Consider the following 230686-nt stretch of genomic DNA (forward strand, 5'->3'; position numbering starts at 1 on the left):
CTTTTCTGATCAAGCTGATGCGCGTGTAGAGCTCATTTTCAATGATGGTACGAATGAATTCAGTCGATGCCAACACTGTGAGGTTGCGATAGGTAACTTTGACACTGATTGGATTGAGCGGATGGGTAACTTGACCACGATCTTGCTAGATTCTGTGGGAACTGACAATTTCAATAACTTCCAGTGGCCTAGCGAGCGAAAGATATCAGTACACAATCTGAATGACTTCTTTTCTGTTCCCGTCGCTGAAGAGGCGTTGGCTAGTGTGTTGTCGGTTTATCGTCAATTACCCGCTTTAAGGGAAGCCCAACGACAGGGACGATGGATAAAAGACGAACTAAGGCCTTTAAAGCGTCTAATGTCAGGGGAAAAAGTGCTGCTGGTGGGTTATGGCAATATTGGCCAGAGGTTGGAGCAACTGTTGACGGTGTTTAACTGCCAGATTACCACTTTTAATAAGCAAGACATGGAGTTGGGGGGAAAGGAAAACTTAATTAGAAAAGTGTCAGAGAGTGACATCATTTTTTCGACTATTCCAGCTACACCAGAAACCCACGAAATATTTAACAGGGAAGTTTTTTCAGCGATGCCAAAAGGTGCCACATTTCTAAATGTTGGCCGTGGGCAAGTTGTTGACGAGTTTGCACTTTGTGATAAAGCAAAAGCAGATTCCAGTTTTAACGCATGTTTGGATGTCACAGTTCAAGAACCGATAAACCAAGATTCTGAATTATGGCAGCTACCAAATATTCATCTGACCCAACACACTGGTGGTGGTTCTCTGGATGAAAATTATAAGAAAATTGACAGTTATATAAGTCAAATTAACCGATTGCTAAGTTCTGAACCACTTATCAATACGATCCAATTCTAAAAAAGGATAATTAGAAAATGACGATGAAAGCAACCCTTAAACTCAGTGTGATCGCAGCTGCTTTACTAACGGCTAATGTATACGCAAAAACGGAGCTTAAAGTAGGCTTTAATGAAGCGTATAACAGCCCAATTTACCACGGAATGGTGAAAGCCTCTGAAGAGCTAGAAAAGCTGTCTGGCGGTGAACTAACCATGAGACTGTATGAAGGTGGTCAGCTAGGTAGCGTCCACGAAATGCTAGAGCAAGTTTCATTAGGTGAAATTGATCTGTCAATGCAGGTGTTTGGTGGTTACGCACAGTATGTACCAGAATTGGGTGCGTTAGAAACAGCATATATTGTTAAAGATTATGCTCATCTTCAGCAAATTTTCAACAGCCAATGGGGGCTGAAAATTCGTGCCGAGCTAGAAGATAAATTTGAACTTAAACCTATCGACAGTTGGTATTTCGGTGTTCGACAAACTACATCAAATCGACCAATTAATTCATACGATGATATGAAAGGAATGAAACTCCGTACTCCTAACGCCAAAGCTTTACTCGATTACGCAAGAGCAACCAAAGCAATTCCATCTCCGATTGCGTATGCAGAAGTGTACCTAGCGCTACAAACTAATGCTGTAGATGGACAAGAAAACCCAATCCCATCGATTGAAGCGATGAAATTTTATGAAGTACAAAAGTATCTAGCAATGACCAATCACGTTGTACAAGATCAAGCTATTTCCATTAACTCAAACTCCTGGAATGACCTATCAACTCAAGAGCAAAAGTGGTTAATTTCAGCATTGAATGCAGGTGGTCAGGAAGCCGAAAGTCGAATTAACGAGAAAACCGATCAATACCTCGCTTTATTTAAAGAGTCTGGTGTAACAGTCACTTACCCAGATCTTGCACCATTTAGAGCAGCAATGAAGCCGTACTATGCTGCTTTAGATAAGCAATATGGTGAAGGGTTTACTCAAACACTGATTGACGCGAGATAACTTCACTGGTGGCGAAGCCTTAAGGCTTCGCCATGCTATGGGATTTAGGTATGTATAAATTAATAAAAAAAATGGAGTGGGTAGAGAAGCACCTATCAATATTTCTGTTTTTGGCCATGTTGTCGGTGTTAACTATCCAAATTATAAGTCGTTACTTTTTAAGTATCGCGATACCTTGGACTGAAGAGGTTTCCCGCTGGTTATATATTTATATCGTCTTTATTGGTGCAAGCGAGGCAGTCTCTAGGCGTGACCATATTGCCGTTGATATTGTTCCCAATCGGTTAGGTAATAAGGCTAATTTAATTCTAGATGTAATGATACACGGTTTATTTTCAGCAATATCACTAATCATTATTCATCGAGGTTATATTTTTGCAGAGCGAATGGATAGGTTAGGTTCCGTGACAATGGATGTTCAGATGTCGGTACTTTATGCGGCAATTCCACTTGGTTTTTCTCTGATATTCATTAAATCGTTTTTAAATACGGTGATCTCTTTATCAAAGCTAGTTAAGCCTAATAGAGATAACGCCACCGTCACTTCACATTTATGTGAGTAAGGTAGAGTACTATGTTTGGTATTTTTGGTGGCTGGGGTGCTTTGCTCGCAGTAGGTATGCCAGTCGCGTTTACACTATATGTTGTTTCAATCATCTATTTAATGGTGAATGGAGGGATAGCCTTAGCACCACAAAAGGTAATTGCAGGGTTAAACTCTTTTCCGTTGCTTGCTGTACCGTTTTTCATTTTTAGCGGATTATTGATGAATTCAGCGGGTATAACCGACAAAATGTTTAAGTTTGCCCGTGATTTGACAGGGCATCTAACGGGCTCATTGGGGCATGTTAATGTTTTAGCCAGTCTGTTGTTTTCGGGTATGTCAGGTTCAGCGCATGCTGATGCGGGTGGACTAGGACAATTAGAAATAAAAGCCATGCGTGATGAAGGTTATGATGATGGATTTGCAGGTGCGATTACTGCTGCGTCCAGTGTTATCGGGCCTCTGATGCCACCGAGTATACCTATTGTTATCTATGGCGTGATGTCAGGCGCTTCGGTAGGGGCATTATTTTTGGCGGGTATAGTACCAGCATTGTTATGTGCGGCCGCTTTGATGGTTATGGTGTATTTAATCGCCAAGAAAAAAGGTTATCCGGTTTACCCTAGAGCTTCTTTTAGAACGATTGCTTACTCCTTCAAAGACGCCTCTTTGGCTCTATTTACCCCGGTTTTAATTATTGGTGGAATTTTCTCTGGAATAGTGACACCCACAGAAGCTGCGGTTGTTGCCTCTTTATACGCGATGTTTTTAGGGTTTGTCGTTTATCGTGAACTTACCTTTAAACGCTTTATAGAACTGGTCCATGAGACCATTAATACATCGGCAGTCATCGGCTTCCTCATTGGTGGCGTGGGTTTGTTTGGTTACGTGATCATCAAAGAAGATATCCCGTTAAAAGCCGCCGAACTGTTTTTGCAAGTAACCGATTCTCCGCTTGTATTCTTACTGCTTGTTTCCATAATGTTATTTATTCTTGGAGCATTTATAGAAACGTTAGCGTTGCTACTGATTTTGGTGCCAATTTTATTGCCGATTACCGTCAACTTGGGGATTGATCCTGTCCATTTTGGCATTGTCGTTGTAATGAACATGATGCTGGGGATATTGACGCCACCAATGGGCGTGTCTCTATTTGTCGTCGCTAAGGTCGGTAATATAGCTTACGAAACATTAGCGAAATCTGTCTTGATATTTTTAGTGCCATTGATTTTTGTGCTTGGGCTCATCATCTTATTTCCTGAGATGGTGCTGTTCTTACCGAACTATTTCCTTTAATTCAATAGCAGGCAGCAGCGAGTGATCGATGCTGATAATGATGATAATTTCAACCATCGACAGCTCATCCATAGATCCATTGCTTCATCCTATTATTAACAGGGTGCTTGCTGAAGATTTGTCAGCATTACCTGATGGAATTAGTGCCATTGATGGGGAGGATATTTTTGTTAATCGAGTTCGTGCTAAAGCGAGAAACATTGCAGATTCAATGGCGGAATTGCATCGAGAGTATATCGATATTCACCTTACCTTATCGGGTACTGAAACAATTGGATTTGCAGTTGACCCTGAAGATTTAGGTAGTTTGGGTCTTCTACCCTTTAAGAACGATTGCGTGCTCCAGACTAACGTCCCCAATGAACAGTTTGTCACGTTAGAAAAGGGGCAATATTGTGTGTTCTATCCTCTTGAGTGGCACAGACCAATGATTAGAAAAGAAGGGATTGATGATGGTGTTAATAAAGTCGTGATTAAAGTGAGGGCATCAATACTGTGAATACTAACTGTTTAATTTCGGGGAACTGGGCAACACTTTTACTGCCTATTCATGATGAGTCGATTGACTTCGAAAAATTATCTACTCAGATTGAGTACTACATTGCTGCTGGGGTAGACGGTATATATTCCAACGGTACGGCTGGGGAGTTTTATACCCAGACAGAGAGTGAGTTTCAAGCCGTCAATTGTCTGTTGGCAGAAAAGTGCCACCAACATGATATGCCGTTTCAGGTGGGGGCTTGTCATTGTCATCCGCAAGAGGCGTTAGAGAGAGTAAAATTTGCGTCAAGTCTTACGCCCACGGCGATACAGGTGATATTACCAGATTGGTTTCCATGTTCGCTTGATGTTGCGATGGTGTTTATGAAGGCCGCTGAGCAAGCCGCGAATGGAGTGAGCCTTGTTTTATATAACCCACCTCACGCCAAGGTTAGGCTCTCAGCCAATGAACTTGTTGATCTGTATGATAATATACATAGTTTAGTCGGTTTCAAGCTGCCAAGAATCACACCGGATATAGAGAAGAGTGGTCTTGCTAAGAGAGCCTCCATATTTGTTGCGGGGCACTTCTTAGCAACCGATGCATATAAAGGGGCAAAAGGGGCATATTCTAATGTATGTTGTCTTAACCCAAAATCTGCACAAAAATGGACAGATGACTGTTTAAAATTGAAGCCTGCTGCGTTAGAGCTAGAGGCGAGAATTCAACAATATATGGCACAAGAAATTGCGCCATATATAACAGAGCAAGGCTATTGCAATGCGGCCGTCGATAAATTCATGGCAACACTGGGAGGTTGGTCGAATCTGGAATCAACAATGAGATTCCCATTTGCATCAATCCCAAAGAGCGATATAGCCGACAAATTGATAGTGATGGGTGAACTGCTTCCGGAGTTTAGAAGCCAGTACTAAATTCGATTTCAACGGTTCACGGTTACTTAGGTGTTGAACATAGTACATGTTCTTCAAGTCGAAATTATTTTAATTAAAGGAAACTCTTATGGAGTTAGCGTCCTTTCCACTAAAACCAATGAAAAAAACAAAGCTATCCGATAGCGTTGCTGAAGAGCTGGAAAAGCTGATTATTAACAACACGCTCAAAGAAGGGGACACATTACCTTCCGAACGTGAACTAATGGGAGCATTTGATGTTGGGCGCCCATCAGTGCGTGAAGCGTTGATAAAGCTATCTCAAAAAGGTTTAGTTGAAATAAAGAGCGGTGAAAAAACTCGCGTGACCAAGCCATGCACGGAAACGTTGATGAACAATGTTTCTGGCCTTGCTATTGCACTCTTATCTCAAAAAGACGAGAAACATCAATTCGAGCACCTAAGACAACTTTTTGAAATTGCAATTGTAAGAGAGGCTGCGCTTGTTCGTAGCGAAGACGATTTGAAAAAATTACATGCTGTGTTGGAACAAAATAAGGCCCATTGTGAGGACTACGATGCATTCGTGAAGTCCGACATTGCGTTCCATCGTTGCATAATAGACATGATTAATAACCCGATGGTCTCATCTTTGTATGAATCATTGATTTCTTGGTTAATATTGACGCGAGATCCAGCCGATTACACACCGTATCATACGCAGAATTATCATGAGCATGTGATGATTTACACGGCGATTACTGAACGCGATCCAAATAAAGCAGAGCAATGCATGCGAGATCATCTGGATGCGGTAATGAGAATTGAGAAATAGCGTTTTAACCTAGGTTGAATAGCAAGACTGAATTTTATCCGTAACATTCTGATTAGCAATATGATGACTTAAAGTATTTGTCTCTTCGGCGCTGTGATACGTCGAAGAGATGGATTGAAAACTTACTGCGAACAAATCGATCCAGTGGGTTGCCATCGAACTGATGGTGTAACAGGTATAGTGGTAAGTCGGTGTCATTTGATTTCGAAGATTTCTTTAAGGATTAATCAAAGATAATCCTACCTCTAATTTTGTTTTAGAACGGCTCACTGCCTTTATCCATTCTTCGGTGAGCCGCCCTTTTCAATCTCAACTCCAATCAGCAGATATAGGACGACTATGCCCATGATCCGTTTAAAATCCGATTTTTACCCGATGGAAAACGTAATTAATACTTACAGTTGGGGGAGTTATACGTCAATAGAAGAAATATTTGGTATAAAAAATCAAGATAACCAGCCGCAAGCGGAGCTGTGGATGGGCGCACACCCGAATGGTTGCTCTAAGGTAAAAACGGAAGATGGGACGGTATTTCTTTCGGATTTCATTAGCGATGACGCAACCAATATTCTGTCACCGGAGACTGAGCAAACTTACGGTGAACTGCCTTTTTTATTTAAGGTGCTGGCGGCAGAACATCCTTTATCGATTCAGGTTCATCCCAATAAGCGAGATGCGGAAATAGGCTTCAAAAAGGAAGAAAAAGCTGATATTCCACTTACAGCTGCGTACCGAAATTATAAAGACTCTAACCATAAGCCTGAGCTTATCTACGCATTAACACCTTTTAAGGCAATGAATGGTTTTCGTCGTTTGGATGAAATTTCCTCGCTGTTATCGTTAATCGACTCAGTGGTTGTGAATGGTCTCTTAAAGAAGTGTTCGGGAGGGACAGAGTCAGCCTTTCTCAAGTCGGTATTTACTGGACTATTATCGTTAGAAGGTAAGGATAGGGTAGCGGCAATTACTTCCCTTACTAAGTACGCAAAGGCTCACTCTACATTATCGCCTTTTGATCTCATCACTAAGCTGGTGGCGCAGTATCCTAGTGACATCGGCATATTTTCACCATTATTGCTAAATGTAATTACTCTAGAGCCAGGAGAAGCGATGTATCTTGATGCGAGAACGCCTCATGCATATATTGGAGGGACAGGACTCGAGATAATGGCAAGCTCGGACAACGTTTTAAGGGCGGGCTTAACGAGTAAATATATCGATATTGAAGAGTTAGTAAAGTGTACAGATTTTGTATCAAAAAACTTGAACACCCTGATTTTACAACCAACCTTTAAACATGGTGAAATGGTTTATCCAGTGCCAGTGTTAGATTTCAAGTTTTCTATATTATTAACAAGTGAGAACAGAGAGATTCATGTTGCAAGTGCTGAGATTCTACTCGCACTGGACCATGACATGATAATAACTAAAGGAGAGGAGAGTGCGATTACCATTACCAAAGGGAGCTCTGTGTTTATCCCCGCTTATGTTAATCGCTACACCGTATCATCCGTTGGAAGAATTGCTAGAGCCACATCCTCTGGTAATTGAATGAAACAAAGATGCTCTCACCATTTTGCAGGCAATTAAGCTCCGCCTTTGATAAAGGCAGAGCTTGGCTTAGCCATGAGTCGAATAATAAATTAAACCGCTTCTATAACGGTACCGGACGTTCTTTGCATGATTTCAGAGGCATAGGCTAAATCACCGATGTAGCTCTTATGGCCAGTATTCTCAACAAACTGACAGCAAGCATCCACTTTTGGCCCCATAGAGCCTGCTGGGAAGCTGTATTGCTTCATCTTAGCAACGGCAATGCGCTCGATTTTCTCTTCTTGCGGTGTGCCCCAATCTAAACAGACGTGAGTGCCGTCGGTGAGGATCAGCAAATGTTCTGCGCCAAGTTCTTCTGCAATTAATGCCGCTGTCATGTCTTTATCTATAACCGCTTCAAAACCCACATAAGCGCCGTCTTTTTCAATCACAGGTGCGCCGCCACCACCGCCACAAATGACGAGGTGTTCTTTATCAAGAAGATCTTTAATCGCTTTGATTTCTAATACTTCTTTTGGTGCAGGGGACGGGACCACGCGACGCCAATGTGCGCCATCGGGCTTGACTACCCAATTGTTTTGTTCGGCTAGGGATTTTGCTTGGTCCTCGTTATAGATAGGGCCGATAAATTTGCTCGGATTAGCAATGGCTGGGTCATTTTCATCCACCACAATTCGAGTCAGAATTGTGGTGGTATAACGATCGTTAATGGCCGCATTTAGACCTTGTTGGAATAGGTAGCCAATCATGCCTTGCGTCTCTGCCCCTAAGACGTCAAATGGATATGCAGGGCACTCTTTGTAAGCGTCATTTTGCAGTGAAAGTAGACCAACTTGCGGGCCGTTACCATGAACAATGACTAAGCGGTAATCTTTGCTTAGCTCTGCCAGTGAACTTGCCGTTTGAGCAATACTTTTCTGTTGGTTTTGACAGCTCATTACTTCACCACGTTGTAATAAAGCATTGCCACCAACCGCGACAACAATAATAGGTTTTGACATGTTTAACTCTCCAAGTGACGGAATTAACCGAACGGCTAACAAAGTGAATTTAGTGTATTGAAATGCTTATTTATGGTTGGAGATAAAAATCACAATTCGGTTTTTATTTGGATTTTAGATAGTTTTGTTACGCACCGATCACAGAGTGGGATAATAATCGAAATTGGTGACGGATATGTGATTCTAATTGCAGGTTTTATAGGGAGTAAATAAGGGTGAGTTAACTTGATTAAAATCAATAATATGGTTTTCTCCCCCTGTTTAAGGCGTTTTTGTCGTACCCATATTATTTTTACCCATCATTTTATGCTTCAAAACCGATACTAAATTCTCATCGCAGTTTTAAGTGTGTATTTACCGTTAAATAAATCCCGTACCAGATAACGGACTAAAACTAATTACCCATAACTTTATGAATATAAAGTGAATTAAATTCTGAAATGAGGGACATGTTATGAAATTACCGACTTCTAGCGCTACTGAACTAAAAAAAGCAAACTTACAGCACATGGTGTCAATGAAAGACTTCTCTGTCGAAGAGATGGATAACATGATGGAGCTGATGGCGTATCTAAAACAAGCGCGTAAAGACAACGCAGTACCACAGCTATTTAAAGGGAAATCAGTTGGGATGATCTTTGAAGCTGGGTCAACACGGACGCGTGTGTCGTTTGAAGTTGCTGCGACGTTATTGGGCGGTCATGGCTTATTCCTATCACCAAAAGATATTCACTTAGGGGGCAAAGAGTCAATTGATGATACCTCACGTGTACTTTCTCGCATGTGTGACATCATTATGGCACGTACCAATAGCCCGGAAACATTAGATGGTTTACTTGAAATGTCGACTGTACCGGTTATTAACGGCCTAGATACTCGTTTCCACCCAACGCAAATGTTAGCCGATTTGTTTACCATTAAAGAGCATATTACCGATGGTCGTAAACTGTCTGACTTAACGCTGGCCTTTATGGGTGATGCGACTGACGTATGTCGCTCCCTAATGTTGACGTGTGCCAAATATGGTATGGGCTTTAAGCAAATTGGTCCGAAAAAATATCAGATGCAGCAAGAATGGGTGGAAATGGCGCTGAATTTCTGTGAAGAGTCTGGCGGAACCATTGAAATTACCGATGATGTAGAACGCGTGGCCGATTGTGACGTGGTTTATGGAGACAGCTTCTACTGGTCTACGCAAATGGATGAGAAAGAAGAGCGCCTTGCAGCCTTCATGCCTGATTACGTGATTTCAGAAGAGTTGATGGCGAAAGCCCGTCCGGGAGCAATGTTACTTCACTGTCTGCCCGCTAATGACAAAGAAGAAATTACACGTGGCGCATTAGAAAGTGAATATTGTGTGGCGTTTGATGAATCAGAAAACCGTCTCACGGCTCAAATGGCAATTCTAGTGTACTTTACCCACAAAGATGAAGTCATTCCTACACAACAAACCATTAAATATCATGAAGATAAAATTACTGGATTCCTTAAAACCTTGTAATCAATTTATTGGCGATATTTAGCTAAAGCCAAACCAGTTTATCTTCCTTTAGCTGGTTTGGCTCTCTTTTGCCTACGATTACTCAACTTCATAATATTCATGTATTGAACTGGATATTCACGCATTAATTTGGAGATAGAATGCGATGACAACTAGTATCATTAAGATTTCAAGAAATACTGAAAAGGCTCCATTGAATGTTCACTCTTCTCAATCCGTTGCCTTTTCCCATTACAATAATATTTCTGCCCAATTGCCGATCGATCCAGACACTAATACGCTGGTTTTTGGCGGTATCGAAGAGCAGGCCAAACAGTGCTTGAGTAATATTAAAACGATTGTTAACAGTATCGACCACACCATGAGCGACGTGGTGAGAATTAATGTCTATCTGAAAAATATTTCCGATTTAGATAAAGTGAATGAAGTCTATTGCGGATTTTTCAATATGTATGTTCCTACTCATACTTCTCTAGCTGTCGCCGCATTGCCTTTAGAAGGGGCGTTAGTACAAATGGACGCCGTTATTTCCAATGGTGAGGGAACCTATCCGCAAGAAGCGTGTGACTTAGTAAAATTGGCAAGAAATACACCAAATGCGCCAGTGACGTCATTGTCTACACAAAGCGTTGCTTTCTCTCATTACAGTCACGTGTCAGCACAGCTACCGATTGAGGCGACAACAGGTAATGTGATTGCGGGAGGAGTGCGAGAGCAAACTCAACAATGTTTAAAGAACATTAAAGCCATATTGGAAGGTATAGAGGTGCCTGTTGATGATGTTGTAAAAATAAACGTTCATCTAAAAAACCTGGCGGACTTGGATGCCTTTGATGAGGTGTATACCAGGTTCTTTCCTGACTCATCGATCGCAAGAGCGGTGAATTATATGCCTGCGCGTTCGGTGATTGTGGCAGAGGGCTTGCCCATGAATGCCTTGGTGCAAGTCGATGCGACCGTTTCTCATGGTGATGGGACTCCGCCGCAAGTGGTTGAAGATCGCCATGGTATTGTGATTAGAGCTCACAATACTAACAAAGCTCCTGTTAGTGCTTTGTCGACGCAAAGTGTGGCTTTTTCTCACTACAATAACCTTTCCGCTCAACTTCCTATAGACCCGTCGGTAGGGGCGATTGTAGCCTTTGGAGTGAAAGAGCAAGCCATGCAGTGCCTGAACAATATTAAGTCCATTGTAGAGAGTGTTGGTCATGTTATTGATGACGTGGTGAAGCTCAACGTTCAGCTCAATGACATGGAAGATTTAGCGGCATTTAACGACGTGTTACCAAGCTACTTTGATAACACATTGCCTGCAGTGACGGTAATTGGCGTGTCTAGTCTACCCAAGGATGCGGTAATACAAATGGATGCCATTGTGTCTAATGCTGAGGGAACGTCACCGACGAAATCTCAGTAAGTCATATAGTGAATATGACCAAATGGGGCACATTAACATGTGCCCCATTTGATCTGACCTTAGTCTTTAAATCTAATTTCAACACCTTGGCTATTTGCCTCTAAACAAGCTGGCTAAGATGATGAGGTTCGGCTGGCCGCTCACTTGTTGGCTCAATACGCTGTAGATACTGTGGTAAGTAAACAGAGAGATAAGCAAGCGCTAGTCTGTACCCTTCTTTTCCTGCTTCCGAGCTGATCTGGTTTCTTCCCGTTGCGTTATAAAATGTGCTGTAAACCTTATCAGCCGCCTGAAGTGCTATCGCAAAAATATTGTAGTTATTAGGTAAAGCTGGCAGTACAAAATGCTGTTGGTAAAGATTACGAATACGTTCACCCAGCGCTTGGTCATGTTCAAAGTCGGCCTTTCTTAGGTCATAAAACTTGTGTTGCCCAAGCACGAGCTTCGTGGCGACTGGATTATTTTGGTAGTATTGAAAATAAGCACTTTCAATACGCCATGTAATAGCCTGCCAGTTATCAAAAAATGGCGTTTTCTCAATGTTAGCGAGCATGTGGTCAAAGTCACGAAATACATCATCAGCAATACATAGAAGTAATGCTTCTATATTAGGATAATGGTGATATACCGTTGAAGTGGCTATTTTGGCATGTCTGGCAATATCATAAATAGAAATGTTATTAATATCACTGCGTTCAATTATTTGAAATGTGGCTTCTTTTATTTTTTTAATTTTTTCTGTTTTGGTTATTGATGTCATTGTTAATATCCTACTGCCGTTGGATGAAGGGAGTTGAATTTGACCGATAGAATATATTTAGCCCATCAATGTAAGGCAAATATTAAGATAAACACTACGTCAATATATGTTGCAATGATTGATTAGAATCAATCATTTTCAAAGTAAATGCATGGCTTGTTAATACTGGTATGAAGGTCACGATTTGCCGGGTTAATGCGCCACTATTACCGATGTCAGATTCCAAGCTCGGTAATAGTGGCTATGGCTTGGTTTAATTGTTTCAAGGCTACACATAACGCCGATTAATACTACTTACCTTGCTGGTTCCATTGGAGAATCTATTATGGAAGAGAAAACAAAGAAAAAACTAGGGCTTGTCGATATTGTTCTTTTTGGGGTATGTACCGTACTGGTTGTGGATACCGTTGCGGCGACCGCAGTGGCTGGGCCGGGGGGAATATTCTGGTGGTTGGTTATTTTGATTTTGTTCTTTTTACCTTATGGCTTAATTACCGCGGAGCTTGCGACAACGTATCCAGCCGAAGGTGGGATCTACGATTGGGTGAAACGCGCATTTGGTCGTAACTGGGGAGCAAGAACGGCGTGGTTCTATTGGGTCAACTATGCCTTGTGGGTGCCTGCGGTATTTTATCTCTTTGCGGTTGTTTTAGCGCAGGTATTAAATACTGAGTTCTCACCATGGCAGATAGCTGGTGTTTCCATTGCAATGAGTTGGTTGTGTTCTTATATCAGTACCAAACCGGTTGCCGACGCCAATTGGATATCTTCTCTTGGCGCTATCTTGAAAGTGCTTATTATGTCTGTTTTGGGTATTGGTGGTCTGATCCAGGCGTTTAACGGTGAAGTGGCGAATGATTTTAGTGCCAGTGCGTTTGCGCCATCATTTCAGGTTGGTTTTGCCATTCTTTCCGTGATGTTGTTTAACTTGTTGGGTTTTGAAGTGGTGTCTGCGGCATCGGATTCCATGGAAAACCCGAAAAAAGACATTCCGAAAGCGACGGTACTTGGCGGTATATTGATTGCTTTTTTCTATCTGCTTGCCACGTTTGGCGTACAAGCTGCGTTACCTCTGGATCAAATTTCAGCGTCGGCGGGCTTGTATGAAAGCTTAGTCATCTTATTTGGTATTGAAGGTTTTACTGGTGTGGTTATTAATATTTTGGCGATTTGTTTTATGTTTACCTTGGTCGCGAATATTACCAACTGGTCAGTGGGGGTTAACTATGTGGCGCTTTACGCGGCCAAAAATGACGATATGCCGAAAGTATTTGCTACCACAACTCAGTCGGGTACGCCGAAAGGAGCCGCGATTTGGAATGGTATTGTCGCCACGATCACTATGATTGCTTATGCACTGATTGCCACATTTGGTGGTAACGAAGATCTATTTTGGAACGTATTTTCACTTGGCGCTATCATTCTATTATTGTCTTATGTGGTTATGTTCCCGGCATTTCTTAAGTTGCGTAAAATCGACGCGACACTGCCACGTCCCTATAAAGTGGCAGGGAAACCTTGGTTAATTCGTTTAATGTGCTTTGTGCCAATGTGCTTGTTGATAGGTGGCATCATTACTTTCTTCTGGGTACCGGGTACACCATTTGATTGGAGCTATTTCTGGCAAGTGGGAACGGGTATCGGTATCGCGATCTTGTTTGGTGAGGTGTATATCTATAGAACGACGAAACCGCAGCAAGACTCACAACCCGTATTGGGTGATTCATAAGGTAAAAAATCAAGCCAGAGCGAATGCTCTGGCTTGATTCAATTTGCGACAGACTGTCTGCTACTAATTAGTTGCTGCCTATTGAGGGAGCACAACTTGCCCAGCCACAATTGCGAAGACACTTGTTTGTGGCTTTTTGTCCATGTGAACGGTTGTTTTTTTACCTGCAACGTCATACGTGACATCGTACCCAGAGATTTGAGTCGAAGTGACATATTCCGTTTGGCAACGTCGTTCTGTTGTACTTACGGTGCTATTTTTTTGTGCGTTTTCTTGAATCTTTCGACCTGTCATTGCTCCGGCTACAGTGCCAACCGCAGTGGCGACAGTTTTTCCAGAACCTCCGCCGACTTGGTTACCTAATGCTGCGCCTGCAGCGGCGCCACCAAGCGTACCAAGCAGTTTATCTTCATCTTTTATGTCAGCTTGGCGCGTTACGACGACATCGTTGCAAACTTGTCGCGGCGTTTTTACGGAGCTGGTTACCGCTTCAACTAACGTGACCGTTGCGTGTGTTGGTGCTTCTTCTTTACAGGCTGAAAGGACAAGCATCCCTGTTGCTGCTAGCACCACTGCTTTCATCTTCATGGAAAATTCCTAATTATGTTTTTGTATAGGCAGTATGGTAAGGATAAAAATGATAGATAAATCAGCAGCAAATGAAGTCTGTGTCAGTGTCTGGTGAAGAGTCAGGGTAGTATGAGCGCAGTGTAAAAAGACGATACGGCGCAGGGTTTTCGTTTCAAATTTTTTTGGTGTGCATGTTTTCTTGTCGTTGTCGCAATAGTTACCGTTGGTCTCTCTTAATGTCAGTCATGTTGTTGATGTTGAGTTTTTTCGCCGTTAGCAATGAAGCGATGTCACACCAGAGCCTTCTCCACTTTAGCCAAACTCCTATCTATTTCAAACCTCTATCTCATTTACTACTAGCTCACAACAATTAGCAAAATAATTGAGAGCCTTTGACGCTCTGTATTCATTATATATTGCTCGCTACTAGCCATGAGATGTTGAAACTTATTTAGCACTAAATCAGGACATAAACTATATGATCGTCTTTTTCTAAATCCTACTGATTACTACCTGCCATCTTACATAAGGGTAAATTTCCCTACATATTTGCGATTTTCTATATGTTAGTTTCATTAATAGTGTGAATTTACTTGCTGCCACTAGAGCGTCAGTAGTCTGAGGAAATGATTTCAGAGTGGTTGAATTCAAAGAGCATAGTGAGCAGTCAGGCATTATTTTATAAAAACGGGTCAGTTTTTTTGAACTGAAATCCAACATCTGTGATTAGAGCTGGTGAACGCTAGCTCTTAGCTCTTAATGGTTTGATTTTTGCATTTTCGGTAAGTTTAGGGAGAGAGGGTGAGTCAAGGTACGTTTCTGTTGGTTGGGGGAGTTTTAGTATTATCTGTGCTAACAGGTTGTGGTGACAATACTGAAAAAAATGAGGATCTCGGGGGGCAGGTAGATGCAATTAAGCTTGCATTACAAACCGGAGATGCAAGCTACATTGAATCAAAAGAGCAAGCTCTGAACCTTGCAATTGAAACCTTAGATTCCAACGCTCAAAGGGCTGACGCTTTAGTCAAAAGTATTTACCAAGATGATGCTATTTCTTATTCTCCAGGTAAGAGCTCACACTGGGTCGTGACGACTGATATAGATAATAATGTCAGCTTATTGATAGGCAATAAGGGTAAATCATTAGCATCAGCTGGCCAAAATGGTGGCCGATATACCGCATTTGGTAGCGATATTGTGCGCCATCATGCAGATTACGCCTCTGCATTTAGCCGTCTCGTAAATTGGTTGATTAGTGGTGATGCAACAAATTCAGGGGGTTCACCAACTATAGCAGTCGTTGAATATAGCTTAATTAATGCTCAGGTTGCATTCGATACTTATTTCACCGATGTGACTTATGTGCAATGTTCTAACTCAGCAGATCTTGCTAGCTGTGTTGCCTCAGCTGATTTGATTGTGTTTGGCAGTGGTGGAAACGATAGTGAAGCCGAAAATCTACAACTGGTAGTAGAAGCATTGTTAGCCGAAGGGAAGAGTTTACTCTACAGTCACACCAAGGGGTGGAGTGAGAACGGTTATTCACGTGCAATTTTATCGGCAATGAATATGGACTTCGGTCCGTATGCGGGAAATTATTGGGCTGTGGATGCAGCCAATTGGAATCATGTGGATAGTATGCTTGCAGGGAATACTTTAATTGATAAGTTAAAGGCACCACTTGTGAACATTCGTGATAATGCTTTTTCTTTTGATTATTCAGGCTGTACGACTCACGTAGGCTTTGTAAATTGTGCCAATGTTACAGATATGGGAGCCGACTTTTTCTCGGGTGCTCAGTTACTTAAAGATTTCCTAAATAAACTAGATAGGCGCAATATAAGATTATTTGATATTGAAGGTAATCTTGCATGGAAATACATGACGTTGTATGCCGACAAGGTGCGTGCAGAAATTCAATACCCAATGGATAAATCAAGCTCGAACCAAGATGAATTTTTTGCAGCACTCTATGCTGATCACGGTGTGCACTACCATCGTGATATCAACGGTGTGCAGTTAGATTTAGGGACTTTTTCTGGTGAGGCGACAAACGCTGATATACCTTTAGTCAATACGAAGATTGACGTGGAGATCAGCAAAGACGGCGGATTTACCGCTATAGGTCTCTATGTTTTGCCTGGTCAACCCTTTAGCATACGTCGTGGTAACGAGCTTGTTGGTGAAAAGTTATGGCTGAAGATCAATACTCAACGGACCGGATCAAGCCGTTATTGGAATAGAAATACTTACAACCGCCCCGCTTTTTTACAATCCGTGAGCATGCCTCTCAACGAAGGTGAAACGCTGACCCTAACGACACCCTATGGCGGGACCATGCAGTTAGTCAGTAAAGCGCGCGAGATGGATACGACTGTCACTCTCAATATCACTAACGTGGCACAACACGCAGTAATGAGCGACTTAAGCAAAGCTAACGTCTACATGGAAGAGCTAAGCAATAATCAGATTGATTGGACGGAGTTGAAGACGCCTTTGATACAAATTCATAGCCTTGCTAGTAAGATGTCAGCAGCGCTAAATGAAAATGGCTACAATGGCGATGTGGTTAAGTTTTTTGACGATGTTGATAACTATATGATCAAAAATAGTTATAACCTAGCGGGCTTCACTGCCGACGGTCTAGCGCTCAATAGTGGCGTACAACATTTTTGCGATACGTATGGCTGGGTATGTGTCGACGGTGATATTCATGGTAAGCCTGCTTTACAACATATTAATATCGATAAATATGCCCACTGTGGTGGCGGATGTTCTGGTAACCCATATGATCAAAGTTGGAATTTAAACCCACTTGGATGGGGCGAAAGTCATGAGATTGGTCATAATCTACAGCGTGGTCGTTTAAAGATTGAGGGAGGTCGATCAAACGAAGTATCAAATCAGATCTTTCCAATTTACAAAAATGTGACTTTGAAAATCGATACAGGCAAGAGCTTAAACTCAACTCGTTCGAACTATAAATCAGCATTTAATATGCTGAAAGAAGCAGCAAGCGATTCTGATCCTAAAGTCAAAGCTAATGAACTAATCTGGGCGCCAGCGGGCACCTATGATAATAATGGTGTTCGTATTGCCTTTTTCATGCAGCTAGTCCATCTAAATGAAAGCGCAAGCTTTGATTCACCGTGGGATGTATACACCTTGAGTTATTTATTAGAGCGTCAATTTACCGCTTATATTAAGTCCGATGATTTATGGCAATCGAATAAAGAGTCTTTAGGCTTTGGTACATACGCTAACGCGCCATCTAGTATCTCTGGGAATGACTTTATGTTGGTCGCCCATAGCTTTATCGCTAAACAAGATCTACGTCCTATTTGGGATCTATGGGGGATTGATTACTCAAGCGAAGCAAGCAATCAGGTCACCGCTTATGGCTACTCTGAGGCGGAAAAAGTGTTTTATTACAGCGACGATACCAATACGGAAAGTAATGGTAGCATCGTTATTAATCCAACCTCCAATTGGCCGCTGTAAAAGTCCTCAACGTTCGCTATTCAATAAAGTCAGACGTAAGGAAAATGTCATGAAACGCCTAAATTATCATGCAACGAAAAAGTAAGTATGCAGCCTTTCTTTGGCAATTCATGATATAAGCATCCCAGCCGGATAGTACTTTCTGGCTTGAATGCTCTCTTAGTTCAGTGTTTGGTGGAGTGTTTGTGATTACTAGCATTTAACTACTAGTGATGGGTGTCTGGTAGCTTTAATCACTATGTATTCTGTGAGAGCAAAAACCACTATGTATTCTGTGAAAGCAAACCAGTTTTTCTATTTTTGTTGAGGTATGATGCTTGCGTCTTAAAATTAGTTTGGTGCGCATGTTTTCTTGTCGTTGTCGCTATAGTTATCGGTGGTCTCTCTTAATGTCAGTGATGTTGCTGGTATTGAGTGTTTTTGCCGTTAGTAATGAAACGAATGAGGCGATGTCGCACCAGGGCGCTCTCAACTTCAGCCAAACCCCTATCTCATATACTGCGAACCCACACAAACTGGAAACAGCCACGCAATCTCATTGTTGCGCCTCGTTTTGTTTGCTTAAAGTCCCCTGTGGTCAGTCGGTGACCTTTCTAAACCAACACCGGGTAACGCGCGCGCTTATGCCAAGGGATGATGCTAAGAAAGCGATTGTTCGCATTCAAACCTTGTTCCGCCCTCCTATTGCTTAATTCTTATTAATATCAATTTATTGCGAGTTTTCGCACATCATTAATATTTTTGGAATTATGCCCAATGAAAACACTATTTACTTTATTTACAGCGCTTATCCTGAGCGTATCTGTGCAAGCATCAACCTTTGAAGAAGGCACGCATTACACCGTTTTGGATGTTGATAAATCGACGATGCCAAAAGTGACGGAGTTTTTCTCGTTCTATTGCCCACACTGTTACAAATTTGAAGCTGTGGTTGAAAATTTAAAGCCCGCACTTGCAGAAGGCGTTAAATTTGAAAAGGTGCACGTTGCCTTTATGGGTAATGATATGGCAGTACCGATGGCGAAATCGTACGCGACGATGGTGGCACTCAAGGCTGAAAAAAACATGGTGCCCGCGATGTTTAGTCAAATCCACGAGTTGAACAAAAGACCTAATAACGAGCAGCAATTACGCCAAATATTCTTAGATAATGGCATTGATGCTAAAGCGTATGATTCTGCCTATAGCAGTTTCGTGGTTAACTCTATGCAGAAGAAGTTTGATAAGCAATTTGAGGCTAGCACGTTAACGGGCGTTCCCGGTGTATTGGTGAATAATAAGTACATTGTGCAGCCTTCTGGGATCAAAAGTTACGATGAATATAATGAACTCGTGAATTACCTGTTAACCCTTTAATAGCGATAGAACACGACGGGTAAGGAAACCAGAGCTTTGGCTCTGGTTTCTTATTGTCCCCCTTGGCTGTGGTGATTTAGAGCCTATATTGCAAAAAATCCCCTGAAGATAGATGAGCTCAGAGCTAACGCAAGGAAGCGAGATGACAACGAGTAATCAATGTGGAAAGCTAACGGGAAAACGTTTGATCTCAACTTGCTGTGGGCCTTTGTCTCTACTTTCGAAACCCAGTCGGTGACCAAACCTGCTGAGCAATTAGATTTAACTCAGTCATCGGTAAGTAATGCGCTTGCTAGATTCCAAGAGCTACCTCCAATGGATGCTCGAATATACGAAGACCTTAGGATGGAGAAGGTGGTTTTGGTGATTGATGTCGCTCCATCAGACATCCAGGTGTTCCAATCTAAACTCCTTTCTGTATCACAATCACAAGCCTTGGCGGTTGTGCCAGAAACACTGTTCCTACAATACGGCGACATGTTTAACCTACAATCGCTCCCGTTTCCTTTTGAAACAAAAGCCTTCAACTTTTACATGGTATGGCCGACCAAGATAGCACGTAACTCTGCTCGTATCTGGTTGAGAGAGTTCGTATCAGAGCAGCTCAGAAAAACATAAAGGCAGAGCAAAAACGCCCTGCCTTTACTGCACTCTTATAAGGTCAATGTGCTAATCATGTAAATCACTAAATTCCTCCTGCTTACAATGATCTGGGCCGTTAACTGCCCCGGCTAAAACGCCACAGTAGGTGCTTGAGTGAGAGAGTAATGTATAGGCATAACGAGGATACAGTGTGAACACCCCGTTAGAATTAGAAAACATGTTTGTTTTACCAAACTTGTTCGCTTTGCCTGTCCAACGACTTTTTGCCGCTTCTCTGTCATTAGGATCAGGCATGTAACTGTCTATTCGGCCAGAGACCGTAGATAGTTCTTCTTGATCATTGAGGTCAACGCTATAACGCATTTTCTCTTTACCACCAAAGGCCAGATTGTAATCAAATGGTAAGGAGACTGTCCCGCCGATCCAAACGTAACTCTCTGCACCAACAATAAGCTCTTCTATACCGGTGCCTGCTAGATCGCCTATAGTCGCACCAAGCTCACCAAAAGTGACTGGATCCTGCTCTAATATACCACCCAAAATTGCGCCACTAATTGCACCTGCTATGTTGCTTGCAACATCAACTCCAATCGCTGTATAAAACTGTGCTTTGTTAGAGAATGGGAATTTAAATGCTGCCCCGAACTCCAGACCTAAAGTGCTTTGAGATTTAGCGTTCAAGTATTTAAACGCACTTGCCGCTTTGGTGGTACTCAGGTTTCCAAATCGATTTGTGAGCGCTGTTCCTCCGGCGCTCAGTAAGGCTTGTGCGGCTTTTACATCAAGCTCTAAGCGAACGATATCCTCTTTGTAATACAGAATATGCTCTGGCTGGAAACTCCATCGACCATCAATTTTTTGGAAAGGAAGTTCAATACCATGGTTTCTGATTAGAACAGCGCCTATATCAGCAATCTCAGCAACAGTCGCACTCCCAGCATCTCCTGCAACACGACCGGCAAAGGCATTTATCTCATCGTGTAATGCAACCTGCAGCCATATCGTCGGAACATTGTCTTCAGCTATGTCACTCGTATCAGTCGGATCTCCTTTCTTTTTCAGTCTTGGTGCATAATAAATGAGTTGACCCGCAAACTTTTCATACAAAGCTTCATATTCCGACGGAACCTCTAGCCCCACTTGAACGATAGCCATAGTTTGCCCATTCTTTCCGCCTGCAACAAAATCACCATAGTGATCAATGGCACTATACCCTTCCATAAATCCAAGGCTATTGTCAGCAAACGTCAAAGTAAGTGGAGAGCTTTGTTTATAATTCGGTGCATCAATCAATGAGAACAAAAACTTATCGCTATTATCACCATGTTCATGAGCGCTGAGGTCGTAGAGGCCAATAGCGTCAGCGAATCGTGCTCCTTCATCACCTAAGCCTCCCATACAATCCCGCATTTCGTTAGTTTCGTAGCCACGGCATAGCTGAAGCCATACCATTCCACTTCCAAGCTCTTCTAGGTAGTGCATAAAACGTGCCGCTGGCTCAAGCTGTGCCATAGAAGCATTAAGCACCAAGTAAGATGAGTATTTATCGTAAAGAAGAGCGGCCGGCCGACCATCAAGATATTTGTCATCTACCATTATCGGTCTGAAGTATTTGAACTGGTCTGTAGTCCTTTCTCCATCCAATACCTCAATAAACAACTTAGCCATAAGATCATAATCAAGCTGTGAACCATCGTGATATAGATACTTTTTCACTTTGTCGCTCATACCGGCCATGATATGAGTCATCATGTGTCGTGCTAAAGTTCGATAGTGGGCACGACTTAAGTGCTCATTAATGTTACCGGGATGAACAAAATGAATCGGGTCTCTAAGGTTATCTTTCGACGTACTTTGGCCTATTGTGTGGTACGCAACATCACCTTTTGTAAACTGGATCCCGCAATCAGCTTGATTACTTGCCGGGCTTCCTAAAGAAGGTGAGTGACACTCCAATGAAATGAAAGAGTGCGAATACAGGCTCGCTAAATCAGAGTTGCGAGTAAATCGCGTACAAGACTGTCGATCAGCACTAGCACAGTACAGTTTTGAGCCGAGAAACCTTAGGGCATGTCCACCTGCATAATTAGGCCAGAACCAAGCAGCAGCTAAATGTGGGTTGTATCGATAAACTTCAGTTTCTAACTCAGACTTCGAACTTTCGAAAAGCTGGGCACACCAATGTCCTTTATCGATATATCCATCATTGCTGTGCAATCTGTAATGATCATCCCCACAAGCTAAAGGCTTTAAAGCAGGGATATTAACTGAGCTTAATGGAACCCCCCATAGACAATCCCGCCCATTGTACGAGGCGCATTCCACATCAAAATTACCGTTGATTCGGTATACGACGTTCTGTACCTTGTCAAACTTCCACATCGGCTCGCTAACAAGTTTTTCATAAGCGCCTGACTTCTTAGCTAGCTTATTACACCAATGTGAGCTCGAGCTGTAACCATTAGTTCCATATTTGTTACTATGGTCAACACCGCAAGTTAACGGCTTTAGATTACGCAAATTAAGTTCATCGATTCCCTGGCCCCAAAGGCAATTCAAGCCGTTATTGCTGGCGCACTGGATGTCCGTATCTTGGTTCAATCGATAAGCTACTTGAAGATCATTGTCATATAGCCAAGGCGTTGCTTTAATTGAATCGCTGGTGTCAATTACTGTTGAATATGCATTAACTAATTTTTCGACGTTATTGTTGAAATTGCTAACATGAGGATCATCACTAGCGGCATAGTCAGCAATGTCGGCATACTTCCCTATTGTTTGAAAGTCATGAATGTTGTTTAGTTTTTCTACACTAAACTGAACCCCTTTGTGCTGTTTCTTGTTTGGATCTATGTAGAGACCGATTTGCCTCATCCCATTAACTATTGGTAGCCCTATCAGCTCTTCAAAATCCTCTATAAAAATATTCGCCTTATCCTCATCAGCAGCACTAGAGATACGATCCACTTCTTGCTTAATGCGCTCAACATCTCCAACAATTTTGGGAATAGAGTCAATGAGTGAAACCATTGGAACTTGCTTGGTTATTGTTTCGAGTACGCCAGCAACACTATTGTCGTAACGTAGTTTTTCTTCATCTTTCGATAACTGAACAATGTCCGCATCGACAGATGTTTGATAAAAGTCAGCTGCTTTCTTCATTCCTGTCAGCTTATCGCTTTCTAACGTCACTAAAGCGTCAACATACGAGTTGTGTACTCCATAAACAAAGTTCAACGCTTGTTTCTTGAGTTGCTGTTGAACGCTATAGATTTCCTCATACCTTTCATCATCAGCTTTCGCCAAACTGATGCTGTCATTCATCAACTTAGTTGTATCGTTGACCAAAGCTGTATAATCAGCCACCTTCTGATCCGCAATTCCCTTACAGATACCAAATGCAATTAAGTTCCATATCAGTGCCCAACAAGTATCACTCTCCTTTTTGGCCAAATTCAAAGAGGCTTGGTATGAGTAAATGTGTGGCTGGTAAGTATCTCGAATTCCTTGTACGCGACCCGCCTTGCTTGCGTCAATGCGAGGAGGTTTGACGTTAATAACATCTATTTTGGCGCTAAGGTTGTCCATCAAAAGAGCCTGGATATTCTGATATTCACCTATCTTCTGGGACTTGTGGCTCAGGTATTCATTTGCCTTTAACGTGTCTGTTGCATATTCCACACTTGTTTGTGGCTGGAAGCCAAGGCTCGTCAACTCGTCATTGACCAAACTAAGTTGATTTTGATGGCTACTATGATCTGCAAGCCCTACACTATTTCCTAGTGCGGGTGTTAAAGCTACCAATGCTGCAAGCGAACCGTAAATTGCTTTTCCTAATTTCCTTTTGTTCATATATCCTCCCTGAGGAATAGTAACAAGATCGTTCTCTGATATATTTATTCCAAAAATTTCAACAACCGAATGAAATTCACTATTATTTAAGTAAGGAGTGAAAAATATTTTTCACTCGAGAGGTAGGATAATAGGGATAGCCTGGCAAGTGAAAAATATGAACTACATATGTAACGACGATCACAATGAAATTTATACTATTATATAAAATCAATGAGATGGGTAAGTAGGGGTTTTGTTGATAATTATTTTTCAACTTGAAGTCTAATTGCAGCTAAAAACTCACATTAATTCTGATAAAAGGCTTAGTTAATTGGCAGGTAATACAGCGAGTTATTGTGTATATTCGTGATTCCCAGTTTTGAACTATTACTGTTATTTGACGGTCGCTTTTTATGTCTGCTCCTCAACCTGTTATTAAACGTCTAGATCACTTAGGGTTAATCGCTGCTTTCTGCCATGAACTAATTTGTGAAAACCAAGCAGGTTTACCTGTGTACATGCAAGCACTTAGCGGAAATACTAATGATGCTAAGGCATTCACTCTCTGGATGAACAACAGCAGATGTTTATTATCCGAGTTCCAATGACCATTAAGTCACCCAAAGAAGCCTTAGTCGCCCTTGAACCAGAGCAGTGAAGCAGTGTTGGTCATTGTTATTTAGGGTGCTGGGTTGACGCTGACTATGGTGGTACTTAAGGTTGGAAAAACCATGGTGCCCGCGATGTTTAACCAAATCCATGAGATGAACAAAAGACCGAACAATGAGCAACAGCTCCGTCAAATCTTCTTAGATAATGGTATTGACGCGAAAGCCTTTGATTCGGCATACAGCAGCTTTGTGGTTAACTCAATGCAGAAGAAGTTTGATAAGCAGTTTGAGGCTAGTACATTGACGGGCGTACCGGGCGTGTTGGTAAACAATAAGTACATTGTTCAGCCGTCTGGAATCAAAAGCTATGATGAATACAATGAGCTAGTGAATTACTTGCTCACCCTTTAATGGGGGTTACACATCGTTGATAAGGAAAACCAGAGCTTTGACTCTGGTTTTTTATTTGAGGCGAGAGCCCTATAACAGACCCCGAGGATGCGTTAGTTAATCGCCGGGGTAAACTATTATTAGTAGGCTTGGTTTCATGATTTATGTTGAGGATAACTAACCATGAAAAAGGCCGCTTAGAGGGGCATTTTTATAGGGAATACTGACGCCATACGCTTTACTGTAAGCGGCAAGAATTTGACCTATTGGCCCAACATTTTCCATTAATCGTCCTCCTTTTTCCGTGGCGAGCTTTGTATTGTTTCCCCCTATCAGGACAAACGGGAGATCGGATGAACTGTGCGCTTGGCCATCGTCCATTTCAGAGGTAACCATAATAATGGAGTTATCAAATAAGGTACTGCCGCCAGTATCTGGCATTGTTTTTAATAGCTCTATCAAGCGCGTCACTTTGCTAAGGTACCAACGGCGATGTTGAATATAAATCGGTAGCGTTGCTGAACTATAGTGCGATGCATCATGGGGTACTGTCCTACTGACGCTCTCGACGACCTTTGAGTCATTTGAAGTGCCGAGTTGTAAAGACACAATGCGTGTTTTTTCACACGATAACGCTAGGGCAGCATTGGCGACCTGTAGGTCTGCTCGCCTGTCACGACCTTCTGCGGTACTTGAAAATATACTTGTGTTGCAGGTTTTCCCTGCGTTACCAATAGCATTATTCAATTCGGTGTTTACGTCTTGTGATGTCGTTCTGAAAGCATTCGTTTTTGCTGCTTCTAAGCCGCCAAGTTGTTGCTCTAAAAGCTCAATATCTGGAATGGATTTGGACAGTAGCGCGAGTTTTCTGCTCTCAATCGAGTTGCCCTCCGATATGTCTCCCCCAAATAAGTCATTAAAGATGGCTTGAGGATCATCATTGTGCATGAGAGCGCCATTTAAGTTACGGCTTGTGACAAATCCGCCATGGCCCCAATAGTTCGTATCTACCCCGAGGCGTAAAGCCCTTTTGGGCATTCCAGAGGAAAAGTAGTTCTCAAAGTGAAAATCAATAGAGCCTTGACCGACATTTTCCTGCCAAACCCCTTTATAGCCATCATGTCCGGTTCCTCCGGTACTTTTACATCCCGAAAAGAACACGATATGGTCTTTGTACTGCTCTAACTCGGCGGTGCAGTCATTCATTTCTAGACCATTTGAGCTTTGTTTGGGATGCCATTTTCCTCTAGGATAACCATCAGAAAAGTTCACAAAGATAAACTTGGTATCTGAATTGTTTGTTGCGGTACTTTTTGCAAAGGTTGGGAGAGTGCAAAACCCTAATCCGACACTAGCCGCTATACTGGTTTTCAATAAGTTGCGTCGCGATTGATTAAAATGATTTGTCATGTTGTTACTCCTCGCGCTCTAGCACTGTATCGGAACTTAAGATATTGATAATTAGCTGTTTAAACTGTTCAAAAGATGCAAGCTTGTTGTATAAAGTACTATATTCAGGTGAATTAGAGCCTAATGTGTAAGTCATGTAATTTTTCACAAAGGTTTTTTTAGCATCAGTACTGATGCTCAGCGCTGTCGCCATATCACCAAGTCCACTAATTGCGACATCTTGGTTATCAATACCGCTAAGTGTCCCCGATGTCTCTAACAACACATTTGGATATTCTTCGCCGGATAAAGAGATATAGTCTTCGTAGGTACGATAACGACCATTTTTGTCTAGTACGTCATAAGCAAAGCCGATATCGTTCATTTTTACATGACAGCCCCAACAGCTTTGACTTGGCCCTGTAGCTTGAGTCCAGAAGTCACGCGTTGACACCTCACCGATTACATCATCGGGTGCGGCCCCTGAGGGGACAGATTGATTCCAGCCAAGTAAAGAGTGTTGCACCATGCGGCCACGAGGAATCACTCGAGTTTTATCACTGGTACTATATGCCACAGCAATTGCTCCTAGGCTTAGTAAACCTTTACCGCGCGTTGGTGGGATAGTGACGGCCTTGAAATCAGCGCCAAATGAACCAGATAGGCCATAGTGCTGCGCAAGGGAATGGTCGACAAAGGTTGTTGTGGAAGACATTAAATCTTCAAAGCGCCCTTGATTATCGTCAAATACAGCATGCTCAATGTAGCGCCTAAATTCCTCTAGCATGGCAGTACCGATTTCTTTACTAAGGCCTTCTCGATCGACAATGACTCGGTCATCACTAAATTCGAGCGTTTGCATCATAAAGTTAGCGAACTGCCTTTTCGCATTGTCATGGTTTAGCATGCGAGTAATTTCGTTTTTGAGAACGTTAGACTTAAGTAACTCGTTGTTCTTAGCAAGAGCCCATAGCACATCATCGGGCACGCTTCCCCATAAGGTATAGGAAAGAATCGTAGCCAGTTCATAACTGTTTAAGCTGTAGCGGTGGTTAGCATTAGAGGTGCCCACCTCTCGACGATAAAGGAAGTGTGGTGACACCAACATTGCACTTAGGTTTTGTTTTGTTGTAGACACATCTTCGCTGATATACGTTTTGAGCTCACTATCAGTGAGTGGTCGATGGAACAATTTTTCTGCGGTATTTGTTAGCCATTTAGGTAGGCAATCTGAGTCACCTTTGCCGTGTGGGCCAATGTATTTCCAATGGTCACCGGGTCGATACTCCTTCTTAATCGGTTCAATATTAGGGCCGACCCAGTACATAGATTCATAAATATCACCTTTATGAGAGACTCGAGTCCCTGAAGTTGGATAGTTGATTTCGCTGTTCCAAGGTTCAACGGAGCCGGTATTGATGTCACACCCGCTCGCGGTGGCAATATCGAGATTGTCCTGCACAAAGAGTGCGGAATTCAGGTACGCATTGAGCTTGTCACTTGTTAGGTAACCGAGGGATGGAGGGTTGTCATAGAGAGAAGACACGGAACGTTCATCTAATGGTAATACATTTGGGGGAACGTGAACCCCTAACAGATCTTGTATGGAGTTAATGTACTCTTTACGCGTCAACATACGAATATGTCGCTTGCCATAAACATCGTCACGTGGTGCGATATTTCCTAATGCTTCAGACCACAGTTCGTCCTCTAAGTAACGAGACATCGTTTTCTGACACTGTACGTCGCAAGTGACACCAAATCGAATCGCCATTTTGTTCAGCTTCTGACTGATAATGTTTGGGTTGGTCGCGTACTCAGCTAACAACCCTTCACTAGGACCATCATTTAGCTTTGATTTATACCCACCATTATGACAAGCCGAGCAACTCTGAGAGTCCATTTGTTTGAAGTAAGATTCATCAGAGCTGTGTTCGTTATAGCGCCAACTTAGTGAAGCTGGGTCTGTTTCTGAAATGGCAAATGTCGCAGACATTGGATCAGGGATAGCGGACTGAGTGAAAGGCAGCACGGTGTTGTAATTGGCGTTTGGTATCGTTGCATTGGTTGTCTTGCTCCAATCAACGGAGATAATTTCGACCGTTCCTGTATCAGACGTTAAAAAGAGCGAAGCTTTATCAGGAGCATTGCTCGGTTTAGCTGGCGTTTTAATCGTCAATGAAGACGATGAGCTTTCAGCTTTACCGGTTATCTTTACTTGAGCTGAAGTTTCGTCTTCGCCATCACTGACCATGACTTGAAAGAGGTATTCCGTATCTTGTGATAGAGGAGGAATAGAAAAGTAGGCGATAGCTTGATCTTGATTGTTGATAGCGACATCGGGACCACTTTCCTGTGTCCAGTAGTAAGATAATGGGTTGCCGTCTGGATCGAAAGACTTACTCGCATTCAGTTCGACTTGCGGGGCTGGAGATTGAATGGAAACGTCACTGCCTGCGTCTGCGACTGGAGGGGTGTTACTTGGGGGAGGCTCTACCGAACTGCATTGTTCTGAGTCTAGCAAGGGAAGCCAAGGTGCTACTCCCCAGTTTGGTTGTGTGTCCTCTGTAGGGCCGTTCACGTCAGGTACATCGCTACTATTTGCCCACCATTTCGCTTGGAAATGATTGGATTGGTAGCAAACTTCTGCGCCACCACTATAGTTTTGGGGTTGCCAATCTTCTATAGCGAGTACATTACTAGAAAAGGAAAGTAATGCTGTAGTGACTAAAGCACTTATTACGTTCTGCTTCATAACATTTAGGTATCCTATTTTAGGTGAAATAGACCAGATATCCCTCTGGCGTATTTAACACGAATACCATTGTAAATAATGGTATTTTACTATGCTATTATTGATATTAATGGCATTAATGTTTGTATGGTCTTTATACAAGTGACTTTATAGACTGAAAATTAAAATATGCTAGTTTAATTGAGGTTTTATTCTTTCTGTGCGTGAAAAATGGAACGAAGCCCAAAGGTTTAATCTAATTGTATTAATATCAATAATAGTGATTACGGCATAATGTGCATGTAAGCTAATGTTTGTGAATATAAGTATAATGTTTCCATAAAGTTTGTATTTTGTTTGTCTATGAATATCCACATACGGTTAGTGACTATACGTGTGAGTTGTCTAAAAATATGTGAGAGGCTTATTTCTATACCGCACTGATACGTTAATGATGTTACTGTTGCTATGTGTAATCTTTCGATTGTGGGTAAGTTGCAGTAAAAACAAATGGTTAACGTGATGGTGGTTATTAATGCGAACAGGCCTCCTCGAAATGGTGGGGCCCTTAAGTTGGCTCTTAAACGCATTCATAAACGTAGCGGATTATTGGGGATGACTTTCATTGACATGTTGTTAGACGTTATTTTAAGTATTCTATAAATAGTGGTATTGGTTATGATTTGAAGCTGTACAAGAGAAAGTAGAGGTCATGCTGCCAATGGTTAGTGAGTTGTTAGTCGTGAGTGTGTAATTTAATCACTTTCGTTATTGTTTAATTTTGACGTAGAGTTCGTTTGGCTGCTAAATATGTAACATAATGTTAATGCAACAGGTGGTTGAATAGAGGTGAATGTATTTCTCTAACTTAATGTGCTATTTACTATTATATATATGGTGTCTCGTTATCTTTGAATCTATTATTAGAAACTCGAACCTTACGTTATATAAATATGTGTGCTCAATGCAGAATAAGTTCGATAAGTAATGTTAGGCAAGCGTATTGATAGGGATTCCTAGTGTACAGTGAGTAATAAGTGCGTTGTACTGGCATCAAAATCGATGGTGACGACAATAGTTAGTGAATTACCGATATTGCCCCTAGTGATTGTCGCCACTCATTGAAAGGCCAGAGCTTTTACTCTGGCTTTTCTTTCTCTATGTTTTTTTCTTCAGCGTAAACATCTGATAGCCATACTCACCTATCGCATGGCTAAACACGTCAACTTCTCTAGCAATGTCTTTCAACGCGCTTGACTCACCCATACTTGGAGCAAGCGCTTCAATACGACGCTTCAGTGGTTCATAGTAATTTTCCCATGCCTCAAGGCTGAGTGTGAAGTGGCTTACCACTTCGTATCCCGCAGCCGTCATTTGCTCAAGGCGAGTCTCGACAGTTTGCATGTCGGGGTATTCATTTTGGAAAAATGATTGTGCTTCTTGGCTTGGCGAATCGGTTAACCACACCATGTCACTAACCATAAGTAGACCATCGCGCTCTAATAACGGCTTCCATTGCGATAACGCGTTGGTGACACCCATGATATAGGCGCTGCCTTCTGCCCAGATTAGGTCAAAGCTTGAATTCTCAAACGGAAGCTCCGTCATGCTGGCGCAAATCGGGGTAACTTGTGAGGATAGCGCTGCGGTTTCTAGTCGCTGTGTAAGTTGTTCTAGAGCGCTTGGCTCATTATCTACCGCGGTAATTGCCGCGTCATTATTGGTTGCGAGTATTGTCGTCGCGAGCCCTTTCCCACAGCCGATTTCAAGAATTTTCTTGGGAGTGCTTGGAAGTGCTTTCAGGGCGCGTAAGGTTTCGCTTTCACTGCCAGGACCCCATCGCTCGAGTGTTTCAAAGACAGTCATAAAGTCTGCCATGTACTGTTCATGTTCGTTCATGTTTTTTGATAACCATTTTAATCGCAGGGCTTCTTTCTCGTTAAAGCCTTGCTTCTTTAACCAATCTAAATGTGCATCGGGGGCAAGTTTGTCGGTTTGCTCATGCCAGCTTCGGGTATCCCCTTCACCCAACATTGCCGCCAGCAGCTGACGAGATTGTTGCTTTTGCGCAATCTCTTCATCTAGTGCTTCTAGCCGCTCTTGTAGCAAATGCCGATCAACTTTCGCGTGTAGGCAGGATTGACACTCTTTAAGTGTTAGCCCTCCAGCTTGTAAACGTTGAATTAAGCGAATTCGTTGAACATCATTGTCGTTATAAACCCTATATCCATTATCGAGTCGGCGCCCTTGGATAAGGCGTTGCTTTTCGTAATAGAGCAGGGCGCTGCGCGATAGCCCGACTTTGCTCGCCAACTCTGAGATTCGATACACGTTAGTACTCCACATCATCGATGTATAAGATGGACTGTAAACTATGAAGTTATAGACAGGTCAAGATTAAATTAGCGTTGTTATGTGACATTGTCTAGGTGAGGCATTGTCCTTTTTAGTTATGCTCGTCGACTATTTTTGCTACAGTTCGTCGCGAGCGATAGAGGTGAATGATGGGAGTTACAGGTGGAAGAGATTTACTTTGCTGGTGGTTGTCTATGGGGCGTGCAGGAATTTATGCGCCATTTACCGGGTGTAATGTTAACGCAGGCAGGGCGAGCGAATGGCTCTTCTGAGTCGACTTTAGCTAACTATGACGGTTATGCCGAGTGTGTTCGGACACAGTTTGATCCGAAACAGGTGTCGGTAGAAGAGTTAATGGACTTCTTTTTTGAAATCATCGATCCATACAGCGTGAATAAACAAGGTGATGATGTTGGAGAAAAGTATCGAACAGGGGTATATAGCCTTCACTCAGAGCATTTAGTTAAGGTTAAGCGTTATCTACAAGCACGAGAAGATGTGGATAGGATAGCGATAGAAGTGTTGCCGTTATCAAATTATGTGAAAAGTGATGATGAGCATCAAGATAGGCTTACACTACACCCCAATGATTACTGCCATATTCCGCAAAACATTCTGCATAAATACAAAAAGCGTTAGCGACGACTTTTCTTCTCTGTGAACGTAAAGAAGAATACTAAGCTTAAAAAAGAACACCGGCGGACAAGCCGCCGGTGTATTACTTATGGCTTATTGTATTTACTCAAGCTGCCGACCACAAATGAACGATGGCGCACTAATAGCCACAAGAGCCCTCCTGCGATACCGACAAACAGCTGAATTGCGCCTAAGTTATTGATCAGGGATTCAGGATGAAGGGATACTAATACCATGCCAATAGAGCCGAAAATCATGGCGAAAAACTGAATTAAAGCGACGGCAGAACCTGTGTCATGGTCTTGTTGGTCTAGCATTAAGTTTGTTCCCGGTACTCGCATAGCAATAACCATCACTGTGGCTGGCGCCGCGATACAGGCAAAAAGCCAAGGAGAAGTGTCGCCAATGGTGAGAGTGAGAGTGCCAGCAATCGCGAGTAGTGCAAAGCATAACGAAATGACGTTTTGTACCGATATGTGGCGTGATAGCTTCATATAGATTGTTGGACCAAAAGAAGCGCATAAGGCATTAAAAGCAAAGGCGTAGCTAAACTCTTGTTCCGTTAGACCAAACCCATTGATATAGATATAAGATCCACTCGCAAGGAAGGCCATGAGTGCCATCGGAGTCACGGAGAAAATGGCGAGCAATGCAACAAATCGTGGGTTTCTCATGACAACACCGAGTCGGCTCCATGAGCGAAGCATTGAACCATCGTATTTGTTTTCGAGTGTTTCTCTGTAGCAAAACGCAAGTATAGAGGCGAAACCCCCAAACACCGCGAGTGTGACAAACATCATTCGCCACGACGCGATCTGTAGTAAAAAGGCCCCAAGCACTGGTGCAATCATTGGCGCGATGATCACCAGTGACATAATGGTGGCCATTATCTTTTCTCGTTCCCTACCATCATAAAGGTCTTTAACAATGGCGGTTGCCACCACGGTAATTGCACTGCCAGCAAAGGCTTGCAGAACGCGTGCAGTAATGAGCTGCTCAATACTACCCGCTAAGGCGCAATAGATACTCGCAAGCATATAGCCCCCAATACCCGTTAGTAATATCGGTTTGCGTCCAAACTTTTCACTGAGCGGCCCCCAAAATAGCAGGCCGATAGCGTAGGTAATAAAATAGCTGCTCAAGGTTAAGTTGACCATGGCTTGCTGGGTATCAAATACCTCAACCATTTGTGGTAATGCAGGTAAATATAAATCGATGGTGAGCGCTGGAAAGGCACTAATAATAACCAGAAAAAAGAGCATGCCTTTTTGACCTAGTATCGGTTGAGGTTTTTTCAAATGGTAACTCCTGAATGTATCCGTGAATGCTTTGCTGTTGAGACGTTTGAATGGCGTATTAATTGATGGGCACTATGGAACCTAACTAATAAGTAAGGTTGTCGTTTACGCGTTTAAGAAGGGCGCGTAAGGTCTCGGATTCGTCATCCGAAAAACCGGTGAGCATATCGTTGATCATGCCCATTTCCACTTCGTCTAGTCGCTCAAGCAGTTTTAACCCTTTGTCACTGAGCATGAGTTCTACTGAACGTTTATCGGTAATGCTTGCGTGTTTGATGATCAAATCTTGTTTATGTAATCGCGCGACGATACGAGCAATTTGGGCTTTGTCGCGGTTCATTGATTCCACCAGCATTTGCTGTGACGCCCCTTGGAAGTTTCGAATATCACTCATCGCTTTATGTTCAAGCGGAGAGAATTCAACTTTCTGGCGAGTGACTTCCGCCACCATTTTCCCACGAGTCTTCATGCGAATTTCACGCAGGGTATGACTGATTTCTCGGTATGTTGTCATTGATTGCTGAGATATTTGGTTGACTTAGTCAACGATTGTCGGCTTTTTAGTTGATTTAGTCAACTACTTAACTGGGGAGGTTCGCTTATGTTCGGTATCGAACTGTAAAAATATCAAAGTCGTCTATTGATAACGTTCATACCATAGTCATAAAAACATCGAAAAACCGTCAACTATTTGCGTTGAAATAGCTGTCAAATAAATGAAAGGTGATTCGGAGAAACGTTATGGCGATGATTGCGCCGGAGCTGACCGTTGTCAGTGAAACGAGTAATGTAGTCACACCCCTATTAGGGCGTAAGGTGCTAGAGACTCGCGCACTTACTAAATCGTATCAAGACGACAAAGTGGTGCTAGATGGAATTGATCTTACGCTGCATGCGGGAGAGTTTGTCGCGATTGTTGGCCGCTCTGGTGCGGGTAAGTCAACGTTATTACACACACTTAATGGCACAATTACGGCGACCAGTGGTGAAATTCTTAATGTTCACAAAGATCTATCTACCGATAATGTCTTGTCGATGACTCGTAAAGAACTCCGCGATTGGCGTACGCACTGTGGCATGATTTTCCAAGACTTTTGTCTTGTTCCTCGTCTCGATGTTATTTCGAATGTACTGCTTGGACGCCTCAGCCACACTTCAACATTTAAGTCGTTATTTAAAGTATTTAGTGACGAAGATAGAGCAGAAGCCATTCATTTGCTGAAGTGGCTAAACATGCTGCCTTATGCACTTCAACGAGCAGAGAATCTGTCGGGAGGCCAGCAGCAACGGGTCGCCATTTGTCGAGCCATGATGCAAAAGCCCAAAATACTGCTGGCTGACGAGCCAGTCGCCTCTCTTGATCCTAAAAACACCGTAAGAATTATGGAAGCGCTGCAAAAAGTCAGTACTGACGGCATCGCAGTGATGGTGAATCTTCATTCTATTGAACTGGTTCAACAATACTGCACACGCGTTATTGGTCTGGCAAAAGGGCGAGTGATATACGACGGACACCCGTCAGGATTAAATGATGATGTTTTACATCGCCTGTACGGTGATGAACTGGATCAGGTTGGCTGATCATAAACAAATTTGCTGACTGGCACCTCGGTCACCAGCGATCATAATGAACAAGGAAGACAAAATGAATAAGCTTTTTTCAGTAGGTTGTGCCATTGCGGCTGCCCTTTCTTTTAATGCGCAAGCGGCGGCACCCAGTGAAATTAATCTCGGTATTTTAGGTGGTCAAAATGCGGCGGATCAGATTGGTGATAATCAGTGTGTCGCAACGTTCTTTCATAAAGAGCTGGGCGTAAAAACCAACATACGAAATTCAACCGATTATAACGCGGTTATTCAGGGGTTATTGGGTAAGAAGATTGATTTAGTGATTAATATGTCACCAAAGTCATACGCTGAAATCTATTTAAATGACCCAAATGCCGTAGATCTTGTGGGCATTACCGTTGATAACAGCGATGATTCGCGTGGCTACCACTCGGTCATTTTGGTTAAAAAGGACAGTCCCTATCAGTCTATTGATGACTTAAAAGGCACGGCTTTTTCATTTGCTGATCCTAACTCAACATCCGGCTTTCTTATTCCTAACAATCAGTTAGAGACTCGTTTGGGAGGCAACATGGATAATAGCTTCAATAATTACTTTACGTCCGTGAGCTTTTCTGGTGGTCATGAGCAAGACATCGTTGGTGTGCTTAACGGGCAGTTTGATGCTGCGGTGACATGGTCATCCATGCTAGGAGATGCCAAGAAAGGCTATACAGCTGGTGCTTTGCTTCGCTATATGACTCATGACCCTAAATTAATGGACAAGATCCGCATTATCTGGGAATCGCCATTGATTGCGAATGGTCCGACGATTGTGAGCAATCAACTTGACCCTCAATTTAAAGAAGACTTGGTCGCGGCAGTGAAGAAACTCGCTAAAGAAGACAATGAATGCTTTAGCAAGGCTGCTGGTGGACAGCTACATCTTGCTGATACTAGCGTTGCCGAATATCAGTCGATCATTGATTTGGTGAAGGCGACGAAGTTTGCGCAGAGATAGTCGGTCTACTCAAAGATGATACGTTTACTTAAAAATAAAGCGTTTGCTTCGCGATAATTTCTTTTCCCACCTATAGCGGGAGATATGCCTACTTGGTTTTTGACCCCGCTATCTTATTTTGGTTTTCATCATGTTGTTTGAACACTACTACCAACAGATCCGACGTAAGCAAAAAATGGACGCATTCATGTGGTCAGCCATGTTTATGGTGTTGTATTTGATTTCTGGGCACTATGCTGAGTTCAGTCTTAGTCAAATTATCAATAACGCACCGGCTTTCTTCGACTATATATTGGATACCGTTCCTAATCTTTCGTGGGACGTCTTGTTTGCGAGCCGAGATGAAGCGGGGCATGCAGTGCCGGGCTCCCTCATTTACTGGGGTTATAGGCTACCAATTCAGCTACCGCTGTTATGGGAAACCATTAATGTTGCGATGGCCGCTACCTTAGTGTCTTCCGTTATTGCGCTTATGTTAGCGTTTCTTGCGGCTGGTAATGGGTATGCCCCTCCATCGGTTCGTATGGCGGTACGAGCCTTTGTGGCCTTCTTGCGTACGATGCCGGAGCTGGCATGGGCGGTGATGTTTGTCATGGCGTATGGCGTGGGCACATTCCCAGGCTTCGTGGCGTTGGCACTGCACACCATCGGCAGCCTGACTAAGTTGTTTTATGAGTCTATTGAAACGGTATCAGATAAACCCATTCGGGGTTTAACCGCCGCTGGTGCAAGCCCGTTACAGCGTTTACGGTTTGCGTTTTGGCCTCAGGTCAAACCGATTGTGCTTTCCTATGTATTTTTGAGATTTGAGATTAATTTTCGTTCGTCAACGATTCTGGGATTAGTCGGGGCCGGAGGGATTGGACAAGAGTTGATGACCAATATTAGCTTGGGACGTCATGATCAAGTCAGCATGACACTATTGCTGATCATTATTGTTGTCGCACTGATTGATATGTTGTCCGGTTTTTTGCGTAAACGAGTCATTAGCGGAGAGTCAAAATGAACGCACAAACGTTGCAACAGATAAAACAAGAGAATGGCGAGATCTTTGGCAGCCAGGGCCGCTATTTACGCGTGGTTATCCTATCAGCATTGGTTGTATGCGCGTACTACCTAACATTTTTCGCTTTTTATGGTGTGACACAGCAGCAATGGGAAATGGGTAATAGCAAAATCAGTAGTTACTTTTTGCACATGTTCATTTGGCGTGACTTTTGGAACTGGCCATTTGCGTATTACTTTTCTCAGATTGGCATCACATTAGCCATTGTACTCGGTGGCACGTTAACGGCATCGGTCGTCGCGCTACCTCTTTCGTTCTTTGCTGCCCGTAATGTGATGACGGGGCCATTTGCTATCATTGCTATCCTCATTAGGCGTATTTTTGATGTACTGCGTGGTATTGATATGGCGATTTGGGGCATGATTTTTGTGCGCGCCGTAGGGTTAGGGCCATTAGCGGGTGTGATGGCGGTATTTATTCAAGATTTAGGGCTGTTTGGAAAATTATTTGCAGAAAGTCATGAAGCTGTGGATAGAAAACCGACCCGAGGTTTAACTTCATTAGGAGCGAATCATATTCAAAAGCATCGGTTTGCTATTTTTACTCAATCATTCCCGACTTTTTTAGCACTTACCTTGTATCAATTAGAGTCTAATACGCGTTCAGCCGCGGTACTTGGCTTTGTTGGAGCGGGAGGCATTGGATTGGTCTACGCGGAAAATATGCGCTTGTGGAACTGGGATGTTGTGACCTTTATTACCTTGATATTGGTCGTCATTGTGATGGCGATGGACAAGGTATCGAGTGTGCTGCGTCAAAAGTACATTATTGGTGAGAATGTCCCCTTGTTTGATAGCAAGTCTTGATACGGTAAACACTCATAAGAAAATGCCGCGACTGTCGTCGTGCATTGGCTCAGCCGATATCGGTAAAGCGTACGTAAAATGAATCCGAGAGGGCTGAAACAGAGAGAGTCTTGTTTCAGCCTTTTTTCGTTTTCCCAGCGGTTTATTGGTGCTGAGAAATGGCGCGTTATTGCGTTTCTTTCATCGCAGAGATAACCGAAGGGTCATTAAGAAGATTGAATAGTAGGCTCTTAGCGGAAGAACGTTGAGAGTCGGAGAGCATTTTCTTTGGGTTCTCTCTGGACTGGGTCAGGATATTTTTGACAAATCGGCTGTTGGTGCCGGAGAGTTCATACACATAACGAAGCGTATCGAGTAATTCATCTTGAGCCAGGCTATAAACGGCCATTTCACAACTCAGGTTGTCCATCGACAGAAAGTTGTTCACCACGATTTGACGCTCGGCATTAAACTTCTCTTTAGCTTCAAAGGCATCAATCAAAGCTTGAACCCTATCGGCAATCGCGACAGGTACTTCCATTGTCTTTGTTTCATGAGTCATTCTTGATTCTCCTTTTCTATCTGGGACTAACCACCAGCGCCCAGTGTGGTAACGGTCTATTTCTGGTGGTTGTAGATGCGTCGCTCTTGGCTGCTTTTCATCTGGTTGTTCTGCCCAAGTTTACGCTGTAGTTGTTATTTCAGCATCTACTTTAGGGAGATTGTGAGGGAATGCAATGGATATCAGGTGAATTACAATTGTTTGCGTCTATTAACACCTTAAAAGGTGATACCCCAAGCAATGGGTGATGGATTTGTAAACACGAGGCGTGGTGCACATTTGCTGAATTGTTAGGATCACTCTGATTGATACCATGGGCTTTCACCATGGACTTTCATTTTAAGTATGCCGTCTCTCCTAAGGATAAATAGCGCACAGATTCGTGAATATGACCTCTACAGAAGGCGATTTGAATTAAAATCTGATTAGGTTTTAGTTTGTTGTGGCGTTTGGTTTTATATCATCTTGGTGAATTAATAATAAGAGAGATATATTATGAAACGGACAGGGGCTTTTATCATTCTGGCGTTCGCCTTTAGCGGATACAGTGCCATCAGCCATGCTGACACTATTTTGCATGCTTTTAATTGGAAGTATGCTGATGTCAAAACCAATGCGACTGAAATTGCGCAAGCAGGGTATAAAAAAGTACTGATATCGCCGGCGATGAAATCGAGTGGTAGTGAGTGGTGGGCGCGTTATCAGCCACAAGATCTTCGTACTATCGATTCTCCCTTAGGCAACAAACAAGATTTGCAAAGCATGATTGAAGCCTTGAAAGCTGTGGGTGTCGATGTGTATGCGGATGTGGTACTTAATCACATGGCCAATGAAAGCTGGAAGCGTAGTGACTTAAACTACCCTGGAGTTGAGGTACTAAGCGACTACGCTAATCGTTCGGATTACTACGCTAGTCAGACCCTTTACGGTAATCTTGAACACGGTTTATTTTCTGATAATGACTTTCACCCCGCGGGCTGCATAAGTGATTGGAATAACCCCGGTCATGTTCAATATTGGCGCTTATGTGGCGGTGATGGAGATGTGGGATTGCCTGATCTCGACCCTAATGATTGGGTGGTTTCTCAGCAACGTTTATACCTTAATGCGTTAAAGAGTATGGGCGTGAAAGGTTTTCGCATTGATGCCGTTAAACACATGAGCCAATATCAAATAGATCAGATATTTACTGCTGATATTACCGCAGGCATGCACGTATTTGGTGAGGTGATCACGAGTGGTGGTAAGGGTGATGGAGGCTATGAAGCTTTTCTTGCTCCTTATCTTAATAACACTAATCATGCAGCTTATGATTTTCCTTTATTTGCCAAAATGCGCTCGGCATTTTCCATGAATGGTGGCTTAAATCAGCTGCATGACCCAAAAGCCTATGGTCAAGCGCTTGATGATTCTCGAGCGATTACCTTTACCATCACCCATGATATTCCCACCAATGACGGCTTTCGTTATCAGATAATGGATCCGCAAGACGAACAACTCGCCTACGCCTATATTCTGGGTAAGGATGGGGGAACACCGCTTGTTTATAGTGACGATTTACCCGACTCCGAAGATAAGGACAACGGTCGTTGGGGGCAGGTATGGGACAGTGCATTGATGAAGAGTATGTTGAGTTTCCATAATGCCATGCAAGGAAAGCCAATGACGGTGTTGCATAGCGATCAATGTAGTCTGCTCTTTAAGCGAGGTAAGGAAGGGGTAGTGGGTATTAACAAGTGCGGTGAAGCTCGAACTGTTACTGTGGATACGTATCAACATGAGTTTAACTGGTATGTGGAATACCACGATGTATTGAGTGATGCTAAAGAGACCGTCACGACTCGTTACCATGCGTTTTCACTGCCAGCGCGCAGCGCCAGAATGTTTAAGTTATAAGGTAAATCGTGGTGAACAGCTAATGATAATTCGTTAATGATGGCTAAGTCATTGCTTGTTCATTGAATACGATACGACTAAAGCGCTCTTAAGTATGAGAATACAGAGCGCTTTATTATTTCGCTTAAGGGGGGCGGATGGCTGCCGTCATGGTTGAATGAATACCTTGAACCAAAGCAACCTCGAGGGAGCGAATGTATCGTTCTTGAACTAGACTCATTGTGCAGTCAGAACATTGTTTAAGGGGCTTTCAATGGAAAATTCAAACCCATCACCAAACTCTACTTTTTTGTCTAAAGGTTGGAAGTACTTTGTCATCGTTGGGGTCATTATTTCATTGGCTGGCATAGGGGCGATGAGCTTGCCAATACTTGCCGGCGTGACGATTTCAACACTTATTGGTGCCGTATTACTTTTTAGTGGTTTAGTGCAGGCCTATCACACCTTATCAATCCATTCGTGGAAGGATAAGTTGTGGTATGTATTCAGTGCTGCGTTGTACATTATTGGTGGTCTGTTTATTTTATTTAAACCACTAGCAGGGTTGGTCACCATTACCATGTTGATGGTGGTAGTCATGATATTAAATGGGCTGACTCGAGTGTTTTTTGGTCTTGGCAATCAAGGTTTACCCAGTCGGGGTATTATTATTGCCAGTGGCTTAGTCTCGGTAGTGATTGGTGGGTACTTCTTTTTGTTACTCGATGACCCAACATTCTCTACGGCATTACTGGGTACGTTTATTGGGATTTCGCTGTTAATTGAAGGCATCAGCTTTATGTTTCTAGGCATGAAACTAAAGAGCCTCTCTTAGCGCCATAGTGAAGAGAAATTATTTTCCAAACTCGCTCATGCCAATAAAAGAAAACCCCCAGTTTAAATTGCTTATTTGGTGCCTTAAATTGGCGATTTGAGCGCTTTGTAACTTACTGTTTTTAATTAATTTCTATTTCTAGGTATTTAGATTGCTGGATGTTAGTCTTCCTCTGAAGGTAGGAGCACTAACATGATTTTTAAAAATAAACATTTTGAACACCACGATTTTTCTAACCAAGATTTATCTGATCATCAGTTTGACCATTGTCAGTTTACCCATTGTGATTTTTCTAGAGCCGATCTACGTGATAGCGCTTTTATTCATTGTAAGTTTGTTGAAACAACGGATTTAGCAGGATGCCACTTTGATTACGCAAACTTGAAAGACGCGAGTTTTAAGCAGTGTCAGATGGCGATGTGTAACTTTGAAGGTGCTGAGTGTTTTGGGATTGAGCTGCGTGAGTGTGACCTAAAAGGCGCGAACTTTTCACGAGCCAGATTTGCTAACCAAGTTAGTTACAAAATGTACTTTTGTTCGGCGTATATCACCGACTGCAACTTGTCTTACACCAACTTCGAGCGTGCGGTTATTGAGAAGTGCGATTTGTTCGAAAACCGTTGGGTGGGCGCTAATCTTCAAGGCGCGTCATTTACAGGATCAGACTTGAGCCGAGGCGTATTTTCCCCAGATGTTTGGCCTCAGTTTCGCTTTCAAAACGCTAACTTGTGCCACGTTGATTTAGAGGGGCTCGACCCACGACGCGTTGATCTAACGGGTGTGAAAATTTGTTCATGGCAGCAAGAGCAATTGTTAGAACCACTTGGGCTGGTGGTGATGCCGGATTAAGACAAACGGTGAAGAGTTTTTAATGTTGCTGGGCATTGAAGACTGATATTGTCATCATAAAATTATTTTAAACGTTGTAACTAGGAAACAACCTGCGGTCCAATTATCATTGAGGATTATGTGTGGGTCGGCGGTAATGTTGTCATCAACCAAGGCGTGGCGATTGGTGTGCTTTGGTCGCGGCTAACTCCGTCGTCAATACGGATATACCTCTAATTCTCTCTATAGCGGGACGCCTGCCAAGTTAATTAGGATGATTCATGATAAATAATTAACGGGGCCTTCCACAAAAGGTATTTAAGTAATCAAATGTGCTATAAGAGCATGGAATTTTAAGCGTAAAACACATACTCTACACATAGAAAAAATATAATGCACTTAATGCTGGAGGAATTATTATGTATGTTCTGAATGGTATTCTGTATACCTTCAAGCACTGATATAACGGTAGATATGTAGCTATATTTTGGGAAGTACTAAATAAAAACAACAAGCGTTACAGTTTTTATATATATTTTTCTAATGTCGACAACATAGTTTAATAAGTCATAGTTATCACGTTTTTATACATAATAAAGATATCAGCCCTGATTATTATTTAATTCCGTTTGTAGCCAGCATCGCTTGGCGAATCTGTTTTTCTTTGAAGCTGGAAAGTATAAACATCATCACGTATCCAAGGCAAAGAGCAACGATGATAGCTGCTACATTACTAGTGAGAGCAGATATTAGATAAAACATAACTACCATAGTTACGATTCCTAATAAACGTATGAATAAGCTAGTTTTAAAATAACCATTGGCCTTAATATAAGTTAATTGATACGCGTTAAGCATCATAAAGACAAAGAACATAGAAAAATAAAACAATAGTGGTACTGAGTTACTATATTCTTCAGGATACAACCAACCGACTATGTCTGAACCAAACAGCAGCATAGTTACAAAGAAGATACCGCTAACGATAAATGAAAGCTTAAACACCCATCGGCGTATCATTAAAATTTCACAGTATTCCCCATTACGTACTTTGACCGATAGCTCCGGTAGAACAAATCGGTAAATAGGAAAAACGAATAACATTGTCATATAGGTGAATATTGGACGCACAACAACTTGGAAATCTCCTAATTCATCAACGCTAAAGTAGCTAACTGTAAGCAAAACGGCGATATAGATCATAAGAATGCTTGCTCCTGCTTCTAGTGTCGCTGTAACACTTTTTTTGACATAGCCAAACATATCCGCATTTAAGTGTACTTGTTTAAATGGGAAGGTTGATATGGTTTTTTTGCGTTTAATGTACATATACAATGCGGTCATTAATGAAGATAAGCTCAGGCCATAAAATAATGCAGTTAATGCGCTAAAACCTACAAGATAATAACCCAAAAAAAACAATAAAACATTAAGTGTAGGATCAAGCCAAGTCGTGCGGTTAGTAATGGAATATAGTCGGTACATGGAAATTAGATTCGTAAAATAAAGCTTCAATCCAAGACCAAAGATTATTCCAACTAACTGTATATACTCTACTCCGATATCTAAGCTGTGCTTGATATATGGGATCGCTCCCCCCCAAGTAATCAAAACAACGAAGATCAGAGTAAAACGAAAGATATTTATTATATCTATGTCATTTTGAGTCTGGGAGTAAGCCACAACCATAGATGAACGAAACCCACTCATCAGGATCATCGATAGAGAGATAATATCAACTACTGTATGAAACAAGGTCAGTTCACTTTTTGCCATCCAGCCAGCAAGCCACACCTTAAAAGTAAACCCGATAACAATACTTACAAGCGTTGCCCATATTCCAGTAAGGAGTGCCGTTTTGACTTTGGTGACCGGTTCTGACTGCATTTTTGACACCTATTACTGTCTAACTTATGATTACATGGTAATGCAAGTGATTATCATTATCAATGCTGACGTAAATCCGAGAATAATAGTCGTCTTGTACGTTTTGTCATAGTGTCACCTCTAACTAAGTAACCAAATGTAGCGTACCACTACAGAAGGTCGACGAAACTTATATCAAAGTAAAAGGGAAGTGGGTTGTTACTTTAATAAACACTATCGCCCTCGGCGGGTATGACTCCTGTATTGTTTTGGAGTCATATTGTAGTTTTTTTTAAATTGTTCGAAAAAACGACCTGCGCTCCGAAAGCCACACGTAACCCCCACGTCATAAATACTTTTTGTTGTATCGCTGAGTAGTGCGCAAGCGTGATTTAATCGCATCGTATTAATGTATTTTTTGATCGACATTTTCATTACTCTTTGAAATAATTTCATCGTATAGTTAGTATGAAGCCCCACAGAATCCGCGACGTCTGAAACTTGGATCGGTTGGTGATGATGATTGGCGATGTAACTTAGCATCTTCTGTACATTGAATTGTAATGTATGAGTGACGCCTGAATCTTGAAAAGTACCACACTTGATACCTATTGAGTGTTCCCAATTGGTGATGCAAATACGGCGCATAAGGAGAGCGATCTCTTCTACAGTGATTTGTTGTAAACCGATATTGTTTATTAAGTGACTGTTTTTCCATCGAGCGCATTCGTGCTTACTAACAAGTCGTATTTGAGGGGAGGTAATTAAAGAACCATTCATTATATGAGCGCTAAAATCTTCATCTAATGGCCAACTTAAAAACTGGTGTACAGGAATATTGATTATACCAATCAGTGGATTATCACCTTCGACTGCAGTTACCCTATGTGGAATTGCTGCCCAAAATACTACAATTTCTCCTTCAGATAGCCATACTTTGTCACAATTAACTAAGTACTCAATATTGCCACGAAATAAGATATTGACTTCAATATGGTTATGCCAATGAGATCTCTCCATACAATATGGAGCTCGAAGCTCAACAAATGGATCTTGAATTTTAGCCGGAGAATTAGAATGCAGAGAGAGCGGGCTAATATCCATCGATTCTTCGTAACCTATTTGTTTTGAATTATTCATAACCCACTCCTTTGAGTCTATTGTAACTTTTACTAGTTAAATCGATGCCGCCAACTTTAATGGACATGGTTTTTATTCCTACTCTGGATGGGCTATACCTTTAGTGTTGTACAACGATGTTAGGTGTGTTCCATCACATCAAAGCCCTTTAAAGTAGTACTCCGATTGTTGCTAACCTTATTTGTTAAGTAATGCTAATAAAATTAGTAGAATTAGAAAATAAACTCATAACGAGCAACCCAAAAGAACTATGCGGATAAATTAAGGTAAAGGGTAGTGTTAAACGATAATTAATGTAAGTTATTGGTATGGAATTTAATATTTTTTATGTTTTTAATATTTTTTATATTTTATAAGCGCGAAGATTATGCGTCGATAGTGGCGATAATGGATGGTTGACTGCTATTTTCTAACCTTATGTGATGCTGATCTAAGGTCAGGTTGGTATTTTAGAAAAGTAGAAGTCATAGTGTTGGTAATAAAGAAATATTTGGGGTTTAGATATACCACCAATTTGTAGTAGTGCTAACGCAAGCGGTGTAACTGTCTGTGTCTGAATTCCCTTTGGGTGCCCCTGCGTTACCTATTATACCCAATAGTTTGTAGCTTTGAATTGCCAAGCTCTTCGACTAAAGATTTCTGCGAGATTGTTCGCCGCGACGAAATATGAAATATGTAGATGGCTATCATTCAGATGTGTATGGAGTGGTGTGATTGGTAATTGAGATGGTGGAATTTATTATGCCAGAGTTTATCGAGCGCACGCGTGAAAACGTGAAAATAGGTTACCCAATCGAACGAGTATCTATGCCTAGAAAGTGAAGTAATTATAAATTAATGGGGGATAGAGTGAAATGATAACGGAAATGCAACAAAGAAAATGACTAAGTGAAAACAAAAAAATCTGATTGAAATTAGTATAATTACAGGACGTACCACAATATGCCTAGAAAAAAACTCCGCCGACTCGCAGCGTTTATTTTACCGACATTGGCGACAAGTTTAAGCGCCGTAGAAATGCCGGCAGGCGCATCGTCGCTACCCAAAGCCCAAGACATTCCAAACCGTTTAAAAATCCAATTTTTCAAACGCAAAGAAATTTTGCAGTTCGGTAAGAAAGCGAACTACCATGAACCGGAATGGGTAACTAACAATTACGTGAAAACTGGTAAGTTGCCACCCGTCGAAGAGCGTTTACCAGAAGAACCAATGATACTGATGGCCAAGTCGATGCCAGACGGCGTTGGTGAATACGGAGGCGTGTTCCGTCATGTTATTGGTGGGCGACCGCAAGGCTGGAACTGGTCGGCGGCACAAACTCAAGGTTGGGGAGGGATCAACTACACAGTACAAGAATGTTTGACTCGCACTGGTCCTATGTATCAACTTAAAGCTGATGACTTAGAAGTGTTACCTAACCTTGCTCGCAGTTGGACTTGGTCTGAGGACGGTCGTTCACTAACGATGAACTTAATTAAGGGCGCGAAATGGTCAGATGGCAACGATTTTGACTCAGAAGATGTGCGCTTTTATTGGGAAGACACGGTATTAGACCCCAAAGTACCTTCGTTCTCTTCACCCAATGCCTTTGGTAAAGGGGCGAAACTGGAAGTGCTAGATAAGTACATCATTCGTTGGACGTTTGACACGGCAAATTCTCAGCAAGCATTGTATAACATGGCTTTCCTTACCTTCTGCCCTGGTCCTAGCCATATTTTAAAAGCCTACCACCCTAAGTTTGCGCCGAATAAAACTTACGATGATTTCAATAACGCCCTGCCGAGCGAGCAAACCCCGGCAGTTACTATGGGGGCGTGGGTTCCGGTTGAATTTAAGTCCGACCAAATCGTGGTTCTGCGCCGCAATCCATACTTCTGGAAAGTTGATGAAGAGGGCAATCAGTTGCCTTACATTGATGAAATGCACTTTAAGTTGTCGACTTGGAACGCGCGTACGTTAGAAACCATCGCGGGAACAGCCGACATGTCGAACATGGAATCACCTCCAATGTTTATTGAGACTTTACGTAAGTTGGCCGATAAAGATTCTCCTGCGAAAGCCATGTTTGGCCCGCGTAACTTGTCGTCGCAAATCCAGATGAATATGAACCCGACGCTTTCTGTCACTAATGAACGAGAAGGCGCGATTCGCCAGCTCAATCGTACCTTGAAATTTAGGAAAGCGATTTCGCATGCAATTGACCGAAATGCGTTGGCGAAAGGTATGGTACGAGGGCCATTTGCGGCGCCGTATGCAGGGGGCTTACATCCAGAGACCTCTTACTATGACGAAAACAGCGTGGTGTACTACGGCTATAATCCAGACCTCGCTCGCCAATATCTTACTGAACTCGGGCTTAAAGATACCGATGGCAACGGTATTCGTAATTTCACCTCTGGTAAAGCGAAAGGCCAAGATTTAGAAATTGTGCTTAATACTGGTAACCAAGCCGCAGGAATTGCCAACAATGAAAACTTGGTTAGCATGATGGCTGAGGTTGGCATCAAGTTAATACCAAGACCACTTGATAATGTTCAAGGGGACTCTGACCGTGATACTGGCAGCTTTGATTGGCGTACTCACCGTGGCGAAAAAGAGCTGATTGTGCCGTTGCAGCGCTTAGAGTGGCTTGCGCCTATCACCAATACTGGGCCGCTTTGGCACCGAGGTACAGACAACGATCCTCAGCAGTTACAACCGTTTGAAATTGAGCTGCAAAAGATCGCCAATGAGTTTGTGACCAGTATGGATCCAGTTAAGCAGAAAGCGCTGATGTATGAGCTTAACCGTATCACCACCGAGAATGTCTATCATTTGGGCTTAGTCTCATATCCCGGGGCGCTCTTGATGAACAAGCGAATAAAAAACGTACCTAACGCACCCATTATTGCTTATCAGTGGGCCGAAGATGCCGTGATGCGTGAGCGTTTTTGGGTTGCCAAGCAAGATCAAATCAAAGAGCTAAAACCTAATACTCTTCCTGAGTATCAATAATAAGCAGCAGTAGTAGCAGCCGAAGACGACAACGTCTTCGCTTTCTTAAGGCATTCGATATGTACAGTTTTATCGCAAAAAGATTGCTAGGCGCGCTTGGGTTACTTTGGATATTGAGTGTGATCACCTTTGTGATCATTCAGTTACCAGAGGGGGATTATGGCGACTTAGTGAAAAACCAAGCTATTACATTAGGGGGAAGTTCTCCAGAGCAAGCGGAGCAACTTGCTCAGGCGGCAAGAGAGCGTTATGGCTTAAATGAACCTGTCTTAGTTCAGTATGGCAACTGGATTTCGAACATTGTCTTTCACTTTGATTTTGGTCATTCATTTGCCTACAACAAGCCCGTCACCGAAGTGGTGGGGGAACGACTGCCACGGACGATACTCATTGCCCTTGGTTGCCACATTGGCGCAACACTATTTGGTGCGATTGCCGGGGTTTACGCGGCAGTCAATCAAAATAGATTGGGGGACCGAGTCGCGACATTTCTCTCTTTTATTGCCATGACGGTACCGCGCTTTGTCATGACCATCATTATTGTGTACTTCATGATATTCACTTGGAACGTTGCGTCGTTTGGCGCCATGAACTCCCCCCATTACTTATTTGAACCGATGTCGTGGGCTAAATTCGTCGACACGCTTAAACATATTTGGCCAGTGATAGCGATTGCGGCTTTCGGTGGTATGGCATTTAACTTACGCATTATGCGCGGCAATTTATTGGATGTGCTCAAACTGCAATACATCGAGACCGCGAGAGCGAAAGGCCTACCGGAACGCAAAGTGATCATGCGCCACGCAGTGCCAAACGCTGTTCATGGCTTGGTTTCTTATCAAGGTGTCGCGCTGCCTTATATGATCACCGGTGAAATGGAAGCGGCGATGGTACTCGGCCTACCAACGATTGGACCGTTGATCATTACCGCTATGGCCGATCAAGATATCTACGTTATTGGTAGCATCATGCTGATGATAGCCGCCTTGTTGGTGATTGGTAATTTACTGGCAGATATTCTGCTGGCGGTACTCGACCCTCGCATTCGACTTTCATAGGAATTATATATGTCTCAACAATACTCCAGTTTGGTTTGGCGTCGTTTCCGTAGAAATAAAATGGCGATCGCGAGCTTATGGCTACTTGGCTTATTAGTCATGGTCACGGTGTTTGCGCCATTTTTCTCCCCCAATGATCCAACCAAGCGCGACTCAAACGCTATCTATGCGGCGCCAGCAAAACTGCATTTCTTTGATAGCGAGAACAATTTTAGTGTGATCCCGTTTGTCTATGGCCAGAAAGAGTCGCTCGATCCTGTGACCTTTTTACCCGTTATCGAAGAAGACACCAGTGAAAAAATTTCGTTGACGTTTTTTACTAAAGGTTGGCAATACACCTGGTTAGGGCTTTCATTTGAGTCTCACTTGATGGGGCTGGAAGATGGCAGGCCGTTTTTTTTGATTGGCGCCGATAGCTTAGGCCGTGATTTGTTAGCGCGTTGCTTTTTCGGCAGCCGCATAACACTGATTTTTGCTGCCACCGTGGTGTTTGTTGTGATGGTGGTGGGTACATTAGTGGGGATGTTTTCCGGCTATTACGGTGGGCGCTTCGACTATGCAACCCAGCGAATTGCAGAGTTAGCGCTCGCTTTTCCAGCGGTGCCGCTCTATTTGGCGCTTATTGCAGTAATGCCTAAAACCGCCGACTCCTTCACCATGTTTATTATGCTCATCCTCATTCTTTCTAGTCTCCAGTGGGCGTTTGTGGCGCGTCAAGTAAGAGCGCAAGCTTTGTCATTACGAGCATTAGATTACGTAAAAGCGGCGCAGTCGGTTGGCGCGAAAGACATGCGCATCGTCATTAAACACATTTTACCGAATGTCACGTCGAACGTGATTGTACTCGCCACCATCATGTTGCCAGGAATTGTCCTGACCGAAAGTTTCTTCAGTTTTCTCGCGGTGGGGGTAAAGGCACCCATGTTCAGTTGGGGCTCCTTGCTTAATGCCGCGGGCCAGTTTCAAACCATTGGCTCTTATCCTTGGTTGTTATCCCCCGTGCTCTTCATTTTGATCACCGTACTTGGTTTTAATGCTTTAGGCGATGGTCTGCGCGATGCCGCCGATCCGTATTCGAATTAGGAGAACTGAAATGACCCAAGATGTGATCGCTAAAATTGACGCTCTCGATGTGACATTTAATACCGAAGATGGCCCTGTACAGGCTTTAAAAAACGTCAGCTACCAGATCCCCAGGGGAAAAATGGTCGCTTTGGTTGGAGAGAGTGGCTCGGGCAAGTCAGTATCCGCCAAAGCCATTATGGGGCTGCTGCCCAAAACTGCCCGTTATGGTGAGCAGAGTTTGGTGCGTTATCAAGACAGCAACATTCTTAGTTGTAACGAGAAACAGCTAATGAAGCTTAGGGGAAATCATATTTCGATGATTTTCCAAGAGCCAATGACCTCACTTAATCCAATCTATACCGTGGGTGAACAAATAGCAGAAGTATTAATGATCCACCAAAAGCTGGCGAAGAAAGCGTGCCGAGCAAGGGTGCTTGAGTTGCTTGAATCGGTTCAGATTCCGCATCCACAGCAGCGTATCGATCAGTATCCTCACCAACTTTCAGGTGGGCAACGTCAGCGCGTCATGATTGCCATGGCGCTTGCCAATACTCCTGATCTTCTGATTGCAGATGAGCCAACCACTGCACTGGATGTGACGGTACAAGCAGAAATATTGGGTCTCATCAAACAGCTGCAAATTAAAAAAAACATGAGTGTGCTGCTTATCACCCATGACTTAACCATAGTGCGCCAATTTGCTGATGAGATTTATGTAATGAAGCAAGGTGAGGTGGTGGAGTACAACCAAACTGATACCTTGTTTAGCCAACCACAACACCCTTATACCCAGATGTTGATCGCTTCAGAGCCAACGGGTTCAGCGGTGTCACTTAATAAAGAAGCGGCTTCCATTCTTAACGCCAGCAGCATCAATGTTGAGTTTACGTTAGGCAAAAAGAGCTGGTTTAGTCGTAAACCTGCTGAAACCCTGACCGCAGTGAATAATATCGATCTGTTGCTAAAGCAAGGGGAGTCACTGGGCATTGTTGGTGAAAGCGGTTCGGGTAAGACAACCTTGGCGATGGCGATCTTTCAGCTCTTATACGAAGGCGAAGTGTCTGGAGAAGTGGATTGGGAAGGTGTTCGGCTTGATAAGCTGGTCGGCGAATCGCTGCGTTCGATAAGACAAAATCTACAGGTCGTTTTCCAAGACCCGTTTTCGTCAATGAACCCGCGTTTGTCGGTAAGACAAATTTTAGAGGAAGGGCTTATCGTCAATAATAAGTACTCCAACCTTGATGAACGTTTAGAGAAAGTAAAACAAGCGCTGGTGGACGCAGGGTTAGAGGGGAATATTCTCAATCGTTTTCCCCATGAGTTTTCTGGTGGTCAGCGCCAGCGGCTAGCGATTGCTAGGGCTTTGGTATTAGAACCAAAAGTGATTTTATTGGATGAGCCGACCTCTGCGCTTGACTTGACTATTCAGAAGCAAATTGTTGATTTACTTAAAAAATTACAGCGAGAAAAAGGTCTCTCTTATCTCTTCATTAGTCATGATTTAAGAGTAGTTAAAGCCTTATGCCATCGAGTGATAGTCATGAAGCACGGCAATATTGTCGAGCAGGGCTGTACTCAAAAGGTTCTGGCTAGTCCAAGTACTGAATATACCCAAAGGTTACTCAAAGCAGCTTTCGAAGTGTCCGCTTAACTGATAAGCGCTAAACGAGAAGAAAGTTAACATTAAAACTGAAGATGGAAACCAAACGATGAAAGATCCGAAACTATGTCTAATAGGCGCAGGTAGTACCATTTTTATGAAAAATATCGTTGGTGATATTCTTCATCTGCCTGCTTTCAAGAACTGTGAGATTGCACTTTACGATATTGCTCAGGAACGTCTTGATGATTCAACGCTGGTAGCACAGAAACTGTCGGCAACACTCAATGTTACCCCTAAAATTGTTGCCACTATGGATCGCAAAGAGGCCCTTTCTGGTGCCGATTTTGTTGTCACCATGTTCCAAGTGGGCGGTTTTAAGCCATCGACAGTGGTGGACTTTGATATCCCGAAAAAGTATGGTTTGCGCCAAACTATCGCTGATACCCTTGGTATTGGTGGCATTATGCGCGCCGTGCGTACCATTCCGGTGTTTCTTGATATTGCAGAAGATATGCGCGAAATGTGTCCGAATGCGACCATGCTCAATTACGTTAACCCAATGGCTATGATCAGCTGGGCAATGACTCGTATTGCGCCAGACATTAAGTATGTTGGCCTGTGCCATTCGGTTCAAGGCACAATTAATGAATTGTGTCATGACTTAGACATCGATACCGAATCGGTACGCTATGTATGTGGTGGCATTAATCATATGGCGTTTTACTTTAACATTGAGCAGCGTATGGGAGATGGTAGCTACACATCGCTTTATCCAAAGCTCCTCGCGGGGTATGAAAGCGGTGAGTACCCGAAGCCAAACCCATGGAATCCACGCTGCTTGAATAAAGTGCGTTATGAGATGCTCAAGCGTCTTGGCTATTTTGTCACTGAGTCTTCGGAGCATTTTGCGGAGTATACCCCTTGGTTTATCAAACAAGGCCGCGAAGACTTGCTTGAGAAGTTCTCCATTCCACTTGATGAGTACCCAAAACGCTGCGTCGAGCAAATTGCCGGTTGGCATAAGCAAGCAGAAAAGTACCGTCACGCAGAAACTATCGAAGTAAAACAGAGTAAAGAATACGCTAGTAAGATAGTGAATTCGATTTGGACTGGTGAGCCGTCTGTTATTTACGGTAATGTTCGTAACGAAGGTTTAATTGATAACTTACCTCAAGATTGTGCTGTGGAAGTGCCAATTCTTGTGGATGAAAATGGTATACAGCCAGTGAGAATTGGCTGTATACCAGCGCATTTAGCAGCGCTCATCCGCACTAACGTTGGTGTGCAGGAAATGGTGGTAGAAGCATTTTCGACCCAAAATCGTGATCACCTTTACTATGCGGCTATGCTCGACCCTCATACAGCAGCCGAGCTGGACTTAGACCAAATATGGGATTTGGTTGATGAGCTTATTGCCACTCATGGTGATTACATACCAAGTTATTTTCGCAACTAATTTGAGTGAGGTTTCTAAGTATAGATAAAATACAATATTTTTCATTCAAGAGTTGGGTTGTTTTCAGTGCTCTTGTTGTAAAAATAAATTCAATAACAATGACCTGTTAATAAGTCTATTTTGGTAGGTGGAGTTTGAATGAATTAATGTATCTTTAATAAGAATCCGAATCATGTAAAGTTATTTAATTTACTTGTTTTGATGTTCTAAAATGTGAATCAAAAAAGGAAATAAGAATGAATATAAACTATGGTATATTAGCAATTTTCATGTTAACTAACGCACTTTTTGTGAATGCATCAAGTGCTGCAACTATGTCAAGCCTCTATGTGGCTCCTGATGGCAACGATATAACTGGTAGTGGTACTATCAATGCTCCTTGGAGGAGCATTGATAAGGCAAAGAATTTTATTAGGACTACGGCCTTAAATGATAGCATGACAGGCGATATAATCGTATATTTACGTGGAGGTGACTATATAATAGATAATACGTTGTCTTTTTCTTCAAATGACTCAGGTTCAAATGGTTATACTATAAAATACAAAAACTATGAAAATGAAATCCCTATTGTTAGTGGTGGTGTAGACTTTTCTTCAGATTGGGTGTTACACGATGCCACCAATAATATATATAAAAAAACAGGTGTTTCGTTAGAATTTAGACAATTATATACCAACGGGGAAAAAGCGATTAGAGCACGTACACCCAATGTTGGGAGTTGGAATAATATTACATCATGGGATAATATTTCTAGAAAAATAAATATAAATAGCAGTGACGTATCAGAGGGTTGGGGAAATATCGAGCAAGTGGAAATGGTAATTCGACAAGAGTGGGCGGGGACAGTGATGAGAGTATCATCTGTTAATATTGAGGGGAGTAACGCGGAGGTTGCGTTTCATAGGGAAGAATCAGATATTATTTTCAATAGGCAATACCCTCCCAAAAGAAACTCCCAAAAATATATATTCGAAAATGCGTATGAATTAATTGATTCAGAAAGTGAATGGTACTTAGATACGACAGCTGATACTCTTTATTATAAACCTCGGATTGGCGAAAATATGGAAACCATAAAAGTTGTTGCACCACAGGTGGAAACATTACTTGCTGTAAATGGTACTTTAGATAACCCAGTGCACCATATTTCGTTCAGTGGGCTCACCTTTAATCATTCGACTTGGATGAGACCTAGTAATTTTGGGAATTTAGATACTCAAGCAGGGCAATATAACATCAGTGTTGGACCTAATAATACTCAGTATGTAGAACGACAAAAAGCAGCTGTGTATGTAAAACATGCAAATAATTTACGATTTGAACGAAATATATTTGAGAAGCTTGGTGCAGCCGCTATTGATTTCCATAGAGGAACACATGACAATGTATTTGTTGGGAATATAGTGCGTAATATATCTGGGACTGGGGTGTACGTTGGTGTCTTTAGCGATGAAAATGTAGAGATACACGTTCCATACAATCCGGGTGATGTGCGTGATAAAAGTGTTAACGAAACTATTTCTAATAACTATATTACTAAAATTGGACAAGAATATTTCGGTTCGATTGGTATTGCAGCTGGATATCCGGAGTCAATTACCATTGAACATAACGAATTAGCTAATTTACCCTACACCGGTATTAGCGTCGGGTGGGGGTGGACGCAACAATCCAATTCGATGAGAAATAACAAAGTAAATAATAACTATATTCACGAATTTATGCGAATGTTACATGACGGTGGTGGAATTTATACTTTGTCCAGTCAACCCAATTCAGTTATGAATGGGAACTATTTACGTAACCAAACGGGGGAGTTCGGTTCACTTTATTTTGATGAAGGAACGCAGCATTACTCTGCAAGCAATAATGTTATCGAAAATTCCCCTAGATGGCTGCATATTTGGACTAGTACAATTAGTGATATTGATGTTAGTAATACCTATACAACGACATCAACACAAACCAATAATGGGTCAAACATTTCTATCAGTAATACGCATTACCACCCAAACGCAAACTGGCCAGAAGAAGCTTTAGCAATCATTGAAAATGCGGGGCTAGAACCGGAATATAGTGATTTAAACAATGACCCTGACGCCCTAACGATAGTTGATGGGATGAACTCTTCCTCAGTAGTGTTTTCCGGAGATTGGACTACTGAGACTCCTTCCACTTTAGATTATTCAAATACAATTAATTGGTCATCCGCAACTATACCTGGTGACTATGTCGAGTATACTTTTACCGGTACAGCTATAAAATGGATTGGGAGGAAAAATCGTTATTCAGGAGTTGCTAAAATCTATATAGATGATATTTTACAAGGGACTGTTGACACTTATTCTGATTCTTCCCTGCATCAAGTGTCATTGTTTGATAAAGTAGGTTTATCTAATGCACAGCATACAATAAAAATTGTTTCCGAATTAGCAGGTTCTGGTGGCTACTATTCAATTCACGTAGATGCATTTGAAGTTAATTAAAATGTGACTATGTCTAAATCGTCATTTTAACTCAGCAGGGAGTCGTTGTTAAAATATAGTGCTGTGTAATGCTGCTTTCTTAATGGAGTTGTCGAAAAAACGCTGTTAACGTCAGACTGCAGTTTCAGACCGTCTAATAGAGCTACCAATGAAGAGCCTAGAATTTAAATGGAAGCACTTTGCGTCCGACATAATCCTTTGGTGCCTTCATTGGTATAGCTCTACCATTTATCGTTGGTTCACTGAATATGCGCCGAAGTTGCGTAAAAGTTAAGACGTTATCAGTTCAAGTTAACTGACTCTTCGTGGCAGCTTGATGAGACCTACATTAAGGTCAAACGCTTGATTTTTATTTCTGTCACAAGCGTAATAATCACGCGGCTTACTAGTTTTTAAACGTTTCCTCCGACACTATAAATTAGAGCTGTAACCTAGACGCAAACTTACGCCGTAACATGCGCGATACCATCCGTGACTTACAGCAGCGTTTTAATATTACCTCGCTATACGTGACTCACGACCAATCAGAGGCATTCGCGGTCTCTGATACGGTAATCGTGATGAAAGATGGTGACATCATGCAAGAAGGCTCTCCTACCGATTTGTACAAAAGCCCAGCCTCTATGTTTATGGCTAACTTTATGGGGGAAGCCAACATTTTCGAAGGCTACTACGATGGAGATAACCTCAACATTAATGGTTATCTTATTCCTGCGAAACCAGATGTTGTAGAGGGCATTGAACCTGGGGCTTATCAAATCGGTGTGCGCCCAGAAGCCATCTTACTCACTGACCATGGTGAAGCATGCCAACAGTGTATCGTGAGCAACATCTCTTACATGGGCTCTATGTATGAGGTGATGGTGAAATGGCACGACGAAGAGTTATTGCTACAACTTAACTCTTCACAGTTTGATTCGAGTTACGCCGATCATGCCTACCTCACTATCAATCCAAATGGTTTATTCTTGCTTCCACCCGAGGTGGTAGCAGTGTGATTGAAACCTTAGCGTTAGGCGCTCATTATGTAGTGGAACATTAAATTCGGCCTCCGTTGTGGAGGCTTTCTATTTATGGAGAGTTATTCATATACGATTACTTGAATGGTTCATTCATCACCAAATAATTAGGCAGCACTCATCATGAAGGTTCTAAATGTCTAAACTATCCCAATATTTTTATACTCACTGTTTTCCTTTTACTTCAGTGTTGCCGTAAGCTTTATCTAACGTCAAAAATCCCCCCTATATTCAAAATGATTGTGGGACATGGAAGGAGTAACTGATGAATCGAATTTCCCCTTTAACACTAATAGCGAGCTTAATGATGAGTTTGAATGCATTAGCTGTTGAAAAGGCCGACATACTCTTAACAAACGCTAAAATTTACGGCCATGACAATGCGGATGCGATTACCATTCATGATGGAAGTATCCAGTTTGTAGGTAAAGCGACAGAAGCAAAACTATATCGTAATAAAAACACTGAAGTTATCGATCTTGAACAAGCGTACGTGATGCCAGGTTTTATTGATAACCATAATCACGTATTTGAAGCCGCTTCTGAAGCTGGCGGTAACTGTGAACTTAGTATGGATGCATCGCTTGAAGGCCAAATTCCTTATTTAAAGGCTTGCAGCAGAAATAGTAAGTCTACAGGTTGGCTGATGGGCTATGGCTTTTCATTAGAAAGCCTTCTCAATGAAGATAATCATCAAACGCCTCTCGAAGTGATTGATCGTGTTTTTCCGGCTCGTCCTGTTGTGCTCATGGAGCAGACTTCGCACTCGATGTGGGTCAACTCAGCAGCGCTCGAACTTGCGGGTATTACCAAGGCTACACCTGAGCCTCAAGGCGGAAAGATTCTTAAAGACCCAGACAGCGGAGAGCTGAACGGCATTTTGTTTGATAATGCCGGCGATATCGTAATGGAGATGGCGTGGAACAGCTTAGAAGGTCAATTTGAACAAAGCTATACTGGCTTACTGGCCGGTCTTGAAGAATCAGCAGCATATGGCATTACGACGATTGGTGATGGTCGACTCTATTGGAAACGTGGTTGGTATGAGGTGTGGAAGCAAGCAGAAAAAGACGGTAACTTAACCGCTCGAGTGTCGCTTCGGCCATGGATTTATCCTGCTGACTCCATGGCGCCACAGTTGGCCTTTTTGAAGACAATTCAATCAAGCGACACTTCAAGCTTACTGTTGATTGATCAGGTTAAAATGTATAGCGATGGTATTACGATCAACGGTACCGCAAAAACGTTAGCACCGTATTTAGAAACTTACCTACCAGATGAGCCTTACGGCATTAATTATATTCCACCAAGTCAAATGAAAACTTGGTTGGATGCATTGGATAACGTTGGTTACAGCGCACATATTCATGCCATCGGAGATGGCGCGGTTCGTGAATCACTCAACGCGGTTGAACATGCTCGTCTCAACGGTTCGACCAAGCCGTACACACTGACCCATGTTGAGCTCGTAGATCCACAAGATGTAAATCGCTTTGTTAAGTTGAATGTTACTGCGGACTTTCAGGTGGGTTCTAATTATGTTGTTGAGCAAGATCACTCCTGGGCTAAACTCTTTCTAGGAGCAAAAAGGGCCCACGCGTTGATGAACCTTAAAGCTATCTTTGCTACTGGTGCAAATTTAACCCTCAGTAGTGACTGGAATGTCCATGAATTAAATCCGCTTGTTGGCATTGCTAATAGTATAAGAATGGGGGATTCGGGACTGCCTAATGTAAAAGCGGCGATTGATGCATACACTATTAACGCGGCGGTGAGTCTAGGGATAGAAGACGTTACAGGTTCTATCGAAGTAGGAAAGTCAGCAGACTTTGCTATCTTAGGGCAAGACATTACCCGCTTGTCACCGGACAATATAGCAGACACTGAAATCTTAATGACAGTATTACAAGGTCGTATTGTATTTGATGCAGGGGAATAAATTGCTTAGTAAAAACAAAAGGACAGACACCTTAAAATGAAGAAGAACGAATGCCACGTTTATACTTTTGGTGTCTGTCCTTTTTATCCTTCCCTTTTGGCGCAAGGACAGTACCACTAGCTCGCATAAATGGTACTGACCAGCAAAGTAACACTAAGCGAATCGCGATGGTGCTCGACACAGAGACATGATGATGCCAAAGCAGATGCCTTGCGTGATCATAGCGGTGCCACCATAACTAAAGAAAGGCAGTGGACTGCCCATTACGGGGAGCAACCCACTAACCATGCCGGTGTTAATAAAGGCGTAGAGGAAAAAACTCAACGCTAACGAGCCACAAACCAGCCTGCCAAAGGCGTGATGACAGTGGCACGAGATCCACAGCGTGCGCAGTGTAATAAAGAGGTATAAAGACAACAGCAGTACACAGCCGACAAACCCCCATTCTTCTGCATAGGAAGAAAAAATAAAGTCGGTATGACTTTCGGGAATAAACCCCAGCGCACTTTGTGTGGCGTTCGCCCAACCTTTACCCGTTATCCCACCAGATCCAATGGCAATATGTGATTGGATAATTTGATAGCCAGCCCCTAAAGGGTCACTTTCTGGGTTTAGAAATTGCAGGATTCTTTTCTTCTGGTAAGTCTCAATAACGAAGAACCATAGCAGTGGAATGAGAGTGGCAATTAAGCCAACAAAGCCGCCAATAATCTTCCAGCTCATGCCTGCAAAATACAGCACAAACAGCATGTAAATGACGCCAAAAATGGCGCCGTCGAGATCCGGCTGAACAAAGATGAGTCCGGTAGGTACTGCGGTGAGCAGCAATGCATAGAGAATTTTGCTGCCAGTTGGTCGCTCGCCATCTCTTTGTACAAACCAAGCCACCATCATAGGGATGGCCAGTTTAACTAATTCGGAGGGCTGGAAGCGAAAGCCTGCGATAGACAGCCAGCGCTGAGAGCCATTTGTACTGTCACCAGCGAACACAACCGCTACGAGCAAGCTCACGGTGACTAAATATAGGTAAGGTGAAAAGCGACGATATTGTTTCGCGGGGATGGCCGACATAATGACAATACAAGCTAACGAAATAACGCATCGAATGAGGTGGTTAGTAATCACAGACTCACTGAATCCACTGGCGCTCCATATAGTTATGGTGCTAAGCAGCATGAGCGCTAAAATGGCCATTACAATGGATAAATCAAGTTGAGGGAACAGGTACTTTTTCAATTTATTGCCCGGTGAAGTGGCACTGAATATGGCCACAACTATTAGTTGAGTATTGAATCAGTCGACATTGGGTTAGGCTGATTCATTTACGGTTTAGGTGTTGGAGAGTTATCGTGAGGCCGCTATTGGCCTCACGAGTTAACGGTATAAGTAAGCGAACGGTTTACGCATTGGTTTTGTTTCACCACATTAACTTTTTTTCATCGCTTGCTTGAACCCGCGAATTGCGTGACGAGCTCGCCAAGTGAGAAAGGTAAAAATAGCAGCGCACAAGGTAATGATAGGCGCTGCCATTAGCGCCATGGTTGTGAAACGGCTGATGGGTTCTGGTAACGATGGTAAGAGAAATCCTACACCGGCTAATAGCCCAACCCACAAGGTGGCACTTAGCCAGGAAAAGTAATGGAATCGTGGTGTTTCTTGGACGCGCATTCCCATGACCATAGGAACCAATGAACGCACGCAAGGAATAAAGCGAGCACTAAATAACGCCACTAAACCATGCCGACAGAGTAGGTTGTCGACCATTCGCATATTGCTTTCTGGCACTTTTTCCAACCAACCTTTTACGATAGGCAGTTTGTTTAGCCAGCGTCCTTGTAAGTATGCTAACCAGCTGCCTACCGCTGCCGCGATAATGAGTAGCGAAAACGCCGCAACAGGATTGAGTACCCCAACGGCAGAGAGCGTTCCAACCAAGACCACCACGCTGTCACATGGCAGAGGCGCTGCGGGCAAAAAGCTGCTTTCTAGTGCGATAAAAAAAGTCACGAGAACGTAAATAAGGATCGCGCTTTCTGGCGCGAGTAACGCGTTAAAGTCTTGATGCCAAAGGGCAATCAAGACGTCTTGGGTAGCTTCAAACATAGTTGCTCCAATGAACCGACAATAAAATTAAGGGTTATAGTAGGAAAATGAAGCGGTTAACGTGAATGAATAAAACGAAATTGAAGGTTAGTATCTTGCCAGCCCGCGAGTCGGCTGTTTTCAAAAAAAAGATAACTGCGTGGGGTGAAGTGAGTGAATCGATAACTCGCGGTAAATAGAGCTATCGCTGACATCATCATTGGCCACGGAAGCGTTGCTTTAGTATGCGGTTGTGCTTTTTGCTGTGCAACGCGCAGAGTTGAGCTACGCAGCAGTTGGGTACTGTTGTCGATATGAGGCGCGCGCTCAGGGCTGACAATCGTGATTGGATGCAAAGACACGCCAGAGTCACTGATATCGGCAATATAGCTAAATAACAATATCGTCGAGCATAGCGATACGGTAAAAAGTGCCAAGATAAAAGGGAATGTCTCGAGTCGTCGTTGCACGCTAAGCGCCTAATAAGGGAATCTGCTTATATGTACTGCTAACTACGAAAAAAAGCAATCTTTCTTATCTTAGCGTGACTACGCATCATTTTTGTGTATCAGTTCTGAGGAGGTAAAATGAAAATGATGAGAGAGACTGACACGATGATTGCGTGGTTTTGTTGCCGATTAAGTGCGTAAAATGCGGGGTGGAAAGTCATGACAAATGAGGGTATTGAATCGATAGTTCAAAACATGGCCAACATGATTTTATATTTTATAAAATCAGCAATTGGGTTGGTTGGGCTCAGAATATGAACCTATATTCTTATTTGTTAATTAAATGTTTCATCCTTCTATTGAAGACTCTAATTTGAGATGGGAACCGCGATGCATGATGGCATGGCGATAACATCAATATAAACAAGAGAAACGAATAGATGGAACTAAATAAACTCACAGTGGCACTGGTAGCATCCTGCACAGGGTTCTACGCACAGGCGGATAGTGCGCCAATTTCTCAAACGGTCGAGATTAACCCCTATCACTCCCATGAATCTCATTCGCTAGAAACTCATTCACAAGACGCTTCCGTAGACGTAGGGCCTTCGCCAAAAAGGTCGGAATCGAACGATCTTACTCCGGCCTTAGACGCATCGCCCAGGGTCATGACGTTTAGTCAGCAAGCCGTGGTAGAGTGTGATGTTTCTGGGTTTGCTACGACCAATACTAATACCCTGATTTCTCAAATCACCTCGCAAGGGGCGGAATGTGTCAATGATTTGTTCGCCGCCAACAGCGCCACTCAAATCACCGCCTTTGATTCTAATAACATGTACTACGTTGCAAAACATGCGACAGAGTTGTCTCGAGCCTATCAAGGTGGCGGCAGCGATGAACTGGAAGCGTTATTCCTTTACTTACGTGCGGGCTATTATGCGGAGTTTTACAATGACGGTGTGAGCTTGCTTTCATGGGTAACAAGCGCAGTGAAAGAGGCGGTGGATACCTTTGTGGCAAATGAGCATTTTTATGATAGTAATGACGCGCACGGCAAAGTGCTTGGTGAGGTCATTACCACCATGGACAGTGCAACGCTGCAACATGAGTATTTGGATGTGATCAACCAATGGCTGTTGCGCTGGAATGGCGACTATGAGCAGCATTGGAATATGCGAGGTGCGGTCAACGGTATCTTCACGCTTTTGTATCGTGGACAGTGGAACAACGGGTTTAAAGTGGCCATCGCAAAACGTGATGACTTAGTTAAAAATTTAAGCGCGTTTGCCAAAGATGCCACAAAGCTGGGGTCAAATTCAGAGTTTATGGCGGTGAATGCGGGAAGAGAACTCGCGCGTATGACCCAGTATACCAATACTCAGATTGAACCACTTGTCACAACGGAACTATCGGCACTATTTAGTCAGTACTCTATGTACGGCACGGGAGATGCGGTGTGGTTAGCTGCCGCCGATGTTGCGAGCTATTATTCGGATTGTGCCAATTTTGGGATTTGCGGCTTTGAGGCAGAACTGAAGGGTTTGGTACTGAGTCAGACCTATACGTGTAGCGATACGATTCGAATATTGTCTCAAGATCTTACGGCCATTCAACAGCAGGCAGCCTGTGACAAAATGGGCTTTGAAGAAACCTATTTTCATGGTGAGTTACAGACGGGTAATCAGCCAGTGGCGGATGACCACAATACGCAGCTTCAAGTGAATATCTTTAATTCTAGTGATGACTATCGAAAATACGCGGGGCCTATTTTTGATATTGATACCAATAATGGTGGTATGTACCTAGAAGGCGATCCGTCTATCGTTGGTAATGTGCCAAACTTTATTGCCTACGAGGCAAGTTATGCCAATCCGGATCACTTTATTTGGAACTTGGAACATGAGTATGTTCACTACCTAGATGGCCGTTTTGATATGTATGGCAACTTTACTACTCCAACAGAAAAAGTGGTGTGGTGGAGTGAAGGGGTGGCGGAATATATCTCTAAGGAAAATGATAACCAAGCCGCGCTGGATACCATTGAGGATGGGACACATTTCACTCTAAAAGAGATATTTGAGACGACGTATGATGGCTTTGACGTTGACCGAATTTATCGTTGGGGCTATTTAGCCGTAAGGTTTATGTTTGAAAAACATGAGGCGGAACTGGCAAACATGCTAGTTGAAACGCGTCGTGGGGATTGGGCAGCCTACAAAGCGCACACAGAGCAATGGGCCACCCAATATCAATCTGAATTTGAACAGTGGACACAGCAGTTAGTCGGCGGCATGTTATTACCACAAGTGTGTGATGGTAGTAATGCAGTCAGTGATGGCCGTGTTACGGCTGGTGAGCCTATTTGTTTATCCTCCTCTGCGCCATTATGGTTGAGTATCGAAGGGGTGAATGCGGTATCTAACATCGCGATTTCTACCGTACATGGTAGTGGTGATTTAACGCTGTCATACAGCAATGGCGGATGGCCGATAGGTGATGCGAGTGATGTTGTGTCTAGCAATATCGGCAATGGCGAGTGTATTGTACTTAGCGCTCAAAGTAACTACTGGGGTTACATTAAGGTTGCGGGTGAATACAGTGATGCTACGCTAGTGGTGGATTTTGATGCGACGACGTGTCGTCGCTAAAGCGGACGGTGAAATGAATGAGCCCAACTTCGGTTGGGCTTTTTAGTGCATAGATTTTTAGTACATCAATAAAAAAGCCAGCTTTCGCTGGCAAAGGTGGGAGAGGAAATCGGTTAAATCGCTTGAGTGGCGACGTGTAGCCATTGCGACAGCGGCGTATCTAAATGAGGCGAAAGTAACTGGAAGACACGCTGATGATATTGGTTCAGCCAAACCTTGTCGGTGTTGTCTAGCATGGATAGTTCAAGAGCATTGGTTGCAATAGGGGCGATGGTAATGGTCTCAAATCCGTAGAATTCACCGAACTCATTCGTCTCGACTTCAACGACCTTCATTATATTTTCAATACGAACCCCATACTCCCCCTCTCGGTACACGCCCGGTTCATTGGTGATGACCATGCCCGTTTGTAGAGCGACCTCTTTGAGATTTTGCGAGAAGTTTTGTGGTCCTTCATGAACGTTTAAGCCAATACCCACACCATGTCCCGTTCCGCATTTGTAGTCGATGCCATGCTGCCACAGAATGCCACGTGCCAAAATATCAAGATTGGATCCCGTTGTTCCCTTGAGAAACTTGGCTTGGGTGAGGCGAATCACCGCTTTAAGCACCAAGGTATAATCTCGGCGCTGCTGTAAGGTTGGGGTTCCAAAATGAAACGTACGAGTGATGTCTGTTGTCCCGCCGTGATATTGGCCGCCGGAATCAACTAAAAAAAAGTTGCTTTCATCAACGAGCGCGTTGCTCGCTGTATCGGCGGCGTAGTGCATTTTCGCCCCATGCTCTGCAAAGCCGGCAATGGTTCGAAAGCTGTCTGAAATGTAAAGGGGAATGGATTTTCGGAATGATTGGAGGGTTTGTTCAGCCGCTAATTCTGTGACTTGCCCGCCAGGTACTTGTTGCTCTAGCCAATACATAAACGCTGTCATGGCCACGCCATCTTGAATCAATGTGTGTTCCATTGAACGTAACTCAGTCGCATTTTTTTGTGCTTTCATTTGGGTTACGATACAAGGTTCGTCGACCAAGGTAAGGCTGGAATGAATACGGCTCACCAACAAGCTATCGGTGTGTGTGGCGGAGTAATGCATCACAGCCTGATGTGGTAGTTGATTGATGCTGTCTGCCACATTGTCATACTCAAGCGTGACGATACCTTGCTCTAGTAGCTGTTTTTCCAACGTGGCATTAAGTTTTAATCGGTCAATAAACAGGTGGCACGTATCGGCAGTCAGTAATAAGTACGACTCAGATATTGGGCAATACGGTGTATCTCCGCCGCGAATATTCAGTGTCCACATCACGTCATCTAGTGTCGAAACCAGCAATCCATCACTGCCTTTATCGTTAAGGTAGCAACGTAATCGAGACAGTTTCTCAGCGATAGACTCGCCGCAAAACTGCAACTCATGATCGAAAATAGCGGTGTCCGGGCGGCTAGGACGGTCTTGCCAGTTAGCGGTGATAAGATCCTTTAACTCCAGTTTGATCCCTTTCGGTGTTAATGCACTGATAAGCTCTTGATGAAACGCCGCACTAATTGAGCGACCATCTACACCAACAACGGACTGTGCAGGCAAGGTTTGTGCAAGCCACTGCGCAATACTGGGGGTTGCGGATTCTTTGGCTTTAAATAGTGATAGAGACGAGCCAGTCAGTTGTTCTTCGGCTTGAATATAGTAACGCCCGTCAGTCCATACTCCGCCAGCATCGGCTGTCACGACGGCATTACCTGCCGAACCGGTAAAACCGGAAACCCAGTTTCTCGCTAGCCAATGGGAAGCAGAATATTCGCTGCTATGTGGATCGTTATTTGTCACGATAACTGCACTGTATCCATGCGCGTTCATTGAGCGACGAAGTGAGGCCAAACGTTCACTAACGGAGGTTGTCTTCATAGAGGGTGGCTTCCTAATGTTGAATGAGTACAAAAAATATGATGATCATTGAGACCAGTTTTGGTCGGCGCTTGCTCTGCGCATATTGCGGTTGCTTCTGGACAACGGGTGCGAAATACACAACCACTGGGAGGGTTTAATGGCGAAGGTAAGTCACCGCTCAGCAGTTGGACGTTACGGTTTTTAGCCTGTGCAGGATTAGCAATGGGCACTGCAGAGAGCAGTGCTTTGGTATAAGGGTGGTGTGCATGATCAAAAACATGTTGGTAATGACCCACTTCCATTGGTTTTCCTAGGTACATCACCATGACACGGTCACTGATATGCCGCACGACACTGAGATCATGGGCAATCATGACTAAGGTTAGCCCCATCTCTTTTTTAAGATCGTCAAGCAGGTTAATCACTTGAGCTTGAACGGATACATCAAGCGCACTAACGGGTTCATCGCACACCACTAACTCTGGGTTGAGTATCAGTGCTCGAGCTATCCCTACGCGCTGACATTGGCCGCCAGAGAACTCGTGAGGGTAACGATTTCGCTGGCTGGCCAACAGGCCAACTTTGTCCATCATTGCGATAACGCGTGCTTCAATTTCTTGTCGCTTGAGTTGAGGCTCGTGAGTGAAGAGAGGCTCGGCAATGCAATCGGCAATGGTCATCCTTGGGTTTAAGCTTGCTGAAGGGTCTTGAAAGATCATTTGGAACTCGCGACGTTTTTTGGTGAGCTCACTGCGCCCAAATGCACGCATGTCTTCGCCTTTCCAGACCAGTGCGCCACTTGTCGGTTCAATCAGGCGAAGCAATGCTCTTGCCAATGTGGATTTGCCGCATCCAGACTCACCCACAATACCAAGGGTTTCGCCTCGGTAGACATCTAGGTCGATACCATTGACGGCTTTGACCACTTTACGCTTACTGGGCAAGAGATGTTTTTTGACATTGAAATGCACGTGGAGATCTTGCGCCGCGAGCAGTATTTCTTTGCGATTCATATTGCCTCCTTAAGCGGTCTGTAGAATAGGCGTAACGGTTTGCTGACCAAAGACATGACAAGCAATGGATTGATTAGGTCTTACTGGTAAAAATGCTGGCATCGCGACGCTGCATTCTGGTTTATAGTGTTCACAACGTTCTTTGAACGGGCAGCCTTTATGATTAATGAGTGCGCTTGGTGGGCTACCGGGGATCGTTGGGAGGCGATCCATATCTTCTGTTACGGAAGGGATAGCGCGCAATAAACCTTGTGTATAGGGATGAGAGGGCGTGTTAAACAGACTTTCAGTATCGGCTTGCTCCATACGATTACCCCCATACATTACCAATACTCGATCGCACATTTCCGCGACGACACCCATATCATGAGTAATCAGTAAAATGGCGGTGTTGAACTCTTGTTGCAGCTCTTTAAGCAGCGTGAGTATTTGCGCTTGTACAGTCACATCAAGCGCAGTCGTAGGTTCATCTGCGATGAGCAGTTCAGGGCGACAAAGCAGTGCCATTGCGATCATGACCCGTTGCCTCATGCCTCCAGAAAGTTCATGAGGGTATTGGTTTAGTCGTGTTTCTGGAGAGGGGATACGCACGGCATCTAACATTTTTATAGACTCGTGCCTCGCCTCCCTTTTCGTGAGGCCTTTATGTATTATCAGCACTTCACATAGTTGCTTGCCAATCTTCATAAACGGATTGAGTGACGTCATTGGATCTTGAAAAATCATGCTGATTTTTTCTGCACGAATGTGATTGAGCTGAGCTTTAGACATGGTGAGCAAGTTTTCACCGTGCAAATTCGCTTCTCCAGACACTTTACCGTTATGAGCGGTTAACCCCATTAGCGCGAATACGGACTGGCTTTTCCCTGAACCAGACTCGCCAACGATACCGAGGGTTTCACCTGCGCTAATGCTGTAATTAAGGTTATTAACGGCTTTCACATTGCCGTCGGCCGTTGCAAAGTCGACATTCATATTGTTAATGGTCAGTATTGTCATAGCAGTGCCTTCCTAGCGGTCTTTGGGGTCAAGCGCATCTCGCAGCCCGTCACCAATAAAGTTGAAACAGAATAGGGTCGCGACCAAAAATGTTGATGGGAACAATAGCAACCAAAGTGCCACATCGATGGTTTTTGCGCCTTCTGCAATGAGAATGCCCCAGCTCGTATCAGGTGGTTGTACGCCTAAACCTAGAAAGCTAAGAAAAGACTCAAACATGATAAAACCAGGCACCATTAGGGAGGAGTACACCATCACAATTCCCAGCACATTCGGTAGAATGTGGCGGCGAACGATGGTGAGTTTTGACACGCCAATCGAGTGCGCGGCTTCAATAAATTCTCGCTTTTTGATGCTAAATGTCACACCACGAACCACGCGGGCGATGCCAAGCCAAGACACCATGCCAATGACCACGAAGATCAAATAAATATTGTTGCCAAACAGGGTGACAAAAAGTATCACCATAAACATGAATGGGACGGAGTCGAGGATTTCGATAACTCTCATCATTGCGCCATCAACCGCGCCACCAAGGTAGCCAGAAATACTGCCCCAGATCGTGCCGATGACAACGGCAACCAGCGCCCCCATAAAGCCGACCATGATGGAAAGTTGACCGCCTTTCATGGTGCGAGCAAATAAGTCTTGGCCTAAATCATCAGTACCAAAATAGTGCTTAGTCGCAACGGATGGCTTGCCAAGTTCATAAGGGTCACTGACGACATTCCAGTCAATCTCGTCATGGCTAAACGGAGTGAGGTGGGGTCCAAGCGTAATACATAGAACGATAAAACCCAGTAAATAAACGGAAGTCATCGCGGCGCGGTTTTTTCTAAATCGCCCCCATGCATCTTGCCATAAGCTGCGCCCTTCAACGGCGTCGATATTGCTAACAACTTGCTCTGAAAATTGAGAAGCGTCGAGTTTTTTAGTGGTTATCATCGTGCCACCTAAACTTGGATTCTTGGGTCAATCACGGTGTAAAGCAGATCGACAACTAAATTAAAAAAGATCGTGAGAGTGGCGACAATCAAGGTAATCCCCATGACTAATCCGTAGTCTCGGTTAAGTGCGCCAGAGACAAAGTGTTGCCCCATCCCTCCCGTACCAAAGAAAATATCGATGATCACTGAACCCGTGACGACAGCGACAAAGGCAGGACCTAACATGGCAATCACAGGAATGAGTGACGGGCGAAGAGCATGGTGAAATAACAGGTAAGCCGTTGATAGCCCCTTGGCTTGCGCGGTGCGAATATACGGCTGATTCAGGGTTTCTATCATGGCGCCGCGCATAACACGCGCAATACTTGCCACTGACCCAATAGCTAAGCTCAGTACCGGTAGAACTAAAAATGCCGCCGAGCCGTTTTCCCACCCTCCCGCAGGCAGCCACCCTAAATGAATGGAAAACACCGTGACTAACACGGGGGCGAGAACAAATGCTGGGATCACCACGCCAGTCATGGAAAGTGACATAAGCAAGTAGTCGAGGCGGCTATTGCGATTTAATGCCGCGATAGTGCCGAGTAACATGCCAATTGGTACGGAAATACAAAAAGAAAGTACGCCAAGGACGGCGGAAACTGGCCAAGATTGAGCTACCAGTTGCGTGACTGTAAAGTCATGGTAGACGAAGCTTGGGCCTAAATCACCCTGCACGAAGTTCTTAATGTAGAGGAAATACTGCACCAGAAACGGTTCATTAAGATGAAATTTCGCTTCAATATTAGCGCGAACAATTTCGGGCATCGGTCGTTCCATATCGAATGGTCCACCGGGTGCGATATGCATCAGCCAAAATGAAACCAGTGCGATAAAAAGTAAGGTTGGAATAGCGATGCAGACTCGCCGTAAGATGTACCACAACATAATCACCTCCATATAAAGTGAAAAAGGGGCCTACCCACGTCGCTCATTTCGTTATTAGAGACGTTGCTGTCAGGTAGGCCCAAGCGTTATGCCTTTATTGCGCTAGGACGTAGACATTCTTTCGGTAATAGGAAGATTCAGGATTGGTGCGTTCATACCCGCCAATATGGGGTTTAACCAAGTATTGGTCATTGCCAGGACGGTAAACGGGGATGATCGCCATTTCGTCAATCAACAAGGTTTCTGCTTGGATGTATGCCTGAGAGGGGTCGGCTAATACTTTTGACTCGCTCATTAGCTTGTCGTAGGCGGCGTTATTGTATTTTGAGTCATTGTACTCGCCGTTGGAGACAAAAATATCCAGCCACGTTGACGCTTCATTGTAGTCGGCTGTCCAACCCCCTCGGCTGACGTTACCGGGATCTTTTAGGGCGTAAAATACTTTAGGTTCGAGTTGCTGAATGTCGATTTGCACACCTAAGACACTTTTCCACATACCAGCCATCGCCGTTGCCATCTTTACGTCGTTAGAAAATGTCGGCACGGTGAAGGTGAGTTTTAACGGATTCTCTTTGTCGTAACCCGCATTTTTGAGCAGCAATTTAGCTTGTTCGTTACGCTGTTTTTGTGTCCAAGTCGCATAGTCGGGCGTATGACTTTTGAAGCCATCGGTTTGAGGTGGCACCAGCGTGAACATAGGGATGCCGCCATTTTTCAAGATCGCTTTGGTGAGGATAGTACGATCAATGGCATAGGACAGCGCGGTTCTGACTCGAATGTCTTTGGTTGGCCCCTTTTCAGTATTGAGGTAGTAAAATGTGGAGCCAAGAGATGCACTGGTATCGGCGACCTGCTCAGGGTATTGTTTTAACAGTTTTTTCTTTTGAGCGGATGGAATAGATCGCGCTTGGTCAATATCACCCGCAAGGTAGCGATTAAGTGCCACATTGGCATCTCCAATCGGAAGCCACGTCACCTTATCTAAGACCACATTGTCAGCGTCCCAATAGTGGGGGTTTTTGGTCATCACCATTTTTTCATTGACCTTCCAGCTAGACACTGTGAACGCGCCGTTAGTGACGATATTCTCTGGTTGAGTCCAATTACTGCCGTGTTTTTCAATGGTCGCTTGATGCACTGGTGCTAAGACAGGATGTCCCAACAGTTTGATAAAGAAGGGCACGGACTGCTCAAGGGTGACTTCAAAGGTATAATCATCGATTGCGCGAACACCTAGCGTATCTGGCGCCATTTTTCCTTTCATGATAGCGGCGGAGTTCTTGATTTTTGGTATCGCGGCAAACCATGCATAAGGGGAGGCTGTGTTAGGGTCGAGCAGTCGTTGCCAGCTATAGACAAAATCATGAGCGGTGAGCGGCTCGCCGTTTGACCATTTAGACTGGCGAAGCTGAAAGGTATAGACGGTATTGTTATGACTGGCGTGCCAAGCGGTGGCAATACCGGGTATGGTTTTACCGGTTTTATCTTGTACGGTGAGCCCTTCGAACAAATCTCGACCGAGATTAAAGGCAGGCTCTGCAGCTTGTTTTGCCGGATCGATTGAGGTGACTTCCGCGCCATTATTGAGTGTAATCGCTTGCTCTTTTGCGAGTTGAGTTCCTTGTGGATACGGTTTTGCAACCGCGGTTCCGGCGAGCGCGCTTGCAACGATAGCGCTTAATATCAACAGTTTACTTTTATTCATCACTTCCTCGTTGTGTCGTTATGGTTATCCAACAAGGAAAAGGTATATTGTATAAAATCTTCGCGCAACGGGTTGTTAACATTTTATTAACGAGACGTCATTCGGAGAGCTTGTTGGTCTCAGAAACTGAGACCAAGATAAATAATGTGAGAGAAGTTTGCGCTTTGTTGAACTTGGTGTAGCACCAGCGGTGATGAAATAAGTGTCTTGATCGTTATTCGGCTTGGTGTTTTATTTGATTGAAACGTTCTGAAATTTGTTTGAGCAGTGTGCCGTCAATGTTAGGAAGTCCATCTGAAAAGAGAATTTGTTTTCCGGGCGTAAATCGCATCAGAATATTAGTGAGTTCTCCTTCTTCACATGATGTGTTCATGGCATTTAATTCAATCAATTTAGCGTAGAAGTCTTGTTCAAGTTGGTCGATTTGAGAGGGCGTGAGGCGAATACGGCCAATACAAAAATTTGCAGGGATTGGGTGTGATAGGGATTCGTCTTGGAATCGTTGCCGAAATAACGCATCTAGCTTAGAGCCTTCTTCGGTAAGAAATCGGCTGCCAGAGCGGTAGATCACACCATCGCCAAAGTCTTCGATATACCCCAAGATTTCAGCGATACGCAGATAGAACCTTAGACTGATATCGTCGAGGTCATGTGTCTGTGCAATAGCGTCTGGGGAGAGGTTACGTGCGGTGAGCATGTAAATAAAATCAAGTAAATAGGGGTGGTCCAAAAACAAATCACTTAAATCGCCGCAGATGATTTGTGCATTTTCATGTTGAATTTGATTGGCGATTTTAGACAGCTCAACTAAATCGGTGTTGAGATAGTTTACGTACATTAAAATTTTGTCTAGCCCAAGGGTAGGGCTATGCAGGTGACGTTTAATCGTAGAGAGAGGAATCCCGGTTCTATCGGATAATGCGCTATAACCGAGACCCTCATCTTTTATTTTTTTCCGTATTGCAGCGAGTATAAATCGTGGTCCTACATGCATCTTTGATCCACTCCTTAGGTTAACGACTGACTAACGACTGTTTATACTTAGGTTTGCTATGCCTTAGGGGGCATTATGTTTTAGGGTTTTGCCGTTCAAGTAGTAAGTTTCTAATGGCGGTACCCGCTTCGATAATGTGCTTTTTGAGTAGGTATTTAGCACCGTCCACATCTTTGTTTTGGCACATTTCAAATAGGGCGAGATGTTCGTCTTCCGCTTTCTTAATACCGGTAGTAAACAGCAGTTGTAGCCGAATATACCGATCACATTTGGTGTTAAGGTTGCTAATAATATCCATGGTTTCAGGCATGTTAGCTGGGCTGTATAGCGCTTTGTGAAATTCGTAGTTGTAGTTGCTCCACTCTTCTACCTCATCACCACTATTGACGATACTTTCAAATCGTTCGCGCACTTGTTGAGCTCGATTGAGATCGGCTTCTGTCATGTTTTGAATCGCGCGTTCTAGAATGTGGCACTCTATAACTGCCCTGAGCTCAAATAATTCATCAATTTTATCGGGAGAAAGCTCAGTTACTGTGGCCCCTTTATGGGCTTCAAAGCTAACTAATCCTTGCGCCTCTAGTTGTACTAGCGCTTCTCGTACCGGAATACGACTGACATTAAATTCTTGAGCCAATGCATCTTGTCGCAATGGTTGACCTGTTTTGAATTCACCTTTAAGGATCCGGGTGCGAATGGCTTCTTCAACCAGTTGAGTACGGGTTTTAAATATGGGTTTTTGTGACATCCAAGTCTCCGGGAAATCGATATTTTATCCAATATACACTGAGTGTAGTGATTATTGCGACGGTTCTGGTCTTGATGGCGATTTTTTGAGACGTATGCGATAAGAAAGGCACCAATTGGTGCCTTTTTAGTCGGTGACTTATTTTGCCATCAACCTTTTACCATCCACGTTTTACCATCAACTAATGTCGGTACTGATAAAGGATTTGATGAACTTAATGCTGGTGGCAGTAAGGCTTCAGGGAGTGATTGATAGGCGACAGGTCTAAGCCAGCGCTCGATAGCGCTTGCCCCGACGGATGTCGACGCCGCATGAGTGGACGCAGGGTAGGGGCCACCATGTATCATGGCATAGCTGACTTCTACACCCGTTGGCCAGCCATTAAAGACGATTCGCCCGGCCATTTCTTCCAACCTAGCTAATAACCGCGTGACTTGCGGATAGTCTTTGCTATCGGCATGAATGGTGGCGGTGAGTGATCCAGCTAATTGCTCACTTAATGCTTGCATATCGTCGATATCACGGCAAAGGACAATCATGGATTGGGGACCAAAAATCTCCTCTTCCCACTGCGGGTTATTGCGCCATGCTTGGCTATCGGTCACAAATAGTGTGCTGGCGACGCCTTCACTAATATTTTGATTTCGGCTATGCAATAAACCGGCATCTTTTGCTCGTAGCTGGGTGTGTTGGCAATACGCATCACGAATGCTTGGGGTTAATAGCACATGACCATTTTGCTGGCTGATGAGGTGTTGAGCCGTCTCAATAAACGCACTGGAGTTAGCGTCATCAACCACAAATACAACACCTGGCTTAGTGCAAAACTGTCCACAGCCTAGCGTCATGGATTGGACGAATTGCTCGGCAAGGCTTTGATAGTCATTTAGGGCATTCGGGAAAATAAACGTTGGGTTGATAGCACCTAATTCCCCATAAAATGGAATGGGAATAGGGCGCTGCTGAGCTAAATCAAACAGAGCGCGTCCACCGCCGACTGACCCGGTAAACCCAACCGCTTGAACAAGTGGATGAGAAACCAGTGAGGTACCTAATTCGCGTTTGTTTCCTTGCAACAAGGTGAAAACCGCTTGTGGTAATTCGCATTCGGATAGCGCTTGTTGAATACATTGCGCGACCAATTCACTGGTTCCCGGGTGGGCGCTGTGGCCCTTGACAATCACTGGGCAACCAGCGGCAAGTGCAGAGGCGGTGTCGCCACCAGCGGTAGAAAAGGCCAGTGGAAAGTTGGAGGCTCCAAATACGGCAACAGGACCTAAAGCAATATGCTGCTGACGAATATCGGGCTTTGCGAGCGGCTGTCTTTGTGGATCTGGCGTATCAACAATGGCTCGGTGCCAGTGACCTTGACGTAACACGCTGGCAAATAATCGTAATTGATTGGCGGTTCTGCCCATTTCACCATTTAAACGAGCAAGGGGCAGTGCGGTTTCCAAATGCGCGCGCGCCGCAATTTCATCGGTGCGCAGCAGCAGTTTCTCTGCGATGGTGTCAAGCAGTTGAGCACGTTGTTCACTGGAGGTGTATCGGTATTCTCGCGCAATCTTATGGGCGTGCATGCATGCTGCATCTACGTCATCTTTGCCTTGTATTGGAAATGAGCCGATGATGGGCTCCCCAGTAAAGGCGTTAATGGCTTGAAAAGTATCGGGCTTAACCATGATTGTGTTGTCCTTTGTTGATTATTTTACTTCAAATCCGTAGGCATAAGGGTCGTTGTCGTCGACCCAAATTGTGTTGTGGCCATACACTTGCGCCCATCCTTCGATACTCGGCAAGATCGCCGCTTTGCCATTGACGCTGGTCTCTGACTCAATACGACCATGGAATAAACTGCCAATGATACTCTCATGGATAAAGTCTTCTCCTTGGGCAAGTCGGCCTTTGGCATGCCATTGCGCCATGCGAGCGCTGGTGCCCGTTCCACAAGGTGAGCGGTCCAATGCTTTATCACCGTAGAAAACCGCATTTTTCGCAGTCGCTCCCGGTTGCGTTGGTGTGCCTGTCCACAGAACATGTGAGACGCCTTTGACGGTGGGGTCGTCGGGGTGCACGCACTGCACCGCATCAGAAACGGCTTGGCGTACTTTAGGGCTAAGGATCAGAATTTCATCGGGTGAGTAATGCTCTAGTCCCAAGTAATTTTCTTGGGGATCGACAATGACGTAGTAGTTTCCTCCATAGGAGACATCCACACTAATTTCACCCATTCCCTCCACATAGACTTTGACATCTCGATGGGCGAGGTAGGCGGGTACATTAAAGATTTTCACTGATGTCACTTTGTCGTCGTCCATCTGATAGTGGACGGTAATTTGCCCTGCAGGCACGTCGAGAATAAGTTGTCCCGGAACCTTAGGATGAATGAGTTTGTTCTCGATGGCGGCGGTGACAGTGCCAATCGTGCCATGTCCGCACATCGGTAAGCACCCGCTCGTTTCAATAAATAAGATCGAGGCGTCAGCATTACTGCTGCAAGGAGGCAGCACCACAGAACCTGACATAATCGAATGACCGCGTGGTTCAAACATTAATGCCTGACGAATCCAATCATAGTGCGTGAGAAAGTATTGACGTTTTTCACTCATGGTATTGCCTTCGAGCGGTGGTACCCCACCAGCAACCAATCGTACGGGATTGCCACAGGTATGAGCATCGATACAAAAAAAGGTGCCTTGTCTCATTTTCAGGTCCTCTGATAACAAAGTGGTTGAATTATGCGCAATCAATGTTAACTTAATGTTAAGTATATTTTATACAATTTATATTGTGAAGTGTGATGCGAAGCAAGATCATGAATAATTCAGGAGGATCGAAAATGCAGAAAGTTGCGGTGGTTGGAGGGGGAGTCATTGGTCTTACGATTGGGCTGCATCTTCAACAGCAAGGCCATCAAGTGACAATATTCGATAAACAAGGCCCTGCTGAGGGGTGCTCGAAAGGCAACGCCGGTCATATCGCCACAGAGCAAGTTTTCCCACTCGCGACCCCCAGTCTTTTGCTGCAAATACCGAGCATGCTCTTTTCTTCTCAGAGCCCATTATCCATTCGTTGGAGGGACGTTTTTTCAACGTTACCTTGGATGATTCGTTTTTTATTTAGCGCAAGAAAGAGAACCTATGAACGCTCTACCAAGGCGATAAGTAGCTTGAATCAGTCAGCCGTTGGTAGTTGGTATCGGCTGCTTGAGCCTATCCACCAACAAGAGTTAATCAAAATGGATGGGTCGCTTTTAGTGTTTGAAAGCGATGCTTTGTTTCAAGCCTATCAAGCGACCTTATCATCACTTGAACATTGTGAAGTGGAGTATGAGGTTTGGGATAAAAAGCAGCTACGGAAAAGGTTGCCAAAATTGGGGTTGCAAGTGCGTCACGGGGTGTTTTTCCCTAATACCGGGCATACCCTAGAGCCTTATGAGATGTGCCTTGCAATAGAAAAAGCGTACTCCTCACTCGGTGGAGAATTCGTTCAGAAAGGGGTTGAAAAAATCACCCCAAATGCCGAAATTCAAACTTCTGGTACCACCTTGGCTTTCGATAACGTCGTGATTGCTGCTGGTGTTCATTCTGGTCACTTCGTTGAGTCCTTGACCGGTATTAAAGTGCCCATTCAGGCAGAAAGAGGTTATCACGTCATGGTTGATGATCACCAGGATCGATTGCCGATACCGGTAAGCAGTGCGGATCGAAAATTTATCATGACTCCGATGAAATATGGTTTGAGATTAGCAGGGACAGTGGAATATGCGGGAAGTCGTGCGCCTTTCAATGATAAGCGAACTCGGCTACTGGCAGAGCAAGGCGACATCATGCTTCAGGACGGCATTGATAAGGCGATGTTGGGAGAAGAGTGGATGGGCTGTCGCCCAACAATCAGTGACTCATTGCCGGTTATTGACTCGATCTGTGATGGCAATATTTTGCTGGCTTTTGGGCATCAACACTTAGGCTTGACCCATGCGGCCATTACTGCGGAGTTAATGGGGCAGATGATCGAAAAGCAAGCGACTTCGTTAAATGTGGCGCCTTTCACACTACGCCGATTTAGTTGAATTTTTTTAATATTAAATATTGTATAAAATATACTTAACAATTATGTTAATAAATAGTTAATAAAATGGCGTCAAATAGTCGTACCAAGATGCCTTAATGGGAAAGACAAAAAAGGAAAGAAATATGTCTAGAGTGAACTTGGTGCCGATGACAATAATGCTGTCTGCAATCACTGCGGCGGCGTCGTTTAATGCATCAGCAGAAGATAAATTAACCGTTGTGTCTTGGGGGGGCGCTTTTACAAAGAGCCAAGTAGAGGCTTATCACAAGCCATTTATTGCCAGTACAGGAACGACCATTGTTTCAGAGGACTTTAGCGGTGGCTTGGCAGAAATTAAGGCACAAGTTGAGGCGAATAATGTCCGTTGGGATTTAGTTTCCCTTGATAAGCCAGACATCGTACGAGGTTGTGCAGAAGGTTTATTAGAACCGTTTGATCCGAGCATCTTGCCAAAAGGAAGCGATGGAACCCCTGCTGAGAAAGACTTTATTGATGGCGCGATTCATGAGTGTGCGATCAACACTATTGTCGTTTCCACCATCTTAGCGGTGAATGAGGAAGCTTTTTCAGGAAAGCCGGTTCCTAGCAAATTGGTTGATCTCTTTGATTTGCAGAATTTTCCTGGTCGTCGCGCACTACAAAAGCAACCGCAAGGAAACCTTGAATGGGCGCTGCTAGCCGATGGCGTTAAGCCAGAAGAGGTATACAGCCAACTTGAAACGGAAGAAGGTCGAGCGCGAGCGTTTGCGAAGCTCGATACGATTAAACCTGAAGTTTTATGGTGGACGACGGGCGCACAACCCCCACAAATGCTAGCGGATAAAGAGGTGGTGATCGCGTCTGCATTTAATGGGCGTATTCACAATGCGGCAAAAGATGAAGGGCAGCCATTTAAGATTATTTGGGATCGACAAATCGGCTACATGAACGGTTGGGCGATTCCGAAAGGCAGTAAGAACCTTCAAAAGGCGATGGACTTTATCGTTTTCTCATCTGGCACCACGCCACTGGCAGAGCAGGCGAAATACGTCGCCTATGGGCCGACAAGAAAGTCTTCATCAGCGGTAGTCAGCCCTGAAATTCTCGCCAGTTTACCGACAGCGCCAGGCAATTTTGACACCGCATTCCTGATTAACGATGAGTGGTGGTCAGATTATGCCGATGAACTCAATGAAGAGTTTAATACTTGGCTGTTGAACTAGAACTCATCCTTAAAAGCTGAGGCGCGAGTTAATTCTGGTGTCTCAGCATGAACAACGGAGAAATCATGGATACCTTTGAGTCGGACCAGATAGCGCGCGTGCTAAATATGAGTTCGCTGATTAGCGTAATGAGAACAGTGTACGCACAACCGGCAACGGTGCCGCAGCGGAATGTGATGCACCTGTCAAAAGAAAGTGATGATGCATTAGCGTTATTACCGGCTTGGAATGAAGCGCTGATTGCCGTTAAAACATTCACGTATTTTCCAAGCAACATCTCAGATGGTAAAGACGTGTTGTCATCAAGATTGTTGGCTTTTCGCCGTCAGGACGGTGCGCCATTGGCTTCTATGGATGCGAAAGTATTGACGTACTGGCGTACGGCAGCGGCGTCGGCATTGGCTGCCGATTATTTGGCGCGCTCGGACGCAGATACACTTCTGATCTGTGGTAATGGTCATTTGGCGGCTTATTTTGCTTGGGCGTATGCCGCTATCAGACCTTTGAAGCGCGTAATGATATGGGGCAGAAACCAACAAAAATCCGCGATGACAGCCGAAAAAATTGTTCATGGTGCGGAATACCAGGCGCTACCGAGAGAGCGGCAATACCAAGTGAGTATTGTCAGTGAGGTTGAGCAAGGTCTGCAGTGCGCCGATATGGTGTCTTGTGTGACGGGCTCGCCAGCGCCGCTTTTTAAGGGCGAACAGGTAAGGGCGGGGACGCATGTGGACTTGGTGGGTAATCATCATCGCGATAGGCGTGAGTGCGATACACAATTGGTGTTGCGATCTAAGGTGTATGTTGACAGTCGTATCAATGTTTTATCTGAAGCTGGCGAGTTACTCATCCCCATTGCAGAGGGCGAGTTTTCACCGGAACAGATCATCGCTGAGTTACCAGAGCTATGCAGCGGTAAAGTTTTGGGTCGCGGTAAGGTCTCTGGTTACAGGAAAGGGCTTAATAGCGAACAGGAAATAACACTATATAAATCAGTGGGTAGTGCGCTAGCCGATCTAGCAGCTGCGCATGCAGTACTTGAAAATTCATCCCAACTTGAGGTTGGGGCATGATGGGCTTTTTGCTCGAACTTAAAATTGCATACAATATACAAATGGAAGGAATTGAATGAATATTGATTGGAAAGGGGTATACCCAGCAGTAAGTACTCAGTTTAGACGCGACCTGACGATCGACTTAGATGCCACACAGTCAGTGATTGATAATCAGATCAATGATGGGGTAAATGGCATCATATGCTTAGGCACAGTTGGTGAGAACTGCGCGCTGTATCCAGAAGAGAAGCGTCAAGTATTGCAAGCGGCTCAAGAGGTGGTAGCAGGTCGGGTGCCATTAATCGCTGGAACGGCGGAGTCGATTACCTCGGCGGCCGTTGATTATATGCAAGATGCAAAAAAGATAGGCGTTGATGGTTGTATGGTGATGCCAGCGATGGTGTATCGAACGTCAGATTCAGAAACGTACGAGTATTACCGCACGTTAGCGGAAGCGACACCTGAAATGCCAATGATGATTTACAACAACCCAGTCTCTTATGGTGTGGATGTGAATCTTGAAATCATGGCAAAACTGGCGCAGTTCGACAATATTGTTGCGATAAAGGAGTCCACAACCGATACCCGTAGAATCACCGAATTGTTCAATGAGTTTGATTCCCGCTTTACGGTTTTCAGCGGTGTGGATGACATCGCATTAGAATCATTAATGCTGGGTGCGACGGGGTGGATTTCGGGACTGACGAATGCCTTTCCAGCTGAGTCGGTGGCCATCTATAAACTAGCCAGCCAAGGGCGCTATGCCGAAGCGCTGGAAATCTATCGTTGGTTCTTACCACTACTTAAACTCGACACCATTCCAACTCTAGTGCAATGCATCAAGCTCGCTGAGCAAGTTTGCGGTCGCGGATCAGAGCAAGTTCGTCCACCTCGTCAGCTGCTTCAAGGCGAGGAACGTCAAGCGGTAATTAGTCTTGTTGAAGCATCACTCGCTTCCAGACCTGACCTATCTAAGTACAAGTTGTAAGCAACACTATCGGTGAGCACCCTTTGGGGTGCTCTGTTTTCAAATGGATGAAGGCAGAGAAATGAAAGCGAATAATACGGATTATGTGAGTTTTCAGCATGTGAAGAAAACCTATGACGGAAAAAACCTGGTTGTTAAAGACTTTAACTTAAATATCGCTCCCGGAGAGTTTGTCACCATGCTTGGACCTTCTGGTTCGGGAAAAACGACCTGCTTGATGATGTTAGCTGGGTTTGAGACCGCGACCAATGGCGAGATCTATATCGATGGCACGCCCGTGAATAATTTAGCGCCGCATAAACGAGACATCGGCATGGTGTTTCAAAACTATGCCTTGTTTCCGCATATGACGATCGCTGAGAACTTAGCTTTCCCACTTAAAGTTCGAAAGATGTCGGTGGCAGAAGTGAAGCTAAGAGTGGCGGATGTGCTTGAGATGGTTGAATTATCACACGTTGCCAATCGGTACCCTAAGCAATTGTCGGGTGGTCAACAGCAAAGGGTAGCGTTAGCCAGAGCCTTAGTCTTTGAACCCAAGCTCGTGTTGATGGATGAGCCCTTGGGGGCGCTGGATAAGAAGCTCAGAGAAACCATGCAGATGGAAATTAAGCATCTACATGAAAAGCTTGGCATTACGATTTTATACGTGACCCATGATCAAGATGAAGCGCTAACGATGTCGGATCGTATTGCGGTCTTTAACGATGGCGCGGTACAACAATTAGCGCCGCCCAGTGAGTTGTATGAATCGCCGAGTAACACGTTTGTTGCGCAATTTATCGGTGAAAATAATCAGATAAAAGGGCAGGTTCAATCAGTGGAGCAAAGCCGCTGCCAGGTGCGCGTTGGTCCTCACCAGTTGCAGGCAAAACCGGTGCTTATTGGCGGTGCGCAAAGCGACACTATGTTATCGGTGCGGCCTGAAAAAATTATATTGCATCCTTATGGACCCGACATTCCGAACCGAGTGGCGGGAAGGGTGGAAGAGATGATTTATCACGGCGATCACTTTCGATTGATCATTGATGTTGCGGGGTTGGCGCGCTTGGTGGTTAAAGTACCAAACAGTTCAGAGCAAGGGCTGGGCGTACAACTCGGTGAAGAGGTTGAACTTGGCTGGCGAATGGAAGATTGCCACGCGCTTGATTGTGTTTCTTCGCAGTCGCTATCTTCCGAGAAAGAGGAGATGATGGTATGAGTCGCGAATTGTCTTCCCTTGAATCGGTCACGACCTTACACAAGCAACTCACAAACGAAGAGCTAGATTTATCGCAGCAATTAGCGAAAGCAGAGCGACGGAAACAAACGCGATCCCTTTTCCTAACCCTTCCTTTGGTTTGTTTCATCTTGTTGACGTTTGCTTTTCCGATTTTAGAAATGTTGCATCGAAGTGTTGATAATTCTTCCGTGGTCAATGCGCTTCCTCAAACCTCGGTGGCGATTGTGGAGTGGCAAGCTGGCTCCAAACCCAGCGATCACGTTAGCAATCTCTTCGCTCAGGAGATTAAAGCGCTCTATTTAGCTAAGACGCTGCCTAAATTGGCCAACCGACTGAATATCGAAATGGCGGGAATGCGTAGTCTGCTGATGAAAACCGGTCGAAAATTGAGCAAGCTCGATGGGGAGGCGGTCTCCTATGCACAGCTAGTGGCGATCGATAAGCGTTGGGCAAAAGCGAAGTATTGGGGCGCGATAAAAAACCTTAATTCCTCTTATACCAGCCACTTTTACCTCTCAGCCCTTGATCTCAAAGTGGACGAGTCTGGATCGATTGTCCAGCAAGTGGAGTCGAGACGAATTTATTTGGGGTTATTTTATAAGACGATTTGGATGTCTTTGGTCATCACGGTAGTGTGTTTGATTTTGGCGTATCCGTTGGCGTATTTGTTAGCAAATTTACCGGATAAACGTGCGAACTTGTTATTGATTGTGGTCTTATTGCCGTTTTGGACCTCGCTCCTTGTGCGGACAACGTCTTGGATTGTGTTGTTACAAAATCAGGGGGTGGTGAATGACCTATTAGTCTGGTTGGGGGTGATTGATGAGCGCTTGTCATTGATCCACAACACCTTTGGTACCGTGGTTGCCATGGTGCATATTTTACTGCCGTTTATGATATTGCCACTATACAGCGTGATGAAGGGTATTAGCCCTACGTATTTTAGAGCGGCGCGCTCATTAGGTGCGACGCCACGCATCGCGTTTACTCAAGTCTATATGCCGTTAACATTACCCGGCGTAGGGGCCGGATGTTTGCTGACCTTTATTTTGTCGATTGGTTTTTACATTACTCCTGCGCTGGTAGGCGGTCGCAGCGGGCAAATGATTTCTAATATGATCGCGTATCACATGCAAACCTCATTGAATTGGGGAATGGCTGGCGCGCTCGGTGGGTTGTTATTAGTACTTGTTCTCGGGCTGTTTTACTTATTCAACCGTGTGGTTGGTATCAACAATCTTCGAGTGGGAGGTTAACGTTATGGCTCTACCTATCTACGCATCTCGGATAGAACGATCAGGCTATTGGGCGTACTTGATGTTTTGCAGCATGGTCTTATTGTTTTTAATTGCGCCGATTATGATTATTGTACCGTTATCGTTTAATGCGACGCCGTATTTTACCTTTACAGAAGGTATGCTTAATCTTGATCCCGCCGCTTATTCGCTACGTTGGTATCAGGAGATGTTTACTAATCAGCAATGGTTGCAAGCATTGAAAAACAGTACGTTTATCGCTTCGATGGCGGCGTTGTTGGCGACGCTGCTAGGGACATTAGCGGCATTAGGGTTATCGAATTCAAAGTTGCCGTTTCGTAATGTGATTTTGGCGCTGCTTATCTCTCCGATGATTGTGCCTGTCATTATTTCTGCGGCGGCCATGTACTTCTTTTATACCCGTTTTGGTCTTGCTCAAACCATGTCTGGGATTATTCTGGCCCATGCCGCTCTCGGTACGCCTTTTGTTGTCATTACCGTGAGTGCGACGCTGAGTGGTTTTGATCATACTCTCACGAAAGCAGCGGCCAGTTTAGGTGCGAATCCGGTTTATGCCTTTAGGAAGGTGACCTTTCCTTTGATTCGTCCCGGTATGATATCGGGTGGCTTGTTTGCGTTTGGCACGTCATTTGATGAGGTGGTCGTGGCGTTGTTTTTGACTGGAGCGGAGCAGCGTACCGTACCAAGGCAAATGTGGTCGGGTATTCGAGAGCAAATCAGCCCGACAATATTGGCAGTCGCATCGCTATTAATTTTGATGTCAGTGCTCTTGCTCATTACGCTTGAATATCTGCGCCGTCGCAATATGCGGTTAAGGGGCATTAGAGAATAATTGGGGCGGAGGTGGAGGCTTTTCGTCCGGGAGGGTTTCCAACGTCTATTGATGGATATACCAATTTGCCCAAACGCTCTCTCCTGTGAGCGTTTTTTTATGGCTAAGCCCTAGCTATCACGCTGTTTTAGTCATTGCGTCATGCTAGGGCTTATTGCTTTGTGATAGCGCTTACTGCTTTGTATTAGCGCTTACTGCTCTGTGCTAGCGCTCATCGATAGTAATAGGCTTAATATCCCATTAACTGTAAGAGATTTTCAGCGGTGCTGATGGCCTCTTTACGGTTAGCAATATTAAGTTTTTGGTAAAGGTTACGAATGTGCGTTTTTATTGTGGTCCCCGCGACATCGAGCTCTTGTGCAATTTGCTCATTGCTAAACCCTGAGTAAATGAGTCCCAGAACCTGCCATTCACGCTGGGTTAGCGGGCTAGTACGTACTAACTCAGGAATATTAGGGTGATTGACCAGCTTCTCGACGAATTCTTCATTAAAGTGCACTGAGCGACTGCGTTGTGTGGTGTTGATATTTTTCATCAACAACTGTGCACGATGGCGCTCTAGATCGCCTAGCTCGGAACGAGAAGCGAGCTTTTCAAGTAGGTGACCAATCGTGCCACCATCAATAAGAAAGTTGCCAATCATTCCGGTCTGGTTGGTTAGTACTAGCGCTTCTATTAGACGTACTTTTGCTGCGTCATTATCACCGAGCTGGACCCAAAGAATCGCTTCTACAATCAGGTTTCGATTGGTGTCGGTAACCAATTGATAGGTGTCTGCTTCTTTGGATAAAAACGCGAGTGTTTCCTTTGCTGCATCAAATTGTCCGAGGCAAATTTGAGCGCGGGCAATGTTGCGCCATTGAAGTTGTAAAAAGTGATTACACGCGTTATCCGGCCTGATAGCGGTTTCAAGCCATTGCTCAATCGCTTCTAAGTCACCTCTCGCCTGCCAATAGAGCAGTAGGGATAACGAAGCGTTGGCTGTCCAGTCAACGTGGTAAGTCGACTCTTTCATTAGATGCTGAATTTGTTCGATGGTCTTCGAAGCTTTATCTAACTCGCCGCGTCCAATGGCGATGCGCGCAATCATTGAGTAGCTATGTAAGTGTTTGCTTGGTTCGTGTTTACCAAGGATGTCTAGCCCTTTGTATGCGCACTCTTCGGCTTCATCAAGACGGTTCCAACACCATAGGATTTGTGCTCTGACTCGTAGTAAGAACTCGTGCATTGGGACTTGGTGCAGTTGCTGCTCTTCGATCAATCGAAAGGCGCTTTCTTGCACTTCATACGCCGCTTGCACGTAACCTTGGGCAATTAGTATTTCACTTTGTTGTAGTTGCGCCCATAGCGCTTGGTGATAGACATGATATTGACGAGCAAGTTTTTCCGTTTGCTGCATCATAGGCAGCGCTCGACTGAGTTGTCCCGTTACATGGTTGACTTCACCGACGACAGACGTGGCGACAATTCGGCTGCGATAAACAGAATGGTCAAGCTCGCCAAGGGCTAATTCAGCCAGTTCTAGTGCTGTTTGCGGGGAATTTTGGTTAATGGCGACCTGCGCGCGAAGCGCATTGAATTCTCCCTCTTCTTTTTGAGAACGCTCAATATTCCTAGCAGCCATTTCTTTATCCGATTTGGCAATAAGCTCACCCACTTCATTGTAGCGGTGTTGGCTTTGTGCGAGCCATGCCTGCAGCATACATAATCGAGGATGGCTATAGAGTTGGTCATCGGTGAGTACTTGAATTGCTTCTTCTAGTGTCGCAAGTTCGCCTTGGTTAAACATTTTCCAACCGAACTCATTGAGAATTGTCACGACGAGCTCACTATTGGCCGCCAATCTAGCGTGTCTAAGTGCTTGGTGAGGAACGCTTTGATCAAGCCAAGCTTGAGCCGCGGCAAGGTGAAGATCCAGTTCTTGTTGAGGAATGCGGGCTTTACGTTCATGCGAAAGAAATTCAGCAAATAGATTATGGAATCTAAACCAGTTGTTTTCACCTTCAAGGGGGTAGATAAACAAGCCGAATCGGTTGAGAGATTCAATCATGCTCAAGGCGTCGTTGCGTTTGGTTAACGCCGTAACAAGGTTGTCGTTAAAGTGATCCAATACCGAGCACTGCATGAGGAAGTTTCGGGTGTCTTTATCCAACAAATCAAAGACTTCTTCAATCAAATAGTCCCAAAGATGCGCGTGGTTAAATTGCGATATAGTTTCCACAGATTGCGCTAATGTGCGTTTTTGGTGCTGAGCTTGCAGCGCAAACAATTGCAACGCAGATGGCCAGCCTTCGACATAGGTTCTGAGGGAATTCGCGGTTTCATCATCAATATCGTCGGCGAGACGAAGATTAAAGAACCGCGTGGTTTCTTCGGTGTCAAACGCGAGTAATTCATTACCAATTTCGATCATAAGATCACGTACACGCAAGTTGGCAGTACCCAATGGTGGGTTGCCGCGGCTGGTGACCACAAGCGTAATATTATCTGGCATATGTTTGAGGAAAAAGCGCATCGCTTCATGAATATCTTCATCATGGATGAGGTGATAATCATCAAGAACAACATAGCATTCATGGTGGTAACAAGTAAGTTCGGAAAACACCTCCCCAAGCAGGGAATGCAGAGAGGAAAACTGTCGACGTTCTGCTAGTTTTTGGGAATTTGGGCAACTATTACTGGTGGCTTTGTTAATGGCTTGAAGTAGGTAATTGACGAAGCGGAATGAGTCATTGTCACTTTCATCAATACTATACCAGCCAACATGTGGTTTGTCTGATAACCACTGAGCAGCCATGGTGGTTTTACCGTAGCCAGCAGGAGAGCGGAAAAGTACAAGCTTGTAAAAAGGGGCCTGCGAAAGCAGATCCAAAACTCGTGGGCGAACGATCGCGTTATGTAAGCGTCCAGGGCGAGTTAATTTTGAAGGAATCCACATAGATATTTCCTGTCATTTTTATAGTTAGAGTATGTGCTAACCGTTAGCGTCTTTCATGAAGAGGTTTGGTGATAAATTAACCGATTTAACGATGCCATTCCGATGGTAGGCGAGGTCTAGCTCTACAATGTTTGATCAATGGCTAGATTTTGTTCATAAAACGATTTTACACCAACTACGCCGCATTTTTGTGATTTGAATCACATATGATTGGTTGTTTACGGTCTGCATTTCGCGTCATGTATACAAAAAATTGGCCTGATTAGGTGAAAATTTGAATGCAATTGTGATCTCAGACTCAAATATTGAATTTGATATGCATCTAATTCACGGTAACGACTTAGTTAGCGATTACAGTGAAAGTGACGTTGGCGTGATCGGTATCACCGGATAAAAGCTAAAGCTCGAGCGCAATGAGATATTGATCACTTAATGAGGGGGAGTACGCCCTCTACGCCCTCGTCACTCATCCTCCACGGAGTCGGAGATAGGAGGATGTTTAAGGAGACGTCACCATGCACGATATGTGACAGATGGATAAAACTTAAAGTGAGATTTCTTAATGAAACCTGCGCAACAGAAAAAATTCAATAAAGCTTCTTTTCAAGACAGTGTTAAAAAGCACCTTTCTGCGACTTACGCAACAACAGTAGAAACCGCAACTGAGCACCAGTGGTATTTGGCTATGGGTCGCGCTTTGGCAGAACTCACCACTTTTGACTTACTTGCAACAGAAGCGGATGACCGCATTAAAAACGCAAAAAGCGTTAACTACCTATCCTTAGAATTTCTAATTGGCCGCCTGACAGGTAACAACTTGATCAGCATGGGGCTATATGAGCAAATCACTCAAGCAATGGAAGAGTTGGGCCATAACCTAACAGACCTTCTTGAAGAAGAGCGTGACCCATCACTTGGTAACGGTGGTCTAGGTCGTCTTGCCGCTTGTTTCATGGATTCTTGTGCTGCTCAAGAATACCCAACGGTGGGCTACGGTCTTCACTATGAGTACGGTCTATTTAAGCAGTCTTTCCAAGACTGCCGTCAAAAAGAGGCACCTGACGCATGGCGCGGTGTTGAAGGTTACCCGTGGGAAGTTGCTCGTCCAGAGCTGGCACAGCATATTGGTTTTTACGGTCATGTAGACGTTGAATTCATCGACGGTAAAGAAGTACGCACTTGGGTTCCGGGCATGGAAGTAAAAGCAATGCCTTGGGATTTACCTATCGTAGGTTACGAATCAAGCACCGTTTACCCACTGCGCCTTTGGGAATGTCAGGCAATTGCACCTTTCTCACTTGCGAGTTTTAACAACGGCGATTACTTCGAAGCCCAGCACTCGCTAATTGATGCGGGTAACATTACTAAAGTCCTTTACCCGAACGATAACCATGAGAAAGGTAAGACTCTGCGTTTAATGCAGCAGTACTTCCACTCAGCAGCGTCAGTTCGCGATATTCTACGTCGTCATGAAGCTGCAGGTTTTGCCCTTGCTGATCTTCCTAAGCAAGAGACGATTCAACTTAACGATACGCACCCAACTATCGCAATTCCTGAGTTGATGCGCATCCTGATCGATGAGAAGGGCCTCTCTTGGGATGAAGCATGGGAAATCAGTGCACACACGTTCGCCTACACGAACCACACATTGCTTCCAGAAGCACTAGAGACTTGGTCTGAGTCATTGATCAACCGTCTTCTTCCACGTCACATGGAAATCATCTTTGAAATCAACCATCGCTTCATGCAAGAAGTTCGCAAGATGTGGCCTGGTGACGGTGAGAAGCAAGCGAAGCTTTCTATCATCCAAGAAGGTTTCCACCGTATGGTTCGCATGGCCAACCTATGTGTGATTGGTTCTTATAAAGTAAATGGTGTGGCAGCGCTTCACTCGCAACTGGTTAAGAAAGACCTGTTCCCAGAGTTCAATGAAATCTTCCCAGGTAAATTGACTAACGTTACGAACGGCATCACGCCGCGTCGTTGGTTGAAGTTCTGTAACCCAGGCCTATCTAGCTTAATTACGGGCAAAATTGGTACGGAGTGGCCAGCGAAACTTGAGCAGCTAGAAGGCATTGCTCAGTTTGCAACTGATGCGAAATTCCAAAAAGAATTCATGGCGGTTAAGAAGGAAAACAAGCAGCGCCTTGCTGATTGGGTTCAAGAAAACATGGGTATTGAGCTCGATACTAACGCTATCTTTGACGTTCAAATCAAGCGTCTACACGAATACAAGCGTCAGCATCTAGACTTGCTACATATTCTTTCGCTATACCACCGTATTCTGAATGAACCGGGTTTCGAATGTGAGCCTCGCGTCTGTTTCTTTGCGGCGAAAGCAGCACCGGGTTACCACCTAGCGAAAGAAATCATCTTCGCGGTTAACAAGATTGCTGAGAAGATCAATAACGATCCTCGTATCGGTAACAAGCTTAAAGTGGTCTTTATCCCTGATTACCGTGTCAGTATGGCTGAGATCATCATTCCAGCTGCTGATGTTTCTCAGCAAATTTCCCTTGCCGGTAAAGAAGCGTCAGGTACGGGTAACATGAAGATGGCCCTAAACGGCGCATTAACGATTGGTACGATGGATGGTGCTAACGTTGAAATCCGTGAAGAAGTCGGTGATGAGAATATTTACATCTTTGGTTTGGATGTGGATGGCGTTCAAGCGGTGAAAGCGCAAGGCTATAACCCTTACGATTACTACAATGCTGACCCACTACTAAAAGCGTCGCTAGATTTACTGTTAGGTGACGAGTTCTCACCAGGTCAACCAGGTTTGCTTCGTGCGACCTTTGATAGCCTGTTAGATGGTGGTGACCCTTACCTATGTTTGGCAGACTTTGCGTCATACGTGCAAGCGCATGAAGATATGAGCAAACAATACCAAGACCAAGCAGGGTGGGCGAAGAAGGCGATTTTGAATACGGCCTTAGTTGGTAAATTCACATCAGATCGCTCTATTCGCGATTATGTGAACAACATCTGGAAGCTTGAAGCAGTATCTCGCTAAGCAAGCTTAGCCAAGGCCTCGTGCCTTGGCTTTTCCCTTTTTATAAATAAATTACCCTACCGATTTGAAGGTAATAGATGTCCTTCGGAGAGAGCGATGACAGAACAAACAGCATTAAAGCAAGTTGCTGAGATGGCAAAAATAGCCGACAGCTACGTGAGTGCGTGGGGCAGTGAAGCGAAAGTTGAAGACGATATTATTCTTCGCCTGCTTGCGTCTTTAGGCTATGACACGACCAACGATGAGACTTTGCTGAAATCAGCAGAGAGAAAACACAAAAAAGAAGTACTTGAGCCGGTACTTGTCGTGAAAGACGGCGATGCTATAGAGGTGGAACTTAACCTTGGCGCGAGTGCTCGAGAGAGTGATTTTAGTTGGCGTCTAGAAACGGAGCAGGGAGAAGTACTTGAAGGCTATCTTCAGTCTCAAATCGTTCGTGATGAGCGCGCCGAGGGTGGCCCTTTAGTATTTTCGTTACCAAATGATTTAGCTTGGGGTTACCACAAACTCTATTTAGAAAGAAAACGTCGCAAGACACCGTATGAAATGACTCTTATTCGTACGCCAAAGGCATGTTTTAAGCAGTCACAGATTGAACAAGGTAAAAAGCTTTGGGGTCCAAGTGTTCAACTGTATACGCTTCGCACTCAGCACAACTGGGGTATTGGTGATTTTGGTGATCTAAAACAGTTAGTGAATGATATTGCTGCTCGTGGTGGCGATTTTGTGGGTTTAAACCCAATTCATTCGCTGTTCCCTGCAAATCCAGAAGGCGCTAGCCCTTACAGCCCTTCTTCACGTCGTTGGTTGAATGTTTTATATATTGATGTGAGTTCAGTACCTGAGTTTGCGTTAAGTGCCGATGCCCAGCAAAAAGTAGGCAGCTCGGAGTTCCAAGCTCGCTTACAAAAAGCACGTGATTCTCATTGGGTGAATTACACCGAAGTTGCGGCGCTTAAAATGAGCGTTTTGCCATTACTGTTTGACCAATTTAAACAGCGTCACCTTGATAAACAAACCGAACGTGCTGCGATGTTCTTAGACTTTGTCGAGCAAGGTGGTGAGAGCTTAATGCATCAAGCGGCATTTGATGCCATTCATGCAGAACTTCATGCGGCGGATGCAAATGTTTGGGGATGGCCGGTTTTCCCTGAAAAATACCGTCGATTTGAAAATGTTGGAACTCAGAAATTTATCGCAGAAAATCTAGATAAAGTTCACCTATACATGTACTTACAGTGGGTTGCTGATACACAGATTAATGAAGCTCAAGCGCTAGCCGAAGAAAAAGGCATGGCGGTGGGTCTGTATCGTGACCTTGCAGTGGGTGTGGCAGATTCTGGCTCTGAGACATGGGCCGATAATGGTGATCTTGTCATGGATGCGAGCATTGGTGCTCCACCCGATATTTTGGGTCCTTTAGGTCAAAATTGGGGGTTACCGCCACTGAATCCGCAAGCGTTGCATGCTACTGCTTATGACGCTTATATCAAGCTATTACGCGCTAACATGAAACATTGTGGCTCGTTACGTATTGACCATGTTTTAGGTCTATTGCGTTTGTGGTGGATCCCGAAAGGTGAAAATGCGACGAAAGGGGCTTACATCTACTACCCTGTGGCAGATATGCTGGCTATTTTAGCGCTAGAATCACACCGTCATCAGTGTAGTGTAATTGGTGAAGATTTAGGGACCGTGCCAGACGAGATCGTGGATATTTTGCGTGAAGCGGGTGTGCATTCGTACAAGGTGTTCTTCTTTGAAACCGCAGAAGATGGTGGTTTTATTTCACCCAAGCATTATGCAGAACAGTCGATGTCAGCTCTGTGTACTCACGATATGCCGACATTACGCGGTTTCTGGCATTGCGATGATTTGAAAATGGGCCAAGAAATTGGTTTGTATCCAGATGAAGCACAGCTAAAGGAATTGTTTAACGATCGCTTAGAATGTAAACAGGGTATTTTGGATAGTGTTGCATGGCATGGTTACTTACCGGAAGGGGTAGGACGTGACGCAAGTATGGTGCCTATGGACACCTATTTAAGTGAAGCGTTGCAATTACATCTTGGCGCGGGTTCATCCACACTATTGAGTGTTCAGCTTGAAGACTGGTTGGAAATGGATAAGCCGGTTAATATTCCGGGCACAGTTAACGAATATCCTAACTGGCGTCGTAAATTGTCGATGAATTTAGATGAAGTTTTTGCAAAAGAAAGTGTCAACCGAATTGCAAAAAGTCTGTCGCACGTAAGAAGTAACGCTAGCGAATAATCGTCCATTAGATGGTAAAAGCACAGCATAATTCAGAGCAAACGGCTTGTGTTTCTGAAGGCTGTGCTTTTTTGTATTTATATGCAATTAAAGTCATTTCTAAGCGTGAGTCAGTAGTGATGAGTTTATACTGTAAATCCTGTGTTTTATAACAGGTTGCACACGAAAATCACGAATGAATCACTTCCTGTATACCGGGATTTAAGTACAATGAAAAATTGCTGGTAGCCCGTCTTGCACGGGCTTTTTTATGATGTCTCTAATGCTTTAAAAATTACAATTAGGAGACAGATTTGGTCGAGGGAGATGAACGTTGAATAAAACAAGGCTTAAAAGACAAGATCAGGCGTACGAACAGTTGTCGAATGCTGCATTTGCAGACCCGTTTTCGTTCTTAGGTCCCTATTTACAAGATGACGGCATTGCACTTCGTACTTGGATTCCAGGTGCGGATAATGTAGCGGTGATTTTGGCATCGGGCGAACGCCTACCGCTTATCCGAGAAGCGGCATCCGGTTTTGTCTTAGAATCAGACCTCGATTTGAGATACACCCATTATCAGTTGGCTGTTGATTGGAGTGGTACCGAGCAAGTTATTGACGACCCGTATCAATATCATGCCTTGTACGCGGAATACGAAGAGCTGCACACCCCAAAGGCGATGTACCACCATATGGGGTCGCAGTTCATTTCTTTGGATCGTGATGGCAAGCAAGTGCAAGGCACACGCTTTCTTGTTTACGCCCCTCATGCGACGGCGGTGAGCTTGGTCGGTAATTTCAATGAGTGGGATGGGCGTCGCAACCCAATGCAGCGTCTAGATTATGGCGTTTGGGGGATTTTTATCCCTGAGCTTGCCGAAGGGGCGCAATATAAGTTTGAAATGAAAGGCCCAAATGGAGAAGGCCTGCCTCATAAAGCCGACCCGTGGGGGTTCTACTCAGAGCAATACCCATCATTCTCCTCGGTCACCTATGACCATAGCCGCTATCAGTGGCAGGATGATGCTTGGCAAAATCGTCCGGTGACGGAAAAAAGAAAAGAAGCGTTGTCGTTCTATGAACTGCATGTGGGATCTTGGAAGCGTAATGCTCAAGGTGAATTTCTTAATTACCGAGAACTGGCGGGCGAGTTAATTCCGTATCTCACCGATATGGGTTACACGCATGTTGAGCTGATGCCCGTTTCTGAACATCCGTTTTATGGTTCATGGGGTTACCAACCAGTAGGGTTGTTTGCGCCAACCAGCCGTTTTGGCTCGCCTGATGATTTTAAGTACTTTGTCGAGCAGTGCCATTTGGCGGGATTAGGTGTGGTACTTGATTGGGTGCCTGCGCATTTCCCTTCTGATGATCATGGTTTAGCAAACTTTGACGGTACACCGTTGTACCATGACCCTGATCCACGTCGTGGTTGGCATCAAGATTGGAACTCGTATATTTACGATCTGGGGCGTGAGCACGTTCGCCGGTTCTTAGTGTCGAATGCACTGTATTGGTTTGAGCAGTTCCATATTGATGGTATTCGTGTTGATGCGGTTGCGTCGATGTTGTATCTCGATTATTCACGTAGTCACGATCAATGGATTCCAAACGCTGACGGTGGTCGTGAAAACTATGATGCGATCGCCACGATGAAGTGGATGAATGAAGAAGTGTACAAGCACTTCCCAAATGCCATGACCATTGCGGAAGAATCGACAGCGTTCCCTGGTGTTTCTGCGCCAACCTTTATGGGCGGCTTAGGCTTTGGCTTTAAATGGAATATGGGATGGATGCACGACAGCCTCTCTTACATCCAAGAAGATCCCATTAACCGTAAGTATCATCACGATACCATCACCTTCCCATTGGTGTATGCCCATAGCGAAAACTATGTATTGTCGCTATCTCATGATGAAGTGGTTTACGGCAAGCATTCTATTCATAACAAAATGCCCGGCGATGAGTGGCAGCAAACGGCTAACTTAAGAGCCTATTTAGGTTACATGTACGCGCAACCAGGCAAGAAACTTAATTTCATGGGCGCTGAATTCGGTCAAACAGGTGAATGGAATCATGATGACCAACTGCAGTGGTTCTTGTTGGAGTTTGAGCGTCACCAAGGTGTTCAAGCCGTTACGCGTGATCTCAATAAACTCTACCAAGCTGAAAAAGCCTTGTTTGAGTTAGATTCAGAACCAAAAGGTTTTGAGTGGCGTCTTCAAGATGCGGCAGAAGCCAGTATCCTGGCTCACGAGCGTATTAGTGATAATGGCGAACGTATTTTGGTGGTATCAAACTTTACCCCTGTACCGCACGAAGCATTCCGCTTAGGGGTACCTCTGGCGGGAAGCTATGAGTTACTGCTTAATACGGACGATGAGAAATACGCGGGTAGCGGTTTTGAGGCGATCAATTTAGTTAACAGCGAAGGGGTAGAAAGTGAATCACAGCCTCAATCGTTGGCGTTGCGTCTACCGCCATTGTCGACGGTATTCTATAAATACAAAGGTTAGTTGTACCGACTAAATACATAGAGACTACGATTAAGCCCAGCTTCTGCTGGGCTTTGCTTTATCTGGAGAAAATTAAAGACTGTTCTACACTCAAACATGACCGTTCAAACGAATAAATAACACGTTAAGAAATAAGGACTATTAATGGTTACTGCTTTATATGCATCGTTATTAGCGGTACTGATGATCTGGTTGTCAGTGAAAGTCATTCAACAGCGAAGGACTAATCAAGTTGCTTACGCTGATGGAGGGGTAGAAGGGCTACAGATCGCGCGCAGTGCCCAAGGCAACGCTATCGATTACATCCCAATAACGGTTATCTTAATGGCTCTGGTGGAATTCAACGGTGCACCATTATTATGGGTTCACACTATGGGGTGCATGTTTATTATTGGCCGGGTGATCCATGCTCGCGGTATTTTGTCGAAAAAGTTTAAGGGACGCGTGTTAGGGATGCAACTCACTTTAGCGGTGATGGTGGGTCTAATTATCTCTAACTTGCTTTATTTACCCTTTAACAAACTGCTCTAGCGATGACCTTAAAATTTCCCCCAACGTGGGTAACCGTTTCAATTGGTCTGATGCTCAATGTGATGGCAATCGTGCTATCAAGCCAAGTGCTCGATAAGATGATGGCCGAATTGACACAGTTAGGTGATAAAAAGGCGGCCAATCAATACTCGATCCAACTGGCTTGGAATAAGGTCGAAACGCTAGAGAGAAAGCGTGAAGGATTATTGTTGCATTTAGAGGTATCAGAAAAGTTACCGTCCCCAGAAAATAATGCGATTAAGGATGCTGTGGTCAAGCAACTTTCGTCTTGGGTGATAGAACCCGTCCCCGCAATTACTAAACTAAATCTTGCAGAACTGATGCGATTAATTGACCAGTCCCAGCAGGTGCAAAGAGACATTATCGACAATTTGTATTTAGACAATTTAGTGATGACGGAAGAGATGCAATTGATTGAAAAAGACATGGCTTTTTATAAAGATATTGCCCTTTTCCTGCAAGTGTTTGGTTTGGCGTTAATTTTGGCGCGAGACTTATCGCGCAAGTGATTCAACGCATTTGAATTTGCATACTAGATAGCGTGTGTTGATGAACACGATATAGATGAAGACTGAGTTGTGGAAGGAGCTTGCATAGCAATGTAATGGTGAAGGCTAGGGGAATAAAAATGGCAGCGATATTCGCTGCCATTTTTTATTGCACTCGGTCGCTTAGCTTAGCTTGTCTTGCTCAGCTTTACACACCGCAGCGGTGAAGACGACGTCTGTCGAGCTGTTCAGCGCGGTTTCAGCAGAATCTTGGATAACACCAATGATAAAGCCTACCGCTACGACTTGCATGGCGACGTCATTGGAAATCCCAAACAGTCCACATGCAAGTGGAATCAGCAGCAATGAACCACCCGCTACACCGGATGCGCCACAAGCAGAGACAGCAGCAACAATACTCAGAAGCAGAGCCGTTAATAAATCGACTTCGATACCCATTGTGTGCACAGCGGCTAAGGTAAGAACCGTGATAGTAATTGCAGCGCCAGCCATGTTAATGGTCGCGCCTAGGGGAATAGAAACTGAGTACGTATCTTCATCTAACTCAAGCTTTTCACATAAATTCATATTCACAGGAATATTGGCAGCACTTGAACGAGTGAAGAAGGCTGTTACGCCACTTTCACGAAGACATTGAAAAACCAATGGGTATGGATTTTGTTTGGTTTTGACGTAAACAATGATTGGATTAACCACAAGCGCGATGATCGCCATTGATGTCAGTAGTACAAAAAGTAATTTTGCGTAGCCGGCTAGAGCAGAGAAACCTGTGGTTGCAAAGGTAGCAGCAACCAAACCAAAGATACCAAATGGTGCTAAGCGGATGATGAAACGTACGATCTGTGAAACACCATGGCTCAGGTCTTCGAAAACGGCTTTCGTTGTATCTGACGCATGGTGCAGAGCAAGTCCTAGACCGATAGCCCACGCAAGAATACCGATGTAGTTGGCATTCATAAGTGCGCTGACTGGGTTGTCGACGAGCTTAAATAGTAAGGTGTGTAGAACTTCTGCAATACCTTGTGGTGGTGTCGCCCCTTCTGCTCCCGCCACTAATGTAAGCTCGGTTGGGAAAAGGAAGCTCATTAACACAGCAGTTAATGCTGCGGTAAAGGTGCCAATCAGGTAAAGAATAATGATTGGACGCATGTGCGTCGTTTGATTTTTCTTTTGGTTTGCAATCGAGGCCGCTACCAAAATGAAAACTAAAATGGGTGCAACGGCTTTTAGTGCACCAACAAACAAGCTACCAAGCATTCCGAAGCTTTGTGCTGTAGAAGGTGAAGCGATCGCTAGGATGACACCGAAGACGATACCCGCAAGGATCTGGAGAACCAGATTGCCATTGGCATATCGGGCCAACAAGCTAGAGTTCTGCATTTTTTTTACCTTTATAATTGTATTGTAAGAATGTGTGTTTGCGGTTGTTATAATATAGTTGCGAATATATGTGTCCAGTTTTAATTAATACGTAGTATAAAATTGTGGGATATGTAGGGTATTATGGTGTTATATGTTAATGATTTGTTTTTGTTTAACATATAAAAAAGACCCTAGTGGCTAGGGTCTTTGGGGGAGTTGCGATGTGAACTGAATGGTTAAGGTGGCCAAATAGCTAAATTAACCAACAGCTAAGTTAACCAAAATAGCTAAGTTAACAAATAGCCAAATTAGCGCTACGGCTAATAGCCTTTCTTTCGACTGCGGCTTTCAGTTTGGACAGAACGAATAAATTTACCAAACTGCTTATCACTACTGCGTTTCTCTGCCAATGAAGCGCTATTATGGGCTTGCTCTCTAAGCAGTTTGTAGTAATTGTCTAAACGTCTTGCGTTCACACTTCCGGCTTCCAGCGCGGTACGTACTGCGCATCCAGGTTCGTTATTGTGCTGGCAATCACTAAAGCGGCATTGCGCGATTAACGCTTCAATGTCGCTAAAGGTTTCTGCTAGTCCATCTTCACTTGCCGTAAGCTGTATTTCACGCATGCCGGGTGTATCTAGCAACAGTCCACCTTGCGACATCTTGTGCATAGAGCGAGACGTCGTGGTGTGACGTCCTTTGCTGTCGTCTTCGCGAATACCACCGGTGGCTTGGATTTCGGATGCCATTAGGCTGTTCACTAAGGTTGATTTGCCGACACCAGATGAACCCATAAACGCCACAGTCTGACCTTGATGGCACCAAGAGGCGAGTCCGCTTAGTGTATCGGCGTCCAGTGCGTTAACCATTTCGATGATTAAGAAAGGATCGAGGTTCTGTACTTGTTGGCGTTTTTCATCGGCATCAAGACATAAATCAGACTTGGTGAGCACAATGACCGCCTCGGCTTGAGATTCGTTAACCAGCGTTAGATATCGCTCAATTCGGCTGAGATTAAAATCGTCATTGAGTGAACAAACGATAAACACACAGTCGACATTGGCGGCAATAAACTGCTCTTCTACTTTTGAACCTGGCGCTTTACGACTAAATAAAGATTTACGTTCAAGTAGGCGAACAAAAGCCTGCTCGTTGTCTAGCAAGATCCAATCCCCGACAGTCATGGAAGGGTGCTGAGCATGGTGCTCTAAATGAAATTCTTGCTCCTCAGTACAGACGATATAACCACTGCGATGATGGGCAATAATACGACCGACTACCGTGTTGTCATAGTCATCAAGTGTGAGTTGTTGTTGGAAGTACGATTTCCAGCCAAGTTCATTGATAGAAATTGGATGAGTAAAAATAGAAGTCATTGTTGGTACCTAAACGTTTTACACGATTTGAATAATTTTAATAGGGTTAGGTACTTACAAATGTAAGCGTGTGCAGTAGACACATAACCCCGGGTTATTAATACCGGGCAATAAGTCGTTAAGTAATCAAGAAAGTGAGAGATTATTTTGTCGCGACCAATGTTGCCGGGTAGGTGTGTAACACAATCATGAAATTCCCCTTATTAGTGAAGTCTAGGTTATGGTAGCACATTAACAATTGGCATCACTAGCGTGAGTAATCACATACGATTGGCGTTACTTACGAGTCGTTGACGACTCTTTGTGAGGAGCGAGCCAATGTACGGCTAGGTTTGGCAAATAACATCATGGCGCCAATGATTAGGCAAATAGCGAAAAGTCGAAGCGGCGTGACTGGTTCATCAAAAAACGTAGTTGCAATAAAAAAGGCGGACATTGGCATAAGGTTCAATGCCATGCTGCTGCTGTCTACACCCACTTGTTCAATCCCATAGATATAGACGAGATAACCGATACCAGACACAAATAAGCCAAGAATCATGACGCAAGTGAGGGCAAAAGGTTGGTGTACAAGCAGTAACGCGGTCTGAATCTTAATGTCGGTAGATAAGAGATAAACCAAAAACCCGATAGCAGCAAAACCGAATTGATAACACATCGTACAGGCTGCACCGTACTTGTCGGCTAGCTGAGCTCGAATGTGAGTGACAGACGCAAAACTCATCACACTCATCAAGCAATAGAAGTGACCAATATTGAGTCCTGAAGCATCGGTTGAGGGGGCGAAAACAAGAAGTGTTACGCCACATAGCGCGACCCCAACCGCTATGATTTGCAATACGCTGAAGCGTTCGCCATAACAAAGGTATCCAACGAACAAAATAGCGATAGGAACCAGACCTTGAATCACACCATTTTCAGAAATAGTGATGTAATCGAGAGATTGGAAGGAGAAAAAGCTAAATAAGCCCTGACCGACAATGCCACATACTGCAAGCTTTAGAATATCTTGGCGATGTTCCCAGCGAAAAGTAAGGGGCGGTTTCTTGGTTAAAGTCTGGTTCTTGGTGAGAGTTTGCTGTTTAGCAAAAGAGGCGACGACTAAGACCACGCAAAGTACGCTAAAGGCAATCAAATAACGAAGCCAAACAAGTACTTTTGCGTCGATAGTCTGCAATGGCATTGTCGCTAGCGATCCTTCTGTTCCCCAGAGTAAAGCGACACCAATTGCAGCTATCCATCCCTTAGTCGTCGTGTTCACGGTTAGTTACTTTCAGCCAGTTTTGCTGTTGGTGCTGACTCGGCTTTCTTTTTGTTAGCAAACTTCATAAACATCATCATTGAGCCAATAACAACGGCAATGGCCAACAAACGAATAGGTGTTACGGCTTCGCCCAAAGCAAATACAGCAAGGACGAAAGAAGATAGAGGCATGAGGTTAAGCGCCATACCAGTGCCATCTACGCCAACACGCTCCATTGCGTAGATGTAGATAAGGTAGCTAATACCAGAGATGCCGACACCAAGGATGGTAATGCAGAGCACACGTAGCGGTGAACTAAAGATACCAAGTGCAGATGAGAAATCTGCGCCAACGACCAATAAGTAGAGACCGAAGCCGATAGCAGCAAAGACAAATTGGTGGTACATGGTGGCGACAGAGCCATATTTTTCGGCGAGCTTAGCACGAGCGTAGGCCATAGTTGAGAAGCTAGCGGCACTACCAAAGCAGATTAGGTGTCCAATGTTAAAGCCACTGCCTTCTACAGAGGGGTCCATAACAAGGATAGCAACGCCGACAAATGCACCGCCAGCAGCGAGGATTTGCAAAGGAGTGAAGCGTTCACCGTGGCGAATAAAGCCCACGTATAGAATGATGATCGGGATTAACCCTTGAATAACGCCGTTTTCAGATGCAGTGATATAGTCAAGAGAAAGAAACGAAAGGAAACTGAATGCGCCTTGACCAATAATGCCACAACAAGCAGCCCAAAAGATATCATGACGGTTCTCCCAGTTAAGTTTGAAGTCTATTTTCTTTTGCGGTTTACCCATGGCATTGCTGACTTGGATAATGACAAATAAGGTAATGAAAGCAACGGTATATCGTACCCATACCAAGACTTGTGCATCCATGACTTCAAGGATTGGTGTACCAACGATCCAAGGGATGCCCCAAAGAAGACCAATAAAAATCGCGGCTATCCAGCCTTTAGTTGTATTACTCATGGTTATTTCCTTATAGATTTAAAAGTTTGCCGTAACCTGGGCAGTGTGCTGTGTGACCTGTTAAGTGCATGGCATGCCAAAACATTGCCGAGTTGCTGCATACAACAGGGATATTGAATTTGTTTTCAATTTCTTGAATGTGGTCGAGTACACGTAAGTTGGTGCAAGACATGAATACGAGATCAGCCCCTGATTCCGGTAAGATTTGGTCGAGTGCTGACATCATGGATTCTTTCGAGATCTTGGTGATATCGGTATCTTTCTCTATCCCTAATGAACCAAGCGTGCAGACTTTAAAGCCGGCAGCGGTAAGTTGGTTATAGAGCGGGAAGTTGACCTCAGTTGGGTAGGGTGAAAACACGGCGATTTTCTTTGCGCCTAAGTGCTTAAACGCCGCTTGCGCTGCAGTCCAAGGGTTGGTTGCTGGAATATCACCTCTATTTTTCGTGAGCAGTTTCGCGACTTTTTCTTCGCCAATAATGATAGAGGCGGAAGTACAACCAAATGCCATCACGTCCATAGGTAAGCCATAGGCAATAAGATCGGACGCTTCGCTGATCCCGCTTGCTATTTTATCGAGCGCTTCGGGCGTCATTTCACTGCTGTAGTAAACCCGTGAACTGAAAATACCCGCTTGCGTGCCAAGCAGTTTTGCCCAATCCATTTCTAGTGAATGATCCGTACTTAGTTGCACTAAACCAATATGGACGCGAGCAATGCGCGGAGCTTGGGTGTGTGGAAGGTTGATTTCCCAGTTTTTGAATTCTTCAATAGTGTTCATTATGTGATCCTGCAAAGTGCCCTGCATTTGGCAGGGCGTGCCTTGGCTTATTGTTATGATTAGTTGAATTAGTCGATGATGATGAGTTCAGGAGCCGCGCGTTCAGACAACCATTCCGCGCCGTTTTCGGTGATGACGATATTTTCCTCGTGCACCATAGATTTGCCCGGTGCGTAGACCATGCCCGGCTCAAGCGTCATCACCATGCCTGGCTCTAGGATGGTGTTGTCGGTGGCGGTGTTAGATGGACGCTCAGTAAGCTCCATTCCCAGACCATGACCAAGACGACCGACGTCGTTCCCTAGTGCGCCGTTGGCTTCTAGCACTTTCCACATGGCGTTATAAATATCAGTGGTGGTTGCGCCCGGTTTCGCCGCTTCAAAACCTTTAGTGGTGGCTTCATAGGTGGCGCGATACGCGGCTTTGGTTTGCTCACTGGCGTGACCAAATGCCCAGTTGCGGTCGAAATCAGAGAAGTAACCATCACGCACCGCACCCGTATCGATAATCAGCACGTCACCCGGTTCAATAATRCGGTCGGTSGGACCCATAATGATGCTGTCATAGCCGTCAGGACCGGAGCCTGCAATGATGTACGGACACTCATCGGCGCCTTCTAGCAACATATCAATGCGGAACTGTTTACAGATTTCACGCTCGGACATGCCCGCTTTGGCGTAGCTTGGAACTTTGTCGAAGGCGACGTTAGTGATGCGGCATATTTCACGTGTTTTTTCGATTTCGGCTTGAGATTTAATCTGGCGAAGACCGTGCATTTCTAGAGAGACATCAACGAAGTCTTTTTTCACCATGGTGGTGAGTTTTAAGTAGTTGTTCACTGGCATACGAAGGTGAGATTCAATCCCTAACGTCGCGCCCACTCGGCCATGCTTACACGGTAGAGAGTTTAATGCGCTGGCGACGAGGCTAATGCCGTCATCTTCAGGTCTTGGAGATGGCCAAGTAATGATGTTATCAATCCAAGTTCCGGCCATACCGCTTGCGCCGATTTCAGGGATGATGGCAATAGGTTTACCTTCGGCAGGCACGATGACAAACCAAGGGCGTGTTGGGCTATGCCAAAACTGGGTGTGAAAACCGGTGAAGTAACGAACGTTAGGCTCGGTGGTGAAAATCATGGCATCGAGTTTTTTGTCATGCATGACTTTTTGAGCACGTAATGTTCTGTTTTCAAACTCCGCCAGTTCAAAGCCTCGGTTTAAGTAGTTAGTCATCAAGTGTTACCCCTATTTTTATTATTGGTTTGTGCCTTTGCAACCAGCTCAGACCATATTGTTTGATTCATATATTTGATATTGAGCATATTACTTATATTTCAGTTAAATAATGTGACCCAAGTCTTATGGTTAACTTTAGTGTACGGAGTTGCGGTTTTTTTTGTGTTTAAACTTGATTTTAGTCAAAAATAACAAACTTTAGACCTGAATCGTTAACTTTTGTGTTGATGGGTATGAATGTTTGTAGTTATATAGTTACATAAAGTTGAGTTTGCTATTGCAATCACTTCTATAGGAAGGGACAATGTGTCTTGAGTTGAAGTTAACAGTAGTGGTCTAAGATGAACGCAGCAGCATATAAGTCATTTAATGTCGAATTTACCGACACAGATAGAGAATATTTAGAGTCTAATTTTCGCCTAGCCGATACGATGGCTGATTTTATTGGTCCTCATTGTGAAGTGGTTATCCACTCGTTTGAGAGTTTCGAAAAATCAGTGGTTAAGATTGTCAATGGTCACCATACCGGACGTGAAGTGGGATCGCCGATCACCGATATGGGGCTTAGAATGCTAAGCGCATTTGAGAGAACGGGTGAAGTGACACCTAAATGCTACTTTACCAATAGTAAAGATGGCTCTCTATTAAAATCAACGACTTGTGTTCTTGCTGGAGAGGGGGGGAAGCCAATTGGCTTGTTTTGTATCAACATGAACCTGTCTCACCCGTTCCCTGAAATCATGAAGACTCTGATGCCCGACAGCGCTTTGCCGCATGTTGGCGTACACGAAAACTTTAGCGCTTCAGCAACTGACGTTATTGAACAAGCTCTGGAACACGCGATCCTAGAAGTTGAGAATGATGCATCCGTTAACTTGAAGAGCCGCAATAAGACTATTACTAAGCTCTTATTTGAGAACGGCATTTTTGAATTGAAAGAGGCAACAGGACTCGTATCCGACCGCCTTGGGATTACTCGCCATGCTATTTATAAATACATTCGTGAGTTTAAAGCTTAACACTATCAAAGAGTAAATTAAGATGAAAACAACCATTCATACAGAGTCAGCACCTGCCGCTATCGGTCCTTATTCACAAGGTACAGCATTCAAAGAGCTGGTTTTTACATCCGGTCAGTTACCGCTAGATCCAACGACGATGGCTTTTGTTGAAGGGGGCATTACCGAGCAAGCTCGCCAATCGCTGTCTAACTTAAAAGCAGTATTAGAGGCGGCTGGCGCGTCTATTGATAGCGTGGTGAAAACCACGTGTTTCCTATCGGATATGGAAAACTTTGTGGCATTCAACGAGGTGTACACAGAAGTATTTGGTACTGAAAATGCGCCATCACGCTCTTGTGTAGAAGCCGCAAGATTGCCGAAAGACGCCTTGGTTGAAGTTGAAGCGATCGCGTATATCAAATAAATAGTTACCCTCTGTCATGACAAGTCACCGGAACCTATCAACCACAACTTCATACTCTGATGAATCCTTGTGTGGCTTGTTACTCTCACTTCGTTTTCTTTAGGTATTCATCATGCTCAAACTCGCCAACAATAAATTCTATTCTGGAAAAACCAGCGTCCTTTTTTCTGCTGATCAAGCGCTTCAAGCGCGTCAATTTCACCAAAAAATTGAAGGTTACACACCGACACCGTTAGTGTCTTTACCTGCCCTAGCGCAACAGTTAGGCGTGAAAGCGGTGTTGGTGAAAGATGAATCTAAGCGTTTTGGTCTTAATGCGTTCAAAGTRTTGGGTGGCTCCTAYGCAYTAGGTCGTCAATTGGCCAAACACTTGAATGTGGATATTGCTGAAATTGACTTAAAAACCGTGTCATCAAAGCTTGAGGCGCCATTAACGTTTGCTACAGCAACTGCAGGTAACCAYGGYACAGGCGTGGCGTGGGCGGCGCGTGAAATGGGGCAAAACGCGGTGGTGTACATGCCAAAAGGTTCGGCGCAAGCSAGCGTWGAKCGYATTAAAGGTTTRGGCGCAGAGTGCATTGTGACSGAYGTKAACTACGATGATACYGTRCGCCTTGCTAATGAAACGGCGCAAGAAAATGGTTGGATGCTAGTACAAGACACGGCTTGGGAAGGGTATGAAGAAATTCCAACRTGGATTTCTCAAGGCTATATGACCATGGCGGATGAAGCGGTTGAGCAAGTTGCGGTGCTGGAAGTTGGCATGCCGACGCATGTGGTACTGCAAGCGGGTGTTGGCGCGATGGCGGGTGGTGTATTGGGGTATTTAGCGGATAAGTTAGGCGCTGATACCTTTGATACTATTATTGCAGAGCCTGCGGCTGCGGATTGTATTTATCGCTCAGGCACCAGCGCAGAAGGCAATATGGTGAATGTGAGCGGCGATTTGAACTCCATTATGGCAGGTCTTGCATGCGGTGAACCTAACCCGGTGACGTGGCCTGTTCTGCGTGATTGTAGTCGTTATTTTGTGTCGGTAGAGGACAGTGTGTCCGCGAACGGTATGCGTATTTTGGGTAACCCACTGAGCGATGATCCGAAGATCATCAGTGGCGAGTCAGGGGCGATCACGTTAGGTGCATTAGGTGAACTGCATACGCAGGGTTTGGATGAGCAAGTTGGTCTAAATGCAGAGTCAGTGGTTTTGCTGTTTAGTACCGAAGGAGACACCAATCCAGATCGTTACCGTCGTATCGTATGGGAAGGTGAGTACGCCGCATCGTAGGTTATAGCGAGCTATATTAACCATGAAAAAGCGCATCGATGATGCGCTTTTTGTTTATTTGATACTTAGCTATTACTAACGCTAAGAGTCATTAATCTCAGAAATAATGGGTTATTTTAATGGTGATCGTGGTTCATTTTGTTCATGCCTGACATGACTTTTTTCACTGGCACGGTAACCACTTGTACTTCACCATTGGCAAACGTTAGTTCTACGTCAATCGTTTGGGTTTCTTTTAATGGCTCATTGATATCCAGTAGCATGATGTGCAGGCTGCCAGGCTTTAACATGACATGACCGTTCGCTGGGATCTCAATGTTCTGGACTTGGCGCATTTGCATCACCTCGCCATTCATCACCACATCATGAAGCTCGACCACAGCAGCGGCTTGTGAGTTTGCTTTGACTAGGGTCCTGACATTATCACTGGTGTTTTCTATGGTGGCAAATACCGCACTGGTTGTCGCATTTGGCGCAGTCGCGCGCGCGTAGGCATCGTGAACATCAATTGCCGCATTGGCAAATGATAATGGTGCAAGTGCAAGAAGAGATAAGAGTGTTTTGTTGAGCTTCATGTGGATTCCGATTCTTGTTGTCGTGGTATCTATCCCTGATTATTCAGTCGCTTGATCGCCTCAATAATAGGAGCTGGAGTTAGGGTGTGAGGCACCTTCTCAATCAATGTGCCATCGGGTTTAAGAAAATAGAAGTAAGAGCTATGGTCGAGGGTATAACCAAGTTTGGATCCCTCTAGTTCTGTTTTACGAAATATCACGCCATAGCGATGAGCCAACGGTGTGGTGATGTCCAGCGGTGCGGACAAACCTTCGATCATAGGGTGAAAATACTGGGCATATTCAGCGGACGCTGACGCTGCGTCACGTTCTGGATCGAGCGAGATAAATAAAGGACGAATGGTTGCTTTACTTGATTCATCAATCTGATTGAGCGCGCCAGCCAGCATAGCCAGTGACGTTGGGCAAACATCGGGGCAACGAGTAAAACCAAAATAGACGATGCGAATACGGGGATCTTGTGGGTCAAAGATAGCCGTTGGCGTATCATTTTCTCCAAACAATACCGTACTTGATGTTTGCGCGATCTGACGTTCAGCCTCGGCTTGCTGGTTAGATTCTTTTTTTTGCTGCAGGGTGATATTCGTTGCAATACCGACAGCAAAAGCGCCAATAAGTAGCAGTAACCATTTTTTGTTCATCGCGTCATCCTTATTGCCGCTTGCACTGAATTCTCGCCTTCGGCGATGGTGCCATACCATGTCATGCTATCTTCAGTGCAGACAGGAAGAACAATTTCACCTTGGTAGACATTAGGTTTATTCATTTCTAGTTGGTATTTCACCACACCCATGTCCATCTCTTTTCCTTGCAAAGACACCAGTAGTTGTTCGGCTTCTGCATCAGGCCAGAACACTTGTATCTCAACGGGCAGTAATGGATGGGCTCGGTCTTTGTTGAGTTGAATTTTAACGCCATCTTGCTCACAAAGCTTGGTTGATAGCATGCAGTATTCACTTAAATCGACATGCATGGTTTTCGCTTTATTGAGTAAATTAGGCAGGAGAAAGCCTGCACCGAGTGCAAGCGCGATGAATAAAAACTTTACTTTGTTGTTCAAGTTGTTATCAACCCAGAAGAAATTCGTAGGCGCATCGTAACATAATCTGAAATGACCACCGTGCGGTCACTCCAAAAACACGAAATAATTGATGTATTTTTATAAAGTTAATTGCGTTGTAGGAAAAAGTTAGATCTTTATACGTCCGCACTGCTTATAGCATGGCAAGGCGCATTCTTTCGTGATACAGCTTTTCAATATCAAAGGATTTTTGGGTGTTTTTCCCTTCCATAAGGTGGCTGGTTTTTAATTTTTTACTCACACGAATAACGGTTTCTGTCGAGCACCCGCAGTGAGAGGCAATTTCACGGTATGTCCAATTATAGGTGGAGTCGACCTTGACCAAATCGATCATACTGTCGATGACTCTGAGTTCTACGCTGTGACTTGGCATTTTTGACAGGCGAATTTCGGCATGGCGCAACTCGGTTGCCATTTCGCTCATTAGAAAACGGACGAAGTTGATGTTGTTTTGAAAAAAGGCATCAAGGTTTACGACATGAATTTTTGTCAGGGTTACATCCGTTAACGCTTTCGCGCCTACGTGGTACGTTTGACCGGAAAGAAGTGTGCGGTAACCAAAATACTGCTCACATGAGTAGACTCGACTGAGTACTTCTTTGCCGTTGAGTAATAGTCGATTTAGCGCGACCAAGCCATTGTCGATGAAATAGAAGCAGTCGGCGTTATCATGTTGAAGATAAATGTCTTCGCCCTTAGAAAATGTGACTTTGCGAAACTCGCAACAAGCCAAATCAAAATCCATTTATTTACTCCTATGATTCCCTATTTAGTGTCACTCTGATGTTTGCATATTATTGGTGTGCTGTCTGTGTCTATCGCCATCCTTTGAAGCAGTATTTTGAAACGTTCATTCTAGGAATAACTAAACGACCGATATGTTAGAGAGTTAGTGCGGTAAGTTAGTGCGGTAAGTTAGCGTTAGAACACCGACGATATTTAGGATGGGCGTATGTATAGAAAAAACCTCCCGAAGGAGGCTTTAGTGCAGCAACCTACTTTGAGTTGCTGTTACGTAGCAGCTTTCTTAAGACTATCCGCCTCTTTTTCCGCTTCTTGGAGATGTTTTGCTCTCATATCTTCCGCAATCATTTCTGCTGATGTGCCAACAATGATTTGTACAGTGGTTGGCGTAGGACGAATGACACCAGCGGCCCCAAGGCGTTTGCAAGCGGCGTCATCCACAAGGTCACTACTTTCTAGCGTAAGACGCAAGCGTGTCATACAGCAGTTGATGTTTTGAATGTTGGTGTAGCCTCCAGCTGCGGCGTAGTATGCGCCCGCCAGTTCGTCATTGTTGGTGGTTGTTTTTACCGATTCAACGGCTTCTTCATCATCTTCACGTCCTGGTGTTTTTAAATTGAAGTACTTGATCGCAGCCGTAAAGGTGACGAAGTAAATGGCGAAGTATGCTAAGCCTAGGGGGATGATACGAATAGGGTTCGTAGAAAGGTTCCAGTTGAGAACATAATCAATGAAGCCCCCAGAGAAGCCAAATCCATGTTTGATGTTCAATAGGTCTGAAATAACATAGGACATGCCCATTAAGATAGCGTGCAGCGCAAACAAAATAGGTGCGGTGAACATGAATAGGAATTCAATGGGTTCAGTGATACCTGTCAGGAAGCTGGTCAGTGAAATAGAGACCAGCATGCCGACAAGTGCCTTACGACGCTCTTTCTTCGCTGTCGTGTAAAAGGCTAAACAAACCGCGGGTAAGCCAAACATCATCACGACGTAGCAACCTGTCATGAACGCGCCAGCCTCTGGATCGCCAGCAAAGAAGCGTAATTGATCGCCAATGATCTCAGTACCCGATGGGTCGGTATACGAACCAAACATAAAGCGAACAATACTATTGAGGATATGATGCAAACCAAACGGGATAAGAAGACGGTTCATTGCGCCGTAAACAAACAATCCGGGTTCGCCACTTTCAATCATCCACATGCCAAAGTTGTTGATCATTGCGCCAATAGCAGGGAAACCGTGACCGACAATGAACGCCATGACGATTGAGCATAATGCCGTTACGATCGGTACAAATCGTTTACCACCAAAGAAGCCAAGCCAATCAGGCAGTTTGGTGTCTTTGAAGTTGTTATAAAGATAACCCGCCATGAGACCCGCTATTATCCCTGACAACACGCCCATTTTTAGGTCGGGTGTGATGGTTTTCGCACCTTCCAAAATAATAAGGTGTGCGATAACACCGGCAACGCCAGCGGTACCGTTATGATCTTTTGCTAAACCAACGGCAATCCCAACGGCAAACAGCATGGGTAGCCCACCAAAGATAGCGCCACCAGAGGCTTTTACAAAAGGCAGGTCGAGTAAATCTGGCGACCCAAATCGCAGTAGCAGTGCGGCAACGGGCAACACAGCGATTGGCAGCATTAATGATGCCCCTATTCGCTGTAGCTGATTAAGTATGCCGGAGAGAATTTGTTTCATAAGAACCTCCAGTTCCATTCATTATTCGATCAAGTCCTGACATAGAAATTGTATTTCTACGCAAATATTTTCTAGTTATAGGTATTGCTTGTTACGTAGTATTTCAAAGTGACAAATTGCCGATATGACAGCGGTCATAAGTGGAGGTCTGTCCAATCAAAGATGTGACTTTGAGCGCTTTATTGAGTTTCTTGTTATCAGAATTAGCCGACAATATCGCACTTATTGGTAGCAATGTTTAGCTTATGATCGCAGTCATACCTACTTTTAATTGGACCAAATATAATCGTGTGGTCGTAAGTATTCCTCGGCGGTTTTGGGACTAATAATTAGCGAGAATGATAGGTGTGGTGCAGGTGCTGTATACCTATTAATTCGTTGACCAACGCGTGTGTTTACTTAGTTTTTTGATGCCGCGTTGATATCCATGTCATGGATGTTGCTTGGATCAATCGTAGTTATAGGGAAAGCGCTATGTACAACTATCAGTCTGTTGTGTTCGACCTAGATGGAACACTACTTAATAGTCGCCATCAGATTCTGACCGAAAACAAAGCCGTCATCCAAAACTTACAATCCGCGAATGTTGATATCTACCTTGCAAGCGGCCGGCCTCATCAATTGATGCTGCCTTATGCTCATGAACTCGGTCTAGATACATCATTGATTTGCTGCAATGGGGCGTATTGTTTCGACGTAAAGTCGAATGCCATTATTCATGGACGCCCTGTTGAAAAAGGGCGCCTGAGTGCGTTACTTATGTTTTGTCAATCATTAGACGTCGCGGTGAGGATCATCAGCCCGAAGCATATTTACTTATATCAGGCAGCACCAAGTTTTCAGCAAATATCTGAGTGGGAGCGGCAGCGCGAACCGGATGCCATATCCACCTATCAGCAAGTCACAGAGAAGCAGTTCATCTCATTGGCGCAATCATTGACGATCTATAAAGCAGTGGTTGAGACGGAGAACCTCGCGGCACTTAAAGAATTACATGCGTATTGTGATGAACATGAATTAAATTTCACTCAATCGTGTCATACGATGGCGGATATTACGACTCTCGGTACGAACAAAGCGCAGGCGTTGAGGCAGTTATTACAAGCTAAGTCATACGATGTCGTTGATACGGTTGCTTTTGGTAATTACAGCAATGATATGGAGCTATTGGCTAGTGCTGGGTTGGGGATTGCGATGGGAAATAGCCCGTTAGAAGTCAAAGAAATCGCCAATATTGTGACAACCCACCATGATGAGTCAGGAATTTACGATTCGCTTTGTCTTTATTTTTAAATGCTAATATTGAGCAAGGATAACCATTGAAACACATAAAACCGTCTAACTGGAGAAGCGAAGGGCAGGCACCTGATTATCGGTTTTCTCTGGCTAATGAACGCACGTACTTATCATGGATTCGTACTTCTTTGGCGTTGCTTGCTGGCGCAGTGGGAATTGAACATTTGGTCCCCGAGTTTGCTGATTCTAATATGAGGTTGCTGTTGTCGGCGATACTTTGCGTGATGGCGGCAGCACTACCGTTGTTGGCTTATATACGCTGGGCGTCCAATGAACGCGCCATGCGCAACGGTCGGGAACTGTCGTATTCGGTCGCGATCAAGGTCATCAGTATTATCATCTTTCTGGTCGCGATGTTGGTTATTGCCATGATGTGGTTGCCGTGAGGCAGAGGTAGCGATGATGATAAAAGATCCTGGACTACAGCTAGAGAGAACAGTATTGGCATGGTTTCGAACTATGTGGTTGAGCCTGTTACTAGCGATGGTAATGATGAAGTATGCAATCACTAATCAGCAACCTTCTTTAATGGTTGGCAGCGTTGCTTTAGCGGTGTTGAGTCTGTTGTTATTTGGATGTGGTCATTGGCGTGCGAGAAAGTTTCACTATGAGCAGCACCAAACATCAAATAATGAGGCTGGAATTAAGAAGTGTATCGCATTATCGGTTTTGCTGGTCGCGGTGGTGACTTTGTGGCAATTGGTCACTTAAATGGTGTTAGTGACTCATGCTATGCACGTGTAGTGAATTGGGAACCTGCTTCGCTAAATAAAAAGAAAGCCACCCATGTTTAGCTAATATCCGTGACTGGCAGCTAAACTAAGTGGCTTTGTTCGTTATAGCATATTGAGCGAGCCTAGGTGGACTACGCTACTCCTTCCTGTTCTACGTCATCCTCTCCGCAAATAAACCCACCGGTTTGATGCGCCCAAAGCTGCGCGTAAACGCCTTTTTGCTTAATCAACTCTTGGTGTGTACCTTCTTCAAGGACTTGACCCTGATCTAAAACAATCAAGCGGTCCATCGCAGCAATAGTTGATAGGCGATGCGCAATAGCAATCACGGTTTTGCCTTCCATAAGTTCATTCAGGCTTTCTTGAATTGCTGCTTCAACTTCAGAATCAAGCGCGGATGTTGCTTCATCGAGGATCAAGATCGGCGCATTTTTAAGCAGGACTCGTGAGATAGCAATACGTTGTCTTTGTCCCCCAGAAAGTTTCACGCCTCGCTCACCGACTTGAGCATCGTAACCCACATTACCAAACGGGTCAGTGAGGGTTTCGACAAACTCATTGGCATGGGCTTGTTTAGTGGCCGAGAGAAGATCTTCTTCAGTGGCATCTGGACGACCATACATGATGTTTTCTCGGATAGAGCGGTGCAACAGCGAGGTATCTTGCGTGACCATGCCAATTTTGCTGCGTAGAGAATCTTGTGTGACCTCAGAAATCGTTTGACCATCGATTCGGATCTGACCGCCCTCGACATCATGGAAGCGAAGTAGCAGGTTAACAAGTGTTGATTTCCCTGCACCAGAGCGACCAACAAGCCCAACTTTCTCTCCCGGTTTAATGTTGAGATTTAAGTTGCTAATCACGCCTTTATTCTCACCATAGTGGAAGCTGACATTATCAAACTCAATACCGCCTTGGTCGACGACAATCGGCTTAGCATCAGGCTTATCTTGGATAGCGATAGGCTTAGACATCGTTTTGATGCCATCGACCACGGTACCCATGTTTTCAAATAACGCACCCACTTCCCACATGATCCACATCGACATGCCATTAATTCGCAGCGCCAAACTAATCGCGATGGCGATGGCACCAATTGTGATGGCGCTTTGCATCCATAAATAGATGGAAATGCCAGCGATAGAGAACAATAAAATGTAGTTAGCAAGCTGTACACAGACATCAAACCCTGTCACTAGGCGCATTTGCCTGTGAACGGTATCGAGAAATCCGTCCATGCCTTCTTTGGCATATTCTGTCTCTCTTTTACTGTGTGAAAAGAGTTTGACGGTAGAGATGTTGGTGTAGCTGTCTACGATTCGTCCTGTCATCAAAGAGCGAGAATCCGCTTGTTCTGCTGCTACTTTTTTCAGCTTTGGGACAAAATAAAGCTGGATGCCAATATAAGCGAATAGCCACAAGAGCATTGGCAGCATTAACCAAAGGTCGGCCTGTGCCAAGATAAACAGCATGGAGGTAAAATACACCATGACATAGACAAAAACGTCAGCGGTTTTCATCACCGTTTCGCGAACGGCTAATGCCGTTTGCATCACTTTAGTAGCGACTCTTCCTGCAAAATCATCTTGGTAAAAGGACAAACTTTGCTTTAACAAGTAACGATGCATTTGCCATCGTATAGACATGGGGTAGTTGCCAAGCAAGGTTTGGTGAGTCAATAAAGAGTACACCAAAATAAGGGCTGGCATGACGAGCAGAATAACGAGTCCGACCCAAAAGAGTGTGCTTCCGTTTTCTGCCATAAAGGTTTCGGGTGTGCTGGCTGTTAGTAAATCGACCAGTTCACCCATGAAGCTAAATAATGCCACTTCAATAATCGCGACAGTGGTACTGAGTAGTGCCATTAGAATTAATGGTTTTTCGAATCCACGAGTAAAGTGTCGACAAAAAGCAAAGATGCCCTCTGGCGGTTGCTCGGGCTCCTGCTTTGGAAAAGCTTTTGTGAAAGATTCAAAGCGTTTAAACATGATTCACCTAGGTGCTATGAATGCTCGACTGCATTCAGAATAAAATGACGAACTCTCGCCACAATAGGCAGAGAGAAGCCTTTAGTAAGAATTTGTTTTTAAGCAGTTTTTATTTTACATGGCGAAGGTTCCATTTCGCTGAAGAGCACATTAAATTTATGACGAAATTGCAACGCCGACGAAACGGATAGTATTACAAGATTCAAAGGGCTACGAAATTAAGTGTATAACTTTCAATCAACTGGCTCAAGTTGTGTCATTAGATTAGTTTGAATATGAAACAATATTGTTACGTTATTGTAGACGTATCAAAGAAAAATGACGGAATCGGTGCAAACTAGTTGACGATTTTACTGACTTGCTTGGATATTCAGTAAATACGTCTGAATAAAGTGAATAATGCAGTTAATGAGTGGAGTCTTTGATGTCAAATAGGGTTGAATTCAGTTAATTGATAATTAACATTTTGCTTACAATTCAAAAATCGTTGATGAAGTTTGTAGAATGAGTGGACTCAATATGAATCAAGGAACAGCTTTACATCTAAAATGGCCCCGTCAATCAAAGTTACAACGCTCGGTTCAAAATGCGAATTGTGTTGTGATGGTGCCCCCTAAAGAGTTCGGTTTTAATGCTGAAACAGCAAAAGATAATGAATTTCAACAGCCAGTGACGATGGACTCGGTTGCTGTCCGCGCTGCTGCCATGGGCGAGTTCAACACTATGGCAGCTGCGCTGCGTAAGGTTGGCGTGCAAGTTGTCGAGTTTGATTACCCGACATCAGACCAAGAAACGCCCGATGCTGTGTTTCCGAATAACTGGTTTAGTACCACGCAAGATGGGGCGTTTTATACGTTTCCAATGGCGTGTAACAACCGCCAGCATGAAGTTCGCCCTGAAGCGTTAATGAGATCCTTACGCGCCGCTGGGCGAGTGGTAATCGCAACAGATTCCATGGAAAGCTACGCCAAGCAAGGCGCTTATTTAGAAAGCACAGGTGTGATGGTTAAAGATCATGTTAACCGAACCATCTATGCGGCTTTGTCTCAGCGCTGTGAAAGAGAGGCGCTGGAGGATTATGCTAAGCGTATTGGTTACCATCGCGTGGTCTCTTTTCAAACGGCACTCCCATCTGGACAGCCGATTTATCACACTAATGTGATGATGGCCATTGGGGAAAATTTTGCTGTTATTTGTGCAGACCTGATTCCTGAATATGAGCGCCGATTCGTGATTAAATCTTTGGCTAAGTCTAAGCAAGTGATTACCATCAGTGAGCATCAGATGAATCATTTTTGTGGCAATATTCTTCAGCTGGAAACGGTGAATGGAGACAAAGTGATTGCTATGTCACAATCGGCGTATGATGCTTTTACGCCTTCACAAAGGCAGCAATTGAGCACGCATGGAAAGCTACTCCCTTTCGACGTTTCTACTATTGAGACCGTTGGTGGTGGAAGCGTGCGTTGTATGCTGGGTGAAATTTTTCTGCCATCGCGAGTGAAATCTTTGTAAGCGTTACTTTGAATGATCATTCGTTTGAATGCCCCATGCAAATAACTTCCGATGGTTCGATAGATTTCGCTTATCGAATTAATAGCGAGATCCCGTTGTCTATTTTCATTATCCGCGTTTATAGTAAGTGTATTCAATCGGCGATGATTTGATCACTAAGGATGTACTATGACTAAGAAATTAACGACAGCGGCAGGTTGTCCTGTTGCACATAACCAAAACGTGGCTACTGCTGGTAAGCGTGGCCCGATGTTGCTGCAAGATGTCTGGTTTTTAGAAAAGATGGCGCATTTTGACCGCGAAGTGATCCCCGAGCGTCGTATGCATGCGAAAGGCTCTGGGGCTTACGGCAAGTTTACCGTAACCAATGACATTACTCAGTACACCAAAGCGGCTATTTTTTCAGAGGTGGGCAAAACAACAGAGTTGTTTGCTCGCTTTACCACGGTGGCAGGTGAGCGTGGCGCGGCGGATGCTGAGCGCGATATTCGTGGCTTTGCGTTAAAATTTTATACGGAAGAAGGAAACTGGGATTTAGTCGGTAATAATACGCCGGTATTCTTTTTGCGCGACCCACTCAAATTTCCAGATCTCAATCATGCGGTTAAACGCGATCCACGCACCAATATGCGTAGCGCAGAAAATAACTGGGATTTTTGGACGTCATTACCTGAAGCATTTCATCAAGTCACCATTGTCATGAGTGACCGTGGTATTCCCGCCACCTACCGTCATATGAACGGTTTTGGTAGCCATACCTTTAGTTTAATTAATGCTGACAACGAACGTGTTTGGGTGAAATTTCATTTCCAAACACAGCAAGGGATCAAGAACTTAACGGACCAAGAAGCAGAAGCGTTAGTAGGACGTGATCGCGAAAGTCACCACCGTGATCTATACGAAAGTATTGAAAATGGTGAGTTTCCAAAATGGACGATGCAGATTCAAGTTATGACGGAAGCACAGGCTAATGCGAGTGAGTTTAATCCGTTTGATCTTACTAAAGTATGGCCTCATGGTGATTTCCCACTGATCGAAGTGGGTGAGTTTGAGCTTAATCGTAACCCTGAAAACTTCTTTGCTGAAGTAGAGCAATCGGCATTTAATCCGGCGGCAATTGTTCCGGGAGTCGGTTTCTCGCCTGATAGAATGTTGCAAGGTCGGTTGTTTGCTTATGGTGATGCCCAACGCTATCGTTTAGGCGTAAACCATCATCAGATCCCGGTTAACGCACCACGTTGCCCAGTACACAGTTATCACCGAGATGGGGCGATGCGTATTGATGGCAATTATGGCTCAACAAAAGGCTATGAACCTAATCAGTATGGTGAATGGGCAGAGCAATCTGAGTATGCTGAGCCAGCGTTAGCCATCGAGGGAGAAGCGGGTCATTGGGATCACCGAGAAGATAGTGATTACTTTACTCAAGCTGGTGATCTCTTCCGCCTAATGACGAAAGAAGAGCAACAGCGCTTGTTTGAAAATACCGCTCGTTCGGTAGGGGCTGCCTCTAAACCTATTCAGCTCAAGCATATTTGGCATGCATTGCAAGCCGATCGTGATTATGCGGAAGGTCTTGCTTCTGCATTGAATATCGATATGGCTGAAGTGGAGGGTTAGCAATGAAATGGTTGGAGAGAGTATTTCAGCTGGATCATGTCTTTTTTACCATTGACAGTCGAGTGGTGAAAACGTCTATGCAGCGTCAATATTGCTCTTGTTAAAGTGACTTCTATAGAAATGCCCGGGTACTATCCCGGGCATTTATTATATCGGCTGGTCAATTAGAATAGGAATTGGTAGAGAAAACCAGCACCAATCGCCATGCCTAGTATGACGACCAAAAATGCGGCAATCATAGTGTTTTTGAAAATAGATTTAAGTAAGATGACCTCAGTTAAACTTGCTCCTGCACTGCCAATAATCAATGCCATTACCGCGCCAAGACTCATGCCTTTTGCCGCCAATGCCGCACTTAGTGGAATGACGGCTTCAGCTCGAATATATAACGGAATCCCGATCACTGCCGCAACTGGAATCGCAAACGGATTGTTGTCGCTTGCGACGCTCGCCACGAATTCTGTCGGCATAAACCCGTAGATCATGGAACCAAGCGCGATACCTCCAACGAGATAAGGAAGTACCTTTTTAAAGTCTCGCCATGTGCTGTTCCATATCTTGCGCCACTTGTTAATCGCTACCGCTTTTCCTCCGCAAGTGCTGCCACAGCCTTTAGGTGTTGGCTCACTGTATGCGTCGGCTTTGACATATTTTTCGAACCCCAGCTTTTCTAATGTGAAACCTGCGAGTACTGAAACACCCATTGCGACTACAAAATAGAACAGTGTTACTTTCATCCCAAATGTCACTGCGAACAAACCAATAATAATAGGGTTCAATAATGGACTGGCAAATAAGAACACCATCATGGTACCAAACCCTGCTTTGGCTCTAAGAAGGCCTTTCAGGAAAGGAATGGTTGAACAAGAGCAAAATGGAGTAATTGCACCTAGCAACCCGGCAACAACGTACCCTTTACCATTTTTTGCACTCAAGATGTTCTGGATTTTTGACGGTGGAATATATTCTTGTAGTACGCCAACAAGGTAACTGATCAACAGAAAAAGTATGGTGAGCTCTACAGCTAAGAAGATGAACATGCCTAGTGTGTCCATCACCATTTGTTGTGTAATTTCGAACATGGGGTGGTCTCTATATTTCTGGAATTTTCGAAATATAAGCTTTCTCAATATCGCTGTCAAAGGTTATTTCGGTAAAAGTCGAATTATTAAAATGCGGCAGTGATCAATTACCGTATTGGGGTGGTAACTGAAATGAAAAATTATATTTTTATTCAATGTATTAGAGGAGGCGGCGCTATATCTTATAAGGCATTTCAATGGGAGTGAGTCATTCATTATTCACTTTTGATCTAGATCAATTATGTGGTTTCTAGTGATGAAGTTTATACTAAAGCAAGATTGGTAAGGAAACCGTTGAAAAGGAATTGTATGTTCAAAGTAATAGCGGTGGCATTGGTGTTAGCAGGTGTGGTTGTTGGCGCAAAATACAATAGGGAAGTTAATGAGGTACTGGACGTTGAACGCTATGAGTATGCCATGGATAAAGTGCTTGAAGGTCATCTTGTTTTTGAACAGCTGAGTGAAGATCTCACTCAGCTGTTTGAACCTTAATTGAGCGGGCTATCGCTCTCCCTGAACTTCGAAATCATCGCTAATAAGTCGTGCTTTACCGTCATTTTCTACTACCCACAGTTCACGATGAACGACGCCGAAGGCTTTATTCATTGTCCAGTTTGAAGTCAATATATAACCATTTTCGCCGTGAGCTTGCCACTGCGTTTCTGTGTATTCAACCTCATTAAAGCCTTGATCCATAATGTTTTGCCAAAATGCTTGTATGGCGTCTCGGCCTTCGAACGTCCCAAAGGGGCGAGCATGCATGATACAGTTCTCGTTATATTGCGCAGCACAACCTTGAGCATCGTGGTTGTTAAATGCTTTTTGCCATGCAGCGATGCCTTGTTTGCAGGCGTTGAGTGTTTGATGGTTTGACATAATAAGCCCTTACCTAAATATTGGAATACGGGTCTAGCATAGCGCTATGATTAGTCTTGAAAAATAGCTATATTAAAAAGGAATGTTTAATAAAACAGAACAATAAAATGAATCGTCTAAGACAAATGTCCATCTTCGCTCATATTGTTGAAGCGGGATCTATTTCAGCAGCCGCAGATACATTAGATCTGTCAAAGTCGGTTGTGAGTCAGCACTTAAAGGCTCTTGAAACAGAATTAGGTCTAACGCTACTTAAGCGTACGACACGGCGACAGGCGCTCACAGAGGCTGGTCGTAGCTTTTATTCCCGTTGCAAGGATCTCAATGGCATTATGGATTCAGCTTGGGCGGAGGCTCAAGAGCTGGTAACAGAGCCAACAGGGCGAGTTAGGATAACAGCACCAAATGCTCTCATGGAGACACTCATAACGCCGATTATTGGTGACTTAATGCAGCAATACCCACGGTTGGAGCCAGAGCTGATAAGCAGTGACCAACATATTGATTTTTATGAGCATGATATTGATTTGGCGATCCGGGTAGGGCAGTCGAAAAGCAGCAATTTAAAGCAGCGACGTTTGGGGCAGTTTCGAGATGTGCTATGTGGGGAAGCGTCGTTGGTGTCCAGTACGGCGTTTGATGACCTCAATTATATCTCGAATCACTGGCAAGGTAGGCACATCCATCATGTGTTTACTAGTAAGACGGAAGCAAGTAAGGAGTACCACACAGCGGCTAGATGCATGACTAATTCATTTCATAGCAGCTTATCATTAATCACTCAGGGAGCAGGTATAGGCTTGGTGCCTGATTTTTATTTACCATTGGTGAGTCCAAAACTCGTGCCCGTATTACCAAACCATCATTTGCCGCTAAATTCGATTTATGCGCTTAATCCATTTAGTCATAGCGTACCTATGTCAGTAACGGTATGTACCCAAGCAATCGAACAGCAACTCATCAAGTTAGTTTGATTGAACTTAAATTCTAGAAATACGGAAATATTTTAAGTAAGACTAGTGGGAAAGTGTACGTTTTTAGTATTTGAGGATTTTTAAAGCTAGGGTTAGCTGAAGAAATTGTTAGACGTAACGAAGTGGTGTAACTAGAAGGGATAAAAAAGTGGCGCAAACAGTAGACTGTTTGCGCCGCTCTTAAATTAGATAGCTACTACGTTTGCAGCTTGTGGGCCTTTTTGGCCTTGCTCTACTTCAAAAGACACTTTTTGGCCTTCAGCAAGAGTTTTGAAACCTTCAGAAGCGATAGCACGGAAGTGAACGAATACGTCAGCACCGCCGTTGTCTTGAGTAATGAAACCGAAACCTTTCTCTTCGTTAAACCATTTTACGATGCCAGTAGTTTTGTTAGACATGAGAGCCCCTTAATATATTTAATTTCATAAAGTTATCGCGAAATTGCGATGCGCTGATAGCTCGGAATTATTTAATGTTACGATGAAGCAAGGGAAACACTGAGGATAACAACACTAACGTGGGCATTCTAAGGCTTTACTTTTACTTGATGTTTCATTAATAACTCTGTTCAACAGAGCGAGACAAATCATACCCGACCCCTGTGGTAAGTAAAGCGTTATTTTGGTTTTTTCGGAATATATTTCACTATATTTTCCTGCGTAGCGTTGTTTTTGCGTGCTTCTTGATGGGGTTGTGATTGTAACTGCTTGATTGTTTTCGGTAATTTGATGTCTTCTCTAGTGGCCAAGTAAAGCGGTAGTGAAGAGAAAATGATGATGGTATGGCCGAATTTATCGTGTGGATAGCCGCCACAATGCCAGGGAGTACCGATTCTTCGAGGCCTTTTAGAGTGTTAGTCATGGGGAGACTCGTTATCTGCAGGTTGGAAGCCACAATGAGTGATGCGTATAAAGGTTAACAGACAGTTTATGCTAGCGAAGATAGTGATGAGACAGGGTGTGGGTTTGTTTGGATGCGGGTGGATAGGTGCGACTGACAATGAGTGAAATCACGTCATCATAGTTATGCGGACTTTTTGTCAGAGCAATCGTGGCGAGATCGATAATTGGGCTGAATAGCAAACAGCTCAACCCGTCACTCGTCAAGCCTACTCGTAACGCGGCAGCGGATACATGGTTATTTAGCTCAATTTTAGCGTCGGTGAACTCACCATGGAGTAAGTGGTACGCACTAATATGGTTTCTTTGTTTAAGGTAGGAGAAGTGTTGAGGGTGGCTTAATAGGTGGTAGAACAGGTTGTGACAAATCGTGAAAATAGCATCATATTTGTCATGACAGGGTTGTAGCATCGCAGTTATTAGCTGATTTTCGATGTCATAATCGGCATAGTTAAGCATGTCAGTTTTGCTGTTAAAATAGACATATAGATTGCTCGGAGTCATACCTGCTTTAGAAGCAATGACGGGTATGGTCAGCTTATCATGACCCACTTCACTGACAACATCGGCAATCGCATTGCTAATTGTGCGAAGCTTTTTAATTCTATTCACATTGATATCCGAAGTGTTACACAAGAACTATTCTTAAAAGTTTGCTGATAGTAATAAATTGGTCTATTCAATCATCTATTTTTATTGGAAAAACAATGAAATGTGAACTTACATTATAATAATTATTATTAATGTAGAGGTATATATGAGTAGAATTTCTTTATTACTGTCTGTGCTTGTAATGAGCCTGTCGTTTAATACGAGTGCCCAAAGTGAAAGCAACGGCCAGTTACCTTGCATCAAAGATGGCTACTTTCTAGGTACAATGTCCGAAGCTAGCTGTAAGGACGTTGAAGGCCTTACAGTAGAAAATTGGACAGATTACTAGGGAAGTGACCGCTGCCATTCACTTTGTGAGTGTTATTTTTAGAAGAACATTTTAGCGCCGAGGCCAAACTGTGTTTGGTCGTCGGTGGCCATGCGTGTTACGGCAAATAACCTCAGCCCTTTACTATAGTTGTAAGCGAGATCAACAATGGCGAATGTGCCTGTTATGTCGTTACCCACAGAGACTAGAGGTTCAAAACCATTTTTGAAGGTATAACGAGCCATCGCGGTTGCGCTGAGTCCAACACCATCCTCATACACCATACCTGCGCGCTGGAAGCCAGAATTTTCTAAAGTATCATCTAGGCTTTTACCGTCATCCATGTTCGAATACGATAAGTTTCCGGCTAAGTACCATGCTCCGGTTCTAATATAACTGCTGACAGCGTGGACGAGATTTTCATGATTGGCGTTGTGGTATTGATATCCACCGGCAGCCGCGCCTCCAGTACCAAAGCTATCACTTGGAGCGTCACCATACTGTGTGGCAAAGTGTTCATTTGTGACGTCATAATAGATGCCCCAGCCATCAAATCCACGTGCGTATGGCGAGAACGTATCGTAAGCGAATGTCATTCCCCATGTGCCCTCTGTTCGTGCGGGCGAAGCCGCGTGGACTTCGTAAACTGGCGATTCTGGTCGGTAAACAGCACGTACTAACCACTTGTTATCCCACTTATTGTGGTAGAAGATTTTGGTGCCATCATTTTTAGCATTAAGTTGTAGTTCAGTGAGGCCAAACATGTTGTATTGATCAAAGATGGTTCCTGCGCCCCATTGTGTTACTTGTTTTCCGACAGTAAGTGCGCCAAGTGTTTTGTGTTCAAAACCAATTTGAAGTTGTTCGAAGTAAATAGGGTCTTGATTTAGAACTGGCGTATTGTAGTCTCGCTCCCAATGCATTTTGTTTTGTTCGAAGTCACCCGTCACCCATGCTTCAGTAATAAAACGGAAATTTTCGGTAAATTCATAGTTACCATTTACTTGTACTTTTGCTTTTATCGCCGCGCCCTTATCTGAGCCATCAACGGCATTGCTAATAAATGTGGGCTTAATTAGTCCTTTTACTTCCCAGTTGCCAGCTGCCTTAGGTAGAGGTGTAGCAAAACCATGTGGCGTATTGACATGTGAGAACCATGTTCCTTGGAATCCGTCATTCAATCCCGATGTTTCAGCCAGTACGGAATTAGAGCAGAGTGCGATAGCCGTAATTGTGGCTAAGGTTGTATATTTCATAGTAACCCCAAAATTGTGTTTGATATATTGAATTAAGTTAATTGTTGCTAATTGTTTTTTTTATATCTTCCGCATTTAGTCCAAGTTCAAATGCGTTTTTAAAAGTAGGTATGTACTTTTCTATATGTAAAAATATCTTTTTATATCCATTACAGAAGTAGTTTTTATTGGGAATGCCGGAGGAAGATAGTTCAAATCTATGCTTCGGGCATCCTCCATTGCAAATAGATAAGAAAGGGCATGTGTTACACTCGGTTGCCATATTAGTTTTCTTATCTGACCCAAATTTAGTTGCTTTGGGTGAGTTTGCTATATTTTCTAGTTGTTCGGTATGTATATTTCCTAGTTTATATTCTGGATAAACGAAATGATCACATGAGTAGGTGTCACCATTTAATTCCAGTGCGAGTGCATTGCCGCATTCTTTTTCGAAAACACATAGATTTCCAGGTTCACCTAGCATTTTACCTAGCGTATTTTCAAATGTTTGAATAAAAACCTCACCCAGATCATGCTTAATCCAGTGATCAAACATCGTTGTGATAAACTCGCCATATGCCGATGCGTCAACGCTCCATGGTGCAACAGTGGCTTGACTCATATCCGTTGGAGAAATAAGTGTAAGCCCGTCCTTTGTAGGGGTGTTCGCAATTCGTTCAACAAGTGGTGTGAATTGGAAGTGTCTAGCGCCAATAGACTTGAAAAACTCATAAACCTCAATGGGTTTGTCGACGTTTGCTTTGCTTACTACGGCTAAAATATTGTAGTCAATGTTGAATTTATTAAATAGTTCTACCGTATTGATTACTTTACTAAAGGTGGACTTTTGAGAGCGACTTTTACGATAGCTATCATTAATCTCTTTCGGACCATCTAATGATAGACCTATCAAAAATTCATGTTGTCTAAAGAAATGACACCATTCTTCATTAATCAATATGCCATTAGTTTGTAAGGTATTGGAAATTAGCTTTCCGTTAGCGTACTTATTTTGAAATGCAATGACCTTGTTGAAAAATGCAAGGCCCAATAATGTCGGCTCTCCACCTTGCCAAGAAAAAAGAACGTTATTCCCTTTCTGTGCTTGAATGTATTGCTTGATATAGATCTCAAGCGTTTTATCATCCATACCTACCGTTTTGTTCCTTTCTGGGTATAACTTTTCCTTTTCCAGATAGAAGCAGTAATCACAATCAATGTTGCAAAGTGAACCTGAAGGTTTTGCGGTAACGTGAAAGTCTGACATATTGGGCCTGCTAGCGTTTATCTAAGATCAAATAGTGGGGTGACTTTTTCACCTAAAGAAGCATCGTATTCTTGCGCTTCTTTCACCATCATGGCGAGCACTTCTGGATTTTTCTCTGCGACATCTAGCTTTTCTTCTTCATCATTGATCATGTTGTACAGCTCTGGCTTTTCCAGTTTGTAACCAGAGTAATTTTTCGGGTCACTTCCGTAAAAGACCACTTTCCATTCTTGATTTCTGTATGCTTGCATGTTGCCTTTGTAGTAATAAGGCATAACCGTGCGTACACTTGGCTTCCCTTCCAAAAGCGTGGCACTTAAATCAACACCATCTAGGTCTGTGTTTGGAAGTGTTGAGCCAGTTAACGCCGCAACCGTTGGTAAGATATCCATTGCGGAACCAATATCGTTGACGACTTTAGGTTCAATTTGCCCTGGCCAGTAGAAGATACCAGGTACACGAGCCCCTCCTTCAAAGGTACTGTTTTTGCCATTTCTTAGTGGAAGGGCAGAGCCCGCATGATCGCCCATTTGTAACCAAGGGCCATTGTCTGATGAGAATACAATGAGTGTATTCTCATCGATATTGTACTTCTCTAGCGTTGCAACAATTTCACCGACAGACCAGTCAATTTCCATCATGACATCCGCATAGAGTCCATGACCACTTTTTCCTTCAAACTCAGGAGAGACAAACAGCGGCGCGTGGTTTTGCGTATAAGGTACATAAGCAAAAAATGGGTCATCTTTATTGTCTTTAATATAATCTTTTAGACGAGCGGTAATATTTTGTGTATGCATTGCTTGATTTAATGGACGCTCAACAACTTTATCGCTATAGACTCCGTTATTATTATTGGACTCCATAACAGAAATATCCCAATATTCGTCTTTAGGGTTTTTTAAAGCCTCATATTTTAACGCCATATCCTTTTGTAATGCCGCGCCTACTTTTTTGACAGTATCCCAGTCCTTCTTTTCTTTCGCTTTGGCAATTTGAACAAATGCACCTAATTGTTGTAGGCGAGGTAAACCGACGGTGAAGTTCATGTCATTAGAAGCAATGGTTCCATACCAGTGCTCGAATCCATGTCTCGTAGGGTACGAAGCCTCAGTATTGCCTAAATGCCATTTACCAAACATTGCGGTTTTATATCCATTGTCTTTCAACATGGTAGCTATGGTGGTTTCTGTCGCCGGAAAGTCGTTTTGATTTGGTTCCATCACCACCGGAATTTCTTTGCCGTATAAACCGGTTTTAGTACCAAGTCGTCCAGTAAGTAAGCTGCCTCGTGATGGAGAGGAAACTGGCGAAGTGACATAGAATTGGCTCCAACGTTGACCGCTGTTAGCAATCTTATCCAGATTTTCAGTCTTATATGGTGCGCCTTGCGTGCTCATGTCTGCCCATCCCATATCGTCAGTAAAGAAGACAATGACATTGGGTTTTTCCACGGCTTTAGGTTGGGCAAATGCACTCGGTACTGCCGACATAAGTGCTAATGCGATTCCTGTACTGATTGCCTTTCGGCGAAATGAAGGGGTGTTCATAAATCGTCTTCCTTTACCTACAACTTTACGGATGAGTCATAACACGCTGTGCTGTGCTACATGTGTAACAGGAACAATAGCACACGTGTAACATGGTAAAATGTGACATGGATCTTTGCGTGCGATGATGACTAGTAAGTTGTTTTGTATTTGTGAACTGAATCATCTATTGATTAATTTGCCAATTAGTGATGTTGATTTAAATTCAATTAAATCAAATACTTATACATTGATCTCGTGTGCCATATGAGTCGAGTTGATGTTAATGAATGGTGATTTTTCATGCTCTGGATCTCAATTTGGTATGGTAATTATGCTTGGATCACATTAATTGTGAATGCCGCTATTCAAAATGATGGTACACGTGTAACACTGTCGCTAGTTTGATTGCTGAGACAAAAATATGACATACACAGTAGAAGAGACCAGACATAGAATTTTAGCGATTTCTCAAGAATTGTTTACTCAAAATGGATTCTATGACACACAAATGACGGACATTGCTAAAACCGTGGGAATCAGCCGTACGAGTTTGTATCGCTACTATAAGGACAAGTTCTCATTAGGATTGGCTATTTTAGAAACCGTGATTTCATCGGAAATGTCGATGGAAAACTTGAACACGTTGTCAGACAGAATTTCCGGCAGCCCAACGGGACTAAAGAAACTGGAAGAGTTTAGCTTGTTTTTTTGGGCTGAAGATCGGTTTGACAAAGTAGAACGGTTTCTGGCTGAGTTTGATGGTTACTTTACGAGCCAGAGATTAGATAGTGAAGATATTGATAAACTAAAAGCACAAACAGAAAAGAACGCAACAGGATTACTTATTAAGTCTTATATTAATGAGGGAATTGTAGATGGATCAATTCAAAGTAAAGTTGATTCTCATTTAGCGAGTGTCACCATTATTAATACTATCCGAAGTTTAAAGCATCGATTGATTTTACGTGGGGATACATTAGTAGAAGTCTCACCAGAATCGCACAATGAAGTGATGAAAACAGCGATTGAATTTGTACTTCATGGTTTGAAAAATAATAAATAACAGGAAATTATTATGACCAGTCAAACAGCGACAATTTCGGATCATAAAGAAGATCTAGATGTTATTCCAAGAAAGCAAAGTTTCTCATTTACTGCCGCACTGGGTGGGCAAAATATAATATTTGGTATTCAACTTAGTTTTTTAATGTATGCGTTTACGGATATTCTAGGTTTATTGCCAGCGGCTGTCGGTACATTAGTTCTCGTCGCGAGGTTATGGGATGGATTTAATGATCCTCTTATGGGCATTCTTGCAGATCGAACGAATACGCGATGGGGAAAATTTCGTCCTTGGTTACTTTTTGTGCCAGTCCCGCTCGCTATTGTCACGACGCTTTGCTTTTACAACCCGGGCTTTTCTTATACCGGTACTTTGATCTATGCCTATGTCATTTATATCTTGTGGGGCATGCTATATACACTGACCGATATTCCTATTTGGGCGTTGTCTACCGTGATGACAAGAAGCTCATCGGCGCGTACCAAGATGGTGAGTATTGCTCGTTCTTTTTCGACCATGGGAATACTTGTTCCGACCATTCTTATTCCTGTATTGGCTGAAAAGTTTTCTCCCGAGGATCCCAGTCAAGGTTACTTCTATTCAGTTGCTATATTCGCTGTACTCAGTGTGCCGCTGATAACGTTAGCATTCTTTGGAGTAAAAGAGCGCTTAGTCGTTAAACGCCCAAAGATTCGCCTATCTGATACGGTAAACGTATTTAGATCCAATCGCCCATTGCAGTTAGTATTTTTGACCATGCTTTGCTCATCGCTAACCGCAGCCCCTGTTTCCGCAGTGATCTATTTCGCGACTTACAACTTAGGTGATGCAAAACAGATGGGGATTATTAGTTTAATCTCGATGCTTGGCATGATTATAGGTATGGCTTTTACTCCTATGATGATCAAGCGTATTCAAAAGAAAGGCGTCATCATTGCGACCTCTATTTTACGTGTCGCTCTGCTCAGCCTGTATTTCTATCTCGGTTATGATGACCTGATTACGGTTTATGTCATGACATTCGTGCTTGCAACATTGAACTCTCCTTTCCTTGTCCTTCAGCCCATTATGGTGGGTGATTCTGTTGATTATGCCGAATGGAAAACGGGCATTCGTTCTGAAGGGGTGGCATTTAGTTGCATGACATTTGCAAACAAAGTCATCACTGCTCTAGGTGCGTTTGCCGTTGGTCTTATTTTGTCTATGACTCACTACGTTGCTGGCACTAGCCAAACGCAAGAAGCCATGGATGGAATCTTTTTGGCGATGACAGTTCTGCCAGCGATCAGCTGCGTATTAATGCTTATTCCTATCAAATTCTATTCACTAACCGACGAAAAATTGGCTGAAATATCAAAAGAATTGGAAGTAAGAAATGAAAAATAGACAATCAATTCAAAAAGAAGTGAACGAGTTGCTTACTCAACTCACTCTAGAAGAGAAAGCCAGTCTGTGTTCAGGCAAAGACTTTTGGCATTTACAAGATATAGAGCGTTTAGGTATTCCATCAGTCATGGTTACGGATGGCCCTCACGGTCTTCGTAAGCAACAAGGAAATACGGATCACCTAGGCTTGAGTGCTAGTGTAAAAAGTACCTGTTTTCCAACAGCAGTGACGTTGGCAAGTTCTTGGGACGTTGATCTTATTGCGACTGTCGGAGAATACTTGGCGACAGAAGCATTAAAGGAAGATGTGAGTACTTTACTTGGTCCAGGTATGAACATTAAACGCCACCCATTGTGCGGACGTAACTTTGAGTATTTTTCTGAAGACCCTTACTTGACAGGTCGACTGGCTACTTCATTTGTTAATGGGGTTCAAAAGCACAACGTTGGCACGAGTGTGAAGCACTATGCTGTTAACAATCAAGAAACCAATCGAATGGTCATTGATACGCTAGTTGATGAGCGGACGTTGCGTGAAATTTATCTTCCGGGCTTTGAAGATGTGGTTAAAAATGCCCAGCCATGGACCGTGATGTGTGCGTACAACCAAGTCAATGGGGAGTTTTGTAGTGAGCACAACCGACTCTTGAATGACATTTTACGTGAGGAGTGGGGCTTCGAAGGTTTAGTCGTGACCGATTGGGGCGCAATGAACAATCGTGTCGAGGGAATAAAAGCGGGCTTGGATTTGGAAATGCCTGGCTGCGCAGGACTCAATGATATTCGAATTGTTGAGGCTGTGAAAGATGGTTCACTGGATGAGAAGGCACTAGATCGAGTTGTTGAAAGAATATTGGCGCTGATTGTGAAGTCTAAGCGAGCGATTACTTCTCATGAACAATTCGATATTGACACTCATCACCAAATGGCTCGTAAAGCCGCTGGTGAGTCCATGGTGTTATTGAAGAATGACGCGAAGACCTTGCCACTATCGAGCTCAGACACGGTGGCGGTTATTGGTCAGTTTGCCAAAACGCCACGCTATCAAGGTTCAGGCAGCTCACAAGTCACGCCGACGAAAGTATATTCTTTGTGTGACGCATTAAATGAAAAACTCAGTGCAGAGGTGCGCTTTGCAGCAGGATATCGAGAGTCCGGTGAGCTAGATGCTGGTTTGATTTCTGAAGCGGTGGAGTTAGCTCGAAGTGTCGACAAAGCAATTGTGATGGTTGGCCTTCCAAATAGCTATGAAGCAGAGGCTTTTGATCGTATTCATATGAATTTACCTGAATCTCATAATGCATTGATTGAGGCGGTTCATCAGGTCAATCCGAATGTCATCGTAGTGTTGAGTAATGGTTCTCCCGTGACGATGCCTTGGATTGATAAAGTACCCGCAATTTTAGAAAGTTACTTAGGGGGACAGGCAAGTGGAGGTGCAATTTGTGACATTCTGTATGGTGATGTATGCCCTAGTGGTAAGCTGGCAGAAACGTTCCCTCTGACATTAGAAGATTGTGCTTCAAACGCCAATTTCCCAGGTCTTCCTAAGCAGGTTGTTTATAAAGAAGGGTTGAATGTTGGCTACCGACATTTTGACTCCCATTGCGTGAGCGTACTGTTTCCGTTTGGACATGGCTTAAGCTATACCGATTTTTCTTATCATAATGCCACGGTAGTTAGCCAAACAGACGAGCAGATTGTGTTTTCGGTTGAGGTGACGAATAGCGGCTCCGTAGCTGGTAAAGAAGTGCTTCAGCTGTATATTGAGAAACTGAATAGCCAAATTGAACGAAGTAAACAAGAGTTGAAAGCCTTTGAGAAGGTAGACTTGCAACCGGGAGAAAGCAAAACCGTAGAGTTCACTTTGGATCGACGAGCGTTCTCATTCTTTAGCTCGGCGTCAAAACAGTGGGAAGTCGAAGCTGGGGAATATCATATTCATATTGGTGCCTCGTCACGTGATATACGAGATAGTGTTCTAGTGACATTGGTTAGTGACTATATCGTTAAGCCACTTGATGCGAGTAAACGCCAAACAGTGATGACAGATCAGCAGTTTGAAGCGCTACTAGGCAGAACGATTCCGGCTCCACAAACCATGACACCATTTACCGAAAACTCGACACTCAAAGATATTCAAAGTACCTGGATGGGTCGTAAAGTAAATCAAAAAGTGGTGGAAAACATGGCAGGGTCGTTTGGTCCAAATAAGCCTAGTGAAGCGGTACTGTTAATGGTTGAAAAAGCGATTCAAGGTATGCCGTTGCGCTCTTTAGTATTACTAGGTGGTGGGAAGTTGAAGTTTGAGCAAATTGATTTTCTAGTGAAATTATTGAACGGGCATTACATACGAGCGCTGGGTATGTTCCTAAAGCGTAAGAAATAACGACTTAGCGTTTAGTTTCGAAGGGATGTAATGGTAAACACCTTATCATTGCACAACGAATAAAGGCGAGCATTTGGCTCGCCTTTATTCGTTAAACGATGCAAACTATTTTCGCGCACTGGATATCAATGCTCAAACACAACCTCAGACATGGGAACGCGGTGGCGCTCACCATAGACACCGTCATCGGCACGTACACCGCAGCTGATGATCATAGTGATTTCATGGCGCGGATCCATCCCAAGTAATCGTTTGGCACGATGTGAATCAAAGCCTTCCATTGGGCAAGTGTCATAGCCTTGCTCGCGCATAGAGAGCATAAATGTCATGGCCGCCAGTGCGGCACTTTTGTGTAAGCACACACGAACATCTTCCTTACTCACCTCTCTTACCATTGGTTTGTTGCGACCTATCCAAAAACTAAACAGCTTACGAGCAACGCCTCGCAGACCCACTTTATCGTTGTTGTACAACGTGGGAATGAGCGAGTCGTAATATTTCAGCGCACGTTTGGTTGTGCTGTCTTCGCGGCCAGCGAAAGCGGCGCGGACTGTTTCGGCGTTCATCTTTGCACGTTGCTGCCAAATGTTAGGCGTGACGGTTACCACAATAAGTTCATTTGCCGTTTTCGCCGCATTTTGTCCCATGCAGATGTCAGCCAATTGGCGTCGTTTGTCTTCACTGATAACACGATGAAATGCCCACATTTGCATGTTGCTGCTGTTTGGGCTGAGTGTGGCGAGCTTAAGCGCTTTCTCAACTGATTGATGGTTAAACTCTGCTTGGGTATCGTATTTACGTACCGAGCGTCTTGAGTTAAGGATGTGTTCTAGAGGTGTGGGCTGAAGCATATTAAAGTGACCGAACAGGGAGTTTGGTCACTTTTTATCAGTTATTTATTGTCTACACAAGTTGCTTGGAAGACGGTGCTTTAAGCTTTCTAAATGAAGTCATTGATAATGGCGTCTTTTCAAGGAGAACGGCAATGAGTGGAGTGATAATGAGTGTTCCAATAAGAACAAACGTATCTCGGGCCATAAACTCGATTCCGTGTAATCCCACCAAATTATTGAGTCCAATAATCACGCTGAAGTGTACGACATACATAGGTAACACCAGCTTTGCGAGTTTATGGACGATGGGGTAGTTGCCAAGCTGTGGCTTACTTTGTAGCCATAGGAAGATGCCTGTCGCCCAAAATACAGTACCAATTAAAAAATCATTACTATTAAATACCTGTCCCAATTGGTGTAAATAAAAGGCTTCTGAATAATGCAAAATCATACCGAAAATAGCCAAAAGTAGCGCTTTTGAAGTGGATAGTGTCCAGTGACGACGTCGAATTTCAAATCCTATAGCGACCATTAAGAAGCTGAGAAAGGGACCATTTCGCGTGAAAATCGCGGTTTCGTCGTGAGTAATGACCTGATAGCTGCCGGCGATGAGGCCGTAGGTGTAAATGATGGCAGCAAAAGGAATAAGCAAGGTTCGGCAATGGTTATCAACAAACCATGCGATCATTAATACAGCTAAACATAACGAAGGCAAAAACCATAAGTGCACTAATCCACCCTCAAAAAGGGAGTTGAGCGGATTCTGCATCAGGTAGTCCCAATATTGCTGGCGTTCAGCAAGATAGCCAAACTCACTGACAGTGGCAAGGTTAAAAGGGGTAACCAGATAGGTCACGCTCCATATTGCCCAAATGACCATAATCGGGTTGCAGTAGGCCCGTACCGTTCGGTAGGGGGTCTTGTTAAGTTTTGGCTGTATCAAATAACCAGCAATGATAAAAAATAAAGGGACAGCAAAACGAGCAGCCTGGTTAGTGAGATAGTTGAACCAAGGTTCATCATTCACCAAGCTGTGGGTTAAAAACAGCTGACAATGGATAGAGATCACGGCAATTAACGCAACGATTCTCGCTAATTCAAAACTACTCATTATCTTATTATTCGGCACACAACCCCCTAGTAAACGATGAAGAGAAAACGGTAGCGCTTCCGTGAGGCATTGTCTCATGCGTTGTATCAATAGTTAGCGAATTAGGTTGCAAGCAAGTGTAACAATTTGGAGTGGACCGCATTATGAGGCATGAATGAGGGCGAAAAGTGACTTTGTTGGGGGTTCCAATGTGAACGATATCGCGGCACTAATGTTAACGTTCAAATAACCTGAACGTTAATTTAAAACAACTTGATATTTTGAACAAAGAGGGTGAGGTAGCATTCAATGAACCGTAACGCGAGGAGATGCATATGTGTAAGTTGGATGAAGGGTATGAAGATTTGATGTTTGAAATCGATGATTCAGATATAGAGATGCTGGGTTGGGATGACAAAGAATGGTGGTTCGAATTGATTGTATTCCTGCTTATTTTAGCGAGTGCCACTGCCATTGCGCTGTTCCGTGTTATCAGCGAATAAAGTGCTGGATTTAGTCGTCGAACGAACAAGCAGAAATAAAGACCGGCCCTATGCCTGTTGACTGATTTAGCTGGCGCTCCACTCATTGCTAAAATGGTCAACAGACACATCTACCTACTGGAATTTAATCGCTATGCCAGCGGCCACGATAGGCATGACTATAGTCTGGCTCATCAATCTGTGGATCTAACGCTTCACACGCTTCAAGTGGACCAATTACGGTTCGATACGGTAAAACGCCCGCCCATGCTTTGATATTCATATCTGAAGCATCATCGTTTACGCCGTGGCGACCGATTTTAACTGAAGCTTCATTCAATTCAATCGCTAATAAATCCGTGGCTGCGAGTTCTTTTTCGCTACTCAATCTCACTTCTTGTGTTCGACCAGGGGCAATATGTTCAATGAAGTGGTTTAAGATTCTATCTTTCTCATTGTTGTTTTCAATTGCCGTGAAGTTGCCAAAAACCATGACGCTACGGTAGTGAGCGCTATGGTGAAAAGCAGAGCGAGCTAATACCCAGCCGTCAAAAAGTGTAAAGGTCAAACAGGTCGCCTGGCCGGATTTTAATGTTCGCAGTAGCCGGCTATTTTTCGCGCCGTGAATGTACACATAGTTGTTCAGCCGCCACGCTAACATGGGAATGATCACGGGGCCGTGCTCATTCGTGATGGCGACATGGGCAATCAATGATTCATCAATGATATCGTACAGTGCTTGTTGCTCTAGCACGGCTTTATGACTGCCTTTTTTTATCTCAGTACGTTTAGTTTGTGACAACATCTAATTTCGCTCCCTAATCAATGTGATACCGTAAAAGTAATGAATATCTGGTACTGTTAAGAGTGCCAATTGATAAATAACTGTGGATCCAAAATGGCTGACATCGATACGGCGAACCTAGTTTTAGTGAATGAAGGGCATACACTTCAACAAGCACTATTTGAGCAGATTAGAGAAAGAATTTTGTGTGGTTCATGGCTGGCGGGAGCACGGTTACCTTCAACGCGAGCGTTGGCTTCGGAATTAAAAGTGAGCCGGAATACCGTCATACATACTTATGAACAGCTTCTGGCTGAAGGCTATTTGGTATCGAAAGCTAAGTCTGGCTTTTTTGTTGCGGTGACGCCACCGGATCAGTTTTTGACTACGGTCTCGCCTATCTCACAAACGCCTCAAGGGACGAATAATTCACCAAGTAATCGTTTGTTTTCACCGGGTATCGCTGATCTTGCGCAGTTTCCAGTTAAGCAATGGAACCGATATTTGCAGCGTCATGTCGGACGGTCTTCGTTATTGGGGAATCAGGATTTACAAGGGCTATTAGTGCTAAGAGAAGCTCTAGCGACTTACTTAACCAGTAGTCGCTCTGTTGAGTGTTGTGCCGACCAAATCATTGTCACTTCGGGTGCCCAGCAATCTATCGCCATTGCGTTGCTGGTGACACAATCTTCAAATGCTATCGCGCCTTTTTTAGTTGAATGCCCTGGATACAGACAAGTGGTCAAAGTGCTGGAATTGTTCAATATTAAGCATGATTATGTGAAAGTGTCTGGTGGTTCGGGGCTTGATGTAGACTCCGTTGTATCTCGTTCGGCAACTGGGGTTTATTTGACGCCGAGTAATCAATATCCGATGGGGTGTTCACTCAATACCGACCAGAGACTGCAGCTCATAGAGTGGGCGAAACGTGGTAAACGGTGGATCATTGAAGATGATTACGACAGTGAGTTCCAATTTGACAGTCGTCCTTTTCGAAGTATGCAAGGGTTGGCGGCTCAAGCAAACGCGGCTGACCAAGTCATCTATATCGGTTCGACCAGCAAAGTCATGTTCAATGCGTTGCGAATTGGTTACATGGTGGTACCAAAACATTTGCTGGCGAGATGCCTAGAAATTAAAGATGCACTGTCGGGTGATACGCCATCTCACGTTCAAGCTGCGTTGGCTGATTTCATTACTGAGGGCGGATTAGTTCGGCATATTCGTAAAATGCGTCGTGTGTATGAAGCTAAGTTTCAGGTAATGAAAGCATCGATTCAACAATATTTCGGCAGGAATTGGGTAGTGATATCTCAAGGCGCTGGGCTGCATATTACTGTCGAATGGCGTTCAAATGTAGATGAGGTGTTACTGTCAACCCAAGCGGAGCAGGTAGGAATCGTGGTTCGGCCAATGCGTTTTTATCAGCCCGCACAAAACAAGATCATGCTGTCACGAGAGCCGCGTAACAGTGCGATTGTGCTTGGATTTGGCAATGCTTCGATGGATGACATTGCCCCAAGCGTGGAACGGCTATCAAAATTGTATTATGACTTACTTGATGAGCTTGAGTAAGGCTCTAAATTGTTCACCTTCTGCCGACTTTTGAAGTTCAAAAAGTGCCATTTCGGTGGAGGTCAATATCGCGCCAGCTTGCGCTAACCGCTGAATAGCGAGGGCTTTGTTTTCTGGCGTGCGTGAGGAGATGGCATCCGTGACAAGGTGGACGTTAAACCCTTGAGACATTAGATCCATTGCGCTTTGATACACACAAATGTGTGCTTCAATGCCTACAAGTAGAATGTGTTTTTTCGTTGGGTCGATTGCACGGCGAACAGCGGTACTTCCCCAAGCGCTGAAGCTGGTTTTGGCGATGGGCTTTCTGTCGGGGAGTTCTTGGCTTATCTCGTTGATTGTTCCTCCTAATTTATCCGGAATCTGCTCTACCCACACAATTGGCAGATCCATAAGCAGAGCGGCTTTGGTCATGGTATTTAAATGACTAAAGAGGGCGTCCTTATCGTGCATGATTTGAGCAAGTTTGCCTTGTACATCGATGATCATTAATTGTGTGTGGTTTTGCTCTAACATGCGTACCTCTATTCTTTGTTGTCTCGATCCAATATGGCTTCAATTAGCCAATGTCCAGCTTGACCTAGTCCACTTCGCCAAGACATCTCGACAGGCCAAACCATCGCATTATCATAACGCCCGACATCCAGTTTTTTAACTAGACCAAGGTCTAGGTAAGGTTTAGCTAGCTGTTCTGGGTATAACGTAAAACCGACCCCAAGCATGAGCAGATCATGCAGCTGGTAACTGCTTTGGTAGCGAATTATTTTAGGGCTGAATCGTAATGATTCAACCAACTCGGTAGTGGCGATCTCCCCTTCATTGGTGAGGATCTGTGTATATTGTTCTAAATCTTGTGGTGTCACCTCTCCTTTTAGCGCAGCAAGAGGGTGGTTCGGCGAGACTAAAAAGCACCATTCGATAGCATCGACAACGGCGTTATCGGTGCCTCTTATTGGATGAAGTTGAGCCGGTGCGATCATGATATCTGCGCCAGGCGTTTCTGAATCCGGTGCTAAACCTTCGGTTTCAGCATCGACGAGCTTTAAATCAACATCAGGAAATCGCTCTAGCATTTGAGAGATGATTTCCACAAAGCTAGGATAAAGCGTCATACTGTGAGTAGCGATGGTCAGCTGAGTTTCTTCACCTCGCTGTAGTGAGCGCGCTTTTTGTTCAATTGCAGTTAGTCGGGGAATAATATCGAGTGCTTGGAAGTACAGGGAGCGACCTGCGGTCGTCAAAGATGGGCTTTTCCCTGCAACTCGTTCAAAAAGTACAACGCCTAGGTCTAGCTCCATAGATTGGACGGCTTGATTGACAGCTGAAGCGCTAACGCCCAGCTCTCGCGCGGCTGCAGAGAAGGAGCCGAGCTCTGCAATCATTACCAAATATTGTAGCCGTTCAGTCGTTAATAGCATGATAATCCTAGGCGAAAGTAAGAGGTTAAAGTTTACACTGTAAACCTATTTCTTTAATTTTGCTTTAGGGTGTGCACCCAGAATGACTTCTTTTGGTTGTTCATTATTGAACATATCAAAGTTATAGCGTTCAATTTGCCAAGTATCATAGCGGTCAAGAACGATCTCTTTAGCATTTTGATCCGTGTAGATAGTCCAAAGTGTTGGAAAAACATCGTTAGCATAGGGGTCAAGCTGACTGTAGCCAGCAAAAACCGAGGCGCCTGCCGCCTTCATGCTATTTAAGGCTTGTGTGTTATCTGAGACATCTCGAGCGTACATATCGTCTAATATCGCTTTTGCTCTAAGGCGACGATCGTAGGCGCGAATGGTTGATCCTGCTTCGGTTTGTTCTTTGTCTAAATTGCGATGAAATGAGAATTCAGGGTCGTTCGAAAGGTATTGGGCACTGGGTGCTGTATTCACGTCACCATGATAAATTTTCGTTTCCCCCGCGACAAACTCGATGACAGCGCTGTCACCATTAGCATCGGTTAAGTGATAATGAACCGGGGCAGGGAGACATTCGCCTTCATGAGTGGGTAAATCACACACGGCATCTTGAATAACATCAATATTTGGCAGGTCAAGAATCACTTCCTCTACGGACGCAAAATTATCGACGGCGTAGCTTGGGAACTTTGACGCTGCAACATCAGGAACGCCAGCTCGTTCTGGGGCCATCTGTGTGTAATCAAGTCCAAGATATAGAATTCTTGCAACCAAGCCATGCTCGTTCATTGCTTCAGCGACAATTTGAGGCGCAAAAGACTTAATTTTTAGTGCGGCATATTTTGATTTGCTGGTTACGCCTTCATCAGTATCGGCATAGCGAACTTCAATGCCGCTGCCAGTTCCTACGACAACAGCATCGTCATGCCCAAACCAATCCATAGTGCGTACTGAAAGACTAGCGTCTCCGTGATTGTATATTGCCGAGGTACAAGCTTGGCTGGTGGCGACAATGCCTGCAGATAATGTAGCAGTGACTGCTAGTGTTAATGCGATTTTTTTCATATGAACCTCGTAAATGTTTGTTTAGGTCGCTTACTTTGTGAGGCCATAATAAGTGGTCATTGTTATCAGGTTAAATTACCACCTGTAAGTTTAGCTAATAGGGTCCGAATTGGCACTGTAAGAAATTATGTTCTAGAGTAATAATTCCATAAAAACGAAGACCCAAGGAAGAGTATGAAATCGTTACAACAATGGTTGGATGCTTACGGAGAAAGTCACCAGAACAAAATGAATCGAAAAATCCATAAGGTGGCGGTGCCGGGGATCTATTTATCAATCGTAGGGATTATTTGGTCCTTGCCTGCCTTGTCTTTAGGAGAGGTACAAATTAACTGGATATGGCCAGTGATGATGCCAGTGATGATGTTTTATGCCTGTTTGTCTAAGCAAGTGTTGGTGCAGATGTTGGTTTTTACCTTAGCATGTTTAGCGGTCATATCGTTTTTGGCCTTGTACAGTGCTCCGGTTTTTTCTTTGTCGGTTGGCTTATTTATCGCATTATGGGTTATGCAGTTTTTAGGGCACCATATTGAAGGTAAAAAGCCCTCGTTTTTTGATGATATTCAGTTTTTGCTTATTGGGCCTATTTGGGTATTTCGCCAAAAGTAAGGCTGGGCATCAGATTTGGCAGTAAATGTTTAACCAGAGTCGTCAATGAACCAAGTTGGCCTCGCTGATATCGAGGCCAAAACTTTAACGATTACTGAACCAAGGTGTCATGGTAATCCAGCAACGAATTCCCGCTAGTTTGTACCGAAAGATAGCTAGGTTGGTTAAAACCTGAATTATCGCCTTGCCAAGCAAGGCGCCCTAATACCGACGTTAATTGTTCGCCAGAATCAATGGGATCAAGGTAAGACAGCAAAGGTTCGGCTGACAGGTTCTGGCATTGAATCGTACTGTTGTTGTTTCCTAAATCGTTGAGGGTACAGTCAATGCCGTCAATTGGGTGCCATTGCCACAAGCGAGCGGGCGTTGCGAGTTGTACCGTGATCGAAAATGGTTCAAGAGAGGCAGCATAATAGGGTGAAACGACGCCTTCTAGTTGAACTTTACCCTGCATGGAGTCCCACCAAGTTAACGTCACGTGAGCGGTCGGTATATCGTCAACATTACTAGGGTCTGAAAAACCGAGAAATTCACTAAGGTTTGAGAACTGGTCGTTATCTAAATCCTCAGCACTGTCATCAATCAGAGGGTTGAGACCGAAAAATGCTTCGTAGCCATCCCACAGCTTGTCACCATCTTGATCACTAAAGTTAATCAATTTCGGATTGCTGAGTATCCAAGATGGCATTATTTTGTCAAAAGAGAGCGTATTATCGCTATTATTTTTGATAACAATATGACTGGTCATTTCAAATTGATCTGGCATATCAGCGTTGGACTCTGTCTCATGATATTGCGCGGTGAGCAGCATAATATTATCGATAGCCGTAAATTGTAAAGTCCCTCCAGCGAGCACGAGTGGGGTCCCTAACACGTTTGGTAAATTTGAGTCTTGTTGAAAATACTTTAAATCTTTCGAAGAAATATCAATGTATCCAGTGTCAGACAAAAAGATCTTACCAGAGTGGTTCATATAATTGGTGAAGAAAATATTACTTGAATCAGGACAATATGCCGAACTCTTAACATCAACCAATATGGATTCTTCGTCGGTATTCGTATTAACGCTGATATTACTTTCTTTGGTATGCTGACAAGAACCTAAATTGTTCTCCTTGATGGTGCCATCAATTTGAGTATAACGACCATCAGGTTGGGTGATTTTAAAGTTGGCGTATGAGGTGCTCATGGTTACTGGTTGCATGAGCTGTATATTGGATTCATACACATTGATTTGTAATGTGCCATCGAGGATAACACCGCTCCCATCAAGGTCGCATTGTTGATAGTGTTGAATGTGATAACCCGTTTGAGTGAGAGAGTTAATATGCGTCGTAGTTGTACCTGTGCCAGTGGCACAGTTAAGTGCTTGGTCTACTTGATTTAAAGGGGCTATAGCACGTTGCGAAGCATAGGTGGTGACATTAGGTGTCCATGATGAATTGTTGAAAAGTAATGTATTACTGAGCGTAGCAGACAGTTTTTCCGGTGTGATTTTTTTGGCCTGATCCATATTACCTTGGTAGATTGGCACTGTGTTTAAGGATGGAAAACTTTGGCTGTTACTTGTGCTTGCATCATTGCTTCCTCCACCACCACAGGCGGTAAGTACGCTCACTGCTATTGACGCGAAAATATAAATGTTAATATTCATTCTTGTATCCAATATTGATATATAAGTTTTTAAATTTGAAAGGACTAATAAAATTAACGCTATTAATAGCCGTTTCAGATCGCAAAGGGGGAGTTACACCTACTCTATATTGGTAGGTTTATAGGTTTATAGGTTTATAGGAAAGAAATGTTATATTAAGGAAGGGTATACAGAACGTGATTATATTCGCGTTTATAAAATAGTGTGTAAATTAATATTCTGATGATTCATAAATAAAAGCGAGAACGATTTTCATCGTTCTCGCCCTGTTCTGTTAGAATAAATGGCCATTTAAACTAAGGTGGAGCAAGATACTTGCCGCATAACCAAGTGCAATAACTGGCGCCCATTTTAAATGACCAAAGAAGGTATATTTTCCATGAGCTGCGCCCATTAAGGCAACCCCAGCCGCTGAACCAATAGAGAGTAAACTGCCGCCAACCCCAGCGGTTAAGGTGACCAACAACCAGTTGCCCATTGAAAGCTCTGGGCTCATTGTCAGTACGGCAAACATAACAGGGATGTTGTCGACAATGGCTGAAAGTATACCTACCATGACGTTGGCCCAGATAGGATCCCATTGGGTGTACATGATTTCAGAAACCACGCCTAGATAACCGAGTAAGCTCAATCCACCAACACACATCACCACGCCATAGAAAAATAGCAAGGTATCCCACTCGGCGTGGGATACTCGACGAAATACATCAAAAGGCACAATTGAACCTAAGCGCTTGAGTGCCATTTCATCATTATTGGCAATGGCCATCGCTTTCTTTTTAGCAATAGAGCGGGGCAGAGTTCGGCGTAGGAAAAAACCAAAAAACTGTAAATAGGCGAGTCCCATCATCATTCCCATGACTGGTGGGAAATGCAGTACAGCATGGAATGCGACAGCGGTTGCGATGGTGAGAATAAACAGGCCAACAATTCTTAGTGAACCACGTTTTAGTTCGATATGTTCGTGAACAGCATCGGGTTGTGTCTTGGGGACAAAGAAAGACATAATAATTGCGGGGATAAGATAGTTTACGACAGAAGGTAGAAAGAGTGGCATAAACTCAGAAAATGAGACATGTCCTGCCTGCCACACCATTAACGTGGTTATATCGCCAAATGGGCTAAACGCTCCGCCAGCGTTGGCGGCGATAACAATGTTAATACAAGCAATGTTGACAAACTTTAGATTACTTCCGCCCACTTTAAGGACGACGGCGCACATCAACAGAGCGGTTGTTAAGTTATCGGCAATAGGGGAGATAAAAAAAGATAGGATGCCGGTTAACCAAAACAACGTTCGAAAATTGAATCCTTTTCCCACCATCCAAGACTGAAGGGCATCGAACAATCGCCTTTCTTCCATTGCCGATATGTAAGTCATGGCAACCAATAGGAATAATAGCAGCTCTGCGTATTCAAGCAGGTTGTGCTCTAAGGCCGCTTTCGCGACTTCGACTTGATCGAACTCTTTGTAAACGAATCCGATGATGATCCATATAAGACCTGCGGCGAGCAAGACGGGTTTGGATTTTCGTAGTTGCAGGTATTCCTCCATCATCACTAAGGTATAAGCGAGCCCAAAAATAATCAGGGCGGCATAGCCGACGGTCGATTGGGTTAGGTTTAGGGGCTCAGTGGAGGTGATAGTGGAAGCAAGGGCGGAGGTAGAAAAAAGAGTGGTGGCAACTAAAAAGAGTAGAAAACAAAAGGGCCGTTGACGCGTCTTAATCATGTTTTGATCCTTCAAAAGCAAATAAAATCAGTCATTAACATTAACTACACGATATTTTAAAATGAAATCAACAAAATCGTTGTGAGCTAACTCTTATCTAAAGAAAACGCTGTTCATTTTTTGACAACCTTCTTTTCTCATCTAGTCTCTTAAAGAATAAGGAGAGAATATGTCACCTAAAGTATTGATACTGCTTCTATTATTGTTTATTACCAATACAGTTAGCGCAGGCGCTAAGGATTGCTATGTTGTCAGAAATGCGGACGAATCCGGTCAATCTACTGCTGTTCCTACGCTAAATGCTGAGTGCCCAATTGGGAAGGGGAGTTGGGGAGTTGCAGAGATACAACCCAAGCCGCAGACATATTGGGTCCAGTGTGGTTTCTTTCGCTCTTCTATTAGCGTAGACAAGTGGAAGCTCCTACAGCAGCGATTAGGTGATCGAGTGTGGGTTAAACCGGAGAAGGAAGGTTCACGCTGTTTAATTGGACCATACGATAGTTATCGCCAAGCCAAGGTGGGGCAATCTGCATTGCAGGCTTTACCTGATTACAAAGATGCATTTCTGCGAGCCTTACCTCAAGATATTAGTGTTAAAACGGTGCGCTCCACCAAACGACAATCGTCTGATAGAAAATACGAGATTCCGCCAGCGAATGCAAAGTGGCAAGTGACCACCCCTTATATGATCGCTGGTGAGCATGCTCGGCAAGATTGCTTGTGCTTTTTTTAAATAATAGTGATGCAATGTAGTATTGGGATGGACACCATTACACTAGTAAGCACGGATCCCAAACGGTCTAAGCTTTAGCGGTAGTATTGTATCGAGCTGCTCTAACTCTTCAGGGAAAATTTCAATGAGATCAAACTCATGGTCGTGATAGAGCTGGCGAGTTTTTTCAATCGTCTTAGTATCGACAGGGCCGTTATCGGTGCCCCAAAACTGAATGTAAACTTTGCCCTGTGGTAGGTAAAAGTCGCTAATTACATCGGTGTCGATCGGAAGTTGGCGCTGATAGGCGTGTAGAACGCTGCCCATATAAAGCCAATTATCAATGATGAGTTCGCCTTTGGATTGGACATAATGGCCATCTAAGGTCCGGTGTTTGGCTGAGAACTTTTGTTTAAACCGAGAAAAAGAACGGTCGGTTGATTGATTATCTGCGTCGCTGCCTTTGAATTCCCCCACCGATTGCTTCAGCCGCTTATTGCGAAGCAGACTAGGGTGCCAAAGGACAAATGTGGCATCTTTCACCGAGTCGATACGCTGAAATGCGCCCGCTCTTAATCCGCTTTGTGTTACCAGCCATTGCTGCCCTTCTCGCTTAATCCAACCTAATTCGCTTAGCAGCAAGTTAATTTTTTTGGCTGGCATTGAAAAGTACTCGCCAATTTGAGTCGCGCTTAAGTGGGCGTCTGAAATGAGAGTGTCATCAATAATGAGGTTTGTTGGCCAGACAATAAAACGACCGTATTTTTCACTCTCTCTGTACTCTCCACCAAAGCGAAAGCCAATGTCAGTAAGTAGCCACTTCGACTCATGCCAAGAGAGGTAGCCCGCTTGCTTTAAGGTTGTGAATAGATCTTTGGCAACCATGTCTCGGTGTTTCGCTAATGCGGATGTGGAGAGTTTATCGTTCATTGTGATCCTAGAGTTGTGGTGGATGAGCCAATAACCGTGTTAACTCACGGGCAGCTTGTTGCGGAGAGCTTGCATGGCTAATGGCAGACACCAGAGCAATACCATGAACGCCAGTTTGGGCGATGGCAGAGATGTTCGTCTTGTTAATACCACCAATGGCGACAATCGGTAACGTCGTTTGGTTGAGGGCATTTTCGAGGCCAACTAGTCCCCATTGTTTTTTGATATTACTTTTGGTCTCGGTCGCAAAGATTGCGCTTAATCCAATATAATCAATCGGCAGGTTGTTAGCTTGTTTAAGTTGTTGCTCATTTTCAATAGACAACCCGAGTAGCTTGTTTGGTCCGAGTAACTGACGTGCGAGTTCAACTGGCATATCGGACTGCCCCAAGTGAACCCCATCGGCATCAATCGCTAACGCGACATCAACGCGGTCGTTAATGATTAAAGGCACGTTCGTGCCTTCTAACACTTGCTTTATCGCCGCCGCCTTGTTGATAAAGGCGCGTATATCATGATGCTTTTCTCGTACTTGCACCATGGTTACGCCACCTTGAATCGCTTGTTCAACAACCTTGAGCAGAGTTTGAAGATCCTGCTGCTCATCAGTGACGAGGTAGAGACTATAGGGATTTAGCGGCATGTTTATTCCTAGATCTCGTTGATGCTTAATCGTTCAGAAAGTGTCTTGGCATCAAGTTGATACAAGGCATCGAGTAAATTGAGTTGCAGTGAACCTGGACCATTTGATTGCTCGGCTGCGATCTCGCCTGCCACACCAAATACGGCGGCAGCGGCAGCACCAGTGTTATCACCGACTGCAGCAAAAGCGCCTGTTACAGCAGAGAGTGAACAACCCATAGCAGTCACGTAAGGCATCATTTCATGGCCATTGTTCAAAGCGATGGTGGAATTAGGGCTAACGATGTAATCCGTTTTGCCTGAAATCACCACGCTACATTGGTATGCATCCACTAGGGATTTAGCGGCGTTAAGTGCAGCCTCACTACTATCCAATGCGTCAACACCTTTGTTGTGACCTTGCTCACCCGCCATGGCAATGATTTCTGACGCATTGCCGCGAATGATGAGGTGTTTTGCTGCTTCTGCAAGTTGACGGGCTGTGGATGTTCTTAACTGGCTTGCCCCGCAGCCAACCGGGTCGAGGACAACCGTTTTGTCGTGTAAATTGGCCTGTTCGACAGCGAAAAACATCCCCGGTCGCCATACACTATCGATAGTGCCTATATTGATGACCAGTGCGCCAGCAAACGCCATCATCTCAGCCATCTCTTGTTTAGAATGCGCCATGATAGGAGAAGCACCGACAGCAAGAAGTGCATTGGCAGTGTTGTTCATAGCAACGAAATTAGTAATGTTAACCACAAGCGGTTTATTTTCACGCACTTGCTGTAGGTACTCGACAATTTTGCTTTTGTTCATTATTCGTCATTTTTTATGGTATGAGGTGGCAAGTATTCTAGCAGAGTGCGGTTGGTTTGCTATGCAATTTAGTTGAGTGGCGGTATGGCATTCAGGTCGACGGACGACAACCTAGTCAATGTTGAGTGGGCGATTAATGTGAGAGCTTGGTCAATAGGTGAGATGTCTGTTGTTGTGCTTAGGTGGCTTGTCTAACAGGCAGGAAAGGGGGGGAACCTTCACACGCGATCGGCAATGTGAAGGTTGGTGAGCGTCTAAAAATCGTAGGTCATACTCAATCTAACTTCTCTTCCGGGCCCAGGTACACCATTGGAAAGGTAGGGCTGATAATAAACATCGGCAATGTTCTTGACCGTTGCTCTTAGCATCAGATCTTTCATCGTTTGTGGCTGCCAACTCACGTAGATGTCTTGTAACGTGTACTGGTCACTGGCCTGAGGGAAGTAGATCGAATCTTCTACTTTAGTTTGCGCGTCATACCAGCGTAGTTTGTAACCTGTTGTGAATCCATTGAGCCATCGGTATCCAAGACCGGCTTTTATACTCAATGGTGGGAGTCCATACATGTATTGGTCATCGCCGCTGGAGTCGACAATGGATCCATTATGTTTTCCTTCTATATAGCTCGCTGACAAATCGCTATAAAAACCAGCGAGTCGATATTGTACTTGAACATCAACACCATAGTTCCGATAACCGTCTAAGTTTACTTTCCAGCTCTGTAGGGTATTACGATCGTCCACTAAATTCTGTTTTACACGATTCATAACGTCGTTACTGACATTATTGTAAAATCCAGTCACTTCAGTCGATACACTATCATTATCATTAAATAGTCCAGAAAGATTGTTGATAATGCTGGCTCGATACGCGTGAATTCGCTGAGCTTCAAGGTCACGAGAGCTTGCAGAGGCTTTCGCCCTTGCATATTGAACAGAATATATATTGTCTATCGTCGGCGCTTTCATTTGGTAGGCGTAAGCGAGGTTAAGCAGTGTGTTGACGGTTAGATCGTAGTCCAGTTGTATCCTAGGACTGAATCCAGAGTGTGTCACTTCACTAAAATCATGTCCTGCAGCGGGGTCGTTATAGTCGGGAGCCAAATTGGCTTTGCCTTTGGATACGATGTAGTCATAGCGAATTGACGGTGAAAGTCTTAGATGGTCAGTGACGGTTATATGGTCTGAAACATAAGCAGAATAGGTGGTTTGAGCGCCCGACGGGTCATAGTAAGGAGTGAAAATACCATAATTTTTGGCGGGCTTGTTGTAGGTTTTGGTCGCGTTATGCACGAGCGTATCCCGCTCATTTTTCTCGTATTGGATGCCCATGGTCAGAGTGTGACGACCTAATGTCATTTCATTATTGATATCGATATAGTCTCGTTGATATGACGCCCATGACTCATGTCCATAGGCACCAATAGAGACGAACATTTTTTTCCATGCAACATCAGGTCTTCGCCAGTGACGTTCATTGTTAGACCGTGCAGCGACCGCATTGAGGTTCACCAGTTTTGAATTAGGGTTGTATTGATAGCGTAGAGAAGTGGTACTGTCTTCATACTCGTTCTGTACGGTGTAAGCATATTTAGCGGCTTCAAGGGAGCCATATTTCTTGATATTCCAGTCGCTAATTTTAGCAAACTCACCTCTGCGATTCGCCCAAGGTTTACGACCGTTGTCTGTGTATCTAGTATGGCTTAACTCAATAAGGTGCTGATTCGTTTCGTAGCCAAGTTTCATCAGGCTGTTGTTTTGCGTATAACCAGAATATTCCAATGCATCGCCGCCAGCGATTCGAATGTCGTTGGAGTCTTTCCACGTCCCAGATGCTAAGAAATACAGTCCTGAATTTGTTTTCCCAAACGCGGTCAAACCGACATGTTTTTGGTCGTCGTTGTCGTTGTATCCAACATGTGTTCTCACACCAATATTTCGATTGGGTTTTAGTAACTCATCGACGGATTTGGTGCGGATACGAATGGTACCACCGAACTTTCCGCCTGATTGGTAATCATGAGCACCCTTAACAATCTCTGCATCACCGATGAGGTACGGGTCGAAAAAGAACGTACCATAGCGATATTGTTGAAAGCCTATTGGTGCGCCATCAACATACATGCCAATATCACTCGGATCAGAAAACCCCCAAATATTAATTTTCTCTCCGCCAGATCTTGCTCCACCGTCAAAACTTGCGCCGGGTATATCCTCAAACAGCTCAACAAGATTGGTTGGTTGCTCAATTTCGATTTGCTCCCGAGCAATGAGAGATTCTCCCGGCTTATCTATGGTTATTGGGCGGCTATAATTGGTGCCATAGACCTGCATGACTTCTGTTGCAGTCTTGGTGTCATTTGAGGAGTGGCTGGGTGATTCTTGAGCAAGTAATGGAACTGAAAAAATGGAAGTAGCAAGTAAAATGAAGTGGTTAAATGTAGCATTCATTATTGTAATATTTATCGTATTGAATAGAGGGGCAAATAGTACTGCTCATAACCCAATAGATCAAAATGATAATCATTATCATTACATTTTTTATACTCTCCATGACATTCTGTGACATTTGTTTGGGCTCAAAGAAGGTCAGTTAGACGTAATAAGAGCGATTGATGGTATGCAGTGCGAGTGTTAAAGCAGATCGAACGACGATAAAATTACAATACCTAACGTACATGTGATGGCCGATAACACAGTTGTGAAGGCAATGATATTAGCGGCGAGTGCAGAATTACTCCCCATTGCTCGTGCCATGACATAGCTAGCGGCAGCAACAGGAGACGCGTTCATGAAGAATATAATCCCCATTTCGATGCCCTTAAAGCCCATTAGATAGGCGGCAAGGGTAATGCTGATTGGTGCCAATAGAAGCTTATAACCGGTCGCAAACCACGACGCAGCTTGTTCATTTTTCATTGAGTTAAGGTTTAGCGATCCCCCTGTACACAGTAGAGCCAATGGTAATGTCATGCGGGCGAAGTAGTTTCCGGCATCCACTGCTATCTCGGGCACTGGTATGGAGAGGCTATAGAATACGATGCCAAATACAATGGCGATGATGAGCGGGTTTTTGGTGAGTGTTCTAAGCATGACTTTTCCCGCTTTTGTCCCAGATGCTTCTGAGCGAGGTGTCAGGCAGATAACGGCTTGGACGTTATATAGAAATGTTGTGGCGGCAACATACAGCGCGGCGAGAGCAACCCCTTGGTCACCGTAGGCATTTGCCACATAGGCTAGCCCAATAATAGCGGTGTTAGAGCGAAATCCACCTTGAATAATCACGCCTTTGTCAGGTGAGTTTCGAAACCAATAATTAACAGAGAGTGTGGTAAAAACAAAAAACAAGATGCTGGCAATGAGCCCAAAGCCAACAAATTGGCTAGCGGCAGAAAAGTCATGCTTAGCGGTCACTATGCTTAGAAATAGCATGGCAGGCAGTGTGACTTGAAAAACCAGCTTTGAAGCCACATCGATAAAATTTTCGTTGATCAAACCAATGCGTTTGAAGATGACACCAAGAATAAGCATCAAACAAATTGGACCGGTTATTGATAAGGAAAAATGCAGCTGCTCCATAAGAACATTCATAACTCAATCCATGTTTGCTAGGGGACGTCGATGCGGCTATTTTAAGCGGCTATTTTAATGAGTGATAGTGTCCCATAGGTAGACCGACAATTAAACGTGTGTTGATAAATATAATAACGGCCTGTTGCTAAATAGCACGACCGTGCTAAATTAAAGGCAATGATTCGACATGAGGTGAAAATGAGTAAGGGCAAACTAACCAAAGAACATATTCTTTGTCAGGCTTTTGAATTAGCGAGCCGAGAGGGGTTAGAGAGCCTAACTATTGGCGAGCTTGCCAAGCAGTGTGGCCTGTCAAAAAGTGGTTTGTTTTCGCATTTTAACTCGAAGACGAATCTACAAGTTGCCGTAGTAGAATACGCTGAAGTTACATTTCAGGCGCGTGTGATTGGTCCAGTTAGAGCCTGCGAATACCAACACATTCGGCTGAAAATTAATCACTTAATTGATAATTGGATAAGCTGGAACCAGTCGTTTCAAGGAAGCTGCATGTTTATTGATGCATGGCGTGATAGCCAGCAGGATGATTTGCAATCGGCATTGCGTAGTACGATTCATCGCTGGATAAACTACTTAACGATTCAAATTGAAAAAGGAATGGCAAGCGGTGAATTTAAAGCGGATTTGGATCCAAAGCAGGCAACGTTTGAACTCTACGGGCAGTATCTGAGTGCTCATGTGTTTTATTCACTTGTCGGTGAGCAGGAGAGCAGCCAGCGTTTTAGTAAAAGTGTTGAACGTTTGATGGATTCTTGGATGGATGATTCGAGAAATTAAATGGTTCAGAGGTTAATCATTCACGAGAAAATATTTACCACAAAAAAGCACGATCGTACGAATCGAGAGAAAGGAAGTGAGTCATGAGCGACAAAATCTATTTCAACACATCAAAAAAATTTAGTTTTAAGAAGCGACTGGTGAATCTTACCACTCGCACGCATCATAAATTGGCACCGAACCATGCGAAAAATATCGCGAAAAAGTTGTTGTTAACGCCAGTGCGATCTAAGCCAAAAAATGCTCAACCTGATGGGTTGGTTGTCGCGGATGTTGTCACGCGTGAAGGGGTTCTAAAAACGTATCGTTTGGGTCAGGGACCTGTGTGGATTTTGACGCATGGCTGGTCTGGTACGGCAAGCCAGTTCTATCCATTGATGGAGTATATTGCTCAGCAAGGTTATACCGCTTTAGCGTACGATCACCCTGCCCATGGAGAAAGTGAAGGTCAGTATGGGCATATTCCAGCTTTCATTGGTGGTTTAGAAGGACTTTTGGACAGTGAGGGCGATGTCGCGGGTTTGGTTGGGCATAGTATGGGAACTGCTGCAGCGCTTGAGTGTAAACATGCAAAGCTGGTGGATAAACCTTTATTGCTTATCGCCCCTGTCTTGGATTATGTCGATAACTTGTTTGGTAGTGTCGCTCGATCGGGTTACTCAATGCGCCTTTTTGAAGCGGTGGTTGGGGACATAGAAGACCAGTATCGCTACCCAATTCAATCTATTGATCCTTATCAGAAACTGTCACGTCGGCAAGCCGAAACTATTATTGTTCACGATAAGAAGGACAAATTTACCAAGTACGATGTGTCAGAAAAGGCATCAAAAGAAATGGATCGCGTCACTTTAGTGACGACTCAAGGTCAGGGGCACGGTCGAGTGATGCAATGCCAAGAAACAAAAGAAAGTTTTGGCCGATTACTGGCTAGTATACCTATTCCTATGTCGTGATCGCGAATTGCGTAGTGCTTAAAAAATGAACAGGGATAACGTGTTAGGTGAACTTGTTGCAAATATATCCGTATTGTTGATGTGGTTAACAGATTGATAAATTTGTATTATGCGCTTGATTGGCTATGTGGGATCATGATTTGGTTCCGCAAGTCTTAACAATCGAGAATCAGCGCTTTGCCCCGATTTTAATTTTTATAATGGGCATGGTTAGCGTAAATGATCGCACTTAGATGCCGGTTTTTATTGAGAACTTGTGGTTTTGGGGAATTCACCCCGGGGGACTCCACCCCAGTTAACAAAAGGAAGCCATAATAATGAATAGAAACGATAGTGTCCCTTTGCCCTCTAACACCCGAGAATGGTTTTTAAACCGCAACAGCCTGATTATTCTTGCAGATATCGCGCTGTTTTTTGTCCTTTATAAAACTCTGCCATTTGACCCTAATGTGGTGCTTGGAATCAGTATCCTTGCCTTCATTGCTGTGCTCTGGCTGACGGAAGCGCTGCATGTGACCGTCACTGCAATACTCGTCCCTATCATCGCGGTCTTGTTTGGAGTGTTTGATACTCAGACTGCGCTAAATAACTTTGCCAACTCCATCATATTCTTGTTCTTAGGTGGCTTTGCGCTTGCCGCTGCGATGCACCGACAGGGATTGGATAAAGTGATCGCCGATAAAGTACTGGTCCTTGCCAAAGGGCGGATGAGCGTCGCGGTCTTTATGCTATTTGGTGTGACTGCAGTGCTGTCGATGTGGATCAGTAATACGGCGACAGCGGCGATGATGTTGCCATTGGTATTAGGTGTACTTAGTAAAGTTAATGAAGAAAGTGGCCACAATACTTATGTGTTTGTTTTATTAGGTATTGCTTACAGTGCCAGTATTGGTGGTATTGCAACCATGGTCGGTAGCCCTCCTAACGCGATTGCTGCGGCTGAAGTCGGGTTAACGTTTACCGATTGGATGAAGTTTGGCTTGCCTACGGCGATGATCTTATTACCAATTGCGTTGGCGGTACTCTTTGCCGTGTTGAAGCCAAAACTAGACGGTGAATTCGAAATTAATCATCAAGCGGTAGAGTGGGATAAAGGTAAAATTGTTACGTTACTTATTTTTGCCTTAACCGTTTTCTTTTGGATTTTTAGTAAGCCTATCAATGCCATGATTGGTGGTTACGCGAAGTTTGACACTATTGTCGCATTGGGGGCGATCATCGCGGTGAACTTTGCTCGCGTCGTTCATTGGAAAGACATCGAAAAGACAGCTGACTGGGGCGTGTTATTGCTCTTCGGTGGTGGTATTTGCCTAAGTAATGTCTTGAAAGCGACGGGGACCAGCGTCTTTTTAGCTAATGAACTGAGTGATCTCATTTCTCAATTCGGGTTATTGCTGATTATTTTTGTCATCGCAGCATTTGTGGTGTTCTTGACTGAATTTGCCAGCAATACAGCCAGTGCGGCATTGCTCATCCCTGTCTTTGCGGGGGTGGCTGAAGCCTTTGGGTTATCACCTGTTGTGCTATCTGTACTTATCGCTGTCGCTGCGTCGTGTGCATTTATGCTGCCCGTTGCCACGCCTCCTAATGCGATAGTTTTCGCTTCTGGTCACATCAAGCAGCAGGAAATGATGAAGATTGGTATTTTGCTAAACATCGCTTGTATTATGGCTTTGACGGTCATTGTCATGATGTTCTGGGCGTAGGGGCTCAAATCCTCCTCTTATTGGTTAGTCAGTAAGAGGAAAAGCGACTGACTATTGGCACTCTTGTTTACAAATAGTGTGCTTGACGTTAGTCGCTTTGATATTTTCCTAATGGTCTTGAAAGTTACCTTATTAGCTTGGCGATAACACCTTGGAGCTGTTCGAAAATGACGTTAGCACCAATAGCAGATAAGTGAATGCCATCATTTTGATAGAGCGCCGTATGACCATGCTCTCGTGCATAGGCTTCAAACGCTTGATAAATATCCACCACTTCAATGCCGAACGGGCCGTGCCCATACATAGTGACTAACCGTTTGCTGTGTTCTGTACTTAATGCTTCGATCGCATCTCGAATACGGGTAACCGTTGCCTGTTGGTGAGAAAATAGTGGTAATGATCCAACAGGGTCAATAGGTGAGGTAATCATGACAACAGGTTGAATATTATGATGTTGCGCTTGCGCAATCATCGAGTTGTAATTGCAGGCAACTTCATTAATTGGCGTATCCCAGTTTAGGTCGTTTAGACCACCGAAAATCACAACAATATCGGGTTGTTGTTCGATAACTTGTTGTTGAAATCGTGACAGCATTCCTGTCGTGGTGTCACCTGGAATTCCTAGGTTGGTAAATTGACCCTCGGGAAATGTAGACGCTAGGGAGTCAGACCAGTTTTGTCTTTCAGTCAGTCCCCAGCCTGCCGTTAGGCTATCACCAAGTAAGGCTATTTTTCTCATTCTTATATGTCCTTATTGTCCTGTGCTCGTTGAGATAACGACCTATACCACGCTATAGGGAATGTGATGGTGAAAAGTCTGGATTGAAAAAGCCGCTTTTTAAAGCGGCTTTCCGGTATATCTTAGCGGCAGAGCTAGTGTTGACTCACGTATTCCTTAAAGCGAGCTTTCGTTTCATCATCTGCTTTGTTGTACCAAAAGATGAGCATTTCTTCAGCGGTGGTGTCGCCAGCGGGTGCATTAACATTGGCGGGTAAAGTAGCAGGGGTAGCCGCTGCAGTTACCGCGACAGCACCTGTAGCGGCAATCGCTGCTACGCCGCCCTTGCGGTTATAATCTTCAGCTTCACGGCTGTAATCACGGCCAATTTGCATGCCATCTTTAATGAGTACATCTTGTTCTACGGCAATTACGTTTCCTTGCTCATCCTTTAATGTCCACGCAAACGCATCGATATCTTTTTTAGCTTGTCGCTCGTTTTGATAACTTGGGACTTCGAGTGTGAGCGTGGTGTTGCTTGCGTCAAATCGTGCAATCACCGCTTTACTTGGTACGCTGACGCGTTCTTCTCGATTAACGTCAAAATACGGTTCAAAACGGAATACGATTTGATTGGTGCCGTCAGGAAGTATTGCCGTTTTTCCTGAGGAGAAAAAACCGTTTGACTTAGTGTCGGCTTCGCCAGCATTGACGGATAGTAGGTCAACAGAATCAGGAATGTTTATTGTTACGTCAGCAATAGCGAATGTGCTGCAGCTTGCCAAAAGAGCGCAGGAAAGAATGTTAAGTGCTTTCATTATGGTGTGTCCTTCAAGGATTATTCTCAATAGTTTAGCGCATCTTAGCTTGCCCTCATTGCATAATGAATGCAATGAGTTACTGATGGAATGAAAATAATTTGACAGAAGTTGCTTCTATTTACTCGCTGCTGCTTTGTATGTCGGGTAACGGATAGATATTGTCATACATAAGATTGAAGAAATATGAGTAAAACAGCGCAATTACGACAAAGCCGATGTCAGTCACGATCGCGTCGATAAGCGATATATTTAACGACCAAGCCAATAATGGGATGGTAGTAAAGAGTAAACCGAACTCAAAAAGTATGGCGTGGATAACACGCTGAGTACTGCTTTTATCAGTTGAACCGTTCAGCCGATAAAGAACAGCATCAAACAAATAATTGTAGATAAAATTCCATAGCATCGCGATTGCCGATAACGCCACCGCGGTTATGGTTGCGGTTTCCGCACTGGCACCAAATATAAACATGCATATTGGCGCCGCAAGTAGTAGTAGAAATAGTTCAAATAATATCGTGTGCCTTAATCTATCTGCGGGAGTCCGCATTGCTTTCCTTGTTTCCATTTACTCGATCTCTGTCACAATTCAAAATATTTTGTAAAGACTATACGATTTGTTTAACACTTGGAAGGAGAAAGTATCTATTTTTCGAATTGGTCGGAGGTGTGATTGCTCTAATGGTGGAGGGTTTATCTATGTTACTGTATAATAAGGGATTAATTTAATTTTCCCTATATATGAAACAGGGGGTGGCTATTGATGTGGTGAATTATTAATCGCATTATAGCTTAACCCCTAACCTTTTGTGGGATTACCTATATGCATTGTTAATGGGTCGGCTTTATCTACGGATGGTATTTTAGTAGCATCTTCGTCGCCTATAGCTTTGGCACACACAAAAGGTACTGTTTAGGTATAAGTACCACGAAGAAAGGAATCTCAGTGTGGTACGTAACGAACACGACTAATCGAGATTTCTGTGCATACATTCCTTATCAAGACTTCACTGCTATCCCTCTCTCTCATTACTCTTGCGACTTCTGTCTGGGCAGAAGATGCCGCAAAGGTTGAAAATCATGCTGCCGAGAGTCGAGAGCCCACACTACAAAATAAAGGTGCAAATAGCACGCCTTCGCAAGAACTTGCTAGCCATCAGCCTCAGTTAGCAGGTGAAGAAGCCCTACCAGATAGAAAGTTTGCAGCATTTCCTGTTCCGATTACTGATGATGCATTAGGGGTTGGTCTTGGAGTTAATGCGATGTATTTGCATGACCGAGCGGAAGGGGCAACAAACCCTTCTACCAGTATGTTTTATGGTCAGTATACTGATTCTGGCAGTGGCATGGCGATCGTTGGGCATGAACATGTTTTTGCGCATGATGCATGGCGTGCTGGATTTTGGGCGGGGCATTTTAGTTTGAATTTAAAATACACTGGCCGAGTCGGGATGCAATTACCAAAAGCTGCAAAATATTCAAGCTACTCGAATTTTGTCTATGGTGAAGTTCGTAAGCAGATTATCGATGACTTGTATTTTGGTGTTCAAGGGCTATGGAGTGGCGGCAATGCAGACTTAAAAGAAAAAGCGACGGCGGAAGAAAAGCGCGAATTTGAACGTCAAATGAGTGGCAATAATAGTGCCGTTGGTTTTCTAATGACCTACGATTCTCGTGACAACATGATGGGAGCGAGTCAGGGTTTAAATGTCGACTTGAGCACATTACATTACTCTAAAGATAGCCGTACAGGTAAGCGTTTTGATAGATTAGACGCAGAAATTAGTCAGTACTTTCCAGTGGGTGAGGATGTGTTCGCTTATCGAGTTATTGGTAAAGAAATGCTTGGAGACACTCCGGAATATGAATTCGTCACACCGGATTTACGAGGCGCTGATTGGAATAAATATCGTGGTAGTGCGATGTATCAGGCTGAAGTTGAATACCGCCGTAAGTTCTCAACATTATGGAGTGGCGTGGCTTTTGCTGGTGTTGCAATGGTTAAGAATGAGTATAAAGGGGCGTTATATAGTGTGAAATCAGACGTTATCCCGAGTGCAGGGGTGGGTGTTCGCTATTTGTTGAACGCAAAAGAACGATTTTCGATAGGTGCTGATGTGGCTGTGTCTAAAATGGGCAACACGAGTTTCTATATTCGATTTGGTGAAGCGTTTTAATTGATTCATCCCTCCGATTAATTGAGTTTGTCGGTTGTATTAGTTCGAGTTATAAGTTTGGTGCAATTATTGTGCTATTGTTTTACGATTGACATGGTTATTAATAAGTGATTCAAAGGGTTGAATATGCTGAATATTGAGCAGCTAGTGGCATTTGTTGCAGCCGCAGAACAAGGTTCTTTTTCTGCAGCGGCGAGACATCTCGGAAAAAGCCAAAGCTCGGTAAGTATTGGAGTGAATAATCTCGAGGTTGATCTCGGCATTACGCTGTTCGATAGAAGTACTAAGTATCCCAAGCTCACCCCTCAAGGGGAGCGGATGCTTTCACAGGCAAAAGTGCTGTTGCGACAAGCAGAGCGAATTCGCAATTACTCCCGAGCAAGTGTAGAGAATGTCGAAGATACGTTAAGAATTGCTATTGATCCGCTACTGCCATTTAGCTTGCTTGAGTCCGCGATTGAGAAAATGTCACAACGGTTTCCATTTACTCATGTGGATGTATCTCGCCTCGGTGCTCATCAGCTTACGGCCGCAATTTCTAATGACGATATCGAACTTGGATTCAATATCGCAGCTGACGCGGTGCCAGAGGGTTTAGATTTTGTCTCTATTGCTAATATTGAGTGGGTATGTATTTGCAGCCCAGACTCTATTTTTGCTGATATGACGCAAGTGAGTAATGAAACCTTAATCGGCGAAAGACAAATTGTTTGTCGTAGCATGATGCAAAACCCGGTGTTGAACGCTCAAGGTGCGTTTTCACAAGATATTTGGCAAGCAGACGATCAAGAAGACGTGATTAAGCTGGTTGAACAGGGAATTGGCTGGGCTATCGTGCCGAAAGATTTCATTGTTGAAAAGCAAGCATTAGGCACATTGATCGACTTCAGACCAGAATTCCAACGCTATGAAATGCTGAACTCCGCGGATGTGCTTTGGAAGTCAAACGCACGATTAGGGCCGGCTGCAAAGTACCTTTGTGAAATGCTCGGCGTGTTCTAGTTTAATTTCCTCCCTATTGACGCATAGAAAGACTTATCAGAAGAACTGATAAGTCTTTGCTGTTTTATGGTTAGCCTTAGCTATTCAGTCCCATCATTTCTTTACAGAAACCAGCACTCATCCTAATGGCAGAAGGCAAACGACGTGATTACTGGTAAAAACAGACGATATTACGTCCTTTTAGTTTTGCTTGTGTTAACGCTTGCTTGGCTCGACTATTCACTGCGTCAGGCGTATCTGCCACTCCTGCAGTACCAATTTCTGTGGCACCAATAGTAATGGATGTTTGTATCCATTTATCATGCATATAGAGTGGTTGTTTCTCAACTAATTGTCGCAACCAGTCCAATTGTTTTTCTGCGTCGTCTCTACTACTGGCGTCAAAGAGTAAAGCAAAGCCGCCATTCTCATCACGAGCAAGACAAATGGCATTTGGCTTTTTGAAGTTACGCTTAATCATATCGGCGACGTACAAAATGACAGCGTCTCCTAGCATATTGCCGTGCTGCTGGTTAATGTCACTAAGTCCCTTGATATCAATTAAAGCAAAAACTGCGTTACTATTTCGGAAATGTAACAGGATCGCATTGCGCATGGTTTGTTTGTTGTTGAGCCCCGTTAAGGCGTCTTTACTGTGTAGTTTTTGGAACAACAGTAAATTTGACAAGGCAACTTCAGAAAAATCTCTAATAGCACGCAACACTCCCCCAAATGCGAAGAATGAGCTCTTAAGGTAAATAACGCCTATTAATGTTTCTCTTTGATACAAAGGTAAGGTGTAGTGACGACCTCTAATTTGTAGTTTTTGGGCGACAATATCTAACTTTGTATTATATGAATAGTTGAGTTCTCTACGCGTTAACACCGTTGGTAAGACGTCCGTATGATGGATGACCTGACTATTGCCGTGAAAATCGATAGTCTTAAAGTTACTAGACTCACTGTCATAGAGGCAAAGTTGTACGCCTTTATGAAAGGTAAACTGGTTAAACACTGACTTAAGATCTTGTTTAAATTTAGAAATGTCAGATGAGGTGTTGAGTTTTGCCAGTGATTTATTGAGCTGGAAAGTAATATAGTTAATGGAAAGTATCAAAAATAGCAGTGATAGCAACACGATAGCGGTCAATGATATTTGGTACGAGGTGAAGAGGATATCTGCTCGGTTGGTGCCCGACACAAACACCCAGTTCATTGGATTATGCGCATCAAAAACGCTGACTTTGTATTGGCCATTATAATAATACTCGTAGGTGCCCCGTTTTTCTTCTTGGTTGAGTCGCTGTTTGAGTCCGCCAGTAAAGCCGATAGAGGGCGATGCGACTTGTAAGGGATTAGAGTAGTGTTCGTAGGTTCCTCGCTTTTCCGCGAGATCTAATTGCGCTTTTAATCCGCCAGCATAGCTAATGGAAGGTGAACCAATTCGTAATGGGTTTGGATGGAATACTAGGCGCCCAGTTTCGGCATCAATGACAAACACGTAGCCATTCTTTAACGTTTTTAAGTTCGCCAAGTATTGGGTCGTGTGTTGGACATCAAATTCTATCCATACTTCGTTCTCATTGACGTTGTTCGCTTGTTTAATTGCAAAGACCCAAAAACCATTTTCCTTTTGATAAATACTGGATACCGCGTAAGTCTTAGAGGTCGCTTTGTACTCATGCCATTGGATAGTACTAATGATGTTTGAGGAAATAGGTGCTCCGTTCACCGGTTGATAGAGTTTGCTACTGGGATTAAAGCGCACAACATTTTTATATAGGTAAGTATTAGAGAGAACGTCGTTAGCTAACGCATTAAAATGAGAAGAATTAGCGTTATTTTGCAATAGGTCTACCTTGCCAAATGTGGCTTCAATTTGTGCCCAAACTAACGCCGATGCCATTTTAACATTGGATTGAGATTGTTCTATCGCGAGATCTTGCGAGCGTTGATATTGTTGATAGGAGACGAAAAATAGGGTAGCAATAAGAGCAAAGCAAAATGGACGAAATACCCGTAATAATAATTTTGGTAAAAACATATACTATTCAACTGATTGAGCAAGTACCTGATATTACTATTGGTAGTCGGTATTTTTCAAAGGAATATTACACTTTTCGATGACATTACTACTTTGTTTTGTTCATTAAAACAAAAGAGTCTAAAATTTAGACTCTTTTGTTGAAATTAAATAATATTCTTATTGGCTAGGTGAAAAATATAATATTGCCATCGACATCGGCGCTTGCAAAATTTCACCTTCAGCATGTCCTACTTCAGATTCCGCAATGTGGGTATCACAAATAGTTTTCCAGCATTGATTTCTGTCGTTGGGGAGCGAAAAGCGTGCAGGTGCTTTGGTTTGGTTAATTAAATAGAGCATTTCATCGCCGTCTTTGCCTATCCCAAGGTGAAGAGCGACACTGCTTAGTCGATTCCAATCTTCCATGCTCATTAACTTACCGTCTACACGGCTCCAAAATATTCGGTTGTTGTTGCGGTTTTCTCCGCTGAACGCTCGAATAAACGGCACCATGTATTGTTGACGGGCAACGATCATATTTGCGAGCCAAGTTTTAAAGTGCTGTTTGGCTGTGCTTTGCTCCCAATTTAACCAGCTTAATTCGTTATCTTGACAGTAAGCGTTATTATTGCCTTTCTGAGAGTGAGACAGGACATCGGCCGTCAAAATGTGCGGGATACCAAAAGAAAATAACAGCGTTGCCATAAAGTTTCGCTTTTGCTTTTCCCTAGTAGCTAAAATGATCGGGTTATCAGTCGCGCCTTCAACGCCATAATTGTCGGAGCGATTATCACCATGACCATCACGATTATTTTCACCATTGGCTTCGTTGTGCTTATGCTTATAAGAAACGAGATCTTGCATGGTAAAACCGTCGTGATAAGTGATGTAATTGACGGTGAGCTTATATGGCCAATTAGCAGCACTGTATAGGTCGCGAGAGCCCATAATACGCGTCGCAAACTCTTTCAAATACCCTTGATCCCCACGCCAAAAGCTACGCGTGATATCACGCAGGCGGTCGTTACATTCATTCCAGCCAAATGGAAAATTGCCCACTTGATAGCCATTTGGTCCAATGTCCCACGGTTCGGCGATGAGTTTTGTTTGTTTCAGAGTTGGGTCTTGAGCGACAGCCCTAAAAAATGCCGCATCTTGGTTAAAGTTGTCACCATTTCGCCCTAATGTCGCCGCAAGATCGAAGCGGAATCCGTCAACTTTAAACTCTTCTACCCAATACCGAAGTGTGTCCATAACAAGATTCAGCGCCGGCTGATAGTTAAGATCAACGGTATTGCCGCAACCAGTAAAGTTGGCGAAGTATTCACCATGTTTGAGGTAAAATTGGTGATCCAGTGCTTTCAGGTTGAAGACTGGGCCATTATCGCCACTTTCCGCAGTGTGGTTGTAAACTACATCCAAAATAACTTCAATGCCGTGCTGGTGAAGCGTTCGAATGGCAGTTTTTAGCTCAATAACGGCATCATCGTTTGCATATCTTGGGTCGGGCGCCATAAATACGTAAGGGTTGTAGCCCCAGTAATTGACCTTATCCATATCGAGCAGGTGAGGTTCATGCATGCATGCTGCGACGGGTAATAATTGCAGTGAGGTTATGTTTTGCTCGCGATAAAACGCCAACATATCGTCACTAATGAGCCCTAAATACTTCCCTTGATGTTCTTTGGGTACGCGCTCATTGAGTTTGGTTAGCCCTTTTACATGAGTTTCAAACAAAATCATCTCTTCACGAGGGATTCGCGGTGACGTTGAGTCTTGCCAATCAAAGTTATCGTCAACGACGATACATTTCGGCAATAGTGAGCTCTTGGAATCATCGAAAGGAGGAATGTAATGCAGGGGCTTATCCAGTGCTTTTGCATAAGGATCGGAGATAAACTGAAGTGAATCTGACTTCTCGATAACGAAATTGTAACGTTGACCCGCATTTATCCCCTCAACGCGAGTGTATTTGATACTTGCATATTCTTCATCGAGAGAGAATAGCTGATAGGAATCATCGCCATTAAATATCGCCAGCTTGATTTGTTCACAATCTGGCGCATGAATAGCAAAATTACATCCCTTGCTATCTAAAGAAGCCCCTAAAGGGTAAGGACTTGACTGAATTTTTGTCATAAGCGTTATTTTACTTTTTAGTTGTTGCTGACAGTATTTGTTTTTAACAGTTAATAGGTTTGTCAACTTTAGGTCAAGCCTAGATCACAGAAATTTAAATGTAATTTTATTTCACTAATTTTGCGAATTCGTTAAGAAAAGTGACATAAAGCGTACTTTGCGCGTCAATACATTACCAATATCCATACTACTCCCCCCTAAATATGTGATCAGGGCAAAAGAAACGACGTACGGTTATTTTTCTCATCCTCTCTCATCCCCCCCTTTATAAAACTAAGGTGGAGGACGTGTTTCACCTATGACTTCGTTAATGTTCATTTCGTTCAATGAACTCGGGACCCTAAAACCGATATTTCAAGTGTTGAGGGCGTGGTACTGCCTCCATAGCCCTCGACAAGAATGAATATAACAATAAGTTAAACGGAGTTTTCTAATGAAAAAAGTAAGTGTAATCGCTGCTGCAGTGGTTGGTGTACTAGCGTCAGGTTCCGCTTTTGCGGGTGATTTACAATTCAATGGTTACATGCGTGCAGGTATCGGCATGAATGCTGATGGTGGCGCGGCTGCTTCATATGGTAACGGCGGTAGCGGTCACGCTGTTGGTCGTCTTGGTGATGAGGTTGATACTTACGCTGAGATTGGCTTAGGTAAAGAAGTGTACAACGAAGGTAATACGGCGTTCTCAATCTATACACGTATGTCTTATGCGACCAAAGAAGGTAACGTTGACCGTCAGGGTAACTCAATGCAACGTGTTGGCGATGGCGGTCCTTGGGACAGCGGTAATACATCCCTTCGTGAAGCCTATGCTAAAGGCGATTTTGAGAATTACACCATTTGGGCGGGTAAGCGTTTTTACCAACGTAAAGATATTCACATTCTAGATTTCTATTACTTGAATAACTCAGGTTACGGTGCCGGTGTTGAAAATATTGATACAGGTATCGGTAATTTCTCTGCTGCAATTACATCGTCTGCGGAAGATTGGCAAGGCGACTACAGTTGTGGCTTAGGAGGCGTAAATGGTAATGGTGACTGCGTAGGTGATAATTGGAAGCGTGCTTATAAAGCAGATTTCCGTCTAGCGGGTATTGAAGCAAACAAAGATGGCTCTATTGATTTAGGTTTCATTTACGGGACAACATCGTTAACTGATGCTCAGAAAGATTCAGCAAATGCAGGCTCTGCAGGGGATGGCGATCTGGCTGACAACAACGGCATGCTATTAACGTTTGAACATACTCAAGGTAACTTCTTTGGTGGTTTCAACAAGTTTATCGTTCAGTATGGCACTGATGGTCTAGCGGTTGGTGGTTTTGATAACCACGCTGGTGAAGGAATGAATGCAGTTGAAGGTACAGGCTATCGTTTCATCGATTGGGGTGTGATTGAGCAAGAAAAATGGAACATGGGTTACTCATTCATCTATGGCTCAAAAGATATCGATAAAACGACATCAAAGACTACTCATCTTGATGGTAAAACCGATTTTTATAACGCGGTTATTCGCCCTGGGTACAAATGGAATGACCATTTAGCGACAGTGCTTGAAGTTGGTTATGCCAATGAAAGACGTACTTCTAGCCTGATGACAACAGATTCAGGTGAGTGGAAAGACCTAACGAAGGTGACACTGGCGCAAGAGTGGAACGCAGGTTCAAACTTCTGGGCTCGTCCTTCTATTCGTGCTTACGTATCACACTACTCGGGTGATAAAGTACAAGAAGATACCAACGGCAATAAAGCAGAAACCATGGTTGGTGTTCAAGTTGAAGCTTGGTGGTAATACGTAACGTATTAGCATAAAAAGTAATACAGCCAGAGTTCTCTGGCTGTATTGATATAACAGAAGTAGGGGTATGTTCATGAAGTTTTGGTGGTTACCGATTTTGACAACAGTTGCGATTGCAGGCTGTTCGAGCACGCAGGAGGTGTCGAACTCTGTCGAGCCTGAGCAACAAGTTGTGACTAGCGTGGATAAAATCAAGTGGATGGACTTGAACTTACCGGTTGATATTGAAGCTAACATAAATGAAAGTTCACAGCTTTTACTTGAAGGTAATAGCGCTGGACCTATCATGGGCTTAGTCGTTGACGGTACTCGTGGTAGTTTAGATATTGAAGTACAAACCTTAGTAGAAAATGAGCAGAGCCTATACGCTTCTTCAGTCAAGATTACCGATAATTTAGGTAACCTATTAGCTGAAAATAATTTCGAACAATTTGAGTATCAGCAAAGCAAAATGCTTGATCCGAATAAGTTCGCGGTGACAATGAATGTCATCCCTAAAATAGGCACAACCAAAATATATATTTTGGTTTACACAACCAAGCAATCATTAGACAGCACCTCAACGGTGACTCATCCCGCGAAGATTTTTGCTGAAACGAAGGGTACAGTCCCTCCAGTAATTCCAGATCCAAGTATCGAACATAGCTTGTATGGCAAGGTTAAAGTTAAAGTTACTGCGAATGATTTTGTGACTCAGCGTGTCGTTAAAGCGCAAGAGTATGTTCCAGAGGCCGCAACCAGTTCGGAATATTATACGTCCGCTATCCAAAAAGCCGTTGCAGAAGACAACATCCCGAAAGCACTCAGCTTACTTGATGAAGCTAAAGCCCTAAATATCGAAGGGGCACAAGAAGTGTTTGTGAAGGCAATTAACAACAAAAAATAGATAGCTTGATATTGTTAAGCCTCGGATAGCGCATGCATCGCCCAAAGCGACTTGTGTTCCGGGGTTTTTTATTGCTTAGAATTATTTACAGGGTCTAGAATTTGTCGCTGGGCAAGGGTTAAAGTGTCGTTTTGGCTTTGGATTGAGTAATTACAGGGGAAAAGATGTAAAACCGTGTGGCGGATCGTCAAAGATGCTTCATTTAATGGTAAACCTGCCGTTACTATAACTAAGTAATTACACTTAATGAGCTTTCTATTTTATGTCGACACTTTCTATCGCTATCGGTGCAACAAGCCTTTCGCTCATTTTGGCGTTTGTTTGGATGTTTTCCTTATCTATTCGAAAAAAGCGATTAGAGCAAGAACGCATTGCACGAGAAGCAGCGTATCGGCGGACGATTGAAAAGGCTCGACAGCAAGAGCGAAAAGATCGAATTTTCAAAGCCGAAACCGGTCATACACCAACCATGCTCTTTTTAGCGAAAGAAGCCGAACGGAAAAACATCCAAGAAGCCTTGTATTGGTATCAAAAAGCCGCGCAGCTAGACAATATCACTGGTATGTATGGCATGGTTCGTTTAAGTGAGTCTAAACGCGAAGATATGGTGCTTCGTGAGCAAGCCAATTACTGGCGTTTGTGCATTGCTGGAGCAGAAGGCGATTTACACGCGAAGTTTGAGGCAGCGAAAGCCTTGGTGTATGGACGAGGTGTGGAGTGCAATATTCCTAAAGGTATTGCGGTGATTGAAGAGGTGGCGCAAGAGGGCAACCTAGAAGCGATGCTTTTTATGGGCGATTGGAGCGTATCACCAGATAACCCGCTGCCTTCCCCAAAGCAATCGACGCAATGGTTCGTGCAAGGCGCAGAGAAACAAAATACAGAAGCCATGACCAAGCTTGGACTTAACTACCTAAAAGGGGTGGGCGTAGAGCAAAGTACTGAACGCGGTTGTTACTGGTTAGAACGAGCGGCGGAAAAAGGCAGCGTAGAAGCGATGTTTTTTGCTGGCGAAGCGTGGCGAGATATTGCGCCTAACGGTGCGGCCATTGCTTATATCTGGCTCTTTATGTCGGCGCATTTAGGGTATGAGCCCGCCAAAGCAGTGCGTGATAGTGTTGGTTCGACACTGGGAGTGGATTCGGTGGTTGGATTGCAGTCGTTGGCAAAACCGGTGCTAAAAAAGCTGCAATTAAGTTCAATGGTCAAGCACTCACTCATCAAAGCCCTGAATAAGCTATATAAACGTCAATTGCCGTTATTTGAATTGGAAGATAAGTTAGGCGAGGAGAGAGAGAATCTGGACAACCCAGCATCTAGTTCCTGCAATGAGAGCCAAATGAGCACGAAACACAATCAAACACCGATGGCTGACGATGATACTTCAGCTCGTGATTTGTCAAAGATGACCTCTGCTGTAGAGCATGAGTCCTCAAGTGAGTCTATAGAACCGAGTTTTTCTAGTAGCTACTCCAATTACCAACAGACATTTGGCAAATAGTCGTCATCAGTGCCCGATAATTGCTAACTACTTAAAATAGTTGACATTCAATCATAATTGAAACAAATTATTTTTCTGTCACTTATCTTGAATCATTTATGATTCATTATTGTGGCCATGTTATATTTTTGGGTTTATTTTGTGTTCAATCAGTCACCTTTCGCTGCTTTTCTTGTGACGCTTATCACTTAAACTTTTCTGTTGACACTTTCATGACATTGCAAGGGAACAAAACAATATTCTGAGCTGCGTTTAGTGTTGCAATCAAGGATGCTTGGCAGTGGCCTTGTTGTTAGCACGTTAAATCTGATGCCGTTGGCATTCCTGTTCTATACGGAGCTTTATCATGAAAACTTTAAAACTGACTCTAGCAGCAACGCTAGTTGCTGCTGTTGCTCTTCCTGCAAGCGCAACTTATGTTGACGTTCGTGGCGCATACAAGACAGAAGCAAAAACTTACGAAACTCGTGTACGTGCGGGTTTTGATTTTGCAGAAGATTGGCAGATCCACCTTGAAGGTACACAAGCTCAAGGTGATAAACTGTTCAGCAATTCTGGTAAAAGCGTTGCAGCATTTGAAACAGAGCTTAACTACAACTGGGCAATCAACGATAACGTTACGTTGACTCCTGGTTTCGTATACTGGAATGGTTCAGACCACACAGAATACCGTCCATACCTAAAAGCGACTTACGCAACAGGTAACTTCTACACGGCAGCACGTTACCGTTACCAAGCGGCGACAAGCAGCAATACTCCAGGTGTTAAAACAAACGACACTAACCAAGTTGACGCTTGGATTGGTTACAACGTTTCTGACTTCAACCTAGAATATAACCCAGCGTACATCAATCAAAAAGATGGCGGCGCATACTCGAACAGCATTGGTACTGACCAAGCTGATACGAAGTGGGAACACACGTTCCAAGTTAAGTACACAGGCTTTGAATCTTGGGCACCGTACGTAGATTATCAAATCCTAGATAAAACGTATCACAACCGCGCTACTCTAGAGAATAAAACAGAAAACCGTATCCGTGCGGGTGTAACGTTTAACTTCTAAGCGTTATTGAATCGCGGTTTACGTCGCGACGATAAAAATTTTAAAGGCAGTGCGATATCGCACTGCCTTTTTCGTGCGGGCAGCAAAATAGTGGGCTGAAAATAGGGCGATATAACCAGCGGTTAATCCAAGCTTTTTTTAAATCTAGACGCCGCGACGGCCATCCCTACTACCGTGAAGCATACCAACCAAAGCGAGTCTCTCCAAACATCGGTTAAATCGGCGCCGCGCAAAATGATGCCACGAATCATGCGCATAAAATGGGTGGCAGGGAGCGCTTCTGCGACCCACTGAGCAGCTGCTGGCATGGCTTCATAGGGAAACATAAAACCGGACAGCAAAATGGAGGGCAGCAAAATGAACACGGTCATTTGCATGGCTTGTAGCTGAGTCTGTGCGATGGTGGAAATGACCAGACCAAGCGTGAGGCTGGCGGCAATAAAGAGTAAACTGCCGAGCAATATTTGACTAAGAGCGCCATTGATTGGGACATTAAAAATAACGTAACCAAGTCCAAGAATAATAAAGATTTGAAGCAGTCCAATAAAGATATAGGGGACGATTTTTCCCACCATTAATTCAAGAGAATGAATAGGTGTGGTGATCAACAGCTCTAAGTTTCCGCGTTCACGCTCTCGAACGATTGCTGCACTGGTAAATAAAATCATCGTCATTGTTAAAATGACGCCGAGAAGTCCAGGAACAATATTTACAGCGGAACGACGGCTGGGGTTGTAGAGGAGCGTTGCCTCAAAGGTTTTAGCTTGGTTTGGCTGATAGCCTGCAATAGAAAAAGCTTTAATCGGCATAGTTTGAAGTGAAAGTAATGCCGAGCTGATCATGGTGTCGGATCCGTCGACCAGCCATTGGCCTAGTATGTCATGATGGGTAATGCGCTGTCCTAAATCAGAAGGGAGAATTAGGGCGGCACGAACCACGCCTTTTTTAATGGCGGCTTCTGCTTCAGTAACTGTCGCGTATTGGGTTTTAACCGTGACGACTTGAGTCACTTTAATCGCTTCGGTGATGATTCTTCCAGGAACAGAACCACTTTGGTCGACAATCGCGATGGGAATGTTTCTGACATCAGTATTCATGGCAAAGCCAAAAAGCAGTAATTGAATGAGAGGGATCATGACAACCATACCAAAGGTGATTCGGTCGCGTGATAACTGACGAATTTCTTTCACCATGATGGCGCTTATTCGAGATAGGCTTTTCATTGTCTTCCCTCTCCTGTTACCGAGACAAAGACGTCTTCAAGGCTTGGTCTCGCGGGCGTCAGTTCGGCGTGCTGAAGTTCAGGAAATTGGCTACGTAACCAGCCGATAGGATCCACAACGGATTGGTTAATTAAAATACGTAGGCGGATCCCTAACTGAGCGGCAGAACGTACCTCGGGTCTTTGCAGGACTTTTTCTTTCAAGGCACGAAGTTGGTTGGCTTTGACTTCGATGATATTGACCCCCATATTGTTCATCAAAATTTCTGGTTCATCATCGGCGCGCATTTCACCCGCTTCCATGATGGCTAGCCGATGGCAGCGCTCAGCCTCGTCCATGTAGTGCGTCGTGACGAGGATAGTGGTGCCTTGATCACTAAGATCAAACAGTTGCTCCCAGAATTCTCGACGATTCTCAGGATCGACCGCTGAGGTGGGTTCATCTAAAAACAGCAATTCGGGTTTGTGCATCGTGGCAGCCGCTAAGGCGAGCCGTTGTTTTTGTCCCCCGCTCATGCCATTGACGCGTTGTTTTTGAAGGTTCCTTAATCCATAGACCGTGAGTTGCTCGTCCAGACGTTGTTTACGCTGCTGCGCAGTCATCCCAAAGGTCTGCCCGATAAATTGCAAATTTTCGTTTACCGTGAGGTCATCATAGAGCGAGAATTTTTGGGTCATGTAACCTATTTTGAGTCGCAGCGCTTCCGATTGCTCAGGAATACTCAAGCCTAATACTTCAATCTCACCGGCAGTGGGTTTAAGTAGCCCAGTAAGCATACGAATTGTGGTTGATTTACCGCAGCCATTGGGGCCGAGAAAACCATAGATACTGCCCTTTGGTATTGATAGGTTAATGTTATTGATAGCCGTGAAGTGGCCAAATTTTTTCACCATGTTTTGCGCCGAAACCGCGAGTTCAGACATTTATTTCAACCCTTCTAAATCAACTTGAGCAGGGACACCACTTGGTAGAAGCTCAGCTTGGCTGCCAAGGTCAACTTCCGCGAGGTACATCAAGCGCGATCGTTCATCTTCCGTCAGCGCATAGTAAGGCGTAAAGGAAGGTTCCGAGGCAACCCAGCGAACCTTGCCGATCAGTGCTTCTTCGATCCCGTCAACATAAACGTTGACCTCAAGACCGGGAATAAAGTTAACTCGAACGGAAGCCGGAACATAGACTCGTGCGTAGGGAATACGGTCAGCGAGAACCACGGCAACAAATGCCCCAACAGGGACGCGTTCGCCAAGGTTGTAGGGAAGGTTATCTAGTACGCCATTACGGGTTGCAGTAATGGTCAGTTCGTCAAGTTGTTGAGTTTGTAGCGCCACTTCTGCATTGGCTGCGGCTAAGGCAGCTTCTGCTTGAGTAATGTCTTCTGGGCGAGTCCCTGCTGTAAGTTTAGAAAACTCTTCTTGGCTGGAGTTCAGCTCTGCCCTTGCTGCATCGCGGTTCGCGACGGCTTGATCTTTTTGTGATTGGCTTGCGAGTTTTTTACGTACCAGTTCTGATGCCCGAGAATAGTTTTGTTGCGCTTCCGTCAAACGTGCTTGTGCCATGTCCACTTTTGCTTGGGCGGCGGCAATGTCTTCGGGTCGTTCTCCATTGGTTAAGCGAAGTAAGTAGGCACTCGCTTTAGCTTGCTCGGCGATAGCATGAGCAAGGATGGCTTCTTGGCGTTTTGTATCCAGTTTGACAAGCACATCCCCAGTGGTGACGAGACTGCCTTCGCGAATGGGCAGTTCACGGATAATCTCACTGGCAGTAGCAGAAAAGGTGATTCTATCTCGCTCAAGCGTGCCTAGTGCTTTGTTTTTTTCTTCAGATTGGCAGCCCAGTAGCGCGAATATCAATGGCAAGATGACGAGAAATAACCGTTTCATATTAAGACCTTCTTGTGTCGTTATACTATCAATATTAGAAGCCTTCTTGCTGTTTTCTAGCTAATTTTCATGAAGTTATGATGTGAGGCTGATTTTTAATTAATCATTTACGGACGGTGATGACAGAGGGTGTACAGCCTATTGAATCTGAAACGGATGGATGTATTGTCCAATAACAGAGGGTGTTGAGGCTTACCCCTGTTATCTAAATGGAGGGGAGGGCGGTTCATTTGGCTAGGATATTAAGGCTAACTTATTATTTTCATTAATTATTTGACACCAAGTCACGTCCTGACATTTCGCAATTTCTTTAGACTAGTACCAAGCAACACGATTGCGTAAATTAATAGCCAATGTCACCGCTAGTCGTGACATCGCACGCTGTGGTCGTGCCTCCTTTAGCCTTGTTATTCTCAGTCATGGAAAAGATAGACTCGTACATGAAAGACCAGCTAACCATATCAATTTCAACCATTAATGGCTCAACGCATTGGCAATTGAGTAAACGGATGCGGCGCAGCCTTAAAAGTTTAGCCAGTGTCACCGCAGTTAGCGTAGTGTCTGCGTTGCTCCTTATTTGGCATTTGTACAATAGTGTCGATGATGCGCAATTGAAACAGGCAGAATTGACCAATGAATCTCAGAGCATGGAAAATGAACTGGTTAATTTGCAGCAGTTAAAACAGGCCTTAGAGCAAGATCTATCCGAACGTGAGGATAGGATTACCCATGTTTCCGAGCGGCTATCTGAGTTGGAAAATGTGCTCGGTGTTGCCCAAGATGGCAGCGTGCATGAGCTGGATTCTCGCTTAGACACGGCAGCGATTCATTCAAACGTGCGTATGACAATGCTGACGCAAATACCGAGCGGTTCCCCAGTGGGGAAGCAGCGTATTTCCTCGCAGTTTGGTAAGCGAATTCATCCCGTATCTAAAAAAGCTAAGATGCATCGGGGACTGGATTTTGCAGTGAATACGGGAACAAAAATCTATGCGCCTGCTGATGGAGTGGTTGAGGTTACAAGGAAAAGCCGTAAAGGCTCAGGCAATTTTTTACGCCTTCAGCATGCATTTGGCTTTTCTAGCTCTTATTCGCACTTGAAGAGCTTTAAGGTGAAAAATGGTCAGTTTGTCCATAAAGGCGAATTGATTGCACTTTCAGGAAACAGTGGCTTGTCTTCTGGTCCGCATCTTCATTACGAAGTGAGGTTTGTTGGCAGAGCGCTAGACCCAAAACCATTTGTGGATTGGGGGGTAAACGAATTTGAAGAAATCTTTGAAAAAGAACGAGGAATACGATGGGAATCTTTAGTAAAAACAGTGGAACAACGAGCCGCGCAACAACTACAACTCTCATTGCCAAAGGCTGTACTATTAGCGGAAAACTCAAACTAGAAAATGATATTCAGGTTGATGGTTTCTTAGAGGGGCAAGTCAATGTCGAAGGTGCCATTATCATCGCGGAGTCTGGGCGAGTGAAAGGCGAGGTCTTTGCTAAACATATTATTATCAATGGATTGTTTGAAGGGGATTGCCACGCTGACCATATTCAGATTTTGTCGAATGGAAGAGTAAAGGGAAAAGTGTGGAGCAACAATCTTAGTATTGATCCTGGGGGAAAATTTTTTGGTGAAACGGCTGAGCTTCCCAATAGTGATGTTGTTGATCTTGGTACAAAGAAAATCACGGATGCACCGAAGCCTAGTAAAAGCGACAATGTTAAAACAGCGTAGCGTCCCATTTTGTTTACGGGTAATACATCTTTATAACTGGCTATAGTTAATTTGTATACTGGATATAGTTAACTTGTATTGTCGGTAAATACTGGTGATGTGATCGGCGCCACTTAGTTAGCTTGATGTAAATCAAGCAACCGGATGTATTACCAAAAAGAGTGATGTCAATCGAATTAAATCACATTAGATTTATGGCATGAGTTAAACGTATAGCTCGCTTGTATGGGTGGGCTTGGTTGAGGCAAATGCGATGTCACGTTCGAAAACCTCGGAAAGTCGCCGACGATTTCTAAGAGATGCCACCAGAACCGCAGTCGGTGTTGGCGCTGCCGCTACATTACTGGGTTTACAGTCTAAACAAGGTCAAGCAAAAACAAGCGGGGGCGTGCCTATCCGCCCACCAGGTGCGCTGGAAGGCAATAGGTTTGATGAAGCCTGCTTACGCTGCGGCTTGTGCGTTCAAGCATGCCCTTATGATACGCTTAAATTAGCGACCTTACTGTCGCCTGTTGCCTCAGGCACCCCTTACTTTACTGCAAGAGATATCCCTTGTGAGATGTGTGATGACATTCCTTGTGTTGTTGCATGCCCGAGCGGTGCGCTCGATCATGCGTTGACCAATATTGATGACTCTCGAATGGGGCTCGCAGTATTGATAGATCACGAAGAGTGTTTGAATTGGCAAGGTCTTCGCTGTGATGTGTGTTATCGGGTGTGCCCTCTGATTGATGAGGCAATAACACTTGAGCCGATACGCAATCAGCGTACGGGCTACCATGCAAAGTTTATCCCCACAGTACATTCAGACGCGTGTACCGGATGTGGTAAGTGCGAGCAAGCTTGTATTACGGAAGTTCCAGTGATCAAAGTAGTACCGATCGAACTCGCGAAAGGTCATATGGGGGATCATTATCAGCTTGGTTGGGAAGAGAATGTCGAGCTTCGTGATGGTACGTTCCCTGAAACACCAGACATTGCGCCAAGTGAGCATATTCGCATCAATGATGGGAGAAAATAAGCATGGCTAAAAATCTCGCAAAAGATGCCGGTAAAGACGCAGTTCGTGAACTGGGCTGGTGGAAAGCGCATCGCTTTTTATTGCTAAGGCGTGTCTGTCAGTTGTCTATTATTGCCCTCTTTATGATTGGCCCTACATGGGGTGTGCTGAAAGGTAACCTCTCGTCGAGCCTGCTATTTGATACCATCCCGCTAAGCGATCCATTATTAGTCCTGCAAACTCTAGCAACCGGGCATTGGCCGGAAGTGAATGCCTTAATAGGCGTGGCTATTGTCGTTGTGTTTTATATGGTCATTGCGCCAAGAGCGTTTTGTGCATGGGTTTGTCCGTTAAATTTGGTGACGGATTTGGCGGCATGGTTAAGAAGAAAGCTAAATTTTAAAGCCAGTTATAAATGGTCAGCAAAGATTCGCTATTGGCTGATCCCCGTTATCTTACTCGGCAGTGCTGCCTCGGGTTCATTGTTATGGGCGTGGGTTGACCCGGTTGCGACGCTGCATCGCGGGCTAGTCTTTGGCATGGGGGCGGGGTGGATACTTATCGTACTAGTGTTCTTGCTAGATTTAGTGCTGGTTGAGCACGGTTGGTGTGGGCATCTTTGTCCGCTTGGCGCCACTTATGGCGTCATTGGTCGTAAGAGTGTGATTCGCATAAAAGCAACGCATCGAGAAGCGTGCACCAAGTGCATGGACTGTTACAACGTCTGCCCTGAACCAGAGGTGCTTAGACAGCCCCTTAAGGAAGGCGATCGCCGTGTGATGAGTCAGGACTGTATCAGTTGTGGGCGCTGTATTGATGTCTGTGCACTCAACGTGTTGGAGTTCAAGGTCAAACCTAAAGCTGATTAACCGTATCACGGTATCAGACACCTACCCGGCAAGAGCCGATGGGCACTATTCGTGTCGGGTAGTATTTGCTCCTGCCTTAGATAGTCTATTACCCATAATTAATTTATTGCCAATTGATGGGTTTCATATGGCAATGACGGTCTGGTGAAAAGACAATTAACCAGGCACTTTCTTCCCAGTTAACATAGGTATTATCAATCGCTTGATAATTAGTCGATTGAACATTAAGGCATTGAATACTTGGCTGTCCTTCTCTTTTCAATTCTAGTGTTAAACTTCCTGCGTGCTTTGGCACAGTCAGTGGTTGTGACAGTGTTTTTCCTTCAAGCCCTTGGATGATTTGAGTGCCATTGAGATAAAGGTCCGATGCAGTGTGTTGATTAGGCGTAGACGCATCGATGACAAATACGGGTACCGTCTGTTCAGATTGAGTCACAACCGGTCTTTGGACGGTATACAGTGAATAGTTATTAGTGCTGCTATCGCCAAAAGCAAAGACCCAATAAGGTTGTTCTGCGTCGGCAATAATTTGCGTGCTTGCTTTCACGAGTTGTGTATTGCGGTCAAGCAGTGCAATGGTGATTTCTTGATTGTTTAACGTATCAAAATAGTAAGAAATCGTTGAGCGCGCACTGCTACTAAACAATATGTGTGGTTCAGTTAGGGTTTGCTGGTGGTTTTCATTGCTGTAGGCAACGACATGCGCTACTGAAAAGTCACTTCCGCTATAGACATAATCAAAGACATGCAGATCTTGTCGCACCTTGAATCCATCAATGTCAGGTGTCACGTTGACTCCGCCGTCACTGCTTCCACCGCCACAGCCATAAAGAAATAGGCTAGTGGTAAGCAGTACAAAAATGTCGAATGAGCGAAAATTATGCATAGTGTTGTTCTCGAGTTAATAAAAGGTAAAAGCAAGGTGAGGCAAAAGCGTGGTCATTTAGTGAGAAAAAGATCGCGGCTTTTGATATATAAAGCCATCCTTGGGCATCGAAATGGTTTGAGGATATGTCGCCATCTTGGTTTTGGGCTGTTCGCAGTAACGGAATAATGGCTGGTCATATAATCTAATGTCTCTTCAATCACTTGATCCCATTGCGAGTCAAATGCAGTGGTAAGTTGGCTAGATTTAGGGGACGTAGACCAGATCTTATTGCTGATTTGTGGACAAATATAAATATTGCCCACTTCATCAACAATGACTTCCCCTTTTAATTGGTTATCCCGAAATTTTTTATTTACGTCATCTTGTGCATCGGTCTTAATTTCGATTGAATAGATATATGGCATGTTATTTTCCTATGGTTATACGCAGCCCTCAGGTGTCATCCTGATAGGCGTCTTTAATGTCATTTAGTGATTAGAGAAAGTGGCGAGGGTCTCTAATACTTAGGTCAATACCATCCAGTTGGTTTGATAATTGCGAAACATCATTAATGATGATCTTACTTCGATTAAGCTCGACAAGGTGCTCTCGTTCAAGTTGTTTCATGACTTCATTGACCCGTTGCCTAGCAATCCCCGTCATTTCACTGAGCTGCTGTTGCGAGAGCGCTATTTCATTGCAGGTTCGATGTTTGTCTAAGTGCGCCAAAATTTCTAGGATCTGATAGACCACTCTAATGTTAAGGGCTTCACTGTTTATAAGTTGGCTTTGCAGCCATTTCGCTCGTGATTCAAAGGTGAGCGAATAAAACCATTTGTATATTTCATGACTACTGTGGGCAATATTTCTTAATTGTTCATTATTAAAGTTCACCACTGTGCATGGTTCTATTTCAATAAAAACAAATGACGACAACGACGATGTACTATCAATATAGTTTCCAAACCAACCACCTTTTCCGATAATAATACAGTTTGCGGTTTTTAAGTTTGGTGTTTGAATACATACCGCCAATGTGCCTTGTTCAAGAAAGTTAACGCCTTGATTAATGAGGCGAGAGTTATCTAAATCCCGCTCTACAACCTGTTTTCGCTTAGCAAGTGTGACTAATTGTTGTTTTAAAGCCGAGGAAAGCTCCGTCGTCCACCTTAGGTTTTGACTGTCTACATTGTCGGTCATGCTTTCCTCACCACTATTCATCAACGCTGTTTTCTCTATCACAATCTACCATCGCTAGTGGCTGATTTATAACGAAGTATACTGCTCTACATTGAAGTATAGTCTCCTTGTATTCGCTTCGCTTACGTTGTCGAGGTTTTGTACTCATGCCTTGATGTTGCAAGTAGTATAAAAGCAACCTAGTACAAGAAATATCCGTTAGCGGACACTTCTCAATAACAATGAGAAAATAGCCCGAAGGGGGTAGTTTCTGGCTCCTGGAGTAACCAGTTTTAGTACTTAGTAGTAAGTAGTAAGTAGTAAGTAGTAAGTAGTAGGTAGTAAGAAGTAAGAAGTAAGAAGTAAGCGGCTTAAGTTAGGAGCTCGCGACCAAAGAACCAAAAGCGTGGAAAGCGCAGGATATGAAAGAGTTGGGCGTAAAGTTAAGCAGTGTGGACGTGAACCTACAATTAAAGCATGACATTGTTTTGCCGTGGATTAGCCTCCAATTCGACCGCTGTGGGTAGAAGGTCGAAAAGGAGAGGAAAAATGCTAGTTCGCAATATCGAGTTGGTTATCTTTCACGCCATTCGTTCTAAACCAGCCAGCAATGCTAAATCGCTCACGGTGAGTAGGAAGAACTTCATGCGGAAATTGCTCTGAGAAGAAAACCAGTAAACGTCCGGATTTTGGTGTAATGCGAGTGAGCTCGTTGTCATCAAGATCGTAAACGACTAAGTCACCACCATCTTCTTTTGACCATTCATCATTCATATAAAATACGGTCGTGAGGCGACGGTTTTCATTGTCACGAAAGCAGTCTAAATGTTTTTGATAAAAGTCGCCTTTTTCATATTTAGCGAAATGCGCTTCGTATTCAAACAAGCCGAGAAAGAAGTTTTGATTGGCGGCTTGGCGGATAATTTCCATCTTGCTTAAAAATTGTTGTACAGGCTCGCCAAGATCCTTGGATAGCCAACAGATCTTATCACTGCGAATCGCGCTTTCTCGCACTTCTTCATCGTTTCGGCCAATACAGGCTTTTTTCCAGTTTTCAGGCAAACACGCTTTCAGTGCGTCTACTTGCTCTGGAGAGAGAAAGTCATCCCAGATGTAATAACCTTGGGAGTTTAAGGTGTCGATAAGCTTTTGCATGATTGGCGCCGTGGTTGTCAGAAACAGGAGGGCGCTTTATAGAGAAAACTAAGACTGCTATCAATTCAGGTTTGTTATCGTCACGGTAGAAGAGAGTGATAGCCCCCTTGATAATGGCATCAAGGGGGAGAGAGGCTTTATAGTCTCATATTGATTATGGAGCCCCGATCTACATAGGATGAAGCTCTAGAAATCGATACGATATACCGAGGTCGTGCCACTCACTTCGTTGCCAACGGCAATAAAGTGCTGACCTTGGCGAGTGAAGTATTTAATGGATTCTGGGCCTAAATCGCCAGCTTTTGGGTTATAGACCTCATTGTCACAGTCACCGTCGTCTACTTCGGTGCACACTGGTTCGTCAAAGTGGCGATTATTGACGTACTTTAGAAATTTCGCTTGAGCGGGCTCAGTGACATCGTACACCATGATGCCTCCGTGACGTTCTAAACCAATGAACGCGTATGCGCGGCCATTGATTGTCGCGACATCGATGGCTTCAGGTTCCACCCCTTTATCATCACTGCGGTCGTCGGCAGAGTGATTGTTGTCATTCGTGCTGTTGAAGTGGGCTTTCTCTTGGCTTAGGACAACGGTCGCAAATTCGTCACCGCTGTCGAATACTCGCTCCCCTGCATCACTCCAAATAGAAAATGAACGTGCGCCAAACGCTTGGACATTATCGCTAGCAGCTAGCTCGCCTTCAGACTTAATCACTTTTAAGCGTGCAAGCTGGGTGTTGTCCTTGAGTGCGCTGGCGAGCGGATGATCGGCCGCCACATTGAGTTTTTTGCCGCGTACTTCATCACTATAAGCGATACAAAAGTCTTTGTTATTGGCATAGTCACTGACGCTTTGGTCTTCGTCGCCATCCCACTGATAACCTAATTGGTCACATTGTTTTTGAGTCGTGTCGAATCCGTATTCACGTCCATCCCCTTCGTTGGCTGTCACAATATACGTTGAGCCGTTAATGGTGTAACTGGCGATACTGTCTGGCATGTAAAGCCCTTCGAGCATGGGGTAGTGCTGTAAGTTACCGACGATTTTATCTTTGTTGGACGCATCCAGTTTCGCGCTTTGCCATGATTTCCCCCCTAATCCGTAGATAGCGTCGACAGTGGCGGAGCCCACATCAATCGCACCAAGGGCGTTATTCTCTTGTAAGGCAACAAAGATCTTTCCATTGTTGGTAAACGTTAGGTATTCAGGTTCTAAGTCCTGTGCAACGGTGGCTTTAGGGTGCCCTATCCGGGTGCGAGCGTCGAGCTCAGAATGACGGCTACTCCCCTTATTGAAATCTCTAAAATCGATTTGAGTGACGACAGCATCCATCGGGCCAGAATTAAGATCCACCAACGTCACCGAGCCTTCAGGGTCGATAGAGTAATCGGTGTTAGGCTCCCCTTCATTCGCTGCCGCAATATAACGACCATCTTTGGAGAAACTGACCATATCTGGGAGTGCGCCAGCCGAATAGGTAGTGATGAGTGCAAGCGTATCGGAGCGGTACAGGGCGATAATACCATTCTCTTGTTTGTTCGCATTCTCTATAGCGACAGCCACTAAGCCTTGATGTGCTGAGACACTATTTGCAGCACCAATAGAGACCCCAGATTGATTGGCGGCAGATTGAAGATCGATGACACCCGTTGATTCAGGCAGGCTTTGTCCATTAAGTGATAACACATCTATTTTTTTCGCTTGGGCGTTGACGACATAGAGTTTATCGGTACAAGAATCGTAACTGACAATTTCCGCCGCTGATGTCGCAAACGGGGCGTTTGCGATGGAGGTACCGATTAATGATAACCCGCTGAATGTCGCTTCAGTTTCGCTAGGGAGTTGCTGCTCTTGACACTGAATGTTGAAGCTGTTGATTGCGTTAAAACCTTCAGTAGACTGATGATTTTCTGAAGGCTTTGAGCAGCCTGACATAGCGGTAATCGCGACGGTAAGCGCAGTGAGTTTAAGGTAGTGACGATTCATGTTTCCTCCGTGAATAATGCAACTTTGGATAACGCTCATAAACAAAAACAGAGCGCTCGATGACCATAAACATATTTTGTTACGCTTTGGTGACTTTTACGGAAAACAATGAAGCCCCTCCCGGAGAAAGGGAGTGACAGAATGCTCAATTACTTAATTTATCGAGTGATAAGCGGAAATTAGCTCGGTAGGAGTGCGCGTCAACACTCTTACCGTCATCGAAGAGGCTATGCGATTAACGACGTAAATCGTGGCAGGCTTTGTGCGAAGCGTTGGTGTACATCTAGGTAGGTTTGTATATAGACTTCGTCAATGGTATCGGGGCAAGGAAAGCTGCTAGAAAAGTCCATGTGTTTGCGGTCAATAGACAACTTTGCAGCCTCGATGATATGCGCAATGAACATGCGAGGATCTTCAAGTCCAATGGAGATTCGCATGGTCGTAGGCTTTATTCCAGATTCAGCCAGCGCTTCGTCGCTGAGCTCAGAGTGCGTGGTGAGGGCAGGGCACAGCGCAACGGTATTGGTTTGTCCTAAACTAACCTGCATCCCAATAGCGGGTTCAAGCATGTCGAAGAACTGTTTAAATACATCACGATTGATTGGGGCACGATTACCGTTTCCTTCCATATCAATCGTAAACAGTGCGGCAGGCAAGCCTAGGTACATATTGTTTTGGCAGTGCTCATAATTGTCGCTGTCAGGAAGGGCTGGGCATGAGACGTTGATGTCGGGGTGCCTATCAAATAACTTAGCTAACGTTAACGTGTTAATCGTCTTTTGAATGACTCTCATCTCATAGGTTTTCATGCCGTTGAGTACTTCAAAGGCTTTATCGGCATCAAGAAATGCCCCTTTGATGTAGTAGACGTTCCAAAATAAGGTTTCGTTCCAAGGAATAATCACTTCTTCGCCATTAGGCTTAGTGAACGGAATGTCCTCACCTTTTGGTGCAAACATGGTTTCATTGCGTCCGATGACAACACCTGCTGTCGTGGTACCTGAGCCAGCCAACTCTTTCGTGTACGAGTGGATAACAAAGTCAGGGCGCTCCATGACATCATCGCGCTTTAATACCGGGTGCAGCAGAGGGGTTCCGACGGTTGAATCGACAATGACGTCCCATCCTCTTTGGTGGGATTCATAGCTGATTGCGGCTACGTCTAAGACGTAGCCGTGCGGATTACACGGAGACTCCAAATAGACGTAGATTTTTTTCCCGTTGGCTAAGCGGTCTGCGTATTTCTCCGCGAGGTCATCTAGGCGAGTTGCGAAATCATCACCCCCGTAACCATCTACCCATTCGACGGCAATATTGAGGTTTGAAGACTTGCCAAACCAATCTTCTAGTAGCTGATAAGATCCGCCATAAATATTGCGTGAAGAGAGCACGATGTCTTCATAACCCAGTAGGTGACTAAATAAGCCATCGATGGCGGCCATTCCTGAGTTAAAGTTCCAAGCTAGGTATTCGTTCGCTCGTTCGCCCGCTTCAATATCAACCATATGATTGGCTAACGCGATAGACGTTGGGTTGAGCAACCGCGAGTAAATGTCGTGTAATGGCTCTTTACCATTGAAGGCGTCTTCAATCCATTCAGTACAGGCAAATAAGTAGGTTGCCGTGCGAGTGATGACTGGGCTTGCGGAGAATATCGCTGAGACATTGTCGAATATAGGGTAGGCACCTTTCGACGCAAAATGACCATTGTTGGTGGCAATAGATTGGTACGTGGAGCGCATAGGATTTTGTAAATTATCGAGAATTTTTGCAATCTGAAAAGATAGGAAGCGCTTGGCATTAAACCACGCAATACGGTCACTCTTATCGAGCTCCGATAATCCATCTATCGTCAGCGCCCATAAGTCATGAGTTTTATTGTTTGCTTGATAGAGCGTGGTCGCGAGTTCGACCAGAGTCGTGCCATATTCACTGTTTGGGTCAATGCCAAAATGTTTAGCTTGCTCAATGGCGAGTGTTTGCGCTTTCTCATGCTTAGTGGTTTTTCTTAGGGGACTAAGTTGGGTTGCGATGTTCATGTCTGGTTCCTTTTGACTGTTCTCCTTAAAGTCTAGAAATTCTCAGTGGCGAATGATTGCGAGTTTCAACTCTTAGTACTAATGTTAAGCAATATTATTGCGTATGAGCGGTAAATATTGATGGATAATTGCGAGAATGGTCATGGATGATATAGATAAGCGAATTTTGAGTGAGCTGCAGAGTAATGCACGGCTGTCTAATCAAGAGCTTGCTGATAGAGTATCGTTGTCACCTTCCCCTTGTTTACGCCGTGTCAGGGCATTGGAAAAGCGCGGTATAATTAACGGTTATCATGCCAGCGTCGACCAAGAAGCATGCGGGTTGCCTATTACGGTGTTTGTGTTGGTAAAATTAGAAAAGCCGACGCAGGAACAGATGCGGCATTTTGAGCAACATGTGGCGCAGCTCGATGAGGTGCTGGAGTGCTTTTTGATGACGGGAAACCACGATTATCTACTTCATGTCGTGAGTGGTTCTTTGAAAACCTACGAGCAATTTATTCGTAGAGAGTTAACGAGACTGCCTAACATCGCAGCCATAGAATCTAGTTTTGCGTTTGGTCAGGTGAAGCGTAAAACGAAGCTGCCCATATAGCTTAAACACCATCAAACTTTAGCTCCATCAAATTTAAGCACCATCACTCTGCTTCATCGTTGGTTTTGAGTGCCTGACACCCAAAACCAGCGATGTTATTTCGTTAGTCGATGACTATTGGCCGATCACCATTTGTCCCAGTACATAGCCTGCGCAACATGCCGAAACCACACCGATAAGCCCGACACTCATGAATGAGTGGTTAAAATACCATTTGCCAATTTTCGTCGTGCCAGATGAGTCAAAATTCACCGTAGCAATATCGGAAGGGTAGTTGGGGATAAAGAAGTAGCCGTAGACAGCAGGCATTAAACCAATCAGTAGTGCGGGTTCAAGCCCTAGCCCTAAGCCAACAGGTAGCATCATACGTGCCGTTGCTGCTTGGGAGTTGACGACAACAGAAACCGTAAATAGCGCAAGCGCAAACGTCCACGGGTAGTCCGTGACCATACCAACAATCCCCGATTTAAATTGTGGCATCGCGTATTGGAAATACGTATCAGACATCCAAGCAATACCAAAAATGGCAATCGCTGCGACCATACCAGACTTAAATACAACGCCGTTAGGGACTAAACGTGGGTCGGTATTTGTGGCAAGGAGGATAATGCCACCAAAACAGAGCATCATCATCTGAATGATCACAGCCATGCTTATGGGTTTACCCCCGTCTGTAATGGTACGAATCTCAGGTACCATCGCAATTATCACGATCACAACGATCGATAGCAAAAAGATCAATACCGAGTTTCTTGCAGAACTTGGAAGGACTTCATCTAGCGATGTAGCCGTGGTATTTAGGATGCGCTCGCGCCACTCTGGATCTTTTAGGCGTGATTTATACTCAGGATCATCATCAAGCTCCTTGCCGCGTTTCATGCTGTATAACGACATGAGCAAGGTACCAAATAAAGTGGCAGGAACGGTCACCATTAAAATAGACAGTAAGGTTATATTGGTTTGGATCTGTGAGAGCTGCGCGAGGTAATAGACAACCGCAGCAGAAATTGGCGACGCGGTGATGGCAATCTGAGAGGCGACGGAAGAAGCCGCCATTGGTCGCTCTGGACGAATGCCATTTTTAAGTGCGACATCACCAATAATAGGCATAATGGAATAAACTGCGTGCCCAGTACCAAGTAAAAACGTCATAGTGTAAGTCACAAATGGCGCAATGAGAGTGACACGCTTTGGGTTTTTACGTAGCAGTCGTTCGGCGACTTGAAGCATGTATTTTAAACCGCCAGCGGCTTCTAAAATAGATGCACAGGTAACCACTGCTAAGATAATTAACATCACGGTGACTGGAGGAGACGTCGGTGGCATCTTGAAGATGAACACCTCAATGGTTAAGCCAATCCCCGATACCACACCAAGACCAATCCCACCTTTCCTCGAGCCAATATAGAGCATGAGAAGCAGGAACAGAAACTCGAGATACAACATCACTATTTCCTTATTTACATTTTGTAACAGTAAGGTAATTATCCATTATTAATGTATGGATATTTGAATGGAAGATCACATAACGTCTTGAACTTATGTTGGAAATTTAATTCTATAAGATGCGTCACTCTATAGGTGAGATTCGTGAATGAGGTGTAAATTAACTGTGATTAATGGGCAGGGATTAGGTTGCAATAGTGAAAACCATTACACCGAAAGAAAACCACGACGTTGAATAGTGAGTGTTTCATCACGAATATTGGACAGCAAATGTTCGGTTATTTATCGTTAGTTAGCGCTGTCCATTACGTTTGATTTGGCGGGAATAACTGAGCCGATGTAATGAATTCTCCAAAGGTTTCGCACCAAACAATGGCGGTGGTGTAGTGGGTTAAATCGGTATTCTCGGGCAGAGAAAGTAGGAAGCGATCGAAGGTTTTGATGTCCCCAATATTGAGCATCGTTGCTTTATTGGCATTGAAGTCACTTTCAGTTTCCACATAAGTCGGTGATAAATACAGTTTGTAATCTGGACCTGGGGCAAGTTCACCGATAAACATAACGCTGTTGTGGGTGACCGTAACTTTACCTTCCCCCCAGTGGAAGAAGTCGCTGTCCTCACGGTCTTTAGAGAACTCACCGACCATGATTACTTGCTCAGTCGGTAACGTCGCCGTGTTGAACTCGGGGGAGTCAGGCTGTATCAAAATAGGCAGAACGTAAATACCCAGCATGAATCCAGCGAATAATGCCGCTAAATGGGTACACAGTAATATCACTCGCTTCAAAATTGTTCTCCGACTGGTGTTTCTTTTATTGTTTCGAACGGGCTTTCTATTTTTATCGATATTGCTTTAGCTATCGATAATGCCTTACTGAAAGTGGATAACTTAACCATAGAACATTTCAATGCAGGGCCTCAAACAAATTCGTTTCTATTGCTATGTCGGTCGCATTCAATTGGCTAGCAACGGTTCAAATTGTTGTTATTGGTACTGGTGATTCTGAATGGCATTTCGAATCAATTGACGAGTAGTTTTATGTTGATCGTCATTGAGGAAGCGGCGGTGATAGATCATTCGAAATTGAACGTCTCTTAACTGAATCGGTATATCGATAACCTTGAGGTTAAGTAGTGGCGCCATATGTTTAGCAAGGGAGACGGTGGATGCTCCGATTAAATCTGTCGTCGCAGCAAGCGATAACATACTCGACAGGGAGCCTGTCTGCGCTTTGATTCGTCGGGTTGGCATGGCTCTTTCCGCTAGGAATTCAAGCATGACCACGTCATTTCTGCGAATGTTAAGTGCAATGTGTTCCAGTTTAAAATACTGCTCAAACGTCAAACTGTCGCCAATACTCGGATGATCGTTACGACAAACACAAACAACAGGTTCACTGAATATGTCTTCTACAACATGAGAATGACTTCGGCTGGTGGCAACATCGATAACCAAGTCGACTTTTTGTGAGTCAATATCGGCTAAAAGTTGTGACTCACTAAGCGGGGGCTCTTGAAAAGAAAGGCCCTCGATCTCACAAACTAAGTGCATCAGACTTTCGCTACAATAGACTTTGGTAATGTCTTGGCTTTGCTCGATGGTTTCGAGTACCGCTAGAGGGCCGGCTATTTTATTGGCAAGTGCTACTGCAGCGCCTGTTGGAGCAATACTGCGGCCAGAGCGCACAAACAAGGCCTTTCCCACCACGGCTTCTAGTCTTTTTAATGCTGCACTCACGGCTGGCTGAGTGATCTCCAGAGCATCGGCCGCGCGTGTAATCGAGCCGTGTTTGTATACTGCTTGAAATGTGATGAGTAGATTAAGATCCATTACGTGTTGCGCTCCATGAGTTTTACTAGGCTTATCACGAACGATGGGGAGTGAGTCGTAGTATTGAGATCGCCGCTCATTCATTAATATATCAAGGTCAATACGAGGTCAAGGGGACAGGAGAGGGGAGAGTGGGTTGTGAAGAGTAAATTTGGTTAGGTGATATTCAATCCTTCGAATATCAGTATGTTATGTGTTTAAGTTTCAGGGTGCTTTAGTAATTAACCGCAGATCTTATGTTGATCAGAATGGAAATACCACACCAACCTTACCGTATGTGTTACGAGTATCTTTGCCAAATACACCTTCATTACCGACTTCAACATAAGGCACCATGTTTTGGATGTCGGTGAAAGTGGCACGCAACTCTAGGTTGTAGATTGTGTCTTTATTTCGGTCAGCACCAGAATCTAAAGCAATCACATCTTTATTATTCTGTTTTTGGCCCACGACTTTTGCGTTAAAATACATGCGGTCTGTGACTTGCTTACCCGCGGCGAGATCAAAACGATAGATGTCTCCTCTTGGCGCATTGTGGCCAGAGCGTAAATCGGTATCTTTACGTAATCGAAGTGATGTATCGAATAGATCGGCAATATTACCGCCAACTGTTACACCAAATTTGTTTTGGTCATTAACTGGCTTTTCCGGGTCATGTTGTACACTCTTCTTGTCTACAAATTCATACTCTCCTTTTAGCCAAAAGCCATCGAAGTCATGCTTGTAGTTAACATTGTACTCATTTTCGAAATTCGCTTTACGTTTTGCTGATGCACCAAAACCTTCATAACCGACAAATGCTTTGATACCAGAGCCGTTATTCGCTGAATATTCTTTTTCACCATTTACAAACTTCGCGTCCAGTTCTACGCCGCCAGATAGGCCTTCTGCCATAATGTTTGCAGAAAAAACCGATGTTAGCGCAAGGACGATTGCTGTTTTTTTCATTTTCGTTACCTTATTTTATGAGTCCACTGATTTGGAACGGCGCTAAGTTAACGAAAATATCGAATAGATTTAAATCGGCTTCTGGCTTGTTTTCGAATGGGTGGTGGTTGACATTTTTTATTGGCTGATTTTGGTGTAATGAAAAAATAGTAATGTCCCTGAAGCCATTAAGGAGCGTTCATGGGGGGAGGTATTCTAAAAGCAAAAGCTAACAAGGAATAGGCAAAAAAAACACCTCGAAAAGTGAGGTGTTTTGAGCACAATGCCTGTTCCAGAACTCCGTAGAGTCCAAGTCTTTAATGAGCTCCAATGGGTTAATCTGCTATCTGCTATCTAACGCATGTGATGGTTTAAATGGCATTTAAGTAAGCTTTTAATGCCTTTAATCGGACAGTAGCGCCACCAATGATATCCATGAAACCAAGCTTAGAGGATGGTTTATCGGCTGATACCCAGCCAGAACCCGTGGCACCAAGCGGTACGTTATAGCCTTCAGGCTCTTCAAACTCGATAACAATAGTACGTCCGTGTGAGCCGGCATTATTGCCAACGTGTTGGCGGACTTGCTGGCTAGAACCTATTGCAGAGACGGTCGCTTCACCGGTATTACTGGTGATGCTATGAACGCGTCCCCTAAAAATTTCGCCTGGATGGGAGTTGACAAAAAATTCGGCAAATTGTCCCTCTTTGATATGGCGGTATGTTTGGTCGCTAACGCGCATTTCGACAAATTTTCGGCCTGTGTCATATAAGAATAAGTTACCGGTACGAGATCCTTTGGCGATGTTAATTACGCCAACAACCCCATCAAATGGCGCTCTAACTTGATTGCGGTCATTGAGCCATTGTTTTTGGTTAATTTGTGCTCTAATGCTGTCGGCATCAGAGTGGGCGGCCATTAAGTCTGCGTTGCCTTGTTGAATTCGCGTATGCAGTTCATCACGCTCTTGTTCTGAGCTGAATTCATCCAAACTGATTAGGCGTTGGTGATTCTTTTTATCAATGATGATTTGTTCTTCAATGCTGATAATTCTATGTTCACTGGCAATGAGCCGTGAGCGTAGGCTTTTAATTTCTTCATCGGTATCTTCTGACTCTAACGTATACAGTAAGTCGCCTTTTTTAACACTTTGGTTATGGGTGACGTAAATGTCTTTAACTTGCTGCCCAAACAGTGGGCTAAGTACCGCATGAGGAGCTTTAACTGTTGTACTGTCAGTCAGATCGGCGGGAGACCAGAATCGGTGCGCAGTAAACAATAAAAACGCCAGAAACGCACCAAAACCAACGCTTAGCACCGCGTTTCTCAATGTCCACTTGATGACACCAAGCTTAACCAGCAGCCATATAATCAGGACGTAAGGGAGCATGATCTCTTTCATTTCGCTTCTTCCTTCTTATTACCGTAGATACCACTGTTGATTACTCGGCTCACTGCTTTACCAACGGCTTCCCAATCAGTAAACGCTATGATGATGGCTAGCACCCACCAAAGCTTATCGATGAACAAACCACATAGAGACAACGCAAAGACTAAGTTAGCGTGTGCACTTTGCATGTATTGACTGCGGTGTACGGCAACTTCGTGGAGCTGCCAAAGTAAATAGAGCACATAAGCAACAATGGATAAGGTGATGACAAAAATGATGCCCATGAACATTTCAGAGTTGAGTAGACCAATGATAGTCGGTTGACCATTGGCAAAATGATCGCTGGGCAGCGCTTGTCCATGTATGGTTGAAAGCAAAGAAAAGGCGTAGCTTAAGGTTAAAAAGCCACCAATAATGAGTGTCGCCTTAAGGCTGAATCTTAAGGACTTAATAATAAATGGTTTCATGCTAGGTTATCCGTGTATCGATAAGAGAGCGAAAGTAAACGGGGAGGCGAGTCACTGCTAGTTTTGTTTGCGAAGGAAACCCTTGTACGAATAAAACCCAATCATCTTTAGGAAGAATATCGGTGGTTTTGGATTTTGAAGGGTGATGTTGGTTAAATAGTCTGAGCATAGTCATTCCTATATCAGGCTATCCTTAGCGTGCATGCGAACCGTTAAACCTCTAAAAGATCATTCAATGGCTATAATCTATTGAGAAGTCCAGTTGTGGTGAATCGAGAACGGATGAGTGGCAAGCAAGTACACTGCTGGTTAACGATTCTTAGTATGAAAATATCGTATTCTATTTGCTTGCTGGAATACATTTGGTCAACTAGGGTTCTGACATCAATTTCATTTATGTATTGCGTGCGGTCATTGGTAAGTTTGAGGGTAGACTTAAGGAATTTTGTGTTGCTAAATCATTCAAACTGATTATTTGTTCACCAAACAAACGGATTTCTATGTTTTTATCTAATGAAATGCTATACAAGTAAAATATCGTCAGTTAACATTCGTTTGTTCCAGAAAATTGGAACCAAAATGATAACAGACGGAAGTTTGTACTCATTGATGCCGAGATGGTGAAATTGGTAGACACGCTAGCATGAGGTGCTAGTGCCTATGGTGTGAGGGTTCGAGTCCCTCTCTCGGCACCATTCCTTTCCTTATTTGTACACAGAGCACATAAGTACACAGACTACAATGCAGAACAACGGAATCGGTTCAAAGCACATCAGTACGTCTAGCTCAGATTCAATTCAACAATTGACTGAGGTGTCTCTTCACGCCCTTTTACACCTAGAATTCAAAAAACTTGAAGCAAAGTCTGCACATCTTGATCGTGATAAATGCAATGATTTGCTAGTTCGTTGGTTAAAACCAAAACTTAAAAGCAATAAGTACAAAGCCATTCGCAAGCAACTTAAGACGATGAGCCTACAAGCGAAGAAGTCTCAAGTTGATCTAGAAGAGGTGTTGTTGGTTGGCATTGAGGCGAAGCCTGAAGCCATGCAACCGCATTTAGATAGTTATTTGCTGCTTATTCGCGAGATTGAAAGAAAACTTGGTACGACAGCGCTACTTTCTAGTCCAAGAGACGTCGATCTTAAGCATGATGAAGATAGCTGTTTATTATGTGTGTTATCTGAAGACCTTAATGGTCACTTTGGTACTAAAAATCAGCTAGTTAGCAGTATTTCTATTCTCTTCCGTGGTACGGTTCGTGAAAAGCATTTATTCCTTGGAACTATCTATGCCAATGATGTTTTTGCTTATCAACTCCAGTATGAAGATGAAAACTTTGTACGGATTGAGCTTGAGTTAAATCATTAACGTAAATATGTCATCAATGAGTGATTGGCTTTGCTCTGGTCGAGACTGATTGGCGCGCACGTAGCTTCTAATACCCATAATTTGTATCTGAACGTATTGTCCCAAGCGTTGGGCATCGAGTGAGGGATTAACTTCACCGCAAGCTTGCGCAGCTTTTATCACCTTCTCAAACTCTCCTTCAATTCTTTGCAGCGCTTGCCTGGCACAGTTAAGTAATTCTGCGTTGTCTTCGGTAAGTTCTGCGATGGTTTTTGCCAGCATGCATAAGTGACTTGGTGCGGGTTGGTCATTAGGGATGACTGCAGCGCTGACAAAGCTCTTTAAGCCTAGTAAGGGAGAAGGGGAAGTACAGACCGTGTCCGTCAGCCGCTTAATGCTTTGCTCGGCGTAATGCTCTAATGCCACTTGAAACAGCCCGTCCTTGCTGCCAAATTCCGCATAGATACTGCCAGGTCGCATATCGATTGCGTCTTGCAAGCTACGCATAGAGGTGGCGTGATAACCTTTCTCCCAATACAACAGCATAGCATTATGTATGACTTCTTCGCGTTGGAACTTAGCCGTTTTAGCCATGTTGCACTTCTCTTATTTGAACGTATGTTCAAATTTTAGCGTGAACCTAATATGAAGTAAAGTGAGGGTGCTTGTACTAGGAGGCGGTAGAGGGAGTGTAATTTTTCTTGATTTGATTGGTCTTAGTGTGAATAGAAAAAGAGCCACGATATCGCGGCTCTTTGGTGGTCTTAGTCCTTGATCATTAATAATTAAGCCGTTGCTTCGCTCTCGCCTTTGAGTGGCAGAACCACACTTTCTACTAGCTTATCAATCATTTCGTTCGTCACTAGCACGATGCCATTTTCTGAAACCGTAAAGCGAGCCTTATCTTGCTCGGCATCAAAGCCGATGATCATACCATCAGGAATCTGACATCCCTCACCAACAATGACTTTTTGAAGTTTACAATCCATTCCTACGGTGGCGTTAGGCAGAAGGATCGAGTCAGTGACTTCTGCACGGTCTTCCACCCTTACGTCAGATGAAATGAGACTGTGTTTGATCTGCGCGCCGGAAATGATCGCGCCAGCACACAGTACAGAGTCGATAGCAAACCCACGTCGTTCTGGTTCATTGAATAAAAACTTTACACCTGGGCGCTGTACTTGGCTGGTCATGATTGGCCAGCTGGTATCGTAGAGATCAAGCTCAGGCGTTGGGGCAAGTAAATCCATAGTGGCAGCGTAGTATTCTTCTACATGACCCACATCACGCCAATAGCCGTTGGCACCTGGGTGACCTTTTTCGCTAAAAACGTAGCCTTTTAACTTACTACGGCCGATAAGGCTTGGAATGATGTTATGACCAAAGTCATGCTTGTAATTTGGATCGTTAAGCGCCTGTTTTAATTCGTTATCAAGTACATCCAGATTGAAAATATAGATACCCATAGAGATCAGAGCTTTGCTTTCATCATTTGGCATCGACGGTGGGTTACTTGGCTTTTCTACAAAATTAATAATGTCACCGTCTTGATTAAGCCCCATCACACCGAATTCTGACGCTTCCTCGATCGGTTTTTGGATACAGGCGACAGTAACGTCTGCGCCACTTTCCACATGGAAATTGACCATGCGTGAGTAGTCCATTTTGTAGATGTGATCGCCACCCAAAATTAGAATTCGTTCTGTTTGATCGTGTCGTTTAATGAGGTCTAAGTTTTGGTAAATCGCATCTGCAGTACCGCGGTACCAGTCTTCACCTACACGTTGCTGGGCAGGAATGATGTGTACTCCTTCATTTAGCGCCGAGTACGTCGATTGCCAACCAGTTTGGATATGAGTGATCAGATCTTGCGCCATATACTGCGTAAGTACACCCACTTTTCGGATACCTGAGTTGATACAGTTGGATAATGCAAAATCGATGATTTTAAACTTACCACCGAATGACACTGCTGGTTTTGCAACGCTAGAGGTGAGTTCTTTAAGCCGAGTTCCTTTTCCTCCTGCGAGGATCATAGCCGTTGTATTACGTAGTCGAGCATTGCTCGAAATATGAGAATATTGGTTTTCCTTTGGCATTGTATTACTCCTTTTATTACAAGCGCAAAGACGTGCGGGGGAGTGTAAACGTGCTTTCTTCTAGCGAGAAAGTTAGTGTTTATTTTTAGTTCACCCAATAACGTCATATAAATAGCCCCTCTATAAGAACAGAGAAACGTTATGCGATCCATGTCATATTAAATAAAGCGATTAACAAGCATTGGATCTTGGTTGTAGATCACAGAATGCCGTATCAATAGTGAAACAATTGTTGTCAACGTGTTTCAAACGTAACCGGTTTGGTGCGTTTTGTTTTGTCTAGTTATCAGTATGCACCGTATATGCACTTCGTTACATTTATATGACATCGATAGGAATCAGTAGAGAGACTTGTTTCAAACGTTGGAGTGTGAGGTAGGCGACGTTTATCGCTGGCAGCGAAACCGAGTTCTCACGGTAATAAAGAGTTGAGTTATCCGTAATAATACATAAACTTGTCGGTATTCAGAGCGTGACCGATCGCGAGCACGCTCTTTTTTGATTTAGATGATGAGTAATGAGGTTTTAGCATGTCTAAAAAAGATTATTACAGCGTGCTAGGGGTCTCGAAAGGTGCCTCCGAACAAGAAATAAAAAAAGCTTATAAACGGCTAGCAATGAAGTATCACCCGGATAAAAATCCAGGTGATGCGGCGGCAGAAGCGAGCTTTAAAGAAGTCAAGGAAGCGTACGAAATCTTGACGGATAAAGATAAGCGACGTCAATACGACCAATTTGGTCACGCGGCATTTGAAAGTGGCGGACATGGTGGACGTGGCGGTCATCATGGTGGGTTCGATGATATCTTTGGCGATGCATTCCGCCAGCGTGGACAAGGTTTTGGCGGCGGTTTCGGCGGCTTTGAAGATATGTTCTCGCAAGGTAGAGGTCGTCAACCTCGGCCTCAACGTGGTCAAGACAGTGAATTTACTCTAACGGTCGACTTTGTCGACGCGATTCAAGGCGCTGATAAGGTCGTTGAGCTGCCGATTAACGGTGAGCATAAAAAGATCAACGTTAAAATACCCGCGGGTATTAAAGACGGCGAAAAGATACGTTTCTCCGGTAAAGGTGGGGCGGGCTCATACGGCGCACCAGCAGGCGATCTGTTATTGATTATTGCCACCAGAGCACACGCGTTTCTTGAACGAGATGAAAATGACCTCATCTGTAATACCCCCGTCGATATGATCACAGCGGCGTTGGGTGGTGAGATTGAAGTCAACGTGCTTGATAGTCGTTTTAAACTTCGCATCCCTGCTGGGACTCAGCACGGGCGAAAATTCAAAATGACAGGGAAAGGGGTGACCAGTCGTAAAGGAGAAACAGGTAACTTGTTGGTGAGAATTCAGATCAAAGTGCCAACGGATCTGAGCGATCAACAACGTTCCTTGTTAGAACAGTTTAAAGAGACGATGCAATAGCGTGCATTCGGCGCGTTTATTCGTTTTCGCTTAATGTGTTACGTGTGATTTGATAAAGACAGCCAACTTTTGATGGCTGTCTTTTTGTTTTTCATGACCTGCGTTATTGGCCAATAGGCGCTATGCTTACAAATTACACTAAAATTTAGGTCCCTATCTCGCCCATCATTTTTTAAGTAAAGCAGATATCGACATGCCCTTTGCATTTCACAACCAGCCAAGGAGAGAGCAATGACGATGGTGTTCAAAGCCCTTATTTTGGGATTGCTGTTTGGTTTTGTCACGAAGGAAGTGCTCGCCCAAACATCCATGTTTTTGGCCTGTTAGCCAGCGAGGGCTTTAAGACTTAATGACGAGCAGCAAAGCGATGATGCGCAAGCTGTACTGCTCTTAAGTATTACGTAAATAGGTGCTACGTAAATTGCTGTTATGTAAATGGTTGTTACGCGAGTGCTGGCTATTGGGTCGAATCAAAAGGATAGCGATCTAACCCGTTACTTACTCCATCTTCATCACTATCATTAAAGATACCGTCTACCGGGCTTGCTCCCCATTCTGCAAGTGGACGATTAATCGCTTTGGATACCGAAATATTGTCAAAATAGATCGTTTTAGGGCTTCGAATTTCGGTATACATGCCAAATTTCATATAACCGTCGTTGCCAACCAGTAACGTTTTGCCTGCTCGATCAAGTTTCAACTCACCATTTACCCACACTTTAACATGACCATCATCTCCAAGTGATTTCTTGAAATACACACGAATATCAGTCCATGTATCTTGCGGTGCTGTACCTAGGTCTACGACGGGTTGACCACTTGAATGGTACGTAACTGCAAACTTACCATCGTTACTTAACCTGATCGCCGCATGAGGCCCTGAACTAAATGATTTCCACTGAGTAATGATTACGGAATATTTTGTCACAGTTTGCCATGATGCATCGGGACGAATACTGGCACTATAAAAGGATTCCTCCCCAGGTGAGAAACGGTAAATACTGCTCATAAACGCGGCTTCAGAGCGATAGGCTGGCGGTTCACCAAACACTTTTAGGACCCGGTTCCCCGTCCTTGCCCATGGCACGGCTTGTGTTTCGTAGTAATGGTAACTGGCTGGCTCCTTAGTGAGGGAATCGAAACTACTGGAAAAAGAAGGGGTAAGTTCTCCTGGCAATTCAGAGTGTAGGGTCCCATTCTCCCAACCCGCGGTGTAAATTGGAGCTGCATCTTCTATAGGAGTGGTACGGTTTACTTGAATATCAACAACAGCTGAAGCTGAATGGTTAAATCCATCATCAACAAAGTAACTAAATTCATCCAGACCAACAAAGCCTGTGTTAGGCGTATATAGAACGTGCTCATTTGTGACCGTTAGCGTGCCGTAACGAGGTTCGCGGTCAATGATAATTTGTAGTTCATCTTGCTCTGGATCGACATCATTACCCAATACGTCACACAACAGCTGTTTATTTTCCAGTCCATCACAGGAGTCAGGAACGACCATCGTCACTTGGTTTTCCCAGCGGTTAGGATCAAGGGGGTAGTCGTCCATGTCGTCATTGACACCATCGCCATCATCATCAAGATCTTGATTGTTGCCAATCCCATCTTGATCGGTGTCGAGCCATTCGTTGGGGTCGTTTGGGAAGGCGTCTTCTGCATCGACGATACCATCTCCGTCAGAGTCTTTAGATAAAGGTGAAAGCTCAAATTGCAATTTATCGACTCGTACCGAACCATCTATCGCATGTAGTGTGAGGGTGTGCTTACCCTGTGTGAGATAGAGCGTTTGCGGTGTAGTTGGTTCAAATTCGCGAACAATTTGGGTAGTGGATAAGAAAGGTAGGTGAGCGAGAACGGTGTCACCTTCAGTGAGCTCGAGTCTTTTTGGTGTGCTGGCGGTGGAGCCTAGCCAGGCAGAAAACTCATAATATGCCCCTTCCGGTACCTCTACGGTGTAGTTCATCCATTCATTACGGGCAAACCAACCTACATGAAGATTACCGGAATGGTTTGAGATATCGATTTCGTCATTACGGTAGTTCTTACCTCCACGGTTTTCTTCTGTGGTGTCAAAGAATGCGATACCTTGACCACCCAAGTCATAATCCTCAGCTTCTATAATCGTAGGAAGCTGGTGAATGGGTAAAGCATGTTTAGACGGATCCCATGGATATACATCATCACTATCAATGATGCCGTCCCCATCGGTATCTAGTGTATTCGCGCTTACCGCGAATGATGTCGTTAAAGGGGCAAAAATCATGGCGGATCCAGCAGCAATATAAAGTAGGGAAGCAAGCCGATTTTTATTTTTTAATGGTGTCATGGCATATCCTCGTTTAATTCCAACCACGATGTACTGCACAACCAAATGTTGCGGCAGTTCATCGCTCATTTCTAATGTGATTAGGCGGCGAAAATGTGAATTAATTGAGTGCACTCATGAACAAGGTAGTGAATTTGGTATTAATATCAAACTAATGTCATATTTATGCAGTGAATGTGTTCTGTGCAAGATGAAGTGTTTTACCGATTAAAAGATAGTTCTGTCATTAAGGTGGTGTTTATACAATGTAATTATAATTGACTAATATTATTAAAGGCTTGATGCATTATATTACTTGTGTAATCAGGAGGTCATTGCTAGCTAAATGCGTTCTGTATTTAAGTTAATTATTATAAGTGCCGCCTTTGTGGTCAGATAGCTGGCAAACTCTTTGTTTGACAGGCTGTCCCTATAATATGTTGATTTTTACCGTAAACTTATAGCGTGAGTGAATAAGTTGGTGTTTTGACTTCATATTGATAATTTTGAAGCAGGATCGCACCGGATTAGCCTAGCGGTGGTTGTACCAGTTTGATATGCTATCTCTAACGTGGAGGGGCACTATGAAGTGGAAAGTGGTCGTTGCGCTAGGCGCTGTATTAACCTTGTTAGGGTGCAGTAAACCCGATGCCGAGCCAACAAAAAGTGAGCTATCAAATCATCAAAGCCAACAGGTCGTCATTGTTCATGGCTTAGGCCGTAGTGCTTGGTCAATGCAGACGATGTCAGATCTGGTTTCAAAACAAGGTTATCAAGTGTGTGTGGTCGACTACCCAACGCTCCGCCGATCAATCGATGAGACTTTGCAACAAAGTGCTAGCGCGATTTCAGATTGTATTACGCAATTTGAGCAAGCAGACTTTGTTCATACTAATCAATCAAAAACGCATTTTGTTGGTCACTCGTTAGGTGGGCTTATGATTCGCTCGTATTTAGCTAATCACCCCGACTTTGTCTCATCTAAAGAGATGGGAGAGGTGGTGTTTTTAGGCACACCTAATCATGGTAGCGATGTCGCCGACTTTTTTGTGGACAATGGTTTGTTGTCATTGTTAGGTGAAACGGCCACGTCATTGACCACGGATCCAAACAGCTTTCCAAATAGCCTGCCACAGCCTAACTATGAATTTGGTGTCATTGCAGGGACACAGAGTTATCCCGTTTTTAGTGGTATGTTTGATAATTCTAATGATGGGCTAGTGTCAGTTGAGTCGACCAAACTGGAAGGCATGAAAGATTTTGTTGAAGTGGACATTAAACACGACAAGCTAAGACGAGATCCTTACGTGACACGCCTTATCTTAAGCTTTATCTCAACCGGAACGTTTGACGCTTCTTAAAGGTCACAATATTGCTCCGCTGAATCAGTAAATCATGAGGGGAGTTAAACTCCCCATTGTGTTCATGAAGATAATTCACTGTGATACCTGAATGAAATTGATATAACTAAAGTACCCCAAGGAAGAGGGAGTACGACATGGAGTTATTGATAAAACTGGAATACATTGCCTTGCAAATCTGGGCAATATTTTTGATAAAAGCGCTACTGTTTGGTTAGCGTGGTATAAGTAGCGTTTGAGTATCCTATTTTGGGTTCTCGTTCGATACGGCGCTACCTATCTCCCCCTCGGCTCTATGTCTTATAAGTGCCACTCTGCTGGATAGGCTGTTACTTGGTTTTGCCCCAAAGTGAGCTAGAGTCGGATTTAACCTAATCTCAACTCTTGCGGTGTGGCTTACTTTTTCTCATGCTTAGAACTCTAAATTTGTGGCCAAATTTGCTAGTCCACTCCAACCCTGAAACGGAAGTATTGCAGATGTACATGTCATCAGACAACTACAACCTAAACTACCGCACCCACCCCAAAATAAGGTTGAAATGAACAGTTGCTAACATCTTGGGATTACTTTTCAGTTGCGGCAGTCACTTACGACTTGGTCACAGTCAGATCAGGTTCGACTAGTGAAGCGACAAGTGTTTCGTACCATTCTGAGTAATGCTTAGTCCTAAACTCACGAGCCCTTGTTTTGTCTTTGCTATGAATATGTTCCGAAATCTCGCTATTTAATAATAATTGATTTACTAATGACATCCTCCCGACTAGGGATAGACAATAGGTTATTTGATTGGCGAAAGTACGCTTTCTAAACACGTGCATAAACTTATCAAATAGTTGTTCATCTTTAGTTTCAGTGTGTTGTAACTCGTTATCGAAGGTAAAATCATACTCTTCGGAGTAACTATGCATATCTCCGGAGTAGTAAAGACTATGGATATCAGCTACTAGAGGTTGATTTATAAACTCAAAGACTTCTTTTTCATTTTCAGCAAGCCAAATAGATCTATTCCTATTGAAATCTAAAATACTATTTGGTGTAGGTTTTGTTGAATCTGGTGCGTTAATAGCCTTTTGGTAAGACAACCAAAGATTCATGACCCAAAGTATATCATCATCAGATGCAGCCCTTAACGGCAACTCAATACCAATTTCATAGCTGAGTTCTCGATTTTCCTGAATTTTATCACAAGCGCGGGAGAACTCTCTTTTCGTCAAGTTCTTATGTTTCATCCATGTGGACTTTACTGCAAGAAACTCGTCTTTACCCCAGTTTTTGCGAGGTGGTAGTTTTTTAGCCAGTTGAAGTAGGTTGTAACGGGACAATTTCGCAGTGTACGTATTCAACTTGTATTCATTTTCAAGCTCGGTGAAAAGGTCAAAGTGTTTTGCAATAGCATCTTTTAGAGATGAAAGCTGAATGCCTACACGACCAAGGTCAATTGTTGAGTACTCAGTAAGGTGCTTAATACTTTGGTTGCTAAATGCATACCTAAATGTTTGCCCAGTTGGGTCGATTTTAGCCCAAGGGTTTACCAACTTACCCAGGTCAATTGTCATACCATCTAATCGGTCATCAAACCCTAGTACCAAAGAAGTGTATTTTTCCCAGATAATGCCGAGGTCGTGAGAGCCAGCATAATCAAAACTGTGGTGTTCACCCTTCATCTTGTACAGCTCTATCAACTCACTAATGAGCTGCTTGATGCTTAATTCAATTCCATGACGTATGTTAAAGCAAATAGGGTACACCATATAGTCGGGCGAGGTTTCTTCCAATAATCGCTCATCGAGTAAAGATTGGGCTGCGATTAGAAATCCGGTAGCATATGTTCTCTGTGTTGGACGTCCGTTATTGCCAACACATGCACTCAAGTACCAGTCATGGCGACCCGTTTCGACACCTTCTAGAAAATCTATCATTGAAAGTCTTAATATCCCCAAATCATATTAGCTGTTATAACACCGCATGGATATGATGTTGACGCTTGCTTTTCATCATGTTCCATATCAAAAATTATTTTGAGTTTACAACATTATGAGCTCTATCTGTATCTGTAGTGGTTGAGTTGATTAAGCCAGCTGATAAGAGGTTTGACCGTACTTAAGGTTATGCGAAATATATCGAATTAAGTATCAGCTCTTGCATAAGCCAGTACGGCTTAGATTAGTTGATAAGTGTGAATTCATTCTTCTGTCTTCGAGAAGTGACTAAAGGGCCATATATGGTCTCCTCGCTGATTGCAGGGCATTGGTGACCAGTTTAAAGTAGGAGTAAAAAGGCGGATACTGAACATAAAAGTGTTAGCTATGTAGTGTTTTTTAACTATAAATAAGCGAAAACAACATACGCCTACTAGCCTAATGGGTCACATGGAATGTTAAGTAGGAATCAGGTCTTGTTCGTCAAATAGGATGAGCAATGACTGATATGGAAGATGAAAAAGATAAAATTATTGGTTACTTTTGCCTGTCTCTTTTGGGTTGTAGGTAGTATAAACGGCTGTAGTAAAGCAGCGCCAACACCAGAATGGAAACTATTTAAAGGTGACTATCAATGGCAGCTATTTATGCCAATTTCGGCCGTGCCTTTGCAGAATACATCGACACCAACCAAATCGCTTTATAAGGCTTACGACCAAGAAATAAAACGCTGGGTTGATAATACACTCTATAGCTGTTTCGAATATAAAAGTCGTTTTAATGACTGTCAGTTTACCGAATATAAGACTTGGAACTTATGTGATGCCTCCTATCAAAAATCAATTTATTTTGGCTACGGTTATGACCGCCTAGTTTCTGTGCTCAATGATTACTACGTTAATGGGGTTCACCAAGCAAGTTATACTTCGTTGTTAGAGTATAACGGAAAGAAAAGGTGGCATGATACTACAGTGATTTTGGGACCTAGAGTTCATGGCGCTAGGATAACGAGAATCTCAGAGTTCAATCAGGATTGTACAGTAAAAATTGGAATGACAGTTGAAGCAGTAATGAACTGGGAATATGCGTATATCGATAAGAAAAACCAGAAAACCATCTATTATGAGCCAGCTGACGATAGAATAGAATACGAAATTTCACGGAATTATACGGCACATAAAGATATGTTTGCGCCATTGTCAGAAAAGCAGCTCAAAGACTATGTTATACATACGAAAAACAAAAGTAAGAGTATTAATACAAGCGGTTACCGTTATCATGCGATTAAGAATCTCGACATTGTAGCTAAAAGAAATAATCAAAAATATGCACAGGTGTCTTCAACGTACCTGCATAAATTGGATAGCTTATACTCTCAAAATGACCCTGAAATGTACGATGGAGAAAACGTCCTAATTACATTGAATAATTCTGTCGTGGGAGCGACAAATACAGCTTTGGGGATGGTTGCAGAGGTAGGCAGTGCATATGCCGCTAATTCATCGTCATATTCTTCTAGCTCTTCAGGCGGCGCGGGGAAAAGCTTAGATCAAATGATGCAAGAGCAGCGCCTGTTGCTCAATGATGCAGTTCAAAAATCCCAAGTACGATCAACCAAGACAGGTATGCAATCAAATGTGTCCACTTCAGTGGCTTCTACGCACTCTCCATCTAAGAATGCGAGTTCGAAAAGTACACCTGTGGTCGTCTCATCTGCATCAAAGTCTACCACTAATAATCATTCGGTAGCGCGTAATAGTAAGAGTTCAGCTAGCACGAAGAGTGTTTCAGCAAAGACTTCTAAGGATACTGGTAAATCGAAAAAAGTAGAGGAAAAGAAACGTCGAGCGTTTGCCGTGCTATGGCGTGACAAGCAAAATGAGAACTGGCTGGTCGATGGTCCTATACAAAAAGGGTTGACTGAGTACGCCTCAGAAAGAGAAGCGTTGGATATTGCCTGCCCCGGGTCGGACACTGAGTTTCGGTATATGGAAACATTCCAAGGTTACCGAGTTTATCAGTGTACGGGCCGTCCTTTAGAGAGTTGGGATAGGGATATTCCACAAATCTATGCTTTGCCGGGTAAGTTCCATCTATAGCGGCTGATGTAACCAGCGCGGAATGGTAATGTTACTTTCATCGGAAGAGCCGTCGGTAGCTCTTCCAAAAACACACCGAAAGTAATGAGGCTCTCTTAACTGGTTACCCTAACCACAATACCAAGCCATTACTTACAAGCCTTTACCACAAACTCGGATTTCCCTCTGCCGTTTTGCTCGCTTTACCGCTAGAATACCCCCATCACAACCCACTCATTTTCCGAATTAATAAGGAATGCCATGAGCAGCCAAAACACACTATCTAGCGATATAGTGATTGTTAGTAACTCTTCCGATAACCCATTTGCCATCGATGTCGCCTATGCGATGGGGCAGCATGAAGACATTTCAGATGTCATCAGTATGAAACACTTCATGAACACCGAATTTTGCCCTCGCTTCATCTCTGATGAAGACGATATGGACAATATCGGCAATAGTTTAGACGGTAAGACTGTCGTCATCGTCAGTACCGGCAACTTGGTTACTAGTCGTCAAGAGTTGGCGATGCATAACTTTATTATTGCTCGCGCAGCTAAAGAAAATGGTGCCAGTCGTGTGGTGTTGGTGGAGCCTGATCTGTTTTTCTCTGCTCAAGATCGTGGTGCACGCCCAGGGCTTGGCGACACAGGTGGTGAGCGTTCTGCTTCGGACATTAAGAAATTTGATGGTCAGCCGTTTACCGCACAATTGTATGCGCAGTTATTAAAGCTGTCTGGCGTTGATGATGTGGTAACGGTACATAACCACTCTGATTCGGTACAGAAGATGTTTGGCGATGTGTTTGGTGGACGTTTCTATAACCTCATTCCTTATCAGATTTACGCGCACTACCTGCTTAACTCTAACATGTTGAACTACGGCCCAGACGGTGAGGGTTTGGTACTTTGTGCGCCAGACAAAGGGGCGCGCGACTTTGTCAAAGAGATGTACAACAGAATTGGTTTGAGCAAAGCCAAATTCATCATGTTGGATAAAGAGCGTACCGCTGAGCGTAAAGTGGAAATCACCCTGCACAAAGAGAGTGAAGATACTTTCGAGGGGCTGGAAAAATCGAGCATTGTACTGTTTGACGATATGGTGCGCACTGGCTCAACCGTGGTGAAATCGTGCCAGTTCCTACAGCAGCTTAAACCTGAGAATATGGTGTTTACGGTTTCACACTTCTATGCCAGTACTGAAGGGCGTGAGCGTATGTCTCACCCAGCACTGGGTGAGATTTTAACATTGAATACCATGCCAACTATCCTTAACCGCGACGAGCAAGGCCGTCTGCGTAAGAAGATGGTGGTGTTAAAAATCGAGAAGTACTTGGCACAGGAACTCAGTAAGATTTTAGCGATACCGCAGCGCTCAGAAGAAGAAAACCCATATAAGATAGATATGTCCTCTAAGAACCCGCGTTTTCAGCGCAAGATTTGGTTCTCTGATCAGTTATCTGAGCTTAAAGGCTAATTGACGTAACATATCGACGCAACATGATCCAGTGAGAAAGCCTCTGCTATCTTTTTGTCGATGTACCGTTTTGAACCGCTGTTACTTTTTTACGTCTAAGGCGTGTCAAAACTAAGCGGCTTACTCGACATGATCTCCCACAATATGGGAGATCATGTCGTTATGATTATTTCAATAATTTAGCAATTAAACCTGAGCCATCCCAATACAAATCGCACCCCATATACTCATCTGTGACCAGTTACTAAAATCTCTCTAATGCATAAGCTTGGAGCAGTTCTTGATCGGCGCACCCACAAATCATGTCTTTTATAAATTGCCCTGAAAAACCTGCCATGGTTAGCCCTAGGTGGCCATGACCAAAACAGGTGCTCACGCGTTGCATTTGAGAGAGGCGACCTATTACGGGAATACCATCAGGTGAAGAGTGGCGTACCCCTACCCATTTTGAGCGAACCTTTGTTGGCTGCGAAAACAACTCTTGGCTCCACGTTTCAAGCAGCTGATGGTGCTGATCCCTTGCGTTACGTGCGCCATCTGCAAACTCAGTAGTACCTGCCAAGCGTATTGAATCAGACATAGGGGTGGCAAAAAAATACTTACCTTGCCAGCCAATAGAGCGATTCACTTCCAGCTCGGCCTTTTCCAATTCGATGTGGTAACCCCGCTCACTTACTACTGGAACTTGAATGTCATGTTGCGCTAACAGCTGGTTGGTACCAATCCCAGCGCACAGTACCAGCTCATCACCTTTAAACTGCTGGTGAGTGGTTTCTAGCCAAACTGATTGACCATCTTGCTCAAACGCTACAACTGATTCCTCAACATAGGTAAAGTTCCGGTTTAAACATAGGCTGCGAAAAAGTGCCTCTGCGTGCTTTTCAGGGCTCAATAAGCTTTGAGTTTGAGGGTGAAATACCCCTCCGATGACCCCATCTATATTCACACTTGGTTCTAACGTACCTACCGTTTCTTTAGAAACAAACTCACACTCTATGTCAAACTTCCTCTTCTGCTCGACAATCTCGATAAGGTCGGCTTCAGTTTCTTGGCTGTCTTTATAGAGATGCAAACAACCATTTTTCAAGACCAAATCATGTAGGTTTAGCCGCTCTATCTGCTCAACGTGAGCCAGCATAGAGAGTGATAACGTTTTTGAGAGCACCTTTTGGTTTCGTGCATAGTTTTGGTTTGATGCTGATTTTACAAACCGATTTCCATAACGTACAAATTTGTGAATATCTCGAATATCTAAACTCACACCACTGCGTCTATTCGTTAGTAGAGCTGGTAGCTTACGTAGCGTATCCATGTTCGCGAGTGGTGAGTTAGCATAATCAGCGATTAATCCGGCATTGCCAAAAGAAGTTTGACTACCTGGTGAGTTTTTATCAACCAGTATGACATCATGACCATCGTGAATTAGCGCATCACATACTGACAGCCCAATAACACCTGAACCTACAACAATTATCTTGCTCATCTGAACATCCTAAATTTTAGAGGGGAGCGCGCAACAGATGCTGCGCGAACGAGCTTAGTTTTCTTTGTAAAATGCGATGGCTTTCACTGCGATATAGAACACAGTGAGCATGGAGATGACAACTGAACCATAAACCGCAATGTTATATAACATCATGAGCTTTCCCCTTTCTTAGTATTACTTGTCATTAAATTAGGCTTTTCACTGAAAAGGTTGATTGACGTAATAAACACAAAAATGTTTCCGATTACGCCAGCGATGAGAGCAGACAGCCCCGTAATAGCCTGTAGATCCCAAGGCCCCCATTTCCAGCAAGACGTTACGATAGCTCCGGTGATAATGGCGAAGATGGCCGAACGATTACATTTGATATCAAACACCACACCCGCCATAAATGGGATAAGAATCGTTGGAGCCCATAGAGCATAACTCATCAATAGGGCATCAATAATGTCCGTAGCAGTGAGTGCAAAGGCGATAGCCCCAAGACCAATCACAAAGTTAACGCCACGCTCGAGTTTTAGTTTTTTAGATTCTGGACAGTCAGGCTCATAGAAGCGGGTATAAATATCTTTAACAAACACAACTGATGCGGAGTTTAGGTAGGAGTCAGCCGTTGACATCACGACCGCCAATAATGAAGCTAATACTAAACCAGTTAGACCAACAGGCAGAGCATTGCGGATCAAGGTTGGTAACGCCTGATCTGGAGAGATATCTGGATATAGGACGAATGAGATGATGCCAATGGTTGAGCTCACGAAACAGAAAATCAAGCCAAACGCACCTGCAATCGTATAACCAATCTTTGCGTTGCGAGAATCTGGCGCAGCCAGTGCACGTTGGGTATAGGGTGGTACTAAGGTTTCACCAAGCAGGAACGCAATGAAAATGGAGAGAAAAACTCCCCAGCTATACTCTCCCATCACGGAGAAATGGAGCTCTGGGATACTCGCGACTAGGTTACTTGGCCCACCGACGAGTTCAATCCCGATATACATGGTGAGGGGTAAGAAGAAACCCAGCATAACAAATTGGATAACATCAGTTTGAATCACAGCCCACATGCCACCCATTGTTGAGTAAGCAAGCACGACGGCCATACCAATGATAATGCCTGTGAGCACGTCAACATCAAGCAAGATGTTAAATACTGTACCTATAGCTAAGGCTTGAGCACCTAAGATACCGACACAAAAGAGTAGTGAAAAGACGCCGGTAAAAATACGTGCTGGCACACCGTAGTGGTGCTCCATAATGTCCCCAACGGTATGAGCATCTTTATATTTCTTGAGTTTAGGAGCAATGAATACCCCAACAATCATGGTGGCGATTGGGAATGCCAGTGCCGCAAACATGAACGCATAGCCATGGTCAAAGGTTTGTCCGGCACGCCCCATAGATGCGCCACCACCAAGGAACGATGCTGCAAGTGTCGCAAATAAAATAGGCCAAGTGATTTTGTTTCCAGCGACAGCAAAGTCGTTACTGCTTTGTACTTTTTTAGAGCTGCGATAGCCGATATATAGCATCACAATGAAATATATGGCGATACCTGCCAAATCGAGTATATGCACAATGATCTCCTTTCTATGCTTATTTTGTGAACACTTATTAGCGCTGAAAGCAGTATTCATTATTTAACATTTAATAACAATAATGTTACATTTATATCTATATAAGTGAATTTTATATACTACTTTGGTATTGCAATGAGAACCCAGACAAAGAACCTAAGAAAATACGAAATTTTTAAGGAAGTGCTGAACGCTGGAAGCCTTTCACTGGCGGCATTGCGGCTAGAATTAACTCAGCCCGCAGTCACATCTGCGATCACGAATCTGGAGGAAGAACTCGGTTTTCCTCTTTTTAAGCGCTCCCATATTGGAGTGTCGTTAACGGCTGAGGCGGAGTTTATGTTACCTGCTGTTGAGCGCTTGTTAGCGTCAGCAAAACATTTGGAAGATGTAGCAGCGGAGCTTAAGTTTGGTCGAGCGGGAAAGATCCATATCGCTTGTATGCCCGGTTTTCCTTCAACCGTTGCCCCAAGAGTGATTGCACGTGTACTAAAAGAGAACCCAATGCTTAATGTTGCCTTTAAAATCGCACCTTCAACCCAAGTTCAAGATGGTGTGCGAACTGGCCTCTACGATTTAGGTATTGCAGAATCACCTGCGAATACCAATGAATTAATCGCTGACCGATTGGATTTTGAGTTAGTCGCAATTTATCCTAAAGGGCATAGATTTGAGCATGTAGATATCTTGAGTATTCAAGACTTTCATGATGAACCCTTCATTACTTTAGATGAACGTCACTACATCACCCACACGTTTAAGGCCTTGTGTGCTCAACAGTCGGTCAGTTGTCATGCCGTTGCCGAAGTGCACTTATTTCCATCGATCGCGGCAATGGTGAGCGAAGGGCTAGGTGTATCTTTAGTGGATATTGTCACCGCGCGGAAGTATGTAAACGACACCGATGGCCAAATTGGATTCGCCCCTATTAATTTCAGTATGCCGTTATCAGTATCATTGCTCATTGCCAAGTCTAAGCACGTTTCACGTAGTATCCATTTATTAAAAGAACCACTTTGGAGTGAGCTGACAGAGTTACAAAAAACGACGTAAAATAAATAAAGAAACGCCATAAATAGAGAGTGGTGTTTAACGTCAAGGATCCTAGAAATTGCTGCTATGTCATTGCTGACCATGATTTTATTTCTGAAGATTATCTAACGCTATTGCAAAAGACGATAGAACAAACCGGGTGAGGATAATAGGAGGTGCAGACCCATTGAAAGGCGTTAGTTGAGAAATCCATGCGCCTTTTATTGCCCAGAATCAAGCCCAGACCTATTACCCATATTGTGAAGGATTAAACCTGAGCCACCATTTTTTGCAGCAGGCCAATGATGGTTTTTTGCTCATCAGGATTGAGGCTGGAAAGCATCTGCTGATTGACTTCAACAGGTAAATGAATCACTTCGCTTTTCAGAGCGCGACCTTCAGCGGTAAGAAATATCCGAAATGAACGACGGCTTTCTGGATCAGGCTGGCGCTCAACCAGACCGAGCGTTTCAAGTTTATCAAGTGTTCGTGTTGTCGTGGAGCTTTCTACTTTTGAAGTTTGAGCGATTTCTCGCTGAGTCATCCCTTCTTTTTCCCACAAGCACATCAAGGTTGGCCACAGCGCTAACGTGAGTCCTTTTTCTTTTAAGCGCTTATCAAACTCTTTTGATGCGTGATTCGCGACAACATTTAACAGCCAGCCAAAGCTTGTTTGGCGATCGAATTTTTGTTCCATACTTACACCATTGAAATAGCAATTATTGCTATAGTAACTAATGTTGATGCTATTAGCACGAGTATTGCGCGACTATTACTGACGATATTAGGTTGCGCGATAAAGTGATTGGTTGGCACCTGTTGATAGCCAGAAAGCATTGCCCACAGTAAGGGTTTAGAGCGAAGCTTGTAGATCAAGACTGCGCCAACGTGCAGCACAATGAGCAGTGGCAGTAGATCCACTAACAGAAGGTGTGTTTGTTCTGCGCCGAAGTAGATGATCTCCGGGATCTCCACGCCAACAGCGGCTAATCCATCAAACATGCCTGCGAGAATCATGCCCGTTATGCATTGTAATAGTAAGCTGGCCAGAAGGGTAAACACCATCCAACTCCCTAGTGGGTTATGGCCAAGCTGTGTATGGCGTTCCGCTTTTAGGTAGGCCCATACTTTTTTAGGCGAGGCCATAAATTGACGAAAAAGACTGGTTTCACTTCCCACCATTCCCCAGGTGATTCGCCAAGTAACTAAAGTAAATAATGCGAGCCCTAACTGAACGTGCGGTCCGTTACCACTAATACCAGTTACCATAAGTGCCAAGAAAATAATGGCTTGGCTCCAATGGTAGAGTCGAGTTGCTAGGTCCCACACCTTAATTTTTATCATATTGGTTATCTCATTTTTCGAATGTTCAATTAATTTACACAACAATAGTTGCAATGGCAACTATTGTTGTGTAAATTAATGCTCAAGCGATAGGTAAACTCATAATATAAAGAGGCATGAGATGATTACATTGATGAAATCGAATTTGAAAATGGTTGAGGGAGGCTGCGTTTCGCAGTTGGTCACAAGATTGTTTGTTATAGCTTTAGTTGTACAAAGCTCTGCAATTAAAGCGGACGAAATCGAACAAAGACAGCAAGCTTTCAATCAGATAGAAAGTTTGACGGAGTCTGTACAGAAAACCTTAAATGGAAATGAGACAACGTGGGCAGATGTAGAAGATACATCTATAAAACTAGTTGCATATAGTGATATGCTAAATCAAGCGTTTCCAGAAAATTCGCACCAAGGAAGCCGAGCAAAACTGGATGTGTGGCAAAAACCAGAAAAGTTTAATCGGTTGATGTTAGAGATGAACAATAGCTATAAAACGTTATTGACTGCCGCTAATAACCAAGATGAAAAACAAGCGAAACAAGCGATCAAATCAGCAGAGTCGACATGTCGTGCTTGCCATCGTACCTATCGTTCTCGCTGGTAACCCTACAAAAATTGTAATGAAATAATAAATAGAGAGTAAAGTCATGAAAATAATTAAAAAATTAGTATTGAGCCTATCGATCATAGCGTTAACACCGAGTCTTTCTTTTGCGCAAGATTTCGGCGTTGAGTTGAAATGGAACACGACTGATATTTATCAAGTGCTGGAAAAAATGCCACAGCAAAAGCAAGCGTTTAAACAGTTTGTTGATAGCGGACAAGTCAAAGACATGTTTGTGACGGACAGTAAAGTGGGAGAGCAGACGACTCAGTTGCTTAGGTTTGTAATGGAAGGAGAAAGTGAGGATGATATTAGAGCGTCATTATCCGCACTTCCTCTGTATGAAGCCAACCTTGTAAAAATTAGTAATATCCAACCAATGGGAGCCAAGTGGCTAGATAAGTCACCACAGAATAATAACTACGGCCTAACGTTTACTTGGAAGTCTGGCATCGAACCATTGGAAATTGACCGAGTACTTAGTATTGATCTACAGCGTGTGATTGCGTTGAATCAGGTTGGCTCTGTGTCTTCCTCGTACATTAATACGCAGACATTGGAATCGAATGTTGTACGTCCAGTGTACTTGGTTTCTGTGTTGGCAAAAGATGCCGAGCAAGCGCTAGAGATGAGCAAACAATTTGAAGCGATTCGCCTTGGTTATGCCAGTGTTGACGTTGAACATTTAGGGCGTAAATTGGATATGACAAAGCTGTAAATATTAAGGTTAATTAAGTCGTGAAGGGCGAGGAGTTTTGGGCAATAGAAATGTGCAAAACTCCTTTGGCTAATTACGGGCTTATTTATTGACTACGTTGAACTTGGATAAACTTACTATAACGGCTTGAGTTACCGTTGCTGGAATCCTGTGAGCTGGTTGCAACACCACAGTGAATATTGTTTAGGCGGTTGCCGACAATTTGGTAGTCTGTCATCGTATCACCGTCGGTGATTTTAAGCAGTAATATCCCATCAACAATCTTCCAGTGTCCCGTTTGCGAGTCATCACTAAAGAGGTTGTTCTCAATTAAGGTGCCGTTGGGTTGCAATGTAAAATGAACACTTGAACCCTTTTCGTCAATTCTGACCCAAGTTTGTAAACTAGCTTCGAAAGCTTGTATCTTGCGGCGGTTTTTACTCCACTGAGTGAACTCCTCTTGCAGCCGACTTGGTAGATCCGGCAGACCGTTTACTTCCAGCATGACGCCGTGTTTTTCACGCCAAAACAGTTGAAAATAAAGTGATTTCATAAGTGAACGCTCGTGGAGTAATTGTGGGGGCTTACTCTGAAGCTTTGCGTGGGCGTTGTCAATAGACGGAAAAAGCAGCACTGAGAAAAGTGCTGCTTGGAGCATAATGCTAGGGGGTGAAAACGTCGGTTAGCACAAATGTGCTTTAGCCGTTGAGTATTCTATGTGTTTAAAAAATTATTATTCGTCCAACAAATTATTATGCGGCAAATAAAGTCGGTAGCCTTGCATGTTCACAAGCCTGATTTAGACGCGTTTGTGCCTGTTGGATGTTGCTGCGCCAGTTGTCATCTTTTGCCCACATTTCTATGACCAGCGGAACCACGCATTGTGTGGCGTTTAGCGTAGTGAAAATGGCATTAAAATCCACATCGCCTTCACCAATGACAAGATCTCTAAATTGTCCTTGATAAGTCGCGGTGACTTGGTAGGTATCTTTTAGGTGGATCTGCACGATGTGAGGCATGCTTAACGCTAACTCTGTACAAATATCGTAGTTCCAGCCCGAGATATTGCCGACATCCGGATAGGCGGTAAAGTAAGGAGAGTTGATTTCGCGATTTAGAATTTCAAACTTACTGAGTGAGTTCAGATAGTCTGTATCCATGATTTCAACCGCTAGCATGACGCCTGCTCGCTCTGCCATTTGGGCTGCGAGTTTCATTCCCTCAATGAAGTGTTTATGTGTGGCTTCATTAGCGGGTTCATAGTAAACATCGTAACCCGCTAATTGAATGGTGCGAATGCCCAGTTTATAAGCCAAGGTAATCGCTTTCTCCATATGAATCGCGGCCTGGTGGCGAATGGATTCGTCTTGAGAGCCAAAAGGGAACTTTCTATGTGCACTCAAGCACATGGATTGCAACGGCAGCGCATGCTCTTCGCACAATCGCCTTAGCTCGTAGATGGTGTTGTCATCCCAATCTAAACGGCTGCGTCTTTCGTCTGACTCATCAACAGAAATTTCAAGAAAATCAAAACCAAGTTGTTTGGTTTCTTTGATCTTCTGTTCCCATGAGAAATGATCAGGCAATGCCTTCTCATATAATCCCACACGGTGTCGTTGCATCATTTCAAACATGGGGTTCTCCTAGTTCCAGAAACGGTCGATTTGTGTGCGTAGTGCTTCGGCAGTTTCTTTGCCTTTGTCACCTGCTAGCGCGCGGCCAGCAATAAAGGTTTTTGCTTTAATACCTTCAAACAGGTAAAGGTCTTCTGGCACAATCCCGCCGGTAATCGACAACTCGATACCTAATTCAGAGAGTTGACGCATTTTCACTAGATCTTCTTCTGTCCAACCAACACCCGCCAATTCCGCATCACGAGATCGGTGGTAAATCGCTTGGCTAATGCCCAGATCAACCCAGTTCTGCGCGTCTTGCATTGTCCAGTTACCGTAGATTTCAATCTGAATTTCACCATTTAGCTCGTCGGCCACTTTTTTACACGCCCCAATGGTTGCGATGTGTGCGGCAGCAGACACAGTGATCCAGTCGGCACCTGCTTCGAAAGCCATTTTGGCTAAGATAGCGCCGCCATCGGTGGTTTTCATATCACAAACTAGAATGTGATCGGGGTGGTTAGCACGCAGTGTTTTCACCGAGTTCATCCCTTCGGCGAATGCCAAAATAGTTCCGACCTCAATGACGTCGACAAAACTTTCAACGTTATTTGCTACTGCGATTGCAGATTCAAGATCAGTTTGGTCTAGGGCGATTTGGATCATTGGTTTAGTCATCTTACTTATCCTTTAAATTTTTCACGAATTAGGCGGGCAATCCCGTTACTGTTGTTATCGGTCGAGCAGGTAAGTTGAGCATTGGATTTCACCGTATCGTCGGCGTTTTTCATCGCAACACCCAAGCCTGCAAATTCAAGCATGGAAATATCGTTATGGTTGTCACCGATGGCAATGACTTGCTCAGCGGTGAACCCCAGTTTTTGGACATAGTTGGCTAGGCGCGCGCCTTTATTATTGCCTTTGGCAGCAAAATCGATGCGATTTGACCAAGAACGCTCACCATTGAAGTGTTGCGAGACCCACGGGTCTTCTGCTAGACGTTGCACCAAGTTAACGTCGCCTTCGACGACAAATTTCCACACATAGTCGGTTTGTTCAGCGAGTTCATTAAACGAGTCGACGGTTCGGATTTGCGGTTGCTGCCCCTTAGGATATTGCTTTGCCCATGATTCAAGCTGCTGCATGTATTGAATCGGCGTTTTGCTGCTATAGGTCATTTCATTCGTCACGTACATGACCAGCTTCATTTGAAACTCATTAGCCATTTGAATGAACTGCAGCGCGTTGTCTTTACTTATCGCGTTGTGTTCAAGCACTTGTTGCAACTGGTAGTCGTATACATATGTCCCGTTGCAACAGATGATCGGTGTGGTTAGCTCAAGCTCATCATAATAAGGCTTTGCCGCGGTATGATGACGACCTGTTACGATGACGACATGGCAGACTTTCTGTGCTTCACTAATTGCTTGCTTGATCTCAGGATGAATGGTGTGGTCATCGGTTAATACCGTCCCATCTAAATCGAGGGCAAGAACTTGATATGTAGGCTCGACTTGAGGCTCATTCTTTACTTGAGGCATAGCTTTTACTTGAGACATAGATTCTCCTAGCACCATCGTTAGCCTTGACCATAGTAGGCATTCTCACCATGTTTTCTGAGGTAATGCTTATCAGAAAGCTCGGGTTGAATTTTAATGCCACTGTTGAGTGAGCGTGTCGCTAATGCCATCGCGGAAATTTCTTCGAGGACCACCGCATTGTGGACGGCATCGGACGCATCTTTTCCCCACGAGAAAGGAGCATGCCCCGCAACGATGACACTTGGGATCGACATGGCTTGAATGCGACGTTGTTGAAATTCCTCAACGATAACGAGCCCGGTATTCTTTTCATATTCACCGGCGATTTCTCGGCTAGACAGTTTACGTGTACACGGTATATCGCCATAAAAATAGTCGGCGTGTGTTGTGCCTAAAGCGGGAATATCGATGCCTGCTTGCGCCCAAATAGTGGCGCTTCGAGAGTGAGTGTGTACCACACCACCAATTTGAGGAAATGCGTGGTAAAGCTCTATATGTGTAGCGGTGTCGCTTGACGGATTAAGCGTGCCTTCTATGCGGTTGCCTTCTAAATCAACCACAACGATGTCATTAACAGACATGTCATCGTATTCCACGCCAGATGGCTTAATGGCTATCACGCCTAACTCACGGTCTATCTCGGAAACATTTCCCCAAGTAAAAGTGACTAAACCATACTTCGGCAGTTGAAGATTAGCGGTCAGGACGCGCTGTTTTAGTGCTTGATATTGCGACATAAGGACTCCTTACTCTGCTGCAGCTAATGCAGCATCAATGAGTTGTGCGACATCATTTGGGGTTTTACAGGCACGAAGCTTGGAAAAGTCCTCATCAAATTCGATAAGATTGGCAACTTGCATGGTGCCTTCAATGTGCTCCTCAGAGTCTTTACCTGCGAGAGTGATAAGTACGTCAACAGGATCGTCAACACCATCAAAGGTGACCGGTGTCTCTAAGACAGTTAACGCAAAACCCGTTTTTATTACCCCATCTTCAGGGCGGCAATGGGGAAGAGCAAAGGCATCATGAATGCAAATGTAAGGACCTTCGTCTTTAATAGCGGTAATGATGGCGTCGTAGTAGCGGGTTTCAGCAATGCCTGCGTTAACTAATGCGTCGGTGCCAAGCTTGATTGCAGCTTGCCAATCTGTTGCTTTGGCATTGAGTAAAATCGCGTTGTTCTGAAGAAGAGATTCTTTTAAGTTCATTGCTTGCCTCACATAGATATTTTGTTTTTATGGACTCGGAGAGTAGCTCTCCGAGTCGTATTTTTAGTTATAGATAGTACGGATATAAATCATATTTCCATTAAGCGGTGCGTCGTTGCCTACTTATGGAAGTTGTTTTCAATGATAGAAACTAGCTCATCACCAAACGTCTTCACCATAATCATGTTCTTCACGGCGAGCTGCTGTTTACCTTCTGGAAGGCCAGTAATTTTTTCAGCCAACGCGACGGAAGTAACAATGATGTCAAATGAACCTAAGTGTGATTTGTAGTCGGTAATCGCGCTGTTAAAGGTTGAGCTTGGGATGCCTTTTTTATCTAAGTACTCTTTAATTTTCTTAGAGCACATCATGGATGAGCCTTGACCAGACCCACAACACACGAGGACGCGAACCGGTTTTTGTGTTGCACTACCGCTTGCTTGTGGTGCTTCGGCGGTAGCTGTTGATTGAACGGGTGCAGCCACTTCAATCTCAATGCCTTCAGGTGTAACAGCTGTGACGGTTTCCATTGCGTCTTCTTCAGCTCGTAGCGTTTTAGAGGCGAAGTACATGTAAACACCGGCTAGCGCAAGAATGACAAAGAAGAACAAGCCTGAGGCAGAGAGACCTTGCATGATTGGTGGGAAGACAAGTGCCCAGTCAGCCATGCCCATCCAGCCGTTAAACTCGGTACCAGATTGCGCAAAGATGTGGATTGCCCAAGCAGAGCCGACGACTTCGATGATACCCATCACGAAACAGATCTTCATGACCGCTTTCCAGCCACCAAAGTGGTTGGCAAATACACCAATCGTGGCGTTTGAGAAGAACATTGGAATGAAGCCTGGGATGATCATGATTGGTGCATCAAACGCCAGCATAGCAAGAACGGCGGTGAATTGACCCACTGCGCCCCACATGAAGCCGAATACCATGGCATTTGGTGAGTAAGCATAAATCGCCGCACAGTCAATCGCTAATACCGCATTAGGAATGAGACGTTGTGAGATACCGTTAAATGCCTCGGACAGCTCGGCAACAAACATACGCACGCCAGTGACGATAACTTGAATCGCTACCGCAAATTTCAAGCCTGTTTCGAAGATGTAGATGAACCAGTGAGTTTTACCTGCCATGTCTTGAAGGTTATCAAGACCAAAGGAAAGCAGGATAATACCGAAGAAACCCGTCATGACTAATGTGGTCGCTGCAATACTATCGTGGAAAATGTGTAGCCATTTAGGCAGTTTGACATGGTCAACGCTATCGTTCTTATCCCCTAACTTTGGTGCAACTTTAGTGGCAATCCATGAAGCAAACTGTTGTTGGTGACCAATTGAGAAGCCTGCGCCGCCGGTGACTTCTTGCGTTGGTTTATACATGATGTTGGCAGAAATGCCCCAGTACAATGCCATTAAGATTGCAGAGTAGATGATGGTTTCCCACATGCTGGTGCCAAGAACGAAGTAGAACACCGCAATTAGACCTGCTTGTTGGAACATGATATGTCCCGTTAGCATGATGGTGCGAATACCCGTGTAGCGGCGGAAGGCAACAAGGAGGATGTTAAGCCCCAGAGCAAGCAATACGGCGTAGCCGACCCAGGAGTAATTGTCGCCCATGGTTTCCATGGTGGACATCATAGAGGTGTACGGGTCAATCACCGAGCCTGTCAGCCCGTGGATTTCACTCATTTTTTCGATGACGGGTTTGAAGCCAGCGACCAATGTCCCTGCGCCGACTTGCACAATCATGAAACCAACGATGGTTTTGATTGAACCCGAGATGATAGTGGTAGCGTCACGTTTAAGAAGAATATACCCCAGACAGGTAACCAGACCGAGTAGTAGAGGTGCCTTGGTCATGACCTGACTGTAAAAAATATAGAAGATGTCGTATAAGAACTCCATATCTTTACCCTTATATAATTTGTAGTTTTAATGATTTGTAGGATGTAGTGCTATCTTGTTTTTGCTCACGGGATAAACTTTAACAATCAAAAGTAATCATTCAATGCTCATTTGTGACTATTTTGATTTATATCAATTATTGGCAGCTTGAATGTACTCAAATGGGCTTACGATCACGTAAAAATAAAAAAGACATTAAAAATCAGCCACTTAATAAATATTGTGATTCGTATCTTATTTTTCTTAGTCGTAGGTTTGACAATCAGTCGGGTGATTATTAGAATCATAACAAATCACAAGTAATCACAAAGTTGTCACGGCAACCCATAGAGTGATAGATATGAATGAAGTCCAAAGACACAACAGCATCTTATCGCTGTTAGAAGACAAGCAAACCATCAATGTGGCGCACATTATTGATAGTTTTAATGTTTCCCCTGCAACCGCAAGGCGTGATATCGCCAAGCTGGATGAGCTAGGGAAGCTGAGAAAGGTGCGAAATGGCGCTGAACGCGTTGAAAGTAAGAAAAGAAAGTGGTCACCACTGAACATCAACAGCACAGAGTTTTATGAAGAAAAATCAGCCATTGCACAAGCTGCGGCCGATCTCTGTCAGTCTGGGGACAGTGTCGTGATCAACTGTGGCTCAACGGCTTTTCTTCTTGGCCAGCAACTGTGTGGTAGTGATGTGCAGATTGTTACTAATTACTTTCCACTCGCCAGCTACTTGATTACTGAAGATCACGATGATGTCATCATTATTGGTGGTCAGTACAACAAAGCGCAAAACATCTTTTTAAATCCTGCACCTAATTCATTAGGTGGTTACGCAGGGAATTGGATGTTTACCTCAGGTAAGGGTTTGACGGAAGTCGGATTATATAAAGCAGATATGTTGACCGCGGTAGCAGAACAGCAAATGTTGGAGCAAATTGACAAATTAGTTGTTGTTGTTGATAGCTCTAAGATTGGTCAACGAACTGGTATGTTATTTTGCGAAAGTAAGAATATCGATATCGTTATTACAGGAAAAGATGCAAATGCTGAGGTGGTAAAGTCCATTGAGGCTCAAGGAACTCAAGTTATATTGGTTTAATTTGAGTTAATTAATTACGGGAGTAATCCCGATTTTAAAATAATAAATTTAAGCTTAGCGCCTTATTAACAAATAAGGCGCGTGGCTCCCTACATCTTAAATAAAATTAAATTTGTGAAATAGAAGGTATTATCATGAGCAATGTAAACGAAATCACTCGCGAATCTTGGATCTTAAATACATTTCCAGAGTGGGGCACATGGTTAAATGAAGAAATAGAGCAAACAGAAGTTCAGCCGAATACGTTCTCTATGTGGTGGCTAGGCTGTACAGGAATTTGGTTGAAATCTGAAGGTGGCGCGAACCTATCCATGGATTTTTGGTGTGGTACGGGTAAGAAAACCCAAGCGGTTCAAAAAATGAAAAACCAGCACCAAATGATGCGTATGGGTGGTGTTGAAGCACTTCAACCTAACTTGCGTACTGCAATTTTTCCATTAGACCCATTTGCGATTAAAGAAATCGATGCAGTCATGGCGTCTCATGATCATGGCGATCACATTGACATTAACGTGGCGGCAGCAGTGCTACAAAACTGTGGAGAACACGTGAAATTTATCGGTCCAAAAGCGTGCGTTGATTTATGGATGAAATGGGGAGTGCCAGAAGAACGTTGTGTTATCGCTAAAGTTGGTGACGAGATCAAAATCAAAGATGTGAATATTAAAGTGCTTGACGCGTTTGACCGTACCGCCTTGGTCACATTACCAGAAGGCACGTCATCGCTTGATAAAGAAATCCTTGATGGTATGGATGATCGCGCGGTTAACTATTTAGTGGAAACAACAGGAGGGTCCGTTTATCACTCGGGTGATTCTCATTATTCAAACTACTACGCGAAGCATGGTAACGATCATAAGATAGATGTGGCTTTGCTTTCCTATGGTGAAAACCCACGCGGCGTAACGGACAAAATGACATCGTCTGACATTTTACGCGCAGCTGAATCGCTAGACTGTGAAGTGGTTGTGCCATTTCATCACGACATTTGGGCGAACTTCCAAAATGATCCACGAGAAATTGAAATGCTCTGGAACATGAAAAAAGAGCGTCTGCAATATGGCTTTGCTCCTTTCTTCTGGCAAGTTGGTGGCCGATATACTTACCCTACAGATAAAGGACGTATGCATTATCAGCACTTCCGTGGCTTTGCTGATGTCTTTAAAAATGAACCTGAATTGCCATACCGAGCCTTCTTATAACGGCAGAAAGGGACGATTTATCGTCCCTTTTTTTATGAAGTAAATACCCGATAATATTTATGTTACTACCTGGATGAAATGCCAATATGTTGCTAAAAGAATTTAAAACCCATTTTGAGCGTGGTGATATTGAAGGTGCTATCGCAGTGAAAGCGAATCATAGTGATGATTATTATTTGCTGGTGGTCAGTAAAAAATGGGGAGTGAATAGTTTTCTAGAAACCGGGAAAACGTTAAAACCAAGAATATTTAAAACGATAAAGGCGTTATTAAATACCGCTCAAAGCATTGGTATTTCTCCTCACTATGTTGAGATTGAATATGGATTATAAATTGATTGCCATTGATATGGATGGCACATTACTCAATGGTAATGGCGAAATTATCCCGTTAGTGCAAGAGGCAATATGCTTACTGCGTCAACGCTACCAGATTGTTCTTGCCACTGGTCGTCACCATACGACGGTGCTGCCGTACTATCAGCAACTAGACCTTGATACACCGATTATTTGCTGCAACGGCTCCTATTTATATTATCCTGATAGCGAGCAATATCGCTATCAGAGCCCTATTTCTAAAGACAATGTGCAGTTTTTCCTAGATCAGTGCCAGTCTCTGGATCTGATTGCCTATGTTGATGACCGTATTATCCTTAAGCACACGCATCCGGCGAACTACATCAGTAAATTAGAACAGTGGGCACTCACGCAGCCAGTTTCTATTCGACCCAAAATTGAACGAGTTGACGACCTTGCCGCTGAGTTGTTGCACTCAACCCACGTGTGGACCTTTGTCACAGAGGGTGACCCTAAAGCCATCGACGAGCTGATTGCTCTTGAGCACGTGCAACGTGCGTTCTGTTACGAACATTCGTGGTTCAACCGCATTGGTTTCAACAATATTGGAAATAGCAAAGGGCAGTTACTTGCTCGGTATCTTGAGGAATTAGCGATTCCGAACAGCCAAGTTATGGCGATTGGCGATAACGACAATGATGTATCTATGATTGACGTAGCCGGATTAGGGATAGCGTTAAGCAATGCTACGCCAAAACTCAAAGCGCGCGCTAATCATATCACTCAAGGTAGCAATAATGATTCAGGGATGTTGGAGGCTTTCGCGTTACTCACATCGTGATAGCGTTCTGTGTTAAAAGCCAAAAGCCAAAAGCCAAAAGCCGATGGTATTTGAATCAGTCAAAATACCTCGGCTTTTAATATGAAATGAACGTTACTGTGGCTTTAATGACAAAACGTTATCGATATCTTCGGCGCAATGACGTTCAGGCACTTGCTCCCACTCTTCACCCCAAGAGCGATTTAAGATGCGACCACGCTGCACGCCTTGTCTAGCTTCGAGCAACTTCGCCCAGCGCATGACATGTGTGTAACTTTCAACTTGTAGAAACTCAGCGGCATCATACAAGTTACCAAGCACTAAGTTGCCGTACCATGGCCAAATAGCCATGTCAGCAATCGTGTACTCTTCACCAGCCACGTAGGTATTGGTCGCAAGTTGTTTGTCTAATACATCTAGTTGACGTTTTGCCTCCAACGCGAAGCGGTTAATTGGATATTCAAGTTTTTCGTCCGCATACGCATAGAAGTGGCCAAACCCACCCCCTAAGAAAGGTGCAGAACCTTGCGCCCAAAATAGCCAATTGAATGTCTGTGTTCGTGCAGCGCCTTCTTTAGGCAGAAAATAGCCAAATTTCTCGGCAAGGTGGACAAGAATCGAAGCAGATTCAAAGACGTTCACGCTGTCTTCGCCTGAACGGTCAACCAATGCTGGGATCTTTGAATTGGGGTTTACGCTAACAAAGCCCGATGAAAATTGGTCACCTTCACCAATATTAATTAAGTAAGCATCATACTCAGCTTCTTTGACACCCAGTGCGAGTAACTCTTCTAGAAGAATAGTGACTTTTTGTCCGTTTGGGGTGCCGAGTGAGTACAGTTGCAAAGCGTGGTCACCAACTGGTAGCTCTTTATCATGGGTTGGGCCAGACACAGGGCGATTAATGCTTGCCCATTTATTGCCACCTTTTGTGTCGTGAACCCAGATTTTCGGCGGTGTATATTGATTTTCCATACTAACTCCTAAGTTAAATCGCTAAGGGCTAAGCTAAAATGCCGAACGATGTTTAATTCTAGTTCAGGATTGCAAAGCGCATTAGTCTAAGGCATTGATTAACGGTTGCCGTCACTCACGACTATGTATTTAACAAGACCATGAAGCGGTTGTCTAATTGGTCGCATCTAATTGGTCGTATAGTTCTGTGGGAACAGCGCACGTTTGGTGACGTCATCTTGTTCTGTTTTAAACTCAATGTCCTTGCCAACATCGCGCGCGACTTGTATAGCAGGACGTTGGTTGATGGCATCAAACCAACGCTTCAAATTCGGGTAAGGCGTCACAGCCTCTTCACCCAGTACAACAGCGGCTTTATCAATCCATCCCCACGTCGCGATATCGGCAATGCTGTAGGTTTGTCCAACGAGATAGTCTCTGCCTTTTAAGTGCGTATCGAGTACCTCGTAGTGACGTTGTGCTTCGCGTAAGTAACGATTGATCGCGTAAGGGATCTTTTCTGGTGATGCATGTCGAAAGTGAACCGATTGACCCGAGAATGGACCGAGTCCAGATGCAATGAACATTAACCAAGACAGCATCTCACCACGATCTTCAGGTTCTCCTGCTAGAAGCCCTGTTTTTTCGGAAAGGTAGAGCAAAATTGCATTGGAATCAAATACTCTAACACCGTCATCTTCTATCGCTGGTGCTTTGCCGTTCGGGTTTATCGCGCGATATTCAGGGCTATGTTGCTCGCCTTTATAGGTATCAACGGGAACGAGTTCATAAGGTAGCCCCGTCTCGGCGAGATACAGCGCGACTTTCATCGGGTTCGGTGTCTTGTGGAAGTAAAATTTTAGCATGTCATTTTCCTTTGAATTGAGTCAATTTGAGACAAATCACTAGACCTTTCCTTCTCGTGATAGCCAACACTATAGAATTAATTGAACGATCGTTCAATTGGTTTTTGAACAGTCGTTCAAATTTATTGCGAACGATGAAATGAGTAGCTAGATTGAATCAGATGTCGGGTAAGCTGTGAACATGATGCCCAGTTTTATCGTTAGTTACTCAGGCGTATACAGGCCCATACAGTTAAATATCGCTGCGATTAAGGCTCTGTTTCATTTAGGGGGGGAGGCTCATTCCATACAATAGACTTAGTAAAGTATGATTTACGGGTTGATTTTATTGTGCTTTTTTAGCGATAGAAATAGGTCATACAGTAATTCGATGTCAGCTTGATCCATGGACATCATGGTGTCCATCATATGCAATACACTAGCAGGTACGGCGAGTTGCCCTCCGTGTTCGCGATCGATGTCATCGACTGGAAAAAACTGCAAGATGCTGACATCAAGTACTTTGCCTAAACGAAAGAGATCTAAAACGGTAAACTGACTGCCTTGTACCTTATCCATCTTGCTATAAAATGCGGTTTTGCCAATTCCTGACTTATCCGCCAATTGGTTTTTGCTCAGACGGCTGTGCACCATATAGCTTTCGACCCGCTCAATGAGCATCGCACGGAACCGATGTTCAGACTCACCGAAAAACTCAAATCCAGTGGTATTTAACGTCGCCATCATTGCTCCTCATTAGCATTTTTCCATTTTATGAAATCTAGTGTAGTTACATTTTCGAATAATGAAAATACAACTGAGTATGCTGATTCAAATAGCGTGACGCTAAATGGCAAAATGAGACGAGGCTGCAATGAAAATAGTGAATTTACCCTTTCCCCTAGTTACCTTGACGCTACTGGTAGCAATGATGCTGTTCTCCCCCGTGAGTAATGCATTATCGAGCCCTGAAGCAAGTGTAGTGAAAGGCCAAACCGAGCAATATGCTCGTGTTGTTGCTCGAGGGAAGCTATTAAGTTTGACCAAGTGGAAAGTGGAAGTGGACTTTGGGCAAGAGGTTGAAATTGGTATTCGAAATAAGGACCTATTACGCGATGAAGCGGGCAATACGGTGGCTTTTAATTCCCCCATTGACGCGGTTAATTTTTTAAACTCGAAAGGCTGGATTTTAGTCTCTGCGAGTTCATCTGCGGATCATTTTTCTGCAATATTAAAGCGCACTGTGCAATAGCATGGTGTGGTTGCAGGGCTTCTAACGGTTGAGCCGTATTGGGGCTGAGGCCGTCGCTAGAGACTTAGTTAGCGAGTGTAACGTTACGCTCCCAGCGATTCTCATTTAAGCGATATAGCTTAAGTGTGTCGAGGACGTGCTCCAGAACTGGCCCAGATGAATGGCTTCGTGATACCAAACAGCCCACAGCGGTCAACCAGCCATTAAATTCATGGGCGACGGGAAGTGACACGACAGCACTTTGCTCTAATTGTGTTTTGATAAGCAATTCAGGAACGAGCGCCCAACCAATGTTTTGACGAACAAGATCAATCAGGGTTTGGTGGTTATTGGCATACCAGATCTTTGAACTAATGCCGTAGCTGAACCAAAGTTCTTTTCGTTTAGCACTGCGATGAACGCATTGACGGTGAAGCTTCAAGTCGTCGTGCTCGACCATGGGGAGTTTCGTTAACGCGTGTTCCGGGGCAGCAATGGTTAGAAATCGGGCTTGTCCAAGTACAAAGAAATCCATGTCGACTTTAAGCTCTCCATCGGCGAACACAATACCGGCATGAGCTTGACCAGTACGTACTAAATCTTCAATATCAAAGCTGGAGGCGGTGATAATTTCAAAGTGTGTAATGGGAAACTGGTCTGCCAATGGTGCTAATATGCTGAGAAAGTCGTCACTGACAATGCTTTCATCGACAGCAATGATAAGTTCATGTTCGTACGCCTTGGTGAGCGCTGTTGCCTTCTGGTCAAAGTAGGCCTGTTGCTGCAAAATTGATCGCGCAATGGGCAACAAGGCCTCGCCGCTTTTTGTTAATGTCGGAGTGTTCTTTTCTCGGTTGAATAAATCTTGGTTAACGGCTATCTCTAGGTTAGCTATTGCTTGGCTGACCCCTGATTGCGCGCGTTTTAGCTTGCGAGCTGCCGCAGAAAATGACCCACTTTCGCACACCGTTACGAATACCTTCAATTGCTCAAAACTGTACATAGTCACTCCCCCGATTGAATAGGTTAACTAAGCTATCACTAAATGTGATGGCTGTTAACTTTATCTGTGCGTTTGTCCTGACATAATCCCAGCTTCATTTTTTGTTAAGTAAGTCTATTGGAGCGATTTATGGGGACACTAGAGCGTGTTTTTCATTCGGTATTATTTGAAACGTTGGCGGTAACATCATCCATCCTAGGGTTAGCATTGTTTACTGAACATGATATTGGTTCACTATCAGGAACAATGATAGTTATTGCAACCATGGCGATGATTTGGAATTACTTGTTCAATTTGGGCTTTGATAGGGCTGTACCCGGTGAAAAAACCGAGCGGTCACTTTCACTGCGAGTGATCCATGTGCTGCTGTTTGAAGTTGGATTGTTGTTTTTTACTATTCCGGTAATGGCTTATATTCTAGAGGTAAGCTTATGGCAAGCCTTCCTAATGGATTTGGGTGTGACCATCTTTATTACCATCTATGCGTTTCTCTTTAACCTCATTTATGATCATGTCAGAGCTTACGTGCTGCAGCGAAGAGTATTAAAAGGCGTCAGTGCAGTACTGTAGAAATGTGAATCCTTGAAAGGTCAGAAGTTACAACTCTATTTGATAGGTTTTGACTATTAAATAAGTAGGTTCAATCTGCTTTGTTCGTGGTTAAGAGCTGAGTATAGTAGAGGCAACTGAACAAAGCAGGACAACATCATGGCGAAAACACTTAGGTTTGCATCAATTCACTTTACCATTGCATTTAGCGTGGCGTATGTTTTTACTGGTGAGATCATTCTGAGTAGCATGATCGCCATGCTGGAACCCGCAGTGAATACGGTGGCGTTTTATTTCCATGAAAAGTTATGGGAAAAATCGCAATGGCTGAAGTCATTAAGTCAAAATGTTCGCATTAAAACGGCGTCATTTGCAGTGGTTCATTATAGTGTCGCGTTTTCGGTGGTATACGCACTGACCGGAAGTATTGTTGCTGGTGGAGCCGTGGCATTGCTAGAGCCCGCAATTAATACCGTAGCGTACTTCTTACATGAAAAGTCATGGAATAAAAGAGTTAGCAGCAAAAACGTTGTTATTACGCCGAATCAATCTGGTTGTATTACTGCTTAGTCGACACTGTTATTAGTCAGCACAGTTATTGATCGACATAGTTATTGATCGATATAGTTATTGGTTGACATAGTTATTAGTGAAATCGTTCTTAATAATAATGTTTTAAGTGAGATTATTATTGGAATACTGACCTGTTCTAGAGGAAGAAACCCAGTGCCATCTGTAATGGCACTGGGTTTTTAGTTTTGATTCACAGCGTATCTAGGGTCTTTCACCAACGCTCAAGCGCTTTTCTATATCTTTAATGACACTCGGAAGATCATTAATCGTATCCACTAAGTAGTGTGGTGATGCTTTACCAAGCTTTTCACGTGCTCTCTCGCGAGCTGCATTTAATGTGGCTTCATCGGCTGCTTGGTATTCTTCTAAGGTTAAGCCAGCTTCATTACCCGATAGTAATAGTCCGACTGTCCACATTCCGGCGTTGTGACCTTCTTCAATACCGGGAGCGGCATCGTCAACTTTTACGCAAGCGCCGACACAAGTGACATTTAGCTCAATCATGTTTTTTAGTGCCATGAACGGAGCTGGGCGACCACCTTGAGGAAGATCATCCGTTGCCACAATATAGTCCGGCTCATAGCCATAGTCTTTCGCGGCAGGGATCAAGACATCCATGACCTCTCTTGGGTAACCTGAGCAAGAACCTATTTTAATACCATGCTGCTTTAGCCCATTGACGACCTCAATAGCGTTGAGGATAGGTTCGGCGTGATCGGCGACTTTTGCTTTTTGTAGTGGCATAAATGTCGCGTAAATTTGGTCGATATCGCTGTCAGTCATCGTGCGACCAAACTGCTTTTCCCAGCGCTGAGCAACGGCTGGCAGGTGACCGACCGCTTTAATATGATCCCACTTACCAATGCCCATTGGCTCACGTGCTTCGGCAAGCGTAATGTCAAAGTCATAACCTTGCCTAAAGGCTTCCACAAAAATACTGGTGGGTGCGAATGAACCAAAGTCGACAATGGTGCCGGCCCAGTCAAAAACGATGGCTTGAACAGGCGACTTAGTGGAGGCATTTGGTGTTGCTGAATAGAGATTAGACATAATTAAAATCCTTGCATACTTTGGCGATCGCGTGCTCGAAAATGTCGAGGGCTTGCGTCAGTTGTTCACGAGTGATGATGAGCGGTGGGCTCAACTGTATAACGTTACCTTGTGAGACCTTAAAGCTCAGTCCCTGATTGAGGCATTGATACAACACGGACTCTGCCTCGTCATAGGCGCGCTGTTTGGAGACATGGTTACTCACCAACTCAACGCCCCATAACAACCCTATTCCGCGTACGTCACCGATCACAGGATAGGTTGTTTTCATTTGCATTAAGCGAGCTTTAACAAATTCGCTATCAGCGCGTGTTTTTTCGAGCAATTTATCTTGTTCAATGGCTTCCATAGTTGCCAACGCCGCCGCACATCCAATGGGACTTTTTTCATGGGTGTAATGACCCAGTGATATCTCCGCAGCGGTGTTATATTTTTCTTTGGTCACCATGGCAGCAATAGGCACGAGTCCTCCCCCTAATCCCTTACCAATGCATAAGATGTCGGGTTCAATATCAAAGGCTTGATACGTAAACCACTCGCCACTGCGGCCCATGCCGTTAGGAATATCATCGATGATCAATAAGACATTATGCTTGTCACAAATTTCTCGAATACGTTGCCAATAAGCCTTACTTGGTACCTGAACGTCGGTATTACGAACGCCTTCAGCGATAAAGGCACCAATGCCGCCTTCTTTTTCGATCACATATTCGAGGTAGTCGGCGTAATGCACATCGCTTCCGTCTTGAGAGGGCAGTGCACCTCGGTAAGATATAGCAGGTGGAATACGCTCAACCCCTGACATTAATGGCCCCATGCCTTCACGAAAACAGGCTTCTCCACCAACGGAAATGGCATCAAGGGAAGCACCATGAAAGGAATCCCAAAGTGACACGACTTTGTGACTGCCTGTGATGTAACGAGCCAGCTTAAGTGCCATGCCTACGACTGAAGTTCCACCAGGTGCAAAGAGCACTCGGTTTAGGTCACCACCACAAATATCGGTGAGCTTTTCTGCGCATTTGACTGCAGTCTCGTTGGTAAAGCGACGAGGAGAAAATGGCAGTGAATGCATTTGCTCGGTGACACGCTTCATCACATGAGGGTGGCCATAACCGAGTTGATGGACGTTATTGCCATGAAAATCCATGTATCTTTTGCCACGCGTATCTTGAAGGTAGATACCTTCTGCCGCTTGCAGTGAATCAAGACAAGGCGTTGACATGGATTGATGTAAGAACACGTCAGCATCGCGTTTGAGTAACGCTTGGGTCGCTTCATCTTGAATACCAGCTGTCCATTCTTGGCGAGCAGGCGTGTTGTTCACATCGCCCTCACTGCGTAAGTGAGTTGCCTGAACTGACATTATTTGATCTCCCAATACATCGAGCTTTTCACGGCTGTGATCAGACGTGAGATATCCGCTGGATGTACATCGCCAATGTTACCGATGCGGAAACAGTCAGCATTGGAGACTTTCCCTGGGTAAATCACAAAGCCTTGTGCTTTAAGTCGGTTGTAGAACTCTTTGAACTGATAGTCACTGTGCTTTGGTGAGTAGAAAGAGGTGATGATTGGTGAGTGCAGCTCCTCATGGAGCAATGGTGCAAAGCCTAACGATCGCATGCCTTCCACTAAGGTCTTTTGGTTAGTCTGATAACGCTGATGACGAGCGGCAATACCGCCTTCGTCCTGTAGCTCTTGCAGTGCTTGGTAAAATGCGCGCACGGTATGCGTTGGTGAAGTAAAGCGCCATTTTCCGTGGTTGTGCTCCATGCATTGCCATTGGTCATAGAGATCTAATGTTAGCGAGCGAGCTTGCCCTTGGCATTTCTCTAGGGACGTTTGTTTAGCAATGACAAAGCCAAACCCCGGTACACCTTGAATGCATTTATTGGCCGAGCTGATCATAAAGTCGATGTCTAAGTCACCGATATCTATAGGGATACCACCAAAGCTGGACATCGCATCTAGAATCACAGTTTTGTCATGTTGTTTTGCTAGCTTAATGACCGCTTCAATAGGGTTGAGCATGCCCGTTGTGGTTTCGCAGTGCACAATCGCCACATGAGTAATGTCTGCATCACTTTCTAGAGCGCTCTTTACCGCTTCTAAACTTGGTTGCTGGGTTTCCCCCAACGATATGACACAGGTAGGAATGGCGAGATAGTCCGCAATCTGAGCGATACGAGCACCGTAAGCGCCGTTATCGATGACCAAAAGTTTATCATTCTTGCCAAGCGCACTGCCGATGGTCGCTTCAACCGATGCCGTGCCACTGCCTTGCATGAGTACGCTGGTATAGCCGGGTTGGCGAGTTGCCAGTTGTGTTAGCGATGAACGAATGACCTCAACGACGTCTTTGTTGTAGTCGTCATCCCATGTGCACCAGTCTTTAAGCATCGCTTGTCGAACGGTTTCAGAGGTAGAAAGCGGGCCGGGCGTTAACAGTAAGTATTCGTTTTTCATTATCATTTCTCATATTGGACTATACCAAGTTGTTGTGACTACTCTAGCAATCCTTTTTAGTGTTCGTAAAGGGGGAGAAAATAGATTTAATAAAAGCTTCATAGTTCGAAATGTTGCGAAAATCGTTGTCATCGAATTTGTCATAAATCGTCGTCAAACTGCCATTTTTCGTTCATTTAATCGTCACAAACGAGAATTACCGTGTAAATAGAAACTGGTACATACCAAATTGCGTATGGCCATTAATTGTGACACTAAAGGTGGCGTGCAGATAAAAATGAGTCACCACAAAAATCGAATCTGGAGATAAAAATGAAAAACCGTTTAATGAAAGGGACACTAGCAACGTTGGTTTCTTTATTAGCAACAAATGCTTTAGCGGCCACTGAAGTGACGGTTTACACCGCTTTTGAAACCGATATTCTTGCTAAATACAAAAATGCGTTTGAGAAGGAAAATCCTGATATTGCCATTAAATGGGTGCGTGATTCGACAGGTATCATGACGGCGAAACTATTGGCTGAAAAAAACAATACTCGCGCAGAAGTTGTTTGGGGATTAGCGGGGTCATCTATGGCGCTGCTAAAGGAAGAAGGCATCCTTAAGTCCTACACACCAAAAGGTTTAGAAAATCTGAATGCAGATCTGAACGATCCACAATCAGCTCAAGCATGGTACGGCAATGATGCGTTCTTTAACGCGGTATGCTTCAATGAAATTGTCGCAGAGCAGCTAAACCTGCCAAAGCCACAATCTTGGGAAGATTTAACTAAGCCGGTTTATCAAGGGCATATCGCGATGCCAAACCCGGCGTCTTCAGGAACGGGTTACATGCAAGTGTCTGCTTGGTTGCAGAATATGGGCGAGACGCAAGCTTGGGATTACATGAAGAAGCTAGATAATAACATTGCCCATTATACCCATTCAGGATCAAAGCCGTGTGTCCAAGCGGCGATGGGTGAAGTGGCGATTGGCATTTCGATGGCGGTTCGTGGCGCTAAGTTGAAAAACCAAGGCGCACCACTGGCCGTGATCACACCAAAAGGGATTGGCTGGGAATCTGAGGCTGTCGGCCTAGTGAAAGAGTCTGATGCCGCAAAGCGCGTGGTGGATTGGTCAGTTTCAAAAGCAGCGAATGAGCTTTACGTTGAATCTTACCCTGTCGTGGCCCACAAAGAAGTCAAAGCCGTGGTATCAAACTACCCTGAAGTGGAAGGCGCGATGGCGAAGATGGATTTTGCGAAAATGGGTTCAGACCGAGCAGAAGTATTAAAAACATGGTCACAAAAATTCGATTCAAAGTCAGAGCCAAAATCATAAGTTAATCAATCTGCTCTCAGACCCATAGTGCGGTCAAAACGGATTAAAAAGAAGGCTGCTATTAGGCCTTCTTTTTGTCGTTTTTACTTGCGAAACCGAACAACAATGAAATTGAAATCAACCTGAAACAAAGCTGTCATTGCAATGAAATATAGCAATCTTAATATTGGTATATACCATTTGGAGAGAAAGTGATGACAGTATCCAATCCTTATCTAGACATTCACAACGTAGTGAAAAAATTTGGCCAGTTCACGGCATTGAAAGAGATTTCATTATCCATTAAGCGCGGTGAGTTCGTGTGTTTTCTTGGACCTTCTGGGTGCGGTAAAACAACGTTGTTGCGTGCGATTGCAGGCTTGGATCTTCCTACTTCAGGACGCATTTGCCAAGACGATAAAGACACCACCTTCCTCCCACCAGAAAAGCGTGACTTTGGCATTGTGTTCCAATCTTATGCGCTGTTTCCCAACCTTACGGTGCAAGAAAATATTGCCGTAGGACTAAAGAATCAGGGGCTGTCCAATAAAGAAGCATTGGAGAAAGTCGAACATTGGTTAGATATGATTGGCTTGCCAACATCAGCAAACAAATTTCCCAATCAACTGTCCGGTGGGCAGCAGCAGCGAGTCGCACTTGCACGAGCGCTAGCATTATCACCAGGTTTACTGTTGTTAGATGAGCCTCTGTCGGCACTCGACGCGAAAGTGCGTACTCACCTTCGTGATGAAATATGCCAAATGCAACGTCGCTTGGGCATCACTACGATCATGGTGACACATGATCAAGAAGAAGCCTTATCCATGGCCGATCGTATTGTGGTTATGAACCATGGTGTGATAGAGCAAGTGGGTACGCCACAGGAAATTTACGAAGCGCCAGCGACACGCTTTGTCGCGGATTTTGTCGGTAGTATGAACTTCATAGAGGCGTCCGTCGCTTCGAATCAATCGTTAAGGGTTGCCGAGTCTATGCTTGCGTTACCGACCTTAGATAATATGCAGTTAAAGCAAGGGGATATCTTCCAACTGGCTGTTCGACCAGAAAATATTCAGTTTGTGGAGCGGGCGAGTGAGGCGATTCCAGTGCGAATTATCGCGAAAGAGTTTCAAGGCGCTTATTACCGCGTTGAGGTAGCGATGCAAAACGCGCCGCTAGCGACCTCTTTATATATGGATGTGCCCGTGAAAGACGTTAAGCGTTTCAATTTACGTCGCAATGATATCCGTTACATCGAATTTGGTAGCACGGGATTACGTGGTTACCCATTAGAAAAACAAGTGTTCGCGTCTGCGTTAGGTAGTACTGCAAGCCATGTTTCAGAGCAGGCGGCGTAGGAGGCAGTATGGACGCAACTTCAACGCTTTCTTTTGGCGAGACAATGAAAAGACGCGCGGTAATGGCTAGCGCCAAGATGAGTCAGGATAATTGGATTCTGCTAAGTCTCCTGACGTTAATCTTTATCTTTATGATGCTGTTTATCGTTATGCCGCTATGGGCAATGATGAAAAAAAGCGTCCAAAACAGCGACGGTGAATTTGTCGGTTTAGATAATTTTTCAGCCTACTTTGCAACCGATAGCCTATGGGTATCCCTGAGCAACACCGTTACAGTTGGTTTGATTGTGACTGTGGTCGTGGGGGCCTTAGCGTTTGGGTATGCTTATGCGTTAACACGAACGTGTATGCCTTATAAAGGTTTGTTCCGCTTTATGGGGGCAGCTCCCATTCTAGCGCCATCGTTACTTCCTGCGATTAGCTTAATCTTTTTGTTTGGTAATCAAGGCGTCGCTAAAGAGTTGCTACAGGGCAACTCGGTATACGGTGTGATTGGTATCTCGCTGGGGCTGATTTTCTGGACCTTTCCGCATGCACTCATGATTCTAACGACGTCACTGCGCACCTCGGATGCCCGTCTGTATGAAGCCGCCAGAGCGCTCAATACCTCTCCGATCAAAACATTTTTTATGGTGACATTGCCTGCTGCTAAATACGGTCTAATTAGTACGTTAATTGTGGTATTTACGCTCGTTGTCTGTGACTTTGGTGTACCGAAAGTGATTGGTGGTAGCTACAACGTGTTAGCCACTGATATTTTTAAGCAGGTGGTCGGACAGCAAAATTTTTCAATGGGTGCGGTCACCAGTATCTTGTTGTTACTGCCTGCCATACTAGCGTTTACCGTTGATCGCTGGGTGCAAAAGAAACAAAAGAGCATGTTGGATTCACGCTCAGTGCCGTATCAACCAGAGCCAAACAAATTGCGCGATAGCATCAGCCTGCTGTATTGCATGTTCATTTCTTTTGCAGTTGTAGTAGTACTAGGTATGGCTATTTATGGCTCTCTGGTTACGTTCTGGCCATGGAACAAAGCACTGACACTAAACAATTATAACTTCGCGGAAATGAGTACGTATGGTTGGGATCCTTATTTCAACTCCTTAAAGCTTGGTATGTGGACGGCTGTCGTGGGCTCTATTGTCATCTTTCTTGGTGCTTATGGTATTGAAAAAGGACGTGCGTTTGCTCCACTACGGCAGTGGATGCAAATGATGAGTGTCGTTCCTATGGCGGTGCCGGGGCTAGTGCTTGGTTTGGGATACATTTTCTACTTTAATGATGCCAATAATCCGCTGGGTGTGCTGTATGGCACAATGGCATTCTTAGTGATTAATACCGTGGTGCACTACTATACAGTAGGGCATATGACTGCATTAACCGCGTTAAAACAATTACCTACTGAAATAGAAGCAACGGCGGCGTCGGTCAAACTGCCACAATATAAGCTGTTTTTTAAGGTTACCTTACCGTGCTGTTTGCCTGCGGTATTAGATATAGCGATATATTTATTTATCAACGCTTTAACAACGACTTCGGCAGTAGTATTCTTATATTCAACCCAAACGATTCCGGCATCGGTGTCGGTGCTAAATATGGATGATGCGGGTCAGACCGGATCTGCAGCCGCCATGGCCGTGATGATCATGATGTCGGCAGCAGTAGCTAAATTGCTGCATATGGTGATTGGTAAATGGCTTGAAGGCAAGACACAAGCGTGGCGCGTACGATAGAGCTTGCAAATGAGAATGTCTAATTTACCAGGAACGGAAGAACCGAATAAGGATACTAAGTGCAATACGTAAAAATAAAAGATGCGCTTGTAGAGCAAATAGAGTCGGGCACCTTGGCGCCTAGGCAGAAGCTGCCCGCAGAACGTAAGCTAGCGGAATCGTTTGATACGACGCGTGTGACGTTGAGAGAAGCGTTGTCGCTACTGGAAGCTGAAGGTCGAATTTTTAGGGAAGATCGTCGAGGTTGGTTTATTTCACCGGAACCACTTAAGTACGATCCAACAGAAACCCTTAACTTTACCAATATGGCTTTGAGTCAACATAGGCAGCCAAAAACGACGTTGGTTGCAGCAAAAGCGATGATGGCCACCAAAAAAGCTGCTGAGTTACTTCAGTTGCCTCCGTTTTCCGATATTTTCCGAGTTGATCGCGTTAGATATCTTGAAGATAGGCCCGTCGTTTTTGTGACGAATTATATTCGCACCGAGCAGTTTCCTAATTTGCTTAGCCATGATTTATCTCTATCTTTGACGGATATTTATCGAGAGCAATATGGCGTGGTGTACAGCCAGGTTAAATACCGAGTCAGTACTACCTCCTTACTGGGCGAAATGGCACAGGCTTTGCGGGCAACGTCGGGCACGCCAGCGATGATGGTAGAACGTATCAACTACAACCAGCATGGTGAGCTTATTGATTGTGATATTGAATATTGGCGCCACGATGCGATCAGCATTGAGTCTGTGGCTCAGTTGACTCGTTAGTGTGAGCTTTTCATTACTTTAAACGGTGAATGGATAATTAGCGGATGTTTTTAGCATCCGCTTTTTTTTAAGGAATTCCTTTTGGCGCTTTACGCAATTATTTTGGTGGTTTGTTCGGCTTTATTGCACGCAGGCTGGAATATCTTAGGTAAATCGAATGGTGGCTCGGGGTATTCGTTTACCTTAGGGGCAGCCTTGGCTCCGCTTATTTTACTCTCCCCATATTTGCTGTGGTGTCTTGCGGTTATTGGTGTCGACAACCTATCTGCGAAGTTTTGGGGGCTATTGCTACTCAGTGCCATTGGTCAGGTGATTTACCTCGTGGGCCTTCTTAAGGCATATAACCTTGGTGATATTGGCGTCATGTACCCGATTGCACGAGCACTCCCTGTGCTTATGGTTGGGTTGGGAACGGTCGTCATCGGGCAAACGCTTACTGTCAATGCGTGGTTCGGCTTTGCGGTGTTAACGTTTGGCTGCTTAATAATACCGATGAGGCACTTTACCGATCTTCGGCTCAGTTCGTACGCCAACGTAGGTGTGTTTTGGGCATTGATCGCCGCCATTGGCACGACAATATATTCGATCGTAGACAAACAAACACTGAGTTGGCTACAGCTCGAAACAGACGGTTTATCGTCCCACCAGATTGCGATATTTTTTCTAGGAATGC

General features: G+C 44.0%; 196 protein-coding genes, 1 tRNA gene and 6 pseudogenes (2 of these 203 only partly in view). 101 read left to right on the forward strand and 102 right to left on the reverse strand.

The window, feature by feature from the left end; all coding sequences use genetic code 11:
• The 8 genes from L4D05_RS11320 to manA form a co-directional block, all read left to right on the forward strand.
• Positions 1 to 874 carry the 3' portion of an NAD(P)-dependent oxidoreductase gene (locus L4D05_RS11320; protein ID WP_428794046.1) on the forward strand. 47 nt of this gene lie to the left of the window's left edge, so the window shows 874 of its 921 coding nt (coding positions 48-921); its start codon lies beyond the left edge, outside the window; it ends in the stop codon at positions 872 to 874.
• A gap of 17 nt (positions 875 to 891) precedes the next feature.
• Positions 892 to 1863 (forward strand): sialic acid TRAP transporter substrate-binding protein SiaP, encoded by a 972-nt coding sequence (locus tag L4D05_RS11325; protein WP_428794047.1) that lies wholly within the window; start codon positions 892 to 894, stop codon positions 1861 to 1863.
• A gap of 50 nt (positions 1864 to 1913) precedes the next feature.
• Positions 1914 to 2426: a TRAP transporter small permease gene (locus tag L4D05_RS11330; protein WP_428794048.1), complete on the forward strand. Its 513-nt coding sequence runs from the start codon at positions 1914 to 1916 to the stop codon at positions 2424 to 2426.
• 11 nt (positions 2427 to 2437) lie between these two features.
• Positions 2438 to 3703, forward strand: coding sequence for a TRAP transporter large permease (locus L4D05_RS11335; protein WP_428794049.1), 1266 nt, complete (start codon positions 2438 to 2440; stop codon positions 3701 to 3703).
• Positions 3704 to 3740: 37 nt separating this feature from the next.
• The gene (locus tag L4D05_RS11340) at positions 3741 to 4202 is read left to right on the forward strand and encodes a NanQ anomerase/TabA/YiaL family protein (RefSeq protein ID WP_428794050.1); all 462 of its coding nucleotides are present in this window, start codon (positions 3741 to 3743) and stop codon (positions 4200 to 4202) included.
• Positions 4199 to 5119 carry a dihydrodipicolinate synthase family protein gene (locus L4D05_RS11345; protein ID WP_428794051.1) on the forward strand — a complete coding sequence of 307 codons (921 nt, stop codon included), beginning with the start codon at positions 4199 to 4201 and terminating at the stop codon, positions 5117 to 5119. Before L4D05_RS11340 ends, L4D05_RS11345 begins: the two co-directional genes overlap by 4 nt.
• Positions 5120 to 5207: 88 nt before the next feature.
• Positions 5208 to 5912: an FCD domain-containing protein gene (locus tag L4D05_RS11350; protein WP_428794052.1), complete on the forward strand. Its 705-nt coding sequence runs from the start codon at positions 5208 to 5210 to the stop codon at positions 5910 to 5912.
• 345 nt (positions 5913 to 6257) lie between these two features.
• Entirely contained in the window at positions 6258 to 7463 is a 1206-nt protein-coding gene (manA, locus tag L4D05_RS11355; protein ID WP_428794053.1) for a mannose-6-phosphate isomerase, class I, read from the forward strand.
• A 92-nt stretch (positions 7464 to 7555) separates the two neighbouring features.
• Here manA and arcC read toward each other — a convergent pair whose 3' ends face one another.
• Complete coding sequence (gene arcC / locus L4D05_RS11360; protein ID WP_428794054.1) at positions 7556 to 8467, reverse strand: carbamate kinase; 912 nt, start codon at positions 8465 to 8467, stop codon at positions 7556 to 7558.
• A gap of 454 nt (positions 8468 to 8921) precedes the next feature.
• Between arcC and argF the strand changes: the two genes are divergently transcribed.
• Both argF and L4D05_RS11370 read left to right on the forward strand, forming a co-directional pair.
• Positions 8922 to 9968, forward strand: coding sequence for an ornithine carbamoyltransferase (argF, locus tag L4D05_RS11365; RefSeq protein ID WP_265675720.1), 1047 nt, complete (start codon positions 8922 to 8924; stop codon positions 9966 to 9968).
• 145 nt (positions 9969 to 10113) lie between these two features.
• On the forward strand, positions 10114 to 11385 hold the full coding sequence (locus L4D05_RS11370; protein ID WP_428794055.1) for a RidA family protein: 1272 nt from the start codon (positions 10114 to 10116) through the stop codon (positions 11383 to 11385).
• Positions 11386 to 11485: 100 nt separating this feature from the next.
• On the opposite strand, the gene L4D05_RS11375 is transcribed toward L4D05_RS11370, so the two are convergent.
• Positions 11486 to 12145: a TetR/AcrR family transcriptional regulator gene (locus L4D05_RS11375; protein WP_428752901.1), complete on the reverse strand. Its 660-nt coding sequence runs from the start codon at positions 12143 to 12145 to the stop codon at positions 11486 to 11488.
• Between the two features lie 325 nt (positions 12146 to 12470).
• On the opposite strand from L4D05_RS11375, the gene L4D05_RS11380 reads away from it, so the two are divergent.
• Positions 12471 to 13874 carry an APC family permease gene (locus L4D05_RS11380; RefSeq protein ID WP_428752903.1) on the forward strand — a complete coding sequence of 468 codons (1404 nt, stop codon included), beginning with the start codon at positions 12471 to 12473 and terminating at the stop codon, positions 13872 to 13874.
• Between the two features lie 78 nt (positions 13875 to 13952).
• Here the strand turns inward: L4D05_RS11380 and L4D05_RS11385 are convergent, their stop codons facing one another.
• A complete protein-coding gene (locus L4D05_RS11385) occupies positions 13953 to 14462 on the reverse strand; it encodes a glycine zipper 2TM domain-containing protein (protein WP_428752905.1) in 510 nt (169 codons plus the stop codon).
• A 783-nt stretch (positions 14463 to 15245) separates the two neighbouring features.
• Between L4D05_RS11385 and L4D05_RS11390 the strand changes: the two genes are divergently transcribed.
• The 4 genes from L4D05_RS11390 (at position 15246) to L4D05_RS11405 (ending at position 19919) form a co-directional block, all read left to right on the forward strand.
• Positions 15246 to 17945, forward strand: coding sequence for an ImpA family metalloprotease (locus L4D05_RS11390; protein ID WP_428794056.1), 2700 nt, complete (start codon positions 15246 to 15248; stop codon positions 17943 to 17945).
• Positions 17946 to 18334: 389 nt separating this feature from the next.
• The gene (locus tag L4D05_RS11395; protein WP_428794057.1) at positions 18335 to 18637 is read left to right on the forward strand and encodes a hypothetical protein; all 303 of its coding nucleotides are present in this window, start codon (positions 18335 to 18337) and stop codon (positions 18635 to 18637) included.
• Positions 18638 to 18701: 64 nt separating this feature from the next.
• Positions 18702 to 19301: a thiol:disulfide interchange protein DsbA/DsbL gene (locus tag L4D05_RS11400; RefSeq protein ID WP_428794058.1), complete on the forward strand. Its 600-nt coding sequence runs from the start codon at positions 18702 to 18704 to the stop codon at positions 19299 to 19301.
• A 159-nt stretch (positions 19302 to 19460) separates the two neighbouring features.
• Positions 19461 to 19919, forward strand: coding sequence for a LysR family transcriptional regulator (locus L4D05_RS11405; RefSeq protein ID WP_428794059.1), 459 nt, complete (start codon positions 19461 to 19463; stop codon positions 19917 to 19919).
• A 51-nt stretch (positions 19920 to 19970) separates the two neighbouring features.
• Here the strand turns inward: L4D05_RS11405 and L4D05_RS11410 are convergent, their stop codons facing one another.
• Positions 19971 to 23756, reverse strand: a complete 3786-nt coding sequence (locus L4D05_RS11410) for a hypothetical protein (protein ID WP_428794060.1) — start codon at positions 23754 to 23756, stop codon at positions 19971 to 19973.
• Positions 23757 to 24184: 428 nt separating this feature from the next.
• Here L4D05_RS11410 and L4D05_RS11415 point away from each other — a divergent pair.
• Positions 24185 to 24393, forward strand: a pseudogene (locus L4D05_RS11415) (IS1634 family transposase); the annotation flags it as partial.
• A 46-nt stretch (positions 24394 to 24439) separates the two neighbouring features.
• Positions 24440 to 24760, forward strand: a pseudogene (locus L4D05_RS11420) (DsbA family protein); the annotation flags it as partial.
• A 156-nt stretch (positions 24761 to 24916) separates the two neighbouring features.
• On the opposite strand, the gene L4D05_RS11425 reads toward L4D05_RS11420, so the two are convergent.
• The 3 genes from L4D05_RS11425 to L4D05_RS11435 all read right to left on the reverse strand — a co-directional run bounded on the left by L4D05_RS11425 (position 24917) and on the right by L4D05_RS11435 (position 31193).
• Positions 24917 to 26149: a DUF1552 domain-containing protein gene (locus L4D05_RS11425; RefSeq protein ID WP_428794061.1), complete on the reverse strand. Its 1233-nt coding sequence runs from the start codon at positions 26147 to 26149 to the stop codon at positions 24917 to 24919.
• A gap of 4 nt (positions 26150 to 26153) precedes the next feature.
• Complete coding sequence (locus L4D05_RS11430; protein WP_428794062.1) at positions 26154 to 28883, reverse strand: DUF1592 domain-containing protein; 2730 nt, start codon at positions 28881 to 28883, stop codon at positions 26154 to 26156.
• A gap of 1137 nt (positions 28884 to 30020) precedes the next feature.
• Positions 30021 to 31193: a MerR family transcriptional regulator gene (locus tag L4D05_RS11435; RefSeq protein ID WP_428794063.1), complete on the reverse strand. Its 1173-nt coding sequence runs from the start codon at positions 31191 to 31193 to the stop codon at positions 30021 to 30023.
• Positions 31194 to 31379: 186 nt separating this feature from the next.
• Between L4D05_RS11435 and L4D05_RS11440 the strand changes: the two genes are divergently transcribed.
• Positions 31380 to 31856: a peptide-methionine (S)-S-oxide reductase gene (locus L4D05_RS11440; RefSeq protein WP_428752913.1), complete on the forward strand. Its 477-nt coding sequence runs from the start codon at positions 31380 to 31382 to the stop codon at positions 31854 to 31856.
• Between the two features lie 83 nt (positions 31857 to 31939).
• On the opposite strand, the gene L4D05_RS11445 is transcribed toward L4D05_RS11440, so the two are convergent.
• Positions 31940 to 33151, reverse strand: a complete 1212-nt coding sequence (locus tag L4D05_RS11445; protein ID WP_489686385.1) for a multidrug effflux MFS transporter — start codon at positions 33149 to 33151, stop codon at positions 31940 to 31942.
• An 85-nt stretch (positions 33152 to 33236) separates the two neighbouring features.
• Positions 33237 to 33665, reverse strand: coding sequence for a MarR family winged helix-turn-helix transcriptional regulator (locus L4D05_RS11450; RefSeq protein ID WP_428752915.1), 429 nt, complete (start codon positions 33663 to 33665; stop codon positions 33237 to 33239).
• A gap of 227 nt (positions 33666 to 33892) precedes the next feature.
• On the opposite strand from L4D05_RS11450, the gene phnC reads away from it, so the two are divergent.
• From phnC to phnE (L4D05_RS11470), 4 genes are all read left to right on the forward strand, one after another.
• Positions 33893 to 34732, forward strand: coding sequence for a phosphonate ABC transporter ATP-binding protein (phnC, locus tag L4D05_RS11455; RefSeq protein ID WP_428794064.1), 840 nt, complete (start codon positions 33893 to 33895; stop codon positions 34730 to 34732).
• Positions 34733 to 34796: 64 nt separating this feature from the next.
• On the forward strand, positions 34797 to 35720 hold the full coding sequence (gene phnD / locus L4D05_RS11460) for a phosphonate ABC transporter substrate-binding protein (protein ID WP_428794065.1): 924 nt from the start codon (positions 34797 to 34799) through the stop codon (positions 35718 to 35720).
• A gap of 130 nt (positions 35721 to 35850) precedes the next feature.
• The gene (gene phnE, locus L4D05_RS11465) at positions 35851 to 36726 is read left to right on the forward strand and encodes a phosphonate ABC transporter, permease protein PhnE (protein ID WP_428794066.1); all 876 of its coding nucleotides are present in this window, start codon (positions 35851 to 35853) and stop codon (positions 36724 to 36726) included.
• A complete protein-coding gene (gene phnE / locus L4D05_RS11470; RefSeq protein WP_428752921.1) occupies positions 36723 to 37592 on the forward strand; it encodes a phosphonate ABC transporter, permease protein PhnE in 870 nt (289 codons plus the stop codon). The genes phnE (L4D05_RS11465) and phnE (L4D05_RS11470) overlap by 4 nt, the downstream gene beginning before the upstream one ends.
• Positions 37593 to 37758: 166 nt before the next feature.
• On the opposite strand, the gene L4D05_RS11475 is transcribed toward phnE (L4D05_RS11470), so the two are convergent.
• Positions 37759 to 38133 (reverse strand): hypothetical protein, encoded by a 375-nt coding sequence (locus L4D05_RS11475; protein ID WP_428752922.1) that lies wholly within the window; start codon positions 38131 to 38133, stop codon positions 37759 to 37761.
• A gap of 495 nt (positions 38134 to 38628) precedes the next feature.
• Here L4D05_RS11475 and L4D05_RS11480 point away from each other — a divergent pair, with 495 nt between their 5' ends.
• The 4 genes and pseudogenes from L4D05_RS11480 to L4D05_RS11495 form a co-directional block, all read left to right on the forward strand.
• Positions 38629 to 40029 carry an alpha-amylase family protein gene (locus L4D05_RS11480; RefSeq protein WP_428794067.1) on the forward strand — a complete coding sequence of 467 codons (1401 nt, stop codon included), beginning with the start codon at positions 38629 to 38631 and terminating at the stop codon, positions 40027 to 40029.
• Between the two features lie 253 nt (positions 40030 to 40282).
• The gene (locus L4D05_RS11485) at positions 40283 to 40843 is read left to right on the forward strand and encodes an HdeD family acid-resistance protein (protein ID WP_428794068.1); all 561 of its coding nucleotides are present in this window, start codon (positions 40283 to 40285) and stop codon (positions 40841 to 40843) included.
• A 192-nt stretch (positions 40844 to 41035) separates the two neighbouring features.
• Complete coding sequence (locus L4D05_RS11490; protein ID WP_428794069.1) at positions 41036 to 41692, forward strand: Qnr family pentapeptide repeat protein; 657 nt, start codon at positions 41036 to 41038, stop codon at positions 41690 to 41692.
• A gap of 84 nt (positions 41693 to 41776) precedes the next feature.
• Positions 41777 to 41963: pseudogene (locus L4D05_RS11495) on the forward strand (sugar O-acetyltransferase); the annotation flags it as partial.
• Positions 41964 to 42286: 323 nt separating this feature from the next.
• On the opposite strand, the gene L4D05_RS11500 reads toward L4D05_RS11495, so the two are convergent.
• Both L4D05_RS11500 and melR read right to left on the reverse strand, forming a co-directional pair.
• Positions 42287 to 43558 carry a lipopolysaccharide biosynthesis protein gene (locus tag L4D05_RS11500; RefSeq protein WP_428794070.1) on the reverse strand — a complete coding sequence of 424 codons (1272 nt, stop codon included), beginning with the start codon at positions 43556 to 43558 and terminating at the stop codon, positions 42287 to 42289.
• Positions 43559 to 43771: 213 nt separating this feature from the next.
• Positions 43772 to 44677: a transcriptional regulator MelR gene (melR, locus tag L4D05_RS11505; RefSeq protein WP_428794071.1), complete on the reverse strand. Its 906-nt coding sequence runs from the start codon at positions 44675 to 44677 to the stop codon at positions 43772 to 43774.
• A gap of 942 nt (positions 44678 to 45619) precedes the next feature.
• On the opposite strand from melR, the gene L4D05_RS11510 reads away from it, so the two are divergent.
• The 9 genes and pseudogenes from L4D05_RS11510 to L4D05_RS11550 all read left to right on the forward strand — a co-directional run bounded on the left by L4D05_RS11510 (position 45620) and on the right by L4D05_RS11550 (position 58300).
• Positions 45620 to 47671 carry an ABC transporter substrate-binding protein gene (locus L4D05_RS11510; RefSeq protein ID WP_428794072.1) on the forward strand — a complete coding sequence of 684 codons (2052 nt, stop codon included), beginning with the start codon at positions 45620 to 45622 and terminating at the stop codon, positions 47669 to 47671.
• A 59-nt stretch (positions 47672 to 47730) separates the two neighbouring features.
• Positions 47731 to 48729 (forward strand): ABC transporter permease, encoded by a 999-nt coding sequence (locus L4D05_RS11515; protein ID WP_428794073.1) that lies wholly within the window; start codon positions 47731 to 47733, stop codon positions 48727 to 48729.
• 9 nt (positions 48730 to 48738) lie between these two features.
• Complete coding sequence (locus tag L4D05_RS11520) at positions 48739 to 49812, forward strand: ABC transporter permease (RefSeq protein ID WP_428794074.1); 1074 nt, start codon at positions 48739 to 48741, stop codon at positions 49810 to 49812.
• Positions 49813 to 49822: 10 nt separating this feature from the next.
• Positions 49823 to 51445, forward strand: coding sequence for an ABC transporter ATP-binding protein (locus tag L4D05_RS11525; RefSeq protein ID WP_428794075.1), 1623 nt, complete (start codon positions 49823 to 49825; stop codon positions 51443 to 51445).
• Positions 51446 to 51503: 58 nt separating this feature from the next.
• On the forward strand, positions 51504 to 52853 hold the full coding sequence (locus L4D05_RS11530) for an alpha-glucosidase/alpha-galactosidase (RefSeq protein WP_428794076.1): 1350 nt from the start codon (positions 51504 to 51506) through the stop codon (positions 52851 to 52853).
• A gap of 236 nt (positions 52854 to 53089) precedes the next feature.
• Positions 53090 to 55342 (forward strand): right-handed parallel beta-helix repeat-containing protein, encoded by a 2253-nt coding sequence (locus tag L4D05_RS11535; RefSeq protein WP_428794077.1) that lies wholly within the window; start codon positions 53090 to 53092, stop codon positions 55340 to 55342.
• 148 nt (positions 55343 to 55490) lie between these two features.
• Positions 55491 to 55766, forward strand: a pseudogene (locus L4D05_RS11540) (transposase domain-containing protein); the annotation flags it as partial.
• Between the two features lie 4 nt (positions 55767 to 55770).
• Positions 55771 to 56340, forward strand: a pseudogene (locus L4D05_RS11545) (TOBE domain-containing protein); the annotation flags it as partial.
• Between the two features lie 286 nt (positions 56341 to 56626).
• Complete coding sequence (locus L4D05_RS11550; protein ID WP_428794078.1) at positions 56627 to 58300, forward strand: amidohydrolase; 1674 nt, start codon at positions 56627 to 56629, stop codon at positions 58298 to 58300.
• A 153-nt stretch (positions 58301 to 58453) separates the two neighbouring features.
• On the opposite strand, the gene rodA is transcribed toward L4D05_RS11550, so the two are convergent.
• From rodA to L4D05_RS11565, 3 genes are all read right to left on the reverse strand, one after another.
• Positions 58454 to 59536: a rod shape-determining protein RodA gene (gene rodA, locus L4D05_RS11555; protein ID WP_428794079.1), complete on the reverse strand. Its 1083-nt coding sequence runs from the start codon at positions 59534 to 59536 to the stop codon at positions 58454 to 58456.
• Positions 59537 to 59725: 189 nt separating this feature from the next.
• Positions 59726 to 60403, reverse strand: a complete 678-nt coding sequence (locus L4D05_RS11560) for a DedA family protein (RefSeq protein WP_428794080.1) — start codon at positions 60401 to 60403, stop codon at positions 59726 to 59728.
• A 56-nt stretch (positions 60404 to 60459) separates the two neighbouring features.
• Positions 60460 to 60852: a hypothetical protein gene (locus L4D05_RS11565; protein WP_428794081.1), complete on the reverse strand. Its 393-nt coding sequence runs from the start codon at positions 60850 to 60852 to the stop codon at positions 60460 to 60462.
• Positions 60853 to 61271: 419 nt separating this feature from the next.
• On the opposite strand from L4D05_RS11565, the gene L4D05_RS11570 reads away from it, so the two are divergent.
• Complete coding sequence (locus L4D05_RS11570; protein ID WP_428794082.1) at positions 61272 to 63479, forward strand: collagenase; 2208 nt, start codon at positions 61272 to 61274, stop codon at positions 63477 to 63479.
• Between the two features lie 113 nt (positions 63480 to 63592).
• On the opposite strand, the gene L4D05_RS11575 is transcribed toward L4D05_RS11570, so the two are convergent.
• The 10 genes from L4D05_RS11575 to L4D05_RS11620 form a co-directional block, all read right to left on the reverse strand.
• Positions 63593 to 65377, reverse strand: coding sequence for an aminopeptidase P family protein (locus tag L4D05_RS11575; RefSeq protein WP_428794083.1), 1785 nt, complete (start codon positions 65375 to 65377; stop codon positions 63593 to 63595).
• The gene (locus L4D05_RS11580) at positions 65374 to 66372 is read right to left on the reverse strand and encodes an ABC transporter ATP-binding protein (protein WP_428794084.1); all 999 of its coding nucleotides are present in this window, start codon (positions 66370 to 66372) and stop codon (positions 65374 to 65376) included. Before L4D05_RS11580 ends, L4D05_RS11575 begins: the two co-directional genes overlap by 4 nt.
• Positions 66373 to 66381: 9 nt before the next feature.
• Complete coding sequence (locus L4D05_RS11585; RefSeq protein ID WP_265676492.1) at positions 66382 to 67371, reverse strand: ABC transporter ATP-binding protein; 990 nt, start codon at positions 67369 to 67371, stop codon at positions 66382 to 66384.
• A 12-nt stretch (positions 67372 to 67383) separates the two neighbouring features.
• A complete protein-coding gene (locus L4D05_RS11590; RefSeq protein WP_428752949.1) occupies positions 67384 to 68316 on the reverse strand; it encodes an ABC transporter permease subunit in 933 nt (310 codons plus the stop codon).
• Positions 68317 to 68324: 8 nt separating this feature from the next.
• On the reverse strand, positions 68325 to 69245 hold the full coding sequence (gene oppB / locus L4D05_RS11595) for an oligopeptide ABC transporter permease OppB (RefSeq protein WP_428752951.1): 921 nt from the start codon (positions 69243 to 69245) through the stop codon (positions 68325 to 68327).
• Between the two features lie 94 nt (positions 69246 to 69339).
• Positions 69340 to 70950, reverse strand: a complete 1611-nt coding sequence (locus tag L4D05_RS11600; protein ID WP_428794085.1) for a peptide ABC transporter substrate-binding protein — start codon at positions 70948 to 70950, stop codon at positions 69340 to 69342.
• A 214-nt stretch (positions 70951 to 71164) separates the two neighbouring features.
• Entirely contained in the window at positions 71165 to 71944 is a 780-nt protein-coding gene (locus L4D05_RS11605) for a transcriptional regulator (protein ID WP_265676487.1), read from the reverse strand.
• Positions 71945 to 72017: 73 nt separating this feature from the next.
• Positions 72018 to 72692 (reverse strand): GntR family transcriptional regulator, encoded by a 675-nt coding sequence (locus L4D05_RS11610; protein ID WP_265676486.1) that lies wholly within the window; start codon positions 72690 to 72692, stop codon positions 72018 to 72020.
• 149 nt (positions 72693 to 72841) lie between these two features.
• Positions 72842 to 74374: an aldehyde dehydrogenase (NADP(+)) gene (locus L4D05_RS11615; protein ID WP_428794086.1), complete on the reverse strand. Its 1533-nt coding sequence runs from the start codon at positions 74372 to 74374 to the stop codon at positions 72842 to 72844.
• A 21-nt stretch (positions 74375 to 74395) separates the two neighbouring features.
• A complete protein-coding gene (locus tag L4D05_RS11620) occupies positions 74396 to 75397 on the reverse strand; it encodes a 4-hydroxyproline epimerase (RefSeq protein ID WP_265676482.1) in 1002 nt (333 codons plus the stop codon).
• 134 nt (positions 75398 to 75531) lie between these two features.
• On the opposite strand from L4D05_RS11620, the gene L4D05_RS11625 reads away from it, so the two are divergent.
• The 7 genes from L4D05_RS11625 to L4D05_RS11655 all read left to right on the forward strand — a co-directional run bounded on the left by L4D05_RS11625 (position 75532) and on the right by L4D05_RS11655 (position 83339).
• Complete coding sequence (locus L4D05_RS11625; RefSeq protein ID WP_428794087.1) at positions 75532 to 76764, forward strand: NAD(P)/FAD-dependent oxidoreductase; 1233 nt, start codon at positions 75532 to 75534, stop codon at positions 76762 to 76764.
• Positions 76765 to 76912: 148 nt separating this feature from the next.
• Positions 76913 to 77968 carry an ABC transporter substrate-binding protein gene (locus L4D05_RS11630; protein ID WP_390902958.1) on the forward strand — a complete coding sequence of 352 codons (1056 nt, stop codon included), beginning with the start codon at positions 76913 to 76915 and terminating at the stop codon, positions 77966 to 77968.
• Positions 77969 to 78033: 65 nt separating this feature from the next.
• A complete protein-coding gene (gene lhpI / locus L4D05_RS11635; RefSeq protein ID WP_428794288.1) occupies positions 78034 to 79041 on the forward strand; it encodes a bifunctional Delta(1)-pyrroline-2-carboxylate/Delta(1)-piperideine-2-carboxylate reductase in 1008 nt (335 codons plus the stop codon).
• A gap of 55 nt (positions 79042 to 79096) precedes the next feature.
• Positions 79097 to 80011, forward strand: coding sequence for a dihydrodipicolinate synthase family protein (locus L4D05_RS11640; protein WP_428794088.1), 915 nt, complete (start codon positions 79097 to 79099; stop codon positions 80009 to 80011).
• Positions 80012 to 80072: 61 nt separating this feature from the next.
• Positions 80073 to 81209, forward strand: coding sequence for an ABC transporter ATP-binding protein (locus tag L4D05_RS11645; RefSeq protein ID WP_428794089.1), 1137 nt, complete (start codon positions 80073 to 80075; stop codon positions 81207 to 81209).
• Entirely contained in the window at positions 81206 to 82486 is a 1281-nt protein-coding gene (locus L4D05_RS11650; RefSeq protein ID WP_265676476.1) for an ABC transporter permease, read from the forward strand. Before L4D05_RS11645 ends, L4D05_RS11650 begins: the two co-directional genes overlap by 4 nt.
• Before the next feature lie 4 nt (positions 82487 to 82490).
• Positions 82491 to 83339, forward strand: a complete 849-nt coding sequence (locus L4D05_RS11655) for an ABC transporter permease (protein ID WP_428794090.1) — start codon at positions 82491 to 82493, stop codon at positions 83337 to 83339.
• 229 nt (positions 83340 to 83568) lie between these two features.
• Here the strand turns inward: L4D05_RS11655 and malT are convergent, their stop codons facing one another.
• The gene (gene malT, locus L4D05_RS11660; protein WP_428794091.1) at positions 83569 to 86277 is read right to left on the reverse strand and encodes an HTH-type transcriptional regulator MalT; all 2709 of its coding nucleotides are present in this window, start codon (positions 86275 to 86277) and stop codon (positions 83569 to 83571) included.
• A gap of 562 nt (positions 86278 to 86839) precedes the next feature.
• On the opposite strand from malT, the gene L4D05_RS11665 reads away from it, so the two are divergent.
• From L4D05_RS11665 to L4D05_RS11685, 5 genes are all read left to right on the forward strand, one after another.
• Positions 86840 to 89293, forward strand: coding sequence for a glycogen/starch/alpha-glucan phosphorylase (locus L4D05_RS11665; RefSeq protein WP_428752969.1), 2454 nt, complete (start codon positions 86840 to 86842; stop codon positions 89291 to 89293).
• Between the two features lie 96 nt (positions 89294 to 89389).
• A complete protein-coding gene (malQ, locus tag L4D05_RS11670; RefSeq protein WP_428794092.1) occupies positions 89390 to 91567 on the forward strand; it encodes a 4-alpha-glucanotransferase in 2178 nt (725 codons plus the stop codon).
• Between the two features lie 313 nt (positions 91568 to 91880).
• Positions 91881 to 94064 (forward strand): 1,4-alpha-glucan branching protein GlgB, encoded by a 2184-nt coding sequence (gene glgB, locus L4D05_RS11675; RefSeq protein ID WP_428794093.1) that lies wholly within the window; start codon positions 91881 to 91883, stop codon positions 94062 to 94064.
• Between the two features lie 144 nt (positions 94065 to 94208).
• Positions 94209 to 94595 (forward strand): MAPEG family protein, encoded by a 387-nt coding sequence (locus tag L4D05_RS11680; protein WP_428752973.1) that lies wholly within the window; start codon positions 94209 to 94211, stop codon positions 94593 to 94595.
• A gap of 2 nt (positions 94596 to 94597) precedes the next feature.
• Entirely contained in the window at positions 94598 to 95125 is a 528-nt protein-coding gene (locus L4D05_RS11685; RefSeq protein WP_428794094.1) for a DNA mismatch repair protein, read from the forward strand.
• Positions 95126 to 95287: 162 nt separating this feature from the next.
• Here the strand turns inward: L4D05_RS11685 and sstT are convergent, their stop codons facing one another.
• The 6 genes from sstT to L4D05_RS11715 all read right to left on the reverse strand — a co-directional run bounded on the left by sstT (position 95288) and on the right by L4D05_RS11715 (position 102108).
• Positions 95288 to 96505 carry a serine/threonine transporter SstT gene (sstT, locus tag L4D05_RS11690; protein ID WP_428752976.1) on the reverse strand — a complete coding sequence of 406 codons (1218 nt, stop codon included), beginning with the start codon at positions 96503 to 96505 and terminating at the stop codon, positions 95288 to 95290.
• A gap of 302 nt (positions 96506 to 96807) precedes the next feature.
• Positions 96808 to 97863: a ribosome small subunit-dependent GTPase A gene (gene rsgA / locus L4D05_RS11695; RefSeq protein ID WP_428794095.1), complete on the reverse strand. Its 1056-nt coding sequence runs from the start codon at positions 97861 to 97863 to the stop codon at positions 96808 to 96810.
• 280 nt (positions 97864 to 98143) lie between these two features.
• The gene (locus tag L4D05_RS11700) at positions 98144 to 99124 is read right to left on the reverse strand and encodes a DMT family transporter (protein WP_428794096.1); all 981 of its coding nucleotides are present in this window, start codon (positions 99122 to 99124) and stop codon (positions 98144 to 98146) included.
• Between the two features lie 2 nt (positions 99125 to 99126).
• Positions 99127 to 100092 (reverse strand): DMT family transporter, encoded by a 966-nt coding sequence (locus tag L4D05_RS11705; protein WP_428794097.1) that lies wholly within the window; start codon positions 100090 to 100092, stop codon positions 99127 to 99129.
• Positions 100093 to 100102: 10 nt separating this feature from the next.
• Entirely contained in the window at positions 100103 to 100873 is a 771-nt protein-coding gene (locus tag L4D05_RS11710) for a maleate cis-trans isomerase family protein (RefSeq protein WP_428794098.1), read from the reverse strand.
• A gap of 68 nt (positions 100874 to 100941) precedes the next feature.
• The gene (locus tag L4D05_RS11715) at positions 100942 to 102108 is read right to left on the reverse strand and encodes a M24 family metallopeptidase (protein ID WP_428755026.1); all 1167 of its coding nucleotides are present in this window, start codon (positions 102106 to 102108) and stop codon (positions 100942 to 100944) included.
• 344 nt (positions 102109 to 102452) lie between these two features.
• On the opposite strand from L4D05_RS11715, the gene L4D05_RS11720 reads away from it, so the two are divergent.
• From L4D05_RS11720 to dpaL, 3 genes are all read left to right on the forward strand, one after another.
• Positions 102453 to 103130, forward strand: a complete 678-nt coding sequence (locus L4D05_RS11720; protein ID WP_428754501.1) for a helix-turn-helix transcriptional regulator — start codon at positions 102453 to 102455, stop codon at positions 103128 to 103130.
• A 22-nt stretch (positions 103131 to 103152) separates the two neighbouring features.
• Positions 103153 to 103536 (forward strand): RidA family protein, encoded by a 384-nt coding sequence (locus L4D05_RS11725; RefSeq protein ID WP_428754500.1) that lies wholly within the window; start codon positions 103153 to 103155, stop codon positions 103534 to 103536.
• Positions 103537 to 103648: 112 nt separating this feature from the next.
• Entirely contained in the window at positions 103649 to 104821 is a 1173-nt protein-coding gene (dpaL, locus tag L4D05_RS11730; protein ID WP_428794099.1) for a diaminopropionate ammonia-lyase, read from the forward strand.
• 116 nt (positions 104822 to 104937) lie between these two features.
• On the opposite strand, the gene L4D05_RS11735 is transcribed toward dpaL, so the two are convergent.
• The 5 genes from L4D05_RS11735 to L4D05_RS11755 all read right to left on the reverse strand — a co-directional run bounded on the left by L4D05_RS11735 (position 104938) and on the right by L4D05_RS11755 (position 108931).
• Complete coding sequence (locus L4D05_RS11735) at positions 104938 to 105396, reverse strand: copper chaperone PCu(A)C (protein WP_428794100.1); 459 nt, start codon at positions 105394 to 105396, stop codon at positions 104938 to 104940.
• A 29-nt stretch (positions 105397 to 105425) separates the two neighbouring features.
• Complete coding sequence (locus L4D05_RS11740; protein ID WP_428754497.1) at positions 105426 to 106037, reverse strand: SCO family protein; 612 nt, start codon at positions 106035 to 106037, stop codon at positions 105426 to 105428.
• Complete coding sequence (locus tag L4D05_RS11745) at positions 106034 to 106456, reverse strand: hypothetical protein (RefSeq protein ID WP_428794101.1); 423 nt, start codon at positions 106454 to 106456, stop codon at positions 106034 to 106036. The genes L4D05_RS11740 and L4D05_RS11745 overlap by 4 nt, the downstream gene beginning before the upstream one ends.
• Positions 106457 to 106610: 154 nt before the next feature.
• Positions 106611 to 107222 (reverse strand): Crp/Fnr family transcriptional regulator, encoded by a 612-nt coding sequence (locus tag L4D05_RS11750; RefSeq protein WP_428754495.1) that lies wholly within the window; start codon positions 107220 to 107222, stop codon positions 106611 to 106613.
• Positions 107223 to 107488: 266 nt separating this feature from the next.
• A complete protein-coding gene (locus L4D05_RS11755) occupies positions 107489 to 108931 on the reverse strand; it encodes a PTS transporter subunit EIIC (protein ID WP_428794102.1) in 1443 nt (480 codons plus the stop codon).
• A 474-nt stretch (positions 108932 to 109405) separates the two neighbouring features.
• On the opposite strand from L4D05_RS11755, the gene L4D05_RS11760 reads away from it, so the two are divergent.
• Genes L4D05_RS11760 through L4D05_RS11770 form a run of 3 tightly spaced genes read left to right on the forward strand, consistent with a single transcriptional unit; the run spans position 109406 to position 110938 of the window.
• Complete coding sequence (locus L4D05_RS11760; protein WP_428794103.1) at positions 109406 to 110224, forward strand: HAD family hydrolase; 819 nt, start codon at positions 109406 to 109408, stop codon at positions 110222 to 110224.
• 26 nt (positions 110225 to 110250) lie between these two features.
• Positions 110251 to 110613, forward strand: a complete 363-nt coding sequence (locus L4D05_RS11765) for a YidH family protein (RefSeq protein WP_428754492.1) — start codon at positions 110251 to 110253, stop codon at positions 110611 to 110613.
• Positions 110614 to 110626: 13 nt separating this feature from the next.
• Entirely contained in the window at positions 110627 to 110938 is a 312-nt protein-coding gene (locus tag L4D05_RS11770) for a DUF202 domain-containing protein (protein WP_428754491.1), read from the forward strand.
• Between the two features lie 154 nt (positions 110939 to 111092).
• On the opposite strand, the gene L4D05_RS11775 is transcribed toward L4D05_RS11770, so the two are convergent.
• Positions 111093 to 112949 (reverse strand): ABC transporter ATP-binding protein, encoded by a 1857-nt coding sequence (locus L4D05_RS11775; protein WP_428754490.1) that lies wholly within the window; start codon positions 112947 to 112949, stop codon positions 111093 to 111095.
• Between the two features lie 519 nt (positions 112950 to 113468).
• Between L4D05_RS11775 and L4D05_RS11780 the strand changes: the two genes are divergently transcribed.
• Both L4D05_RS11780 and katE2 read left to right on the forward strand, forming a co-directional pair.
• Positions 113469 to 114464: an arginine deiminase-related protein gene (locus tag L4D05_RS11780; protein WP_428794104.1), complete on the forward strand. Its 996-nt coding sequence runs from the start codon at positions 113469 to 113471 to the stop codon at positions 114462 to 114464.
• 168 nt (positions 114465 to 114632) lie between these two features.
• Complete coding sequence (gene katE2, locus L4D05_RS11785) at positions 114633 to 116084, forward strand: catalase KatE2 (RefSeq protein WP_428794105.1); 1452 nt, start codon at positions 114633 to 114635, stop codon at positions 116082 to 116084.
• A gap of 164 nt (positions 116085 to 116248) precedes the next feature.
• Here katE2 and L4D05_RS11790 read toward each other — a convergent pair whose 3' ends face one another.
• Positions 116249 to 117166 carry a permease gene (locus L4D05_RS11790; RefSeq protein ID WP_428754487.1) on the reverse strand — a complete coding sequence of 306 codons (918 nt, stop codon included), beginning with the start codon at positions 117164 to 117166 and terminating at the stop codon, positions 116249 to 116251.
• Positions 117167 to 117475: 309 nt separating this feature from the next.
• Here L4D05_RS11790 and L4D05_RS11795 point away from each other — a divergent pair, with 309 nt between their 5' ends.
• On the forward strand, positions 117476 to 117658 hold the full coding sequence (locus L4D05_RS11795; RefSeq protein ID WP_428794106.1) for a hypothetical protein: 183 nt from the start codon (positions 117476 to 117478) through the stop codon (positions 117656 to 117658).
• Between the two features lie 9 nt (positions 117659 to 117667).
• Here L4D05_RS11795 and L4D05_RS11800 read toward each other — a convergent pair whose 3' ends face one another.
• Positions 117668 to 118042 (reverse strand): YybH family protein, encoded by a 375-nt coding sequence (locus L4D05_RS11800; protein WP_428754485.1) that lies wholly within the window; start codon positions 118040 to 118042, stop codon positions 117668 to 117670.
• Between the two features lie 107 nt (positions 118043 to 118149).
• On the opposite strand from L4D05_RS11800, the gene L4D05_RS11805 reads away from it, so the two are divergent.
• Positions 118150 to 119016 (forward strand): LysR family transcriptional regulator, encoded by an 867-nt coding sequence (locus tag L4D05_RS11805; protein WP_428794107.1) that lies wholly within the window; start codon positions 118150 to 118152, stop codon positions 119014 to 119016.
• Between the two features lie 185 nt (positions 119017 to 119201).
• On the opposite strand, the gene cspE is transcribed toward L4D05_RS11805, so the two are convergent.
• The 3 genes from cspE to L4D05_RS11820 all read right to left on the reverse strand — a co-directional run bounded on the left by cspE (position 119202) and on the right by L4D05_RS11820 (position 120527).
• The gene (gene cspE, locus L4D05_RS11810; protein WP_102468123.1) at positions 119202 to 119414 is read right to left on the reverse strand and encodes a transcription antiterminator/RNA stability regulator CspE; all 213 of its coding nucleotides are present in this window, start codon (positions 119412 to 119414) and stop codon (positions 119202 to 119204) included.
• 247 nt (positions 119415 to 119661) lie between these two features.
• A complete protein-coding gene (locus L4D05_RS11815; protein WP_428794108.1) occupies positions 119662 to 119877 on the reverse strand; it encodes a hypothetical protein in 216 nt (71 codons plus the stop codon).
• 71 nt (positions 119878 to 119948) lie between these two features.
• Complete coding sequence (locus L4D05_RS11820) at positions 119949 to 120527, reverse strand: TetR/AcrR family transcriptional regulator (protein ID WP_428754482.1); 579 nt, start codon at positions 120525 to 120527, stop codon at positions 119949 to 119951.
• Between the two features lie 145 nt (positions 120528 to 120672).
• On the opposite strand from L4D05_RS11820, the gene L4D05_RS11825 reads away from it, so the two are divergent.
• Positions 120673 to 120855: a hypothetical protein gene (locus L4D05_RS11825; RefSeq protein ID WP_428754481.1), complete on the forward strand. Its 183-nt coding sequence runs from the start codon at positions 120673 to 120675 to the stop codon at positions 120853 to 120855.
• A gap of 38 nt (positions 120856 to 120893) precedes the next feature.
• Here the strand turns inward: L4D05_RS11825 and L4D05_RS11830 are convergent, their stop codons facing one another.
• The 3 genes from L4D05_RS11830 to L4D05_RS11840 are packed head-to-tail and all read right to left on the reverse strand — an operon-like array spanning position 120894 to position 124886.
• The gene (locus L4D05_RS11830; protein ID WP_428754480.1) at positions 120894 to 122090 is read right to left on the reverse strand and encodes a hypothetical protein; all 1197 of its coding nucleotides are present in this window, start codon (positions 122088 to 122090) and stop codon (positions 120894 to 120896) included.
• Between the two features lie 37 nt (positions 122091 to 122127).
• Positions 122128 to 123336 (reverse strand): anaerobic sulfatase maturase, encoded by a 1209-nt coding sequence (locus L4D05_RS11835; protein ID WP_428794109.1) that lies wholly within the window; start codon positions 123334 to 123336, stop codon positions 122128 to 122130.
• A 17-nt stretch (positions 123337 to 123353) separates the two neighbouring features.
• Positions 123354 to 124886 (reverse strand): sulfatase-like hydrolase/transferase, encoded by a 1533-nt coding sequence (locus L4D05_RS11840; RefSeq protein WP_428794110.1) that lies wholly within the window; start codon positions 124884 to 124886, stop codon positions 123354 to 123356.
• Positions 124887 to 125289: 403 nt separating this feature from the next.
• On the opposite strand from L4D05_RS11840, the gene L4D05_RS11845 reads away from it, so the two are divergent.
• Genes L4D05_RS11845 through L4D05_RS11855 form a run of 3 tightly spaced genes read left to right on the forward strand, consistent with a single transcriptional unit; the run spans position 125290 to position 129706 of the window.
• The gene (locus L4D05_RS11845) at positions 125290 to 125931 is read left to right on the forward strand and encodes a TetR/AcrR family transcriptional regulator (RefSeq protein ID WP_428794111.1); all 642 of its coding nucleotides are present in this window, start codon (positions 125290 to 125292) and stop codon (positions 125929 to 125931) included.
• A gap of 12 nt (positions 125932 to 125943) precedes the next feature.
• Positions 125944 to 127317 carry an MFS transporter gene (locus L4D05_RS11850; RefSeq protein ID WP_265676017.1) on the forward strand — a complete coding sequence of 458 codons (1374 nt, stop codon included), beginning with the start codon at positions 125944 to 125946 and terminating at the stop codon, positions 127315 to 127317.
• Positions 127307 to 129706, forward strand: a complete 2400-nt coding sequence (locus L4D05_RS11855; RefSeq protein WP_428794112.1) for a glycoside hydrolase family 3 C-terminal domain-containing protein — start codon at positions 127307 to 127309, stop codon at positions 129704 to 129706. Before L4D05_RS11850 ends, L4D05_RS11855 begins: the two co-directional genes overlap by 11 nt.
• 125 nt (positions 129707 to 129831) lie before the next feature.
• Here the strand turns inward: L4D05_RS11855 and L4D05_RS11860 are convergent, their stop codons facing one another.
• Positions 129832 to 130557 carry a nitroreductase family protein gene (locus L4D05_RS11860; RefSeq protein ID WP_428794113.1) on the reverse strand — a complete coding sequence of 242 codons (726 nt, stop codon included), beginning with the start codon at positions 130555 to 130557 and terminating at the stop codon, positions 129832 to 129834.
• Between the two features lie 52 nt (positions 130558 to 130609).
• On the reverse strand, positions 130610 to 131668 hold the full coding sequence (locus tag L4D05_RS11865) for an acyltransferase (RefSeq protein WP_428794114.1): 1059 nt from the start codon (positions 131666 to 131668) through the stop codon (positions 130610 to 130612).
• A gap of 296 nt (positions 131669 to 131964) precedes the next feature.
• On the opposite strand from L4D05_RS11865, the gene L4D05_RS11870 reads away from it, so the two are divergent.
• A complete protein-coding gene (locus L4D05_RS11870; RefSeq protein ID WP_428794115.1) occupies positions 131965 to 132132 on the forward strand; it encodes a hypothetical protein in 168 nt (55 codons plus the stop codon).
• A gap of 124 nt (positions 132133 to 132256) precedes the next feature.
• On the opposite strand, the gene L4D05_RS11875 is transcribed toward L4D05_RS11870, so the two are convergent.
• Positions 132257 to 132916: a pyridoxamine 5'-phosphate oxidase family protein gene (locus tag L4D05_RS11875; RefSeq protein ID WP_428794116.1), complete on the reverse strand. Its 660-nt coding sequence runs from the start codon at positions 132914 to 132916 to the stop codon at positions 132257 to 132259.
• Between the two features lie 93 nt (positions 132917 to 133009).
• Here L4D05_RS11875 and pdxR point away from each other — a divergent pair, with 93 nt between their 5' ends.
• Positions 133010 to 134470 carry a MocR-like pyridoxine biosynthesis transcription factor PdxR gene (gene pdxR, locus L4D05_RS11880; RefSeq protein ID WP_428794117.1) on the forward strand — a complete coding sequence of 487 codons (1461 nt, stop codon included), beginning with the start codon at positions 133010 to 133012 and terminating at the stop codon, positions 134468 to 134470.
• Here pdxR and L4D05_RS11885 read toward each other — a convergent pair.
• Genes L4D05_RS11885 through L4D05_RS11895 form a run of 3 tightly spaced genes read right to left on the reverse strand, consistent with a single transcriptional unit; the run spans position 134450 to position 136944 of the window.
• The gene (locus tag L4D05_RS11885; protein WP_428794118.1) at positions 134450 to 134986 is read right to left on the reverse strand and encodes a hydrolase; all 537 of its coding nucleotides are present in this window, start codon (positions 134984 to 134986) and stop codon (positions 134450 to 134452) included. The two genes, pdxR and L4D05_RS11885, sit on opposite strands and share 21 nt — an antisense overlap.
• An 8-nt stretch (positions 134987 to 134994) precedes the next feature.
• The gene (locus L4D05_RS11890) at positions 134995 to 135888 is read right to left on the reverse strand and encodes a LysR family transcriptional regulator (protein ID WP_428794119.1); all 894 of its coding nucleotides are present in this window, start codon (positions 135886 to 135888) and stop codon (positions 134995 to 134997) included.
• Positions 135889 to 135933: 45 nt separating this feature from the next.
• On the reverse strand, positions 135934 to 136944 hold the full coding sequence (locus L4D05_RS11895; protein WP_428794120.1) for a linear amide C-N hydrolase: 1011 nt from the start codon (positions 136942 to 136944) through the stop codon (positions 135934 to 135936).
• Between the two features lie 174 nt (positions 136945 to 137118).
• On the opposite strand from L4D05_RS11895, the gene L4D05_RS11900 reads away from it, so the two are divergent.
• Complete coding sequence (locus L4D05_RS11900; RefSeq protein WP_428794121.1) at positions 137119 to 137553, forward strand: Mpo1 family 2-hydroxy fatty acid dioxygenase; 435 nt, start codon at positions 137119 to 137121, stop codon at positions 137551 to 137553.
• Positions 137554 to 137644: 91 nt separating this feature from the next.
• Here the strand turns inward: L4D05_RS11900 and L4D05_RS11905 are convergent, their stop codons facing one another.
• Positions 137645 to 139207: a hypothetical protein gene (locus L4D05_RS11905; RefSeq protein WP_428794122.1), complete on the reverse strand. Its 1563-nt coding sequence runs from the start codon at positions 139205 to 139207 to the stop codon at positions 137645 to 137647.
• Positions 139208 to 139481: 274 nt separating this feature from the next.
• On the reverse strand, positions 139482 to 140939 hold the full coding sequence (nhaD, locus tag L4D05_RS11910) for a sodium:proton antiporter NhaD (protein ID WP_428794123.1): 1458 nt from the start codon (positions 140937 to 140939) through the stop codon (positions 139482 to 139484).
• Between the two features lie 169 nt (positions 140940 to 141108).
• On the opposite strand from nhaD, the gene L4D05_RS11915 reads away from it, so the two are divergent.
• A complete protein-coding gene (locus L4D05_RS11915) occupies positions 141109 to 141672 on the forward strand; it encodes an SPOR domain-containing protein (RefSeq protein WP_428794124.1) in 564 nt (187 codons plus the stop codon).
• Between the two features lie 42 nt (positions 141673 to 141714).
• Here the strand turns inward: L4D05_RS11915 and L4D05_RS11920 are convergent, their stop codons facing one another.
• The 5 genes from L4D05_RS11920 to L4D05_RS11940 all read right to left on the reverse strand — a co-directional run bounded on the left by L4D05_RS11920 (position 141715) and on the right by L4D05_RS11940 (position 147614).
• Positions 141715 to 142581, reverse strand: coding sequence for a glycerol kinase (locus tag L4D05_RS11920; RefSeq protein ID WP_265676003.1), 867 nt, complete (start codon positions 142579 to 142581; stop codon positions 141715 to 141717).
• A gap of 7 nt (positions 142582 to 142588) precedes the next feature.
• Positions 142589 to 143224, reverse strand: a complete 636-nt coding sequence (gene thiE / locus L4D05_RS11925) for a thiamine phosphate synthase (protein WP_428794125.1) — start codon at positions 143222 to 143224, stop codon at positions 142589 to 142591.
• A gap of 8 nt (positions 143225 to 143232) precedes the next feature.
• Positions 143233 to 144024: a hydroxyethylthiazole kinase gene (thiM, locus tag L4D05_RS11930; protein ID WP_428754462.1), complete on the reverse strand. Its 792-nt coding sequence runs from the start codon at positions 144022 to 144024 to the stop codon at positions 143233 to 143235.
• A gap of 254 nt (positions 144025 to 144278) precedes the next feature.
• Complete coding sequence (locus L4D05_RS11935) at positions 144279 to 146474, reverse strand: TonB-dependent receptor domain-containing protein (RefSeq protein WP_428794126.1); 2196 nt, start codon at positions 146472 to 146474, stop codon at positions 144279 to 144281.
• A gap of 183 nt (positions 146475 to 146657) precedes the next feature.
• The gene (locus tag L4D05_RS11940; RefSeq protein WP_428794127.1) at positions 146658 to 147614 is read right to left on the reverse strand and encodes an AEC family transporter; all 957 of its coding nucleotides are present in this window, start codon (positions 147612 to 147614) and stop codon (positions 146658 to 146660) included.
• Between the two features lie 180 nt (positions 147615 to 147794).
• On the opposite strand from L4D05_RS11940, the gene L4D05_RS11945 reads away from it, so the two are divergent.
• The 3 genes from L4D05_RS11945 (at position 147795) to L4D05_RS11955 (ending at position 151050) form a co-directional block, all read left to right on the forward strand.
• The gene (locus L4D05_RS11945) at positions 147795 to 148391 is read left to right on the forward strand and encodes a TetR/AcrR family transcriptional regulator (RefSeq protein WP_428754459.1); all 597 of its coding nucleotides are present in this window, start codon (positions 147795 to 147797) and stop codon (positions 148389 to 148391) included.
• A gap of 83 nt (positions 148392 to 148474) precedes the next feature.
• Positions 148475 to 149344 carry an alpha/beta fold hydrolase gene (locus tag L4D05_RS11950; protein ID WP_428754458.1) on the forward strand — a complete coding sequence of 290 codons (870 nt, stop codon included), beginning with the start codon at positions 148475 to 148477 and terminating at the stop codon, positions 149342 to 149344.
• 317 nt (positions 149345 to 149661) lie between these two features.
• Entirely contained in the window at positions 149662 to 151050 is a 1389-nt protein-coding gene (locus L4D05_RS11955) for an SLC13 family permease (protein WP_428754457.1), read from the forward strand.
• Between the two features lie 124 nt (positions 151051 to 151174).
• Here L4D05_RS11955 and L4D05_RS11960 read toward each other — a convergent pair whose 3' ends face one another.
• The 3 genes from L4D05_RS11960 to L4D05_RS11970 all read right to left on the reverse strand — a co-directional run bounded on the left by L4D05_RS11960 (position 151175) and on the right by L4D05_RS11970 (position 153139).
• On the reverse strand, positions 151175 to 151789 hold the full coding sequence (locus L4D05_RS11960; RefSeq protein ID WP_428794128.1) for an SGNH/GDSL hydrolase family protein: 615 nt from the start codon (positions 151787 to 151789) through the stop codon (positions 151175 to 151177).
• Between the two features lie 134 nt (positions 151790 to 151923).
• The gene (locus L4D05_RS11965) at positions 151924 to 152586 is read right to left on the reverse strand and encodes a DUF2057 family protein (RefSeq protein WP_428794129.1); all 663 of its coding nucleotides are present in this window, start codon (positions 152584 to 152586) and stop codon (positions 151924 to 151926) included.
• 121 nt (positions 152587 to 152707) lie between these two features.
• On the reverse strand, positions 152708 to 153139 hold the full coding sequence (locus tag L4D05_RS11970) for a PACE efflux transporter (protein WP_428794130.1): 432 nt from the start codon (positions 153137 to 153139) through the stop codon (positions 152708 to 152710).
• A 433-nt stretch (positions 153140 to 153572) separates the two neighbouring features.
• On the opposite strand from L4D05_RS11970, the gene L4D05_RS11975 reads away from it, so the two are divergent.
• Together L4D05_RS11975 and L4D05_RS11980 are read left to right on the forward strand one after the other, a co-directional pair.
• Positions 153573 to 154766, forward strand: coding sequence for a BamA/TamA family outer membrane protein (locus tag L4D05_RS11975; protein ID WP_428794131.1), 1194 nt, complete (start codon positions 153573 to 153575; stop codon positions 154764 to 154766).
• A gap of 126 nt (positions 154767 to 154892) precedes the next feature.
• Positions 154893 to 155768, forward strand: coding sequence for a LysR family transcriptional regulator (locus L4D05_RS11980; protein ID WP_428794132.1), 876 nt, complete (start codon positions 154893 to 154895; stop codon positions 155766 to 155768).
• Between the two features lie 148 nt (positions 155769 to 155916).
• Here the strand turns inward: L4D05_RS11980 and L4D05_RS11985 are convergent, their stop codons facing one another.
• Together L4D05_RS11985 and glgX are read right to left on the reverse strand one after the other, a co-directional pair.
• A complete protein-coding gene (locus L4D05_RS11985) occupies positions 155917 to 157791 on the reverse strand; it encodes a sensor domain-containing diguanylate cyclase (RefSeq protein ID WP_428794133.1) in 1875 nt (624 codons plus the stop codon).
• Between the two features lie 159 nt (positions 157792 to 157950).
• Complete coding sequence (gene glgX / locus L4D05_RS11990) at positions 157951 to 159912, reverse strand: glycogen debranching protein GlgX (protein WP_428794134.1); 1962 nt, start codon at positions 159910 to 159912, stop codon at positions 157951 to 157953.
• Between the two features lie 433 nt (positions 159913 to 160345).
• Between glgX and L4D05_RS11995 the strand changes: the two genes are divergently transcribed.
• The 4 genes from L4D05_RS11995 (at position 160346) to L4D05_RS12010 (ending at position 165154) form a co-directional block, all read left to right on the forward strand.
• Positions 160346 to 161698 (forward strand): carbohydrate porin, encoded by a 1353-nt coding sequence (locus L4D05_RS11995; protein ID WP_428794135.1) that lies wholly within the window; start codon positions 160346 to 160348, stop codon positions 161696 to 161698.
• 79 nt (positions 161699 to 161777) lie between these two features.
• Positions 161778 to 162590, forward strand: coding sequence for a MalM family protein (locus L4D05_RS12000; protein ID WP_428794136.1), 813 nt, complete (start codon positions 161778 to 161780; stop codon positions 162588 to 162590).
• A 262-nt stretch (positions 162591 to 162852) separates the two neighbouring features.
• Entirely contained in the window at positions 162853 to 164091 is a 1239-nt protein-coding gene (locus L4D05_RS12005) for a tetratricopeptide repeat protein (RefSeq protein ID WP_428794137.1), read from the forward strand.
• A 346-nt stretch (positions 164092 to 164437) separates the two neighbouring features.
• On the forward strand, positions 164438 to 165154 hold the full coding sequence (locus L4D05_RS12010; protein ID WP_428794138.1) for an oligogalacturonate-specific porin KdgM family protein: 717 nt from the start codon (positions 164438 to 164440) through the stop codon (positions 165152 to 165154).
• A 122-nt stretch (positions 165155 to 165276) separates the two neighbouring features.
• On the opposite strand, the gene L4D05_RS12015 is transcribed toward L4D05_RS12010, so the two are convergent.
• The 3 genes from L4D05_RS12015 to L4D05_RS12025 are packed head-to-tail and all read right to left on the reverse strand — an operon-like array spanning position 165277 to position 168257.
• The gene (locus tag L4D05_RS12015) at positions 165277 to 166377 is read right to left on the reverse strand and encodes an ABC transporter permease (RefSeq protein WP_428794139.1); all 1101 of its coding nucleotides are present in this window, start codon (positions 166375 to 166377) and stop codon (positions 165277 to 165279) included.
• Positions 166374 to 167300 (reverse strand): ABC transporter ATP-binding protein, encoded by a 927-nt coding sequence (locus L4D05_RS12020; protein WP_428794140.1) that lies wholly within the window; start codon positions 167298 to 167300, stop codon positions 166374 to 166376. Before L4D05_RS12020 ends, L4D05_RS12015 begins: the two co-directional genes overlap by 4 nt.
• The gene (locus tag L4D05_RS12025; protein ID WP_428754443.1) at positions 167301 to 168257 is read right to left on the reverse strand and encodes an HlyD family secretion protein; all 957 of its coding nucleotides are present in this window, start codon (positions 168255 to 168257) and stop codon (positions 167301 to 167303) included. It abuts the gene before it with no gap.
• Positions 168258 to 168697: 440 nt separating this feature from the next.
• Here L4D05_RS12025 and L4D05_RS12030 point away from each other — a divergent pair, with 440 nt between their 5' ends.
• The 4 genes from L4D05_RS12030 (at position 168698) to napH (ending at position 171858) form a co-directional block, all read left to right on the forward strand.
• The gene (locus tag L4D05_RS12030) at positions 168698 to 169651 is read left to right on the forward strand and encodes a M23 family metallopeptidase (RefSeq protein ID WP_428794141.1); all 954 of its coding nucleotides are present in this window, start codon (positions 168698 to 168700) and stop codon (positions 169649 to 169651) included.
• Positions 169555 to 169989 carry a bactofilin family protein gene (locus L4D05_RS12035; protein WP_428754441.1) on the forward strand — a complete coding sequence of 145 codons (435 nt, stop codon included), beginning with the start codon at positions 169555 to 169557 and terminating at the stop codon, positions 169987 to 169989. Before L4D05_RS12030 ends, L4D05_RS12035 begins: the two co-directional genes overlap by 97 nt.
• Positions 169990 to 170242: 253 nt before the next feature.
• Positions 170243 to 171010 (forward strand): ferredoxin-type protein NapG, encoded by a 768-nt coding sequence (gene napG / locus L4D05_RS12040; protein ID WP_428754440.1) that lies wholly within the window; start codon positions 170243 to 170245, stop codon positions 171008 to 171010.
• A gap of 2 nt (positions 171011 to 171012) precedes the next feature.
• Positions 171013 to 171858: a quinol dehydrogenase ferredoxin subunit NapH gene (napH, locus tag L4D05_RS12045; protein WP_428754439.1), complete on the forward strand. Its 846-nt coding sequence runs from the start codon at positions 171013 to 171015 to the stop codon at positions 171856 to 171858.
• Between the two features lie 103 nt (positions 171859 to 171961).
• On the opposite strand, the gene L4D05_RS12050 is transcribed toward napH, so the two are convergent.
• From L4D05_RS12050 to L4D05_RS12075, 6 genes are all read right to left on the reverse strand, one after another.
• Positions 171962 to 172744, reverse strand: coding sequence for a hypothetical protein (locus tag L4D05_RS12050; RefSeq protein ID WP_428794142.1), 783 nt, complete (start codon positions 172742 to 172744; stop codon positions 171962 to 171964).
• A gap of 53 nt (positions 172745 to 172797) precedes the next feature.
• On the reverse strand, positions 172798 to 173151 hold the full coding sequence (locus L4D05_RS12055) for a hypothetical protein (protein ID WP_428754437.1): 354 nt from the start codon (positions 173149 to 173151) through the stop codon (positions 172798 to 172800).
• Positions 173152 to 173221: 70 nt separating this feature from the next.
• Positions 173222 to 173968 carry a Crp/Fnr family transcriptional regulator gene (locus tag L4D05_RS12060; RefSeq protein WP_428794143.1) on the reverse strand — a complete coding sequence of 249 codons (747 nt, stop codon included), beginning with the start codon at positions 173966 to 173968 and terminating at the stop codon, positions 173222 to 173224.
• 489 nt (positions 173969 to 174457) lie between these two features.
• The gene (locus L4D05_RS12065; RefSeq protein WP_428754435.1) at positions 174458 to 175060 is read right to left on the reverse strand and encodes a 2OG-Fe(II) oxygenase; all 603 of its coding nucleotides are present in this window, start codon (positions 175058 to 175060) and stop codon (positions 174458 to 174460) included.
• Between the two features lie 186 nt (positions 175061 to 175246).
• Positions 175247 to 177049 carry a choice-of-anchor I family protein gene (locus L4D05_RS12070; RefSeq protein ID WP_428794144.1) on the reverse strand — a complete coding sequence of 601 codons (1803 nt, stop codon included), beginning with the start codon at positions 177047 to 177049 and terminating at the stop codon, positions 175247 to 175249.
• A gap of 227 nt (positions 177050 to 177276) precedes the next feature.
• Positions 177277 to 179088, reverse strand: a complete 1812-nt coding sequence (locus tag L4D05_RS12075) for a PLP-dependent transferase (protein ID WP_428754433.1) — start codon at positions 179086 to 179088, stop codon at positions 177277 to 177279.
• Positions 179089 to 179230: 142 nt separating this feature from the next.
• Between L4D05_RS12075 and L4D05_RS12080 the strand changes: the two genes are divergently transcribed.
• Positions 179231 to 179683, forward strand: coding sequence for an Lrp/AsnC family transcriptional regulator (locus L4D05_RS12080; RefSeq protein ID WP_265675972.1), 453 nt, complete (start codon positions 179231 to 179233; stop codon positions 179681 to 179683).
• 114 nt (positions 179684 to 179797) lie between these two features.
• Here L4D05_RS12080 and L4D05_RS12085 read toward each other — a convergent pair whose 3' ends face one another.
• From L4D05_RS12085 to L4D05_RS12115, 7 genes are all read right to left on the reverse strand, one after another.
• The gene (locus tag L4D05_RS12085) at positions 179798 to 181129 is read right to left on the reverse strand and encodes an anaerobic C4-dicarboxylate transporter (RefSeq protein ID WP_428794145.1); all 1332 of its coding nucleotides are present in this window, start codon (positions 181127 to 181129) and stop codon (positions 179798 to 179800) included.
• 305 nt (positions 181130 to 181434) lie between these two features.
• Positions 181435 to 181917 carry a DM13 domain-containing protein gene (locus L4D05_RS12090; protein ID WP_428754431.1) on the reverse strand — a complete coding sequence of 161 codons (483 nt, stop codon included), beginning with the start codon at positions 181915 to 181917 and terminating at the stop codon, positions 181435 to 181437.
• A 198-nt stretch (positions 181918 to 182115) separates the two neighbouring features.
• Positions 182116 to 182961, reverse strand: coding sequence for a LysR family transcriptional regulator (locus L4D05_RS12095; protein ID WP_428794146.1), 846 nt, complete (start codon positions 182959 to 182961; stop codon positions 182116 to 182118).
• Positions 182962 to 183204: 243 nt separating this feature from the next.
• The gene (locus tag L4D05_RS12100; RefSeq protein WP_428794147.1) at positions 183205 to 183909 is read right to left on the reverse strand and encodes a hypothetical protein; all 705 of its coding nucleotides are present in this window, start codon (positions 183907 to 183909) and stop codon (positions 183205 to 183207) included.
• A 350-nt stretch (positions 183910 to 184259) separates the two neighbouring features.
• Positions 184260 to 185291 carry an HlyD family secretion protein gene (locus tag L4D05_RS12105; protein WP_428754429.1) on the reverse strand — a complete coding sequence of 344 codons (1032 nt, stop codon included), beginning with the start codon at positions 185289 to 185291 and terminating at the stop codon, positions 184260 to 184262.
• Positions 185288 to 185746, reverse strand: a complete 459-nt coding sequence (locus tag L4D05_RS12110; protein WP_428794148.1) for a magnesium transporter — start codon at positions 185744 to 185746, stop codon at positions 185288 to 185290. The genes L4D05_RS12105 and L4D05_RS12110 overlap by 4 nt, the downstream gene beginning before the upstream one ends.
• A gap of 1 nt (position 185747) precedes the next feature.
• The gene (locus L4D05_RS12115) at positions 185748 to 185915 is read right to left on the reverse strand and encodes a hypothetical protein (RefSeq protein ID WP_428754427.1); all 168 of its coding nucleotides are present in this window, start codon (positions 185913 to 185915) and stop codon (positions 185748 to 185750) included.
• A 442-nt stretch (positions 185916 to 186357) separates the two neighbouring features.
• On the opposite strand from L4D05_RS12115, the gene L4D05_RS12120 reads away from it, so the two are divergent.
• Both L4D05_RS12120 and L4D05_RS12125 read left to right on the forward strand, forming a co-directional pair.
• Positions 186358 to 186441, forward strand: a tRNA-Leu gene (locus L4D05_RS12120).
• 61 nt (positions 186442 to 186502) lie between these two features.
• Complete coding sequence (locus L4D05_RS12125; protein ID WP_428754503.1) at positions 186503 to 187117, forward strand: DUF2913 family protein; 615 nt, start codon at positions 186503 to 186505, stop codon at positions 187115 to 187117.
• Here the strand turns inward: L4D05_RS12125 and L4D05_RS12130 are convergent.
• Together L4D05_RS12130 and glgC are read right to left on the reverse strand one after the other, a co-directional pair.
• Complete coding sequence (locus L4D05_RS12130) at positions 187106 to 187690, reverse strand: TetR/AcrR family transcriptional regulator (RefSeq protein ID WP_428794149.1); 585 nt, start codon at positions 187688 to 187690, stop codon at positions 187106 to 187108. The two genes, L4D05_RS12125 and L4D05_RS12130, sit on opposite strands and share 12 nt — an antisense overlap.
• A gap of 191 nt (positions 187691 to 187881) precedes the next feature.
• Positions 187882 to 189195, reverse strand: a complete 1314-nt coding sequence (glgC, locus tag L4D05_RS12135) for a glucose-1-phosphate adenylyltransferase (protein WP_428754425.1) — start codon at positions 189193 to 189195, stop codon at positions 187882 to 187884.
• A 530-nt stretch (positions 189196 to 189725) separates the two neighbouring features.
• On the opposite strand from glgC, the gene L4D05_RS12140 reads away from it, so the two are divergent.
• Positions 189726 to 190619: a DnaJ C-terminal domain-containing protein gene (locus L4D05_RS12140; RefSeq protein WP_428794150.1), complete on the forward strand. Its 894-nt coding sequence runs from the start codon at positions 189726 to 189728 to the stop codon at positions 190617 to 190619.
• A gap of 457 nt (positions 190620 to 191076) precedes the next feature.
• Here L4D05_RS12140 and L4D05_RS12145 read toward each other — a convergent pair whose 3' ends face one another.
• Positions 191077 to 192951 (reverse strand): heparin lyase I family protein, encoded by a 1875-nt coding sequence (locus L4D05_RS12145; RefSeq protein ID WP_428794151.1) that lies wholly within the window; start codon positions 192949 to 192951, stop codon positions 191077 to 191079.
• A gap of 563 nt (positions 192952 to 193514) precedes the next feature.
• Here L4D05_RS12145 and L4D05_RS12150 point away from each other — a divergent pair.
• Complete coding sequence (locus L4D05_RS12150) at positions 193515 to 194291, forward strand: alpha/beta fold hydrolase (RefSeq protein ID WP_428754423.1); 777 nt, start codon at positions 193515 to 193517, stop codon at positions 194289 to 194291.
• A gap of 588 nt (positions 194292 to 194879) precedes the next feature.
• Here L4D05_RS12150 and L4D05_RS12155 read toward each other — a convergent pair.
• Positions 194880 to 196211: a hypothetical protein gene (locus L4D05_RS12155; RefSeq protein WP_428794152.1), complete on the reverse strand. Its 1332-nt coding sequence runs from the start codon at positions 196209 to 196211 to the stop codon at positions 194880 to 194882.
• 515 nt (positions 196212 to 196726) lie between these two features.
• On the opposite strand from L4D05_RS12155, the gene L4D05_RS12160 reads away from it, so the two are divergent.
• Together L4D05_RS12160 and L4D05_RS12165 are read left to right on the forward strand one after the other, a co-directional pair.
• Positions 196727 to 198310: a hypothetical protein gene (locus L4D05_RS12160; RefSeq protein ID WP_428794153.1), complete on the forward strand. Its 1584-nt coding sequence runs from the start codon at positions 196727 to 196729 to the stop codon at positions 198308 to 198310.
• Between the two features lie 240 nt (positions 198311 to 198550).
• Positions 198551 to 199765 carry a phosphoribosyltransferase family protein gene (locus L4D05_RS12165; protein WP_265675417.1) on the forward strand — a complete coding sequence of 405 codons (1215 nt, stop codon included), beginning with the start codon at positions 198551 to 198553 and terminating at the stop codon, positions 199763 to 199765.
• A gap of 244 nt (positions 199766 to 200009) precedes the next feature.
• Here the strand turns inward: L4D05_RS12165 and L4D05_RS12170 are convergent, their stop codons facing one another.
• Both L4D05_RS12170 and L4D05_RS12175 read right to left on the reverse strand, forming a co-directional pair.
• Positions 200010 to 201248 (reverse strand): NAD(P)/FAD-dependent oxidoreductase, encoded by a 1239-nt coding sequence (locus L4D05_RS12170; protein WP_428794154.1) that lies wholly within the window; start codon positions 201246 to 201248, stop codon positions 200010 to 200012.
• A 152-nt stretch (positions 201249 to 201400) separates the two neighbouring features.
• Positions 201401 to 202825, reverse strand: a complete 1425-nt coding sequence (locus L4D05_RS12175; protein WP_428794155.1) for a sodium:solute symporter family protein — start codon at positions 202823 to 202825, stop codon at positions 201401 to 201403.
• A 135-nt stretch (positions 202826 to 202960) separates the two neighbouring features.
• Between L4D05_RS12175 and L4D05_RS12180 the strand changes: the two genes are divergently transcribed.
• Positions 202961 to 203878, forward strand: coding sequence for a LysR family transcriptional regulator (locus tag L4D05_RS12180; protein WP_428794156.1), 918 nt, complete (start codon positions 202961 to 202963; stop codon positions 203876 to 203878).
• A 247-nt stretch (positions 203879 to 204125) separates the two neighbouring features.
• Here the strand turns inward: L4D05_RS12180 and L4D05_RS12185 are convergent, their stop codons facing one another.
• Both L4D05_RS12185 and L4D05_RS12190 read right to left on the reverse strand, forming a co-directional pair.
• Positions 204126 to 204554, reverse strand: coding sequence for a MarR family winged helix-turn-helix transcriptional regulator (locus L4D05_RS12185; protein ID WP_428794157.1), 429 nt, complete (start codon positions 204552 to 204554; stop codon positions 204126 to 204128).
• A gap of 2 nt (positions 204555 to 204556) precedes the next feature.
• Complete coding sequence (locus L4D05_RS12190; protein ID WP_428794289.1) at positions 204557 to 205192, reverse strand: cytochrome b/b6 domain-containing protein; 636 nt, start codon at positions 205190 to 205192, stop codon at positions 204557 to 204559.
• Between the two features lie 130 nt (positions 205193 to 205322).
• Here L4D05_RS12190 and L4D05_RS12195 point away from each other — a divergent pair, with 130 nt between their 5' ends.
• Entirely contained in the window at positions 205323 to 205802 is a 480-nt protein-coding gene (locus L4D05_RS12195; RefSeq protein ID WP_428794158.1) for a c-type cytochrome, read from the forward strand.
• Between the two features lie 43 nt (positions 205803 to 205845).
• Positions 205846 to 206520, forward strand: a complete 675-nt coding sequence (locus L4D05_RS12200; RefSeq protein WP_428794159.1) for a hypothetical protein — start codon at positions 205846 to 205848, stop codon at positions 206518 to 206520.
• An 85-nt stretch (positions 206521 to 206605) separates the two neighbouring features.
• On the opposite strand, the gene L4D05_RS12205 is transcribed toward L4D05_RS12200, so the two are convergent.
• The 7 genes from L4D05_RS12205 to L4D05_RS12235 form a co-directional block, all read right to left on the reverse strand.
• On the reverse strand, positions 206606 to 207052 hold the full coding sequence (locus L4D05_RS12205) for a hypothetical protein (protein WP_428794160.1): 447 nt from the start codon (positions 207050 to 207052) through the stop codon (positions 206606 to 206608).
• A 199-nt stretch (positions 207053 to 207251) separates the two neighbouring features.
• Entirely contained in the window at positions 207252 to 208133 is an 882-nt protein-coding gene (locus L4D05_RS12210) for an L-ribulose-5-phosphate 3-epimerase (RefSeq protein ID WP_428794161.1), read from the reverse strand.
• 9 nt (positions 208134 to 208142) lie between these two features.
• Positions 208143 to 208790, reverse strand: a complete 648-nt coding sequence (locus L4D05_RS12215) for a 3-keto-L-gulonate-6-phosphate decarboxylase UlaD (RefSeq protein WP_428794162.1) — start codon at positions 208788 to 208790, stop codon at positions 208143 to 208145.
• A 5-nt stretch (positions 208791 to 208795) separates the two neighbouring features.
• On the reverse strand, positions 208796 to 209671 hold the full coding sequence (locus L4D05_RS12220; RefSeq protein ID WP_428794163.1) for a pyridoxal phosphatase: 876 nt from the start codon (positions 209669 to 209671) through the stop codon (positions 208796 to 208798).
• 20 nt (positions 209672 to 209691) lie between these two features.
• Positions 209692 to 210390, reverse strand: coding sequence for an L-ribulose-5-phosphate 4-epimerase (locus tag L4D05_RS12225; RefSeq protein ID WP_428794164.1), 699 nt, complete (start codon positions 210388 to 210390; stop codon positions 209692 to 209694).
• A 9-nt stretch (positions 210391 to 210399) separates the two neighbouring features.
• The gene (locus L4D05_RS12230) at positions 210400 to 210861 is read right to left on the reverse strand and encodes a PTS sugar transporter subunit IIA (RefSeq protein ID WP_428794165.1); all 462 of its coding nucleotides are present in this window, start codon (positions 210859 to 210861) and stop codon (positions 210400 to 210402) included.
• 119 nt (positions 210862 to 210980) lie between these two features.
• A complete protein-coding gene (locus L4D05_RS12235) occupies positions 210981 to 212771 on the reverse strand; it encodes a PTS ascorbate-specific subunit IIBC (RefSeq protein ID WP_428794166.1) in 1791 nt (596 codons plus the stop codon).
• Between the two features lie 340 nt (positions 212772 to 213111).
• On the opposite strand from L4D05_RS12235, the gene ulaR reads away from it, so the two are divergent.
• From ulaR to L4D05_RS12255, 4 genes are all read left to right on the forward strand, one after another.
• Positions 213112 to 213867: an HTH-type transcriptional regulator UlaR gene (ulaR, locus tag L4D05_RS12240; RefSeq protein ID WP_428794167.1), complete on the forward strand. Its 756-nt coding sequence runs from the start codon at positions 213112 to 213114 to the stop codon at positions 213865 to 213867.
• Between the two features lie 134 nt (positions 213868 to 214001).
• The gene (gene ulaG / locus L4D05_RS12245; protein ID WP_428794168.1) at positions 214002 to 215069 is read left to right on the forward strand and encodes an L-ascorbate 6-phosphate lactonase; all 1068 of its coding nucleotides are present in this window, start codon (positions 214002 to 214004) and stop codon (positions 215067 to 215069) included.
• A gap of 86 nt (positions 215070 to 215155) precedes the next feature.
• Positions 215156 to 215401 (forward strand): hypothetical protein, encoded by a 246-nt coding sequence (locus L4D05_RS12250; RefSeq protein ID WP_428794169.1) that lies wholly within the window; start codon positions 215156 to 215158, stop codon positions 215399 to 215401.
• The gene (locus L4D05_RS12255; protein ID WP_428794170.1) at positions 215391 to 216206 is read left to right on the forward strand and encodes a Cof-type HAD-IIB family hydrolase; all 816 of its coding nucleotides are present in this window, start codon (positions 215391 to 215393) and stop codon (positions 216204 to 216206) included. The genes L4D05_RS12250 and L4D05_RS12255 overlap by 11 nt, the downstream gene beginning before the upstream one ends.
• A gap of 93 nt (positions 216207 to 216299) precedes the next feature.
• Here the strand turns inward: L4D05_RS12255 and yghU are convergent, their stop codons facing one another.
• The 3 genes from yghU to L4D05_RS12270 all read right to left on the reverse strand — a co-directional run bounded on the left by yghU (position 216300) and on the right by L4D05_RS12270 (position 218731).
• The gene (yghU, locus tag L4D05_RS12260) at positions 216300 to 217160 is read right to left on the reverse strand and encodes a glutathione-dependent disulfide-bond oxidoreductase (protein WP_428794171.1); all 861 of its coding nucleotides are present in this window, start codon (positions 217158 to 217160) and stop codon (positions 216300 to 216302) included.
• 167 nt (positions 217161 to 217327) lie between these two features.
• Positions 217328 to 218005, reverse strand: coding sequence for a glutathione S-transferase family protein (locus L4D05_RS12265; protein ID WP_428794172.1), 678 nt, complete (start codon positions 218003 to 218005; stop codon positions 217328 to 217330).
• Positions 218006 to 218317: 312 nt separating this feature from the next.
• Complete coding sequence (locus tag L4D05_RS12270) at positions 218318 to 218731, reverse strand: XRE family transcriptional regulator (RefSeq protein ID WP_428794173.1); 414 nt, start codon at positions 218729 to 218731, stop codon at positions 218318 to 218320.
• Positions 218732 to 218858: 127 nt separating this feature from the next.
• On the opposite strand from L4D05_RS12270, the gene L4D05_RS12275 reads away from it, so the two are divergent.
• A complete protein-coding gene (locus L4D05_RS12275; protein WP_428794174.1) occupies positions 218859 to 219236 on the forward strand; it encodes a hypothetical protein in 378 nt (125 codons plus the stop codon).
• 64 nt (positions 219237 to 219300) lie between these two features.
• Here L4D05_RS12275 and L4D05_RS12280 read toward each other — a convergent pair whose 3' ends face one another.
• Entirely contained in the window at positions 219301 to 220218 is a 918-nt protein-coding gene (locus tag L4D05_RS12280) for a LysR family transcriptional regulator (protein ID WP_428794175.1), read from the reverse strand.
• Between the two features lie 129 nt (positions 220219 to 220347).
• Here L4D05_RS12280 and L4D05_RS12285 point away from each other — a divergent pair, with 129 nt between their 5' ends.
• Complete coding sequence (locus L4D05_RS12285) at positions 220348 to 220788, forward strand: PACE efflux transporter (protein WP_428753011.1); 441 nt, start codon at positions 220348 to 220350, stop codon at positions 220786 to 220788.
• Positions 220789 to 220926: 138 nt separating this feature from the next.
• The gene (locus tag L4D05_RS12290; RefSeq protein ID WP_428753012.1) at positions 220927 to 221337 is read left to right on the forward strand and encodes a DUF2061 domain-containing protein; all 411 of its coding nucleotides are present in this window, start codon (positions 220927 to 220929) and stop codon (positions 221335 to 221337) included.
• 204 nt (positions 221338 to 221541) lie between these two features.
• On the opposite strand, the gene phnX is transcribed toward L4D05_RS12290, so the two are convergent.
• From phnX to phnW, 3 genes are read right to left on the reverse strand one after another with little or no spacing between them, the layout of a single operon-like run.
• Positions 221542 to 222390 (reverse strand): phosphonoacetaldehyde hydrolase, encoded by an 849-nt coding sequence (gene phnX / locus L4D05_RS12295; RefSeq protein WP_428794176.1) that lies wholly within the window; start codon positions 222388 to 222390, stop codon positions 221542 to 221544.
• The gene (locus L4D05_RS12300) at positions 222383 to 223756 is read right to left on the reverse strand and encodes an aspartate aminotransferase family protein (protein ID WP_428794177.1); all 1374 of its coding nucleotides are present in this window, start codon (positions 223754 to 223756) and stop codon (positions 222383 to 222385) included. The genes phnX and L4D05_RS12300 overlap by 8 nt, the downstream gene beginning before the upstream one ends.
• Entirely contained in the window at positions 223756 to 224859 is a 1104-nt protein-coding gene (gene phnW / locus L4D05_RS12305) for a 2-aminoethylphosphonate--pyruvate transaminase (RefSeq protein WP_428794178.1), read from the reverse strand. The genes L4D05_RS12300 and phnW overlap by 1 nt, the downstream gene beginning before the upstream one ends.
• A 312-nt stretch (positions 224860 to 225171) precedes the next feature.
• Between phnW and L4D05_RS12310 the strand changes: the two genes are divergently transcribed.
• From L4D05_RS12310 to L4D05_RS12330, 5 genes and pseudogenes are all read left to right on the forward strand, one after another.
• The gene (locus tag L4D05_RS12310; protein ID WP_428794179.1) at positions 225172 to 226179 is read left to right on the forward strand and encodes a putative 2-aminoethylphosphonate ABC transporter substrate-binding protein; all 1008 of its coding nucleotides are present in this window, start codon (positions 225172 to 225174) and stop codon (positions 226177 to 226179) included.
• 194 nt (positions 226180 to 226373) lie between these two features.
• Positions 226374 to 227516 carry a putative 2-aminoethylphosphonate ABC transporter ATP-binding protein gene (locus L4D05_RS12315; protein WP_428753019.1) on the forward strand — a complete coding sequence of 381 codons (1143 nt, stop codon included), beginning with the start codon at positions 226374 to 226376 and terminating at the stop codon, positions 227514 to 227516.
• 80 nt (positions 227517 to 227596) lie between these two features.
• A pseudogene (locus L4D05_RS12320) lies at positions 227597 to 229249 on the forward strand (putative 2-aminoethylphosphonate ABC transporter permease subunit); the annotation flags it as partial.
• 59 nt (positions 229250 to 229308) lie between these two features.
• On the forward strand, positions 229309 to 230013 hold the full coding sequence (gene phnR, locus L4D05_RS12325; protein WP_428753020.1) for a phosphonate utilization transcriptional regulator PhnR: 705 nt from the start codon (positions 229309 to 229311) through the stop codon (positions 230011 to 230013).
• A gap of 81 nt (positions 230014 to 230094) precedes the next feature.
• Positions 230095 to 230686, forward strand: the 5' portion of a protein-coding gene (locus L4D05_RS12330) for an EamA family transporter (protein ID WP_428794180.1). It continues 308 nt past the right edge of the window; the window shows 592 of its 900 coding nt (coding positions 1-592); its start codon is at positions 230095 to 230097; its stop codon lies off the right edge, out of view.

The sequence above is a fragment of the Vibrio nomapromontoriensis genome, assembly GCF_050337205.1.
Lineage (GTDB): Bacteria > Pseudomonadota > Gammaproteobacteria > Enterobacterales > Vibrionaceae > Vibrio > Vibrio nomapromontoriensis.

What these genes read in the sequence shown, in the direction of transcription:
- L4D05_RS11325 (WP_428794047.1), top strand. Translation starts at nt 892, where the DNA reads ATGACGATGAAAGCAACCCTTAAACTCAGTGTGATCGCAGCTGCTTTA.
- L4D05_RS11330 (WP_428794048.1), top strand. Translation starts at nt 1,914, where the DNA reads ATGTATAAATTAATAAAAAAAATGGAGTGGGTAGAGAAGCACCTATCA.
- L4D05_RS11335 (WP_428794049.1), top strand. Translation starts at nt 2,438, where the DNA reads ATGTTTGGTATTTTTGGTGGCTGGGGTGCTTTGCTCGCAGTAGGTATG.
- L4D05_RS11340 (WP_428794050.1), top strand. Translation starts at nt 3,741, where the DNA reads ATGATGATAATTTCAACCATCGACAGCTCATCCATAGATCCATTGCTT.
- L4D05_RS11350 (WP_428794052.1), top strand. Translation starts at nt 5,208, where the DNA reads ATGGAGTTAGCGTCCTTTCCACTAAAACCAATGAAAAAAACAAAGCTA.
- manA (WP_428794053.1), top strand. Translation starts at nt 6,258, where the DNA reads ATGATCCGTTTAAAATCCGATTTTTACCCGATGGAAAACGTAATTAAT.
- arcC (WP_428794054.1), bottom strand. Translation starts at nt 8,467, where the DNA reads ATGTCAAAACCTATTATTGTTGTCGCGGTTGGTGGCAATGCTTTATTA.
- argF (WP_265675720.1), top strand. Translation starts at nt 8,922, where the DNA reads ATGAAATTACCGACTTCTAGCGCTACTGAACTAAAAAAAGCAAACTTA.
- L4D05_RS11370 (WP_428794055.1), top strand. Translation starts at nt 10,114, where the DNA reads ATGACAACTAGTATCATTAAGATTTCAAGAAATACTGAAAAGGCTCCA.
- L4D05_RS11375 (WP_428752901.1), bottom strand. Translation starts at nt 12,145, where the DNA reads ATGACATCAATAACCAAAACAGAAAAAATTAAAAAAATAAAAGAAGCC.
- L4D05_RS11380 (WP_428752903.1), top strand. Translation starts at nt 12,471, where the DNA reads ATGGAAGAGAAAACAAAGAAAAAACTAGGGCTTGTCGATATTGTTCTT.
- L4D05_RS11385 (WP_428752905.1), bottom strand. Translation starts at nt 14,462, where the DNA reads ATGAAGATGAAAGCAGTGGTGCTAGCAGCAACAGGGATGCTTGTCCTT.
- L4D05_RS11395 (WP_428794057.1), top strand. Translation starts at nt 18,335, where the DNA reads ATGTCAGTGATGTTGCTGGTATTGAGTGTTTTTGCCGTTAGTAATGAA.
- L4D05_RS11400 (WP_428794058.1), top strand. Translation starts at nt 18,702, where the DNA reads ATGAAAACACTATTTACTTTATTTACAGCGCTTATCCTGAGCGTATCT.
- L4D05_RS11405 (WP_428794059.1), top strand. Translation starts at nt 19,461, where the DNA reads ATGTGGAAAGCTAACGGGAAAACGTTTGATCTCAACTTGCTGTGGGCC.
- L4D05_RS11410 (WP_428794060.1), bottom strand. Translation starts at nt 23,756, where the DNA reads ATGAACAAAAGGAAATTAGGAAAAGCAATTTACGGTTCGCTTGCAGCA.
- L4D05_RS11425 (WP_428794061.1), bottom strand. Translation starts at nt 26,149, where the DNA reads ATGACAAATCATTTTAATCAATCGCGACGCAACTTATTGAAAACCAGT.
- L4D05_RS11430 (WP_428794062.1), bottom strand. Translation starts at nt 28,883, where the DNA reads ATGAAGCAGAACGTAATAAGTGCTTTAGTCACTACAGCATTACTTTCC.
- L4D05_RS11450 (WP_428752915.1), bottom strand. Translation starts at nt 33,665, where the DNA reads ATGACAACATACCGAGAAATCAGTCATACCCTGCGTGAAATTCGCATG.
- phnC (WP_428794064.1), top strand. Translation starts at nt 33,893, where the DNA reads ATGGCGATGATTGCGCCGGAGCTGACCGTTGTCAGTGAAACGAGTAAT.
- phnD (WP_428794065.1), top strand. Translation starts at nt 34,797, where the DNA reads ATGAATAAGCTTTTTTCAGTAGGTTGTGCCATTGCGGCTGCCCTTTCT.
- phnE (WP_428794066.1), top strand. Translation starts at nt 35,851, where the DNA reads ATGTTGTTTGAACACTACTACCAACAGATCCGACGTAAGCAAAAAATG.
- phnE (WP_428752921.1), top strand. Translation starts at nt 36,723, where the DNA reads ATGAACGCACAAACGTTGCAACAGATAAAACAAGAGAATGGCGAGATC.
- L4D05_RS11475 (WP_428752922.1), bottom strand. Translation starts at nt 38,133, where the DNA reads ATGACTCATGAAACAAAGACAATGGAAGTACCTGTCGCGATTGCCGAT.
- L4D05_RS11480 (WP_428794067.1), top strand. Translation starts at nt 38,629, where the DNA reads ATGAAACGGACAGGGGCTTTTATCATTCTGGCGTTCGCCTTTAGCGGA.
- L4D05_RS11485 (WP_428794068.1), top strand. Translation starts at nt 40,283, where the DNA reads ATGGAAAATTCAAACCCATCACCAAACTCTACTTTTTTGTCTAAAGGT.
- L4D05_RS11490 (WP_428794069.1), top strand. Translation starts at nt 41,036, where the DNA reads ATGATTTTTAAAAATAAACATTTTGAACACCACGATTTTTCTAACCAA.
- L4D05_RS11500 (WP_428794070.1), bottom strand. Translation starts at nt 43,558, where the DNA reads ATGCAGTCAGAACCGGTCACCAAAGTCAAAACGGCACTCCTTACTGGA.
- melR (WP_428794071.1), bottom strand. Translation starts at nt 44,677, where the DNA reads ATGAATAATTCAAAACAAATAGGTTACGAAGAATCGATGGATATTAGC.
- L4D05_RS11510 (WP_428794072.1), top strand. Translation starts at nt 45,620, where the DNA reads ATGCCTAGAAAAAAACTCCGCCGACTCGCAGCGTTTATTTTACCGACA.
- L4D05_RS11515 (WP_428794073.1), top strand. Translation starts at nt 47,731, where the DNA reads ATGTACAGTTTTATCGCAAAAAGATTGCTAGGCGCGCTTGGGTTACTT.
- L4D05_RS11520 (WP_428794074.1), top strand. Translation starts at nt 48,739, where the DNA reads ATGTCTCAACAATACTCCAGTTTGGTTTGGCGTCGTTTCCGTAGAAAT.
- L4D05_RS11525 (WP_428794075.1), top strand. Translation starts at nt 49,823, where the DNA reads ATGACCCAAGATGTGATCGCTAAAATTGACGCTCTCGATGTGACATTT.
- L4D05_RS11530 (WP_428794076.1), top strand. Translation starts at nt 51,504, where the DNA reads ATGAAAGATCCGAAACTATGTCTAATAGGCGCAGGTAGTACCATTTTT.
- L4D05_RS11535 (WP_428794077.1), top strand. Translation starts at nt 53,090, where the DNA reads ATGAATATAAACTATGGTATATTAGCAATTTTCATGTTAACTAACGCA.
- L4D05_RS11550 (WP_428794078.1), top strand. Translation starts at nt 56,627, where the DNA reads ATGAATCGAATTTCCCCTTTAACACTAATAGCGAGCTTAATGATGAGT.
- L4D05_RS11560 (WP_428794080.1), bottom strand. Translation starts at nt 60,403, where the DNA reads ATGTTTGAAGCTACCCAAGACGTCTTGATTGCCCTTTGGCATCAAGAC.
- L4D05_RS11570 (WP_428794082.1), top strand. Translation starts at nt 61,272, where the DNA reads ATGGAACTAAATAAACTCACAGTGGCACTGGTAGCATCCTGCACAGGG.
- L4D05_RS11575 (WP_428794083.1), bottom strand. Translation starts at nt 65,377, where the DNA reads ATGAAGACAACCTCCGTTAGTGAACGTTTGGCCTCACTTCGTCGCTCA.
- L4D05_RS11580 (WP_428794084.1), bottom strand. Translation starts at nt 66,372, where the DNA reads ATGAATCGCAAAGAAATACTGCTCGCGGCGCAAGATCTCCACGTGCAT.
- L4D05_RS11585 (WP_265676492.1), bottom strand. Translation starts at nt 67,371, where the DNA reads ATGACAATACTGACCATTAACAATATGAATGTCGACTTTGCAACGGCC.
- L4D05_RS11590 (WP_428752949.1), bottom strand. Translation starts at nt 68,316, where the DNA reads ATGATAACCACTAAAAAACTCGACGCTTCTCAATTTTCAGAGCAAGTT.
- oppB (WP_428752951.1), bottom strand. Translation starts at nt 69,245, where the DNA reads ATGTTGTGGTACATCTTACGGCGAGTCTGCATCGCTATTCCAACCTTA.
- L4D05_RS11600 (WP_428794085.1), bottom strand. Translation starts at nt 70,950, where the DNA reads ATGAATAAAAGTAAACTGTTGATATTAAGCGCTATCGTTGCAAGCGCG.
- L4D05_RS11605 (WP_265676487.1), bottom strand. Translation starts at nt 71,944, where the DNA reads ATGCATGTAGGACCACGATTTATACTCGCTGCAATACGGAAAAAAATA.
- L4D05_RS11610 (WP_265676486.1), bottom strand. Translation starts at nt 72,692, where the DNA reads ATGTCACAAAAACCCATATTTAAAACCCGTACTCAACTGGTTGAAGAA.
- L4D05_RS11615 (WP_428794086.1), bottom strand. Translation starts at nt 74,374, where the DNA reads ATGGTTAAGCCCGATACTTTTCAAGCCATTAACGCCTTTACTGGGGAG.
- L4D05_RS11620 (WP_265676482.1), bottom strand. Translation starts at nt 75,397, where the DNA reads ATGAGACAAGGCACCTTTTTTTGTATCGATGCTCATACCTGTGGCAAT.
- L4D05_RS11625 (WP_428794087.1), top strand. Translation starts at nt 75,532, where the DNA reads ATGCAGAAAGTTGCGGTGGTTGGAGGGGGAGTCATTGGTCTTACGATT.
- L4D05_RS11630 (WP_390902958.1), top strand. Translation starts at nt 76,913, where the DNA reads ATGACAATAATGCTGTCTGCAATCACTGCGGCGGCGTCGTTTAATGCA.
- lhpI (WP_428794288.1), top strand. Translation starts at nt 78,034, where the DNA reads ATGGATACCTTTGAGTCGGACCAGATAGCGCGCGTGCTAAATATGAGT.
- L4D05_RS11640 (WP_428794088.1), top strand. Translation starts at nt 79,097, where the DNA reads ATGAATATTGATTGGAAAGGGGTATACCCAGCAGTAAGTACTCAGTTT.
- L4D05_RS11645 (WP_428794089.1), top strand. Translation starts at nt 80,073, where the DNA reads ATGAAAGCGAATAATACGGATTATGTGAGTTTTCAGCATGTGAAGAAA.
- L4D05_RS11650 (WP_265676476.1), top strand. Translation starts at nt 81,206, where the DNA reads ATGAGTCGCGAATTGTCTTCCCTTGAATCGGTCACGACCTTACACAAG.
- L4D05_RS11655 (WP_428794090.1), top strand. Translation starts at nt 82,491, where the DNA reads ATGGCTCTACCTATCTACGCATCTCGGATAGAACGATCAGGCTATTGG.
- malT (WP_428794091.1), bottom strand. Translation starts at nt 86,277, where the DNA reads ATGTGGATTCCTTCAAAATTAACTCGCCCTGGACGCTTACATAACGCG.
- L4D05_RS11665 (WP_428752969.1), top strand. Translation starts at nt 86,840, where the DNA reads ATGAAACCTGCGCAACAGAAAAAATTCAATAAAGCTTCTTTTCAAGAC.
- malQ (WP_428794092.1), top strand. Translation starts at nt 89,390, where the DNA reads ATGACAGAACAAACAGCATTAAAGCAAGTTGCTGAGATGGCAAAAATA.
- L4D05_RS11680 (WP_428752973.1), top strand. Translation starts at nt 94,209, where the DNA reads ATGGTTACTGCTTTATATGCATCGTTATTAGCGGTACTGATGATCTGG.
- L4D05_RS11685 (WP_428794094.1), top strand. Translation starts at nt 94,598, where the DNA reads ATGACCTTAAAATTTCCCCCAACGTGGGTAACCGTTTCAATTGGTCTG.
- sstT (WP_428752976.1), bottom strand. Translation starts at nt 96,505, where the DNA reads ATGCAGAACTCTAGCTTGTTGGCCCGATATGCCAATGGCAATCTGGTT.
- rsgA (WP_428794095.1), bottom strand. Translation starts at nt 97,863, where the DNA reads ATGACTTCTATTTTTACTCATCCAATTTCTATCAATGAACTTGGCTGG.
- L4D05_RS11705 (WP_428794097.1), bottom strand. Translation starts at nt 100,092, where the DNA reads ATGAGTAATACAACTAAAGGCTGGATAGCCGCGATTTTTATTGGTCTT.
- L4D05_RS11710 (WP_428794098.1), bottom strand. Translation starts at nt 100,873, where the DNA reads ATGAACACTATTGAAGAATTCAAAAACTGGGAAATCAACCTTCCACAC.
- L4D05_RS11720 (WP_428754501.1), top strand. Translation starts at nt 102,453, where the DNA reads ATGAACGCAGCAGCATATAAGTCATTTAATGTCGAATTTACCGACACA.
- L4D05_RS11725 (WP_428754500.1), top strand. Translation starts at nt 103,153, where the DNA reads ATGAAAACAACCATTCATACAGAGTCAGCACCTGCCGCTATCGGTCCT.
- L4D05_RS11735 (WP_428794100.1), bottom strand. Translation starts at nt 105,396, where the DNA reads ATGAAGCTCAACAAAACACTCTTATCTCTTCTTGCACTTGCACCATTA.
- L4D05_RS11740 (WP_428754497.1), bottom strand. Translation starts at nt 106,037, where the DNA reads ATGAACAAAAAATGGTTACTGCTACTTATTGGCGCTTTTGCTGTCGGT.
- L4D05_RS11750 (WP_428754495.1), bottom strand. Translation starts at nt 107,222, where the DNA reads ATGGATTTTGATTTGGCTTGTTGCGAGTTTCGCAAAGTCACATTTTCT.
- L4D05_RS11755 (WP_428794102.1), bottom strand. Translation starts at nt 108,931, where the DNA reads ATGAAACAAATTCTCTCCGGCATACTTAATCAGCTACAGCGAATAGGG.
- L4D05_RS11760 (WP_428794103.1), top strand. Translation starts at nt 109,406, where the DNA reads ATGTACAACTATCAGTCTGTTGTGTTCGACCTAGATGGAACACTACTT.
- L4D05_RS11770 (WP_428754491.1), top strand. Translation starts at nt 110,627, where the DNA reads ATGATGATAAAAGATCCTGGACTACAGCTAGAGAGAACAGTATTGGCA.
- L4D05_RS11775 (WP_428754490.1), bottom strand. Translation starts at nt 112,949, where the DNA reads ATGTTTAAACGCTTTGAATCTTTCACAAAAGCTTTTCCAAAGCAGGAG.
- L4D05_RS11780 (WP_428794104.1), top strand. Translation starts at nt 113,469, where the DNA reads ATGAATCAAGGAACAGCTTTACATCTAAAATGGCCCCGTCAATCAAAG.
- katE2 (WP_428794105.1), top strand. Translation starts at nt 114,633, where the DNA reads ATGACTAAGAAATTAACGACAGCGGCAGGTTGTCCTGTTGCACATAAC.
- L4D05_RS11790 (WP_428754487.1), bottom strand. Translation starts at nt 117,166, where the DNA reads ATGTTCGAAATTACACAACAAATGGTGATGGACACACTAGGCATGTTC.
- L4D05_RS11795 (WP_428794106.1), top strand. Translation starts at nt 117,476, where the DNA reads ATGTTCAAAGTAATAGCGGTGGCATTGGTGTTAGCAGGTGTGGTTGTT.
- L4D05_RS11800 (WP_428754485.1), bottom strand. Translation starts at nt 118,042, where the DNA reads ATGTCAAACCATCAAACACTCAACGCCTGCAAACAAGGCATCGCTGCA.
- L4D05_RS11805 (WP_428794107.1), top strand. Translation starts at nt 118,150, where the DNA reads ATGAATCGTCTAAGACAAATGTCCATCTTCGCTCATATTGTTGAAGCG.
- cspE (WP_102468123.1), bottom strand. Translation starts at nt 119,414, where the DNA reads ATGTCTAACAAAACTACTGGCATCGTAAAATGGTTTAACGAAGAGAAA.
- L4D05_RS11815 (WP_428794108.1), bottom strand. Translation starts at nt 119,877, where the DNA reads ATGACTAACACTCTAAAAGGCCTCGAAGAATCGGTACTCCCTGGCATT.
- L4D05_RS11825 (WP_428754481.1), top strand. Translation starts at nt 120,673, where the DNA reads ATGAGTAGAATTTCTTTATTACTGTCTGTGCTTGTAATGAGCCTGTCG.
- L4D05_RS11830 (WP_428754480.1), bottom strand. Translation starts at nt 122,090, where the DNA reads ATGAAATATACAACCTTAGCCACAATTACGGCTATCGCACTCTGCTCT.
- L4D05_RS11835 (WP_428794109.1), bottom strand. Translation starts at nt 123,336, where the DNA reads ATGTCAGACTTTCACGTTACCGCAAAACCTTCAGGTTCACTTTGCAAC.
- L4D05_RS11840 (WP_428794110.1), bottom strand. Translation starts at nt 124,886, where the DNA reads ATGAACACCCCTTCATTTCGCCGAAAGGCAATCAGTACAGGAATCGCA.
- L4D05_RS11845 (WP_428794111.1), top strand. Translation starts at nt 125,290, where the DNA reads ATGACATACACAGTAGAAGAGACCAGACATAGAATTTTAGCGATTTCT.
- L4D05_RS11850 (WP_265676017.1), top strand. Translation starts at nt 125,944, where the DNA reads ATGACCAGTCAAACAGCGACAATTTCGGATCATAAAGAAGATCTAGAT.
- L4D05_RS11855 (WP_428794112.1), top strand. Translation starts at nt 127,307, where the DNA reads ATGAAAAATAGACAATCAATTCAAAAAGAAGTGAACGAGTTGCTTACT.
- L4D05_RS11860 (WP_428794113.1), bottom strand. Translation starts at nt 130,557, where the DNA reads ATGCTTCAGCCCACACCTCTAGAACACATCCTTAACTCAAGACGCTCG.
- L4D05_RS11870 (WP_428794115.1), top strand. Translation starts at nt 131,965, where the DNA reads ATGTGTAAGTTGGATGAAGGGTATGAAGATTTGATGTTTGAAATCGAT.
- L4D05_RS11875 (WP_428794116.1), bottom strand. Translation starts at nt 132,916, where the DNA reads ATGTTGTCACAAACTAAACGTACTGAGATAAAAAAAGGCAGTCATAAA.
- pdxR (WP_428794117.1), top strand. Translation starts at nt 133,010, where the DNA reads ATGGCTGACATCGATACGGCGAACCTAGTTTTAGTGAATGAAGGGCAT.
- L4D05_RS11885 (WP_428794118.1), bottom strand. Translation starts at nt 134,986, where the DNA reads ATGTTAGAGCAAAACCACACACAATTAATGATCATCGATGTACAAGGC.
- L4D05_RS11890 (WP_428794119.1), bottom strand. Translation starts at nt 135,888, where the DNA reads ATGCTATTAACGACTGAACGGCTACAATATTTGGTAATGATTGCAGAG.
- L4D05_RS11895 (WP_428794120.1), bottom strand. Translation starts at nt 136,944, where the DNA reads ATGAAAAAAATCGCATTAACACTAGCAGTCACTGCTACATTATCTGCA.
- L4D05_RS11900 (WP_428794121.1), top strand. Translation starts at nt 137,119, where the DNA reads ATGAAATCGTTACAACAATGGTTGGATGCTTACGGAGAAAGTCACCAG.
- L4D05_RS11905 (WP_428794122.1), bottom strand. Translation starts at nt 139,207, where the DNA reads ATGAATATTAACATTTATATTTTCGCGTCAATAGCAGTGAGCGTACTT.
- nhaD (WP_428794123.1), bottom strand. Translation starts at nt 140,939, where the DNA reads ATGATTAAGACGCGTCAACGGCCCTTTTGTTTTCTACTCTTTTTAGTT.
- L4D05_RS11915 (WP_428794124.1), top strand. Translation starts at nt 141,109, where the DNA reads ATGTCACCTAAAGTATTGATACTGCTTCTATTATTGTTTATTACCAAT.
- L4D05_RS11920 (WP_265676003.1), bottom strand. Translation starts at nt 142,581, where the DNA reads ATGAACGATAAACTCTCCACATCCGCATTAGCGAAACACCGAGACATG.
- thiE (WP_428794125.1), bottom strand. Translation starts at nt 143,224, where the DNA reads ATGCCGCTAAATCCCTATAGTCTCTACCTCGTCACTGATGAGCAGCAG.
- thiM (WP_428754462.1), bottom strand. Translation starts at nt 144,024, where the DNA reads ATGAACAAAAGCAAAATTGTCGAGTACCTACAGCAAGTGCGTGAAAAT.
- L4D05_RS11935 (WP_428794126.1), bottom strand. Translation starts at nt 146,474, where the DNA reads ATGAATGCTACATTTAACCACTTCATTTTACTTGCTACTTCCATTTTT.
- L4D05_RS11940 (WP_428794127.1), bottom strand. Translation starts at nt 147,614, where the DNA reads ATGAATGTTCTTATGGAGCAGCTGCATTTTTCCTTATCAATAACCGGT.
- L4D05_RS11945 (WP_428754459.1), top strand. Translation starts at nt 147,795, where the DNA reads ATGAGTAAGGGCAAACTAACCAAAGAACATATTCTTTGTCAGGCTTTT.
- L4D05_RS11950 (WP_428754458.1), top strand. Translation starts at nt 148,475, where the DNA reads ATGAGCGACAAAATCTATTTCAACACATCAAAAAAATTTAGTTTTAAG.
- L4D05_RS11955 (WP_428754457.1), top strand. Translation starts at nt 149,662, where the DNA reads ATGAATAGAAACGATAGTGTCCCTTTGCCCTCTAACACCCGAGAATGG.
- L4D05_RS11960 (WP_428794128.1), bottom strand. Translation starts at nt 151,789, where the DNA reads ATGAGAAAAATAGCCTTACTTGGTGATAGCCTAACGGCAGGCTGGGGA.
- L4D05_RS11965 (WP_428794129.1), bottom strand. Translation starts at nt 152,586, where the DNA reads ATGAAAGCACTTAACATTCTTTCCTGCGCTCTTTTGGCAAGCTGCAGC.
- L4D05_RS11970 (WP_428794130.1), bottom strand. Translation starts at nt 153,139, where the DNA reads ATGCGGACTCCCGCAGATAGATTAAGGCACACGATATTATTTGAACTA.
- L4D05_RS11980 (WP_428794132.1), top strand. Translation starts at nt 154,893, where the DNA reads ATGCTGAATATTGAGCAGCTAGTGGCATTTGTTGCAGCCGCAGAACAA.
- L4D05_RS11985 (WP_428794133.1), bottom strand. Translation starts at nt 157,791, where the DNA reads ATGTTTTTACCAAAATTATTATTACGGGTATTTCGTCCATTTTGCTTT.
- glgX (WP_428794134.1), bottom strand. Translation starts at nt 159,912, where the DNA reads ATGACAAAAATTCAGTCAAGTCCTTACCCTTTAGGGGCTTCTTTAGAT.
- L4D05_RS11995 (WP_428794135.1), top strand. Translation starts at nt 160,346, where the DNA reads ATGAAAAAAGTAAGTGTAATCGCTGCTGCAGTGGTTGGTGTACTAGCG.
- L4D05_RS12000 (WP_428794136.1), top strand. Translation starts at nt 161,778, where the DNA reads ATGAAGTTTTGGTGGTTACCGATTTTGACAACAGTTGCGATTGCAGGC.
- L4D05_RS12005 (WP_428794137.1), top strand. Translation starts at nt 162,853, where the DNA reads ATGTCGACACTTTCTATCGCTATCGGTGCAACAAGCCTTTCGCTCATT.
- L4D05_RS12010 (WP_428794138.1), top strand. Translation starts at nt 164,438, where the DNA reads ATGAAAACTTTAAAACTGACTCTAGCAGCAACGCTAGTTGCTGCTGTT.
- L4D05_RS12015 (WP_428794139.1), bottom strand. Translation starts at nt 166,377, where the DNA reads ATGAAAAGCCTATCTCGAATAAGCGCCATCATGGTGAAAGAAATTCGT.
- L4D05_RS12020 (WP_428794140.1), bottom strand. Translation starts at nt 167,300, where the DNA reads ATGTCTGAACTCGCGGTTTCGGCGCAAAACATGGTGAAAAAATTTGGC.
- L4D05_RS12025 (WP_428754443.1), bottom strand. Translation starts at nt 168,257, where the DNA reads ATGAAACGGTTATTTCTCGTCATCTTGCCATTGATATTCGCGCTACTG.
- L4D05_RS12030 (WP_428794141.1), top strand. Translation starts at nt 168,698, where the DNA reads ATGAAAGACCAGCTAACCATATCAATTTCAACCATTAATGGCTCAACG.
- L4D05_RS12035 (WP_428754441.1), top strand. Translation starts at nt 169,555, where the DNA reads ATGGGAATCTTTAGTAAAAACAGTGGAACAACGAGCCGCGCAACAACT.
- napG (WP_428754440.1), top strand. Translation starts at nt 170,243, where the DNA reads ATGTCACGTTCGAAAACCTCGGAAAGTCGCCGACGATTTCTAAGAGAT.
- napH (WP_428754439.1), top strand. Translation starts at nt 171,013, where the DNA reads ATGGCTAAAAATCTCGCAAAAGATGCCGGTAAAGACGCAGTTCGTGAA.
- L4D05_RS12050 (WP_428794142.1), bottom strand. Translation starts at nt 172,744, where the DNA reads ATGCATAATTTTCGCTCATTCGACATTTTTGTACTGCTTACCACTAGC.
- L4D05_RS12055 (WP_428754437.1), bottom strand. Translation starts at nt 173,151, where the DNA reads ATGCCATATATCTATTCAATCGAAATTAAGACCGATGCACAAGATGAC.
- L4D05_RS12065 (WP_428754435.1), bottom strand. Translation starts at nt 175,060, where the DNA reads ATGCAAAAGCTTATCGACACCTTAAACTCCCAAGGTTATTACATCTGG.
- L4D05_RS12070 (WP_428794144.1), bottom strand. Translation starts at nt 177,049, where the DNA reads ATGAATCGTCACTACCTTAAACTCACTGCGCTTACCGTCGCGATTACC.
- L4D05_RS12075 (WP_428754433.1), bottom strand. Translation starts at nt 179,088, where the DNA reads ATGAACATCGCAACCCAACTTAGTCCCCTAAGAAAAACCACTAAGCAT.
- L4D05_RS12080 (WP_265675972.1), top strand. Translation starts at nt 179,231, where the DNA reads ATGGATGATATAGATAAGCGAATTTTGAGTGAGCTGCAGAGTAATGCA.
- L4D05_RS12085 (WP_428794145.1), bottom strand. Translation starts at nt 181,129, where the DNA reads ATGTTGTATCTCGAGTTTCTGTTCCTGCTTCTCATGCTCTATATTGGC.
- L4D05_RS12095 (WP_428794146.1), bottom strand. Translation starts at nt 182,961, where the DNA reads ATGGATCTTAATCTACTCATCACATTTCAAGCAGTATACAAACACGGC.
- L4D05_RS12100 (WP_428794147.1), bottom strand. Translation starts at nt 183,909, where the DNA reads ATGAAAAAAACAGCAATCGTCCTTGCGCTAACATCGGTTTTTTCTGCA.
- L4D05_RS12105 (WP_428754429.1), bottom strand. Translation starts at nt 185,291, where the DNA reads ATGAAAGAGATCATGCTCCCTTACGTCCTGATTATATGGCTGCTGGTT.
- L4D05_RS12110 (WP_428794148.1), bottom strand. Translation starts at nt 185,746, where the DNA reads ATGAAACCATTTATTATTAAGTCCTTAAGATTCAGCCTTAAGGCGACA.
- L4D05_RS12115 (WP_428754427.1), bottom strand. Translation starts at nt 185,915, where the DNA reads ATGCTCAGACTATTTAACCAACATCACCCTTCAAAATCCAAAACCACC.
- L4D05_RS12130 (WP_428794149.1), bottom strand. Translation starts at nt 187,690, where the DNA reads ATGGCTAAAACGGCTAAGTTCCAACGCGAAGAAGTCATACATAATGCT.
- glgC (WP_428754425.1), bottom strand. Translation starts at nt 189,195, where the DNA reads ATGCCAAAGGAAAACCAATATTCTCATATTTCGAGCAATGCTCGACTA.
- L4D05_RS12140 (WP_428794150.1), top strand. Translation starts at nt 189,726, where the DNA reads ATGTCTAAAAAAGATTATTACAGCGTGCTAGGGGTCTCGAAAGGTGCC.
- L4D05_RS12145 (WP_428794151.1), bottom strand. Translation starts at nt 192,951, where the DNA reads ATGACACCATTAAAAAATAAAAATCGGCTTGCTTCCCTACTTTATATT.
- L4D05_RS12150 (WP_428754423.1), top strand. Translation starts at nt 193,515, where the DNA reads ATGAAGTGGAAAGTGGTCGTTGCGCTAGGCGCTGTATTAACCTTGTTA.
- L4D05_RS12155 (WP_428794152.1), bottom strand. Translation starts at nt 196,211, where the DNA reads ATGATAGATTTTCTAGAAGGTGTCGAAACGGGTCGCCATGACTGGTAC.
- L4D05_RS12160 (WP_428794153.1), top strand. Translation starts at nt 196,727, where the DNA reads ATGAAAAAGATAAAATTATTGGTTACTTTTGCCTGTCTCTTTTGGGTT.
- L4D05_RS12165 (WP_265675417.1), top strand. Translation starts at nt 198,551, where the DNA reads ATGAGCAGCCAAAACACACTATCTAGCGATATAGTGATTGTTAGTAAC.
- L4D05_RS12170 (WP_428794154.1), bottom strand. Translation starts at nt 201,248, where the DNA reads ATGAGCAAGATAATTGTTGTAGGTTCAGGTGTTATTGGGCTGTCAGTA.
- L4D05_RS12180 (WP_428794156.1), top strand. Translation starts at nt 202,961, where the DNA reads ATGAGAACCCAGACAAAGAACCTAAGAAAATACGAAATTTTTAAGGAA.
- L4D05_RS12185 (WP_428794157.1), bottom strand. Translation starts at nt 204,554, where the DNA reads ATGGAACAAAAATTCGATCGCCAAACAAGCTTTGGCTGGCTGTTAAAT.
- L4D05_RS12195 (WP_428794158.1), top strand. Translation starts at nt 205,323, where the DNA reads ATGATTACATTGATGAAATCGAATTTGAAAATGGTTGAGGGAGGCTGC.
- L4D05_RS12200 (WP_428794159.1), top strand. Translation starts at nt 205,846, where the DNA reads ATGAAAATAATTAAAAAATTAGTATTGAGCCTATCGATCATAGCGTTA.
- L4D05_RS12205 (WP_428794160.1), bottom strand. Translation starts at nt 207,052, where the DNA reads ATGAAATCACTTTATTTTCAACTGTTTTGGCGTGAAAAACACGGCGTC.
- L4D05_RS12210 (WP_428794161.1), bottom strand. Translation starts at nt 208,133, where the DNA reads ATGTTTGAAATGATGCAACGACACCGTGTGGGATTATATGAGAAGGCA.
- L4D05_RS12215 (WP_428794162.1), bottom strand. Translation starts at nt 208,790, where the DNA reads ATGACTAAACCAATGATCCAAATCGCCCTAGACCAAACTGATCTTGAA.
- L4D05_RS12220 (WP_428794163.1), bottom strand. Translation starts at nt 209,671, where the DNA reads ATGTCTCAAGTAAAAGCTATGCCTCAAGTAAAGAATGAGCCTCAAGTC.
- L4D05_RS12225 (WP_428794164.1), bottom strand. Translation starts at nt 210,390, where the DNA reads ATGTCGCAATATCAAGCACTAAAACAGCGCGTCCTGACCGCTAATCTT.
- L4D05_RS12230 (WP_428794165.1), bottom strand. Translation starts at nt 210,861, where the DNA reads ATGAACTTAAAAGAATCTCTTCTTCAGAACAACGCGATTTTACTCAAT.
- L4D05_RS12235 (WP_428794166.1), bottom strand. Translation starts at nt 212,771, where the DNA reads ATGGAGTTCTTATACGACATCTTCTATATTTTTTACAGTCAGGTCATG.
- ulaR (WP_428794167.1), top strand. Translation starts at nt 213,112, where the DNA reads ATGAATGAAGTCCAAAGACACAACAGCATCTTATCGCTGTTAGAAGAC.
- ulaG (WP_428794168.1), top strand. Translation starts at nt 214,002, where the DNA reads ATGAGCAATGTAAACGAAATCACTCGCGAATCTTGGATCTTAAATACA.
- L4D05_RS12250 (WP_428794169.1), top strand. Translation starts at nt 215,156, where the DNA reads ATGTTGCTAAAAGAATTTAAAACCCATTTTGAGCGTGGTGATATTGAA.
- L4D05_RS12255 (WP_428794170.1), top strand. Translation starts at nt 215,391, where the DNA reads ATGGATTATAAATTGATTGCCATTGATATGGATGGCACATTACTCAAT.
- yghU (WP_428794171.1), bottom strand. Translation starts at nt 217,160, where the DNA reads ATGGAAAATCAATATACACCGCCGAAAATCTGGGTTCACGACACAAAA.
- L4D05_RS12265 (WP_428794172.1), bottom strand. Translation starts at nt 218,005, where the DNA reads ATGCTAAAATTTTACTTCCACAAGACACCGAACCCGATGAAAGTCGCG.
- L4D05_RS12270 (WP_428794173.1), bottom strand. Translation starts at nt 218,731, where the DNA reads ATGATGGCGACGTTAAATACCACTGGATTTGAGTTTTTCGGTGAGTCT.
- L4D05_RS12275 (WP_428794174.1), top strand. Translation starts at nt 218,859, where the DNA reads ATGAAAATAGTGAATTTACCCTTTCCCCTAGTTACCTTGACGCTACTG.
- L4D05_RS12280 (WP_428794175.1), bottom strand. Translation starts at nt 220,218, where the DNA reads ATGTACAGTTTTGAGCAATTGAAGGTATTCGTAACGGTGTGCGAAAGT.
- L4D05_RS12285 (WP_428753011.1), top strand. Translation starts at nt 220,348, where the DNA reads ATGGGGACACTAGAGCGTGTTTTTCATTCGGTATTATTTGAAACGTTG.
- L4D05_RS12290 (WP_428753012.1), top strand. Translation starts at nt 220,927, where the DNA reads ATGGCGAAAACACTTAGGTTTGCATCAATTCACTTTACCATTGCATTT.
- phnX (WP_428794176.1), bottom strand. Translation starts at nt 222,390, where the DNA reads ATGTCTAATCTCTATTCAGCAACACCAAATGCCTCCACTAAGTCGCCT.
- L4D05_RS12300 (WP_428794177.1), bottom strand. Translation starts at nt 223,756, where the DNA reads ATGTCAGTTCAGGCAACTCACTTACGCAGTGAGGGCGATGTGAACAAC.
- phnW (WP_428794178.1), bottom strand. Translation starts at nt 224,859, where the DNA reads ATGAAAAACGAATACTTACTGTTAACGCCCGGCCCGCTTTCTACCTCT.
- L4D05_RS12310 (WP_428794179.1), top strand. Translation starts at nt 225,172, where the DNA reads ATGAAAAACCGTTTAATGAAAGGGACACTAGCAACGTTGGTTTCTTTA.
- L4D05_RS12315 (WP_428753019.1), top strand. Translation starts at nt 226,374, where the DNA reads ATGACAGTATCCAATCCTTATCTAGACATTCACAACGTAGTGAAAAAA.